This is a genomic window from [Clostridium] saccharolyticum WM1, assembly GCF_000144625.1.
Classification (GTDB): Bacteria; Bacillota; Clostridia; order Lachnospirales; family Lachnospiraceae; genus Lacrimispora; species Lacrimispora saccharolytica.
Genome location: NC_014376.1, coordinates 2,594,467 through 2,825,152, shown reverse-complemented (window position 1 = coordinate 2,825,152; position 230,686 = coordinate 2,594,467). Strand labels below are relative to the sequence as shown.

Below are 230,686 nucleotides of genomic sequence, written 5' to 3'. Positions count from 1 at the left end.
AGGAAAACAGGAACCAAAGCCGGGAGAGCCGGAAAAACCTATGTTCATGATGAAGGATCACAGATCAGTGAACAATGTCCTGCTTAAAAAGGTTAAAATCGCCCTGTCCCTCACCGGAGAGGACATGCTAGATATTTTTAAATCCGTCGGAATCAATCTGTCCAACGGAGAATTAAGTGCAGTTTTGCGGCGAGAAGGGCAGCGCAACTATAAAGAGTGTCAGGACCGGTATGCCAGAAATTTCTTAAAAGGCCTTGCAATTAAGTACCGGTCGGACCAATGATAAAAAGCCAATATTTTTTAAGAACTATCCTGGATTGCTGTCTGAAGATGGGGAGAGGGGTATTGCTTATTATTTTTTTTGTGCTATAATGGAATCAGACGTTTAATCCAGGCGATGCAGGGATTTTGGCGTTTCATGTAAAACCATATAAGTGACCAGTAAAGAACCGTCTTTATAAGAAGGGCTTTTAGTATTGTGCCGGTGGCATGGATATGAAAAGCCCTTCTTTTTTTTGAAAGGAGAATAAAAATGCATTTGGAAGGAATGGAAGTCAGCCATATGAAGTTCGGTGAGGGCAGAGTCATGGAGCTGCAGGAAAAGTACATTACCATACTGTTCCCTCAGGGAGAAAAAAAGTTTTTATATCCTAATTCCTTTAAAAAATTCCTGACCCTCAAGGACAAGAACGTGCAGACACAAATGGATAATATGCTGAAAACAATCATGCAGGAGGAAGAAATCAAACGGGCGGAGGAGATCAGTGAGCAGGAACGAATGGAGGAAATCCAAAACATGAAGATCCGCCCTGATTCCCAGGCGGCTTTTGGATTTGTGGAAAATGACAGGGAACAGGTTTTTTCCTCCTGGGCAGTCTATGCTGGTTCCTATCAGAGCGGCGGTTCCAAAGGAAAGCCCAAGATACCTGTCAGGCTTAAACTGAACTCAGCCTGTCTTCTTACGGAATGCCCGAAAGGGGTGGCAGAGAAGAGGCGGCGCATCATAGGAGCCTTTATGCTCCAGGACAATTTTGAAAGCTCGGCCTGCAGGGATGGCATGATCCAAAGCCATGAAAAATACAGGATCCGTCTGGAAGATAAAGAAACTCTGTTCTATTGGGATTATTTCTCTGACGGAATGGAGATTTCAAAATGGGGAAACGTAGAACTGAAATATTTCTCCAATTTAATCATGGAAAAGATCCTGCATGATATGCAGCAGGCCATCCTTGATGAGGAGCGCCGGAAAGAGGCAGAGGAATTTTACCAGTATTTCTGTCTTATCAACAGGCTGAAGCCTGTATCCAGTAGTGAGATGTCACAATTAAAGGAGTGATGCGTATGGAATGTGTGAGGATGAAGAGCAATGAGAATATAGAGAAACGGAGGCTGCATAGGTTTTGATATGCGGCTCGTTGTGTTAGGCTCATAAGGAAACCGCCTCCGTTTTTTTAGAAAACGGAGGTGATTTTTCATGCATAAGAGAAAGCTGAATACGGCATTCATTTGTCAGAACTGTAAAAGAGAGGTGCTTCCCATCCCAAACGGCAGCTACAGAAACCACTGCCCCTTTTGCCTGTTTTCCCTTCACGTGGATGGGGAAATCCCTGGAGACAGAAAAAATACCTGCAGGGGGCTTATGGAGCCAAAAGGGATTCGGTACCATACGAAAAAGGGATTTCAGCTCATCCACCGGTGTACTAAGTGCGGGGCATACAGACACAATGTTATCTGTGAAGGAAATTGCCAGCCAGACAATCGGAATTTGATTCAGGAACTCATGTATCTGATTACATAAACGGGAGAGGTGATTGATTCATCGTATGTTATCACAGGTTAACACAGCCTCTATTGCATTCCGGCTTTTTTTATCCATTATACTATGCGGGGCCATAGGAATGGAACGAGGGCTGAGGAACCGTCCGGCAGGCTTTATGACCTATCTCCTGGTGGGGTGCGGCTCAGCTCTGATTATGATTACCAATCAGTATATTGCAACAATTTATACCAATGTGGATCCTACACGTATGGCATCCCAGGTGGTAAGCGGAATCGGTTTTTTAGGAGCCGGAACCATTATCACCACCGCTAAAAATGAAATCAGGGGTCTGACCACAGCTGCCGGCCTCTGGGCCGCGGCGGCGGTGGGACTGGCCGTTGGAATCGGTTTTTACAGCGGCGCCGTCTTAGGAAGTGTTTTTATTATTTTTTCCCTGATGTATTTAAAGAAAATTGATCTTTACATAAAGACCCATGCGAAAACCATGGAGTTATATCTGGAATATAATGAAGAGTTTTCCATGCAGCATCTGTCCCTGTACGCAGATCAATCCTGTTATGAGGTTTTCGGCTTAGAGTTTGGTAAGCTGAAGACCATAAACGGGGAATTCGGTACCCTTACCTTTGAAGTCAATTTCCGCCATAAGGTAAACCACATAAAGATCATCGAAGAGATCAGGCAGCTGCCCGGCATTCTTTATGTAAGAGAAGTGGCATAAAGCAGCAGGGGCCGGGAATCGGCGTGATACAATCTATTGCAAAATGGAAGAAATCTGGTATACTGGTTCTCATAGGAAAAGTATGAAAGTTATGGGATACTTTTTGTTACAGAGAGGAAGAACAACCGTGATAGGAACCATTGTAAATACAGCAGCCATTCTGACCGGCAGTATAATAGGAACTTATGTAAAAAAAGGAATTGAAGATAAGTATCAGGACGCATTATATAACGCCATGGGACTTTCCGCCTGCGGCCTGGGCATCCATGCAGTGGTGCAGAATATGCCCAAAAGCAGCTTTCCCGTATTATTTATAATCAGTCTTGCAGCAGGAAGCCTTGCAGGCGCCAGGCTGAATCTGGTGGATAAATTTGACCGGATGGTGTCCCGGTTTTCAAAAGGAGATTTGAGCCAGGGACTTTCAACGGCCATTCTGTTATTCTGCATTGGTACACTTTCCATACTGGGCCCTATGGAAAGCGCTCTTTCCGGGAACAATACCTATCTGTTTACCAATGCGACCCTGGACTTTGTTACATCCATGGTTCTGGCCTCCACCTATGGGATCGGGATCGCCTTATCTGCAGTGGTATTATTTTTTTGGCAGGGCAGCATCTATTTTTTTTCCGGCATCCTTTCCTCTTTTTTGACTCCCCAGCTATTAACCGAGATTTCACTTGTGGGCGGTTTTCTGATCTTTAGCTCCGGCCTTTCCATATTAAAAATAAAAGACTGTAAGGCTCTGAACATGCTGCCGTCTTTATTCGTGCCTGTAATATGGTTTTTAATAAAGTCCTTTTTCTGATGAAATGCCATTGACAGGAAGAAAAGGATCCCGTCGTTTGGTCTGCCACGAGAAAATCTTGACAAGCCGGCGAAAGAAGTGTATCTTATCCGTAATGCGGCAAATCTGACGAAAGTGTCTTGCGGGCACACCTTTAGGCCCTGAAAAGATGGGGAATAGAGTGGAAGGGAGAAAAAGATGGAAAAAAGAATTTCAGGAAAAACAGGTTTGTTAGGTCTTATCGGTTCGCCGGTGGGACATTCCGGCTCGCCTGCCATGTATAATTACTGTTTTGAGAAGCTGGGCCTTGATTACGCATATCTTGCATTTGACATTCAGGTGGAAGAAGTCCCAAAGGCAATGGAAGCGATAAGAACATTTCACATGAGGGGCTGTAACGTGACGATGCCATGTAAAAACGAAGCTGTGAAATACATGGATGAGCTGTCTCCGGCCGCCCGCATCATTGGTGCGGTCAATACCATTGTAAACGAGGATGGGAAGCTGGTCGGGCATATTACAGATGGCCATGGCTTTGTCGATAACCTCCGGGATCACGGAGTGGAAATAGCTGGTAAGAAAATCATTGTCTGCGGCGGAGGCGGAGCTGCAGCCGCCATACAGGTGCAGTGTGCACTGGAGGGAGCCAGAGAAATTTCTATTTTCAACAGAAAGGATGGTTTTTTCGAGAGGACGCTTCAAACTGCAGAAAGGATCAGACAAGAAAAGCCGGATTGCATTGTAAATGTGTATGACATCGGGGATATGGAAACCATGAGAGCAGAGATGGGGTCCAGTGATATTTTAGCCAATGCAACCATTTTGGGTATGAAGCCTATGGACAATGAAAGCGTCATAAAGGATGTTACCATGTTCCGCCCGGGTCTGGTGGTGGTTGATGCGGTTTACAATCCAAAAGAAACAAAGATGTTGAAAGAGGCAAAAGCAGCCGGCTGCACATGCATTAACGGCCAGGGCATGCTTGTATGGCAGGGAGCTGAAGCCTTTAAGCTTTATACCGGGCTGGAAATGCCTGTGGAGGAAGTGAAGAAACTGTTTTTCCGTGAATGATTTTTGTGTTTTGATTCACGTGTTCTTTTAGAACCGTGGAGGAATAAGAATTTTACTGAGAAAGTGATGACCTCATGAAAGAGACGGCTGTTACAACAGATAGACTGTATATGATCCCCCAAAGCCTGGAAGAGCTTGCCTTACGGCTTGAAAAAGAGATGGACGGGGATATGAAAAAGGCATACGGAGACATGATAGAAACCATGAAGCGGCTTCCAGGGCAGGAAGAATGGGGATCGGAATGGAAAATCAGTCTGGCATCCGGATTGACCATAGGCGGGATCGGCTTTAAAGGTGCACCTGATGGGGAAGGAACCGTAGAAATCGGATATGGGATCGATGCGGCTTACCAGGGAAACGGCTACGCTACGGAAGCTGTAAATGGCATGGTGAAATGGGCATTCGCACAAGAAAATGTCCGGTGTGTCACCGCACAAACAGAGCAGGACAATAATCGATCAAAAAAGGTTCTGAGGAACAATGGGTTTGTCCGTGACGGAAATGGAGAGGAAGGACCCCTTTATAAGATCCATTTATGAAATGTACATAGCTGTAGAATTTCCGGATTTGAAAAGGATAGTTGCCAGGGATACGGACCTATCAGCACATCTTGGCTATTCATGAGCAGAAATAACTCCGGGTTTCGTCCGTTTTATCATTTGGCGGCAAAGCGGGCGATGAAAGAAAAAATGCAAGACAACAAAGACTGGTAACAAACCGACTTTTAAGAAGGGCTTTTATTATTGTGCCAATGGCATGGATATGAAAGCGCTTCTTTTTTATCCTGCAAGTGCATGGAGGAAAGAACCCAAGAGCTGCCGGCTCTAAAAAAAGAAAGATGATAAATTTGTAAAAATCGTATCATTCTGTAATAAAAGAATTGGGTAAAAATGAAGATATTGCCAAAAACCTTAAGATGCTTTATTTTTACGTGAGTCCAGAAATGTTATACTTTTTATATATAGAAACGTCCTTGTTCTGCTGCTTTTTTGGGGAAAACGGCTATTTTTGAAAGGAGCGGATTAAGGCGTAATAAAAAGTAAGGGGGATCTTTTCTTATGCGAAAAGGCAGCAGGCTTTTCAAAAGAAAAGCGGCTGGCATGATGGCAGCAGTGATGATGATCGGAATCTTGCCTGTTCCTATAACCGGATTTGCTGATGTCCTGGAAATGCCGCCAGACAGTTATGAAAACATGGAAGAAAACACAAATGAAAACACAAATGAAAACTTGGCGACAAGATCCAATGCCAGCTATGCTACTGCATCCATAGCACAAAAAGAACAGGTACCGCAGGAAGAGGGGACTGTGTATTACGTGGATGCGAAAAACGGCAATGACAGCGGAGACGGAAAGACAGCAGAAACTGCATGGAAGACCTTTGACAGGGTCAATTCCAAAACTTTTCTGCCTGGGGACAAGATATTGCTGAAAGGGGACAGTATCTGGAATCAGTCACTTCGTCCAAAGGGAAGCGGCCGGGAGGGCTCCCCCATCACCATTGACAGGTATGGAGAAGGCAGCCGTCCATTGATAAACGGCAATGGGACATCAGGTCCTTCCATTACTGGCGCAGTAACCATCTACAACGAAGAACATTGGGAAATATACAATCTGGAAGTGACCAATCTGGAAAACACAGATAAGATGGGAGAAGCCATGGACAGCGGTACCAGCGAACGGGCCGGAATCCTGATCTATTCCTCCAACCAGAAAAAGATATACAAGCATATTGTCGTAAAAAACTGCTATGTGCATGACGTTAACTCCAGCTTTAAAGGCGGGAAAACCTCCGGCGGCATCATCGTTATGGGGCATTACCTGGACAAAGACGGAAACCGTGTCACCGTTGATGACAGCGGAAATTTAACAGCCAAGGCCATGGGGCGTGCAGCTTTTGAAGATGTGCTTATTGAAGGAAATTACGTAAAAAACGTGGCGATTGAAGGGATCAGGAATAAATGCAATACGGATATTTCCGGTTCCGGATGGGGGAAGAATGAATTTCTTAAAAACTACTCCAACGTAACCATCCGTAATAATTATCTGGAAAATGTTGTAGGCGACGGAATCGTTTTGACGGAAACAAAAGGCGGGCTGATCGAAGGAAATATGGTAAACTCTTCCTGCGGCTTTGACCGGGGTTCCGTAAACTATGCCCAGTGCTGGACCATGTTTGCCGATAATGTTACCGTACAGTACAATGAGGTTTACGGCAACCGGTACGGATACGATGACGGCGAGGCTTTTGACTCCGATATGATGAATGTGGACAATATTTTCCAATACAATTTAAGCCATGACTGCGGCGGCGGAGCCATGCTTTTCATGGCCAGCCAGAAAAATACCATATTCCGCTATAATCTTAGCATCAACGACGGTACAGGTACCTACCCGGGGGAAAGCAGGATGCAGCAGCAGACCTTCCATTACGACAATACGGCTTCTGCCGGTCCCAGTGTGGGAAAAATTTATAACAATACCATTGTTCTTTTTGGAGAAGATAAAAAGACCTCTCTTTTCGGCGGGAAAAGCAAGAGAACCTGTTATGTGGATTTTAAAAATAACATCGTTCTTGCCAAGGACGGAGCGGTCGTTGATTTTGCAGTTTTGGATCAGGGTTCTTCCATTCATGGTGACAGTATCATAGAAAACAACTGTTTCTATCCGGATACCATTGCAAACACCCGTGCAGGCTCTGTTTTAAATAAGGAGAGCCTTCAGGCCAAAGGCAATATATTTAAGGATCCCATGCTCATGGACCATAAGGCCGGAAAGGATTATTCCCGTTATCAGTATCCAATGGATGAGCAGGAAGACCTTGTGGATTCTGATTTTACCAAAGACAGGATCCAAAAGCTGGCAGAGCCATATCAACTGACAGAAACGTCCCCCTGTATCCGGGCAGGACAAAGGATTGAAGGCATGCCTACCGAGGATATTATGGGCAATACCATTGCAGGGCGTGTGGACATAGGAGCGTTGGAATATTCCAGTGAAGATGAGCTGGCAGAGGAAGTAGAAGAAGTCCGCATCGTCACCACTCCGGGGGTAGTGCCGAAACTGCCGGTAACTTTAAACATTGTTCTGGCGGGGGAATCCTATCGTTATCCGGTTGTGTGGGAGGCACTGACAAGGGAGGATTGCATGGAGACGGGTGTGTTGGAACTGGAGGGAGTTCTTCCGGGATTATCCAACCAGGTGGTGGCCACTATAATCATAGCGGATGCTCCGGAACACTTTGAACCGGTTGAGGTTTCCACCTTTGCGGGAATTTACCCCTCACTCCCTGAAACGGTTACCGCGGAGTTTACCGGAGGACTAACTCTGGATCTGGGGGTGACATGGAATCCACTCCCTCTGGAACAGTATTCCCATGAAGGAGAGATTGCGGTGGAAGGGACCGTATCCGGCTTAAAAACCAGATGTATAGCTAAGGTGACGATCCTCGGTGAGCTGGGAGACGGAACAAGTGTAAAGGAGACAATATCATCAAAGGATGCCTATACTCAGCAATCGGACGGAAACAAGGCCTATGGAAGCTCTGATCCCGGTGTCATTAAGATCAAAACTGCAAATAATTCTCCTTCCTACACAAGAAGAGGTCTGATCAGCTTTGATTTAAGGGAAGACGAGCAAATGCTTAAGACCGCCTCCAGAGTCACTATTAAGCTGCAGATGACAAGACCGGTTTCAGAGTCGGATTATAAAAATATTAACAACCATTTCTATCTCAAGGTTTATGAGGTAGATGACAACTGGGAGGAAAGCACGGTGACATGGAATTCCTCTCCCAATCGTTCCAACGGCAGCTTGGTGATCAATGATAAAAAAATCGTTTATGCCAATATCCGTGATCTCAATAACAATATCGTGGAGCTTGACGTGACGGATTGTGTGAAAAACGCCTATGGAAAAAAAGGACAGACAAAATTCTCATTCCTTATGACAACAGATTATTTCGGAGAATATGCAAACGGTGATAACGGCGGCATTGATTTTGCTTCCAAAGAGGCCGCGGGAAAAATGGCTCCCACCATGGTACTGAGCAATGTTTACGAAACCCAGACAGAAGCTGTTTCCGTATCAACACCGGCCGGAAAGATGCCGGTTCTGCCGGAAACTGTTTCAGTTACTTATTCCAACGGGGACCAGAAGAACGTAACCGTGGAATGGAACAACACGGATCCTGCAGCCTGCAAGAGCGAGGGAAGCTTTGTGGTGTATGGAAAGGCAGATGGAGTGAAGCTTCCCATCAGGTGTACCGTTTATGTTATGGAAGCAATACATAAAGTCGTTTCGGTAAGAGATATCCCTGCAATCATCCAACTGGTAGGCACTCCATGGGAGGAACTGGGCCTGCCGGGGTCGGCAGCAGTTTTGCTGGATAATGGAAAGGAAGCAAAAGTTCCCATTGAATATTGGTTTCCGGATAATGCCTATGACCCGGAAAAAGTATTTTCCTACACGTGTATCGGATATCTGGATCTCAACGGCCACGAAACCATTGAAAATCCGGACCAGAAGTTTGCTGCGGTGACCGTAAATGTGATCCAGCCGGAAGACAAGAATGCCCTTCTGGTTCTCTATACGGAAGCAGCAGACTTAGTCAGCCAGGGGGGATTGGACCGGCTGACCGGCGGGGCAAGGAACCGCTTCCTGAAGGCCTTTCATCAGGCGGTTTCCGTACTGATCAATACAAAGGCAACAGAAACTGAGGTGCATAAGGCTTATTCCAATTTGATGGAAGCTATCTGGAATCTGGATTCAGAAGAAAATCTCATGCCGGAACTATCCGCACTCCGGGATTTGGTGCTGATAGGGGAATCAAAGAACAAGAAGGATTATACGAAAGAGTCCTATGAGGTGTTACAGGATGCCCTCTCAGAAGCCAGATCTGTGTTAAAGGATAAAACTCTGACAAAGGGTGATCAGAACCGGGTGGACCAGGCCTATGACGATTTGAAGGAGGCCATTGACGGACTGGAATTCAGCGGAAATTCAGGATCGGAAACCAGGATCGTCACAGGAATTAAAATCACTTCGCTGCCGGAAAAAACAGAATACCTCACAGGAGAACGAATCAGCCATTCCGGTCTGATGGTAGCCGCCGTATACAGTGACGGCTCGACAAAAATCATTAGCGGTTATGAAATATCAGATGCAAGCACTACTGTACCGGGGGTAAAGGATGTAGTCATCACTTACCGCACAGCGGTCAATCAAGCGGTCAAGGTGTTTACAGATGCGTTTCAGATAAGAGTTGTGAAGGAAGGTTCCCAAGAAAGCAGCTCCGGCAGTTTCAGGCAAGGTACGTCTTCCCAAAAGGCAGGTTCTGATGTGAGGGGACAATGGCAGCAGACCGGAGGAACCTCATGGAGATTCTTAAAGGCAGACAAAACCTACGCAGCCAATGAATGGGCGAAAATCAACGGGAAATGGTACCGGTTCAATAGCGTCGGTATGATGGAGACCGGGTGGACCGTGGACCAGGGAATATGGTACCGGCTCAGTCCCCAAGGCGCCATGGAAACAGGCTGGGTAAAGGAAGAATCAGACGGCTATTGGTATTACCTTGATGAATCAGGCGCCATGAGGACCGGCTGGATCTTAATTCATGGAATCTGGTATTACTTTAACCCTGTTGCTCAGGGAGAAACCGGCTGGCAGAAAACAGAAGACGGCAAATGGGGGTTCCAGACAGGGGAAAGCGGAAGCAGACCAATGGGAGCCCTATGTACCAATACCACAACGGCGGATGGGTATCAGGTAGATGAAAACGGAGCCTGGGTCCGGTGATCAATTTATCCTGAAAGAGGGATATCCCTCTTTCAGGGACCATTTGGGGGAGCGGTCTTATGAAGGTAAAAAGGAAAAGATTTTGCTGTGCAGTGCTGGCTTATCTTATGCTGACGGGGAATCTCATGGGAAATATAGCTTATGGGGCTCTTTTGCCGGGAGGCTCTGCAGGAGAGAGGGATCAAATGAATCTGGAAACAATTTTAAATGACGGGCTGGTCATGCATTCTTCCTTTGATGAAAGCAGTATCTCCGGGAACAAGGTAAAAGACCAGACCGGACGGGGTAATAATGGGACAATTTACGGCCAGCCGGACTTTGTAAAGGGGATCCTGGGCAACGGGGTTTCCATGGATAACGGAAGCAGGGCAGGGCAGGCCAATACAAAAGCCGACCAGTATATCAGCTATGGCCAGACCACTGACTTAACATTTGGAACGGGGGATTTTTCCCTGTCCTTTTGGATGAAGACAGAAAATCACGGACAGAACAACGGAACGATTCTTTCCAATAAAAACTATTTAAGCGGCAGCAATACAGGATGGGCCTTTGGAAATTTTAATAATGCCAGCAATGTGGATTTAAGAATGAATTTTTCCGGAACAGGAAACAGCCGGGTGGAATTAAAGGGAATTCCTGCCAATGATGATAAGTGGCATCATGTGACTGGAAGCTTTGACCGGGAGGGGGATATGACGGTTTATTTAGACGGGGAAAAATATTTGTCTACTTCCATGACGGGACACAAAGGAAAATCCGTTGATACGGGATTGGACTTTATTTTGGGCGGTGACGGCAGAGGGTGTTATGGCATGAGCGGCTGTATCATTGATGAGCTGCGGGTGTATAACAAGGCGGTGGATGCCTCTGCGGTAAAAATCATTTATGAAGCGGAAGGGGTCATGGCAGCCGTGGAACAGATGGAAACCCGGCTGGCTTCCATAAGGCCTGGTTCCCAGTATCCCATGGACCAGATCCAAGCGATGGAAGAGGACATCCAGCATGTAAAGAATGGGCTGGAGTCTATGACTGCCTCCGCTGCCATGGAAGCCGTCAGCCGACTGAAAGAAAGGTTCCATCAATTTCTGGAAGGCCGTGAGCCGATTGGCAGCTTCCAGGTGGTATCCGATGTTCACATTAAGTCCGGCAACGTATCCGATGCCAATGGGGCAAATTTCATCGCAGGATTAAAGGACATGAAAGCCATTGACCCGGATTCCCTGGGGCTGCTGAATTTAGGTGATTTTACACAGAGCAGTACGGAGGCACAGTATCATGGGCTCTATACCATTATGGACCAGTATTCTCCGGTCACTGACGATAAGGTTATTATAACCTTGGGAAACCATGATGTCAGGGGATATCATTCCGCTGACTGGAACAAGGATGAAAGTGTGATCAGTGCTTACTGGCCGGCTGCCAAAGCCCTTTATCTTAAAAATAACAAAAGATACATGCCTGGCAACGGCCAAAGCCTTTATTTTGATAAATGGCTGGGCGGGTATCATTTTATTGTGATCAATACGGAAAACGGCTTAAAAGATGCCATGTATCTTTCCCCGGAACAATTAAACTGGCTGGACAAAACTCTGGCTGAAAATGCCAGTCCGGATAAACCGATTTTTGTCATGGGACACAATGCCCTTAAGGATACCCATTGGAGAAGCAATATTCTTCTGGATTTCGGGAATCAGGATGCCAAAGTAAAAGAGATATTTGCAAAGTATCCTCAGGTGATTTATATGTCCGGCCACATTCACAACGGATTTGGGGTGGCGGAAGCCATTGACAGGGAATACGGCATCATGATTGATGTCCCTTCCTATAATGAATCGGAAAACGGAAGAAAGGAAGCTGGTATCGGATATCATGTAAAGATTTACGAAGACAGTGTGATATTTAAGGCAAGAAACTTTAAAACCTCTGTCTGGCTTCCGGAGTATGATATTACGGTGGCACTACCCGGCCTTCCTGCTGTATATAAACAGGCGAAGTGCTTAAATCCCGGCGATTATGAGACCGTACCCTATGGAAAAGTACGGGACCTTATGGAAGAAGGGAGGGGGATTTTTAAGAAGGTTTACGATCAGAGTAAGCTGACCTATGAAAACGTTGGCCCTCCTGAGGTCCGCCTGTTTCCCGGTGAGGTGAGAGACCGGGTCAATGAGCTAGCAGCAGGACTTTCTGCTGCTATGGAAGGGCTGACACCGGTAGATTCTCAGTTTCAGGAATTACGGAATAAATGGCTTTACACACTTTTGGGCGGAGAATTGGATACCGGCAATGAGGCGGTCCGCACCTATCTTAAGGGAGTGGATGAGAAAGCCGAAGGATACTGGAACACCATGAACAAGGGAAACGATGATTCCAGAATTAATCTCTGGGATGATCTTGATATGAGCTTCATCAAAGGAACCGGCGCAGAGGCCAAGGTCCATTCCGGCAATGTGGCCCAGACCTTTTACCGGTTAAAGGATATCGCCATTGCATGGGCAACCAAAGGCTGCCGGCTGTATCAAAAGGAAGAAGTGAAACATGAGCTGATCCTGGCTCTGGACTTTATGAATGAACATCACTATAGCAGCAGCAATGAAAAAACACCGGTGTTTGGAAACTGGTGGCACTGGGAAATCGGAGGCCCCATAGCATTTCTGGATACGGCTCTGATTCTTTATAAAGACCTGACTCCTGGTCAGTTGAGCCGCTATGCAGCAGCAGTCAACCGGTTTACTGCCGTATGCGACCGTCCCTCCGGTTATCCCGGCTCTCCGGCCATGACAGGGGCAAACTTAATTGACAAAGGCATGGTAGTGGTTCAAACCGGCCTGTTGACGGATAACAGGGAGAAACTGGATCATGTGAAAAAGGCGTACAAAACTGTATTTAAATATGTGACCGGGGGAGACGGATTCTATGAGGACGGGTCCTTTATCCAGCATCAGGCTCTGGCTTATATGGGCGGATACGGTTCTCAGTTGTATGAAAAGCTGAGCATTCTGTTCTCTGTATTTTCCGGTACGGATTTTGAACTGACCTACGAGGATCATGCAGAACAGCTGATCTATGATATGATATTTGAAGGAATCGAACCATTTATCTATCATGGCCTGTGTATGGATCTGGTATCCGGCAGAGACATTACAAGAAAAACCTCAAATGACAAGACAAGAGGTGCGGGAATCATGGATTCTATGATGCTGATGGGTGACGCTATGCCGGCAGAGCAGCAGAGCCGCTTTAACCGTATGATGAAATACTTCATCGGTCTGGATGAGGATTTTTACTATAGCCGCAGCACCCATATTGCTTCCCTAATGAAGGCAAATGAGATCATGAATGATGCATCCATTGAACCAAGAAGCGAGTATGTGCTTCACAAGCTGTTTGCTGGAATGGATAAGCTGGTACATATTATGCCGGAATATGGATTCGCCCTATCCATGCATTCCAGCCGTACCTACGGACATGAATGGATTAACGATGAAGGGAAGCGCACCTGGAATATTTCCGATGGAATGACCTACTTATACAACAGTGACAGGGACCAGTACGGGGAAGGTTACTGGGCCACTGTAGATCCTAAGCGTCTGGCCGGGATTACCACAGAATATGTTACTCGCCCCAACGGTGCCGGCGACCGAACAAAGAATAGTTACAGCTGGGTGGGCGGTTCCAGCGTGGGTAATTACGGCAGTGCAGGAATGCATTATAAGACCTTGGGCAGCAGCGGCAGCACCAGATCAGGCACTGATGCAAAAAAGTCCTGGTTCATGTTTGATGATGAGATCGCAGCAGTTGGAAGCGGGATCACTTCATCCACCGGCAATTATGTGGAGACCATTATTGACAACCGAAAACTTCAAAAGGATGGAAGCAATCAGGTTCTGATCGATGGAGTACCAATGGACATCAGGAACGATGGCGGGGAAGGGCCGTTAAAAGGTACGAAAATAACTGGAACTTCCTGGATCCACCTGGAAGGAAATACCGAAGGCTCTGACATAGGCTATTATTTTCCGGGAAAAGCAGATGTTATGGCATTAAAAGAAAAGAGGACCGGTAATTGGAATGCTCAGGGAACCACGGAAGGGGAGGAAACGAACCAGTTTGCCACCTTCTGGCTGGAGCACGGGAAAAAGCCTGTAAATGGATCTTATTCCTATGTGATTCTTCCGGGAAGGACTGCAGAGGAAACGGCCCGTTACGGTCAGTCACCTGATATTGAAATATTAGAGTGCAGCGAAGATGCCCATGCAGTAAGGGAAACGAACCTGGGAATAACCGCAGTAAACTTCTGGAATAACAAAACAGTAACCGCAGCAGGCATCACATCAGATAAAGCGGCATCAGTGACTGTGCAGATCAACGGAGATGAGGCAACCATAGGGGTGTCAGACCCGACCCAGGAGAACAATGGAACCATTGAGTTATCTCTTCCATACATAGGGGGTGACGTGAAGGAATCCGACCTTGGTGTGGAGGTGCTTCAGAAAGTCCCCTTCATGAAACTGGCTGTGAAAACTGCAGGGCTGGCAGGCAGGACCAGAAATATTACCATAAAGGTGCTGGAGCCTGAAACATGTGAAATCATGGGACTTTCCGGAGAATTCAGCCGGATCAAGGCAGAACCTGGAACAAAGTTTGTAAATCTGCAGCTTCCCGAAACCGTGGAGGTCTACGATAATGCAGGAGGCATCCACAGGCTGGAGATTGTATGGGAGAGAGGGGATTATCAGAAAGACGTCATAGGGACTTATGAATTGGCCGGACATCTGGTATTGCCTCAGGGACTGTATAATACGGCAGGTTTTACCGCATCAATTCAGGTGCAGGTGGGGGAAGAAATAACCCTGGTCATGGATGATGTTTATGTACAGGGCGGCACCGATGGGGATAAGAATTTCAGCGGTTCAGCCAGCCTGATTGTAAAAAATGATGCAGGAGCCCAGAATTACACCAGAAAATCCCTTATGAAATTCAGTCTGGACCAAATGAAGGAAATCCCTCAGGCAGTTTATCTTACCTTTGAGCTTACGGACACGCCAAGTACGGATTTTGCCATTGCGGATATTTATCAGGTGGAAAATGACTGGAAAGGAACGGCTGTGACTTTTAACAGCTTCCCACCCCGTACAGCTGCAAACCCGGTAGCCTCCTTTACAAAGGCCATGGCAGGAGAGAGCCTGATACAGAAGCTGGATGTGACGGATGCAGTCTGCAGAGCATTAACGGGCGGAGATGCGGAAATCTCTTTTGAGATCAGCATCCCAACGGCGGCCAAAAACAATTATGCAGGAATTCATTCATCCAGAACTGTTAAAGAGGGGGCCCAAAAGCCGTCGCTTAAGTGGGAACCCGATTATGTACCGGAAAGGATAATAAAAAAGAATTTAAACTACATAATTGATCTGGCTTCCAATATCAAACCGGAGGACTATACCAATGTAGATGAAATAAGCCTGGCACAGATGATTGACGAAGGAAAACAGATTCTCCTGGATCCGGATGCAGAAATGGAAGAAATTCATGAAATGGAGAGACGTCTGACCCGGGAAATGGTAAAATATAGAAGAAGATTCTAAGCATCAGGAGGAGAATATGAAACAGAAAGCCCACAGATGGAAGAGGATAATGGGAGCGGTATCAGCCGTGGTTTTGCTTATGGCCGGAATCTGGTGGTTAAAACGGCCATCCTATGAAGTGATGAAAATTGAAAACAGCATCATAACCCAGGACCATCTGGCGCTTTATGAAACTGACTGCCGGGCCCAGATAGCATCTGATTTTTACAGCAAATATAAGCTGGACCCAAATGAAGACGGATTCTGGGAGACATCGGTCCATGGCGAGTCCCCAAAGGAAGCATTAAGACAGATGGCCATGGACCGTCTTCTCCGGGATACGGTAGAACGGGTGAAGGCTTCCCAATATGGAATTCCTGCGGATATCACTCTAAAAGATATCAAACGGTCCCTGGAGAAAGAGAATAAAAAGCGGCAGTCTTCTGAACGCATATCTTACGGTCCCGGCCAGTATGGTCTGATGGAATATGTCTCCAGAACCCAGATGGAAATCAGGGACGAGCTGAAGAGAACACTTATGGAGGAGAAGCTGGAACCTTCCCAGGATCAGCTTAAGGAGTTATATGCCGGTGCAGACCCGTCCCTGTTTGATAAAGGCTGCAGGGCCAGAATCGGAATTTATATGTTTTACGGCATGAAAGCCGGGGAGTATCCGGAAGAGCTGAAAAAGGTCTGGTGCTATGTGGAGAAGGGATTGGCCCAAGGAATGGCGCCGGCTGATCTCATTCATGGCATCAATGAATGGTCTGAGGCGAAGATCGAATACGAGGAAGCAGTCTATGATATGTCTGATTTGCCCAGAGACAATCAGGAAATAACTTGGCTGGTGGAACAGACCCGGTTCTTGGAGCCGGGGCAGAACAGCGGCGTATTGGACTACGGTCCTTCCCAGGGAATCCTCCTGGTTCTGGATAAGCATGACTACGGAAAGGCAGGATATGAAGAGTCGGTGCCCCTTTTAAAGAATATGTGGCTGGAAAAAGCCTATGAGGAATACATCAAACAGTGTTTGGAAGAGTACGGTTACCATGTAAAATGATGAATATGAAAGGTAAGGGGGTTAAAAAATGCTGATTCCAGCGGCATCAGGCCGGGATTAACGAGGGGAATGGTTAGGATATACGCATTTTCTAATAGCAATGGTTTGTTTATTACCATGGGAGAAAAGAAACCGGAATACCAGAAGAGACAATATTTACGCCCTGAAATCCTTGGGAAACGCTGAGTGGAACAAGGCAGGGCTATGTATGCAGGGAATCTAAAGCTTCCATTGAAATATCAAACATAGGCAAAAGGAGAATGACTAATGTATCGCATCATGATCGTAGATGACGAGCCGCTGATTTTGGCAGGGGTCACTTCCCTTCTTAACTGGGAAGAGCATCAATGTAATATAGTGAGAAAAGCCTCCAACGGCAAGCAGGCACTTGGATTAATGGAAACTCTTCAGCCGGATATCGTAATATCCGATATTAAAATGCCTGTTATGGATGGAATCAGTTTTATGAAGGCGTCTATAGAAAATGGATATACGGCATCCTTTATTCTTCTGACAAACCTGGAAGAAATTTCTCTGATTAAAGAAGCGCTGCGTCTGGGAGCGGTTGATTATCTTGTGAAGCTGGAGCTTGATGAAAAAGCACTGATCGCAGCCCTGGAAAGAGCCAAAGACAGATGCAATTTAACCCACCGAAGGATACCGGCCATGGAAGACGGGGAGGGAACCACGGACCAGCGCATACACAATTATTTCAGGCATATATTGATTAGCGACAGGGATACTCAGCCGGATGAAGAGCTGGCGGCGGTGATCAGAGAGCATTATCCGGTCCTGCTTTTGATGCTGATTCATTTTAATTATGAATTTGAGGGAGCTGCCGAGAAATTTACCAGGGCCGATCAGAAAAGAACCATGAAATTCGCGGAAAATATCATTCATGAAATGGCAAAGGGTTTCTTTGACAGAAGCTGTCTTCTTAAGAAGGAGCAAAACAGTTTTATTCTTGTACTTTCGCTGGAGGGGCTGGCTGACTATCAACAACAGGCTGAGACAATGAGCGTCAAGCTGCGCCAGGCAATGAAGTTTTATTTCCAGGGACCTGTGTCCATTGCTGTCAGCCGGCCGGTGGGGGAAGCAGATGAGATCCAGGACCTTCTTTATCAGGCAATGAGTGCGATGAATGATACATATTGTGACGATTCCGGCCAGATTATTTTTTATTCGGAAAACTGCAGAGAAAGCTTCCGTCACAGCAGAAGCTTTAATATTAATTTTTTAAAGAAGGAACTAAAGGGTATCATCCGCCGTAATGACCATGACAGCTTTTCCCATATAATGAACCAGATCATTGAACTGTTCGTTCAATGCAGGCCTTCCCGTGCCCAGGCCGTAAATGCATGCAGCAATCTTTACTACTTTATAACTTTTTTGCTGGAAGAAAGAAAAGAGGAGAACTTCCCCTATATTTTGGATGTGGCAGGGCAATTAAACCGGCTGTCTGACTTAAACGCTGTGATTGCCTGGCTGGAGAGATTTCGTGATCAGGTGGCAGAAGCACTGGTGATCTGTAAGGAAAGCAGGCAGGATAAATATATGGAACTGATTCTGGATTACATCCGTGAGCATTACCGGGAAAAAATAACCTTAAACCAGATGTCTTCCATGCTGAATATCAGCCAGGGGTATTTAAGCAGCACGTTTAAAAAAAATACGGGGAAGAACTTTACGGATTATGTCACAGAGGTTAAAATTGAAAAGGCAAAGGAACTGATTGAAACGTATCAGTATATGATGTATGAAGTTTCAGATATGCTTGGTTTTGATACACAGTACTATTTCAGTGCTGTATTTAAAAAAATTACGGGGTATACTCCAAAGGAATATGAGAATCTAACAATAAAAAAGAGCTGTTCCTGATGGAATTGTGCCTTCCTACGATAGCAGATAAGTATTTAGTGAAAAAGAAAGAGAAAGGCTATGCGCCTGCCGGCGAAAGCCTTTCTCTTATTGCCGCCCTAGACGGCAATAGAAATAACAGCATCTGAATTCCAACCATATCAAAGCTTGATGATTGCAGAACCGGCCATTTTTATCTTAGTTAAGAGAAGAGATAGACGGCATTGAACCGGTCTTTTCTGTAAGGGTCATAAAAACCATCGCTGATATCCCAGCCATGAAATTCTTCTCGGGAAAACAACAGGTGTTCTTCCCGGTGGGAACGCATGGGGATTTCTCCGATCAGCACCCCTTTTTTTGCTACCCGCAGCAGCTCTTTCGTTGCTTTCTCTGCATACTCCTTATTATCAAAATACAGATAAACGCCATAGCAGATTACCTTGTCAAAGGATTTGTCCTTAAAGGGCAGGTCTGCAGCTTCGCCGGTCAGTACCGAATGGCCAAGAAGCTGGATATGCTTTTGAACCAGGGTGGGGGAATAGTCAATGCCGACATAATCACAATCCAGATATTGGGCAAGGGCACCTGCACCGCAGCCCACTTCAAGAACTTTGTCATTCTTATGTAGATCCAGCCGTCCGGTTATCTGGCGGGCCACCTCTTCCATATCCACTTTGGTGGCCTCATAGCCATCGTATGCCAGCAGGTCCGTAACGGAGCTGTCTGCACGGCCTTTCCGGGTCCAGATCTGTTTCCAGGTTTCCTTTGATGCTTCCTGTGTATTCATTTTTGTTACCTCCTTATATTAGCGTAAGATATGCTTCAATGCATCTGCCAGACGTTCGTTGTCTTCTTCTGTTCTGACTGCAATGCGGATAAACTCCCTGCCTTCCATTCCCGGCTTATGGGACAGATCTTTTACCAGAATGTTGTAGCGGTTTAACAGCAGCTCCGCAATCTGGGTAGCGGAACAGCCATCGGTGATTTCACACATGATAAAGTTGGCCTGTGAAGGATAAAGCTTTAACTGCCTGATGGATTGGAGAGAACGGAATAATTTTTCTCGGGTGCTTTTAAAATGCTCCAGGGCCTCCTGGTAATCCCGTCGGTACTTTTCAAAGATCTGGAGAAAGTACTCTGCCAGAGAGTTGATGTTCCATATGGGCAGCTCTTTCCGTACCCGGCGAATAACTTCCGGGTCGCTGCAGGCGAGAAGTCCCAGCCTAAGCCCGGGAACCCCGTAGGACTTTGAAATGCTTTTTATTAAAACCAGGTTCCTATACTCATCCAGAATTTCCTGACTCATAAGAGACGGCGATTCCTCAGCGAAGGAGAAGTCAATAAAGGATTCATCAAGGATCAAGGTAATGTTCCTTTCCTTGCAGTATTGGGCAAGAGAAAGAACATCCTTCTTTGGAATATAGTTTCCTGTTGGGTTATCCGGGTTCACTAGAACCAGAGCCTCCAGCTCCTTATCCTTGTAAAAGTCCATAATATCCTGGGCAGTATATGTATAATCCGGAGTTGTGACGGAAAAATAAACAGCATGTTGGGAACAGCTCCCATATTCTTCAAAGGAAGGCTTAAGAACACCCACGGCATTATTAAAGCTGCGGATCAATGGCTTAATTAATTCCGCTGCCCCGTTTCCTGTGAGGATCTGGTTTTTCTCCAGTCCCAGAGATTTAGCCGCCAGCAGGTTATTCACGTCTAGGCCGGAGGGATAGCTGGTGGTAAGGGCTTCAAAGCTGGCTTTGATTTCTCCCATGAAACGGCTGTTTGGAAAATAGGGATTGACAAGATAACAGAAATCCAAAAGGCCGGGATACCGCCAGTAACCGCCAAAACGTTTGGATAACCGGGACAGTCTGCTTTGGGAATCGGTGAAAATAGATTCCGCAATATCCAGATCCTGCTCATCGTCGATTTCATACCAGAAGCCGTTTTCCAGCCTGGTAGCCTTTAAATCATGGTCATCCAAAAGTGAAATCACCTTTAATACCTGCTCATAATATTCATTGTTTCCCAACGCCTTGCTATAGGCTTCCAGGAACGGAACATAGTGGGTCGAAGAAAAACTGCGGCTGAATTTGTAGATGTTGACCGTCTTGTAGTAAGAATGAATATCTTCAAAACGAAAATCCTTCCGCGTAAGAAATTTCATAATATTATCCTGTTTATCCAGCAGGACCACTGTCCCGTCCATCCAGCTTTCAAAAGGAGCCACAAGAGCCAGATTGGGATAAGGGTCGCTGATGATCTGGGTCAGCACCTCCTGTTCAAAAATTAGGTCTGATTCCAGCAATATGGTATCATCCATGAGAAGCTGGTCCTTTGCAAGAAAAAGGGAGTAAATATTATTTGTTGTTTTGTACACCGGATTGTCAATGTACGTGACCGGAGTGGAGAGAGGAAGAGAAGAGACAAAAGATTGCAGTTCTTCTCCCTTGTGGCCGGTGACGATAATGATTCGGTTCAAGTGGCAATGGTCCAGCTGCTTCAGCATGCGTTGGATCATAGGGATGCCATTTACGGAAATCATGCATTTCGGCTGATTCTCTGTTAACTTTTTTAAACGCCGTCCCATACCGGCGGCTAAGATAATTGCCTGCATAGCACACTCCTTTGTTCAAAAATAGAATAATTTGTAAATTTATGAACATAATAACAGGTTACTAATGATCTGTCAATAGATGAACTGTAAATATGATATAATAATATTATTCTAAAAGCACATACTATCCATGGACCAAACAGAACGTGACGGATAGAAACCAGGGAAGAAAATTTTTGAAAGGAGACAGTGCAGATGAAAGGAATGTGTGAGTGTGCCGACGTATTTGTTAAGAAGTGCAGTTTAAAGGATTTCGCATTATTTAAAATATGCCTGTGTGCGGTAGGGATCATGATTGGATTGATGATTCCGGAGAAAAAGAAAAAATGGCCTCTTATGGCTGCAGGAGTTGTTTTCGTATTCAGCTATATCCTGATCATGGGAAAATTTATAAAGATATGCATGGAACAGCGGTAAGGCCGCTGAAAGGATTTGAACCAGAGAAGGCTCTAATCCATGGCATAACTGGTTATATCAGCATTTTGGTGAGGCAAATTGCTGATATAGCCTTTTTTTATTGACAGAAAGGCATTTATCTGCATGTAGGAAACCGCAATAACTGGTTTCTGAAAAAAGCATATTCCGGTTTTTATAAAATAAAAGAAAAAATACAAAATTGTTGTAATAACAACAGACATGTTTCCCAGGTAATGGTATCCTCTATAAAGAAAGCAAGAGCACTTAAAAGAGCAGTGCTGTGCATAAAAACATACAATAGGAGGTTATGGATTATGAGCATGTTTTGCTATCAGTGTCAGGAGACAGCTAAAAACACAGGCTGTACCATCAAAGGTGTCTGCGGTAAAAATGAGGAGGTTGCTAAGCTTCAGGACCTGCTCATATATGCGGTAAAAGGCATTTCTGAAATTGTTGTAAAGACAAAAACCGATGCAGCAGAGATCAATGCAATCAATCATGAGGTGCTGACAAGCCTTTTTATTACAATCACAAATGCTAACTTTGATGCAGATGCAATTGAAAAGCAGATCGTAAAGGTTCTTGGATTAAGAGACCAGCTTGCAAAGGATACAGCCTACAACGGTAACCGGGATGCTGCAGTATTTACTGTGGATTCCAGAGAATCCATGCTTTCCAAGGCGTCCCAGGTTGGGGTTCTTGCTACGGAAAATGAAGATATCCGTTCTTTAAGAGAACTGATCATTTATGGAATCAAGGGTATGGCTGCTTATGCAGAGCATGCATACAACATCGGAAAAGAGGAGATATCCATTTATTCCATGATGTACGAGGGGCTTGCAGCAACTCTTGACGACAGCCTTACTGCCGATGATCTGGTTGCTTTGACATTAAAGACCGGTGAATATGGCGTAAAGGCCATGGCTCTTCTTGATGAGGCCAATACATCCCGTTATGGAAATCCGGAAATCACTTCCGTTAATATCGGCGTCAGAAAGAATCCGGCCATTCTTATTTCCGGCCATGATCTGACGGATATGGAACAGCTGTTAGAGCAGACAAAAGGTACAGGAGTGGATGTTTATACTCATGGAGAAATGCTTCCTGCCCACTATTATCCGGCATTTAAGAAATATGATAACTTTGTAGGAAACTACGGAAACTCCTGGTGGATGCAGGTGGGTGAGTTTGAGTCCTTCCACGGCCCCATTCTGTTCACCACAAACTGCATCGTACCTCCAAAAACTCCTGAGGTTGCAGAGAGAATTTTTACAACAGGTGCGGCAGGCTTCCCAGGATGTCCTCATATTCCGGCAGATGAAAACGGAAAGAAGGATTTTTCTGCCATCATTGAAATGGCAAAGAAGCTTCCATCTCCTGATGAGATTGAAACAGGCAGCATTGTAGGTGGTTTTGCTCATAATCAGGTACTGGCACTTGCTGATAAAGTGGTTGATGCCGTAAAATCGGGAGCCATTAAAAAATTCTTTGTCATGGCAGGCTGTGACGGAAGAATGAAGTCCAGAGATTACTATACAGAATTTGCAAAGCAGCTTCCAAAGGATACCATTATTCTTACGGCAGGCTGCGCAAAATACAGATATAACAAGCTGGAGCTGGGGGACATCGGCGGAATACCAAGAGTCCTGGATGCGGGACAGTGTAATGACTCCTATTCCCTGGCAGTAATCGCACTGAAATTAAAGGAAGTATTTGGTCTTGATGATGTGAATAAGCTTCCTATTGCATATAACATTGCATGGTATGAGCAGAAGGCAGTGATCGTGCTTCTTGCGCTCCTTTCCTTAGGAGTAAAGAACATCCATTTAGGGCCTACACTGCCTGGATTTTTATCTCCCAACGTTGCCAAGGTCCTTGTTGATACCTTTGGAATTGCAGGAATCGGCACGGTAGAAGACGACATTGAATTATTTATGAATGCATAAGCACCAGATACCGGTGTACAGTAAAGTCCGTGCAAAGCGCAGCAGCAGCTGTGCCTTGCACGGACTTTCTTTGCATGACGAAACCTCTGTTTTCAGGTTTTTTGTGAACGCCGGTTTCGATTAAAAAAATTGGTAAATGTTGTAATTACAACAGACAAGAAACCATAAATATGATATTCTGAAAAAAATAAAACATGTCTTTTCAAATGGATAATTTGTAAAGAAATTACCAACAATAGAGATATCTTTGGGAAAGGAGTTGTTGAAATGAAAGCAACAGTAGATAGAGATGGCTGCATCGAATGCGGCTTATGTGCATCAATTTGTCCGGAGGTATTCCGAATGGGGGATGACGGACCTGCAGAAGCATATGTTGATGAAGTTCCCGAGTCTGCCGAGCAGACTGCGGTGGAAGCGCAGGAGGGCTGTCCTGTTTCGGTAATAACAGTAGAATAGTCAAAAAAGGCGCCTCCTTCTGTGGATATCATCCGATGATCCAAAGAGGGGGGTGTTTTTATACAAAAGGCTTTTCGTCTGGCGAGGAGGAATTCTATGAGTGAATATATTAATAATCGTGAAATGAGACAAAATGCAATTAAGGAAATCATTAAAAAGCTTCATGAAGGAAAATCGGTGGAAGAAGTAAAAAAATTGTTTGAAGATGCTTTTCACGGTGTATCTGCTTCTGAAATTTCTGCGGCTGAGACTGCCCTGATCTCAGAAGGACTGCCGGTGGAGGAAGTCCAAAAGCTTTGTGATGTTCACGCAGCAGTTTTTAAAGGTTCCATTGAGGAAATCCACCAACCGTCTGATCCCACCTTAATTCCCGGACATCCCTTAAACATTCTGGTAAGAGAGAATGAGAAAATTGCTCAAATCATTGAGAATGAGATCCGTCCGTATCTGTCTCTGAAAAACAGGAAGGACAGAGGGATACTTTCAAGGCTTAATGAAGGTGTGAGCCGGTTAAAGGACCTATCGGTTCATTACGGAAAAAAAGAAAATCTGCTGTTTCCATATATGGAAAAGTATGGAATCACTGCTCCTCCTAAAGTCATGTGGGGAGTGGATGATGAGATCAGAAATCAGGTGAAGGAAACCGTGGAAATGCTTCATAAGGAACAGGAGCTTACTGAGGATCTCATTCAGAAAATTGAAAATTTGATGGAAAAGATCGGGGAAATGATATTTAAAGAGGAAAATATCATGGTTCCCATGCTCTTAGAGCAGCTTACCCAGGAAGAGTGGAAAACCATTGCAGATGAGAGCAAGGAAATCGGCTTTATGATCGATTCTGTACCCCAGTGGAATCCTGCAGCAATGGACAAGGGAAAGGAGAGCGGGAAGAATGAAAAAAAGTCAGAGGAGCCAGGCCTTATTAAGCTGCCTTCCGGAGAATTTCAGGTTGAAGAGCTGACAGCTATGTTAAATACACTCCCCTTTGATATTACCTTTGTTAATAAGGACGACGTGGTAAGGTATTTTTCCGAAGGAAAAGAGCGGGCGTTCCCTAGAACAAAAGCAATCATCGGCAGAAATGTTTCCAACTGCCATCCGCCGGCAAGCGTCCACATCGTGGAACAGATTGTTGAAGATTTTAAAACCGGAAGAAAAGACCAGGAAGATTTCTGGATTCAGTTGGCAGGAAAATATATATTGATCCGTTATTATGCAGTGAGGAGTCAGAAAGGGGAATATCTCGGCGTTTTGGAGGTGACCCAGGATATAAAACCAATACAGGAGATTACCGGAGAAAAGAGACTGATGTCTGAATAAAGCACAGCAGAAACAGGCTGTCCGGCCAGGGGATTTTATGACCTGGCCGTTTTTTTAATTCATTCCAGACTGGCTTGGGAATATTCTATAATCTACATAAGTTTTTACTGGATAATGGAAATGGAGCAAAATAAAATGTTTCGTTTGTATATTAAATTGGTTAAAAAGACGCAGTATATTTGGTACTGCGTTTACAATTATATATATATTTCGACAATATACATTATACAACAGATAAATATTATTTGTCAAATATCATGTAAACGAATAATTGAAGCATAAAAATACGGTTATGTATGAATTATCATACTAGATTGCGGTCCATTTTCTGTAAAACGATCTATCAGCCGTCAATACCATCGTCATGGAAAGGGCCAGGCAAATCTCCTTTTTGTTTTGTCAGAATAAAAAATTCACTTTATAAAAGCTTCTTTCTGATAAAAATTTAATTTCTGTACGGGGATTATCAAGCAACATATTGCAGAAACAGAAATTAAAGCCGTCCAATCTCCCGTCATTGAATATAAAAACCCCATATCTATCTGCAAGTTTTTCTTTTTGACGCAGTACCAAATATACTGCGAATATTTAAGCCTCCATGGTACATACAGCATATACCATGCACTTTTTTATTTCAGGATCCATACATTATCCTAAATGAGTTAAAAGTATTACCGGGGAGGTTATGTTGTACGGTATTTTTGTGAAAAAAAAGACATATAGTTTCTTTTTTACAGGCTAGGTTTTAGGCTTGTGTTAAACAGGTGTTTTATATGCAATAAGGATAGTGCCGCACTCCGGGATGGGGGCAGTTTGTCCAAATTTAATCATACAAAAGAGAACTGGGAGGAAGTAAAATGAAAAGCTTTAAAGATTTTAGTATTTCACGGAAACTGCTGTCGGGTTTTTTAGGCCTGACCCTAATTATGCTTTTGGTGGGAGGTGCAGGAATCGCCGGACTGGCCAGGATCAGTCAAATGGATACTTACTTATATAAGGAGCAGACAGCCCCCATGAAGGAGCTGATAAAGGCAGTTGGAAGCCTGTATCAGTTTCGGGTGGATTCCAGGGCCATGGTAATTTATGCTGGTAATACCCAGGAGCTTGATCAGCTGAAGCAAAGCTTTGATCTTGAATCAGAGAATTTTCTCACCAGCACAGCGGCCTACCGCGAGACCATAACCAATCCTGATTCCCTTGATCTTCTGGATGAAACGGTATCCTTGTTTAATAATTCATTTCAGCCGGCAGTGGAGAGGTGTCTGGAGGTGGCAAAGGCAGGTGACAGTGCTGCCGCATGGGATGCGCTTTTCCAGGAAACAAATAATATTCAGAAGATGTTTGATAATTTCAACCTGCTTGTAGACAATCGGATGGCGGAAGCCGGAGACACAAATGAATTCAATAATGCGACTGCATTCTGGCTTACTGTTGTACTGGTTCTTTTTATTGTGTTTGGAGCCGGAGTGGCTGTATTATTAGGAACAAAGATCTCAAAGATGATCAGTCAGCCGATCGGGCAGGTGGTGGACGCTGCCAACCGGATCGCCCTGGGCCATGTGGATGTGGATCTTGGTAATATAGATTCGAAAGATGAAACCGGTCAGCTTGCCGGTGCCTTTACTAAAATGATTGAAAGCATTGGGAAACAGGTAGCTGCCGCAGACCGGATCAGCAACGGTGACTTTACTAGGGAAGTGCCTCTTCGTTCTGATCAGGATATCCTTGGGCTTGCGCTGCAGAAAATCAGAAAGGATTTAAACAAGACGCTCTTATTAATAAGCTCTGCATCCGAACAGGTCAATGCGGGAGCGGAGCAGGTTTCTTCTGCGGCTCAGGCTCTGGCCTCAGGAACGGCCGAGCAGGCTGCTACCATTGAGGAACTGAATGCATCCGTCAGCAGTGTGGCAGGGCAGACGGAACAAAATGCAAAGAATGTCCAAAGAGCTGCAGTGTATGTTGGTCAGGCTGGAGAGGGAGTAAATGAAAGCAACCGTTACATGCAGAAGCTGAATCATGCCATGAAGGAAATCGGAGAGTCTTCTGACAAGATATCAAGCATTACTAAAGCGATTGAAGACATTGCTTTCCAGACAAACATTCTTGCCCTCAATGCGGCTGTTGAATCTGCCCGTGCAGGGGAAGCAGGCAAAGGATTTGCCGTAGTGGCGGATGAAGTCAGGAGCCTGGCTGGCAAATCAGCGGAGGCGGCCAAGCAGACAGCCGATTTAATCAGCCATTCCGTAACAAGTGTTGCAGAGGGCGAACGGCTGGCGGATGAGACTACAAAGCTTCTTCTGGGTGTTGCGGAAAAGGCGGTGCTTGTGGAGCAGGCCATCAGAGAGATCGAGGAGGCTTCTTACAATCAGGTACAGGTGATAGAGCAGATCAACCAGGGGTTGTCCCAGGTGTCCTCGGTTGTCCAGAATAACGCAGCTACCGCAGAAGAAAGCTCATCTTCCAGCGAAGAGCTGGCGGCCCAGGCCCAGATGCTGCAGCAGGAAGTGGGAAGATTCCGGTTATTAGAATAAGAGTTCCATTTGGGTTAAAGAAAAGATAAGAAAAAGAATTGCTTTACAGCCTGCCTCTATATTATGTATAATGGAAAAAATACTGGTACGACAGGATAAGGTTGAAAGAACAACATATTCAACCTTGAATCCGTGAATGAGCCGGATAGGAAGGCATACCCGCTTGATTTATCAGGAGATAAAATATGGAGAGGCAATATGAGAACGCTGAATGAAATAAAAAGTGATTTGGATTACTGTGACGAATTCATGGATATTTTTAAGAAGATTTATAAGGATAGCGAATGCCCGCAGTGCAAAAGGTTGTTTGATCATAACATTGCCCTGATTGGATTTATGGGAACAGGAAAGAGTACTGTATCCAGATATTTAAAGGATATGCTGTCCATGAATGAAGCGGATGTGGATGCCATGATCGTGGAAGAACAGAAAATGCCTATTAAGGATATTTTTGCCCAATATGGAGAAGAGTATTTCCGAAACTGTGAAAGCAGTGTGATACTCAGCCTGCAAAGCCGCCGTCATACCATTATTTCCTGCGGCGGCGGCGCAGTGATTCGTGAGGATAATGTAAAAAATCTGAAAAAGAGCAGTCGTATTGTGCTGCTGACTGCCAGCCCTGAGATCATATTGGAACGGGTAAAGGATGACGGGGGGCGTCCCATCTTAAATGGGAACATGAATGTAGAATATATAAAAGAGCTAATGGCAAAACGCAAGGATTTTTATGAAAAGGCTGCAGATATCATCATAGATACAGATCATAAAAATGTCCGGCAGATTTGTGAAGAGCTTATCATTTCCCTGGCAAAATTTGAATAACAGTTTTCTTGACATGGATTCAATACGTGCTATAATACTTGCAAGAACAATGCCTGAGAATAAAACGGCTTTGAAGTTTGAGAACCAATGATAGAAGGCATACCGGCTCCATGGAGCCGGTATATACTTACAGAAAGGCAGGATAACCAATGCTTTGGAAGGACAAGTATGAGCTGGGAGTTCCCCTGATTGATGCACAGCATATGGAACTGTTTCAGCGGGTAGAGGTTTTTTTGAAAGTGTTACGCTCTTCCGCTACCTGGGATGAGAAAGTACAAAAGGTGAACGAAACCCTGGAATTTATGAATGCGTATGTGGTGGAACATTTCCGTGACGAGGAAGCTTACCAGGAGAAAATCGGTTATCCGGGCAGAGAAGAACATAAGAAAATTCATACGGATATGGTGAATTATGTTCTTGCAGTCACAGAAGAATATGAGCGCAGCGGATATGACGAGCAGTTGATGCAGAAGTTTGGGGGCAAGCTTATGGCCTGGCTCATCAACCATGTGGCGTCAGAAGACCAGCGTATTGCATCCTATGCGATTTCAAAGGGGGTGGCCGGGAATGACTGACTTTTACGGACCCTTTTTAGAAGCCACCAGGAATGTATTTCAGCTGATGCTGGAGCTTCATGATGTTACAGACCATCCTGCAGATTCCTTTGCATGTGAGGCGGAATTGGATGTTTCCATCGGCTTTATCGGTGATCTTGAGGGGGAAGTGATATACCGGCTTCCTCATGAGACATCTCTTGGTATCGTAAATATTATGAGCGGCATGGAATTTGATTCTGTGGATGATTTTGTTACTTCCGCCGTATCTGAAATTGCCAACATTATCAGCGGAAATGTTCTTACCATGCTTGCCGGTGAGGATCTGAACTGTGATATTCTTCCTCCGGTCCTTCGAAATCCTGATGAAAACGGAGAATATGAATTCCATACGGCCTGCTGTGTAACGACTTCTATCGGAGATTTGTGCCTTGATATAAGACTTAACCAGGCAGAGTAATTTGCATACATAAAGAACACGTGTATATCATTTGAAAAAACGATATACACGTGTTTTTTCATATCCCCCTGTGATTTTTCCTTCCGTCTCATCCCCTGGTAATGGAACAGGAGGATTTTTTGTGGATTTTATGTGAAAAAAATTCATCTACACAACTTCTACAAATTACCCTGCTATTCTAGGGTTCAGAAATAGAAAAGGAGGACAGACGATGGGATCTGCTATAAGAACCAAAAAGATACGAATCGGCGGGATGACCTGTATAAGCTGTCAAAATAAAATCGAAAAAAAACTGCGTAATACGGCTGGAATTGAAAAAGCGGAGGTGAGCTACAGCACCGGAATTGCCGTCATAACCTTTGATACGGATATTATTTCGTATAAAAGCATTGTTGGGATCATTGAAAATCTGGATTATAAAGTATTAACAGATCATGAGCAAAAGGGGCCGGATAACAGAAAAACCATAGGAATCCTGGTCATTATTGTTTCCCTTTACCTGCTGATCCAGCAGTTTGGACTTTTAAACCTGCTTGTTCCCAGCCAGCTGGCGGATGAAAAAATGGGCTATGGAATGCTGTTTGTTATCGGTCTGGTTACGTCCGTTCACTGCGTAGCTATGTGCGGGGGCATAAATCTGTCCCAGTGCATTCCGCGAAGCGGGGAAGCAGTTTCACAAAAGGGCCGTTTTTCTGCCCTCCGCCCGACCTTTTTATACAACCTGGGACGGGTGGTCTCTTATACTGCGGTAGGTTTCCTGGTTGGAGCGTTGGGTTCGGTAGTCACGTTCTCCAATACCCTTCAGGGGGTTTTAAAGCTGGTTGCCGGAGTGTTCATGATCGTTATGGGTATAAACATGCTGGGAATATTCCCTTGGCTTCGCAGACTGAATCCAAGGATGCCCAGAATGTTTGCAAGAAAAATTGACAAGGAAAAATCAAAAAACAGCAGCCCTCTGATAGTAGGCCTGTTAAACGGTCTCATGCCCTGCGGCCCCTTACAGGCTATGCAGATCTATGCATTATCTACGGGTAATCCGTTTTCCGGCGCTTTGTCCATGTTTTTATTCAGCCTGGGTACCGTACCTCTTATGTTCGGGCTTGGCGCTCTTTCCTCGGTCCTTGGGAAAAAGTTTACAGGCAAGGTGATGACTGTGGGAGCAGTGCTGGTGGCAGTGCTGGGGCTGTCCATGTTTTCCCAGGGGCTGAACCTGTCAGGTTTTCAGGCTACGGACCTGTTCTCAAAGGGCGGAGACAGTGCCTATGCTGCCGGAGAGCAGGAGAAAAAGGCTGATATAAAAATTGAAGACGGGGTGCAGATCATAAACAGCACTCTTTCCCCCGGAAGATACCCGAACATTAATGTCCAGAAAGGAATTCCGGTAAAATGGATCATTGATGCGCCCAAGGGCAGCATCAATGGCTGCAACAACCGAATGATTATCCGGGATCTGGGCATAGAATATTCCTTTAAAACAGGGGAAAACATCATTGAATTTACTCCTGAAAAAACAGGGAAGATTTCTTACAGCTGTTGGATGGGGATGATCCGTGGAGCCATATACGTGTCAGAAGAAGGAGAAACTAAGGCAGGAACAGGCTCAGACGGAGAGGGCGTATTAAAAGAATATGCGCCGGAGGAACCGATAGCCGCCGGTTATACAATTCCAACAGATGAGATCCCAGTGGCGGAAGACGCTGTGGATGAGTATGGAAACAGCATACAGAGGATCACTATGGAGCTTACGGATGACGGCTTTAAGCCGGCGGCGGCAGTGGTGAAATCAGGAGTCGATGTAGAATGGAATATCATTGACAACACATCGGATTCCACTTATGGGAGTGAGATCCTTGTTCCGGATTTTGCAACCCAGCTTCCTCTTGAAAAGGGAGAAAACAAGCTGTACTTTACACCGGCGGGAAGCTTCGACTTTTCTACCGGGGATCACGCCTTTTATGGATATATCAAGGTTGTTGATGAGTTAAATAACGTAGATATGGAAGAAATTAAGAAAGAAATAAGCAGTTTTAAGACCCTTATCTGGCCTGATGATACTTTCCAGGGAGCAGGAGGTTCCTGCTGCGGATAAAAAGGGATTTTACCTGTATCAGCGAAGAAAGGAGAACGGATTCATGAGTTTATTATTGAGCCACTGGCATTGTATCTTTCCGGTTTTTGGAATCATCATAGCAATGTTCTTTATGAGAGACAGACAAAAAAAAGATTAAATCGTTTATGTTCAGGAGGAATATTTATATGTTACAGAAATTTCAGAATGGAAATAATAAAAAAGATACAAGAAAGTGCAGGCGGCTTTCCATGGGACTGGCCCTGCTGATCTTAACCGCTGCAGCCCTGACGGCCTGTTCCCCAAAGGAGAAAGCAGAGATAACCGAACCGGTTCAGGCAGCGGCAGAAAACAGTCAAATGGCAGGAAATGGGGGAGCCCTTGTGATTCCTGTAAAAGATATCTCAAGTACGGCCAAATTTTATCCCGTTGAAGTAGACGGCACTCAGATGGAGGTGATTGCGGTCAAGGCCCCTGATGGCACCATCCGGACAGCTTTTAACACCTGCCAGGTATGTTATGACTCAGGAAGAGGATACTATAAGCAGGAAGGAGATGCTCTCGTATGCCAGAATTGCGGGAACCGTTTTCCTATGGACCGGGTGGAAGTGGAGGCAGGTGGCTGCAACCCCTGGCCTGTTTTTGACAAGAATAAGACCGTGACAGACGAATCCATCACGATCTCTGAAGATTTCCTCAAGGAATGCTGACTTGAAAAAGTAAATTCCAGTGCAGGACTAAATTCCACCGCCCTTTAAAAGTTGTCATAAATGGTAGAGGTTTTTGCGCACTGTTCTAAGATTTCTGATATAATTAAGCTAACTTCTTACCAAAAATCATGTTTTAGGGCAGAGAAAACAGGCCACTGGAGTTTCGTGTGCGAGACTAAATTCCACCGGCCACATTCAAAAAATGTGAAAAGTTAACTTCCAGTCCGACAGCAGATTTAAGTAAGTTAGTTAACGGTTGTAGCGAATCAGCTTAGGTGTCAGATTGACCTCGTCAGGGACAATGCGCCTAAGCTGAAGTCCTTTTAAGGTGTCTTCGCCAAATGATTCTAGAGCCAGATTATATGGCGTTTCACCACCCAGACTCTCCCGTGGTGTGGAATTGATATGATTAACAATCAGATTCACGTCCCATTGAGTTAGAAATTCAAAGCTGGTTCCTTTTGGAAGCACCATGCGAAGCATGGTATGAACATTTTCAACGCCCCCCTTCTGACCGCTACGCATTGGATCACAGTAGTAAAGATTACAGCGCTGAATTTCATTGATCCCAGTCTCCAGGCCTATAGGATCGCCAAATTCGGAGCCACGGTCAGTTAATACGTATTGGAATAAGGAAACGAATTCATAGGTTCCCAGTCGTTTCTCAAGCTGATCAAATACAAGTCGTACGGCGCCTTTGGTACATCGGTTCATCAGGAATGCAAGAAAAAGTTTTTCCTTTGTAAAGTAGAACGTCAGCAGAGTCTTTTTAGATTCACGGGAAGAATGAACCGTGTCCATTTCTGCAAAGTATTCAAGATCCAAAGACTGAAAATCAAGATAGGTTCTGTTGACAAAAACAGAGCGATCCGTAATCTGTGTCTTGTGGCATTTTCGCGGTTTGAACTTAGGTTTACGCTTTAAATCTACATTTCTGGCGGAAAACAGACCCTTGTCAATGTAGGTATAGATTGTGCGGACAGACATATCCAGTTCCGGATGATTTATGGAGATCTGATAGGGAGACTGCCCCTGCTCAATTAGAGGAGTAACAATCATATCTTTTTGATGCAGTTCGTGCTTTGTCATGCAGATACCGTTTCTGGAATTGGTGAGTAACTCATGATATTTGCGGTCAGCAAACCGTGCATTGTATGTGTATTTGTGAGCAATGGTGCAGTGAGAGATCTTTTTGTCGCAGCCATTGCAAACGTAGGGAGCTTTATCCAGTCGGGAGCAGCGTTCCTTCACAAAATCCCGGCAGGTTTGATTACAGGTCGGACAGGAAGCACATTTGATCCCGCAGACAAGAATCTTTTTGCAGACATTTACTTTTCGACAGCTAAACCTGTAAATGCAGAAGTTCTTGGTATTGTAAAAGGTGCCTTTATGATACCAGTCAGAGGAACGCCTGGCCTTCACTTCCTTAGAGATGGTGGTTGGATCTTTGCACAGGTATTTTGCAATATCTTTAAAAGTATGATTTTGATTTAAAGAGTTTTCAATAAAAACACGATCCTTCAGAGTGAGATGCTTCTGGTTACCAGGAATATATTTACTCATAAAATCTCCTTCTACTGCTGTCAGAAGGAGTTATAAAGATACCATGTATGTATGAAAGAGTAAATATAAACTGTGCAGAGGTAAACTCTACCTGGGTAAATGGTAGTGGAATTTACTTTTTCAATTTTCATTCCTCAAGGAATCCAAGGAGATATTTGCTAACTGGAAGACTTCTTATTAAAATTTGAAGTGGGAAATTTCATGGAGCAGCTTACTGTAATGCCATTTTGGTGTAAGTAATCTGCTCCCCAGTTATACATGGCTTCCAGAATAGGCCGGATGCTGTTTCCCAGATCAGACAGGGTATATTCTACCTTTGGAGGCACTACCGGATACACGGTACGGATGATCAGATGATCTTCCTCCAGCTCACGAAGCTGCTGGGTGAGCATTTTAGGGGTAGCCTGGGGGATAAGCTTCCGAAGCTCTCCAAACCGAAGGGTATTGCTGATTAAGTGCCATAAGATGAGAGCCTTATACTTTCCTCCGATCATATCCAATGTGGCATCTACCGGGCAATGATAATTTGTACAATCGCGGTTCATAGACAAGTTCCTCCTTTAGTATCATTTTGGGTACTATATCACTAAAAAGTGCATACTTGCAAAATTCGCAATTACTGTCATAATAATAACATGAGTACTCGAAAAATACAAGATAACAGAATCGCATATTTTTGGAGGCCATGGAAAAATCAGGATAGCAGGAATCATTGCCGGCACCGGAGGGGACGCCTTAAGGTGAGGCAGCAAAAAATAGTGAGGTGAATCAGAATGGAAAGTCAAATTTTAAATATCAGAGGCATGACCTGTGCTGCCTGTGCACAGCGAATAGAGAAAACCGTACGAAAGCTTTCCGGCATCAGCCAGGCTTCCGTAAATCTGGCTAGTGAAAAGCTGTTTGTGGAGTATGACAGCAGTACTCTTGAGCTTTCCGCCATTAAGGCAGCAGTAGCAAAGATCGGGTACGAGGTGGTGGAGAAATCTGAAAATGCCAATGTAACCATACCCATCGGCGGAATGACCTGTGCAGCCTGTGCCAAGCGTGTAGAAAAAGCTGTGGGAAAGCTGGATGGTGTCATAAATACATCGGTAAATTTTGCAACAGAAAAAGCGACGGTTGCCTATGATCCTCAGAAGATCCGGATGTCAGCCATACGGGCAGCCATTGAAAAGGCAGGTTATAAAGCCCTGGAAGTGAATAAGGCGGATGCTGCTGATGAAGACCGGGCCCGCAAGCAGCGGGAGATCAAGACTCTTTGGACGAAATTCATCGTATCTGCTGTGTTCTCGGTGCCGCTTCTCTACATTGCCATGGCGCCCATGATCAAATTTATCAATCTGCCCTTCCCGGCAGGGATCGCCCCAATGGAGTACCCCCTGATTTATGCTCTGGTGGAACTTCTGCTGGTGGCTCCGGTCATAGGTGTCGGCTATAAATTCTATACCATTGGTTTTAAAGCTCTGCTTCAGAGAAGCCCTAACATGGATTCCCTGATTGCTATAGGAACCACTGCTGCTGTATTTTACAGCATTTACAACATGTTCCAGATAGCAGACGGACATTTTATGGCAGTGGATGCCCTGTACTTTGAAACGGCGGGTGTCATCATAACCCTGATTCTGCTGGGAAAATCCCTGGAGGCTGTTTCAAAGGGCAGAACCAGTGAGGCCATTAAAAAGCTCATGGGTCTTGCGCCCAAGACTGCAATGATTGTGGAAGACGGCGTGGAAAAGGAAATTCCTATTGACGAGGTAGAAATCGGTGATATGATTTTAGTAAAGCCTGGTGAAAAGATTCCTGTAGACGGAACCGTGTTAGGCGGCCACACTGCCATTGATGAATCCATGCTCACCGGTGAAAGCATGCCGGTGGATAAAAAAGAAGGGGATCAGGTTTATGCTGCATCTCTGAATACAACGGGGACCATCCGGTTCAGAGCGGAGAAGATCGGCAGCGATACTGCCCTGGCTCAGATCATCAAGCTGGTGGAGGATGCCCAGGGATCAAAGGCTCCGATTGCACAGATGGCTGATATTGTTTCCGGCTATTTCGTTCCGGTAGTTTGTGTGATAGCACTACTTTCCGGTATTGCCTGGTATATCGGAACTGCCGGGGATTTAAAGTTTGCTCTTACTATATTTATCTCTGTTCTGGTTATCGCCTGCCCTTGTGCCCTGGGTCTGGCCACACCCACTGCCATTATGGTGGGAACAGGAAAAGGTGCGGAAAACGGAATCCTGATCAAGGGAGGAGAAGCTCTTGAGACAGCTCATAAGATCAATACCATCGTATTTGATAAAACTGGTACGATTACCGAAGGGAAACCAACGGTGACCGATGTTCTGACCACAGAGGGACTTTCCAAAGAACTGCTGCTGCAGCTTACGGCTTCTGCGGAAAAAGGTTCTGAGCACCCGCTGGGCCAGGCCATTGTCCACGGTGCGGAAGATGCCGGACTAACCTTACTTGCAGCAGAGCATTTTGAGTCTCTTACCGGACGGGGGATCGAAGCGAAGATCAACGGGGAAGATATCCTTGCCGGAAACAGGAAGCTGATGGCGGAACGGGACATTTCCTTGACTGGAATGGAAGAAGCATCGGACCATCTGGCCGGAGAAGGAAAAACTCCCATGTATGTTGCTATTAACGGCAATCTTGCCGGCATTGTAGCCGTTGCAGACGTCGTGAAGGAGTCCAGCCGGGCTGCCATTGAGCAGCTTCACAAAATGGGCATTGAAGTTGCCATGATCACCGGTGACAACAAAAGGACCGCAGAAGCCATTGCAAAGCAGGTGGGAATTGACCGGGTGCTGTCCGAGGTTCTTCCTCAGGATAAATCCGATGAAGTGAGAAAGCTTCAGGCAGAAGGCCGCAAGGTGGCCATGGTTGGTGACGGGATCAACGACGCTCCTGCTTTGGCCCAGGCAGATATTGGAATTGCAATCGGTTCCGGTACGGACGTGGCCATGGAATCCGCTGATATCGTTCTCATGCGTTCTGATTTAATGGATGTGCCTACGGCAATTCATTTAAGCAAACAGACCATCCGAAATATCAAACAAAACCTATTCTGGGCATTTGGTTATAATGTGATCGGAATCCCCATTGCTGCAGGGCTTTTGCATCTGCTCTTTAACGGGCCCCTTCTTAACCCCATTTTTGCTGCGGCAGCCATGAGCTTAAGCTCTGTTTCCGTACTGACCAATGCATTGCGGCTGAAAAGATTTAAGCCAACCACAGGAACGAGGTGAACCGGATATGAATAGAAATGGAAAAATAATAGCGGCAGCTTTCATCGCCTTTGCCTTGGTGGCGGTAATCGTGGCTGCAGTTGTAAATAGAGCCGGAGGAAATCTGGATGTAGTAGGAACAGAATCTGTTTCATCGTTTGAAGCAGTTTTAAATGCGGTGCCGGATAGTGTGAAAGCCGATGAAAGCAATGGAGGCTGGTCATTAACAGCGCCTGATGGCAGCGTACGCTTCATCTGGAGTGAGGACTACAGCAAAAGTGCCCTTCATGATGTAATGCTTGAGCTTGATGCGGCGGCCTTTGTCAATGCAGGACTTGATGCTGATAAGCTGCCGGAAAATTATGCAGCCTATGATGGAATGCTGATGGTAGGAACGAAGCTGGGGACTGATGAGCCTGTTTACGAGGGAGGTTCAGCTCCTCTTCCGGCTTTTGAGCAGATCGTAAAGAATCACCGCAGCTTTATCAACTATCATATGGATCTTGACCACTATGGAGTAAAGCTGGGAGACGGCAATATGTTTGAGTGGGCAAAAAATATGGAAACAAACACGGTGAAAGATATAAACCAGGATAAGGACATGGTTTTTGTATTAAATCCCGAACCTCTTATTGCAGCCGGTGTTGATCCCGAAAAAGTAGAAGGCTGGGTATATGCACCGGTATCTGTAATGGAAGGCTCAAAGACGTTGGAGGTCTATAAGTTCTTAAAACCTTTTAATTTAAAATAAAAAATCATAACGGAGGTAACTCAAATGTCAAAAACAGTAATAAAGGTAGATGGAATGGCTTGTGAACACTGCGTTAAGGCAATTACAAATGCGGTAGGAGCTTTATCCGGTGTTTCCGGGGTATCCGTGGATCTTTCAGGTAAAACAGTAACGGTGGATCATGATCCGGATCAGGCATCCGTAGAAGCCATTCAATCTGAGATTGAAGATCAGGGCTATGATGTCATGGAATAACAGTTAGGAAGGACGGGGACCGCACAGTGGGCGGTTCCCTCCTTTCATGTTTTGTTTTATTTTTCATGAGCACAATGGAGCGAAGATGAGCTTGCTCATCGCATAACGGGGAATGCCGGTCATGAACCTCAGGTTCATGGTATAACAATAGAGGTGTTAGGATGGGAAAGAACTGCAAAAATGTGCTGGTTGTTGACGATGAACCCAAAATACTGGAGGTGGTCTGCCTGCTTTTGGAAAGCAAGGGATTTCGTACATTTCCGGCGGAAAACGGCCAGAGAGCTCTGGAGATATTTGAATCTGAAAATATCTCACTGATAATTCTGGATCTTATGATGCCGGACATATCCGGAGAAGAGGTGTGCAGGGCCATCCGAAAAAAATCCAGGGTTCCCATCATCATGCTCACCGCCAAGGTAGATGAATCCGATGTGGTGGAGGGGCTTGGTCTTGGAGCCGATGATTATGTGGTAAAGCCCTTTGGCTTAAAAGAGCTGTATGCCAGGATAGAGGCCGTTCTCCGCCGGACAGAAAGTGATCTGGTGCCGCTTGTTAAAAGGAATTCCTGGAGAAACGGGGATCTGGTGACCGATTTTGAAAAAAATGAAGTGCGAAAAAAGGGGGTCAGCTTAACCCTTACCCCAAGCGAATTAAAAATACTGTCCGTGCTTATCAAATATCCAGGGAAGGTTTTTACCAGAGAGGAGCTGATCGAGGCGGCTTTGGACAAGGGCTTTGCCGGATATGACAGAGCCATCGACAGCCACATTAAGAATATCAGGAAAAAGGTAGAGGATGATCCTAAAAACCCGGTGTATGTGCGGACGATTCCGGGTCTGGGATATAAATTCGGAGGGGATGGGGAGTGAAGAGCTTAAGAAAACAGTTATCCCTTTCTATTTTGCTGACGCTTCTGATTACCATCGGACTCATTGGTCTTTTATCCAACTGGATCATGAACCGGGAATTTGAAAAATATATCACCCAGCTGGGGCAGGAGCGAAGAGAAAATATCGTCGGCGATTTAAGCAGGCAATACGATGGGTTCAAACGGAGCTGGAAACTGGATTATGTTCATGCCATCGGCATGAATGCTCTGTATGACGGATATATCGTAAAGCTGTACGATGCAGGCGGAAACATGGTATGGGATGCAGAAAACCATGACATGAGTCTTTGCGGGCAGATCATGAATGAAATCTCGGAACGAATGGAAGAGAGAGGTACAGAGGGCGGTTTTGTAGATCACACCTATGAGATCCGCCAAAATGGGAAAAGAGTCGGTGCTGTTTCTATTAAATATTATGGCCCGTTTTTTATGAACGAGGCTGATTTTAATTTCATCAATGTTATGAATACAGTCCTGCTGGTCATTGGTATCCTGTCCAGCGCCTGTTCGGTGGTAGTAGGATGTCTTCTTGCCCGGAGAATCTCCCGTCCCGTTACAAAAACCGCTTATATTGCCAAACAGATTTCAAAGGGAAATTACAACATCCGGTTTGAGCCTGGAACAAAAATACGGGAGCTGGATGATCTTGCGGACGCCATCAACCATCTATCCCATGCTCTCGGAAACCAGGAAAAGCTGCGCAAGCAGATGACCGCGGATGTTGCCCACGAGCTGCGGACCCCTTTGACTGCACTGGGTTCCCATTTGGAGGCCATGATAGAGGGTTTGTGGGATCCCACGCCCAAACGGCTGAAAAGCTGTCATGAGGAAGTAAAGCGCCTTGGAACTCTGGTGGAGGATCTGGGGCAGTTGGCGAAAATCGAGGACGAAAACCTGGTTTTAAATAAAACCAGGACTGATTTGCTGGAAATTGTACGTACGGTTTCAGATACGATGAAGGGGGAGATCAGCAAAAAAAACTTAACTATTTCCATAGGAGGCAGTCCCGTCTTTGCCCAGGCGGATAAAAACAGATTCAGTCAGGTTATTGCCAATCTTCTTTCCAATGCCGTCAAATACACGCCTGAGGGCGGAGTCATCGGGATTGTGGTATCTGAAACGGACCGGTTGGGGATCGTGAAGATTATGGATTCCGGTATCGGTATTTCTGAAAAAGAATTGCCTTTCATCTTTGAACGGTTTTACAGGACCGACAAATCCAGGAACCGAAAATCCGGAGGAGCCGGCATTGGCCTTGCCATTGTTAAATCCATTGTTGAAGCTCATGGGGGAACTGTAACGGCAGAAAGTGTGGAGGAACAGGGAAGCAGCTTTACGGTAAGTATTCCCAAGGAAGGCTGAGGGGGCAGTGAGCGCTCTGGAATAATGTCTTCCAGATGATTTAAAATCTCAAAAGCAATTACCACTGCAGGACTGACCGGGGGTAAAATAGTCAAGACCACCCGTAAAACGGGTGGCTTGTGAAAAGGGTATAACCCTTTGATACTAGGCCAGCGTCTCAAGGCGCTGGCTTTCACTTCGTTCAAGCCACTATGCTTTTGACTCGTCGCCGCCCCTGAAGGGGCCTTTGTAATACCGACTAACCCTTAAAAGGGTCCTCGTATTCTTTTACACTTAGTTTATCTTGCATAATATCCGCTTTTTCCTGCTACTGTATATATTTTCGGATGGTGTCCTCATTTAGTCCTACTGTGCTTACATAGTATCCTTCCGACCAAAAATGTCGGTTTCCGAATTTATACTTTAGGTTTGCGTGGCGATCAAACATCATAAGGGCGGATTTGCCTTTCTGATAACCCATAAAACTGGATATGCTAATTTTAGGTGGAATACTTACCAGCATATGTACATGATCCGGCATAATATGGCCTTCTAAGATTTGGACCCCCCTTATAATTACATAGTTGCTTCAAGACTTCTCTCAAATCTTCCTTGTATTGATTATAAATTACTTTTCGTCTATACTTAGGTGTGAAGACGATATGATATTTGCACATCCATTTCGTGTGTGCCAGTTCATTGGCTTTCTTCGCCATTGAAATCACCTTTCCTTTCTCTAATAGTGGCTTGGACACCTCTATTATAATCGGAAAGGTGATTTTTTGTATAACTTACTGACTCGCACCCGCATAGCGGGTGGTTTATTATTTCACATGGATTCATTTCTCTTAAAGAGAAACTCACCCATGTTCAACAGGCTAAAGCCCATAAAACAAATGTCCAGCAGGCTGACGGAGGCCTGCTGGCAGCATTAAGTAATACTTATAATGTCTGAATATGGAAAGCATTTGCTTGAGGGGGAATTTCACCGGTTTCAATAAGGGAATGCGTTACGTTTACTAGTAAACCGGGCCGCAGCGAACGAAATGGAACAGGGTTGCCATTTTTATCACTGATCGTGGTTATTGTATGATTGATCATAAATTTTATTTGATTACCGGTATTATCAGGATCACCCGTATAAAGCAGAAAATTATCAATATCAACTACTGCAATTTGATCTGTTGTAAAGTACAGCAGTGGCTGTTCGTTTGTTTTTACAACAATTAAAAATGCGTTAGCCTGTGTTGGAGTGCGCCATTCCATAACTTGTGAAATTAAGGCATCAATGAACATGCCCTCTTGAATGTCACATAAGCACATCCGTTGGCCCGATGAATTCAGAATGTCCGTATCAAAGCCTACATAGAGTCTTAAAGATTCGGTTACCGTTTCATCTGTATCAGGCCTGGCGTAGATAATGCTTAGAAATCCGGTAGTTCTGCTGCGGATTACAACTTCGGTAACCATCGCATTATGAACCTGCAATATTCGTCCCAATTGTGTGATTGTACCTAAATCACTTATGAGCATTCATGGCCTCTTAAGGATATATAATCGTTATAATATATGCAGAATTTAACATAATGTCATGATCGGGCTCAGGTTTTTACATATCTTCATAAAAAGACCGCCAGATGTTTCGAATAATCATAGGACGGCCCCAATACGATGATAGAGATAATAGTTGATACAGCCGGGCAAGGATAAACACAACTGGAACGGAACAGGAGGTATTATCGATTGAGAAAAGCCATATATATTTGTATTGGAACCGCTGCTATGGTTCTGGGGACCATTGGTACAGTTCTGCCGGGTCTGCCCACCACTCCATTTTTGCTGCTGGCTTTGCTGTGCTTTACCAAAGGTTCTGAGAAACTTAATTGCTGGTTCAGAGGCACACGCCTGTATGATCGATATGTAAAGCATTATGAGTATGACCGGTCACTTACAAGAAAGCAGAAATTTACCATTCAGGCGGCCGCAGGGCTAATGATGGTAATCTCCTTTGCATTGACTGTAAATCCGGTCCTTCGAATGCTTCTTATAGGCGCTTTCCTTTTGCATAATTATGTATTTATATTTGTCATAAAAACACGGCAGGCGGACAGGTCGGAAACTATGACAAAGGAATTAAAGGGGGACGAATATGAATTATGAAGGAATTATCATAGGTATGGGAACGTTTCTCATCATTGGATTACTGCATCCGGTTGTTATTAAATCGGAATATTATTTCAGCAGCAGGATCTGGCCGTTTTTTCTGGTGGGGGGGTTCGTGTGCATCGGCTTATCCCTTGCTTCTGGCGGAAGAATTTCATCGGCGCTATTGGCAGTCTTAGGCTTCTCCCTTTTATGGAGCATTAAGGAACTGGAAGAACAGAAGAAGCGGGTGGAGAAGGGGTGGTTTCCTGAGAATCCCAAGAAAAAAGGAAAGTGACATGCAAAAAAACGATCCTTTCAGGATCGCTTTTTGAGGTGATGAAATCCGTTGTTGATGCACGTGATGAAGAAGAAGAATCCCGCTGCCGGGATTCTTTTTCCGTTCTGGGGATTAAGTGCAGGTAAACATATCGATACGGTTTAATGAAATTCCGGCATATGACCAGCCAAACCTTCGATCCCATCGAAACCCTGCCACGGTATTCGCCCAGATCTGGACGGGGAAAAACCAAAACTCCTGTCCGTTGCTTAACCAGACATAAGTAAATCGGCCAAGACAATTTCTAATGGATCCAGGACTGACCATTTTGGTTCCGGCGCGCATTTGTGCAGGCTTCTGGGGCGCTTTTGATGGCGGAGGTCCCATAGGCATCGGACCACCTGGGGACGTATTATTAGGTGGGAATGGGGGCATAGTTTTACTTCCTTTCCGGTTGATGATACTTATATTATATGAGTCATAAGGAAAGTAGTTGCCATGAATCGTGGGGAAATATTACTTTGCGATTCCCCCGTGGAAATAACACTCGTAAACCCGTAAATCTTTATAATATATTTCTTCATATCCCTGATACCATGGAATGTCCCCGCACAACTTGCAGCAATAAACGTAATCGTGTTCCTGATAAAAGGCAGGACCCCGGAAGGGGGTACAACAGTAAGGTAAAATACCTGGGTATGGATTCTATATATTCAAAGGGAAATGCAAACTGAGGATGCACCCGAAAACAGTGCAAAAGATGAAGGGTAAAATCAGAATGCTAACAGAAAGAAACAACGGTATGAGTAATACAGTAAGAGAAGGAAAGTATCAGCATTATGTGAGAGGTTGGGTAAACTACTTCAAATAAGCATTAAGGTGAAAGAAGTCCCCTCACATTAATGCTTATTTTTATAATAGATAACGAAAGCGAAAGACGGTTAAAAATCGTTCGTATTCTGAACTACATGAATTTTTTAAAAGGATTATAATAAAAAGTGTAAAACGTTTTGCGATTATTGTTTAAGAGAGGAATACAGAAAAAACATGAGTATCAAAGGAAATTTTTTATGGGGCTCGGCAACCGCTGCTTATCAGTGTGAAGGAGGTTGGGACGAAGATGGGAAAGGCTTAAATGAATGGGATGTCTTTAATCATGAAAGTTCCCTGAATATAAACAATGAAGATGGTGACGTTGCCAGTGATTTTTACCATAGGTATAAAGAAGATATAGACCTGATGGCAGAAGGAAACCAAAATACTTATAGATTTTCAATCTCATGGGCCAGAATCATTCCGCGGGGAGTTGGCGAGGTCAATCCGAAAGGAATTGAATATTATAACAATGTGATAAACTATTGTCTGGAAAAGGGAATTACTCCGAATGTGACATTATTTCATTACGACCTCCCCAATGAGATGGCTAAAATCGGCGGATGGGAGAATCGGAATGTTGTAGATGCTTTTAATCAATATGCAAAAGTATGTTTTGAAAACTTTGGAGACCGGGTTAAGATTTGGTCTACGATCAATGAACCAAGATATTATGCGTATTGCAGTTATGTTGTAGGAAATTATCCGCCAAACTATAAGGCTGATTTTGGCCGCTTTTGGAACGTTCTTTATAATCTGATGCTGGGTAGCGCGAAAGCCGTTGAAAGCTATAAAGAGTTAGGGTTGAAAGGAATCATTGGGGTTGTTCATGACAATGGTAATGTTGAATTAGACCCTGACACGAAAGAAAAAGAATTAGTTAAATTAAGAGCTGATATTTTTTACAACCGTATGGTTTTAGATACCGCCGTATTTGGTAAAATGCCGGCGGAACTGAACAAGGTGTTAAAGGATAATAATGTTGATGCCTCATTTATTTATGAAGAAGATATTCCTTATTTTGAAAAAGGCAAGATCGATTATATTGGTCTGAATCTTTATAATCGTCAGTATGTAACCGATTATTCTGAGGGTGAAACCGAAATATTCCACAATAATAAGGGAAAAGGATCAAAATCTAAAGAAGGAATTCGTATAAAGGATCTGTTTGAGACATCATTTGACCCTGATGTAAGACGTAATCTTTGGGGAAGAGAGGTCTATCCAAAATGTATGTACAATGCCTTAAAGGAAATTAATGCAAAATATGGAGATATTTTGGTTTATGTCACGGAAAACGGATGTGGTCAATATGAAACTCCCGATGAAAATGGCTATGTAAAAGATACGGAAAGAATAGAAATATGCAGTGAATTTATCGACTACATGTTACAGGCAAGAGAAGAAGGAGTCAATGTGCAAGGGTATTATATGTGGTCTTCCATGGATCTCTATAGTTGGATTAATGGCTATGAAAAGCGGTATGGCATTGTCAGAGTTGATTTTAAAAACAACAATAGACGAATTCCCAAGGAAAGCTACTACTGGTATAAAGCGCTTATCGCAGCCAAAAGGGGCATCTGAAAAGGGCAGAAAATCCTATGGTATCCACCTGAAGTTTTCGCCACCGGTTTCAAAGTACTTTTATAAAAAGATTATTGAAGTGTACAAATAAATGAAGGAACGATTTGGCTGCTAACATAATAAATTTTGATATAGCTATATAATGGTAAATTCCAATGAAGAATAATATGGGTGGAGGAAAAATAAAATGAAATATGTTGAGATGTCAAAGCAAGTATTAGAGCATGTTGGTGGTATTGAAAACTTAAATCATGTTGAACACTGCGCAACCAGGCTTCGTTTACACTACAACAGCAAGAAACTTGTAAATGAAGAAGCGTTAAAAGGAATAGAAAATGTCCTGGGTATTGTCAGCAAAGCCGGACAGGTCCAGATTATCATTGGGCCTAATGTGAATGAAGCATATAACGATTTCTTAGATACGTCAGGATGGAAAGAAGGCGCAACCAGCGAAACAGCTGCCCCGGAAGAACCAGAAGAAAAGAAGGCGATGTACTATGTTAATAAATTTGGTAACTTCATGGCCGCAGTCTTTATGCCGATTGTTCCAGCACTGATCACAGGCGGAATGATTCTGGCATTTAAAAACTTACTGGTTAACTACTTTGGTGTTGCCATGAATTCTGGTACTGCGGTTATTTTATCTTCCATTTTCAGTGCTGCATTTACCTTTTTGCCGGTTTACATTGGATTTACAATGGCGAAGCGTTTAAAAATGGAACCAATCATGGGCGCTTTTTTAGGCGGACTGCTGGTTAGTTCCAATATCAGTGGTGCAGCAGGATTAAGCTTCCTGGGAATTGGAATTCCGGTGGTAGAATATACAGGCAGTGTATTGCCAATTATGCTTGGTATTGGCTTTATGTATTTTGTGGACAAGTTATTCCAGAAATATATTCCTGAAACAGTGAGATATTTTTTGAAACCATTATGTACAATGATCGTTGTTGTCCCTGTTACTTTAATTGTTTTAGGGCCGATAGGAACCGTTTTAAGTACTTATGTAGGTGTTGGAATTACAAACTTAATGAATGCAATTGGCGGAATAGCCATGCCGGTTTTTGCGGTGGTTTACCCTTACATGGTCATGCTGGGATTAGACAAAGCCATTATGCCAATTGGATTTAACAGTGTTGCGACAATTGGATATGATCCGGCGATTATGGTTATGGGATTTATCTCGAACCTGTGTATAGGCGGAAGTGCATTGGCAGTAGCTACAACCATTCGAAACGATAAAAGCAAAAAAGGTATGATTGCATCCTTTGGTATTACTGCCCTTTGCGGAGTTACGGAACCGGCATTTTATGGGTCGTTAATTATGAGGCCAAGAGTTTTGATTGGTACTGCAATAGGAGCGGCAAGCGCTGGTTTGGTTGCTGGTATTTTTGGATTAAAGAGCTATGTTATGGGAGGTTGCCCAGGATTATTAACAGCTTTGTTCTTTGTCGATAAAAATGGCGGTATGGGAAACTTCTTTTTGGCCGCAATCGTATCAGTTGTGGCAGTTGCGGTATCTTTTGTATCATGTAAGATTATACTTTCAAAAACAGAGTAAATAAATTTTTAAATAAAGGTGGCTTAATCTATTATGTAAGAATATTATAAAAATTACTCCTGTGAATAATATTCATAGGGGTGATTTTTTATAGTCAGAGGTACATTAACCGTATTCAGGAGGAAGAATTTAATGAAAGTATTGATAGCCCAATTTGTTATTGAATCCAATGCAAACATTCCGTATAAAAGTAAATTAGAAAATTTTAATCTTTTATTTGGAGAAGATTGCATTCGGGAAATGAATTGTGAAAATGTATTTGGGAGAGAAGGTATCGAAATCATACCTTCCATTTATGCCAATGCGGCAGCAGGTGGTGTATTAGAGAAAGAAGCATTTGATTTCATTGAAAAAAGAATTCTGGAGGATGTTAAAAAGCACATTCATGAAATTGATGGAATCTATCTTCACCTGCATGGCGCGAGTGAAGTGGAAGATTTAGAGGGCGGATCAGGTGATCACCATATAGTGAAGGAAATTCGCAAATTAGTCGGGCCTTATTTTCCGGTTGCAGTGGTTTGTGATCCACATGGCAACTTATCGAAGGAATATGTAGAAAGCACAACCCTGATCCGCAGTTACCGGAATTCACCCCATACAGATATAAAGGAAACGATTTCGTTTATTTGTGAAAAGATGGCAGCACTGTTGAAGATGCGTCAAAATATTACGCCGGTATACCGTAAATTACCGATGATTTTGGGCGGGGAACAAAGTGTTTCTGCGGATGAACCAGTTAAATCCATCAATCAATACTTAGAAGAATTAGAAGAAGATAAAAGAATTTTAAGCTGTTCCTGGCATGTAGGCTATATTCGCCATGATTGTGATGTTGCAGGATGCGGTATTGTTGTTATCCCAGCAACAGAAACCGACCAGGAATATGCAAATAAAATTGCAGATAAATTAGCCAAGTATGTATGGGATAAACGGCATGAATTCCATTATACCGGACTGACTGCACCGCCGGAAGAAGCAATGAAAATGGCATTGGAATTTAAAGGTAAGCCTGTATTCATCACTGATTCCGGGGATAATGTAACCTCTGGAGCCGTGGGATGCAATACATTTCTATTGCGCCAGGTACTGGAACTTGACAATACCTGCAACAAGAAATTTTTATTTGCTGGCATAAATGATGCAGATGCATTAACAAAACTGGCCGGTTTGCAAGAAGTGGAAGAGACATCAATTTCTTTAGGAATGAATTTGGATGAGTTATCCGCTAAAGTAGATTTAGATGTTACAGTCAAAGCAAAAGGATATTTGGCAGGCTACTCTTATGTAGGTGAAGGGAATTTTGGCGATTGTATTGCCATTGGTGTCAAGGATAAACCAATTGATATCATTGTTTCAGGAAATAATCATCCTTTTGTGGAAATACACCAGTTTCATACTGCTGGTGTAAACTATGAAGACTATGATATCATTATAGTTAAACAGGGATATATTTTCCCGGAATTAAAAGAAGAAGGCAAATTAACTGTTATGTCATTAACCCAGGGGGCAACGCTGCAGGATACTTCAAAGCTGCCATTCAAACGCATTATGCGCCCAATGTTTCCGATTGATGATATTTAAAGAAGGAGAATATAAAATGATACAGCTAAAAGAAATAAAAGCACCGGAATTAGAACAGAATCTTGTACCAGTTGCATTAAGTGATGAAACAATGGAAGAAAGAAAAGAAAAATTGTTGGCAAAGATGAAAGAGAAAGGTTATGATACAATTGTTATCTATGCCGATTTGGAACATGGAAGTAATTTTGAATACATATGCGGTTTCCTTCCTCGTTTTGAAGAGGCTTTATTAGTGCTTCATTCTTGTGGTAAGGCCTATATGGTATTAGGAAATGAGAATTTGAATAAAGCAGCAAAATCAAGAATTGAAGTAACGGCTGTGCACATGCCGTATTTTTCCCTTCCCAACCAGCCAATGGATACAGAGAAAAGCGTCGCTGAGATTTTAGGGCAGTGCGGATTGGAAAAAGCAAAAAATATTGGTTTTGTTGGTTGGAAGAATTTTACCGGCAAATTCGAGGATAATACTGCATTATATGATATTCCTTACTTTATCGTACAAGCAATCATGAGCATCTGCAAGGAAGCCGGATTTTCTAATGCTGCGGGCTTATTCATTGGAGATGGAGGGTTACGAACCACAAATAATGCCAATGAATTTGCGCATTATGAATTTGGGGCTGCACTTGCAGGGAATTGTATATTGGAAGTCATGGAAGAGTTTGATGAGGGGAAAACAGAAATGCAGCTTGCAGAGAAATTAGCAGCATTTGGACAGCCTCATAATGTGGTAACAATCATGGCGGCAGGGGAGCGTTTTGTAAAAGCCAATATATACCCAACCAATAAAGTAATTAAAAAAGGAGACCGCATATCAATCACTACGGGATTCAAGGGGGGATTACAAAGCCGCGGCGGATATGCGGTATTCAGCGAAGAAGAATTGCCGGAAAGTGAAAAAGACTACTTGAAGATGGTAGCAATTCCCTACTACACTGCGGTCAAAACTTGGTTAGAAACGATTTATATTGGTATGGACGGAAACGAATTATATGATAAAATAGAGGAAGTGCTGCCAAAAGCCCAGTATGGATGGTCATTAAACCCTGGTCACCTGTGTGCCGATGAAGAATGGCTTGCTTCTCCAGTGTACCCTGGTTCTGAGGAACTAATAAAGAGCGGAATGCTGTTCCAGATTGATATTATTCCATCTGTTCCCGGATATGGCGGAATCAGCTGTGAGAGCGGAGTGATGCTGGCTGACAAGGCATTACGGGAAGCAATAAAAAAACAATATCCGGAAATGTGGAACCGTATCCAGAAACGCAGGGCTTATATCAGGGAAGAATTGGCAATCAATCTTTCAGAAGAAGTTATTCCAACAAGTAATGCGACTGCATACTGCCGCCCATTCTTACTCAATAAGAAAGCAGCATTTACTGGTTCCAAATGAGGATTCTGATCGTTGTTTAAATATCGATCCTAAACACTTTTATCTGCATACCCGTCCGGTTATAAATAGCTTATAATAGAAGAGTACTCATGCATTAATAAGCTCAATGGAGGAATGTAAGGTGGAAATCAACAACTTAGGTCTCTTAAACTCTTTATCTTTAATAGTAAACGCAGGAAAATCAGATAATATAGAATATGTGTTAGCACAGTATATTTTAAAAAATCTATATAGAATTTCCAGTATCAGTATCTCAGAAATCACAGAGGAATGCTTTACATCGATATCAGCTATCAGAAGATTCTGCGAACAACTGGGATACGATAATTTCAGCAAATTAAAAAGTTCAGTGACTAAATTAGTATTTCCTAGCAATTTAAGATATAGAGATATTGAAGAATATTCCAATTATCAAAGCCATATAAAAAGTCTTATTAATGACATGATTATAGATATCGATGAGCATTTTAATTTTGAAAAGATAAGTTTTTTGTGTCAGCTGCTTCATAGAGATGTTAATATCGTGTTCTTATGTGCAAACAATACCAGCGGAACGATCGCAAAGTTCCAGCAGGAATTAATGTTTGCATCTAAGGTTACTCATGTTATTTCAAATTCATTTACTAAGAACAATGTTTTAAAATCTTACAATGCTGAGGATATCATAATTACTGTATCAGCATCCGGAAAATTTGCAGAGCTGTCACTGGAATTTGTTAAAAGTTTAAAAGGCCATAAATTTTTGATAACGGGAAACAGGGATCAAAGTTTAAAAAGTGCTTATGAAGATGTATTATATATAAGTAAGAACAGTATCTCAAATGATTACCTTAGTATTTACGGGAAATATGGCATTACCTATATACTTGATTTATTATCCATGCAATTAGATGATTAAAAATTTAGCTTCCGTATAACTGATATCTGAGCAAATTCAATTATGCGGAAGCTGCTGATAATTTTGTAGTTTAAAAACATTGACCTATGAATCATCACACGGCGTCAGCGCAAGCGGCGTCTTTTTTTGGTCCGCCTGCCATATCCCCTTCCATTCAAAAAAAGTGAAGCAAATTGGATTTGAGGTGGGCTTCATTGGAATGCTATACTTATCACATAAAGGAGGAAACCATGGAAAACCGACTTTTAGAAATATTCCGCCTTGTCTGTCAGAGCAACCGTGAGTTTACCGTGCGGGAGCTGGCACAGCAGTTTTCTGTAAGCAGCAGAACGGTTTACAGTGATATAAAAAAATTAAATGAATTACTGGAGGCTTCCGGATACCCTGAAATCAATGCAGATAAGGGGAAGATGTTTTATACGGAACCGCTGATGATTGAGTTTGAGAGCCTGATCCACTCTACCCCGGCCTTTGTTCTGTCGAATTTAAGATTCCGGCGTCTGCGGATTACCACGTCCATTCTGTTATCCGGCGACCAGTTTACCGTGGATGACCTGTTGAAGGAACTTGATATATCAAGAAATACCCTCATCGGTGATTTAAAGGAAGTAAGGGAAATGCTCAGCTTTCATTCCATCGCGGTAGAGGCCACACCCTTTAAAGGGTACCGGATCTCCGGAAAAGAACAAAACATCAGGAATCTTCTGATTCTTTCCATCAGTGAAGATCCGCTGTTTTTTGAGGACAGGGCAGGAAAAGAAGATATGCAGATCCTTTCTTCCTGTGAGGCCTTTCTGGACGATGTGGCAAGAAGGCTTAATGTAGAACTGAGCGATGTATCATTTAACCGTATGCTGATCGCCTTTTATGTCACTTATACAAGGATCTCCATCGGAAAAGCGTTCACCGGGGGACCAAAGGATGTTTTAACGAGAGAAGAAAAGGCTTTTGTGGAACGGCATGAGGAAATTGAAGCGATATTCGGCAGGGAAGTATCGATTGATGACTGCTTTTATCTGGCCAATAAGCTGGCAGAAGCATCTGTGGTCAAATCCGAGGAGCTGTTATCTGAAAAATGGCTGCCCTTTAATCTGGTAACAAACCAGTTTATCGATGCAGTGGCACAGGAATACTCTTTTGAAGCTTTTCGAACCGATTCCAAGCTTTATGAGGGACTGCTCAACCATCTGCGCCCTGCCTATAAGCGGGCTTTGGCTGGGGAATGGGCAGAAAATCCATTATTGAGCTATGTCCTGGAAAATTTCTGCCAGCTGAACAAAGCGGTGGAAAAAAGTGTAAAGGTACTTGAAGAAGAGCTTAAAGTGCATTTTAATGAACACGAGATATCATATTTCACATTGTTTTTTGCTTCCGTAATAGAAAGAAATGAAAAACAGATCCGCAGGACGCCCAATGTCATCATTGTCTGCAACGCAGGAATCAGCACTTCTGAGATACTAAAAAGCAGGCTGCAGGCCATCTTCCATGTGAATATATTAGGGACATTCAGTGTGAGAAATGCGGCATTGTGGCTGAAGGAGCATACTCCGGACCTGATTATATCCACGGTACCTTTTAAGTGGAAGGACACAAAGGTGCTGAAAGTAAGCCCTTATTTATCGGATTATGACATAAAGGAAATACAGAGCCAATTATCATTTTTAACGGCCAGGATCCATATGGCCGAGGTAATGAACATTATTGGCAAATATGTGGAAATCGAGGATCATAAGCTGGCGCCTTTAAAAAATGAATTAAGTATCTATTTGGGAATTACAGAAAATTCAGAACCAAAGAAAGGAATTTATCAACCGATGTTAAAAGAAATTTTGACCACAGATTTAATAAAAGCAAAATTTGAGGCAGCCAATCGGGATGAAGCCGTAAAAGAAAGCGGCAGGCTCCTTGTGGATAAAGGGCTGGCAGATGAGTCTTACATCCAGGCAATGCTGAAAAATGTTGAGGTGAACGGAACCTATATTGTCATCTCACCGGGTATTGCCATGCCGCACGCAAGACCTGAGGAAGGTGCGCTGGATATCGGCCTTAGTATTGTAACGTTAAAAGAACCCGTTGTATTCGGACATCCGAAAAACGACCCGGTTAAAATCGTGGTGGGCCTTTGTGCCATCGACCACCAATCCCATTTAAAAGCGCTTACCGAGCTTGCGGACATTTTAATGGACGAAAAAAAGGTAAATGAAATAACCAATGCAAATTCCGCTGAGGAAATATTACAGATCATAAAGGAGGATTCACAATGTTAAAAATTGTTACAGTATGTGGTGCAGGAGTGGGAAGCTCCATGATGCTCCGATTGTTTACCCAACAGATTCTTGATGCAGAAAAGATTGAAGCATCTGTAGATGCTTCGGATATCGGTTCCGTCAGCCCGGATTCCTATGATATTTTAATTACAACTTCAGATTTTGCCGATGTTTTAAGAGATTCAAAAGCGCACATTATCCGGATCGACAACATGATGGATAAGCAGTATTTAAAAGAACAGCTTCTTGAAGCAATAAACAAGAGATAACCGGAGGCTGATGGCGGCCTTGGAAGGGAGAGAAAAATGGGAGTAGTAATGTATTTGATTAATAATGTTTTCAGCCAGGCTGTATTCATTATTGGAATTGTTGTAATTGCAGGTATGATTGCCCAGAAAAAAACCTGGGATCAGATCCTTCCCAGCGTGATTAAGACGATGATCGGCTTTACCATGATCAACGTAGGAGGGCAGACCCTCGGTATGTCTCTGCTGCCTTTGCAGGGAATGATTTCAAAGATATTCAATATGCCGGCTGTGTCAGTGGATATTGGTGCGGCTCAAACCGAAAGCCTTACCGGGATCGGTACAGAAATGGCATTGATCTTTGCACTGGGCTTTCTGGTGAACCTTTTGCTGGCAAGATTTACACGCTTTAAATATGTGCATTTGTCAGCCCATGTATCCTTCTTTTATGCCGGATTGATTGCGGCGCTGTTAAAATTCGGAACCAATCTGGCTTTTGTACCGCTTGTAATAACAGGTTCCATATTGTTAGGCCTGTATATGACCTTTTCCTGTGCCTATGTGGCGGTATTTATGAAGGAAGTGAAGGGAGGAGAGGGCTTTACCCTTGCCCATTCCAGCTCCATCGGAATTCTGATTTCTTCTCTGCTTGCCAAAACCTTCGGGAACAAGGAACATGACCTTGAAAACTTAAATGTTCCAAAGAAGCTTAATTTCTTACGGGAGATGACCATTTCCTTAACCATTGTAATGACGGTTCTCTTTCTGATCATAAGCCTGATTTCCGGCCCGGCCTGGATGCGTGAAAACATTACCGGTGGACAGGATATTGTTGTGTTCAGCTTTTTACGGGGCCTGTCCTTTGGAATGTGGATCACAGTTATTATAACAGGTGTAAGGATGATGCTTTCCGAAATCATTTCCGCATTCCACGGCTTTGCCAATAAGATTATCCCTAATTCCGTACCAGGACTTGATATCCCTCTGCTTTTCCCGAATTATCCTAATTCCGTGATATTGGGCTTCCTGAGCAGCTTAATTGCCGGTTTGATCGGTATGATGATCCTTGGCTTTATTAACTATCCGGTTGTGGTATTCCCGGCTTTGATCCCCACCTTTTTCACCGGTGCTGTAACAGCCATTTTCGGAAATGCCCATGGCGGACGCAGAGGTGCGATCATAGGCTCCTTTGTAAATGGTTTGATCCTTATTTTTGGACAGGCTCTGCTTCTGCCCATGATTGGAACTTATGCGCCGATTATGCGTATTTTAAGCGAGACAGATTATTCCTTCTACGGTCCGATCTTAGGCTGGGTGCTTAAGCTGTTTGGAGGCATCTAATGAAAAATTTAGTGTTTTACCTTACTTTGCATTATCCGGACAGGGAAACTTTTTTTAAGATTTTAGAATTATTGGATCATAAAAAGGCAGGTTTTGTTGAAATCGGAATACCGGTTGACAATCCTTTTGTAGACGGAGCAGTGATACAGCAGACTCATAAAGAAGCGTTGGAGCAAAAGATAAGCTACGTCGATGTAATACACACCCTGGAAGAAATCCGCAGGCGTTTCACGTTTAAAGTTGTGTTAATGACTTATAAGGAAGGCGTAGAATACTTTCATCTTTCTGACGTACCGAAAGACCTATATGACGGTTTTCTATGTGTGGATGGAGAATTTCCGACCGGATCCTTCCCGAACCAGATCACTGTACTGGGCCGGTCCCTTAGTGATGAGAGCATAGCAAAGGCTCTTGCGCATAATGACCTGTTTGCCTATATCGTTTCCGGGGAAGGGAAAACCGGATCGTTTGATAAGCTTCCTACGGAATACGCTGAAGTAGTAAAAAAAGTAAAATCTGTTTCAAAGACACCGGCCTATGTAGGCTTTGGTATAAAATCCGCCGAGGACGTGAAGGAAGTCATGAAAAATGGCGCCGATGGAGCCATCATAGGGACGGAGTTCATAAAGCGTTACCAGCTTGGAGGTATGGATGCTTTGAATGCTTATATGGAAGAGTTGAAGTTAGCCGATGCATAGGCTGGTCTTCCAATCTGCTTAACATGACAAGGGGAGTGTTAGGTTAAGCAGAGGGCAGGCAATAGTTTAGTATCCAGATTAATACTGCCAGCATGATAATGTTATACAAAAAGATAGAGGTTATAAAATAGCCCTGTCATAAAGCTATGTACGAAAAATAAGTCTTGATTGGCCTGAAAAGTCATTTTCAAGACTTATTTTTTATGTTATGAAAGGTATTTTATTGTAAAAACCCCTATTACAGATAGGAATATAATATTTAATTAGAAAAAGTAAAAAAATAGTTGACAATAAGTGAATGATCATTTATTATAAAAACATAGAGGTGATGGCATGAGAAAAAAAGACGACGAAAAAGTGAGAAGCATCAAAGAAGCAGTCATCAAGCTGATCCTGCAGGAGGGCTTTCACGGCACATCTGTCTCTAAAATCGCTAAGATGGCAGGGGTTTCGCCGGCTACGGTTTACATCTACTTTGAGAACAAGGAAGATATGCTGCATGATATTTACCAGGAATACTCGGAAGAAATCTATGATTATCTATTAGACAGTATAAAACGGGATATGGAAGGTCGGCAGCAGATCGAGGTGCTCATCCGAAGCTACTATAACTATATTTTAGAGAACAAAGAAATTTTCAGCTTTGTGGAGCAGTTTTCTAATTGCCCCTCATTAGCCAACAACTGTTCCGGGAAAAAAGGCATCTGCAATATTTACAGCCTGATGTCGGAGATGAAGAAGAAGAACCTTATAAAGAATTACAAAGAAGATAACCTGCTGGCCATTATATTTCAGCCGGTCAAGGCGATTGCAGTTGATAGCCGCAAAAACGAAACACAGAAAGAGGATCTGCTGCAGGAGATGATTCAAATAATACAGAATGCAATACTGCGATAGGTTTTATTAGCGGGATTATTTTGTAAAATCATTCTACAAAATATCTCGCAAAAAAATATACTAAATTAAATGAACATTCACTTAATGACTACGCACAGAAAGGATAAAACTATGATAAATAATTATAATGATCATATAGGAATCGTTTTCCCAATATCCAATAAAGTTTTATTGCCGGATGTCGTAACCACGGTTCGTATGGAAGCTCTTGGCGAAGCACAGATGATGCATCTGGAAAACCATGAGGCGGTAAAGATCGCTTTGCCCCAGAAACAAAATTTTGGTAAGAACCCTAGGACGGAAGAGGATTATTACCGGACAGGCGTGATTTTTGAGGTCACTGGAATGGATCAGACGGAAAAGGGGATCTTGCTTTCCGTTAAGCTGAAGGACCGGGTTGATGTGAAAGGGCTGCAGATAGAAAACGGCACCCTATATGCCCAATTTGAAATCCGTCCCGATCATGAGGATCTAGATGAAAAGAGCAGGGAAGAAATGCTGGGCTATATCAAAAACGTTACCAATGAGATAAGCTCCAGATTTTCAGGTGGAGAACAGTATCAAAGGGTGGTTAATGAGTTTAAGGATTTAAATTCCATTATCGTGTATCTGTCCCAATTTCTTCAGATACCAAATGAGGAAAGATATGAACTGCTGGATATGCGGTCCTTAAAAGAAAGAAGCCTCCGTTTTCTGGATTATTTGCTCAAGCAAAAGGAAATGATTGAATTGCAGATGCAGATTTCCGAGAAATTCTCCGAGAAAGCCAACCGGTATTATAGGGAATCCGTACTGAGAGAACAGTTAAAGGCCATTCAGGAGGAGCTGAATGAAGGGAAAGAAGATCAAGGGAAAAAGGAGACGGATTATTTAAGCAGGATCGAAGAAGCAGGAATGCCGCCTGAAATAAAAGAAGCTGCTCTTGAAGAACTGAAAAAGCTGGAGGATCAGGGACCTAATAAACTGGATTATAACGTAATACGCAATTATCTGGATCTTCTGGTTCAGCTTCCATGGAAGAAAGAGGAGGCAAAGGACATTGATCTTGACGAGGCAAGACGGATCCTGGACGAACAGCATTACGGCCTGAAAAAAGTCAAGGAAAGGATTATCCAGCACCTGGCAGTTATGCAGCTGAACAAGGAGAAAAAGGGTTCGATCCTGCTCCTGGTAGGACCTCCGGGAACCGGTAAGACAAGCCTTGGAAAAAGCATTGCAGAAGCACTTGGAAGAACATATATCCGCATAAGCCTGGGAGGGATCCGTGATGAATCAGAGATCAGAGGACATCGGAGAACCTATGTGGGAGCGATGCCCGGAAGGATCATACAAAGCATCCGGAAGGCCGGAAAGACCAATCCTGTCATGGTTTTGGATGAAGTGGACAAGATTATGTCCGGCGGCTTCAGCGGTGACCCTGCCAGTGCGCTTTTGGAGGTTCTTGATCCGGAACAGAATAACAGCTTTACGGATCATTATATGGATCTTCCTTATGATCTGTCTGATGTATTCTTTGTTGCAACAGCGAATTCCATGGAAAGCATTCCCGGCCCGCTGCTGGACCGTATGGAGGTCATTCAGATATCCAGCTATACCATGGATGAAAAGTTTCATATTGGAAAGGATCATCTGATCCCGGAGGTCTTAAAAGAGCATGGGTTAACCACGGATCAGCTTGTGATGGAAGATGAGGTACTTAAACGGCTCATCAGTGACTATACACTGGAAGCCGGGGTGCGGGGGATGAAAAAGCAGCTGTCAAGCCTGGCCAGGATCACAACGGAAAAAATCGTATCGAAAAAAGTAGAGCTGCCCTTTAAAATCAAGGCAGAGGATCTGGAGGAATACCTGGGCAGGCAGGTTTCCCGCCATGACAAGGCTCAGCCGGATAATCCTCCGGGAGTTGTCACAGGACTTGCATGGACTCCGGTTGGAGGTGAGATACTATTCATCGAAGCGACGGATATGCCGGGAAGCGGGGCGGTCACATTGACAGGAAAGCTGGGAGAAGTGATGAAGGAATCCGCTAAAATTTCGTTAAGCCTGTTAAAATCCAGACTGCCTTTCAATGCCTTTAACTTTAAGGAAAGGGATCTTCATATCCATGTTCCGTCAGGAGCGGTTCCAAAGGATGGTCCATCAGCCGGTATTGCATTATTTTCCGCCCTGGCATCACTGGTCACAGGCAATAAGGTGGATTCCAGACTTGCAATGACCGGAGAAATTACCCTGCGCGGAGCCGTGCTTCCCATTGGAGGTTTGAAAGAAAAGCTCCTTGGCGCCCAGAGGGCTGGTATAACCAGGGTTTTGATACCAAAAGACAATACAGGTGATTTAAAGGATGTGCCGGAAGAGGTAAAAAACCAGCTTACCATCATACCAGTAGAAACCGTAGAGGATGTACTGAAAGAATCTTTGGGGATTTTCCTTCCCAGAATCGAACATGTATTTCTCCAAAAGGGAGGGAACGGTTTATTTTCCGAAGGAATGATTGCACCACACAAAAATATAGAAAGAAAAGAGGTAATTTAATGATGACATCAGTAACAAAGGATACTTTAATCGGTGAGGTCTTACAGGCAGACCAAACCACAGCTCCCTTCTTTTTTGAAATGGGAATGCACTGCCTGGGCTGCCCGGCCTCTGCCGGAGAAAGCCTGGAAGAGGCCTGTATGGTTCACGGCGTTCCGGTACAGGAGCTGATTGATAAGTTAAATGCCCATATGTCTAGGTAATGGCTATATAAATTCAAAAAAGGAAGGCATCTTCAGCGCCTTCCTTTTTTACGTCAGCAGCTGTTTTTTATTCGGTGCCTCTTCCAAGAAGCGCTTCCGCCATGGCTCCATAACCGTAAATTGATGAAACGTATTTTAACCCGTCAATAATTTTCCCTTTGGAAACCCCATGTTCTTGATCGTTCCGTTCTCAATGAGGCACAGGAAAAATGTAAAATACATATTTGGCAGTGAAAGCCGCCCCTGGAAAAAGTGAATCCGGTAAGGGTAAAACAGTTTCCCGGCCATTGATGCAAAAAGCAAAATATGGTAAGCTGTTTTTTAAACGGATGAGTGAAGTTATGGATTTCGTAGGATACTATAAAAGACTGGGAGGCCGCAGATGATAGAAACGGAATTGGCAAAAAAATTCATTGAACAGGTCACACAATATACGGAATACAATATTAACATTATGAATGAGCAGGGCGTCATCATTGCCAGCAGGGACCCAAAACGAATAGGGTCATTTCATGAGGTCGCCTTCTATATTGTGAGCGGTAACGAGGATATTGTGGTAACCTCCAACGAAGAGGATTATCCCGGTGTAAAGCCCGGGATTAACATGGTCATTAACATTGACGGCAGGCGGGAAGGTGTGGTAGGGATAACCGGTGATCCTGGAGAAATAAAGCCCGTGGCCCTCATCACTAAAATGGCCATTAAAGCCATGCTGAAGTATGAAAAGCAGCAGGAAGAGCTGAGGCGGAGGAGGAACCGGAAGGAGCATTTTACCAACCTTCTGATCCACGTGGAATATCCGGACCCAGGAGAGCTTCGAAGTGTTGCAAAGAAGCTTAATTATTCTGAAAATATCATTCGGATCCCCATCCTGTGTAAGCTGGAGGACGTAAGGCCGGAACCCTTACTGGATATGATCAAAAACAGCCCAAGACATGGGTCCGAGGATATCAGCATTATCCTGGACAGCAGCCATATCCTTATATTTAAAACCATGCCCCAGCAGGCGCGAAAGGTATTTGCAGATTACAAATATATCATTGCGGAATATTTAAGCACTGCTTTAAAATGGCTTCGGGAGCAGGAGAAGAGATGTATATTTTACATCGGTTCCTTTCAGGTAAATTTTACCCAGTACTACAATGCCTACCGCCACTGCAAGTGGCTGGAGGAAAATGTGAATACCGAATCCGCCGCTTTTTTTTACGATCATACAGGAAATTATGTCCGTTCCATTGTGCCGGTGAATGAGCTGCAATGGATGTTTAATGTTTATGAAAAGGAGCTGGGCGAAGATTTTAAAACGTCCTTTATGGAAATTGTGGGAGTTCTCATTAAGACTAATTATAATCTGGTGACTGCATCAAAAGAGCTTTTTGTCCACAAAAACACCCTTTTATACCGCTATAATAAGGTAAAGGATATTTTTAATATCAATCCCTTAGAATCTTCGGCAGACCGTTTTTTTCTGGAAGCCTTTTATACTTTTTTAAGAAAAGAACATTAGTTTTGTATTAACAGTACAAAAATCAATGGTTATATTGATACTCATAGCTGTAGAAGTCTGGGATCAATGATGATATGATACCCATGAAACAGCAGAAACTGTTGCAAATGTTAAAAAGGGGGTCATTTTATGACAGGTTTACCACTGATTTTAGTTTTTGTACTGGCAATTATCCTGATGATCATTGCAATCTCCAGATTTAAGATTCATCCGTTTGTTGCCATCATGAGTATTTCCCTGCTTTTAGGGCTTATAGCAGGAATACCTCTGGTTGATAAGACATTAGAGGACGGAACCAAGGTCAGCGGCCTTGCAAGCGTAATCGGGGCCGGTTTTTCCGGTACCTTCTCCAGCATCGGTATCGTTATCATCCTTGGAGCATTGATCGGCACCATATTGGAGAAAACAGGCGCAGCCCTTAAGCTGGCTGACATGGTGATCCGGCTTGTAGGAAAAAACAACCCGGTTCTGGCCATGGAGATGATGGGCTGGGTGGTATCCATTCCCGTATTCTGTGATTCCGGTTTCGTTATTTTAAATCCCATCCGGAAAGCTCTGGTAAACAGAACGGCATCATCATCCGTAGCCATGACGGTTGGTCTTTCTTCCGGCCTTTATATTTCCCACGTTTTTATTCCGCCTACGCCAGGTCCTATTGCTGCGGCTTCTACCCTTGGCATCGGGGAAAACTTACTTCTTGTAATGGGAATGGGAGTGCTGTGCTCCATCTTCCCTCTCATCGCCGGATTCTTCTATGCTAAATACATTGGAGGTAAAGTGCGGTCTGACGATGAAGCGGATATGGGTGAGATTGCAAAAACCTATGAGGAACTGGTTGCCGAGTACGGCAGATTACCAGGCGGCTTCAATGCCCTGGCACCAATCATGGTTCCCATCCTTCTTATGGCGCTTTCATCTGTTGTGGCCATGGCCGGAATGGGCGGTTTTGGAGTTGATGTCATTAAATTTTTAGGAACTCCCATCATAGCTCTGGCAGTAGGTACCCTGTGCGGTATCCTGCAGTTAAAAGGAGCCGGTAAGATGGATCAATTTTATGAGATCACCAATGATACGCTAAAGACCGTGGGACCGATCCTGTTTGTGACGGCTGCCGGCGGCGTGCTGGGCAAGGTGATTTCATCCACCGATATGGTGAATTATATTAAGGATCACGCTTCCGTACTAAGCACCATGGGTATATTCTTCCCATTCCTTTTGGCAGCGATTTTAAAAAGCGCACAGGGTTCCTCTACCGTAGCCCTTACAACCACCGCAGGCATAGTGGCTCCGCTGCTTCCCATGCTGGGACTGGATAGCCCGGTCAGGGTGACCCTTGCCTGTATGGCAATCGGCGCGGGAGCAATGACCGTTTCCCATGCAAACGATTCTTATTTCTGGGTGGTAACCAACTTTGGAGCCATGACTCCGGAAAAAGGGTATAAGACCCAGACAATGGCAACTCTTATTCTGGGGCTCGCAGGTATCCTGGAGATATTTATTCTGACGCTGATCCTTCGTTGATGGAAGAAGTAAAAAATCGTATTCACTGGTAAAAGGAGGACTTTGTATATGAAATTACTGTTTGCATCCGACTCGTTTAAGGGGACTCTCTCCAGTGAACAGACCATAGAACTGCTTAAAAAGGCCGCTGGGGAAGTCTTTGACCAATGGGAATACACGGGAATCCCTGTGGCCGATGGGGGGGAAGGAACCACAGATGCGGTAATCGCAGCCATTCAGGGAGAGAAAATCCCGGTTACTGTCTGCGGTCCGCTTATGGATCCGGTAAACGCTTATTATGGAAAGCTGGATGAGAAACGGGCAGTTCTTGAGATGGCGGCGGCCTCCGGCCTTCCTTTAATTCCCCCACATTTCAGGGATCCAAGGAACACGACAACCTATGGAACCGGGGAGTTGATTAAGGATGCCCTGGACCGGGGATTTACCGAAATTTCCATTGCAATCGGCGGATCCGCCACCAATGACGGCGGAATGGGCTGTATGAGGGCGTTAGGGATAAAATTTCTGGATTCAGCGGGAAGAGAGCTGGAAGGAACGGGAAAGGATTTAGAGCAGGTTGCCCATATCGATATTACCGGCCTGCATCCCCGGATCGGCCAGGTGAAGCTGACCGCCATGTGTGATGTGAATAACCCCTTATGCGGAAAAGACGGAGCTACTTATACCTTTGGAGCGCAGAAGGGTGGTTCGTCCCTTGTACTTAAGGAACTGGAGAGAGGAATGGAAAACTACCGGAAGGTGATCCTGCGGGAATTCGGGATCGATCCCAATGAAATACCTGGTTCAGGGGCAGCAGGAGGCCTTGGGGCTGCCCTTCTGGTGTTTCTGCATGCGGAGTTAAAATCGGGAATCGAAACGGTACTGGACCTGATTGATTTTGACTCCTGCTTAGAAGATGTGTCCTTGGTGGTGACAGGAGAGGGACGGACGGATTGGCAGTCCTGCTTTGGTAAGGTAATCCAGGGCATTGGAATGAGGTGCAAAAGAAAGGGCATTCCGGTGGTAGCTCTGGTTGGAGCTATGGGGGAAGGGGCGGATAAGATTTTTGACTATGGAATCTGCTCCATGATGACAACGGTCAACGGAGTCATGGAACTGGATAAAGCGCTGGAAAATGCGGAAGAACTCTATTACGGCGGAGCCCTTCGGATGTTCCGTTTCATTAAAACAGGTATGATTCTACAGGAAAAGGCTGCGGGCATTTAAAACCCGCAGCCTTTTGACAGACCTTTTATTAAGAAATTTACTCTCTGAATTATTAATATTTGTTATGTTCTTCTTCCTCAACAGGAGCCTCATACGTAGACTGTGAATGGCTGTTCATGGAAGGCCCCTGATTCATGAGCTGGAATCTCTCTACCAGGGATTTTAAATGGAACGCCTGAGCTGACAGCTCTTCAGATGTGGCTGCGCTTTCTTCCGATGTAGCGGAGGTGGTTTGTACAACCGCGGATATCTGGTCAATGCCGGTCGTGATCTGGGTCAGGGAATCAGACTGAGAGGCAGAGGCTTCCGCAATTTCCGCCACTCTGACGGCTGAAATATTGGATTTTTCAACCACCTGCCGCAGGGCTTCTGCTGTTTCTCCTGCGATTTTTGTTCCTTTTCCAATAGCTGTAATGGCATTTTCAATTAGAGCGGTGGTATTTTGGGCCGCTTCCGCTGACTTGCCGGCTAAATTGCGCACTTCGTCGGCGACCACTGCAAACCCCTTTCCGGCGGAACCGGCTCTTGCAGCTTCTACCGCCGCATTCAGTGCCAGAATGTTGGTCTGGAATGCAATGTCATCGATGGTTTTGATGATCTTGCTTATTTCACTGGAGGTATTTGCAATCTCATTCATTGCCTTGATCATATCTTTCATCTTCTGATCCCCTGTGAGCATGCCTTCGCACGCTTCCATGGATAAGGCATTGGCTTCCAGGGCATTGGCTGCATTTTCCTTTACCCGCTTTGATATTTCTGTAATGGCCGAGGACAGTTCTTCAATGGAAGATGCCTGTTCCGTGGCTCCCTGGCTCAGGGACTGGGAAGCGTCGGATACCTGGGATGCACCCGTGGAAACCTGTCCGGAAGCCTGTTCGATCTCTAAAAGCGTATCGCTTAAGGTAAGGCGGATATTTCGCATGGCATCTAAGATAAACCGGTAAGCACCGGTGTACTTTTCCTCGTTATTGGTAGTTACCTTAAAGTTGCCTTTGCTCATTTCTCCCAGAACATGACTGATGTCCTGTATGATAAAATCCAGATTTTCTGCCATTTCCACAAAGGTTTTTGACAGAATGCCGATTTCATCGCCGGACTTGATTTCCATCCGGATATCTAAGTCGCCTGATGAGATGCTGGCGGCGGCGGCAACCACGCCTTCCATGGGACGGAGGGTCTTTTTTAAGAAGATCATGATCACTACATTAATAAAGACCAAAGCAAGGGCTGCAAGAAGGATCATTAATGCGACGATCCCCGTCACATCCTTGGTAAGATCTTTCTTATCCAAACAGCTGGAAGCCCACCACGTTTGTGAACCGCAGGTAATGGGATAATAATGTCTGGATTCCATGGTTCCGTCGGATCTTTTGGTATCAATATGGAATTCAGTCTTTGCCTGCTGTAAGGCTGTAATTTTTCCATACTCCGAGGCAGGGATTATCTCTTCTAAGTTTTTTCCGATGTTGTCGGCGGACCGGCTGTCAAAAGCGATCATGTTCCCTTCGGTAAAGATATCAACATACATGGTAGGATATTTGGAATCCGAAGTTTTTATCTTGGAAAAGTTTGATACATTAATATCTGCCAGAATGACTCCGATCACCTCGTCTCCCTTCATAATGGGGAAGGCAATGGTACTCATCATAATGCCGTTGTAAGTATAAGGATTGGTTATGTAGGAAGCTTTTGTTTCCTTGGCTACCCGGTAATAATCCTGGGAGGAATACTGGCTGTATGCGCCAAGGGACTGTGCAGTTTTGTTTTTGGCACCCTCCTTGTCCACATAAAGGGAATAATCTTTAACCGCAGGATCAAATTTGTCAGGTTCAAAAAATGCGCCGATCCCGCAGATGTCTGCATTATTGCCCACAGTGGACCATGCGGAATTTAAGATATAGTTTTCAATTGCATAATTAACTTCTTTTAACTGCATATTGTATATCTTACTATGCCGTTCTGTGCCTTTCCAATCCCCGGCCGCCTGACTGTCATTGTATACACGGTTTAAGTAATCCTGCAGATTTTTGGCAGTACCGGAAGCGTCATTGATCACGGCCTGGACCATAAGGCCGTTCTGGGCGGAAATTCCGGTAAATTCCCCGTTAATTGCTTTTGAAACTGCTTTGCTTGCCTGTATAGCAGAGATTGTTATCAACAATGTCAGGCTTGCCACCAGGATAATTCCTGTAGTGATGGAAGTTTTAGCAGCTAGTCTCAGATTTTTAAACGTTAGCTTTTTCATGTTCTTCATAATGTATTATACTCCCTTGATTATGTGATCGATAAAAGATATGCCCCCGGTGCAGAATATGGATAATTTTACCAGATCGGATGTAAAAAAATAAACTGCATGCCATGCAGTAAGTTTTTAGGCTGGTATATAAAATGAACCTCCTTTCTTTTTCAGACTGGTTTGTGTTCTTCTGCCCCCTGTATAACGTTTATATATTCGGCACAAAACGACAAAAAAATAATAGCAAAGTCTTATTATTTTAAAAGTATGGATGTTCTTGTGAATCACTGGCGGCAAGAAGAGCCGCCAGTGAAACGGCCGGCACCAGCCCTTCCGGGCTTTCCGGCACATGGGAATGCCTTTTTTCTAAACGACATATAAAACAGTCATTTCTTTCAGCTTTGCTTCAATTTCCTGTCTTAAAAACAGTTCTCCGTCTTTTCTTATGTCCTCCCGATAACAGTATTTCCCCCTTCCCCGTCCGGTCATCAGCTCTTTTTCATAGAGGCGGTCCGCCTGGGGGAATGCCTCTGTATTGATGGCATTTTGGACGTAGCTGTAAGTCATAAAGATGATTTCAATGGGAGCCTGCTTTTTTACTTTTTGAGTGAGCTGGTCTGAAAGGGTGGTGATCAGCTCAGAGTACAGATTTTTCCAGTCTTCCGTGATGATGATGGGGGCGATCAAAAGTCCTACCCGGTATCCGGCATCACACATGCTGTTTAAAGCGGAAATTCTGGCATTTAAGCCGGATGTTCCTGGTTCAAAACGGGTGATTATGGACTGGGGGTTGACGCTCATCCGGATTATGACCCGGCCGCCGTGACTGATGCCAAGGAGAGGCTCCACTTGATTGAATTTGGTAGGAAAAGTGAGATACCCATAGTTGCTTCGGCTGAAATTCTCAATGGTCCATGCCAGGTTTCCGGTTATGGTGTTTTCAAGGACAAGATCACTGTTGCTTCCTATCTCATAGGTATAATCCTTTTCCATGCGGGCTCCGTGATCTATGATTTTTTTCAGCATCTGCTCCCGGTTTACAAACAGACGCAAATAGGCGCACTTGTTATAATTGCACACCAGATAACAGTAATGGCACATGGCGGTACAGCCTGATGAGGTATAAGGAACAAGAAAATCCGATACCTTGTGATTGGGTACAAAGTTGTGGGTTTTACGGATTCCTATAATAAGATGACGTTTCAATGCGGAAAATTCTTTGTTGGGACGGGTGCGAAGTTCGTCTATTTTGTTGTGACTTGCAATGGGAATCCATGGTAGATTGCTGTATTTTTCTCTTAAATAGCGGCCCAGCTCATAATCCAGGGATTCCGGCTCGTAATAAATTTCATCTGGAAACATGTGATACCTCCTATGAAGAGTAGTATATGTGAAAAATAAGGAGGTAAACAAAATTTTAAAATTTTGTTGTAATTACAACGGACAGAATCCAAGGTGCATTGTATGATAGCTTCAGAAAGAAAATCCAAGGAGGAGATAAAGAATGGTTCGTAGAATAATTCAGATAGATAGAGAAAAATGCAACGGATGTGGTCTTTGTGCAGCAGCATGTCACGAGGGAGCCATCGGAATGGTCAATGGAAAAGCCGAACTTCTCAGAGATGACTACTGTGATGGATTAGGGGACTGCCTTCCCACTTGCCCCACGGGAGCCATTGCTTTTGTGGAGCGGGAGGCAGCCGCTTATGATGAAGAGGCGGTGGCGCTGAATAGGAAAAAGACCGGTGCAAAGGGGCACGCAGCCTTTGGCGGCTGTCCTGGAAGCCGGGCTTCGGTGATAGAACCAGCAGCTGATAGGGAGGAAAGGACTGAGGCCCCAGTTCAGTCCCAGCTAAGACAGTGGCCGGTACAGATCAAGCTGGTTCCTGTGAAAGCACCGTACTTTGATCAGGCCGATTTATTAATTGCAGCGGATTGCAGCGCTTACGCTTACGGAGATTTCCATCAGAAGTTCCTGAAGGGAAAGATCGTTCTTGTGGGTTGTCCCAAGCTTGATCAGGTAGATTACAGCGAAAAGCTGACGGAGATCATAAGGAACAACAGGATTCAAAGCATTACCCTTGTCCGCATGGAGGTGCCCTGCTGCGGCGGTTTGGAGCATGCAGCATTAAAAGCCCTGAAAGAAAGCGGAAAAGAAATTCCATGTGAGGTTATTACCATCTCCGTAGATGGGAATATTCTGTAATACCAACAGCGGAATCCGGCATGATCTATGCCGGATTCCGCTGTTGAACGCATACGTGAGCATATGCAGGGGACGGACGTACTTCGCAGCAAATCACGGCATCTTATCATGGAAAATACGTTCGAAAAAGCATAAAATGCTTCTGTCAGGTCATCCTTCCTGAAAATCTTCCTTTAACGTAAAACGGTTTTTTTTATAGACCAGCACTCCTTCATCCTGTAATTTACTCATCTCATTGGACAGGGCACTGCGGTCAATAGACAGGTAATCCGCCAGCTGCTGCCTGTTAAAGGGAATATCAAAGGTTGAGGAATTGCTTTTTAAGGATTCCGCGGAAAGATAGGAGAGGAGCTTTTCCCGAATGGTCTTTTTGGACATGTGCTGCATTTTTTTGGTGAGAGTCAGGTTCCTTCTGGCAACGGCGGATAGGAAATTCTGTATCAGCCGCGTGTGAAAGGTACAGGCGGACGTGCACACGTTCAGTATCTTGTTAAAGTCCAGAAACAGCACATCACATTCAGAGTCGGAGATGACGCTCATTTCAATGGGAATGGAGGGGATGCAGGCATAGGTTTCCGCAAATATGGTGCCGGGAAGGACTTCGGAAATAATGGTCCTTTTGCCCCAGAAATCCTCCTGGATGATGAGAGCAGTCCCGGAAAGCATCATTCCAACGGAATGTATATAATCTCCGTTTCTTATTATGAATTCTTCTTTTTTATAATGCTTCAGCCGAGCCGATAAGCATTTTAACATGGCGCTTATTTCCTCCGGGCTGACTCCGTAAAACAGGTAGGATTTTTTTAATACGGACAGATATTCCTCCATTAGCTGCCTCCTTAAAATATTTTTATTTTGTTGTAATAACAACAGAAATGATGCGATTATTATATTATAATCTGCTTATAAAAGCAAGAAAAAACAAAGAGGCAGGGCCAAAAAACTTATGGGGATAAAAGAAGAGCGGTTTCAGACGGTAAGTGGCGGCCGATTCATCAGGAGAAAGGAAAACAGCATATAGAAAGGTTGGATAAAGATATGGATGGTAAAATGTTTTGTTTTCAGTGCGAGCAGACGGCAGGCTGCAGCGGCTGCACGGGCAGTGCAGGAGTATGTGGAAAGTCGGCAAACACTGCAAATTTACAGGATGAACTGACCGGTGCCCTGATTGGCCTGGCAAAAGCCTGTGGCAATAATCCCCGTTTGGAAACCACAACAAGGCTTCTGGTGGAAGGATTATTCACCACCATTACAAATGTAAATTTCAATGATGAAGTTTTAATAAAGATGATCGCAAGGGTGCAGGAAGAAAAAAACAGTATCGTTCCGGATTGCAGGAAATGTACCTCTGTGTGCGGGAATACTTCCGATTATGATATGAAGAACTTATGGGATGCAGAAGAGGATATCCGTTCCTTAAAGTCCCTGATTTTATTTGGACTGCGGGGGGTTGCGGCTTATGCTTATCATGCCATGGTTCTTGGATATGAAGACGAGGCTGTCAATGATTTCTTCTATAAGGCCCTGTCCATCATCAGTTATGATATGTCCATGGAGCAGCTGCTTCCGGTAGTCCTTGAAGTGGGAGAGATCAATTTAAAATGCATGGAACTTCTGGATAAGGCAAATACTACTGCCTTTGGAACGCCAAAGCCCACCAGAGTGCCACTTACCATTGAAAAAGGCCCATTTATCGTCGTCACCGGACATGATTTATATGATTTAAAGCAGCTTCTTGAGCAGACAAAGGATAAAGGGATCAATCTCTATACGCACGGAGAGATGCTTCCGGCCCACGGCTATCCGGAATTAAAGAAGTATCGTCATTTGAAGGGGAATTTTGGAACTGCATGGCAGAATCAGCAAAAAGAATTCGATGATCTTCCGGCCCCCATCCTTTTTACGACAAATTGTCTGATGCCGGTAAAGAAAAGCTATGCAGACCGTGTATTTACCACGGAAGTGGTATCCTATCCGGAAATGGTCCACATTGGAGAGGACAAAGACTTTACTCCTGTCATTGAAAAGTCCCTGGAACTTGGCGGGTACGGGGAAGACCACGAAATGACGGGAATCAACGGCGGCAAGGAAGTCATGACCGGATTTTCCCATGGGACCGTGCTGGGAGTTGCGGATCAGGTCATTGACGCAGTGAAGCAGGGAGCCATCAGCCATTTCTTCCTGGTGGGAGGCTGTGACGGTGCTAAGACAGGAAGAAATTATTATACCGATTTTGTAAAGCAGACTCCAAAGGATTCCATGATCCTCACCCTTGCCTGCGGAAAGTACCGTTTCAATGACCTGGACCTTGGAACCATCGGCGGGCTTCCAAGAATCATGGATATGGGCCAGTGCAATGATGCGTTCAGTGCCATTAAAGTGGCGGTGGCTTTGGCAGAAGCTTTTGACTGCAGTGTCAACGAACTCCCCTTGTCCATGGTACTGTCCTGGTATGAGCAGAAGGCCGTTTGTATTCTTCTTACCTTGCTGCATCTTGGAATCAAAAACATTACCCTGGGACCATCCTTACCGGCATTTTTATCACCAAATGTAGTAACGTTCCTTGTTGAAAACTACGGAATATCACCGATTACCACACCGGAAGAGGATTTAAAGAAAATTCTTGGATAATATAAATCATGAATCATAAAACAGGAGGAAAATTATATGATAACGAAAGAAATGTATATTGGAGAAATTTTAAGAAGCAAACCAGAAGCAGCGGAGGTTTTAATGGGCTGCGGCATGCACTGTCTGGGCTGTCCTTCATCCCAGATGGAATCCCTGGAGGATGCATGTATGGTTCACGGGCTTGATGCAGATGCCGTACTGGATAAGCTGAATCAATAAAGAAGGAAAGAGGTACAGGATGAGCGCTTTTTTAGGACCAATCCACACATGGTTATACAATAAAATAAAATTCCAGGATGCAATGGCGGATGAAATCCTTCATCTGGCAGAGGAAAAGGAATATGCAGGAGAACTTAGAAACAGGACCGATACCAGGTATGGAGTGCTTGAAAAGGGAAATCTGGAGGATTTGATTGATACGGGCAATATTCATGGCTGGCTGCAGGAAAAGGTGAGCCTGGTGGAAAACCGGCTGGCTTATGTGGTCACTGAGATTTTAGAACCGGATCAGGGAAGGCTGTCTGAAGTGATTTCCGTTGTACGGGAATTCGGAAAGAGGAATTCTCCGGATAAAGATGTGACGGTTCGGAAAGCCTATGAGTATCTGGAAAGTACTTTGTTAAACGGCATGCCCTGTGACCGGGTGAATGAACAGATCCAGGAAACAGAAGACAGACTGGTATGGAAACAGACACAGGATATCCATGGCGCTTATTGGGCGATGATCCATGGAAATGGGGAACATTATTACACCTTAAGGGAATCTCTGATGGAAGGAATGTTTGAAGGGACCGGAATAGAATTTCATCAGATCGAGGATCAGGTATATGAATTAAGGAGACGCCTATGTACGGAATAGACATTTTAATGAAGGAGCATGAAAACATTCTGGCTTTTACCGGGTTTTTAAGAAGCATTAGCTCCGGCATTCTGGAAGGCAAGCCGGTGGATGCGCCCCTCCTGCGGGAATGCCTTGACTTTGCAAGAAATTACGCAGACAAGCATCATCATGGAAAGGAAGAAAAGATATTGTTCCGGATCATGATGGAAAATATGGGGCCGGTTGCCGAAAAGCTGATTCGAAACGGTATGCTTGTAGAACATGACCTGGGAAGACTTTATCTTTCCGAACTGGAAAAGGCCATAGATGAGTATGAGAGACATCCTGGTACAGAACCGAAGTTGGATATTATTTCCAATGCGGTGGGCTATGGCGCATTATTAAAACGCCATATTGATAAAGAGGATGAGGCTGCTTATGCGTTTGCGGCCCGTGCACTTTCAGAGGATAAGTTACAGGCAGTGGATGAGGAAACAGATTCCTTTGAAAGGCAGGCAAAGGATCAGGGCGTTCAGGACAAGTATGAATCCTGGATCCGGGAAAAGATAAGGTAACAGTGACAGGGCGGCCTGAAGGGGAAACAGGCCGTCCTGCCTGCTGCAGGGAGATACATAAGAAAGGGGGGCACAGAAGCTTTTCCGGGGAGACGGAAAGGAACATAAGAAGCATTGAGATCAGAATGGAAAAGGAAGAATACGGCTTGTACCGGCTGGTAAAATATAGAAGAAAAGCCTCTGCCAAGGGGCTTTTCTTCATGATAATGCAAAAAATTAATTGCCCAAATAAACATTTCGAAGTATAATAATTTGAAGTGCATTTTTTATTCCTAGTAATTAGATAGAAAAATACAGAAAGAGGTAGAATCATTTGTTGAACCAGTTTTCAAGAACCCAGCTTTTATTGGGTGAAGATGCCATGAAAAAATTATCGGAAGCAAAGGTTGCTGTTTTTGGTATCGGCGGTGTGGGCGGATATGTGGCAGAGGCCTTGGTAAGAAGCGGAATCGGTTCCTTTGTGCTTGTGGATGATGATAAGGTCTGCCTTACCAATATAAACAGACAGATCATAGCCACCCGGAAAACGGTAGGCAAATATAAAGTGGATGTTATGAAGGACAGGATTTTGGAGATCAATCCCGACGCACAGGTGGAAACCCATCAGTGTTTCTATTTGCCGGAGAATGCGGATGATTTTGATTTTAAGGAGTATGATTATGTAGTGGATGCGGTGGATACCGTAACCGCAAAGCTGGAGCTGATCATGCGCGCAAAAGAAGCTGGCGTACCGGTCATCAGCTGCATGGGCGCAGGCAATAAGCTGGATCCTACGAAATTTTTAGTGGCTGACATTTATAAGACCACCATGTGTCCCCTTGCAAAGGTCATGCGGAGAGAGTTAAAGAAAAGGGGCGTAAAAAAGCTTAAGGTAGTCTACTCCACGGAAAAGCCTACAAGACCCTTGGAAGACATGTCCATCAGCTGCAGGACAAACTGTATCTGCCCGCCCGGAGCCAAGCATAAGTGTACGGAACGAAGAGATATTCCGGGAAGCGTTGCTTTTGTGCCCTCTGTAGCAGGGCTTATTATAGCCGGAGAAGTGATCAAGGACCTGGCGCGGAAGGAATAGACGGAAATGAATGGAGTAAGAGGTGACCATATGTTTGATGGCAGCATGTCCCGGGAACAGGATCTGTCATTGGATCAAATGAAGCAAATGAGCCCGGAGGAATACGTGCTTGTAGACGTGAGGGATCAGACGTCATACAACCATGGTTTTATACCGGGAGCCATAAATATTGAAAAAGAAGCATTATTAAACGGAGACCGCCCTCTTCCCAGGGATAAGAAGATCATCCTGTACTGCTTAAAGGGGATTATCAGTGAAGATGCGGCAAGGGATTTAACGGAAAAAGGCTATGAAGCATATAATCTCCGGGGCGGCTATGGGGAATGGCTGCTTCGTACCATGGAAAGAGAGGATAAATCAGACGACCGGCTGGAAAATATAGAAAAGAGCATCCGGAAGAAATTCCATAAGGAGCTGTTCAGCAGATTTGCCAAGGCCATTAATGAATATGAGCTGGTAAAGGAAAACGACAGGATCGCTGTCTGCATTTCCGGAGGCAAGGATTCCATGCTCATGGCAAAGCTTTTTCAGGAGCTGAGAAGACACAATAAATTTCCCTTTGAACTGGTTTTTCTTGTCATGGATCCGGGATACAACGAAACCAACCGGCAGGTGATTGAATCCAATGCCAGGCTTTTAAATATTCCGATCACCGTATTTGAAACCCAGATCTTTGACGCAGTGTATGACGTAGAAAAGTCCCCGTGTTATTTGTGTGCCAGGATGAGGAGGGGGTATTTGTACAATAAGGCAAGGGAGCTTGGCTGTAATAAGATTGCCCTGGGACATCATTACGATGATGTGATCGAAACCATATTAATGGGAATGATGTACGGTGCACAGATACAGACCATGATGCCGAAGCTGCACAGCACAAATTTTGAAGGCATGGAACTTATCCGCCCCATGTATCTCATTCGGGAAGATGACATCAAAGACTGGAGGGATTACAATGGCCTGCACTTCATCCAGTGTGCATGTCGGTTTACGGATACCTGCACTACCTGCAGGACGGATGGCAGCACAGGGTCAAAGAGGGTGGAAATTAAGAACCTGATCAGGCAGCTAAAGGAGACCAATCCATACATTGAAAGCAATATTTTTAAGAGCGTGGAAAATGTGAACCTGAATACCATAATCGCCTATAAGGAAAATGGGACAACACACCACTTCCTTGACGGTTACGATCTGGTGGGAAGGGCTGAACCCGCTGATGAATGATTATCTGGCGGGATAACGATTGCCGATCTGTTTTACAAAAGCGGATATACGACGATTACATCATATAAAGAGTGAATTGATAAAGCTGAACGTTTGAAAGGGCAACGGATATCCTCCGCCGCCCTTTCTTTTACATCCAAAACATTCCCAGTTATTTCCACTGGAAAAATGGAAGCAATCGTGCTATCATATATTTGTAACACAAATGTAATACAAATGTAACAATTTCAAAGGAGGCAAATGAATTGAGAAAACTAACGGCACTTGGAATGATTACACTTACTTTAACGAGTATGATACCATTGACAGCCAATGCGGCGGTGACCAGACCTTACAGTCAGTGCAACACCGGAAGAAGCATTGTGACAGTGAGCAGGAACTGTAATTTAGATGATTTAAAGGCTAAATTAAAACAGTACGGGGTCGACCAAAACAGTGTGGACTGGTCTAAGCTGATCAATGGCAGCAATAATGGCAAAAACTGCAATAGAAATACCGGCAATACCGGAAATACCGGAAATACCGGCAATACAGGAAATACCGGAAATACGGGCAATACCGGTAATACTGGAAATACCGGAAATACGGGCAATACCGGTAATACTGGAAATACCGGCAATACTGGAAATACCGGTAACACAGGAAATACCGGTAATACAGGAAATACCGGCAACGACGGGAGTACGACCAATAAGACTTATACCCAGCAGGTTGTAGATCTTGTAAATGCAGAGAGAGCAAAGGAAGGACTTGCTCCGCTTACCATTGATCCTGCTGTAGAGAAGGCTGCTACCGTAAGAGCCAATGAGATCCAGTCAAAGTTTGATCATGTCCGCCCCAATGGCAGCTCATTTTCTTCCGCTTTAAAAGAGCAGAATGTAAGTTACCGGGGTGCTGGAGAGAACATCGCATGGGGACAGAAAACACCTCAGGATGTGGTGACTGCCTGGATGAACAGTGCGGGCCACCGTGCAAATATCATGAATAAAAGCTATACACATATTGGAGTAGGCAATACTCAAAATAGTAGCGGAACCCAGTACTGGGTGCAGTTATTTACATACTAATTAACGAATGAAATGATCCAGATTCTGTTGTAAAACATTACAGCGGATCTGGATCATTTTTTATGCAATTAAATTCAGGTTGAACTTTATAAAAGAAATAGTTATACTTAGTTCATGCGGGGCCAGCCTGTGTTAAAAGGAATGAGCCATGCAGGAAAGGGTACGTTTAACCAAAGCGATCAGGAAGATGAGATTACGAAGACCACGAAAATGCATGTCGATTCAAAATGTGACAATAGTCACCTTTATCTGTCTGTTCCTTTTATCCCTGGTGGGCATAGAAAAACTAGTGTTAAACAACTTGCAATCTTCCATAACCAGAGAAACCGCCGGAATATCTGAAAAGATGAACCAGGACTTAATGGAAAATGTGAATTCATTTTTCCGGGTTCCGGTTACAGCAAATGAAATAGGAAAAAAACTGATTGAAAATGAAGCCATTGATTTTCTGAATGAAAAGAGCCGAAACTCCTTTTTTCTTGGTATCTTAAAAACTTACGAGACAGAGATTTACAGCTTTGCTTATGCTTCCGTTGATGGAGCATATTATGGGGCCCTGAGAAATAAACGGGGGGATTTTGAACTCATAAAGAACAATGCTGAGACAGGAGGAGAATGCTGGCGTTACTCTGTTCATGAGGATCTCACAGCAGGAGCCATTACAGGGAATTCAGGCACCTTTGATCCCCGGCAGCAGGTATGGTACCAGGAGGCGGAAAAGGAAGGAGCCCCTGTCTTTTCGCCTGTATACAAAGATTTCATCGCAGATGACCTGGCAGTATCTGTTTCGTCTCCTGTGTATGACAGGGAAGGCAGGCTGAATGGCGTATTAAGTGCTCATATGCTCCTCTCTGAAATCAGTGGCTATCTGAAAACCCAGGCGGCAGGTTCCAAGGGTTATGTGGCAGTCATAGAGGAAGGTACCCGGTATTTAATTGCAAATTCTATGGGAGAAGATAATTCTGTCATGACTGCCTATGGAACATTGAAAAGGAATACCATGGAAAGCCTTTCTTTATCTATCATAAAAACCAGCTATGAGAAATATTTAAAAGCCCATGAGACAGAATTTTCATGGAACTTGGGAGAGGATACCTGGTATGCAGACATACAGGAATACCGGAAGGCAGGACTTAACTGGGTCATCATTTCCGTGATCCCGGAAAGCTTTTTGGCTGCAGAGCTGAACCGGAATATAGAAATTACGGTTCAGCTGACTTTCTTTGCCGCCATTTTTTCCATAGGGATCTTTTCCCTGATCATCCGAAGGCTTTATAAGCCCATTAATGGCCTGCTGACCGTTGCAGAGGGGATTTCCGCAGGCAATCTGGAGCAGCGGGTGGAGATCGTAAGAAATGACGAAATCGGAAGGATATCCAACGTATTTAACCGTCTGGCGGATAATCTGCTTGACATGGTCAAGCATCTGGAATGCATTGTGGAAATGCGGACCCAGGAGCTTAATAAGGCAAATGAAATATTAAAAGAGAACCAGTCTCAGCTTCATCTGATCCTGGATACTGCGGCAGAAGCCATATTTGGTACAGACTTAAACGGAAAGTGCACGTTTTGCAACAAAAGCTGCCTTCACCTTCTGGGATATTCAAAGCCGGAGGAGCTTTTAGGAATTGATATGTTGGCAGCCCTGGGAGGCAATGAGAATGAAGAACTGGCAGATTTTGACGGAAAGCGGTTTCTTGCCGATTATCCCTGTCCGGGAAAGGAGGAAGAGGAAAGGACCAGAGTACTGAAACGGGCTGACGGTACTTCCTTTGAGGCGGAGTACCGGTCCCTGCCTCAGTTAAAGGATGGGAAGCATGTTGGATATGTCATAACCTTTGCCGATATTACCGAGCGGAAGAAAGGGGAGGAAAGGATCCGTTTTTTAAGCTACCATGATCCTCTTACCGGTTTGGTTAACCGAAGGTGTTTTGAACAGGAGATGAAACAGGCGGATACCCTGCAAAATCATCCGGTTTCCCTGATTTTTCTTGATCTAAACGGATTAAAGCTTATCAATGACACCTTTGGTCATTCGGCAGGGGATGAATTCATTGTCAAAGCCGCCCAGGTTTTAAAAAAGAACTGCCGGGAGGGGGATGTTGCCGCCCGGATCGGGGGGGACGAATTTACGGTTTTACTGCCACGTACTTCCAGGGATGAAGCAGAGGTCATTGCTGAACGGATAAGAAACCAGGTTGCAGAAGAAAAGGTAAACATGGTATCTTGCAGTGTTGCAGTTGGAACTGCCACTAAGGAAAAGCATTGGCAGAGAATCGAACGGATACTGGAACTGGCAGAAAATGAGATGTATAAGGAAAAGAGCACCTCTTCCATAAACTTTGGGATCCATGCGATTAACGGCATCATCACCTCGCTTCATATGAAAAGCCCGTGGGAGAAAAAGCATTCAGAGGAGGTCAGCAAGCTGTGTGAAAAAATCGGTATTGCTATGGAGCTTCCTGAAACAGAAATTAAAAAGCTGCGGGATGGGGCATACCTCCACGATATTGGTAAGATCACCTTAAGCGAGTCCATCCTTGAGAAAACTCCGGAAAAACTGTCTGAGGTGGAACATGAGATGATAAGGCAGCATCCGGCGATCGGATACCGCATCCTTAATCTGTCCCAGGAGACCCTGGACCTTGCCAACGGAGTGTACAGCCATCACGAATGCTGGGATGGTTCCGGCTATCCCAAGGGCTTAAAAGGAGAGGAGATACCCCTGATTTCACGGATTCTGTCTGTTGCGGAGGCCTATGAACGGATTGTAAACCGGGAAAAGGACCGGAAAAAGGGAAAGGAAAGGGCGCTTCAATCCATCTTAATGAAATCCGGAAAAAAATATGATCCTGCAATCGCCCAGTTATTTGTCCGAATCATGAAGGAGGATAAGCAGTGCTGATGTTTCGGTCATATTCTGACAGGGCTACCTCTACCATAGCCGTGGTTATTTTTTCTGCATTTCTTGGCATATCCGCATTGGGGATACAAAAGAAAAAGCGGAGGAATGGGTTTGGCACAAGTATTGAGACTAATCTGAATCAGGTTAGTCTTTTCTTGTTATGATTTTGTGATAAACGGTATAGTATCATAAGGATTCAGGCAATTACCAGCAGAATCCTTCTAAGAGAAGGTTAAGATAAAAAAAGGTTGACAAAATGACAAGACAATAGTATATTAAACATATAGGTTTAGTGTGATTAAGGAGTGATGAGAAATGAAAACGAGCTGCAAGTGTAACATGGATCATACGATGAAATGTTGTTGCTGTAGATGCTTCCTGAGAAGAGATACAGTTTATTTGCGTGCGCGTCTTGGTATCTGATTTCCAATTTTTTATCTTGTAATACAGAGAAAATAAATGGAAGGAAGCAGGTATATGCGTATACCTGCTTCCTTTTGCATTTATTAATAAAAAGGGAGGAATACAATGACAGATCATATAAGAAAAAAGGAGGGAAAAAGAAAAAATCATGGATTTTGAATTTATACGTGCCTATACGCCGCTGTATATTGAAGCGGCAGGTATGACACTCCGAATCTCTTTTCTGGGAATCCTGCTTTCATCAGCCATTGGCCTTTTGTGCAGCCTGGTCAGGATTATTAAGATACCGGTGTTAAAGAGTATTGTGAATGGCTATATTGAAGTATCCAGAAATACGCCGCTTTTGATCCAGCTGTTCTTTTTATACTTCGGACTTCCTAAAATCGGTGTTGTATTAAGCTCTGAAAGCTGTGCAGTGACAGGGCTGGCATTTTTAGGAGGAAGCTACATGGCGGAAGCATTCCGCACGGGAATGGAACAGGTACCGGTCATCCAGTCAGAATCGGGTCTCAGCCTGGGACTTACCAAGGGGCAGGTATTCCGTCATATCATCCTTCCACAGGCGGTTACTACCTCAGTCCCTGTATTTTGCGCCAACATCATATTTCTTATAAAAGAAACATCGGTGTTCAGTGCGGTGGCGCTGGCTGATTTAATGTTTGTGGCAAAGGATCTGATTGGAATCTATTATAAAACAGATGAGGCTCTCTTAATGCTGGTGGCAGCATACTTAATCATTTTGCTGCCAATATCCTTGCTCTGTTCCTGGATAGAAAGGAGGGTCCGTTATGCAGAATTTGGGAATTAGGATACTGTTTGAGGGAAATAATTTTTTCCGGCTGTTTGGCGGACTCTGGGTGTCTCTCCGGATCGCGGTCATGTCTATGGTTTTATCCGTGGGACTTGGAATCCTACTTGGTATGCTCATGACCAGCAAAAAAATGCCGGTTAAGTTTTTTACAAGGATTTATCTGGAGACAGTCCGGATCATGCCTCAGCTGGTTCTTTTGTTTCTCGTTTATTTTGGAGCTGCAAAGCATTTGAACGTGAATTTCTCCGGGCAAATGGCTGCGGTCATTGTATTTACCTTTTGGGGGACGGCGGAAATGGGCGATCTGGTACGAAGTGCTCTGGAATCCATACCGGTCCATCAGTATCAAAGCGGATTTGGCCTGGGGATGACAGTGCTTCAGGTATACCGGTATATTGTGATCCCCCAGACCATAAGAAGGCTGCTTCCGTCGGTCATGAACCTTTTAACGAGAATGATCAAAACCACGTCTCTGGTGGTGCTGATCGGCGTGATCGAGGTCGTCAAGGTAGGAAAGCAGGTCATTGACGCATCCAGGTACACAGTTCCTGATGCGGCCCTCTGGGTATACGGGGTGATCTTCCTTCTGTACTTTGCCATCTGTTACCCGTTTTCCAGGGCCGCTGCCCTGTTAGATAAAAAATTAAAGGATTGATAAAAAATGAATCAGGAAAAGATTTTAAAAACAGAAAATCTTAGGAAGTCCTATGAAAGTGGGCAGCCGGTTTTAAAGGATATTTCCTTTACCTTGGAAAGAGGAGAGGTCGTAGTGGTGGTAGGGCCTTCCGGCTGCGGAAAAAGTACCTTCTTACGATGTCTCAACATGCTGGAGCCCATCGATTCCGGCACCATTCAGTTTAAGGACCGGTTGGTTGACAGAAGCAAACGGGATGTTTATGAAATAAGACAGAAAATCGGCATGGTATTTCAAAGCTATGATCTGTTCCCTCACAAGACCATTCTGGGGAATATTCTTCTGGCTCCTTTAAAGGTACAGAAGAGGGATAAGAGAGAAGTGACAGAGGAAGCGCAGCAGCTTCTGTCCAGGGTAGGGCTACTGGAGAAAAGGGATTCCTTTCCCAGGCAGCTGTCCGGAGGGCAGAAGCAAAGAGTGGCCATTGTAAGGGCACTTATTATGCATCCGGAAATTCTGCTCTTAGATGAGATCACGGCAGCCCTGGATCCGGAGATGGTACGGGAGGTTTTACAAGTGGTGCTGGAGCTGGCAAAGGACGGTATGACAATGGTCATCGTCACACATGAAATGGAATTTGCCAAAGCAGTGGCTGACCGCATCCTGTTTATGGATCAGGGAGTGATCGTGGAAGAAAGCCGTCCGGAAGAGTTTTTTACCTCTCCCCGTACGGACCGGGCAAAGCAGTTTTTAAATACGTTTCATTATGAAGCGTTATAAAATAAAAAAAATGGAGGATTCAATAATGAAGAAGAAAATACTGGGCGTATTATTAGGCGTAACCCTGGCAGCAGGGCTTTTGGCAGGCTGCAGCCAGGCAAAGGATAATCCCGGAACCACAGGCGGGGCTTCTGCAAAGGCAAGAACCTTGTCTGAGATCAAGGAAGATGGGACCATCAAAATCGGCGTGTTCAGCGATAAGAATCCATTTGGATATGTGGATTCCAACGGAAAAATCCAGGGCTATGATGTGTATTTTGCAAAACGCCTGGCAAAGGACTTACTGGGAAGTGAGGATAAAGCTGAATTCGTATACGTGGAGGCGGCCAGCCGGGTGGAATATTTAAAATCCGCCAAGGTGGATGTGATCCTTGCTAATTTCACCGTGACAGATGAGAGAAAGGAACAGGTGGATTTTGCACTTCCTTATATGAAGGTGGCTCTTGGCGTGGTTTCTCCTGATGCTGCTTTGATTTCCGATGTGACTCAGTTAAAGGATAAGACCCTGATTGTGGTAAAGGGAACCACTGCTGAGACCTATTTTTCCGAAAATCATCAAGAAGTAAAGCTATTAAAGTTTGATGAGTATCAGGAAGCTTACGATGCTCTTCTGGACGGAAGAGGGGATGCCTTCTCCACCGATAATACAGAAGTACTTGCATGGGCTCTCCAAAACAAGGGATTTACGGTAGGAATCGAATCCATCGGGAACTTAGATACCATTGCTCCGGCGGTTCAGAAAGGAAACAAGGAGCTTTTGGACTGGATCAACAGCGAGATCGAAACTCTTGGCAAGGAACAATTTTTCCATAAGGATTTTGAGGAAACCTTAAAGCCTGTGTATGGAGATGAAATTGACCCGGAAAATCTGGTGGTGGAAGGCGGCCAGGTTTAGGAAACAGAATTTGAGAAAAAATATCAACAGTCGTTTTTAAGGGCTTAATGAGAAATATAACCGGCAGGGCGTATTGACGTCCTGCCTTTTTCATTCCATAATAGGATTGTTATATAACAGTGTTATAAAAGGAGAAAAAATGAGCACTCAGGTAAATGAAACGCGTCTGGCCATTTTAGAGGCGGGCAGGAAGGAGTTTATGGAATATGGATATGAAGGGGCTTCCCTAAGAAGGATTGCCAGGGAGGCTTCTGTGACAACAGGGGCCATTTACGGGTATTTTCCCAGCAAAGAAGCGTTGTTTGATGCCCTGACAGGAGATGCGGCCGATGGACTTTTGGAAAGGTACCGACAGGTTCATGAAGAATTTGCATGCCTTCCTCCCATTGAGCAGGCCGCAGCCCTGGAAACGATTACCGATGATACGATTCCGTGGATGATTCATTACATTTATGACCGGTTTGACCTATTTAAGCTGTTATTTTGCAAGGGTATTTCGGGAAGCTGTGACAGCTATTTCGCACAGCTGGCTCAGATTGAAGAGAAGTCAAGCTGGGATTTTATCGAAGCCATGAGGGAACTGGGGCATGAGGTTATGGATATAGACAGCACCCTGGTCCACATTTTGTCCCGTTCCTTTTTTCAGCAGATTTTAGAGTTTGTGGCTCATGATGTCTCAAGGGAAAAAGCTCTTTCTTATTCTCTTGTGCTTGGGAGGTTCCAGCATGCCGGCTGGAAGAAGATCATGGGGCTTTAAATCTGTTACTCATAGTTGATTCCTAAATATGGTTATTTCATTGAAATCCAGCGGATATCTCTGACTCTTGGTTAGTCAAAACTAACTAAGCTGTTATTGAATTTACAAAGAAAGGTGGTTCGTTATGAATCAAAAAAAATCTTCGGCAGCTAAGCCCAAAACCGGTATGGCCAGGTTGATGGAGCTTGCGGCTACCAAAAAACCTTTGATGGTTTCTTCCATAATCTTATCGGGGCTGGCCTCTGTTGCCTCGTTTATCCCGTATATTGCCATATACTTTGTGGTGAAGGAAGTCATGGGTGTGTTTCCTGAATTTGAGAATTTAAAACTGCAAAGGACCATTGGATATGGCTGGCTGGCTTTTGGGGGGATTATGCTCAATGTATTGCTGTATTTTGCGGCTTTGGTATGCTCTCATCTGGCTGCGTTTGGCACGCTGTATGAACTGAAGATAAACTTTGCTTCTCATCTTGCAGGGCTGCCTCTGGGGTTTCATATGCTGGTGGGAAGCGGTAAGCTGAGAAAGATTATGGATGAGAATATTGAGAAGATCGAAGGCTTCATCGCCCATCAGCTGCCGGATCTAGTGGCCTCCTTTGTAGCTCCGGTGGTCATGCTGGTCATTCTTCTTGCAGTGGATTGGCGCTTTGGGCTTGCTGCTGCAGCCGGAATTGTCATCGCCCTTGGGATCCAGATAAAAGCCTATGGCAATGACGGGGCGAAAGCTATGATGGAAAAGTACCAGAGCGCCCTGGAGGATATGAACAATGCTTCCGTGGAATACGTCCGTGGAATCACCGTTGTTAAGGCTTTTAAGCAAACCGTCTATTCCTTCCGCCGGATGCACAGTGCCATTAAAGAATACACCCGGATGGTCATTCCTTATACGTTAAGCTGGGAAAACTATATGTCATTGTTTCACACGGTCATTAATAACATTTACCTGTTCCTGATTCCCGTGGGAATCCTGATCGGGATAAATACATCAGATTATTCCGGCTATGCTGCCACGTTCATCTTTTATCTTATTTTTGTTCCCTCTATTGCTTCCGTTTTGATGAAGATCATGTATGTTTCCACCGGAGGCATGCAGATCTTGGGAGGAGTGGAGCGCATGGATGAGATTCTGCAGGCTCCGCAGCTTTCTCTGCCTCAAAATCCTAAGGAAATTTCCAGCCATGAGATCGTTTTTGAAAATGTGGCCTTTTCCTACTTTGGCCAGGACGCTCAGGCACTTTCTCATATCTCCTTCCGGGCGGAGGAAAACCAGATTACTGCCATCGTTGGCCCTTCAGGAGGTGGAAAGAGTACAATAGCCCATCTCATCCCCCGGTTTTTTGATGTGACAGAGGGAAGGATCCGGATCGGAGGCGTTGATGTGCGTCAAATGAGAAGCGAATACCTGATGGAAAAGGTCAGCTTTGTATTCCAGGATGTGTTCCTTTTTAAGCAAAGCATTATGGACAATATCCGTCTTGGAAACCAGAGTGCCACTGACGAGCAGGTGATCGCAGCCGCCAAGGCAGCCCAGTGCCATGAGTTTATTGAAAAACTTCCGGAAAAATACCATACGGTCATTGGCACAAAAGGCGTTCATCTCTCAGGAGGAGAACAGCAGCGCATTGCAATCGCCAGAGCCATTGTAAAAGATTCACCCATTGTGCTTTTGGATGAAGCGACCGCATTTTCAGACCCTGAGAACGAGCATTTGATCCAGCAGGCATTTCAAAGGCTGATGCATGGGAAAACCGTGATTATGATTGCCCACCGTTTATCAACCATCCGCAGCGCAGGCAAGATCGTCGTGGTTGACAAGGGCCGGATAATAGAACAGGGCCGCCATGAGGAATTACTGGCAAAGCAAGGGAAATACTTTGATATGTGGAATGTGTATACCAAAGCGATTGACTGGAAGATGGACAGAAAGGGGATGAAAGAACATGCGTAGATGGAAGGAAGTATTGATGCTTACCGACAAAGGTTATTCAGACTTAAAAAAGGCAGTGGCAGCCTGTACCATCACCAATCTGGCACTTATGCTGCCTTTTATGGTGACCATCCAGGTGTTTGCCCAGCTTCTTATGCCGCTGATGGCACAGGAGATATCCTGGGGCAGGATGTGGTTTTTGTTCGGCTGCGGTGTTGCTGCGGCAGTGCTGGTATTCTTAGCCAGCAAAAATGATTATAAAAAAACATATGTCACTTCTTATCTGGAAGCGGAGAATTCAAGGATCCGTGTTGCCGAACGGATCAGGAGACTGCCCATGAGCTTTTTTAATTCAAAGGATCTTTCTGAGCTGACCACTAATATTATGGCAGACTGTTCCACAACGGAACATGTTTTAAGCCACATCATCCCTCAGCTGGGCGCCAATGCCATCTCCATAACCATTATCTGCATTATGATGGCTAATTTTGACTGGAGAATGGCTCTCTCCATTTTCATCACTGTGCCTGCAGCGCTGCTCGTTATCCTAGGAAGTAAAAAGATCCAGGCCCATTTAAGCGAAAAGCAGGTGGAGGCAAAGCTGAAAGCGTCTGATCAGGTACAGGAGTACCTGGAAGGGATCAAGGTCATTAAGGCCTGCGGGCTTTATGGTTCCAAGTTTTCGGCTCTGGATAATGCCCTTCGACAGATGAAGAAAATGGCGATTCAAATGGAATTTGGTACCGGCATTTTTGTTACAGGAGCCCAGATGATCTTACAGGCGGGAGTTGGGCTTACTGTTTTCACAGGAACTTATCTGCTGACAGGAGGCAGTATACAACTGATCCCCATGCTGATGTTTTTTGTCATTGTTGTCAGAATATACGGTCCGGTTCTTGTGGAATTCACCCTTTTGCCGGAACTGTTTTACCACAGGGTGGCCACGAGGCGGATGCGGACCCTTATGACCGTACCGGTTATGGAAGGAGAATCAGCGGACTCTCTGACACACTGGAATATTGATTTTGAAAATGTTTCTTTCGGTTATCATATGGAAAGCCCAGGGGAGGATATGGTTATCAAAAACCTTACGGTATCCATTCCTTCCGATTCCATCACAGCGCTGGTAGGGCCTTCGGGCTGCGGGAAAAGCACCATCTCAAAACTCATTGCCCGGTTTTGGGATGTGAACCAGGGCTGTGTGAAAATTGGAGGAATTGATGTTAAAACCCTTGATCCGGAGTACCTGATGAGCTATATGTCCTTTGTGTTTCAGGATGTGGTGCTGTTTAACGATACGGTCTACAATAATATCCGCATCGGAAACATGGAAGCTACGGAGAAAGAAGTTCTGGAAGCGGCAAAGGCTGCCTGCTGTGATGGGTTTATAAGCTCCATGCCCCATGGGTATCAGACAATGCTTGGGGAAAATGGAAGCACCCTTTCCGGAGGGGAACGGCAGCGCATCTCCATTGCCCGGGCGCTTTTAAAAAATGCACCGATTGTGCTGTTGGACGAAGCCACCGCCTCCCTTGACCCTGAAAACGAAGCCCTTATTCAACAGGCAATTTCCAGGCTGATCCAGGGAAAAACCGTAATTGTCATCGCTCACCGCTTAAGAACTGTATCAAGTGCAGATAAAATCATTGTGCTCAATGAAGGCAGGATAGTTGAAGAGGGCAAACATGAAGAACTGATGAATAACAAGGGTCTTTATGAACGTCTATACCGGATCCAGCAGGAAAGCATGGGCTGGAGCGTATAAGAGTAATGAATCAGGCCGCCATTTGGGCGGCCTGATTGTTTTAGAACAAGATGAATTCCTGTCCGCCTTTTCCCATAGCCCGATCCGGCGGTATCCGGTATTTTTGTTGGACGATATGCACATGTATGCAGGTGAAAAAAATGAAAAATAGTGCAGAAGTTCAGGATGACAAAAGAAATGTAAGAATATTAAATGGAAAAATGCACATAGAAAACTTATAATAAGACCATCGGAATCAAAACATTTCCAAAGATTCGTGAACAATAATAATTTTATAAAGGAGAGGTTGTATATGAAAAAAAGATTATTAACAGCTTCACTGGCAGCACTGGCAGCATTAAGCCTATCCGCATGCAGCGGCGGCACAAAGCAGGCGGAAACCACGGCAGCTCCCCAGCCTTCTGCGGAGACAACGGCGGCTTCTGCAGAAACTAAGGCAGAGGAGTCCAAGTCCGGAGGGGAGGCAGCAGCAAAGGCTCCGGAGGATTACAAAGGAACCGTTGTTGTATATTCTCCCCACGATGCGGACCCGCTTAATGCTGGTGTGAACTTATTCATGGAGAAATATCCCAATGTAAAGGTGGAGGTGGTAGCTGCCGGGACAGGTGAACTGTGCAACCGTATTGCAGCCGAATCCGCAAACCCCATTGCTGACGTGTTATGGGGCGGCGGTGCTGATTCCCTGGCAGCATTTAAGGATTACTTTGCACCCTATGTATGCGCCAACGATGAGTTCATCGGTGATGCCTATAAGGATGCCGATGACATGTGGATCGGTGAAAGCCCGCTGCCCATGGTCATTTTTTACAATAAGGATTTGATCCAGAAGGAAGGCCTGGCCATTCCTGAGACCTGGGAGGATTTAACAAAGCCTGAATGGAAAGGCAAGATCGCATACTGCCTGCCCTCCAAGTCCGGCTCCGCGTACACGCAGCTGTGCACGATGATTCTGGGCCATGGCGGCAAAGAGGCCGGCTGGGATTTCATTAAGAAATTATATGACAATCTGGATGGGAAGATCGTGGATTCTTCCGGTAAGTGCCACAAGATGGTTGCAGACGGTGAGTTCTACGTAGGCCTGACTCTGGAGAAATCTGCAGTCCAGTACAAGGATGATCCATCGGTTGGATTCGTATATCCCAAAGACGGGACCAGCGCAGTGCCGGATGGGGTAGCTTTAGTAAAGGGCGCTCCCAACGAGGAAAATGCAAAGCTGTTTATTGATTTCGTCACATCTAAGGAATGCCAGACCGAGCAGAGTAAGAACTGGGGACGCCGTCCGGTAAGAAGCGACATGGAAGTAGGCGAGGGAATGGCGAAGCTGCAGGATATCGTGCTGGTGGATTATGACTTTGACTGGGCGGCAAATGAAAAAGAAGCCATTATTGAAAAGTTCAATGATATTATGGTCAATTAATCAAGGATAGGAATACATTTTGACAAAAAAAGACTGTCCCGGCCCTTCGGGGACAGGACGGTCTTTTGCTGTAAGAGACAGGAAGAGAGCCAAAGGGTTAAGGAGGAGCGAAACGTATGAGCCATGCAGTAATTATTCAACAGGCCGTGAAAAAGTACGGTGATTTTACAGCGCTAAATGGGGTGGATCTGGAGATGAAGCCGGGAGAATTTTTCACATTGCTTGGCCCATCCGGATGTGGTAAGACGACTCTGCTGCGTATGATCGCAGGCTTCAATTCGGTGGATGGCGGGGAGATCTGCTTTGATGACAAGGTAATCAATAACATGGAGGCCCACAAGAGGGATATCGGCATGGTATTCCAGAATTACGCCATCTTTCCCCATCTGACCGTGGCAGAGAATGTAGCCTACGGACTGAAAGCTAAAAAATATCCCAAGGACCAGATCGGCCGTAAGGTGGAGGAGGCTCTGGACCTGGTGCAGATCAAAAACCTAAAGGACAGAAAGCCCAATGAGCTGTCCGGCGGCCAGCAGCAGCGGGTGGCTCTGGCAAGGGCTTTTGTCATTGAGCCGGGCGTACTTCTCATGGATGAGCCCTTATCCAACCTGGATGCAAAGCTGAGAGTGCAGATGAGAACGGTGATCAAGAAGCTGCAAAGGCGTCTTGGGATCACCACCATTTACGTTACCCATGATCAGGAGGAGGCTCTGGCCATATCCGACCGGATCGCAGTTATGAAAGAAGGCAATATCATGCAGGTGGGATCACCGGAAGAGATTTATAAGAAACCGGGAAACACCTTTGTAGCCGGTTTCATCGGGGTATCAAACTTCATTGATTGCGAAGTGGATGGAAGCAACCCTGACAAAGCCGTTTTAAACATCAAAGAGGAATGCAGTTTATCCTGCAGGCTGAAATCCGCCTATAAAGGGAAAGGGATCATTTCCGCAAGGCCGGAACAGCTGTTTTTTGATGATAAGGAAGGACTGCCGGGCCGGATCGTCATTTCCACGTTCCTGGGTGATTTTATTGAGTATGAGATTCAGTTAAACAACGGTCAGACCATACAATTAAACGAATATACAAAGGATGCCGGCAACTTACGGCCGGACGGTCAGGAGGTTCGGGTGAACTTTGATATCCGTGCGGTGGGGGTATACGATGCCCAGACCCAGGAGGTGATATCATGGTAAAGAAAGGAAGGAAGCTGGACTTCTGGTTCTGGGTAAAAGTGGTGGTAGTTGGTTTTATGCTGCTGTTTTTGATTTATCCATTCTGCACCCTGATCACCCGAAGTTTTTTTTCCGGCAAGGTGGAAGGCTTCACTCTTGAGAACTACATCCGGTTCTTTACAAAGAAGTATTATTATTCCTCTCTTGGGCGAAGCCTGTTCGTCTCCATTGTCACCACGGCTACGACACTGGCCGTAGGGGTGCCCATGGCCTATCTCATGTCCAGATACAACGTTTTTGGAAAGCGTTTTATTCACATATTTATCATAATGAGCCTTATGAGTCCGCCCTTTATCGGCGCTTACAGCTGGATCATGCTGTTCGGGCGTGCAGGCTTTGTGACACGGTTTTTTGAAGGAATCGGAATCCATCTTCCCGGCATTTATGGAAAGCTGGGCATTATTCTTGTTTTCACGTTTAAACTGTTTCCTTATGTGTACTTATATACGTCAGGAGCAATGGGCAGCATTGACTCAAGCCTTGAGGAAGCAGCAGAGAATCTGGGAAGCAACAAGCTGCGCAGGCTTATGACCATTACCATACCGGTCATTCTGCCTTCCATTGCTGCCGGAGCCATTATGGTATTCATGACCAGCCTTGCGGACTTTGGTACTCCCATGCTTATCGGTGAAGGCTACATGGTTCTTCCTGTGCTGGTATACAACGAATATATGAGCGAGATCGGCGGAAATGCTCATTTAGCCAGTGCCTTATCCGTGATTGTGGTGCTCTGTTCCACTACGGTGCTTTTGCTTCAAAAATATTTTGTAACCAGAAAAAATTATGTCATGACAGCCATGAGACCGCCGAAGGAAGAACAGCTTCACGGTTTAAAACGGTTTCTGGTAACATTGCCCGTTATGCTGGTAACCTTTATCGGCATTCTTCCCCAGATCGTAGTGGTGGTCAGCAGCTTTGTAAAAAACGATTTTACAGGCTTTAAGAAGGGCTTCAGCATAGAAAGCTATGTGACGATTTTTAACAGGCTTTGGACCAATATCCGGAATACGTTTTTGTTTTCTGCATCAGCCATTGTGTTTATAATCGTGCTGGGCATGCTGATATCCTACATCGTGGTGCGGCAGAAAGGAATTGCAGGACAGCTGATGGATCTACTTATTATGTTTCCCTTTGTTATTCCGGGCGCCGTACTGGGCATCAGCCTGATCGTGGCATTTAATAAGCGGCCATTGATCCTTACAGGAACGGCTGTTATTATGATTATAGCATTTGTAGTAAGGAAGCTGCCCTATACGGTGCGGTCGGGAAGCGCATTTCTGCAGCAGATGGATCCCAGCGTGGAGGAGGCCTCCATCAGCCTGGGCGTGTCCCCTATGAAAACCTTTGCCAAGGTTACTGCAAGGCTCATGGCCCCTGGCATCCTGTCAGGAGCAATATTAAGCTGGATCACCTGCATCAATGAGCTGTCCTCCAGTGTTATGCTTTACGGCGGCAAAACAAGTACCATATCCGTGGCCATCTATACGGAGGTTGTCCGAAACAGCTATGGTACTGCAGCGGCACTGGCCTCTATACTGACCGTCAGTACGGTTATATCCCTTCTTATTTTCTTAAAAGTAAGCAAGGGGAGAGTTTCAGTTGTATAACAATCCGCCCAAAGTTTTCTTTCGAAGGCTTTGGGTATTTTAAAAAGGAGGAATACAAAGGATGGTAACATTTGGCACCGGAGGCTGGAGAGCCATTATCGGAGAAGAATTTACAAAAGAAAACATTCAGAAGCTGGCCCTTGCCGTCAGCCTTAAAATGAAAGCGGAAAAAAAAGAAAAAGAAGGGATTGTCATAGGATATGACAGACGCTTCCTGTCAAAAGAGGCGGTCATATGGGCCTGTGAGATATTTGGAAATCAGGGTATCAGGGTATTTTTCATAAACCGCAGTTCCCCCACTCCCCTTATTATGTTTTATGTGATGAAACACCGGCTAAGCTACGGTATGATGGTAACGGCCAGTCATAATCCAGCCATTTATAATGGGATCAAGGTGTTTACTTATGGAGGACGTGATGCAGATGAGAGTCAGACCGGGAATATTGAAGAATATCTGATGGAAGCAGAGAACATATACCAGCCAAATCAAGAGGAATCCGGAAAGATGCCGCCAACCTCTTATCTGGAACTGGTAAAAAAGGGCATAGTGGAAGAAATCAATCCATTAAACGAATATCTGGATAATATTATTTCCGTCATTGACATGGATGCCATACGCTCCCGGGATTTCCGGGTTGCCATTGACCCTATGTACGGAGTGAGCCTGACAGCCTTAAGCACCATTCTTTCCGTTGCCAGATGTACCATTGAAACCATTAACGACCGGCATGACACCCTGTTCGGAGGAAAAATGCCTGCACCTACAGAGCAGACCTTGCGGAGTTTACAGAATTATGTGCTGGACCGATACTGTGATATTGGGATCGCCACGGATGGAGATGCGGACAGGCTGGGTGTCATAGACGATCAGGGCCGCTATCTTCATGCCAATAATATTTTGGTAATGCTGTATTATTATCTTTTAAAATACAAAGGCTGGCGGGGACCGGCGGTTCGCAGCCTTTCCACCACCCATGTCCTGGACCGTGTGGCAGAAAGCTTCGGGCAGAAATGTTATGAGGTACCCGTGGGGTTTAAGTTTGTATCCGCAAAGATGCAGGAGACAGATGCCATCATTGGAGGGGAGTCTTCGGGAGGCCTTACGGTCAAGGGACATATTCATGGTAAGGATGGAATCTATGCTGCCTCTCTTCTCATCGAAATGATGGCCGTATCCGGGAAAAAGCTGTCTGAGATTGCTGCAGACATCCGCCGGGAGTACGGGGCAATCCATATGACGGAGCGGGATTACCGTTTTACAACCGGGGAAAAGGAGAGAATCAACCGGATTCTTATGCTTGACCGGGAGCTTCCCCAGCTTCCTTTTGAGATTAAAAAGATTTCTTATGAAGATGGCTGTAAGGTTTACTTTAAAAACGGCGGCTGGGTGATTGCAAGATTCTCCGGCACAGAGCCTCTGCTGCGGATTTTTTGCGAGATGGAGGCAGAGGCGGATTCTGTAAGCGTGTGCAGTTTGTTTGAGGAGTATTTGGGTTTACAGGAGGGATAGGAAAATAAAAAGGCTGCTGCAAAAAGTCATTACTTTTTGCAGCAGCCCGTCTGTTCTTTCTTTATAATGCGTCGAAGCAGATATAGGTGCGGTCATCAAAGCTGTCATTTCCTTTAACCAGCCCTTTAGTGCCTTTATTTTCCCGAAAGCAAAGGGGATCTTTTTCTATGAGATCCCTGAGAGCAGCCTCGCTTTCCGCCAGAGTCTCCTTAAGGACAGGATAGCCGTCACTTGCCAGAACTAACCGGGAACGAGGGGGGACAGGATAGATGATGACATGCTCCGGCTGAATGGGAAAACCGTTTAGTACATCATATCCATAGACAGATTCCTCATTGGCGAAAAGAAGCTGGCGGCGCAGGAGGGGAAGGATGTATTCCCTTCCGGTATCATGACCGGAAAGAGATGCTTCCGACCTGCCTAAAAGCAGCTCCGTCTGAATATAAAGGCTTCTGACCTCTGAAAGCAGGCTGTCCAAGGCTTTGCCGTGGTGGTAATGGCGTCCGTTAATGAGACACTGACAATCACCAAAGGCCCATACCTCCCTGTGGTGGAGACTGTACAGGATGATCACGGCCTGCAGGCGTTCTTCCGGCTTTTCCATCAGGATGGAACGGCGTGCACCGCAGGCCCGGGCCAGAGCTTCGTTTAAATAATCCATGGCACCGGCCCCGTCTATAGCAGGGGGCAAGGTGCTTAAGGCTTTCAGGAGTACCTCTTTTGCATAGCGGCCGCTGGTCATGCTTTCACCGCCGGGCGCAGGGGATTCTGGCCAGGGAAGGACCCCTTTGCTTGTTACGCCGTCGATTACGGCGATAAAGTTCTCGTTTACAAACAATCCATCCTCGCATAGGCAGCTTCCGGCTTGTTTTGGGATTATGGATTGTTCTATAATATGTACTGCCATGGCAGGCACCTCCAGTTGTCTATTAGGTAAAGTTTACCATAAAGGAAGCCTTTTGCCCATGGAAAAATGAGATTATTATTGGTATAATGGATAAAAGGAAGCCATATAGAGGGCAGGAGAGGAGGCGGCTATGAAACATTCTGAAGGGATCAAGGGAAAATCTCCCGTGTTCTGGGGGCTGTCCCTTATTTGCTGCGTTCTGCTGACTTCCTGCCAGCCAAAAGCAGGGAAACAGCCGATGCTTTCCCAGGCGGATCTGGTGATTTACACAGTCCAGGAGAAAGAAATCTGTGAACCTGTGGTCAAGGAGTTTGAGGAGCGTACAGGCTTGAACGTAAAAGTGGAAACCGGGTCTGTGGAGGATCTTTTAAGAACCTTGGAGGACAGCACCGGTCCATACGGTGATGCAGGAGTGACCTGGGATGTGATATTTGGGGTGGGAATTGAGACGCTGGAAGAGAAAAAGGAATACTGGCAGGCTTACGAAAGCTCTGAAATCCCATCCATAGCCGGGGCGTTCCGGTCCGGAGATCATAAATGGACCGGCTTTTCCGCCTGCCCCCTGGTCATCATGTATAACACCAATGTGGTGACATACCGGGAGGTGCCTGCAGGCTGGACCAGCCTGTTGGAGCCAAGATGGAAAGGCCGGGTAGCTTTTATGGATCCCGGCCGGTCAGATATCTATTCCTCGGCTCTGGCTACGGCCGTTTATACCTACCAGGGAGAAGGAGACTATATGGAACAGCTGGCAGAAAACCTGGAATACGGGTATTTGTCCAGTTTATCGGAGGTGAATTCCGGCATTATGGATGGTAAGTATTCCCTGGGGGTTACCATAGAGGGGGCGGCCCAGGCTCTGCGGTCCGGAGGAGCAGATGTGGATTACATTTACCCGAAAGAGGGGACCACGGTACTGCCGGATGGAACGGCTATCGTAAACGGCTGTAACCACCCGGAGACGGCCAGGCGTTTTTTGGATTTCACGGTCAGCAAGGATGCCCAGATGATCCTTGTTTCTGATTTAAACCGGCGCTCCGTGCGGCTGGATGTACCTCCTTTTCCCGGACTTTCTCCTGTCAGCAGGCTCCAGATTATTGATATGGATGGAAAGGAGCTGTCTCGGAAAAAGGAGGAAATTCTGAAACAATGGAATGAGGCCCTGTCTCTTTACAAAAGGAGGTCCGGAGGATGAATTGGTACCGAAGGTTCTCTTTTAAAACACGGGTGTTTTTCGGCTGTCTGCTGGTAGCACTGGTGCCCCTCACCTTTTCAAGTGTGGTAGTGACCAGGCTTTTTACCGCATCCATTAACCGGCAGATGGCTGTGGAGGGAAACCGGCGGCTGGAGGAGGTTAGCACAAAGCTGACCCAGTTATTTGAAAACTGTGAGAAAGCCTGTGAGGCGTTTACACAAGACGGTACAGCAGCCAGGGTTATGATCGACAACGATGCCATTGAAATGCAGAAGGATTTGTACCTATCCTTATATCAGGCGGTTCAGGAAATATACAGCAGTGCCCAGTTCAGCATATATGATTCCGGCGGCAAGCTTCGTTTTACAACGGATACTGGTTTCAAAAACAGTGCGCTCCCCGTCCATTGGGGGCTGTTAAGGAAAGCCCAGGGTGCGAGAGAAATTACCTATTACAGGACCGATCCTTATCTTCCGGGAACAGATAAAAATGTTCTGATGCAGGGAGCCTATTCCCTGGAAAATTCCCATGGAGCCAGGACCGGGTACGTAGTTCTGGATTTTTCCCGGGAAAATTTCGACAATCTGTTCAATGGATTTTATTCCTCCGGGGATACGTTCCTGCTGCTGGATTCCCACCAGAGACCCATTTACTGCTCAAGGCCGGAGTATGGGGAAGAGGAGATCAACGACATCATCCTTCACGGAGTGTCGGGACAGGAAGGAGAAAAGGGGAGGGGAGTATCTGCCAGATATTTATGGACCAGGGAACCTTCCCATGGAATCTATATTATCTTAAGGCGTTCCGCACCAATCAGTGCCGGAGCTATCCGAACCATGGGCACAGTAAGCATTCTTTTATCGGTACTGGGGCTGATCCTCTGTATGATAATTTCCGGTGCTCTCTCCAGAGGCATTGCCCAGCCTGTGAGCCAGTTGGATAAGGCCATGACAAAGGTAAAAAAGGGGGATTTATCCATCCGTATTCATACAAACAGGCAGGATGAGCTGGGGCGGCTGACGGAAAGCTTTAACCAGATGACAGGCGATCTGCAGAAATACTTGGAAGACACCGTCCAGAAGCAGAAGGATTTAAACAAGACCACCATCAAGCTGTATCAGACCCAGTTAAATCCGCATTTTCTCTATAATACTCTGGATACCATTAAATGGAATGCCAGGATCAATCAAATCCCGGAAATCGCCATATTGGCGGAGAATCTGGCGGTGATCCTGAGAAGAAGCATATCCAGCCGGCCCTTCATTACCTTAAGAGAGGAGCTGGAAACCATTGAAAGCTACATACAGATCCAAAAAATCCGTTTTACGGGACGTTTTCTCTATGAAACAGAGATACCGGACCAGCTGGAGGAATGTATGGTCCCCAGAATGCTGTTACAGCCATTGGTCGAGAATGCCATCATCCATGGATTGGATGGGTGCGAGAATGGGTACATCTGCATTTTTGCAGACCAGAAGGATGGGGTGCTAAGCATTTCCATTACAGATGATGGGTGCGGCATGGACCAGGAAATGGCAGACTGGATCAATAGTGACAATCCTTTCAAAAGAGATGGACACCTGGGTCTTTACAATGTGATCCGTATACTGAAAATATATTACGGGCAGGAATACGGGATCAGAGCGGAGGTAACCAAGGAGGGAACTACCATTGCTTTAAGGCTGCCTGTCCAGAGGGAGGTTTCGGATGTATAAAGTCATTGTAGTGGAAGATGAGACCATGGTTCGCAGGGGAATCATTTTGACCATTAACTGGGCAGTCTTGGACTGTGTCATAGCGGGGGAGGCCGCCAACGGGGAAGAGGGGGTCTGTCTGGCAAAGCGGCTCTCCCCGGACATTATCGTGACAGATGTGAAGATGCCCCGCATGGATGGAGTAGAGATGATTACCAGGTTACGGGAAGAAGGCTGCAAAGCCAGGTTCATTATTTTGACCGCTTATGGGGATTTTAAGTACGCCCAAAGCGCCTTGCGCCTGGGGGTCAGTGATTACCTTTTAAAGCCCTTAAAGGATGGAGATTTAGAGCAGGCCATTCTGCATATCAGAAGCCAAATGGAACAGGGCACGGAAAAGGCTGCAGAAGAGACGGCTGCCCCGGTGCTCCGTTTCCATGCAGTTAAAAAATCCAAAAACAAATATGTGGATGAAGCTACCAGGTTTATAAGGAAGCATTATCAGGAGGATATTACCATCAGTACGGTGGCGGAATATCTGGAAATCAGCGAAGGCTATCTGAGCCGGGTGCTGAAAAAGGAAACGGATTATACCTTTACCAGTTACCTCACTTTTTACCGGATGCAGGTAGCCATGTCCCTGCTAAAGGACTGCCGGGTCAAGGTGTATGAGGTGGCGGACCAGGTGGGGTATTCGGACACAGCCTATTTCAGTGTGCAGTTTAAAAAGCTTTTAGGAGTTTCGCCCTCAGAATACCAGGAAAGATGCGGCAGGTGATATGGCATTGGGATCTATTGTAAATTATAGAATTTTATGGTATACTGAGAATATAATTCAATAAGGATTCTAAAGACGAAGGAGGTTATTGCTATGAAGTTTTTAAAGTGTAACCGTTGTGGTAATATTGTGGCGGTTGTAGAGGAAAAAGGTGGTACGATTACATGTTGCGGAGAAAATATGCATGAGTTGGTAGCCAATACAACAGATGCTGCAACAGAGAAACACGTTCCTGTTATTGAGATTGACGGACCGCATGTGAAGGTCACTGTTGGATCCGTTGAGCATCCAATGCTTCCAGAACATTTCATTGGCTGGATTGCATTAGAGACCAAGCAGGGCAATCAGAGAAAGGTATTGAGCCCGGGAGAGAAGCCGGTCGCTGAATTCATGCTTTGCGATGGAGATGAAGTAATTGCAGCATACGAATACTGTAATCTTCATGGATTATGGAAAGCAGATAAATAAGAAAAGTGAAAAAGCTCACAGGCTTGGGTCTGTGAGCTTTTTACTATTGAAAAGAGAGGAGAAACAATGAGCCTGCTTTAGCAATACCAATTCTTGACTTCTGTCCTGATTTGCTCTAGTATTATTTTGCAGCTTTACTTTAGAATAGGAGAAGACCGTAGAATGAATAAGAAAGAAGCCAACGAAATAAAGAAACTTTTTACTCCGGCCAACTGTGCCATCAGCCGGATCTGCGGCTGCTATGTGGACGCGGAAAAGAACAAACGGACGGAGCTGAAGGAGGCATTTCTATCCCTCCCCGAGGAAGAAGCGTTTAAGTATTTCAACATTTTCAGAAGTGCTCTGTCAGGAACCATCGGCAAGAATATGGTAAATATGGAATTTCCCTTACATACAGAGGCCGAGGGAGGAACCCAGAATTTCCTTTTAAAGCTTCGGGACAGCCAGTTAAAGGATGACGCACTGATAGAGGAATTCTACGACAAGGTCATTGCCAGCTATGATTACGGAGAGAATTTTTATATCATCCTCATCCATTGTGCCTACGATATTCCCGCAAGATCATCCGATGGACTGGAAATGTATGATGCCTCAGATTTTGTCTATGAATTCATCCAGTGTACCATTTGTCCGGTAAAGCTGTCGAAAGCAGGCCTTTGCTACAATACCGAGGCAAACGCAATCCAAAACCGCAGCAGGGACTGGATTGTAGAGGCTCCTGAAACCGGCTTCTTATTTCCGTCCTTTACAGACAGGAATACAGATATACACAGTCTCTTATACTATGCCAAAAACCCGGAGCAGATGCCGGAGCGCCTGATTGACGAACTGCTTGGCTGTGTGATACCTATGTCCGCCAAGAGCCAGAAAGAGACCTTCCAGGCGATTGTGGAAGAAACTCTGGGAGATAACTGCGATTTTGAGACGGTTAAAAGCCTTCACGAGAGCTTAAATGAGATTCTGGAGGAAACAAAGGATGAACCGGCCCCCTTTACCCTGGATAAGTATCAGATGAAACGGCTTTTAGAGAATAATGGAGCCAGCCAGGAAAAGCTGGAAGAGTTTGAACAGCGTTATGGGGAGAGTGAAGAACCGTCGGTGCCTCCCTTCCTGGCCTCCAATGTGGTCAATACCAAAAGCTTTGAGATCAAAACTGCGGATGTGAGCATCAAGGTGGCGCCTGATAAGACCCATCTGGTGGAAAACCGGATGATCGACGGCCGTCCATGTATCGTGATCGGCATCAGCGAGCATGTGGAAATCAACGGGATCACCGTAAGACCCATTGGAGCGGAGAGGACAGCGGAGCCGAAGATCGGAACAGTTCCCTGACAAAAGAAAAATTGCCCAGTGGACCAGCAGGATGGAATAACAGTACCGGATTAAAAAAACCAAGAAAAGCCCTGGTTTTGGAAGCCGGTGTTTTGCAGTGCGGAGCAGAAGAAAAGCAGACCCGGCCATAAGGGTCATGGAAGGAGGCAAACAAACCAAACCCTTTGCACCTTCCATGGAAAATGACGTGGCCAATCACGGGAGCCTATGGTATACTGAAGAAAATACCCTGTGGCTTTACACCCAGTAAAAGAGGGGCTCTGCCTAAAGAATGCGGGCAGGAAAAAGGAATTGCACAGAGAGGAAATAACAGTGGCAGATCGGACATTTGGATGGGTACAGGAGGCCTATACCCTGGAAAACTTAAAAAAAGTGGTTTCCGCGTTTGTACCGGATTCAGCGATTAACAGGAGCCTGCGTATGGATAAGATCCCCAGGCTTATTTCGGAAAAAGACGGGAGAGATGAGTTTATACAGGAATTAAGCGGGAATGAAATTTCCATCCCTTATCCCCATTTAAAGGGAAAGGGGACACCTGTGGGGTATACAAGGAGCAATGCCCCCTGTTCCGGGATCATTCAGGCAGTTCTGCCCGGGCAAAGGAAAGAATACCAAAGCGACTGGCCCGCTGATTCCTTTTTAAGATGGGCAGTCAGCATTGGTTTTCTTGATTACAGCCGGAAGGAGGATGTCTGCTCTCTGTCCGCTCTGGGCCGGCTGTATGCGGTTGCGCCTGCGGGCAGCGAAGAGGAGGCTTTCGCATTAAAAAATGCATTTTTATCTTACCCGCCCGTATGCAGGGTTCTGTCCCTGCTGGGAGAAGAAGGACATCTGACAAAGTTTGAGATCGGGGCAAGGCTTGGTTTTATCGGAGAGGCCGGATTTACTTCCATTCCCCAGTACATGATCCTTCAGGGTCTGACGGAAGCGGAGGCAAGAGAAGAGAAGACAAAGCTTCTTCAGGATACGGAAGGTACCAGTGATAAATATGTCAGGACTATCTGCAGCTGGCTTTTACAGATGGGCTGGGTCATTAAGGTGTCGAAAGAGGTGACTGCTTCCATAGGAGGCAGGGCCTATACAGGAACCATTCCCCAGTCATACCAGCTGACCTTAAAGGGAAGAACCATATTAAAGCATGTTACCGGTGTTTCCAAATTTCCCAGAATCCCCAAGCGGGTGTTGTGGGATATGCTGGCGACCAAGGTAGCTGACCGGGACTATTTACGCAGCAGGAGGACTCATATTATTAAATACCTGGAAGGGGCCTACCGTTCCCCCTTGCAGATAAAGGCGTATTTAAAGACGGCTGGCATGGAAGAGGAGGAAGAGACCATTCTTGATGACATCCGAAGCTTTGAAAATATCGGGCTGCATGTGAAGAAGACAGGAGGTTCCTATCGGATCATGGATGAAATAATCGGCCTTGAACTGCCTTATGAAGACCAGGAACCGGCACCGGTGAAATCAGAGGTGTCCCTATGCAAGGATATTTTAAGATCCCATTTAACTCATGTGGATCATAAATATCTGATCCTTTTGGATCTGGGATTTGACGGCACTTCAGACAGGGATTATGAGATCCAGACGGCCCAGCTTTTGACGGCCGAGCTGGATTTTAAGGGAGCCAGGCTTGGGGACACGAGGAAACCGGATGTGTGCGTGTATTACGGGGAAGACGGGCTGATCCTAGATAATAAGGCTTACGGAAAGGGATATTCCCTACCCATTAAGCAGGCTGACGAGATGTACCGCTACATAGAGGAGAACAAGGAGAGAAACGAGAGGCTTAATCCAAACAAATGGTGGGAGATCTTTGATAAAGACGTGGTACGGTATCATTTTGCTTTTGTTTCAGGGACCTTTACCGGGGGATTTAAGGAGAGGCTTGATAACATCCGGATGCGTTCGGGAATCTGCGGGGCTGCTGTCAATTCCATGAATCTTCTTTTGATGGCGGAAGAACTCAAATCCGGAAGACTGGGCTATAAAGAATGTTTTGCACTTTTTGACTGCAATGATGAGATTGCGTTTCAATGTTCTTAGGTACACGGAGGTTGATAATATGGTGTTGGGAGAATACCTTCCTTTCTGGAATAAGCTGACGGAAAGACAAAGAATGCTCTTAAAAGAAAATGCCAGGGAAGTCAGGTTTGAAAAGGGTATGCTGGTCCATGGCGGGGCAGATGGCTGCAGCGGACTGTTGCTGGTATCCGCAGGGCAGCTTAGGGTTTTCATGATATCCGATGAGGGGAGGGAACTGACCCTTTACCGCTTGCTGGAAAGGGATATTTGCCTTTTTTCCGGTCCCTGCATGGTTAAAAATATCCAGTTTGATGTGACGGTGGAAGCGGAGCAGGAATCTGTGGTAACCGTGGTACCGCCGGAGGTTTACAAAAGGCTGATGGAGCAGTCGGCAGTAGTCTCCAATTTTACCAATGAGCTGATGGCTTCCCGTTTTTCCGATGTCATGTGGCTGATGGATCAGGTCTTAAATAAGAAAATGGATGGCCGCCTGGCCGCCTTTCTTTTGGAAGAGGAAAGGCTTACCGGTTCCAGGGAGCTTTCCATCACCCATGAGCAGATCGCCCATCACCTGGGAACGGCAAGAGAAGTGGTGACCCGGCTTTTACGGCTGTTTCAGACGGAACATCTGGTAAGGATCACCAGGGGCAGCGTGGAGCTGCTTGATGAAAAGGGCCTGGAACTGCTGGCTGAGGACAGTCTGAGATAGGAATTTTTGTATTATTTGAAGAACATGGGAAATTCCCTTGCATTCTTTTCCTATCACAGTTATATTATAAAAAGTTTATAAAAAATTTATAATATACAGAGGAACAGAAAAGATGAAGGATATGATCCCCCAGTTTTTTTTATCAATGAAGCATTACACAAGGGAGCAATTTATTAAGGATGTCGTTTCAGGAATCATCGTAGCGATCATTGCACTGCCCCTATCCATCGCTCTTGCCCTTGCTTCCGGCGTAACGCCGGAGCAGGGACTTTATACAGCCATTGTTGCGGGCTTTGTGATCTCCTTTTTAGGGGGCAGCAAGGTGCAGATTGCAGGACCTACGGCAGCATTTGCCTCGATTGTAGCTGGAATCGTCTTAAAAAACGGGCTTGACGGTCTGGCTGCTGCAACCATTATGGCCGGGATCTTCCTGGTTATCATGGGTATTTTTCGCCTGGGAAGCCTGATCCGTTTCATTCCCTATACCATTACCACCGGTTTTACCACCGGGATCGCAGTGACTATTTTTATCGGCCAGATAAAGGATTTTCTTGGACTTTCCTTTGAAAAAGCACCAATAGAGACGATGGAAAAGCTGGAGCAGGTGATCCTCTGTATGGGGACCTTTAATCCCATGGCATTGGCAGTGGGAATGATTGCCCTTATTGTACTTATCATCTGGCCAAAGTATTTTAAGTGGGTGCCCCCGTCCCTGATCGCCGTTATTCTAACTGCGGCTTTGGTAAAGATCTTTCATCTACCCGTCCACACCATTGGAGATCTGTATGTCATTTCCCCCAGCCTTCCTGCTTTTCACATACCCAGTCTGTCTTTTGCCATGATGCAGAAGGTTCTGCCGGATGCAGTGACCATCGCTCTTCTGGCTGCCATTGAATCCCTGCTGTCCTGTGTGGTGGCTGACGGTATGGTGGGAAGCAGGCACAATTCCAACATGGAACTGATCGCTCAGGGTGTGGGAAATACATGTTCTGCCTTGTTTGGAGGAATTCCGGCCACAGGCGCCATTGCCCGGACTGCCGCCAACGTCAAAAACGGAGGAAGGACTCCAGTGGCGGGAATGGTTCATGCCGTTCTTCTTGTGCTGATCCTCGTATTCCTGATGCCCTATGCCGCCCTTATCCCCATGCCGGCCATTGCGGCAATCCTGTTTATGGTTGCTTATCATATGAGCGAGTGGCGGGAATTTGTTTCCATTGTAAAGACCTCCCCGAAAAGTGACTGGTTGGTGCTTTTGGTTACCTTTGTTCTTACCGTGGTATTTGACCTTGTTATGGCCATTTGCGTTGGTCTGGTATTTGCTTCCCTGCTGTTTATGAAGCGAATGGCAGATGTGGCCGAGGTAAACGGCTGGAAGTACCTGGAAGATGGAGAAGAGGTCTGTGACGGAGATTCCGTTGACTTAAAGCCTGTACCAAGGCATGTGGCTGTGTTTGAGATCAATGGCCCCATGTTCTTTGGAGCCGCCGATAAAATATCCAAGGTGATTTTGGAGGAAGGGAAGCGGGTGCTGATCCTTCGGATGCGGAGTGTTCCGGCTATGGATGCCACAGCCTTAAAAAGCTTAAGAAAGCTTTACCATAATTTAAGCAGAAAAAATGTCATACTGGTATTGTCCCATGTAAATGAACAGCCGATGTCAGTAATGGAAAAGGCGGGATTTTTAGATGACGTTGGAAGAGAGAATATTGCGGGGTGCATTGATGAGGCTTTGATCCGAGCGTCTGCTTTATAAGGATGTCTGCAGGCAAAAATGCAAGCAGGACGGGAAACGGGCCTTATCCAAAATGAGTCTTGAAACGGTTTAAAACCATTTCAAGACTCATTTTTATATCGTAAACGATTTTACCTTATCACACAGATATTGCATTATTACTGTGCATCACCTTCTGCTTTTTCTGCCGGGTAGAGAAGCGGCCGGCTACTCAGCCACCAACTGATCCAGGGATTTGAACTGATATCCCATTTCCTCCCATTTGGTCATCAATTCATCAAGGATCTGGGCATTGGTGCTGGAAGTGCTGTGCAGGAGTATAACGGCCCCTGGATGGATCCTGCCAAGAAGCTTTTTAAAGGCTTCTTCCTTTGTCGGCTGCTTATCCTGATACCAGTCAACGTAGGCCAGGCTCCAGAAAAAGGTTTTGTATCCCATATCCTTAGCTAGCTGTAAGTTGGACTCGCTGTATTTCCCCTGAGGAGGACGGTAGTATTTTTTCATGGGCTGTCCCGTGGTTTTTTCGAAAAGATTTTCCAGATCCTTAAGTTCTTTTTCAAAAGCCTCCTTTGAAGAAATCTTGGACATGTCCGGATGATGATAGGTGTGGTTGCCTACGGTATGGCCTTCCTCCACCATTCGCTTCACCAGCTCCGGAGATGTTTCTATGTAATTTCCTACCACAAAAAAGGTAGCGGGAGCATTGTGTTTCTTTAATGCATCCAGTATGGCTGCTGTATTTCCGTTTTCGTATCCGGCGTCAAAGGTCAGATAAAGGATTTTATCCGGAGTTTTTTTTGCATAATAAGCATCAAACTTTTTTAAATAGTCCATGGTGGCATTGGCTACCGGCGGCTGCCCTTCCTGCTGAAAGCTTAAACCCCAGTTTCCATCCGCTGCTGTTTCCACCGCTTTGTGATGCTCCACCAGCATGGCTCCAAGATGTCCGGCCAGAAAGGCACAGAGAAAAAGCAGGAATACCATGACTGCCTTTTTTCCTGTTTCGGAAGATACCGAAAACTTTCTGATTTTTTCTGCAATTTTTATTTTTTGCAAAAATTTCATATATAAAACTCCGTACTAATACATTTGTTTCAATATATGAAGGAGATCTCTGTCCATATTCAAAAAGGTTCTCAAAGCATTGTTGTCATCCGTTTTATGCTTCTTTTATGGTGGTACCAGCCTTTCCTTCCAGACTGGCCTTCGCTTGATTAAGAGAGGTGATAATCGCCTTCCGGTTTCTGCCATGGCGGATAAAATCCAGGGATGCTTCGATCTTGGGAAGCATGGAACCGGTTTCAAACTGTCCCTCCCGAATGCCGGATTCCGCCTCGTTAAGATCCATCTGGACGATGGGGCGCTCATCAGGTGTTCCGAAATTTAAAGTTACATTATCGACGTTTGTCAGGATCATAAGCACATCTGCATCGATTTCCTTTGCCAGAAGGCCGGCGGCCCGATCCTTTTCAATGACAGCGCTGGCGCCCTTTAACCGGTATCCCTGTTCCATCACCGGTATGCCGCCTCCGCCGCAGGCGATGACGATCTGGTCAGCATCCAGTACCGCTTTGATAATTTCGATTTCAACAATGGACACAGGTTTCGGAGATGCTACCACTCTGCGGAAGCCCAGGCCGGGCACCTCTTCTACAAAATTTCCTTTCTCTTCCTCCTCTTTTGCTTCCACCGCCGTCATATATCGTCCGATGGGCTTCATGGGAGTATAGAATGCTTCGTCATAAGGATTTACCATCATCTGAGTCAAAATCGTGGCTGCCGATTTATAAATGCCCCGCTTTACCAGCTCTGCCCTGATACCGTTTTGCAGGTCATAGCCAATGTAACCCTGGCTCATAGCCGAACATACGGACATGGGCGCAGAAGTATAACCGTCATGGAGCTTACCGAATTCATTCATAGCTGTGTGGATCATGCCCACCTGAGGTGCATTGCTGTGGGTGACGGCCACCTGCCAGCCGGCTTCAATAAAATCTGCGATGACCTTGGCTGTTTCGGCAACCGCTTTTTTCTGTTCCGGAAGATTTGTTCCCAAAGCATGGTGTCCCAAAGCCAGGACAATACGTTTTTTTGCCATATCATTTACCTCTCATTTCCGTATAGTTTGATCAGAAAGTATTAAAGATATTATATGGTCAGATAATAAAAAAATCAATAGATTTCATGGGAGGGCGGTCTGGATACCCAGGCTGGAGCAATATTTAGAAAGAATTAAAGAAATTATGGTAGATATCCTGGAATCAAATGGTATAATGTTTAGGAAGATACAGAAAATGAAAGGACAACCTGTTTATGATAGTAATCATCCTGCATCTGATTCTTCCCATGTTTTTTTATACCGCAGTGACCACCGCCCTGCTGTTGTATTTTAACTTAGGCGCTCTGGAAGCCACCGCCTTATCTGCGCTTCTGGTATCACCTGTGCTTTATTTTTTTTATGATACCGGACGGAAACGCCGTGGAAAGGTCCCGCTGCCAGGATCTTCTCTTTACGGCTGCCTGGCTGAACTGATCATATTCGGAGCTGCCTTGTGCGTGCTTGGAAATTATATGGTGGATGCGTTTGGCTTGTCGGAGATGTCCGTGTCCTATAAGGAGGCAGAAAGCTATCTTTATATGGCTGCCTTTCCCGTCCAGATTCTGGCCTCCGGTTTTTTGATCCCATTGGCTGAGGAGATTATTTTCCGGGGACTGGGTTATGCATCTCTTCGGGAAAAGCTCCCGTTTTGGCTGTCAGCGGTGCTGTCAGCGGCGCTGTTTGGTCTTTATCATGGAAATCTTCCTCAGGGAGTTTACGCTTTTCTCATTGGCTTGGCCGTTGCCTGGCTGTATGAGGTTTTTAGGACCCTGCTGGCTCCTTACTTATTTCACGTATCAGCTAATTTACTTTCGCTTTCCGTGATGAATACACAGCGCTTAAATTCCTTATTCCATACGGAAGGCCGGCTGGTTATGGCAGCCGCATCTGCGGTGGTGTCTGTTATTTGTGCGATCCGGATTTATCGGAAAAACAATTTAAAGGAGGATATTGTGTGAAACTTTTATCTGTGGCAATTCCATGCTATAATTCTGAGGCCTATATGAGGCACTGCATTGAATCTCTGCTGCCGGGTGGTGAGGAGGTGGAGATCCTCATTGTGGATGATGGATCAACCAAGGACCGTACAGCGGAAATTGCGGATGAATACGAAAGAAATTATCCGGAGATCTGCCGGGCTATCCATCAGGTGAACGGCGGCCATGGAGAGGCAGTCAATGCCGGATTAAGAAATGCTACCGGTATATATTTTAAAGTGGTAGACAGCGATGACTGGGTGGATGAGTCTGCATATATGGAAATACTGAATACCCTGCGCCGCTTTGTTTATGGGGAAAAGACCCTGGACATGCTGGTGAGCAATTTTGTTTATGAAAAACAGGGGGCAAATCGGAAAAAAGTCATGAATTACCGGACCGCCCTTCCGGAGAACGAGCTGTTTAGCTGGAAGGATGTTAAGGTGTTCCTCCTGGGACATTATATTCTCATGCATTCCGTGATTTACCGGACAGAGCTTTTAAGGCAGTGCGGTCTGGAGCTTCCCAAGCATACTTTTTATGTGGACAATATCTTTGTGTATCAGCCGCTGCCTCATGTGAAAACCATTTATTATTTAGATGTAAACTTTTACCGGTACTTTATCGGAAGAGAGGACCAGTCTGTGAATGAATCGGTTATGATCGGCCGCATTGACCAGCAGATCAAGGTGACAAAGCTGATGCTTGGCTATTACGATGTGACAAAGATCAAGCAGCGGAAGCTGCGCTATTATATGGTGCGGTACTTAGAGATCATGATGACCATTTCTTCCATCTTAGCCATCAAGTCGGATAGTGATGAAAATATGGAGAAGAAAAAGGAACTTTGGCAGCATCTACGCAAGCAGAATCTACCGCTGTACTTAAGACTCCGCTGGGGCTTTATGGGGCAGGGGGTCAATTTACCGGGAAAGGGCGGAAAGAAATTTCCGATTGCCATTTACAAAATGACACAGAAATTTTTCGGTTTTAACTAAAGGAAACCAGACTGTTGAAAACAAAAAATATCCCCTGGGCCTTTGATCGGTGCCAGGGGACTTTCTATGCAATGTTTGACTAGCTGATGGCTTTTTGGGAAACCTTTTCCCTGCTTGGTACATAAGAATCAGAGTATACAAAGTGATACATGACGTAAGCCATAACCAATGAGCCAAGACCGTCAAAGGCAGAATGCTGTTTTAAGAAAACAGTGGCAAGGCAGATGGAGATCATTAACAGCAAGGAGCCGGTTTTAAGAAGCTGGTATTTTTTTAAGCGTTTACTGTTGAGGACTGCAATATGCACACAAATGGAGTTATAAACATGGATGCTTGGGAATACATTGGTACAAGTATCCGTGGAATAAAGGACCGCCACTATGGCCGAGCAGAGATTTTTGCCGGGATCGATCATCGGACGGAAATCCGTCCCGTTTGGAAATACGGTACAGACCACCAGACTGATGGTCATTCCTGTAAACAACATGGTGCAAAGTCTGTAATAGTCTTTTACATTGGTAAAGAAAAAGTATAAAACAGCGGCGGCGATATAGGCAAACCATAAAAGATATGGAATAATGAAATATTCATTAAAAGGTATCAGGTCGTCTATGGCAACATGCATAATGTGGTAGTGGTTCGTCACCGTCTTTTCCAGGTAGATAAACCATGGAATATAGATAAAGGCGTAACTGAGGATCCAGACATGCCTGTATCTGTAAAGCAGATTTTTCATAAGGGTCATCCTTTTCCGTTCTGGTGGTTGGTATGATGTTTATCAACTTTGGAGGATTATATCACACTCGTTTTGTCAGTACAATAGTATTTCAAAAATGTTAATATTTATTTCAGAGAAGATTAAGCTGAAGGCTCCCTGTTTCCACAATATATGGTATATGCAGGAATGAGCATTCTTAAACACCCTTTTTCAGGGCTGCAGTGAAAATATAATCTTTTTATAAAATGGTTGATTGAAGGTCCATCTTTGTGTATAGTATAAAGGCAGACTTATACACGAAAGGAATGGGATATGTTACAAAAATATATGACTGTTTTCTTTATCTCCATGGTTCCGTTAATCGAGCTTCGAGGTGCAATTCCATATTCAACCGTCATGGGACTGCCTCTTTTCCAGTCTTATCTCGTTGCTATTATTGGAAACATGCTTCCGGTGCCAATTATTTATCTGTTTGCGAGAAAGGTTCTTGAATGGGGAGCGGATAAGCCGGTAATCGGCGGATTTTTCTCCTGGTGCCTGGAGAAAGGGAAACGGGGCGGCGAAAAACTGCAGGCGAAAGCTGGACAGGGGTTGTTTATTGCACTTTTGTTATTTGTAGGAGTTCCCCTTCCGGGAACCGGTGCCTGGACAGGCACTTTGGCAGCCAGCCTGCTTGATATTGATTTTAAATCCAGTATTTTAGCCGTGATGGGAGGCGTCCTGATGGCAGGAGTCATCATGGGACTTGCCAGTGCAGGACTTTTAGGAGCACTCCGGTCCATGATATTCTAAAATTCTGGTAGGAAGAAGGGCAGAATGGAACGAAGGAATGAAGAGGGATTAACGGAAAAAGAGTTTCTTTTGCAGTATCGTCCGGGAAATTACGAGCGCCCGTCGGTGACGGTGGATATGCTGATTTTTGCGGTGGCGGAAGAAGAGACGGAAACGGAAGTCCTGCTCATGAAACGGAAAAATCATCCCTGCATCGGGCAGTGGGCGATTCCGGGAGGTTTTGTAAATCCCAATGAATCTCTGGATGAAGCGGCAGCAAGGGAGCTTGAGGAAGAGACGGGGTTAAGGGGGATATGCCTGGAACAGCTGTACACATGGGGGAGCGTGAAGCGTGATCCCAGAACAAGAGTCATCTCAGTATCCTATATGGCCGCAGTGCCGAAGGACCAGCTGGTTCCAAAGGCAGACGACGATGCTGCAGAGGCCTGCTGGTTCCAGGTCAGGAAAAAGAAACTGTCCGAGCTGGAACAAGGAGCCACCTATGCGCTTACCATTGAAAATGAAGAGGAACATATTTTTATGACTTATCGGATCACCGAAACCTATGAACGCCAGGGGTTTATGTGGAAAAAGGAGACGGAGATCGATCTGTTGCCTGCAATTGACGTATTGGATCAGGAAAAATTGGCATTTGACCATGCCGAGATCCTGAACGTGGCTATGGACAGGCTGGAAGAGTTGGAAAAGGAATACAGAGATCAGATATTTTAAACGATACGCACCGCCTGATTCAGGCGGTGTTTTATTTACGCGAGGAACGAGCCAATACAAGCTGGCTTGCTTTTGGCGACTGCCGGGATAACTTGAGAAACTCGCAAAGCGTGTTTCTCATAGTTGTACACAGGCAATGTAATAGTGGTTACCGAAACTGTTTCTTTCTACAAAATTGATAAAAGTTTGTAAGAAAATTTTAATCGGAAAATTATGGATTTTATGATATACTGTTGTAAGAAAAGTTACTTGCATCCAGAACTACACAGGAGATAACAGGATATGGCAAAAAAATCATACAGGCTATGGAGCCTGGTAATCAGTATCAGCATTCTTGCAGCAAGCCCATCCTACGGGGATATGCCACTGGTACAGCCCTTCCCGGGATCAGGAGGGAAGACGGAGGCTGTAAGCGGGCCGTCCGGAAGCTCCTCCAATGAAATCGGACCTGGGGTTAACACCGGAACCGGTACAGGAACCGGTACAGGAAGCGGACAGACGGGAGCGGTACCAAGCGTAGGACAATCGCAGCCTTCCGGAATAACGCAGCCGGAGATCCAGTCGGAAGGGGCAGTCCTTATGGATGCATCCACTGGAACTCTGCTTTATTCAAAAAACGGTGACACAAGATATTATCCGGCCAGCATTACAAAACTTATGACTGCTCTTCTTGTAGCAGAAAAATGCAGCTTGCCGGATACTGTAACCTTCTCAAAGGCCGCCACAACAAACCTGGAATCAGGTGCTGTGACACTGGGGCTTTCTGAAGGGGACAAGCTGACGGTAGAGCAGTGTCTCTACGGCCTTATGCTGAAGTCTGCTAACGAAGTGGCCAATGGTCTGGCTGAACATGTTTCAGGAAGTATCAGCGCTTTTTCGGCCCTGATGAATGTCAGGGCAAAGGAACTTGGATGTACTGGAACCAACTTTGTTAATCCTAACGGGCTTAACAGCTCCGGCCATTATACCACGGCTCATGACATGGCACTTATTGCCAGGGCCGCGTTTCAGAATGAGACAGTAAAAAAGGTGACCTCCACCCTAAGCTACCAGATCCCGGCGACAAAGAATGCATCGGCCAGAACGGTATCCATGGGCCATAAGATGCTTTATCCCGGAGATTCCAGATATTATCCGGGAGTCATCGGAGGAAAGACCGGGTATACTTCTCTGGCAGGCAACACCCTGGTTACCTGTGTGGAGAAGAACGGGATCCGGCTGATTGCCGTCATTATGAAGAGTAAATCCACTCATTATGCGGATACAAAATCTCTTTTGGATTACGGGTTTGCCTTGAAGGCAGCCGGTGGACAGGGAATACAGACTTCCTCCTCAGGTTGGATTCAGGAAGGTTCCAAGTGGTATTATAGAAAGCAGGATGGAAACAAGGCCTGCAATGAATGGCAGAAAATAAACGGAGTTTACTACTGGTTTGACTCGGGATCAGTAATGGCAGAAAACCGATGGGTGGAGAGCAGCGGAAAATGGTATTATGTGGGTACCGGCGGTGCCATGCTTAAGGATGCTGTTACGCCCGATGGATACCGGCTGGATTCTTCCGGCGCCTGGATCCGGTAAGAACATGGATGTTTTGGCATAGAAAAAGAGCCTGTAGGCTCTTTTTCTATGCCAAATCCTCTGAAGGAGCTGCATCGCCTTGTTCTGCTTCGGGTGCGCATTCTTCCGCCAGGGTGGCTTCGCTTATATCGGTACGGTATTCCATGATCTCTTCCACGCTGCAGTCAAGAATCTTGCAAAGCATATCAATGGTATGAGTGGATACGAAGTTATTCTTCTTTAGACGTCCGATTTGCCCGGCACTTACCTTGCAGTACTTTATCAGATGATACTGGCTGATGTTTTTCTTTTTCATGGTTTCCCAAAGTCTGTCGTAAACAATCATGATTTATCACCTCTGGTCTTAATTAAACCTTGATTATCCAGTATTGCATATTATCCATAAGTGGTTTATATTATGGGAAAGGAGGAATACATCAATGAAAAAAAATATATTTAATGTAATTTTTTATCTTATTTGCTTTTCTGTTCTCTGCAGATCCATCTACCGCCTTGCCTTTACTGTGCCCCCGGCCCCTGGAACTCCAGGCTATCAGGAATATTTCTGCGGCACAATCGTTATGAGCATTGGAATCGGGCTCATGGTTATTGTACCCAATCTCATCATTGAATATCTGGTGGGCAGCTGGACCTCTTAGCCTTGACTCAGACAGGCTCTTCATTGTATGATGGAAAGACAAGGAAAAAAATAAGGGAAGAAGAGGAAAAGTCAGATGTGGTTTGCTGCCGGAGCTCTTTGCGCCGCTGGCGCAGGCTTGTATTTGCGTTCTGAGTATGAAAAAGAACAGCTTTCTGTGGAGAGAACGGTTTTGGAGAACCCAAAGATAAGAAAGGACCGTACCCTTGTGTTCCTTTCCGATCTTCACGAACACCGGTTTGGGGAGGGAAATGAAAAACTTTTGACCGCAGTCCATGAGGTGGCTCCTGATCTTGTATTGGTGGGAGGCGATATGATCATCAGCAAGGGCAGGGCCATTACGTCAGCCTCCTTAGAGCTTTTGGAAACGCTGGCCCGCCGGTATCCGGTATTTTGCGGCAACGGCAACCATGAAAACCGTCTGCTTTGGGAGCCCGAAGTATACGGCAGAGCATACGAAGATTATAGAAGCAGCTTAAAAAGGTTTGGAGTCAGATTTCTAGAAAACCGGACGGAGCAGTTTGGGGAAGATTTATCTGTTACGGGGATAGATCTGGAACCGGAGGTTTACCGGAAATTCCGCCCGGGACATTTAACTGAGAAGGAGATCGGGCAAAAAGCAGGGAAGGCATCCAGGGAACGGTTTCAGATTCTGCTTTGTCATTCTCCTCTTTTTTTCCGTCCATGCAGGGACTGGGGAGCGGATTTGACACTGTCCGGTCACTTTCATGGCGGAACCATAAGGCTTCCATATCTGGGTGGAGTCATGACGCCTCAATACCAGTTTTTCCTTCCTTACTGCGCCGGTGAGTTTCATTCCGAAGAAAGACATATGATCGTGAGCAGAGGGCTTGGGACTCATTCTATTAACATCCGCCTGAACAACAAACCTCAACTGGTAGTGGTGGATTTAAAAATGAAAACATGATTTAGTGCCTTCCATATATTTACAGATGAAGAAGGATTTGATATACTGATCAGAGGCATGCTTTCATCTGCCTTGGAGGATTTTATGGGAATCTCATATAAACTGGATAATTTCGAGGGTCCGCTGGACCTGCTGCTTCATTTGATCGACAAGAATAAGGTGAACATCTACGACATCCCTATCGCTACGATTACAGAGCAGTATCTGGACTATGTAAACCACATGGAGACAGAAGATCTGAATATTGTCAGCGAATTTCTGGTCATGGCTGCGACTCTCATTGATATAAAGGCGCGTATGCTGCTCCCAAGGGAGATCAATGAGGAAGGTGAGGAGGAGGACCCAAGGGCTGAGCTTGTGGCACGTCTTCTGGAATATAAATATTATAAATACATGTCTCAGGAGCTTAAGGACCGGGAATTGGGTGCAGACCGTCTGCTGTACAAAGAACCATCCATTCCGGCTGAGGTGGCAAAGTATGAGCCACCGGTGGATTTAGACAGGCTTCTTGACGGGCTTACCCTGGCAAAACTCCAGGAGATTTTCCGGGCTGTCATGAAACGGGGCACGGATCGTGTGGATCCAATCCGAAGCCGGTTCGGCAACATCCGGAAGGAATCCGTAAGCCTGGAGGATAAGATAAAAACTGTTATGGATTATGCCAGGGAGCACAGGAAATTTTCTTTCCGGGGACTGCTTGAGCAGCAGCCGGACCGGACTCTTGTTGTTGTTACATTTCTGGCGCTTCTGGAGCTCATGAAGATCGGCAAGATCAGGCTGACCCAGGAGCATTTGTTTGATGATATGCTCATTGAAACCCTGGAACCGGAAGGGGAGGATGAAGAGCTGGATTTGACGGGTCTGGAGGAAGATTCGGATGGACTTAAGGGAGAGGAAATCGATGGATAAGGAAACTCTTGTGGTTGAGGGGCCGAAAAAGAGTACGAAAGAAGAAAAAACATGGGAAGCCGTGATTGAGGCAGTTCTTTTTACCATGGGTAATTCTGTTGAACTAAAGGCTCTGGCTTCTGCTATTGGTCAGGATGAGGCCACGGCAAAGGAGGCGGTCCTCCGTTTGATGAAGCGCTACGATACGGGGAAAAGAGGCATGCAGATCCTGGAACTGGAGAACTGTTACCAGATGTGCACTCGGTCTGAATACTATGAGAATCTGATCCGCGTGGCAGCTGCGCCGAAAAAGCAGGTACTAACGGAGGTGATTTTGGAGACCTTGTCCATCATAGCCTATAAGCAGCCTGTAACAAAGCTGGAAATAGAAAAAATAAGAGGCGTTAAGTCAGATCACGCAGTCAATAAGCTGGTAGAATACAATCTGGTATATGAAGTCGGCCGCTTAGATGCTCCCGGCCGTCCTGCATTGTTTGCAACCACCGAGGAGTTTTTAAGAAGATTCGGCATCGGTTCTACCCAGAATCTTCCTGTGGCTGATCCGGTGGTTGCGGCTGAGATCCGGATGGAAGTGGAAGAGGAGCTTTCCGAAAGCAGTGATCTGATTCCGGCGGGAGATAAAAAAGTGGATGACATTGAGGAGGAAATAAGGTGACAAAAACCATAAGAGTTAAATATTTTACTGATAAAATTGAACGTTTGCGCTGCATTGACGGCAAGTCAGACTGGATTGATCTGCGTGCAGCAGAAGAAGTGGAACTGAAAGCCGGTGAATTTAAGCTGATTCCCCTTGGGATCGCCATGGAGCTGCCGGCCGGGTATGAAGCCCATGTGGTTCCCAGAAGCAGCACATTTAAGAATTACGGCGTGATCCAGACCAACAGCATGGGGGTTATTGATGAAACCTACTGCGGTGACAATGACCAGTGGTTTTTCCCGGCCTATGCACTTCGGGACACCGTGATCCATGTCAATGAACGCATCTGCCAGTTCCGCATTATGGAACATCAGCCGGCTTTACTCTTTGAAGAAGCGGAGCTTTTAGGCCATGAGGACCGGGGCGGCCATGGCAGTACGGGGAAACAATAACTTTTATCGCATGGCATTTTTTGTCTAAGCCGTTTTTCTTTCAATCTCACTTTATAAAGTCAGACTGTGGGAGCTTAAATTTCGTAAATTGTCCCTTCGGCAGCTAATGGCGAATTGAACTTCCCAAAAAGGAGATAATAGCATGAGAACTAAGACAGGATATGCGGCTGCCATCCTTGGACTGGCCCTGACCATTGCCATAGGAGCAGGCGGCTGCGGGAAAAAGGATAATAAATATTCTTTCCGGAACGCCGGGATTGAAGCCCTTAACCAGGGAAATTATGACGCAGCGGTAGAAGCCTTTGACCAGGCCATCAGTTCTTCCAAAGGACTGGTGGGGAAATTTGATGTGGATGTGTTAAAGTACCGGGCAGAGGCTCAATACCTTGCAGGCGATTATTCTTCCGCCGCAGATACCTACGACATACTCATAAAGGTGGATGGGGAACTGCCGGAATACCTGAATCTTCGTTCTGTTTCCAGGGCAGGCTCAGGAGATTTGAAAGGTTCCATAGAGGATTATAAGCGAAGCACCCAGTTGGATACAGAAAAGAAAGCACCGGGCAGGTTAAATGCCCTTCTGGCCGCAGGCGAGGCCATGGAAAAAGAAGGATCAGCCTCTGATGCCATGAACCTCTATGAAGAAGCTGTTAAGGAGGGGGAGCAAAGCGCCCAGCTTTACAATCGGATGGGTTTATGCAGGATGGCCGAAAAGGACTGGGATGGGGCGGCTGAATATTTTAAGAATGGCCTTTCATTACCTGACAGTTCCCTGGTTCCAGAATTATTGTTTAACCAGGCTGTAGCTGAAGAACATAAAGGTGAATTTAAAACAGCCCTGGATCTGATGCAGCAGTATGTCTCCGTCCACGGCCCTGATGAGGAAGCGGATCGGGAGATCACATTTTTAAAGACAAGATAGGTTGGAGTGATTGATGACAGAACTGATAGAGTTAAAGGAAATAGAAGAGCGTGTCATCCTGGTGGCTGTCAGCACCGGAGATGAAGAGGATGCCAAAGGGTCTCTTGATGAACTGGAAGAACTGGTGAAAACGGCAGGAGCCGTTGCCGTGGATAAGGTGATCCAGAACCGGGAGAGGATCCATCCGGGGACTTATCTGGGAAAGGGAAAGATTGAGGAAATAAAGGACCGAATCTGGGAGCTTGACGCAACCGGAATCGTTTGTGACGACGAATTGTCTCCGGCTCAGCTTCGGAATCTGGAAGGGGCACTGGATACAAAGGTTATGGACCGGACCATGGTGATCCTGGATATCTTTGCTTCCAGAGCCGTCACCAGGGAGGGAAAGATACAGGTGGAGCTGGCCCAGTTAAGATACCGGTCGGCCCGTCTGGTAGGACTTAGAAGTTCCTTATCCCGTCTGGGAGGCGGTATCGGCACCCGGGGACCGGGAGAGAAAAAGCTGGAAATGGACCGCCGTCTTATTCATGACAGGATCGGTATGTTAAAGGCTGAATTAGAGGATGTCAAGCGCCACAGGGAGGTGGTAAGACAGCAGCGGGATAAAAATCATGTGCCCGCCGCAGCGATCGTGGGCTACACCAACGCCGGAAAATCCACCCTGTTAAACAGGCTTACGGATGCAGGGATATTGGCTGAGGATAAGCTGTTCGCCACCCTGGATCCTACCACCAGGAATTTAAGCCTGCCGGGAGGGCAGCAAATTCTTTTAACAGATACGGTAGGATTTATCAGAAAGCTTCCCCACCATTTGATCGAAGCTTTTAAAAGCACTTTGGAAGAAGCCAAATACAGCGATATCATCCTTCATGTGGTGGATTGTTCCAATCCGCAGATGGATATGCAGATGTATGTTGTATATGAAACTTTAAGAGAACTTGGTATTTGTGATAAAATCATGATCACAGTGTTCAATAAGATTGATGCGGCAGATGCAGGAGTGATCCTGAGAGATGTGTCTTCGGACCATCAGGTGAGGATATCTGCAAAAACCGGAGAGGGTCTTGATGAACTTATCAATCTTTTGGAAACGATTCTTAGAAATCAAAAGGTGTATTTGGAAAGGATCTATTCCTATAAGGAAGCAGGAAAAATCCAGCTGATCCGTAAATACGGCCAGTTGTTAAAGGAAGAGTATCAGGAAGACGGGATTTTTGTCAACGCTTATGTTCCATCGGAGCTGTTTGCCTCTCTGGCCGACAATGCCGATGCTTTTAATGAATAATAAACACAATATGTGGATTGGTGTTAAAAAACCGAACTACATATTGTGTTTTTCTTTTTGTTCTGCTATAATATTATTTGTGAGAAGCTGTTTCAGGCCTTACATAAAAGGTGCCGTTTCTGCACTGTTTTTCTGATTATGATAACAAGTCTTCATAATGGAATGTATTACAAAAACAGATTCATAAGGGGTTTTTCAGAGGAATGCCTTATGGGCATATTTCTATGCCCGTAAAAAGGGCAGATAAGTGGAAAGGAGTTTGGTTTTTATGATCCAGGTAGTAAAGAGAAATGGGGAAAGTGCTGAATTCAGTCTGAATAAAATCACGGAAGCGATTAAAAAAGCATTTAAAGCCACCCAGAAGGAGTATAACAATGAAATACTGGAACTGTTGTCTCTTAGGGTAACCGCTGATTTTCAGGGAAAGATGTCAGGAGGACAGGTCACGGTTGAACAAATCCAGGACAGTGTGGAGCACGTTCTTGAGCAGGCGGGTTATACGGATGTGGCAAAGGCTTATATATTATATAGAAAGCAGAGAGAAAAAATCCGTAATATGAAGGATACCATCCTGGATTACAAGGCTGTGGTAAACAGCTACGTAAAAGTGGAGGACTGGAGGGTCAAGGAAAATTCCACAGTCACCTATTCCGTGGGAGGACTGATATTAAGCAATTCCGGTGCGGTTACAGCCAATTACTGGCTGTCTGAAATTTATGACCAGGAGATCGCCAATGCACACAGGAATGCGGATATCCACATTCACGATTTATCCATGCTCACCGGATACTGCGCAGGCTGGTCTTTAAAGCAGCTTCTTCTGGAAGGACTGGGCGGCATACCAGGAAAGATCACCTCATCCCCGGCAAAACATCTATCCGTACTTTGCAACCAAATGGTCAATTTCCTGGGGATTATGCAGAATGAGTGGGCAGGCGCCCAGGCCTTTTCTTCCTTTGACACCTATTTAGCTCCCTTTGTAAAGGCTGACCATTTATCCTACCGGGAAGTAAAAAAATGCATCGAATCCTTTATTTATGGGGTTAATACGCCCAGCCGATGGGGAACTCAGGCTCCCTTTTCCAATATCACTCTGGACTGGACCGTTCCGTCGGATATGGCAGAGTTAAACGCCATTGTAGGAGGTAAAGAGGCAGACTTTAAGTATAAGGACTGCAAAGCTGAAATGGATATGATCAATAAAGCCTTTATTGAAACCATGATTGAGGGAGACGCCAATGGGCGGGGCTTCCAGTACCCCATTCCTACTTATTCCATTACCAGGGATTTTGACTGGTCCAATACAGAGAATAACCAGCTGCTGTTTGAAATGACGTCCAAATACGGAACCCCTTATTTTTCCAATTACATAAACAGCGATATGGAACCAAGTGATGTAAGAAGCATGTGCTGCCGCCTTCGGCTGGATTTAAGGGAGCTTAGGAGAAAGACCGGCGGATTCTTTGGCTCCGGAGAAAGCACCGGTTCCGTGGGTGTTGTGACGATCAATATGCCAAGGATCGCTTACCTTTCCAGGAACGAAGCTGATTTTTACAAGCGTCTGGACCATATGATGGACCTTTCAGCCCGTTCCCTAAGGACGAAGAGGGAAGTCATAACAAAACTTTTGAACCAGGGACTTTATCCTTATACAAAGCGGTATCTGGGCACCTTTGAAAACCACTTTTCCACCATAGGCCTGATCGGGATGAACGAGGTGGGCTTAAATGCCAATTGGCTGGAAAAGGATTTGACGAGTGAAAAGACCAGAGAGTTTACAAAGGCTGTGCTGAACCATATGCGGGAAAGGCTGTCCGATTACCAGGAGATGTACGGCGATCTCTATAATCTGGAGGCCACCCCCGCAGAATCTACAACATACCGTCTGGCAAAGCATGACAAAAAACATTATCCTCATATCATCACTGCCGGAAAGCAGGGAGATACCCCGTATTATACCAACAGCTCCCACTTGCCTGTGGATTATACAGTGGATGTTTTTGATGCGCTGGAAATCCAGGATGAGCTGCAGACCCTTTATACTTCAGGGACCGTTTTCCATGCATTCCTGGGTGAGAAGCTTCCTGACTGGGAAGCGGCTTCAAAGCTGGTACGCACCATTGCGGAGAATTTCAAACTGCCTTACTATACCTTGTCTCCTACTTATTCCATCTGCTCGGAACACGGATATCTTTCCGGTGAGCATAAGGTATGTCCGGTCTGCGGAAAAAATGCCGAAGTATATAGCCGGATCACCGGTTATTACCGCCCGGTACAGAACTGGAATGAGGGAAAGACCCAGGAATACAAGAACCGGACAGTCTATGAGCCTTCCCGTTCTGTGCTGAAAAAGGGATGTGCAGAGGAAATCAAGGATAAGGCAATGGAGAAAAAGCCGGAGATTCCCACAGGTACCTATCTTTTTACAACAAAAACCTGTCCCAACTGCCGTATGGCAAAGCAGTTTTTACAACATATGGATTATGAGGTCGTTGATGCGGAGGAAAATGCAGAGCTTGCCACAAGGTTCGGCATTATGCAGGCACCTACTCTGGTGGTTGTAAAAAACGGTCAGATCCGCAAAATTACCAATGCCTCTGAAATCAGGAAATATGCAGAAAGTCCGGTCTGCTAAAAAAGCTCTTTTTCTCTGCCGGTCTGTCATGGAGAGATAGATATAGTAGTCAGCAAAAAGATTCTATGCTATAATGGCATGGAATCTTTTGCTGTTTTTTGGAAGGATGACAGAAAATATGACTGATGAGGAGTTTGGAAAAATGGGTAGAGAAAAATTTTCGTCCCGCCTGGGTTTTATCCTGATTTCGGCAGGATGTGCCATTGGTTTGGGAAACGTCTGGCGTTTTCCTTATATTGTGGGCCAGTATGGAGGAGCGGCGTTTGTATTGATCTATGGGGTGTTTCTGCTTATTTTGGGGCTGCCCATTGTGGCGATGGAATTTGCCGTGGGACGTGCAAGCCAGAAGAGCATTGCATTATCCTATGATGTTCTGGAGCCTGAAGGAAGCAAATGGCATTATGCAAAATATCTGGGAATGGCTGGAAATTACATTCTGATGATGTTTTATACCACGGTTACCGGCTGGATGGTATTGTATTTTTTTAAGATGGCTAAGGGAGATTTTGTAGGCCTTGATGCGGAACGAGTAGCAGGGGAGTTTGAAAATATGCTGGCAGACCCTGTGATCATGGGAATCTTTATGGTCATCATGGTGGTGGGGTGCTTTTCTATTTGTGCCAGAGGAATTCAGGGCGGTGTGGAGAAGATCACGAAATGGATGATGGTATGTCTTTTAGGTTTAATGGCAATACTTGCCGTTCATTCGGTGTTCCTGGAAAACAGCAGGGCAGGACTGGAGTTTTACTTAAAACCTGATTTTGCCAAGATCATAGAAGCAGGTATTGGAGAAGTCATATTTGCCGCCATGGGACAGGCTTTTTTTACCTTAAGTATTGGAATTGGTGCTCTCGCCGTTTTTGGAAGCTATATCGGCAAGGAGCACAGACTAACCGGAGAAGCCATCAGTGTGGCGGTTCTGGATACCTTTGTGGCTTTTATGGCAGGACTTATTATTTTCCCGGCATGCTTTGCATTTCAAATTGAGCCTGGTCAAGGGCCCAAGCTGGTTTTTGTGACTTTGCCAAACGTGTTCAATAACATGGCAGGAGGAAGACTCCTTGGAAGCCTGTTTTTCCTCTTTATGTCATTTGCAGCTATTTCCACGGAAATTGCAGTTTTCCAGAATATCGTTTCTTTCGCAACAGATTTAACAGGTTGTACCGTAAAAAAAGCGGTTTGGCTGAATGGGGCTGCTATGATTCTTTTGTCCATACCCTGTGTGCTGGGATTTAATGTTTGGAGCGGTTTTATGCCCTTTGGCGAAGGAAGCAATATCCTGGATTTAGAAGACTTTATTATCAGCAATAACCTGCTTCCATTGGGAAGCCTGATATACCTGGCGTTCTGTACCACCAGATATGGCTGGGGGTTTGATAATTTTATGAAAGAGGCCAACGAAGGAAAGGGGATCCGGTTCCCCCGCTGGGCAAGGGCTTATGTGACCTTCGTTCTTCCTGTTATTGTTCTGGTAATCTTTATTCAGGGGTATGCATCAAAATTCTTTTAATCAGCGGGTTCCATTTGCCGCAGCCGTGGCGGCGATGAAAGGTGGCACTGGGGGAAAAGGCGGCTGCCGGCCATATATTGGAGGAACATGGAGATGGATAAGCAGGATTTAAATTATAAAGAATATGTGGAAATCGCCCAGGGGGTCTATTGGGTGGGTTTTTATGATGAGGGAGCAGGGCTTCACTGCAATCCTTATTTGATTGTAGACGGTGATGAAGCAGTGCTTATCGACAGCGGCAGCCGGGATGATTTCAGTACGGTCATGCTGAAGATCATGCGAACGGGAACCAGTCCGGGTAAAATCAACCGCCTGATCTACCAGCATTATGATCCGGATTTGTGCGGCAATCTACCTCATATAGAAACCCTCATTAACAGCCGGGAATTAAAAATCATTTCCCATCATGAAAATAATATTTTCATTAATTATTATTCCAAGAATACGCCTAAGGAGTGTATTGAGAAATTAGGGTATCACTTTGAATTTGCAAACGGCAGACGGCTGGAGTTTATCAGGACACCTTATGCCCATTCGCCTGGCAGCTTTGTTACTTATGACGTGAAGACAAAGATATTGTTCAGCAGCGATATTTTCGGAAGCTATGATAACAACTGGAATTTATATACCCTGATCGGTGATAAGTGCCTGGATTGTACGCCCCGGCAGATCTGTCCCATTACCGGGAAGCCATGTCAGATAAAGGGCATGGTGAATTTTCATCAGCGCATTATGCCATCGAAAAAAGCGCTGCATTATGCCCTTGAAAGAATTGAGGAGCTGGATATTTCCATGATCGCCCCCCAGCATGGCAGCATACTGGATATACCTGAGGCACAAAGTATTGCAATCAAACGGTTAAAGGAATTGACCAGCCTTGGGATTGATTATTTTCTGGAGGGGGAAGGAAATTGAGGCGGACAGATTCGATCCTGCTGGGAGAGAATATGGTATTGGATGAATCGGGTACGGATGAATATGTCAAGTCCATGCTTGATTATTTTGCAAAGCAGGTGGATAACCAGACCCATACCGCATTGGTCTCTGAGATCATGGAGAGGTATGTAGACATATCAAAGCAGCTGGAAGAAAAGGGAAGAGAGCTGGAAAAAAGCGAATTATCTCTCCGGGAAGCCCAGGAAATCGCCCTTATAGGAAATTGGGAACTGAATCTGACCACAAAGCAGCTATGGTGGTCGGATACCATAAACCGGATATTGGAAATAGAAGCGTCTAAAAAGCCGGATCTTATGCTGTATTTAAAAAAGATCCATCCTGATGACAAGAAGCTGGCAAATCAGATATTACGGGACATGGAAAATGGCATGGTTCCTGCCGAATACCGGTACCGTCTGCTTATGGAGGGGAACAGGATCAAGTGGGTACATATCCGGTTTGTAGCTTCAAAGGATTCTGACGGAAAAACAACCAGCGTTCATGGCACCATTCAGGACATCACAAATGGTAAGGCTGTTGAGGAAAAGCTGGAAGAATATAATCACCATCTGGAGGTCCTTGTTCAAAAAAAGGTGGAGGAAGTATCGGCTTCCCAAATGGCCACCATCCATGCTTTGGTGAAACTTTCGGAGTCAAGGGATGACGATACGGGAGAGCATATTGTGAGAACGTCGAAGTATTGCCGGCTTCTGGCGGAAAAGCTTCGGGAAAGGAACGCGCATCCAGGAGAAATAAACAGGGCCTTTATTGACAGCATTACCCAGGCCAGCCCTCTTCATGACATCGGAAAGGTTGGGATTCCGGATGCGATCCTGTTAAAGCCGGGAAAACTGACGGCGGAAGAATTTGAAGTCATGAAAACCCATACTACCATAGGATACCAGACCCTGGCCAGTGTGGAAAAAAAAGATACGGGAAGCGCATTTATCAAAATCGGCAAGGAAATCACTCTCTGCCATCATGAAAAATGGGATGGAAGCGGTTACCCAAAGGGACTGAAGGGAGAAGAAATTCCAATATCAGCCCGGATCATGGCCCTGGCGGATGTGTATGACGCCCTTCGGTCTAAACGTGTTTATAAGGAGGGGTATTCCCATGAAAAGAGTTCACAGATCATGACCCAGGGCAGAGGCAGCCACTTTGATCCTCTTTTGGTAGATCTGTTTCTGGAAAATGCTCATGCTTTCTGCAATATATTTGAACGGAGTTCCATTTACAGGGAGTGATAAAAGCAGCAGATGAGGAACAAGTCCTGCTGAACCGCCGGTTTAAAAAAGTTCGTGTTTTCCAGGTTAAGGAGAAAACACGAACTTTTTTCATGCCGTTTTAAATTTCATAATAATTGGCCTGTCCATCCAGCCTTTTTTGTTCTTCCACCAGATCTGCCAGGGTAATGCCGTCCACTACGTGGGAGATGGCATGATCCAGCTCTTTCCAAACCATGAGAGTGGCGCAGTTCTGGGAACGGCTGCAGGGGTTGACCTCATCCTCCAGGCAGGTCACTGGAACCAGACTTCCTTCCGCAAGACGGAGTATCATGCCCACGGTATACTCGGAAGGATCCTTAGTAAGATAATAACCACCCTGGGCGCCTCTTCTGCTTTTCACATACCCGGCTCTGCTTAATATGGTAACTATCTGTTCCAGGTATTTATCAGATATTTCCTGGCGTTCCGCCACCTGATTGATCTTTGTGCATTCCCCTGGATGCAGTGCAAACTCAAGCATCATACGAAGAGCGTAACGTCCCTTGGTAGAAAATTTCATGGTTATAACTCTCCTTCCTAATTATTCTTATCTGTTTAGTAGGATATAAAAATATTGTACACGAAACCTTAGGAAAAGTAAACCTTAAATTATCCGGCTTCCCAATTTCTGAAATTGGATGTATACTAATACTCATTGGGGAATTGGGAAAAGAAGGGAGGACATTTGTGAAGAAAAGACAAAGTACGAACCAGATCATCATGACGGAAGGGATAATCTGGAAGCAGCTCCTGGCATTTTCCCTGCCTCTTCTGGCCGGAAACCTGTTTCAGCAGCTTTATAATACCGTGGATTCTGTTGTGGTGGGCAACTTTATCGGAAGCGATGCACTGGCTGCCGTAGGCTCAAGCAATTCCCTGATCAATCTGATCATCGGCCTGTTTATGGGGATCGGAACAGGGGCGGGAGTCATCATATCACAGTATTACGGGGCAAGGGATGAGAGAAAGCTTCACTGGGCAGTTCATACAAGCATGGCATTAAGTTTGACCGGAGGAGGAATCCTTATCGTTGTTGGGGTGCTTATGTCGCCTTTGATTCTAAGCTGGATGGGTACTCCGGAAGGGGTTATGCCAAACTCTGTGGCGTATTTAAGGATATTTTTCTGCGGCTCTCTGTTTAATCTCGTATATAATATGGGAGCAGGAATCTTAAGGGCTGTAGGAGATGCCAAAAGGCCTCTTTATTATCTTTGCGTGTCTTCGGTTGTGAATATTATCCTGGATCTGGTTTTTGTTGTGGTCTTCGGCATGGGAACGGAAGGTGTGGGATACGCCACGGTCGCAGCCCAGGCAGTGTCTTCTGTGCTGACGGTACGGGCGTTGATTAAAACAGAGGATATTTACCGGCTGATTCCTAAGAAGATAAGGATAGACAAAAGAATGATGATGCGTATATTAAAGCTTGGTATTCCAAGCGGAATCCAGCAGTCTATTATTTCTCTGTCCAATGTGATCGTTCAGGCAAATGTCAACAGTTTTGGCTCTGCCGCAATGGCAGGGTTCGGCGCCTACAGTAAAGTGGACGGATTTGCCATGCTTCCCCTTCAAAGCTTCTGCATGGCGGCCACCACCTTTACCGGGCAGAATATTGGTGCAAGGAAATCAAAACGAATAAAACAGGGGGTATATCAGGGGATTGTCATAAGTATGGCTTATACGGCAGTCATATCCGTGATATTGTATCTCAATGCAAAGCATATTCTTAAAATCTTTTCACCTGATACAGAGGTTATCGCTTATGGGTATTCCACCATGCTGATATTGCTTCCGTTTTACTGGACTCTGGCCATTCACCAGATTTTAATGGGCAGTATACGGGGCAGCGGCAGAACCATGGTTTCTATGCTGATCGGTGTGGGAAACATGTGCATTCTGCGTATGATCTACATTAATCTGCTGGTTCCATTTTTCCCCAGTTTTGGAGCAGTCATGTGGTGTTATCCTATAACATGGATCACAACGATGCTCATGGACTGTGTTTACACCTTAAAGGCCAGGTGGATACCAAAGGGCACCAATGAATAGATAGGAGATAAAAGAGATGAAACATGGATATATCCGGGTTGCGGCGGCGACCCCAGATGTAAAAGTAGCAGACCCGGAATTTAACAGAGAACGGATCTGTGAACAGATAAAAGAAGGAATCAAAAATCATGCAAAGCTTATGGTGTTTCCGGAGCTTTGCCTGACTGCCTATACCTGCGGCGATTTATTTGGCCAGGATGCATTGCTAAGAAGAGCGAAAAAGGAGCTTAAGGAGATTTTAAAGGAAACAAAGGGCCATGATCTTCTCTGTTTTATCGGCATGCCATGGGAGGAAAGCGGAAAGCTTTATAATACGGCGGTTGCCGTGCAGAACGGAAAGATCCTTGGGATCGTGCCAAAGACCTGTCTGCCCAATTATTCGGAGTTTTATGAGCTGCGCTATTTCCAGCCTGGGAACGAAATTCCGGTGATGGTTAAATGGGAGGAGGATACAGTCCCAATGGGTGCCAATCTTCTTTTTGCATGTGAGGATATTCCCCAGCTTGTAGTGGCAGCAGAGGTATGCGAGGATGCATGGGTTCCCAATCCGCCCTCCATCCGTCATGCCATTGCGGGAGCCACGGTTATGGCAAACTGTTCTGCCAGTGATGAGACCACGGGAAAAGATATTTACCGGAGAAGCCTTATTACGGGCCATTCAGCCAGCCTGGTTTGCGGCTACATCTATGCCAACGCAGGAGAGGGAGAATCCACTCAGGATCTGGTGTTCGGAGGCCAGAATCTGATTGCGGAAAACGGGACCCTTCTTGCGGAATCCAGCCGTTTTGGAAACAAAACGGTATACGGGGATATGGATCTGGAACGGCTGGTTCATGAAAGGCGCAGGATGACCACATTTCCAGCAGCCGACCGCAATCATTATCTGGTAGTTCCCTTCCGGATGAAGAAGGAGGAACTGGAGTTAAAAAGGTTGATTGATCCCAGGCCCTTTGTTCCGGACAATGAGTCGGAAAGGAACCGAAGGTGTGAGGAGATTCTATCCATACAGGCCATGGGATTAAAAAAGAGGCTGGCTCATACCGGCTGCAAGCATGGGATCGTAGGGATTTCCGGCGGCCTTGATTCCACACTGGCTCTTCTTGTGACGGTCCGGGCCTTTGACATGCTTAAGATTCCAAGAGAACAGATTCACGGGGTGACCATGCCCTGCTTCGGTACAACGGACCGGACGTATCAGAACGCCTGTACCCTGACCAGGACCCTTGGAGCGGAGCTTACTGAGGTGAACATCAGGGAAGCGGTAAGTCTTCATTTCCGGGATATCGGGCAGAGGGAAGGCGTTCATGATATCACCTATGAAAACTCCCAGGCAAGGGAGCGGACCCAGGTTCTGATGGATCTGGCCAACCGTTTAAATGGTATGGTCATTGGAACAGGGGACATGTCGGAGCTGGCTCTTGGCTGGGCTACCTATAACGGCGACCATATGTCCATGTACGGCGTAAACTCTTCGGTTCCCAAAACCCTGGTCCGGCATCTGGTCCGCTACTATGCAGATACCTGCGGAGAAAAGGACTTAAGCGGCGTGCTGTATGATGTTTTGGATACGCCCGTAAGCCCGGAGCTTCTTCCTCCTAAGGATGGGGAGATTGCCCAGAAAACTGAGGATCTGGTAGGCCCGTATGAACTTCATGATTTCTTCCTGTACCAGATTTTAAGGTTCGGTTTCCGGCCGGAGAAGGTTTACCGCATGGCGGTCCATGCTTTTTCCGGGCATTACGGAAAGGATGAGATATTAAAATGGTTAAAGGTATTTTACAGAAGATTTTTCAGCCAGCAGTTTAAGCGCTCCTGCATGCCTGACGGACCGAAGGTGGGCTCTGTCGCAGTTTCTCCCAGAGGAGATTTGCGAATGCCCAGCGATGCCGTAAGCCGCCTGTGGCTGGAAGAGTTGGAGAACTTATAAAAGAGAGGTACATTATGATAACCAGCAGCGCCAATGCAAGGGTGAAACAGGTGATGAATTTATCAAAGAAGGTCAAAGCCAGAAAAACAAGCGGCCTTTTTGTGACGGAAGGCCTTCGTATGTTTAAGGAAATTCCGGCGGACAGAATCGACAGCCTTTTTGTGTCGGAAGACTTTATAAAGGATGAGGCCCATAAAAGGCTTTTGGCAGGAATGAAATATGAAACCGTTTCCCGGGAGGTGTTTAAGGTCATGTCAGATACCCAGACTCCGCAGGGAATATTGGCTCTTGTCAGGCAGCATGCCTTCCGGACGGAAGATCTGCTGGCAGCTCCTGGTCCCGCCTTTTTGATGGTTCTGGAAAACATCCAGGATCCGGGTAATCTCGGAACAATTCTCAGGGCGGGGGAAGGAGCCGGGATCACCGGCGTACTCATGAGCGAAACGACTGCAGATATTTACAATCCGAAAGTGATACGCTCTACCATGGGCTCTGTTTTTCGCGTTCCATTTGTATATACGGAAGACCTTCCTGCCTCTTTAAAGGCCTTGAAAGCCGGCGGAGTCAGGCTTTATGCGGCACATTTAAACGGCAGGAATAATTATGAAAAAGAGGATTATACTGTTGATACAGGGTTTTTAGTGGGGAACGAAGCAAATGGCCTGACAGACGAAACGGCAGCACTGGCGGATGCCTGTGTAAAGATACCCATGAAAGGAAAGGTGGAATCCTTAAATGCTGCAGTTGCTGCTTCTGTGCTCATGTTTGAGGCGGCCAGGCAGCGGAGGGGGTAATCGTCAGAAAATTGTAAGGCTTTTTACAGGAGGAAATATTGAGAAATACTGGAACATATAGTATGATGGTACCAACAGATAGATTTGCCGGGCAGCTTTGCCTACACTGGCAGGGAAGGGGAATGATGAGATGGCAGCAGTCTATTGGCTTATTGCATTTGTAGTGCTTCTGGGAATAGAAGCGGCGACCATGGCTCTGACGACCATTTGGTTTGCTGGAGGCGCTTTGGTTGCATTTTTGCTGGCGCTGTTTGGAATTAATATCCAGGTGCAGTTGGCGTTATTTGTTATTGTATCTTTTTTACTTTTATTTTTTACCAGGCCTTTTGCCTTAAAGTATGTAAACCGAAACACGGTGAGAACCAATATGGATAGCCTGATCGGAAAGAGCGCCAGGGTCACGGTTGAGATTAACAACGCAAAGGAACAGGGCGCTGCAGTTCTTAATGGCCAGGAATGGACAGCCAGGGCGCTTGAGGAGAATAGGATATACCCGGAAGGCGTTATGGTGAAAGTAAAAGAAATCAGAGGCGTTAAATTAATTGTGAGTGAGACTCAGGAGGAATTGTAGTATGGGAGTAGTTGGATTTACAGCGGTTATTATCATATTAATTGTTATTCTGGCATTATTGGCATCCTGTGTTAGGATTGTTCCCCAGGCACAGGCCCTGGTTGTAGAGCGTTTGGGCGCTTTCCTGGAGACATGGTCTGTAGGTGTTCATATTAAGATGCCGATTCTTGACAGAGTTGCCAAAAGGGTAAATTTAAAGGAGCAGGTAGCGGATTTCCCGCCTCAGCCGGTTATTACCAAGGATAACGTTACCATGAGAATCGACACGGTGGTATTTTTCCAGATTACAGATCCCAAGCTTTATGCCTACGGTGTGGAAAATCCCATTATGGCCATTGAAAACCTGACGGCCACGACCCTTCGTAATATCATTGGTGATCTGGAGCTGGATCAGACCTTGACCTCAAGAGAGACCATCAACGCAAAGATGAGAGAAACCCTTGATATTGCCACTGACCCATGGGGAATCAAGGTGAACCGTGTGGAGCTTAAAAATATTATGCCTCCGGCAGCCATTCAGGATGCCATGGAGAAGCAGATGAAGGCAGAGCGTGAACGCCGTGAGGCCATCTTAAGGGCAGAAGGAGAGAAAAAATCTACCGTTCTTGTGGCAGAAGGTAAGAAGGAATCCGCAATTCTTGATGCAGAAGCTGAAAAGCAGGCAGCAATCCTTCGTGCAGAGGCAGAAAAGGAAAAACGGATCCGTGAAGCAGAAGGTCAGGCGGAAGCCATCTTAAAAATCCAGCAGGCCAATGCGGATGGAATCCGTATGATTAAGGATGCCGGTGCGGATCAGGCTGTTTTGGTCCTTAAGAGCCTGGAGGCATTTAAGGCGGCAGCCGACGGCAAAGCGACTAAAATCATCATTCCTTCCGAGATCCAGGGTCTGGCAGGACTGGTATCTTCCATCACGGAGATTCCTAAAAATCCGGTGGAATAACTTCCTTTCAGCTAAAACGACCGCAGCAGGGGGCATATGCCCTCTTGCTGCGTTTTTGGCATAATTTGCATCTGAATGAATCAAGCGGAATCAGCCGTTCGATAAGCCAAAGGCGGATCGAACTTCCTTGTATGTTTATTAGGAGGGATTTATGGAACTGAAACTGGATTTAAGCAGGGAGTATGGACTTGTGCTGGAAGGCGGAGGAGCCAAGGGAGCTTATCAGATCGGTGCTTGGAAGGCCTTGCGGGAAGCAGGTGTAAGGATTAAAGGTATAGCGGGTGTTTCCGTTGGATCCTTAAACGGTGCTCTCATTTGTATGGATGATCTGGAGCGGGCGGAAAAGATATGGAAAAACATTGAATACTCCCAGGTTATGGCGGTAAATGATGAGACCATAAAGGCACTTAGGGAAAGGGATTTTAAATCCTTAAATTTGCAGGATCTGATCAGCAGCGGATTCCAGATCTTAAAGGACGGCGGATTCGACATCACTCCCTTAAGAAATCTTATTGAGGAAGTGGTGGGAGATGAGGATAAGATCAGAAATTCCGACAGGGAGCTATATACCGTCACCTATTCGGTTTCCGACAGGAAAGAACTGGCCGAGGATATAAGAACCGGTGAAGCAGGGACGATCAAGGATATGCTGCTGGCCAGCGCTTATTTTTTGGCCTTTAAAAATGAAAAGCTGGGCGGAAAACGGTATATGGATGGCGGAGGGGTCAACAATGTTCCCATAAATGTGCTTCTTGAACATGGATATGAAGATATCATTGTGATACGAATTTATGGCCTGGGTCTTGATAAAGAGCGGGTCACAGAAATTCCAGAGGGAATCCGGGTGTACCACATCGCTCCCAGGCAGGATCTGGGGGGAATTCTGGAATTTGATAAAAAAAAGACCAGAAAAAACATGACTTTGGGATATTATGATGCAAAAAGGTTCTTATATGGCCTTTACGGGCGTATTTATTATATTGATGCACCTAATACGGAGCCTTATTATTTCGATAAGATGATGTCTGAATTGGAATTCTTTAAAATATACATGCAGGATACCCTTAATGAAGAGGGAATGGCGGCACTTACGGGGTACCGGGCATTTACGGAAAAGTTATTTCCCAGGCTGGCAGAGGAGTTTAAGCTGAAGGAAGGCTGGGATTATAAGGACATGTATCTGGGGCTTCTGGAAGATCTGGCAAAGCGATTAAAGGTCAGACGCTTTCAAATATACACGGTTGATGAGCTGTTGAGAGAGATCAGAAAGAAGTTCCGGTCTCTTGAAAAGGCCGGTTCCTTACTGCCAGATAATAAGAAATAAAAAAGTATTGCATAACTATACGCTATATACTATAATAATGTATAAAAATACAAGTAGAAAAGCGGAGGAAGCAATATGAACTTAAAAGGAAGAAATTTTATCACATTGAAGGATTATTCACCGGAAGAGATCGGATACCTGTTAAAGTTGGCTGCTGATTTAAAGGCGAAGAAAAAACAAGGGATTACAGGAAATTCTCTGAAGGGGAAAAACATTGCCCTTATATTTGAAAAGCCATCCACCCGTACCAGATGTTCCTTTGTGGTGGCTGCGGTGGATGAAGGAGCCCATCCCGAATATTTAGGAAAAGATGACATCCAGCTGGGACACAAGGAAAGCGTGGAAGATACGGCAAGAGTTTTGGGAAGGGTCTTTGATGGAATCGAATTCCGCGGTTTTAAGCACAAGACAGTAGAAGATCTGGGGAAATATGCAGGAGTTCCGGTATGGAACGGGCTGACGGATGATTATCATCCAACACAGATTCTGGCAGACCTTCTGACCATGAAGGAACATTTCGGATATTTGAAGGGACTTCATTTTGTATATGCAGGAGATGGACGCAATAACATGGCCAACAGTCTGATGATCGGCATGAGCAAAATGGGCGTTCATTTTACCATACTGGCCCCTAAAAGCCTGTGGCCCAAGGAGGAACTGGTGGATTTATGCCAGGGCTATGCGAAGGAAAGCGGGAGCACCATCACTCTTACCGAAGATACGGATGCAGTAAAAGACGCGGATACTATTTATACCGATGTGTGGTGTTCAATGGGCGAAGAAGATAAGGCAGCCCAGCGAATCACACTGTTAAAGCCTTACCAGGTAAACAAAGAGCTGATGGAAAAAACCGGTAAGGATACTACCATATTCATGCACTGCCTGCCGGCTGTCAAGGGGAATGAAGTGACAGAAGATGTTTTTGAATCCGGCGCATCTGTGGTATTTGATGAAGCAGAAAACAGAATGCATACCATTAAGGCGGTAATGGTGGCAACCTTAGGAGAGTAGAATATGTATATACAGGAACGAGGAAAAAGCTTGAGAAACGCTTCCATGCTCGTGGATATCCTCCATATTGTGGTGGGAATCCTCATCGTAGTGCTGGCAGTCCTATCATTTTTAAACCCGGAAGACCACATGCTTTTGATACCGGCCATATTTTTCCTGGCCGGCGTGCTTAACCTGGTCAACGGGATTTATAAAATCAGACTCAGCGGCCGGGAAAAAAAGAAGAAGGCAGCGGGCGTGGCGGTCCTCTTGTTCGGGATCCTTCTTACGGCCCTTACTGCAATCAGTGCGGTGAGCATCTGGTGGGGGTGATGTCATTGAAAACAGAGATTCTTAAGCTGCTTAAGGAAAGTGACGGCTATTTATCCGGGCAGGAGCTGTGCAACCGCTTCGGAGTTTCAAGAACGGCAGTTTGGAAGGCCATCCGTCAGCTGGGAGAAGAGGGATATGAAATTGAGGCAGTTCGAAATAAAGGGTATCATTTCATCGGTTCTTGTGATATAATGACGAAAACAGAGATAGAAAGCTGTATCAAAGGGAAATTCGGCCGGGAGGTGGAATACCATGAGATCATTGATTCCACCAATATAAGGGCCAAGCGCTTGGCTGAGGAAGGTGCTTCCAGTGGAACTCTTGTTTTGGCGGACCTCCAGGAGGCGGGCCGGGGCAGAAGAGGACGTACCTGGGTATCTCCTTCCGGAAATAACATATTTATGAGCCTGATCTTAAGGCCGGACATTCTTCCGTCCTCAGCTTCTATGATAACCCTTGTGGCCGCCCTGGCGGTTTATGACGGAATAAAGAATTTGACAGGCCTTGCAGCAGGCATTAAGTGGCCCAACGACATTGTTGCTAATGGAAAAAAGCTGTGCGGTATTCTGACAGAAATGAGCGCTGAGCTGGAAGGAATCCATTATGTGGTAGTCGGGATCGGAATCAACGTCAATATGGAAGAATTTCCTGAAGAGGTAAGGCAGACAGCCACCTCCCTGTTTTTGGAAACAGGGGAAAAGGTGGGAAGAAGCCGGCTGGTTGCTGCTGTTATGGAGGCTTTTGAACAATATTATGAAGAATTTATCAGCCAGGGTGATTTATCCGGGCTGATAAGTGTCTATAATAAGAATATGGTCAATGCAGGAAAGGAAGTAAGAGTTCTGGACAGGTCAGGAGATTATATTGGTAAGGCTTTGGGGATCAACGAAAAGGGAGAGCTTCTTGTGGAAGTGGAACCGGGAAAGGTCAGGCGTGTGATTTCCGGAGAAGTATCTGTCCGGGGAATCTACGGATATGTGTAATGGACAGCCATTCGCTTTACGATAAGTTACAGGTTTTAGAACCCAGGGAAAAAGAGCTGGATACAAAAGAACGGCTTAAAGCTATGGAGCGCCCCCTTTTAACCTGGTACAGCAAACATGCCAGGGCTCTTCCCTGGAGGGACCGGCCGGACCCATACCGGGTATGGATATCGGAGATCATGCTTCAGCAGACAAGAGTAGAAGCTGTAAAGCCCTATTATGAGCGTTTTATAGGTGATTTGCCCGGGATCCGTGAACTGGCAGCAGTGCCGGAAGACCGGTTATTAAAACTTTGGGAAGGCTTAGGCTATTACACCAGGGCAAAAAATCTAAAGAAAACAGCAGAGCTTCTTGTAGAGCAGTATGGCGGAGAACTTCCCGCCTCCTACGAGGAGCTTAAAAAGCTTCCGGGGATCGGATCTTATACTGCAGGGGCTATTGCATCCATAGCCTACGGCATTCCTGTTCCTGCAGTGGATGGCAATGTTTTACGGGTGGTTTCCAGGGTGACAGGCAGCAGAGAAGACATATTAAAGCAGTCGGTAAAAACACGCATGGAGGAGGAACTTAAGGCTGTGATGCCGGAAGAGGCAGCCAGCTCTTATAACCAGGGACTCATTGAAATCGGAGCCATTGTATGTGTACCCAATGGGCCTCCCTTATGCAGTCAATGTCCTCTGGCCTCCCTATGCGTTGCAAGAATCAAGGGTCTTATAGGGGAAATTCCGGTAAAGACTCCTAAAAAGAACCGAAAGATTGTGGATATAACAGTGATGCTTCTGTGGCAGAATGGCCGGATCGCCATTCGCAAACGGGAGGACACCGGGCTTTTAGCCTCACTCTATGAGTTCCCCAATGTGGAAGGTCATCTAAAAGAGGAGGAAATTCCTGCCCGGCTTGGAGTGGAGGAGGCTGTCATAGCCCCTCTTCCTGCCGCAAAGCATGTGTTCAGCCATGTGGAATGGCATATGACAGGGTTTTGGGTGGAACTTGAGGAACCGCTTCACGGAGACTATTTATGGGTCACCGGTACGGACTTAAAGAAAAATTATTCTCTGCCAGGTGCATTTAAGGCGTATACAAAACTAATCAGGTGATAGAATGAAAAAGATTCTTTTTATATTTAATCCCCGCTCAGGGAAAGCTCAGATCAGGAATAAGCTGATGGATATCCTGGATATTTTTACAAAGGCCGGTTACGAACTGACAGTCCATGTGACCCAGCGGTGCGGCGACGCTATGGAAGCTGCCGCTGCATACGGTGGTAATGCGGACCTGGTCGTGTGCAGCGGGGGGGACGGGACCTTAAATGAAACCATAAGCGGCCTCATGAAGCTGGACCAAATCCCGGATCTTGGATATATTCCGGCTGGGTCCACCAATGATTTTGCTTCCAGCTTAAAGATTTCCAAAAATATGAAAAGGGCGGCGGAAGCGGCAGTTTTTGGCGAACCTTTTCCCATTGATATCGGCTGTTTTTGCGGGGACAGGCATTTTGTGTATATTGCGGCTTTTGGAGCTTTTACAGAGGTATCTTATTTAACCCCTCAGGATAAAAAAAATGTACTGGGACATCAGGCGTATATGCTGGAAGGAATGAAAAGCCTGGCTTCCATAAAGTCATACGGGATGCGGATCGAGTGTGGGGAGATGACTCTGGAAGGGGAGTTTATATTCGGCATGATAACCAATACCATGAGTGTGGGGGGCTTTAAAGGCCTAGTGGCCCAGAATGTCGCTCTTGACGACGGTGAGTTTGAAGTGCTGCTTATCCGGACACCCAAAACACCTCTGGATCTGACCAACATCATTAACTACATGTTTCTGAAGGAAGAACCAAACGAATACGTCCATAAATTTCGGACAAGGTCTTTGAAAATTCTCTCGGAAGAGCCTATAGACTGGGTGTTAGACGGAGAATTCGGCGGGACCAGGAGGGAAGTTGACATCAATAATTTAAAGAAAAGAATCCGAATTATGAGAAAAGTGCCGAAAAAGCAATAATACAGCTTTTTTAGCAGAAATATGTTGAAATATGGATTCCGGTAGTATATAATGAAAAGTTGTGTGGGCTTTATGTATACCTCTTAGCGAAAGGACGTTATTAAGTGGAAAAGGATAATTTTTTAGATAAGCTGGGAAAACTTGTCGAACTTGCAAAAACGAAGCACAATGCTTTGGATGTAACGGAGATTAATAACTTCTTTATGGGGGAAGAACTGACAACCGAGCAGATGGATCAGATTTATACGTACCTGGAGAATCGCGGCGTAGACGTGATCCCGGTCATTGACGATTCCGTTTTAACTGATGATGTGCTCCTGTCAGACGACCTGCTTTTAGATGATGATCTTGATGACAGCTTTATAAAGGATGTTGATGAGGAAGATATTGATCTTGATGCCATTGACCTGTTAGAGGGCATTGGTACGGAAGATCCTGTCCGCATGTATTTAAAGGAAATTGGCACAGTACCACTTTTGAACGCAGAGGAAGAACTGCGCCTTGCTAAGAGAAAAGCGGATGGCGATGATGATGCCAAAGAGCGTTTGATTGAGGCAAACCTGCGCCTTGTAGTCAGTATTGCAAAGCGCTATACGGGCCGCGGAATGAGTTTCCTTGATCTGGTTCAGGAAGGAAATTTAGGCCTTATTAAAGGTGTGGAAAAATTTGATTATACAAAAGGTTATAAATTAAGTACATATGCTACTTGGTGGATACGGCAGTCTGTGACCAGAGCCCTTGCAGACCAGGCCAGAACGATTCGTGTGCCTGTGCATATGGTGGAGACGATTAATAAAATGTCCAAGATGCAAAGAAAACTGACTCTGGAACTTGGATACGAACCGTCTGTGTCCGAACTGGCGGAAGCCCTTGACATGTCTGAGGACAAGGTCATGGAGATTATGCAGATCGCCAGAGAACCGGCATCCCTTGAAACGCCAATTGGGGAAGAGGATGATTCCAACCTGGGAGATTTCGTAGCCGATAATAACGTTGTGACTCCGGAAGGCAATGTGGAATCCGTTATGCTGAGAGAGCATATTGACGCCCTGCTTGGAGATTTAAAGGAGAGGGAACGCCAGGTGATCGTACTCAGGTTCGGCCTGGAGGATGGCCATCCCCGTACACTGGAAGAAGTGGGAAAAGAATTTAATGTTACCCGGGAACGCATCAGGCAGATAGAAGCAAAGGCACTTAGAAAGCTTAGAAATCCTGTCCGCAGCAAACGGATCAGGGATTTTCTGTAGAAAACAGGAGGCGTGGCAGGCTACTGCGGACGCCTTTTTGTCATTTGAACGCAGCGGTCCGCGTTCGTGAGCAAGCGACGAAGCAGAGGGTCTGGCTTTGGTCATATCCAATGCCAGCTTTTTTATAGCAGGGAAGGAGCTACCATGAACCAGAGAAATTATCAGAAGGAATTGGATCAGGTCATTGCAGGATTAGTAGATCAAGAAAAAATCCCAAGACTGCTTCTGCACAGCTGCTGTGCACCGTGCAGCAGCTATGTGCTGGAGTATTTATCCCACTATTTTGAAATAACTGTGTATTTCTATAATCCTAATATATATCCTCCCGAGGAATACAAAAGGCGGGTAAACGAGCAGGAACGGCTCATTGCCGCCATGAAGTTTGACCATCCTGTTGCCATGGAAGCTGGGCCCTATGAGCCGGATGAATTTTATCGTATGGTAAGAGGACTTGAGCAGGAACCGGAAGGGGGAAAACGGTGCTTTAAATGCTATGAACTGCGTCTCCAGGAGGCGGCAAAGGTGGCTCAGGCAGGGCGCTTTGATTACTTCACCACCACGTTATCCATAAGCCCCTTAAAGAATGCAGGGAAGCTGAATGAGATCGGAGAGAAGCTTGCCAAGGAGTACAGGGTTTCTTATCTGCCTTCTGATTTTAAGAAAAAAAACGGATATAAACGGTCTGTGGAGCTTTCTGGGGAGTATGGCCTTTACAGGCAGGATTACTGCGGTTGTGTCTATTCTCAGAGAGAAAGACAGGCTTTTTCTAAGATCTCCTAGGCGGGATAGTCCTTTGGAAAATATGTAAAAGACCGATGGTTTGTCTTGACACAAATTGGATATTGTAATAAAATTAACTGCAAGGAGTATAAAAAAATTGAGGATAAAGGAGAAAATTTTATGTTATCAAAAACACTGACCGTAGTAAATCCATCCGGACTTCATTTAAGACCAGCAGGGGTGCTGTCTCAAACAGCTATGAAATTTAAATCTGATGTTATCATCGAATATGGAGAGAAAAGAATCGTGGCAAAGAGCGTATTAAACGTTATGGCAGCCGGAATTAAATGCGGAACAGAAATCAAACTGATCTGTGACGGCGAAGACGAGGCAGCTGCAATGAAGACCATGACAGAAGCCATCGAAAGCGGTCTTGGTGAGATGTAATACTGTTTTTTTATTTTAAAAGAATATTGTATAAGCCCTGGGAAGATTCCCAGGGCTTTTTTAGCTGCTATGGAGGCTCAATGAGTTATTCCTGCAATGGGAAAGCTTTGAAACCATACTATTGGCTTAATAATTGAAAGCTATGACTTCAAATAATTAGAAGTTTGTTCCAGAATATTTAAAAGTCGATAAAATTGTGTAATAACAGAAGAAAAAACATAAATATTCTTTATAATAATTAGAATATTGAATTAAAAATTATAAATTATCAAATTATCTGACAATATAAAAATAAAATCCGTTTACAAGTGGGAAAAAATGTAGTATTATCAACTAAAATTTACTGTAATACATCAGCACCCAAAAGCTGAGGGAAAAATCAGGAACGTCCTCCGGGCTAACCACTATGTCCATAGATATGGGCGAGAATAAGGAAAGGATGAGATTATGGATATGAATACAAAATCCCCCACTAAGAAGGCATCGCCGGGGCTATATGACCCCCGCTTTGAACATGACAACTGCGGCATCGGAGCGGTAGCCAACATAAAAGGCGTAAAGACTCATAAAACGGTGGAGCAGGCTCTCCATATCGTGGAGAATTTAGAACACCGTGCAGGAAAGGATGCGGAAGGGAAAACAGGGGACGGAGTCGGAATCATGCTCCAGATCTCTCATAAGTTCTTCAAAAAAGTGACAAAGCCTCTTGGCATAGAGCTTGGAGAGGAAAGGGAGTACGGCGTTGGAATGTTTTTCTTTCCCCAGGATGAGCTTGCCAGAAACCAGGCTAAGAAGATGTTTGAGATCATTGTAAAAAAGGAAGGTCTTGAATTTTCCGGTTGGAGAGATGTGCCCATTCATCCGGAGCTGATCGGCGCCAAGGCGGTGGATTGTATGCCCTGCATTGCCCAGGGCTTTGTGAAGAAACCGGTGGATACTGCCAGAGGACTGGAGTTTGACAGGAAGCTTTACGTTTCAAGACGTATTTTTGAACAAAGCAACGACAATACCTATGTGGTTTCCTTAAGCAGCAGGACCATTGTCTATAAGGGGATGTTTTTGGTAAAGGAACTAAGAAAGTTTTTCCCGGATCTTCAGGATAAGGATTATGAATCTGCCATCGCTGTGGTTCATTCCCGGTTCAGTACCAATACCAACCCCAGCTGGATGAGAGCTCACCCCAACCGTCTCATTGTACATAACGGCGAGATCAATACCATTCGGGGCAATGTGGATAAGATGATGGCCAGAGAAGAGAATATGGAATCCGAGTATTTCCGGTATGACATGCATAAGGTCCTTCCAATTATAAACCAGGAAGGTTCGGATTCAGCCATGCTAGATAATGCGTTGGAATTTATGATGATGAGCGGAATGGATCTTCCTCTGTCTGTTATGGTGACCATTCCGGCACCATGGGAGCATGACAAATCCATGTCCCAGGAGATTAAAGACTTTTACCGTTACTATGCCACTATGATGGAACCGTGGGATGGCCCGGCTTCCATTGTATTCAGCGACGGTGATCTGGTGGGAGCTGTTTTGGACCGCAATGGTCTTCGCCCGTCCAGATACTATATTACAGATGAAGATCAGATGATCCTGGCCTCCGAGGTAGGCGCCATCGATATTGAGCAGAACCATGTGGTGAAAAAGGAGCGCCTTCGTCCCGGCAAAATGCTTCTCATCGATACGGTCAGGGGCTGTCTTATCAGCGATAAGGAGCTTAAGGAATATTATGCTGCCAGCCAGCCATATGGAGAATGGCTGGATTCCAATTTAATTGAATTACGTGACCTGCCTATCCCCAATAAGGGAGTTCCTGCCATGAGTGAAGAGGAAAGGGCGAAGCTGCAGAAGACCTATGGCTACACCTATGAGGAATACAAGACCATGATCCTGCCCATGGCTTTAAATGGTGCAGAAGCAGTATCCGCCATGGGTGCCGACAGTCCTCTGGCAGTGCTAAGTAAGAAGCATCAGCCACTGTTCAATTATTTTAAACAGCTCTTTGCCCAGGTTACTAATCCGCCCATTGACTCCATCCGGGAAGAGATTGTCACTTCCACTACTATTTATGTAGGTGAAGAAGGGAACATCCTGGAGGAGACAGCAGAAAACTGTAAGATACTGAAAGTCAATAATCCCATTCTCACCTGTACGGACCTGTTAAAAATTAAAAACATGAAAAAGCCCGGCTTTAAGGTTGAAGTGATCCCCATAACCTATTATAAAAATACCTCCCTGGAGAAAGCCATTGACAGGCTCTTTCTGGAGGCGGACCGGGCTCACAGGGATGGGGCCAATATCATTATCCTGTCTGACCGGGATATTGATGAAAACCATGTGCCTATTCCCTCCCTGTTAGCGGTATCTGCGCTTCAGCAGCATCTGGTAAAGACAAAGAAGAGGACTTCCATGGCACTTATACTGGAAAGCGGAGAGCCAAGGGAGGTACATCATTTTGCCACTTTGCTGGGCTATGGAGCCTGTGCCATCAATCCTTACCTTGCCCAGGAGTCCATACGCTCCCTCATGGAAAGAGGCATGCTGGATAAGGACTACTATGCGGCTGTAGAAGATTATAACGCAGCGGTACTTCATGGCATCGTAAAGATCGCCTCCAAAATGGGGATATCCACCATACAGTCCTATCAGGGAGCCCAGATCTTTGAAGCCATCGGAATTTCCAGGAAGGTGGTTGACAAATATTTTACGGATACAGTCAGCAGAGTGGGAGGGATCACCCTTGATGACATTGCCAATGATGTGGATGTACTTCATTCAGCCGCCTTTGACCCTCTTGGCCTTGACGTGGATCTGACACTGGAGAGCGTTGGAAGCCATAAAGAACGGGCTGGGCAGGAGGAGCATTTATACAATCCGGTTACCATACATCTCCTTCAGGAGGCTGCCAGAACCGGAAGCTACGAAACATTTAAAGAATATACTCATGCTTTGACGGAAGAGGGGCAGACAGTCAATTTAAGAAGCCTTCTGGACTTTGATTATTCCAAATCAAAGGAAATTCCATTGGAAGAAGTGGAAAGTGAAGAGTCTATTGTCAAGCGGTTTAAGACGGGAGCCATGTCCTACGGCTCCATTTCCCAGGAAGCCCATGAAACCCTGGCCATTGCCATGAACCGGATTCACGGCAAATCAAACAGCGGCGAGGGCGGTGAAAGCCTGGAGCGTCTGACTCCGGGAGCAGACGGTGTAAACCGCTGTTCTGCCATTAAGCAGGTGGCCTCCGGGCGTTTTGGCGTAACCTCCAGGTATTTAGTCAGCGCAAGGGAGATCCAGATTAAAATGGCTCAGGGTGCAAAGCCGGGAGAAGGCGGCCAGCTTCCGGGGGAAAAGGTATATCCGTGGGTCGCAAAAACCAGGCATTCAACTACGGGCGTAGGGCTTATTTCCCCTCCGCCTCACCACGATATTTATTCCATTGAGGATCTTGCGCAGTTGATTTATGATTTAAAAAATTCCAATACAGAGGCCAGGATCTCTGTTAAGCTGGTTTCTGAGGCAGGTGTGGGCACGGTTGCCGCAGGCGTTGCAAAAGCCGGTGCCCAGGTAATCCTGATTTCTTCCTTTGATGGGGGGACCGGAGCGGCTCCCAGAAACTCCATTTATAATGCAGGGCTTCCATGGGAGTTAGGTGTGGCGGAGGCCCACCAGACCCTGATCATGAATGGGCTGCGGGACAAGGTGATTCTGGAGACGGATGGCAAGCTGATGACAGGACGTGATGTCGCCATTGCCTGCGCTTTGGGGGCAGAGGAATTTGGCTTTGCCACAGCTCCCCTTGTGACCCTGGGCTGTGTCATGATGAGGGTCTGCAATCTGGACACATGCCCGGTGGGGATTGCCACCCAGAATCCGGAGCTTAGGAAGCGCTTTAAAGGAAAACCGGAACATGTGATTAATTTCATGCATTTTATTGCCAGAGAGCTTCGGGAGTACATGGCAAGGCTTGGCATCCGTACCGTCGATGAGCTTGTGGGAAGAACCGATCTTTTGAAGAAGAAAGACAGTATTTCTTCGGAAAGAGCAGGCAAGGTGGATTTTTCTGCTATACTGAATAATTCCTATGCCGGGCAGAAGCGGGCGGGCTACGGCCAGAAGCAGGGATTTGATTTTGGACTGGATAAGACCATTGATGAGAAGATTATACTTAAAAAATTAAGAGAGGCTCTCCAGGGAGGTCAGAAAAAGAGCCTTCATATTGATGTATCCAATACGGACCGGGCTTTAGGCACCATATTTGGTTCGGAAATCACCAGGCTTTACCCTGAGGGTCTTGCTGAGGATACCTTTACCATCAACTGTACAGGCAGCGGCGGACAGAGCTTTGGAGCTTTTATTCCCAAAGGCCTTACCCTGGAACTGGTAGGGGACAGCAACGACTATTTCGGAAAGGGACTTTCCGGCGGAAAGCTGGTAGTTTATCCCCCTCAGGGTGTTAAGTTTAAGGCTGAGGAGAACATTGTCATTGGAAATGTGGCTTTGTACGGTGCCACCAGCGGGAAGGCATTTATCTGCGGGATCGCCGGCGAACGCTTCTGCGTCAGAAACTCCGGTGCAACTGCTGTTGTAGAGGGCGTGGGAGACCATGGCTGCGAATATATGACAGGCGGCCGGGTAGTAGTGCTTGGCTCCACCGGCAAAAACTTTGCTGCTGGAATGAGCGGCGGCATTGCCTATGTGTTGGATGAAAAAAGGGATTTTTATAAGCGGCTCAATAAGGAAATGGTTTCTTTTGAAGAGGTCACCAATAAATATGATGTTCTTGAACTGAAAGACATGATCAAGGAGCATGTGGCATATACCAATTCTGCAAGGGGAAAAGAGATCCTTGATAACTTTGGAGAATACCTGCCTAAATTTAAGAAAGTCATGCCTCATGATTACAGGCGGATGATGAACACCATCGTTCAGATGGAAGAAAAGGGCTTAAGCAGTGAACAGGCGCAGATTGAAGCATTTTATGCCAATACAAAAAAATAAGGAGGAGCAGAAATGGGAAAACCAACAGGATTTTTAGAATATAGCAGAAAAACGGGAAAAACGGTAGACCCCAAGGCTCGTATTAAAAATTATAACGAGTTTCATCTGCCTCTTTCTGAAAAAGAACAAAAATGTCAGGGAGCCCGCTGTATGGACTGCGGCGTCCCCTTCTGCCAGTCCGGAGTGATCTTGAAGGGAATGGTTTCCGGCTGTCCCCTTAATAACTTAATCCCTGAGTGGAATGAGCTTGTATATACAGGAACATGGCAGCAGGCCTACAACAGGCTGAAAAAGACCAACAGTTTTCCGGAATTCACCGCCAGGGTATGCCCGGCTCCCTGTGAGGCGGCATGCACCTGCGGTTTAAACGGTGACCCGGTGAGCATCAAGGAAAATGAGTTGGCCATTATTGAACGGGCTTATGAAAGCGGCATTGCAGGTCCGGTACCTCCAAAGATCCGCACAGGCAAAAAGGTAGCAGTCATTGGTTCCGGTCCGGCAGGGCTTGCAGCGGCAGATCAGTTGAACAAAAGAGGGCACAGCGTCACTGTTCTGGAACGGGAAGACCGTACCGGCGGCCTCCTCATGTATGGAATCCCCAACATGAAACTGGAAAAGCATGTCATTGAGCGGAAGGTAGAGATCATGAAGCAGGAAGGTGTGACCTTCCTGACAGGTGCTGATGTAGGGAAAAATCAGAAAGCCAAAGATCTTCTAAAAGAGTTTGACCGGATCATCTTGGCCTGCGGTGCTTCTAATCCCAGGGATTTAAAAGTTCCTGGAAGAGATGCTGAGGGAATCTATTTTGCTGTGGATTTTTTAAAGTCCACCACAAAGAGCCTGTTAAATTCCAACTTACAGGATCAGGGCTATCTATCCTCAAAAGGAAAGCATGTCATTGTCATCGGCGGCGGCGATACCGGAAATGATTGTGTGGGAACTGCCATCCGGCATGGCTGTGCGTCCGTGATACAGGTTGAGATGATGCCCAAACTGCCTGATAAAAGAACCCCGGACAACCGTTGGCCCCAATGGCCGAAAGTATTGAAAACCGATTACGGCCAGGAAGAATCCATTGTTGTATTTGGAAAGGATCCCAGGGTATATCAGACCACAGTAAAGGAGTTTATCAAGGATAAATCCGGCAAGGTGGTAAAAGCGGTGCTTATGGGTCTGGAGCCTAAAAAGGATGAAAAAACAGGCCGTCTGAGCATGGAACCAATCGCCGGCAGTGAAAAAGAAGTTCCGGCTGACATGGTTTTGATTGCGGCAGGGTTTCTGGGGGCGCAGAATTATGTGGCTGACGCTTTTGGCGTAAAATTAAACGGCAGAAGCAATGTGGAAACTGAAAACGGGAAATACAAGACAAATGTGGATAAGGTATTTGCTGCCGGAGACATGCGCCGGGGACAGTCACTGGTGGTCTGGGCCATCAGAGAAGGCCGGGAAGTGGCCAGGGAAGTAGACATCAGTTTAATGGGATATTCAAACCTGGCATAAGGATTTGATAGTCAAAGAGAGGCTTTTGCACAACAGATTTCAGTCATCTGTTGAGCAAAACCTCTTTTTTTATTATGGGCTTTAGCCTGTTGAACATGGGTGAGTTTCTCTTTAAGAGAAATGAATCCATGTGAAATAATAAACCACCCGCTATGCGGGTGCGAGTCAGTAAGTTATACAAAAAATCACCTTTCCGATTATAATAGAGGTGTCCAAGCCACTATTAGAGAAAGGAAAGGTGATTTCAATGGCGAAGAAAGCCAATGAACTGGCACACACGAAATGGATGTGCAAATATCATATCGTCTTCACACCTAAGTATAGACGAAAAGTAATTTATAATCAATACAAGGAAGATTTGAGAGAAGTCTTGAAGCAACTATGTAATTATAAGGGGGTCCAAATCTTAGAAGGCCATATTATGCCGGATCATGTACATATGCTGGTAAGTATTCCGCCTAAAATTAGCGTATCCAGTTTTATGGGTTATCTGAAAGGCAAATCCGCCCTTATGATGTTTGATCGCCACGCAAACCTAAAGTATAAATTCGGAAACCGACATTTTTGGTCGGAAGGATACTATGTAAGCACAGTAGGACTAAATGAGGACACCATCCGAAAATATATACAGGAGCAGGAAAAAGCGGATATTATGCAAGATAAACTAAGTGTAAAAGAATACGAGGACCCTTTTAAGGGTTAGTCGGTATTACAAAGGCCCCTTCAGGGGCGGCGACGAGTCAAAAGCATAGTGGCTTGAACGAAGTGAAAGCCAGCGCCTTGAGACGCTGGCCTAGTATCAAAGGGTTATACCCTTTTCACAAGCCACCCGTTTTACGGGTGGTCTTGACTAAATGCTGCCGTTCATTCGCCTGTTATAACATTGGGGCCGGAGCAGCAGGTAATTGCTTTGAAGCATACTGTATGGGAATGGAATTTTGCGATCACTGTATCAGCAATCGATCCCGGCCTTTCGCGCCTGGCTGCATAAATCCCTGGTCTTCAGGGTAAATTCTTTTCCGTCCTTAATGAAATGAGTGCCGCATTGCCGGAACTGAAAACGCACCCCTTTTTCCATACATTGTTCTCTTAAGGATAAAACCCAGTCATAATGAAGGGGCCTTGCATGATAATCTGATTCGCCTCCCACGACAACCAGTTGGATACCTTCCAGGTAGTTTTCTAAGTGGATATCCTCGATAAGAGGCTGGCAAATAATATTTTTATGTTTAATGGGAAGCTGGGAGAATATGGGAAGACGGTAATCCGCCCTGTCCTGGTTTTCAATGGTACAGCCGACCGTTACATGATCATAACCTTCCCCCCAGTTTTTTGGAATGCACTGTAAAAATCGATCAATCCGCTTTGTTAAAAAGACAAAATGCAGATCAGGACGCTGATGCATCATTGCCCAGCATTCATTTCTCCATTCATCGGCCTCTTCGATCAAAAAATCACTGGAAAAACAGAGATATACCGTTTGCCCAGATTTCATTTTATATTCGCCTTTTTTATTTTTAGCGACCGGTGCCTCAAATTTATCTGACTTTATAATCTCTTCCGTATTAATCCCTCGTTTGCGGTCCCCTTTATGAATATAACAAAATTTACAGCCTTCGCTGCACCTGCGGCAGCCCCTCCATGGATTCCAGACAGCCATGACTTTCCTCCCCATATAAAATTTCTCTATTATATGATTTTAACATGATATAAGGAAAAATTCCAGATAGATTTCATAAAACGAAAAAATAAAGTATCATTAACGATAATTACAACCTGTAAAAAAGCGGTGTTACTTATTATAGTATTAGTGAAGGTATTAACAGTTTTCTGCACATGGAGGACATGGAGAAAATGAATAAAAAAATTTTTGAAGGGTGTTTACGGAATTATTTTACCGGTATCGGAATGAAATCAGTTCTTTTCCTGTCGGTCCTGGTCATATACATCATATCCAGATGGCTGGCTTGATTTTTCTGAATACCATTTATTCCGGAGACGGCGGTTCCTGCAAAATTCCCTGAGTATATTTTAAGTACGGTAAATAAATAGGAAGGCTGATAGTTTTATCAAATAATATGGGAAAGAGAATTGGAAATAGTAGATGCACAAAAGGTAGACCTCCCTTATAATGGAAGATGCGATGTATTTTATTTAACAAAGGATAAATAAGCTCACACTCCCATAATGATTAAAATATGATGATTAAACAAAGGAGAAGTGGCTGATAAAGAAGGTGGACTTATGCTGAAAATTGCGGTTTGTGATGATGAGCAAATAGTTTGTGCAGAAATAGAAAAAATTATTTTGGATTTTCAAAAGGAATCTGGCATACATTTAGAGGTTGAGGTTTTCTATTCCGGAAGTGATTTATATAAATTTATAGTAAATGAATATGCATTTGATTTAATATTTTTAGATATTGAAATGCAGGATTTAAATGGCATTCAGCTTGGGAACAGGATTCGAAATGAGCTGGAAAATTATATTACCAATATCGTGTACATATCGTCAAAGGATAACTATGACCGACAGCTGTTCGAAGTGCAGCCCATGCATTTTTTGCCCAAACCAGTAGAGAAAGAGAAAATTATTGCGGATATAAAATTAGCTTTAAAAATCCTGGGGAAGCGCAATGATGTGTTTTCATACAAAATTGGTCATAGCGTACATAAGATTCCAATAAAAGATATTTTGTATTTTGAAAGTTTAGACAGAGAAATAAAATTAGTTTCAACTAAAGGTAATGTTTGTTTTTACAGCACAATAGAAGCCGTCTTAACGCAGGTTTCCAGCTATCAATTTATTCAAATTCATAGATCTTACATCATTAACTATGCTTTTGTATCTAAATTTAGATATGAGGAAGTTATTATGCGGAATGGTGAGCATTTGCTTATAAGCCAGCGCAGAAGGAAAGATGTCCGGGACTTGCTTATATCTTATGAGAAGGAGGAAGAATCGTGCAATTAAGCATGTATGATATCATTTATATGATCTCCAATCTCTTTCGGACATACATTATTTATAAGTTTATGATGGTGTTATTTGACCGCAGCCAGCGGCAGGTAAAGGGAAAGTGGGAGTTTGCTTCCTATGCATCCTGTTATGTATTCATTACAGTTATTTACCTGTTGACTAAGATTTCTGTCATAATGCTGGTTTCCAATATCTGCTTTTTTTTTCTGCTGACATTTAATTATAAGGGGTCATTGAAAAGACGGATATTTTCAGTTATGGCAATTTATCTGACTCTAATGTGCATAGAAGTATTGCTGATTCTGTTTATAGGATATTTTAAACTTCCGATTTTAAAGCATAATGATTTTGACTCTGTTTTTGGCATTGTTGCAATGCAGATCATTTCTTATGCAGTGGTTATCATTTTATCTAAGTATAAGCATATTAAAAAAGGAATCAGTATTCCATCCACTTATTGGATTTGTATTTCAGTGATCCCCTTTGCCTCATTATATTTAATGTTGTTGCTTCTTTCGTCCGGCAATTTGAAATTTTCCTATGTTATTATTGGTATCATCTTAATTCTGGTGACCAACTTTTCTGTATTTTATCTGTATGATAAGATATCTGAAATGTTTTTAGAACAAAGCCAAAAGCTTTTATTTGCAGAGCAAAATAAATATTATGAAAAGCAGCTGGAAATTATGAAAGCTTCTTTGGAAGCAACCTTATCAATCAGGCATGATATGAAAAACCAATTGCTGGCATTACAGTCTCTCGCCAAAAACCATTGCCATGAGGAACTGCTGCAATGTTTAAATGACATAATTTCTGCTTTTGATGATAAAACGGTATTTTCACATTCAGGCAATGTAGTTGTTGACAGCATACTTAATTTTAAGCTGCAGGAAGCTTCCAAGCTGGATGCAGAAATTAGCCTGGATATTAATTTACCAAGGGATTTACAAGTACCTGCTTTTGATATGGCAACTATCTTGGGAAATTTACTTGATAATGCCATTGATGCACTAAAGGCCATTGAAAACAGGCGTATGATATCAGTAAAAATCAAGCATAACAGAGGACAATTTATAATAAAAGTTTCAAATACTTTTAATGGAATTATCATAGAACGGGATAATAATCTGGTTACTAAGAAGAAAGATAACATCAATCATGGGTTAGGCATCAAAAACATAAAAAGGATTTTGGAAAAATATGATGGTTCTATGGATATTGAATATAATTCAACCACATTCACTTCTATTTTACTGATGTATGTTGATTAAAAACAGGAGAATATTCTTCCTGTCTCTTCACCTTCTTAATAGATCATTCATTCATTACAAAAACATATGTCACTCGCAGCAAAAACCCGCATAATGGAATATAAATGATATAATCAATAAAAACAAAGGAGGTAATAATATATGAAAAAACTGATTATGAAATATGGTGGCGTGATTGCTACACTGGCTCTTATGGTAACAACTTTGAATGTAAACGCTGCTTGCACCTTTTACGCACACCAGCCAAAACTCCCGGATGGTGCTGAGAAACTTCGCAAATTTTAACAATGACTGTTTTTACGGAACGTGTAGTTACCCTATTGCAGGGAAACGGAATCATCAGAGAAGAGGATAGGGAACTGTATATTTATGGTTTACAGCAAGGTTTCATCATCATTTGGAACATACTGACGACTGTAACCATTGGTATTATCCTTGGACAGGTATGGGAAAGCATATTGTTTATGTTTGCCTATTTCCCGCTTAGATCCTGTGCGGGAGGATATCATGCAAAGACCCCTTTAAGATGTTATCTGCTTTCGATTATTATGGCAATAGCGGCACTTATATCAATGAGATTGCCTATATGGAACAGTGTCATTGGTTTGGTTTCGGTCATAGGATCCAGTGTGGTGATTTTGCTGCTTGCGCCGGTGGAAGATAGCAACAAACCCTTGGATGCAACGGAAACTGTTGTTTTCAAAAAGCGGACCAAAGTTGTATTATATGTTTTGGTTGGTATGGTGGTGATTTTTCAAATTGTAAGATTGCCTGATGTTTCTCATTGTATCATGCTTGCATTAATTACGTTATCTATTATGCTTGTACTGGGGAAATTAAAAAATCTGGGTGAAAGAAAAAATATAGTTAAGACAAGCTGAATGCAGCCTGGAAGAAGAAACGCAGGCAGAGCTTTTGGAAAGTTCTTATAAATTTACAGTGGCCAGGGTAATATTCAACAATAAAAGTTATATAACTAATGGCATTAACTGATAGGGGAAATGAAAGTATAAGTGATCTTTGAGAGAATACTATACTGAGTAATGAATTAAGCTTAAATATAAAATAGCTTTACAACGAATAATGGCAGATGCAATGCTTCTTACCATTCCAGGTTTTGAATGAAACCTAACGGCAGTGTCAAAGATATGGAGATTAGAATAACAAATACTTATGACCAGTATTAAACGGTTGCTTCAAACATAGAAGCCGGTTATGGTGTTTCTGATTTGAACCTGACAAATAGTTATGGAAAAGATGCCCCACGTAGTTTTTAAAAATTGTTACAATTCTTTGGATTAGAATCGGAGATGGTGTAAACAAAAAAGCAGTTTTACTATTCGGTTAAACTGTGCTTTGTTTGCACCATTTTCGATTTGAACGAAATGATCAAATAGAACATCCGGTCATCCAATATTGAAGTTTATGTCAGGATGAAGCAGACCGTGAATCTTCATATATTCCGGTTGCCAGATGGTAATCTGCCTATTTGATATGTTTAATACTTTATAAAGGAATTACAATAGGAGCAGAGCCAAAACTTGAAATCATTTTTTTGACTCTGCATACATTATAAGTATTATATAGATAACGGTTTGGCAGGGGCAGCGAGACTGGCTTTATACATTAAATCGGAACAGGACAACATCCCCATCCTTCACTACATATTCCTTACCTTCCAGGCGGACCAGTCCTTTATCCTTTGCTGCACTGTAGGTTTTACAGTCCAGAAGATCCTGATAATTCACAACCTCCGCACGTATAAAGCCACGTTCAAAATCCGAGTGGATCTTACCGGCAGCCTGAGGTGCTTTGGTCCCTTCCTTTATGGTCCATGCTCTTGTTTCTGTTGGACCTGCAGTTAAATAGCTGATGAGTCCAAGCAAATGATAGCTGGCTGCGATCAGCTTCTCCAAGCCTGATTCTGTAAGGCCCAGATCTTCCAGGAACATCTTTTTTTCATCTTCTTCCAGCTCTGCGATTTCCTGTTCGATCTGAGCACAGATAACAAATACTTCACAATCATTCTCTTTTGCAAATTTGCGAACCCTTTCCACATACTCATTGGAAATTCCGTCATCAGCCAGGTCGTCCTCGCAAACATTGGCGGCGAAAATCACAGGCTTAAAGGTGAGAAGATTAAGGGTAGATATGAATTCTTTTTCATCCCCATCCTCGATCTCCATCCCTCTTGCAAGTTTTCCATCTTCTAAGTGGACTTTGATCCTTTTTAAAATCTCCAGTTCCTTTGCAAGAGATTTGTCATTCATGGCGCCTTTTGTACTTTTGGCAATGCGGCGGTCTAAGATTTCCAAGTCGGAAAAGATCAGCTCCAGATTTATGGTTTCAATATCACGCAGGGGATCTACGTTTCCATCTACATGGATTACATTGGTATCCTCAAAGCAGCGGACCACATGGACGATAGCATCTACTTCCCGGATGTTGGAAAGAAACTGGTTGCCCAGGCCTTCCCCTTTGGAAGCTCCTTTTACAAGTCCTGCAATATCCACAAATTCAATAACGGCAGGAGTGATTTTTGCGGAATCATAAAGAGCGGCCAACTGGCCTAAGCGCACATCCGGAACAGGAACAACTCCCACATTGGGATCAATGGTACAAAATGGATAGTTAGCAGATTCTGCCCCAGCCTTTGTAAGAGAATTGAACAAGGTGCTTTTACCTACGTTTGGCAATCCGACAATACCTAATTTCATAGCAATTACCTTCCTAATATTGTTTATATTTATGGTTGATTTTTGTCTGCAACTAATATAGAATAGCATATTATCCGCAAAAATAAAAGGGAAAAACACAAGAATCAATAGTTTGTCGAATTATAGTTGAATATGTCGGGCGAATATGTTTGATTTTTGTGTTTTCACGGGGTAAAATAAAGAAAACATCGAAAGGAGAAGACGAATGGCAAATACGGCAGATATTAGTTTTGTCCATTTGGGAATTACAATCGACCATTTGCGAAACAGTATCTCAATATTTGGATTCCGCATTGCATTTTACGGGATTATCATAGGGGTTGGAATATTAGCAGGTCTTTGGGTTGCAACAAGCGATGCAAAACGCAGGGGACAAAATCCGGATATTTATCTGGATTATACCCTATATGCAATCATTATATCTATAATGGGAGCCCGGATCTATTATGTTTTATTTGATTGGGACAATTATAAGAATGACCTGCTTCAAATTTTAAATCTCAGGGCAGGAGGACTGGCCATTTATGGAGGTGTCATAGGGGCCGTTTTGACTCTAATTGTTTATACCAGGGTAAAGAAACTTTCCTTCTTTTCCTTGGCGGACACTGGATGCCTAGGATTGATAACCGGGCAGATTATAGGAAGATGGGGAAACTTCTTTAATTGCGAGGCGTTTGGCGGATATACCAACAGCCTGTTTGCTATGAGAATCAGAAGAGCGCTGGTTAATGAGAATATGATATCAAGAGAGCTTTTGAACCATTTGATCGTAAAAGATGGTGTGGAGTATATACAGGTACAGCCTACCTTTCTTTATGAATCGGTCTGGAATCTATGCGTGCTGTTATTTATGCTTTGGTACAGAAAACGCAAGAGGTTTGATGGGGAGATGCTTTTTATTTACCTGCTTGGCTATGGTTTGGGACGAGTGTGGATTGAAGGACTCCGCACGGACCAGCTAATATTCTTTAGTACTGGCATTCCGGTGTCTCAGGCACTGTCATTAATTCTGGTAGTGATATCTACTCTTGTGCTCTTCTGCAAACACAGACAGATACGAAAAAAGAGCAAAGGAGAAGTAATGATATGATGATGTCAAAAGAAGAGTTAATACACGATATTGAAGAAGCAAGGGAAAGATTAAATAAAAGCATTGAGCATGATGATGAAGATATTATTTATCACAGAAGTGTGGAACTGGATAAATTAATTGAACAATATATTGCAGCAGGCTATTAATACCGAAAGTCTGTAATGTATTTTGTGCAGGCTTGGGAAAAGCACGGAAAGAGATGGATTTCTTTTCGTGCTTTTTTTGTAATAAATTCCAATATTTCATACAAAAGGAGAGCAGGATCATGTGTACCAGTTTCATTAAAATGGCGGACAATGGCTACTTTATTGGGATGAACTTTGACAACAATGGGTTAAAATACAGCTTCGATACTAAAAAAAAGGATTGGTTTATTGTATCTGTTGATACAGGAAAAACTAAAAGCCCAAGTTTCGGGGTTCATAAGTCCGGGATCTTTTTTAATAACCTTAGCGTTGAATCTAATGGAAAAGGAGAATACAGGCGGGCAAAAGGAGTCGTTCATACCACAAAACTTATTTCAGGCATTATTGACGGTAACGTTCAAGTGGATGCTTTGGAGGATTTTTTGAAACAGACAGAGATCGTAAATGTACCTGGCTGGAGCACTCATAACATGATATGCGGAACCATGGGAAATACATGGATCATAGAGCCGGGAAGAGGATATCTCTACAATCCTCTGAAACAGGGGGAATTTCAGATCATGACAAATGTTTCGGTTAAGGATATTAAAGAAGCGGGAGCAGAAATGCATTGCAGCCGGTACATGATAGGGTCTGAATTATTGTCCGAAAATAAACCCATGACAGTGTCCAGAGCCTTTGAAATATTGAATGCCGTAAAGCAATGCAGCGGCCAATGGAATACTGATATTTCGATGGTTTACGACAGTGCCGGTGCTGTTGTTTATTACTGCGAAAAGCAGAATTTTGCCGATATATATGAATACCATTTGAAAGAATAATCAGTTAAATTCCGCGAAAATGGAAAAAGGCGGAATATAATCGGGAAAAGGGTGAAAGCAGCGATGCTTTTACCCTTTTTTTATCATGCGGTACTGGGGAAACTTTAGATTAAGCTCCAGGAGGTTCTTTGCAAGACGCTGCACTTTTATGGAAATACTCCGGCGAGATTGCTGAAAAGCAATTTGACACAACTGACGGAGGGATGTAATATTTAACTTAGAATTGTCGAAAACTGTTACATAGACGGTAGAATGTATCCGGAGGTGGGAAAATGAAGCATTTGTCGTTCCGAATGAAGCTGACTCTTGTTTTTATTATAACAGCCATGATGGAAGGGGCTATTATAGGGAGTCTATCTTTTTCCCATAGCAAGGACATTGTGGTAAAAAATAAAAAACAGGAAATGTCAGATACCATTAACCGCATTGATGTTAACATCAATGTTAAGGTCCGTTATATCATGGAGATCCTTGACAATGCGGTGGTCAGCCAGCTGGTGCGGGATGCATGCACTCCAGGCTGGGATGAAGGGGATCAGCGGGCCAACAGGACTTATCTTGATGAGTACTGCCGGAGCCTTATAAAATCCGTTGGAGAGCAGATGGACATTTCCATCATCAACACATCCCAGGTAATGTATACAACAGTCAAGACCCACGGTTCCGGACCAATGTATCTTTCAAAGGATATACTTAAAAGCTACGATGAGGCGCTTGGCGGCAGAAATAATAAAACGGTGTGGACAGGTATCATGCCAAAGCTTTTTTCACCTTCCGGAGAAGAGCATCAGGCAGTGACTGTTGTCAGGGCTATCCAGGACAAGGAGGAAGAAAAAAACTTAGGAGTCATGGTGATTGAACTGGATCCCGATATGTTCAGCAATCTTCTTTTGGGGAACCAGGGGCTGTTCCAGTACCAATATCTGTTTATTGTGGACCAAAAGGGGCAGGTGGTTTGCAGCAATCCCAAGATAAACAATGGTTGGCAGGAAGAAATCAACGACCGTTTTGAACGGGGGATCCGCCGTTTTGAACTGGAATGGAATGGCAAGAAATACTATGTCTGCGGGCAATACAATGGCATCACTGGCTGGAAATCCTATTCGGCCATACCTTTTGAGGGGTTATTTCCCCAGGCAGAGGATTTAAACAAGGCCATATGGCTGGTGGGAACGGTAAGTACCTTAGGAATAGCCGTGGTCATCGTTCTCCTGGTTTACACCATGGCAGGTCCTATCAAGCGGCTTTCAAGGGCAATGGGGCAGGTACAGAAGGGAGACTTTACTGTCCGGGTCTCAAATAAAAGAAAGGATGAAATTGGTGAACTGACAGAATCCTTTAATTACATGCTGGAAGAGATCAATACCCTGATCCGCCAGGTTTATCAGGAGAAGATCGCTCAGAAAAATGCGGAGGTCCAGGCTCTTCAGGCACAGATCAATCCCCATTTTCTTTATAATACCTTAGACTCTGTCAACTGGATGCTCATCGACCGGGAAGAATATGATATCAGTGATATCATTCTTTCCCTGGCAGGCCTAATGCGTTACAGCATAGAGGATGAACATGCCTTTGTGCCTCTGGAAAAGGAAATCGGATATGTGCAGTGTTATTTAAAAATCCAAAAAAACCGTTTGGAAGAGCGGCTGGAATATTCCCTTGAAGTGGAGGAAAACCTGGCTGCTGTCCAGGTTCCGAAACTGATTCTGCAGCCCATTGTGGAAAATGCCATCACCCATGGAATTGAACCCAGAAACCGGAAAGGGAACATCTCCATCACGATAAAAGGGGTTGGAGATGATATGATCATTTCGGTGGAGGATAATGGTATTGGTATGACCTTAAGCCAGCTTAGTCATATCAGGGATGAATTACCTGATATAGAAAAGGAGGGCCATACCGGAATCGGGATCAGGAACGTAGACCGGCGCATCCGACTTCATTATGGGGATCCTTATGGGATTGTCATAGAAAGCATTTATGGAAAAGGAACCATTGTAAGCCTGCGAATACCGAAAGAACACCGGCCGGTAACGGAATTGGGTACAGAGAAAGGAGAAAATGCCAGACATGAAGCTGATCATCGTGGATGATGAACCAAAAATCAGAAAGGGACTTTTTAAGCTGCTGGATGCCCAGGAAGGCTTTAAAGTGACAGGGATATTTGAAGATGTCCGTTCTGCCCTTAAGGCCTTGTATGAACTGGAGGCCGATGTGATCATTACGGATATAAAAATGCCGGAAGTCTCAGGCCTTGAGCTGATCCGCCAGATTCGGGAAAGAAACTTAAAGCTCCGAATCATTATTTTAAGCGGGTACAGCAATTTTTCCTATGCCCAGAAGGCCATTGAACTGGGGGTGACCAGATATTTGCTAAAGCCTACGGACCCAAGGGAGCTTATTTCCGTGTTAAGAGAAGTGGAGCGGGAGCTTCAGCCGGAAGCCTCAGAAAAAGACGGGAAACAAAATCAGTCAGCGGAAGGGGAAAATGAAGTCGGGAATTTGCTGGTGGTGAAAGCCATCCAGTATATTGAGGTCCATTATGGAGGTAAGATCACCCTAAAGGATATGGCCAGGGAACTTCATCTTTCTCCTAACTACTTGTGTGAGCTTTTTAAACGCCATACAGGAAAGAATCTTATGGAATATGTGACCGAATACCGGATGCAAAAGGCAAAGTCCTATTTAAACCATGTAGAATATAAGGTGGCAGATGTGGCGGAAATGGTGGGTTATAGAGAAGCGAAATATTTCAGCAGCGCCTTTAAGAAAGCATATGGAATCACTCCGCTGGAGTACCGGAACAGACGATAAACTCCTTAGAATCAAATAATAAAGACGGGAAAATGACTAAAAAGTTTCTCCTGTCTTTCTTTTATTTGTTCATAATAACAAAAAACATAATATTTTGGTATAAATAGTAATCTAATAGAATTGTGGCCAATGCCGGAAAATGATAATCTATTATCACAAACAACTTACAAGCGTCTGTGAATCAGGCCAGCATGGTATCACTTTCAGATTAATTTCCACGAAGGCAGCATACCGAAGGTAAACTCGCTTGAACCCTTAGGAAGCTGCAGGATATCTGACTGAGGACAGACTCAAAAAAAGGAGGAATTTCGTATGAAGAAAAGATTTGGCGCATTGCTCATGGCAGGGATAACGGCAGCAGCACTTGTACTCAGTGGCTGCAGTAGTGGAGGTAAGACAGAAGGGGCGGCTGAAACAAAGGCTCAGGCAAGCGGAAAGAGTGCTGCGGATTATAAAATTGTCCTGATCCTTCCAGGACCGATCAATGATCAAAGCTGGAATGCCACAAACTATGCAGGCCTTACAGCATGTAACGAAAAGCTGGGCACGAAAATGGAATATATAGAAAATGTGCAGGCTTCTGACTATGAATCCACATTCCGTGAATATGCGGAACGAGGCTATGATCTTATTATGGCGGCCGGTTCTCAGTTTGATGAAGCAGTGGCAGCAGTGGCTCCCAATTATAAGGATACCACTTTTTGTGCGGTAAATGGTTCCAAATGTGATGGAGACAATGTGGCTCCCATCTTTCCAAAGGAATATGAAGCCAGTTATATCGCTTCCATCCTTGCGGGAAATGTGACAAAAAACGGTAACTTCGCAACCATCGGAGGCTTTCCCAATGAACCCATGGAGCACTTGATGGATGTATATGAAAAGAACTCAGTAAAAATTGCAGAAAGCCGCGGTATCTCCGGTGCAAAGGCCACGAGAGCCTATGCAAACAGCTGGAATGACGTAGCCCTTGGCAAGCAGATGGCAGAGCAGATGATCGACAACGGAGCAGACACCCTGTTTGTTTATGCCAATGAGGTAGGTCTCGGAAGTATTGAGGCAGCAAAAGCGAAGGGTGCAAAATTTATCGGCTTTTCCAGTGATCAGACAACCATTGATCCCAATACTGTCGTAGCTTCTGTTAATTTTGATTTTAAAAATTTCTATATCTGGGCTCTGGGCCTTTATATGGATGGCAAGCTTTCCGGTAATATGGTTCATGAAGCAGGAATTAATGAAGATATCTTTGTACCGGTATATACCGACAATATCACCCAGGAAATAAAAGATGCGGTTGATCAGGGAATTAAGGATTTCAAAGATGGAAAGGTAGATTTACAGGCGTTGTTTGAGAAATAAGAGAAAACCGGAGGGCTGCTGCAGGAAAAAACAAGATTGTTTCAACTGCGAAGCCCTCGTTGTTTGCACGGGCAATGAGCCGAACGTACGCTTACATGTTCAATCGGCAAATGTTACGTCAAATAAGAAAAACCCGCAAAGCGTGTTTTATTTCCTAAGAAGAGGAGGAGCTTCGTGAATACACCGTTTTTTGAATTAAAGAATGTATCGAAATATTTTGCCAGGGTGGTGGCAAACAAGGATATTTCTTTTTCCGTAAATAGGGGGGAAGTGCTGGCGCTGTTAGGTGAGAACGGAGCAGGGAAAAGCACTGTTATGAAGATCCTCTACGGTCTTTACCGTGCGGATGAGGGTCAGATCCTGATGGATGGAAAGGAGCAGAAAATCAACTCCCCCAAAGATGCCATGGCTTTAGGAATTTCTATGATTCAGCAGCATTTCTCCCTGGTATCCGCGCATACGGTCACGGAAAATATTATTTTAGGCAATGTAAACGGCGTCATTGATTATGAGAAATGCAAAAAGGAGGTAGAGGAACTGTCGGCCCAGTACGGGTTTCAAATTCCTGTCGATACCAAGGTGGAGGAGCTTGCAGTGGGAGTGCAGCAAAAGGTGGAGATTTTAAAAGCCCTTTATTTGAAGACAAGCTTATTGATCATGGATGAGCCTACGGCAGTTCTGACGCCGCAGGAAGCTGATACCCTGATGGTGTTTGTAAAAGAGTATACTTCCAGAGGAAATTCTGTTATCTTCATCACCCATAAAATGAAGGAGGTAATGGAGGTGGCTGACCGGATCATTGTTATGAGGAACGGCAGGCTTACGGGAGACCTTTCTGCAAAGGACACCAATGAGGTGGAACTGACCAGGCTGATGATGGGAAAGGAAATGGTGGCACCAAAGCGGGATCAGGCGGGAGAGAAAAAAGAAAAAAGGGTCTGCCTGGAATTGAAATCAGTCACCGTTCAGCGCAAAGGGGAGACTCCTTTATTAAGTGACCTGTCATTCCAGATTATGGAAGGTGAGATTTTCGGAGTAGCGGGAGTGAGCGGAAACGGACAGGAAGAGCTTTGTGAAGTGATCTGCGGTGCGCTCCCCGTTACTTCTGGAAAGGTACTTTTAAGCGGCAGGGATATTACAGCCTCTTCCGTAAGGGAACGCATTGATTTAGGGATCGGATACGTTCCGGTGGACCGTTACAGGGATGCCATGGTGGGAGACATGACACTGGCTGAAAATATGATGTTAAAGACCAGCTTTGATAAAAAGTGGACGGTCCATGGCCTTTTAAATAGGAAGAAACTCCAGAATGATACGCAGAAAGCCATTGATGAATTTGAAATCAAGGCACCCGGCCCGGATGCCCAGATCAAGGGTTTGTCAGGGGGAAACCAGCAAAAAGTCATTCTTGCCAGGGAAGTGGGAAATGCAGGCAAGGTTTTGATCATGGATCAGCCTACCAGGGGTCTGGACTTAGGAGCCATTCATAACATTCACAACAACATTCTGGCAGAGGGTCGAAATGGAAAGGGAATCCTTCTGGTATCCACAGAACTGTCTGAGATTTTCCAGCTTTGCGACAGAATCGCCGTGATCTACAAAGGTTCTTTTATGGGAATCTACGATCATGACCAACTAAACACAGAACGGATCGGTCTATTAATGGCCGGCTACAAAGAGGAGAAGGAGGCGTAAGGCATGAATACAAAAATCAGAGACATGATCGTGACAAATGCTGCTGCCATCATTGCCGGCCTGCTCTTAAGCGGCCTCATGCTTTTGCTGCTGCATATTAATCCGGGAGAGGTATTTGTATATTCCATTAAGACCATGTTTACGGATAAATATACCATGGGAGAAGTATTTTTAAAGGCAACGCCTCTTATTTTTACAGCGTTGGCGTTTGCGTTTACCTTTAAGGCTAACTTATTTAACATTGGCGCACAGGGACAGTTTTATATGGGTTCTGTTGCAGCCATAGCCCTGTCTTTACAGCTTGACGGAAAGGTACCCACAGCACTGCTTCTGATCCTTGTGTGCCTTACAACGGCACTGGCTGGAGGACTTATGGGAGCTTTGATCGGATTTTTAAAGGCACGCTACAAGGCCAATGAGTTTCTGGTCAGTATGATGTCCACCTATGTTGCTTTGGCGGTCATGAATTATTTGCTGCGCACATTTTTAAAGGAATCCAAGGGAGAGTACCCGCAGACAGATGCCATAACAAGGGCGGCATGGCTTCCTGTCATCGTAAAGGGAACCAGGCTTCATATCGGATTTATACTTGCAGTTCTGGCTGCCGTAGGCATTTGGATCCTGCTTTATAAAACACCTCTGGGATACAGGATCCGTGCAGTTGGAAGTAACGCTTCCGCAGCCAGGATGTCAGGAATTGATTCCAATAAGATCTTTGTGACCGCATTTTTTATCAGCGGCGCCCTGGCAGGTGCTGCCGGATTCACAGAAGTTAACGGGGTTCAGCATATGCTGATCCAGGATTTTAACAGCGGAGTAGGTTCCGCCGGTCTGGGTATCGCCATACTGGCGAATGCCAATCCCATTGGAATTATTTTTGCCTCTGTATTATTTGGTGCATTGGGTGTCATGGGAAATCTCATGGGCCGCATGCCAGGGGTCAATGTTCCTGCAAGCATTGTAGATCTGATGCAGGGATTCGTCATGCTGTTCGTTATCATATCCTATTTCTTCCGGCACTATATGGAAAACAGGAGAGAGAAGCGCAGACTGCAGAAAGGAGCGTGAAACAGGTTATGATCATAAGCTTATTAAAACGTGCTCTGATGATGAGTACTCCACTGCTGTTTGGCTCCATAGCTGAAGTAATCGCAGAGCGTTCTGGTATGATGGTTACTGCCATTGAAGGGATATTTCTTATGGGGGCCTGGGGTGGATTTGTGGGAACCTATCTGACCGGCAGCGCATTCATCGGCATTCTTGCCGCGATTCTATCAGGACTTGTGGCAGCAGCCGTATATGGCGTCGTATGTATTTATTTAAAACAGCACCAGGTTGTGACAGGTACTGCCATTAATGTACTGGCAGCAGGAATCTGTACCTATTTACAAAGGGTATTGTTCGGAGTCCCAACCGCACCTTTAAAAATCAGCCCTCTGCCTGAGATCGCCATTCCCCTCCTCAGTCAGATTCCAGTCATTGGCCCTGTTTTCTTCCGGCAGAATTTATTGACTTATGTGGTTTACCTTCTCATTCCAGCTTCCTATTTCCTTTTATTTAAAACTTCCTTTGGTCTGACCATTCGTTCTACCGGGGAAAATCCGGAAGCAGTGGATGTAGCCGGCATCAATGTGAATGCGGTCCGGTTCTTTACCGTCCTGCTGGCAGGAGTCATGGGAGGAATCGCAGGTGCATTCTACTCTGTAGGATATTTGGGAATGTTCACCACAAATATCATCGGCGGCCGCGGCTGGATCGCATTTGCCATATGCTTTCTTGGCAACTGGAATCCCAAAGGAGCCGTCGCAGGAACCGTGGTTTTCGGACTTACGGAGGCCATCGCCATATATATGCAGTCGGTGGGAGGAGGAAGCTATTTCCCCAACGAATTATTCATTGCAATGCCTTATCTGCTGACCATTGTGCTTACCGTATCAAGAAGGAATTTTAATGTACCGGCAAAGCTGGGAGTGGCTTACAGCAAAGAAAACTAAATAGAAAATAAACAGGCATCTCCTGACCAGTGTATTCCCCGACACTGCCTCAGGAGGTGCTTTTTCCATATTTTGGAAGAAATCTAAGGCATGGTGTCCGCAGTTACAGAGTAGCCAAATCAAAATGAAATTTATACGAAATTGTTCTTGCTATTTCCCGGCAAATGTACTAGAATTAAACCATAAGTGGAGGAAAGTGGTGCAAAGTGGTAGAAAATGGTGGGATAGTGGTCCAAAACCCTACCAATGTACAAGCAGGTGATTGGTATGTTCATGGGAGAATACAATCATACAGTCGATGCAAAGGGGCGTCTCATCGTCCCATCGAAGTTCAGAGAGCAGCTAGGAGACGAATTCGTTGTAACGAAGGGACTAGATGGCTGTTTATTTGTGTATGATAACAATGAGTGGACTGCCCTGGAAAATAAGCTGAAAAGCCTGCCCCTGACCAACACCAATGCCAGAAAGTTTTCCAGATTCTTTCTGGCCGGAGCAACCACCTGTGAGGTGGACAAGCAGGGAAGGATTCTTCTTCCGGCAGTATTAAGGGAGCATGCGGGTATTGACAAGGACGCGGTTCTCGTGGGAGTGGGAAGCCGAATTGAAATCTGGAGCAAGGATGCATGGATCGCAGCCAATACCTATGAAGATATGGAAGAAATCGCGGAAGCTATGGAAGGACTTGGTATATGATGTTTGAACACAAGTCAGTGCTGCTTTATGAGACCATTGACAGCCTGAATGTAAAGCCGGACGGAATTTATGTGGACGGAACGCTGGGAGGAGGCGGACATGCTTTGGAAGTGTGTAAGCGCCTGGGAACATACGGAAGATTAATCGGAATTGATCAGGATGGGGATGCCATTAAGGCAGCCGCAGAACGGCTGAAGGATTATGAAGATAAGGTAACAGTCGTAAGAAGCAATTACGAAAATATACAGACAGTACTAAAGGATTTGGGAATTGAAAAGGTGGACGGAATTTACTTAGACCTTGGGGTATCCTCTTACCAGCTTGATAAGCCGGAAAGAGGATTTACCTACAGGGAAGATGATGCGCCTTTGGACATGCGGATGGACCAGAGGAATGAGCAGACGGCAGCCGATATCATCAATTCCTACAGTGAATTTGACTTATACCGGATCATACGGGATTATGGTGAGGATAAGTTTGCAAAGAATATTGCAAAACATATTGTAAGGGCCAGACAGGGAAAGCCCATTGAGACAACCGGAGAACTGACGGAAATCATCAAAGAGGCCATACCTGCGAGGGTAAGGGCAGTGGGAGGACACCCCTCTAAACGAACATTTCAGGCCATAAGAATCGAACTGAATAAGGAACTGGAGGTTTTAAACAAATCACTTGATACCATGATTGATCTGTTAAATCCGGGAGGGCGGCTGTCCATTATCACGTTTCATTCCCTGGAAGACAGGATGGTGAAAACAAGATTTAGGACCAACGAGAATCCGTGCATTTGTCCGTCTGATTTTCCTGTCTGCGTCTGCGGAAGGAAGAGTAAGGGCAAAGTGATTACAAGAAAGCCCATTGTACCATCAGAAGAAGAGATAGAAGAAAACAAACGTTCAAAGAGTTCAAAACTTCGGGTGTTTGAACGAATATAAAAGGGAGGAAGAGAGAGTGGCTGCAAGAAAGAATGTGCGTTCCTATGGGAATTCCTCTTACGTACAGGGAAATACTGTTCGTAAAGCCATGCCGGTTCCATTGCCGGTCCATACACCAGATGAAAACCGTCGTCCGCCGGTAAACCATCAGGTCAGAAGAAACCGTGAAAAAGCCTTGCAGATGGACTTGCCTTATGTGGTCATGCTGACCATTGCTGCAGTCTGCACCCTCTGCCTGTGCGTGAATTATCTGCATTTGCAGTCCTCTATTACAGCCAATATCCATGGCGTTGAGCTTTTAGAAGCAAAACTGGAACATTTGAAAACTGAAAATGATGCACTGGAAATGAACATCAACACTTCCGTCGATTTAGACCATATATACAAAGTAGCTACTGAGGAACTTGGTATGGTCTATGCGAACAAAGACCAGATCCTTCACTATGATAAGACGGAAAGTGAGTATGTAAGACAGAATGAGGATATCCCGAAGCACTAATAAAAACAGGAATAAAAAGAGTAAGGTATTTCCCCGTTATATGCAGGAAAAGCTGGCGATTACTGTTCTGGTAATTACGCTGGCTTTGTTTGCATTAGTTTTGACCCTGTATAATCTGATGACGAATAAAAAGGAAGATTATAACCAGATCGTGCTGTCCCAGCAGGAATACGACAGCCGTACCATTCCCTTTCGGCGCGGGGACATCATGGACCGGAATGGAACCTACCTGGCTACCAGTGAAAAAGTATACAATTTAATCCTGGATCCCAAGCAGATCATGTCAGATCAGGAGGCTTTTCTGGAGCCGACTTTGTCAGCTCTGACAGAATGCTTTGGCTATGACCGGACAGAAATCATGAATCTGATCCAGGAGAAGAAGGATAAACAGTATGTACGCTATGCAAAGCAGCTGACATATGACGATAAGGAAAAGTATGAAAAGTACAAGGCTGAGCAGGCGGAGACTCTGAAAAAGGGTGGGAAGGCCATTAAGGGGATCTGGTTTGAGGATGAATACAAACGGGTGTATCCCTATAATTCTATGGGCTGCAACATCATTGGTTTTGCAAACGGCGACGGCATGGATGGGTCAGGAGGAATCGAGCAGTATTATAATACGACTCTTATGGGAACCAACGGAAGGGAATATGGGTACTTAAATGACGATTCTAACTTAGAAAGAGTCATTAAACCAGCCTCTAACGGCAACAATGTGGTTTCCACCATGGATGTAAATATTCAGAAGATCATTGAAAAATATATTTCCCAATGGGAACAGAATACAGGAAGCAAGCGGGTGGGCGTAATCGTTATGGACCCCAATAACGGCGAAGTCCTGGCGATGGCAAACGATAAGGCTTTTGATTTAAACAATCCCAGAACCTTAAGGCCGGAGTATACCGATGATGTGCTCCGCCAGCTTGGGATCAAGGAGGCGATGGACGATTACAAGAGAAAGAATAAGGACGCCCAGCCTTTAACGGAAGCAAGCGTTACACAACATTATACCAACGAAGAAATTATGTCACTGGGGACTCAGGTGGCATGGAACCAGACCTGGCGCAATTTCTGCATCAGCGATGGATTTGAACCGGGATCAACAGAAAAGATATTTACCGTCTCCGCCGCCATGGAAGAAGGGGCCATTACCGGAAATGAAACCTACGAATGCAATAAGTTCCTGGAAGTCGGAGGACATAAGATCAACTGCGTCAGCAGGTTTGGCCATGGCCTTATTACCGTTCAGGAGGGATTGATGAAATCCTGTAATGTGGTCATGATGCGTATTGCCCAGCAGATGGGAAAAGAGAAGTTCTATAAGTACCAGCAGATTTTTGGATTCGGTTCCAAGACAGGAATTGACCTGCCTGGAGAAGCGGACAACAAGACTCTGGTTTACACCCAGAATACGGCAGGACCTACGGATCTGGCGACCAATTCCTTTGGACAGAACTTCAGCTGTACCATGATCCAGATGGCTGCGGCCTATTGCTCTGTGATCAACGGCGGTTCCTACTATGAACCTCATGTGGTGAAGCAAATCTTAAACGAGCAGGGTTCTGTGATAAAAAAGGCAGAACCAGTCCTGGTCAGGGAAACCGTATCGGAATCCACCACAAAGTTCATCAATGAATCGCTGTTTAAGACTGTTAATGCGGCAGGAGGAACCGGAGGAGCCGCAAAGGTGACAGGATATAAAATTGCCGGAAAAACCGGTACAGCGGAGAAGATTCCCCGTGACAAGACCAATTACGTGGTGTCCTTCTGCGGCTACGCCCCGGCGGATAATCCGCAGGTTCTGGTTTACGTTGTGGTTGATGAACCCCATGTGGAGGATCAGCCTCACAGCACCTATGCCAGCGAGATTTTTCAGAAGATTATGACTGAGATTCTTCCTTATTTAAATGTGTTTCCGGATACCGATGTGGAATCTTCACCGCTGCCGGATGAGGCGGCAAAGCTTCCAGGTCAGGAAGGTATCACCAGCGAAACAGAAGGGGCTTCCCAGGAAGAAACCGCCTCAGGGGAATCTGGAACAGAAGAAACCACTGGAGCGGTTCCTACCTTGGAAGATGGGCAGCCGGTCCCGGATGAGTATTTAAATCCATCGGAAGAGTATGTCAACAGAGAGGCAGGAGATGACGGCTCCGATCTGCCGGCTTCACTTCCTTCAGATGAGACCCCGGGTCAGTAAGGAACTTTTTTTTAGAACTCATAAAAACTCCGGAAATTCATATACTGTAGAAATAATGGTGATGGAGCAGTGGATGAGTTCGAATAAGACACATCACAGAGAGAAAATAGCCATCCTGTTTTTCCTGTTATTTCTTGCCATGACAGGACTTATGGGGCGGCTTATTTTTCTAATGATTTTTCGTTCTGAGCATTACGGTGCCATGGCATTAGACCTTCATGAACGGGAAAGGACCATAAAAGCCGCCAGAGGAAATATCATTGATGCCAATGGGATGGTCATTGCCACTAACCGGACGGTATGTACCATATCGGTCATACACAACCAGATCAGAAAGGCGGATGAAGTTGTCGCGGTCCTTTCCAGAGAGCTGGGCCTTCAGGAGGATGAAGTTCGGAAAAAGGTAGAAAAATACAGTTCCAGGGAAATTATTAAGACGAATGTAGACAAGGCTCTGGGAGATCAGATCCGCAGCTATCATTTAGAAGGCGTAAAGGTGGATGAGGATTATAAGCGTTATTATCCTTATGATACCCTGGCTTCTACGGTACTCGGTTTTACAGGAGGGGATAACCAGGGAATCATCGGTCTGGAAGTAAAATACGAACAATACTTAAAAGGCCTTAACGGAAAAATTCTGACCATGTCCGATGCAGCGGGAATTGAGATTGAAAATGCGGCAGAGGACAGAATCGAGCCTGTGGCAGGACAGGACTTATATATCAGCCTGGATGTGAATATCCAGCGGTATTGTGAGCAGGCAGCATATCAGGTGATGGAGAAAAAGGGTGCAAAAAGAGTGTCGATCATTGTCATGAATCCACAGAACGGGGAAATAATGGCAATGGTAAATGCACCTGAATTTAATTTAAATGATCCGTTTACGCTAACTATGGATGCAGGAGTTCCTGCATCTGACAAAGAAAAACAGGATCTCCTTAACAAGATGTGGAGAAATCCATGCATTAACGACACCTATGAACCGGGCTCTACTTTTAAGATCGTTACTGCGGCCGCAGGGCTGGAAGCAGGTGCGGTGAAGCTTGACGACAATTTTTCATGCCCCGGCTTCCGGGTGGTAGAAGATCGTAAAATCAGATGTCATAAGGTAGGAGGCCATGGCTCGGAAACCTTTCTTCAGGGCATGATGAATTCCTGCAACCCTGTTTTGATCGATGTAGGACAGCGGCTTGGCGTGGATAATTACTATAAATATTTTGAACAGTTTGGCTTAAAGGGAAAAACCGGGATCGACCTTCCCGGGGAAGCATCGACCATTATGCACAAAAAAGAAGATATGGGGCTTGTGGAACTGGCAACCGTTTCCTTTGGCCAGTCATTCCAGATCACTCCCATGCAGCTGATCACCACTGCCTCTGCCATAATTAATGGAGGGAACCGTGTCACTCCTCATTTTGGAGTGAAATCAGTGAGCACAGACGGATCTTCGGTCAATACCTTCACTTATCCTGTAAAAGAGGGGATCCTTTCCCCGCAAACCAGCGAAACCATGCGTTATATTCTGGAACAGGTCGTGGCGGAGGGAAGCGGAAAAAGGGCGCAGGTCAACGGCTACCGGGTGGGCGGAAAAACAGCTACCTCTGAAAAACTTCCAAGAAGTCTGAAAAAGTACATTTCGTCTTTTATAGGCTTTGCTCCGGCAGATAATCCCCAGGTGATAGCCCTCATTACCATCGATGAGCCTCAGGGGATTTATTACGGCGGAACCATTGCTGCACCGGTCATTGCAGATATTTTTAAGAATATTCTTCCATACCTGGGAATCCAGCCAACGGAGGAAAAAACTGTTTCGGCGTTTCGAATCTATGGTTGATTATTCAAGCAAAAAGACGTATACTACTTACTGTGTACTTTTGAAATACAAATACATAAAATATTGAGGTGTGACATGATTAACGAAACGATTCTGGCAATCATCATAGCATTTGCCATCAGCGCCATGCTGTGTCCCATTGTAATACCATTTCTTCACAGGCTGAAATTTGGTCAGGAGGTCCGCAAGGAAGGGCCCGAAAGCCATTTGAAAAAGCAGGGAACTCCAACTATGGGAGGGCTTATCATATTGACCAGCATCATCATTACGTCGCTGTTTTATGTGAGGCAGTATCCCAAGATCATTCCAGTGCTTTTTGTGACCGTAGGATTTGGTATCGTAGGATTCCTTGATGATTACATCAAGATCGTAATGAAGCGGTCAGAGGGGCTTACGCCAGTTCAAAAGATGGCAGGTCAGTTAATCATCACAGGCATTTTTGCCTATTATCTGCTTCATTCAAAGGATGTGGGGACCGAAATGCTGATCCCCTTTACCGGAGGCTTTGAAAAAGGGCTGTATCTGAATTTAGGCATATTCTTTGTGCCGGCGGTATTTTTTATTGTTATAGGGACTGATAACGGGGTAAATTTCACGGATGGCCTGGATGGACTTTGTACCAGCGTTACCATTCTGGTAGCTACGTTCCTGACCGTAGTGTCAATTGGGGAAAATACGGGCATCAGTCCCATTACCGGTGCAGTGGTGGGAAGTCTTCTGGGTTTTCTGCTGTTTAATGTGTATCCTGCCAGAGTGTTCATGGGAGATACCGGTTCTCTTGGACTGGGAGGCTTTGTTGCCTCCAGTGCGTTTATGATGCAGATCCCTGTTTTCATCGCCATTATCGGTTTCATTTATTTGATCGAAGTATTATCTGTCATCATTCAGGTGACATATTTTAAGAGAACAGGCGGAAAAAGGATTTTTAAGATGGCACCTATCCATCACCACTTTGAGCTTAGCGGTTGGTCAGAAACCCGGGTGGTTGCTGTTTTTGCCATTGTGACAGCGGTTCTTTGCATGCTTGCATACCTTGGATTATAGGAGAGAAACCATATGAATCAGAAAATATTAGTTGCCGGCAGCGGAAAAAGCGGAATTGCCGCTTCCAGGCTGATCCTTAAAACAGGCGGTGAAGTGATTCTTTACGACAGCAATGCCGCCCTTCATAAGGAAGAGCTGCTTGGACGGTTGGGAGAAGAGGAGAGTGTTTCCGTTTTATTGGGGGAGCTTAAGAAGGAGGATCTTACCGATGTTAGCTTGTGTGTTATTAGCCCCGGTATTTCCATGGATGCGCCGTTTGTCTCTGTCTTAAAAGAAGCGGATATTCCGGTCTGGAGTGAGATCCAGCTGGCTTACCACCATGCAAAAGGAAAACTGGCAGCAATCACCGGAACCAATGGTAAGACAACCACTACGGCCCTTACGGGAGAAATTATGAAGGCACATTATGACCAGGTATTTGTAGTGGGCAATATTGGAGTTCCCTATACGGAGGAAGCCTTAAAGACTGGCGGTGATTCCGTGACGGTTGCCGAGATCAGCAGCTTCCAGCTTGAGACCATTACAGACTTCCGGCCGGATGTAAGCGCCATCTTAAACATAACACCTGACCACTTAGACCGTCATAAAACCATGGAATGTTACATAGAAGTAAAGGAACGGATTACATCAAACCAAAGACCTCAGGACTCCTGTATTTTAAATTTTGATGATCCGGTATTACGGGAATTTGGTGCCGCCTTAACGCCTAAGGCCGTCTACTTCAGCAGCCGCCAGTTTTTGGAGGAGGGTTACTGCATGGAAGGGGACAGGATCATCTGGAACCATAACGGAGAAAAGACGGAGATTGCCAATATTCATGAGATCCAGCTCCTGGGCCGCCATAACCATGAAAACATTATGGCTGCCGCCGCTATTTCAGCCCAAATGGGAGTTCCCATGGATGTAATCAGGAAGGTGGTCCGTGAATTCAAGGCGGTGGAGCACCGGATTGAATTTGTTGCTGAAAAAGCCGGGGTAAAATATTTCAACGATTCCAAGGGAACCAATCCTGATGCAGCCATCCAGGCAATCAAAGCCATGCCGGGGCCTACTCTGCTCATTGCCGGCGGCTATGACAAGAACTCTCAGTATGACGAATGGATAGAATCCTTTGACGGTAAGGTAAAGTACATGGTGCTACTGGGGCAGACCAGGGAAAAAATCGCTGAGTGCGCAGCCAGGCATGGTTTTACTAATGTAATGTATGCAGAGGATATGCAGGAAGCGGTAAAGGTCTGCGCCTCTTACGCCAACAGAGGGGATCACGTGCTTCTGTCCCCGGCCTGTGCCAGCTGGGGAATGTTTAAGTGCTATGAAGAACGTGGCGAAATCTTCAAGGAGTGTGTCCGGAACATGTAAAAGCGATGAGCCATGCCGTCGATTATGCGTGGGAGCTTGCTCACAAAGTATCAAACTTACAGATGTTTCTATAGGGCGAATGCCCGTCATTCATAATTTTTGGGTGCTTTTTTCGTTAAATTGTGAATGTCAATGCCGGGTGATATCCGCCGGACAATAAATGCCATGGCGGCATAAATCCACCGGATTAAATATGCCATGGAACATGTCATGAATGAAATAGCAGCAGGCGAGGAGGAATGATATGGCAGAAAAGAGGCCAGTGAAGAAAAAGAATAAACCGCGCCGTTTTTATGATTACAGTCTCTTATTTACTGTAATATTTCTGTCTGTTTTTGGCCTGGTCATGATTTACAGTGCCAGTTCTTACGCTGCCCAGCTTAAATTCAATGATGCCGCATATTTCATGATGAGGCAGGCCAAGATCGCGCTGGCAGGTTTTGTCATTATGATCGTAATATCCAAAATGGATTACCACTGGTACGCCAGGTTCGCCGTATTTGCCTACGTACTTTCTTATGTTCTTATGATTACGGTATCTCTGGTAGGACGTAAGGTTAACGGAAAAAGAAGGTGGCTGGGAGTAGGAAGCTTATCTTTCCAGCCTACGGAATTTGTAAAGATTGCCCTTATTGTCATGCTGGCGGTTCTGATCGTTCAGATGGGAAGAAATATTAATACGAGAAACGGTGTCATCCTGGTAATCGTGACTACCCTTCCTATTGCGGGGATTGTAGCGGCTAACAACTTAAGTTCCGGAATCATTATTGTTGGAATCGCTTTTGTTATGCTGTTTGTAGCCTGCAAAAAGAAATGGCCGTTTTTTGCCTGCGGTGTTGCAGGCGTAGGCTTGCTGGCTTTTGCCGGGCCAATGGCAACTGTTCTGGAAAAGATGAATATCCTCCATGATTACCAGTTAGGCCGTATTCTGGTATGGCTGGAACCGGAGGCTTATCCCTCCACTGGGGGGTATCAGGTGCTTCAGGGACTGTATGCCATAGGTTCCGGCGGTCTGGTGGGAAGAGGACTTGGGGAAAGCATACAGAAGATGGGGTTTGTGCCGGAAGCACAAAACGACATGATATTTTCCATCATCTGTGAGGAGCTGGGACTTTTTGGAGCGGTTTCCGTGATTCTGATTTTCCTTTTTATGATTTACCGGTTTATGCTCATTGCGGATAATGCGCCGGATCTGTTCGGAGCTTTGCTGGTTGTAGGTGTCATGGGCCACATTGCCATACAGGTCATCTTAAACATTGCGGTTGTGACTAATACCATACCAAATACCGGAATTACACTTCCCTTTATCAGCTATGGAGGAACTTCAGTCCTTTTCCTCATGATGGAGATGGGCATAGTCTTAAGCGTTTCCAACCAGATAAAGCTGGAAAAATAATGGGATGTGAAACCATTCTCTCACTTTTTACATAGGATAGTATATAAGAAGCCATGGGAGGTACCGGATTGTCAGTCATACAGGTCCAGGGGTTACGATCCTTAAAAGGTGAGATAAAAATTCAGGGTTCCAAAAATGCTGTACTGCCGATGATGGCAGCAGCGGTTCTCCATAAAGGTACAACAGTGATTCATAACGTCCCCAGGATACAGGATGTGTTCTGTATGCTGGGGATACTTGAGCATATTGGCTGCATATGCACCTTTGACGGTCATTCCTTGACCATTGATGCATCGACTGTGACACAGGCGGAGATTCCGGAGGAATATATAAAAAGCATGCGCTCTTCCATCATGCTGTCCGGTCCGCTGCTAGGAAGGACCGGAAATGCGGTTACCAGTTTTCCTGGAGGGTGTTCCATAGGGGAGCGTCCCATTGACTTACACTTGTCTGCCTTTCGGAAACTCGGGGCCGTAATTGAGGAAAAGGGTGATAAGCTTGTGGCGTCCGCAAATCGTTTGATGGGCGCCGATATTTATTTTCCCTTTCCCAGTGTGGGAGCTACGGAAAATGCCTTGATGGCTGCCGTATATGCCCAGGGAGTGACTGTTATCCATGGAGCAGCAAAGGAACCGGAAATCATCACTCTATGTGAATTTCTAAACAATATGGGTGCCAAAATACATGGAACCGGTACTTCCAGACTGGCGGTCACAGGTGTGAAAGCACTCTGGGATTCTGAATTCACTGTTGCCGGAGACCGGATTGTAGCAGGAACTTATTTAATGGCGGTTATGGCTGCAGAAGGAAATATCGTGATCCAGGGAATCAGGCCCGGGCATTTAACGGCTGCCCTTTATCTTGCTGAAAAAATGGGTGCGGAGATAAAATGGTACGAAAGTCAGCTGGAAGTATCCATGAGAGGCCGCCCGGACTGCATGGATGTTATGACAGAGCCCTATCCCGGATTCCCCACGGATCTCCAGTCCCAGCTAATGGCAGTGATGGCCTCCTCAAAAGGCATGGGAAGACTGAAGGAGACTATTTTTGAGGGACGGTTTGGGACGGCAAAAGAGTTGCGAAAGCTTGGAGCAGATATTATAATAGAAGAAAAACGGGCTGTCATACGCGGGCTTTATCCTTTAAAGGGAAACCGGGTAATTGCCACGGATCTGCGGGGAGGCGCGGCCCTTGTGGTTGCGGGCCTTGCAAGTGAGGGCGTGACCGAGATCCATGAGTGTCATCACATTGAACGGGGATATGAAGACATATGCCGTGATTTAAGCAGTCTAGGTGCAGCAATCAGAGGGTTGGAATGAAAGATTTGAGAAAAAGCAGAAGAAGAGTTAAATTTGGTATAATCGCTGCCGTGATTTTTCTGGGAACTGTCATTTTTTTGTCGCTGCAGATCAGGAATATTTCGGTGACCGGCAATAAAAAGTACACATCAGAGCAGATTATAGATATGATATTCAAGGATGGCTGGGACAGGAATGCGGTTTTTTGTCTCTACAAGGACCGCTTTCAGAGACATGAACAGATCCCCTTTGTGGAAGATTATAAAATCGTATTCCAAAGCCCGGTAACGGTAGAAGTGATCGTTTATGAAAAATCTGTGGTAGGCTATGTCTCCTATATGGGCAGCTACATGTATTTTGATAAGGATGGCATCGTTGTGGAAAGTTCCAGCGGAAAGCTGGACGGGATCCCATGGGTTACTGGGCTGCAGTTCGGGCATATTGCCCTGCACCAGCCCCTTCCTGTGGAGAAAGGAAAGATTTTCAGTGAAATCCTGACTCTTACCCAGCTTTTATCCACCAAAGAAATCCCTGTTGACCAGATCCGGTATGATTCCCGGGGAGATGCTACTCTTTTCATGGGAGATATCCGGGTTTTTCTTGGAAGCAATGACCAGATGAACGGAAAAATTTCTGAACTGAAGGACCAGCTTCCTGTTTTGGGCGGATTGTCTGGAACCCTTTATCTGGACACATATGACGAGGCGGAAACCGTCACTTCTTATCGGTTTGTGAAGGATAAATGAATTTACATAATTTGCTTGGAATTTTGTTTAAAAAATGGTTGATATTTTTGTGAAAATCAAATATTATATTAATTAGGTTTATATAGTAAGCTGTTTATGGTTAAAGGAGGATATAATCTTGTTAGAGATTAAGATAAATGAGGCGGACAATGCCGCAAGAATTCTGGTTATCGGAGTAGGTGGTGCCGGAAACAATGCGGTTAACCGCATGATTGATGAGAATATAGCTGGTGTGGAATTTCTTGGAATCAATACGGACAAGCAGGCCCTGCAGTTTTGCAAGGCTCCTACAGCCATGCAGATCGGAGAGAAGCTGACCAAAGGTCTTGGTGCAGGTGCCAAGCCCGAGATCGGAGAAAAGGCAGCTGAGGAGAATGCGGACGAGCTGGCCCAGGCCATGAAGGGTGCGGATATGGTGTTTGTAACCTGCGGAATGGGAGGCGGAACCGGTACCGGAGCGGCCCCTGTTGTGGCCAAAATTGCCAAAGATATGGGAATTCTTACCGTAGGCGTTGTGACAAAGCCTTTCCGCTTTGAAGCAAGGACCCGTATGAGCAATGCTAATAATGGAATTGAACGCTTGAAAGAGAGCGTGGATACCTTAATTGTTATCCCCAATGACCGTCTTCTGGAAATCGTGGACAGGCGTACTACTATGCCGGATGCCTTAAAAAAAGCGGATGAGGTTCTTCAACAGGCCGTTCAGGGAATTACGGATCTGATCAATGTGCCCGGACTTATTAACCTTGACTTTGCAGATGTGCAGACAGTCATGACAGACAAGGGCATTGCCCACATCGGTATCGGCAGGGCAAAGGGGGATGAAAAAGCATTGGAAGCCGTGAAACAGGCGGTATCCAGTCCGTTGCTTGAGACCACCATTGAGGGTGCATCTCATGTCATCATAAACATTTCCGGTGATATCAGCCTGGTGGAAGCCAATGAGGCAGCCAGCTACGTTCAGGAAATGGCAGGAGATGAGGCAAACATCATCTTTGGAGCGATGTATGATGAAAACGCTCATGATGAAGCCAGTATTACCGTAATTGCTACCGGACTGGACTTACAGTCAGAGACTCCGGTATCCAAGGTTATGACGAATTTTTCCAATCCTAACTATAAACAGCCAAAAGCAGCAGCTCAGACACAGGCCGTGAATCAGGAAGCAGCCGCCACAGCAGCAACTCCTGGATATAACCAGAATTATAATCCTAACTATGGCAATGCCAACTATTCCAATCAGAATTATCCTAACAACAACAGCAGCTTTAATAACCAGAATTATGGGAATCAGAATTACGGATCCGGAAACTATACAAAGCCGAATTATCAGGGACAAAGCAATAATCAGGGCACTCCTCAGGGAGGCGGACAACCTTATCGTCCAACGGTGAATAAGGAAGTTCAGATCAATATTCCGGATTTTTTAAGAAATAAAAGATAAATCATGATGCTACATAATCAGGCAGGTTCCGATGAACCTGTCTGTTTTTGAAACGCCCTGCGGGGATACCGGTACACCCGGTTATGTGGGGAGGGCGCCCGATGATCACGGGCAGTGATGAGGAAAGGAGCGGCACTATGTCAGAGAAAGAATTGGATTGGGAAATTTCGGAGGATTATTATAACAGCAGAGAGGATGAAAAAAACCTGTCTTTGGAAGATTTTATCACTGAATCAGACGGGCCGGGGCATGAACTTAAGGTTCCCGGACAACCGGATGAATTATTAATGAAGACAATTTCAGATGTCCGTCAGGTGCTGGCTTTGGCTCAGGAAGGAAAGAGCATTGGCCAGATTGCTTCCTCAACCGGCCTTTCTGAAAACTATGTTTACGATATACAGGTTTGTGCCCAGGGCTTCAGGGAGGATGACGAGATTGCCGTAGCTCATCTGGTTCTGGGATAGAAGGGAGGATTTGAGTTGATGAAAAAGATTTGTCCGATTTGTGATCTTCCGGTTAATGAGATGAATTACTGTCCGAGGTGCAGGCGGATGGTCCGCCAGCCCGTTCTGTGGCAGGCAGACTATTATTTGAATGAAAGAAGACCTGATTATGAAAACAGGGGGGAGCCGCATAAACCGGTTTCAACCGGGACCCAGCAAAAATGGAAAATACAGGGAAACCAGCAGAGCGGAACGATACCGGGAAACCAGCAGAGCGGAAATATACCAGGAAATCAGCAGAAAAGAAATATACCCGGAAATCCTCAAAAAGGGAACGTACAAGGGTCTGTAAGGCAGAATGGATCAATCCCCCCCTTCAACCCTGTTTATCAGGAGGAGAAGCGGTCCGCTGAGCCTGTTTCCGGCCATAAACCTTCCCAGCCTGCCCAATCGGGTCAGGCAAAAAAAAGGAGGAATTCCCTGACACCCCTGACAGGAGTTATTACCCTGCTCATTGTTTTGAATGCCGTACCAAAGGTTATTGGATCCATTGGACGGCTGATGGATGAAAAAAATGATTATGGTAATTATGAAACAGCGGTTCCTTACGACGATTCCGGCTTTACGGAGCTTGAAGAAGAGGAAGTAAAGGCCTCTAAAACGGCTTGTGACGGCTACATTCATTTTCCGGCCGACGGTAGTCAGATCGCAGCAGCTTTGGGGCAGTTTTTTAAAGAAACTGACTATGGCTATCAGGTGGAGGACGGGACGGTTTATTCTGATAATTATCTCTTTGAAGAAGAGAGCGGTCCAATTTCCTATTATGAGACCGTGGAAAGCTATTCTTTGGAAGACCAGGAAACCGGTCAACTGGATCCAGGTGATGAAAACTACGTATACCAATATGTGGATATTAACTATGATACAGCTACGGGAGAACTCCATGATTATATTTCTTCCTTGAAGGACCAGGAGGTTTCCCTTGTTTATTTGCAGGAGTTTCTAAGGCTCACAGAAGCAGCGGCAGGAATCCCTCAGGAGGAAAGCAGCATTCCGGCCATTATGGATCAGGCAAGAACAAAGGAATGGCAGGAAGATGGCTTGTTTATCTCGGAGGGCATGTTTGATATCAATGCATACCTTACTGATGACGGAATAAGAATTTATGTATCCTGCAGCAATCCTCAGGTCATGGAAAGCCAGGAGACGTAAACCGGATCGGAGCGGGATATGCCCAAAGTACATGGGCATTGATGAAGAAACAAAAGATAGGAGATTGACAGCATGAAAATTAAAGATATACTGAGCCAGGGAAATCCAACCTTATCCTTTGAAGTATTTCCTCCCAAAACAGAGGATAAATATGATTCAGTGGAACGGGCGGCAGCAGAAATTGCGAAGCTGAATCCTGCGTTTATGAGTGTTACATACGGTGCAGGCGGAGGGACCAGCCAATATACGGTTGATATCGCTTCTGCACTGCATCGCGAATATCAAGTGACAGCATTGGCTCATCTGACCTGTGTTTCTTCCACTAAGGAAAAGGTTCATCAGGTCCTTGGTGAACTGAAAAAGGCAGGAATTGAAAATGTGCTGGCTCTCCGGGGAGATATGCCTACTGATGCACCTGCCAAGAAAGAATACAATTACGCTTCTGAACTGATCAGGGAGATAAAGGAAGCAGGAGATTTCTGTATTGGCGCGGCCTGCTATCCAGAAGGCCATGTAGAATCCGTCAGCAAGACGATTGATATGGATTACCTGAAACAGAAAGTAGAGGCTGGATGTGATTTCGTTACCACCCAGATGTTTTTTGATAATAACATTTTATACAATTACCTATACCGCATCCGGGAAAAGGGAATTACTGTTCCGGTTGTTGCGGGAATCATGCCAGTCACCAATGTAAAGCAGATCATCCGAAGCTGTCAGCTTTCAGGTACCTATCTGCCTGCCCGTTTTAAGGCCATTGTGGACAGGTTCGGAGAAAATCCGGCAGCTATGAAGCAGGCAGGAATTGCTTATGCCACAGAGCAGATCATTGACCTTATAGCCAACGGAGTGAACGCCATTCATGTATATTCCATGAATAAGCCGGATGTGGCCTTAAAAATTAAGGAGAACCTTTCTGAAATTCTGTGATTCCTTTCCACCAGGGTCCGGCTCCTTAAAAAGGTCCGGACCCATTTAAAATGAAAAAACGGAGGAACATCAATGGAAATCAGCCGAAAGGAAATCCGCCGGTATCTGGGATACGGGAAAAATGAAGGTGATGAGGCTGTAAATGCTTTGATTGAGGAATGCATCAGGGAGCTAATGGCTTGTGCAACCCCTAAAAGCATTACCCGTGTATATCCCTTGGAACTGCTTTCTGATGACTGGATCAATTTTACCGTATTTAAGACCAAAAGCCGGAATTTAAGCCGGAATTTAGCGGATTGTGAACAGGTGATCTTATTTGCAGCTACCTTGGGTTCTGGTGTGGATGTACTTCTGCATAAGTATACAAAACTGCAGATGAGTAAGGCAGTTGTCATGCAGGCTGCAGCTGCAGCCATGATAGAGGAATATTGTGATGAAGAGAACCGGAAGCTGAAAGAAGAATATGAGGACCGGAAGCTGTACTTAAGGCCCAGGTTCAGTCCGGGCTACGGTGACTTTCCCTTAGTGTGCCAGAAGGATATTACGGCAGTATTAGAGACTTCCAAAAGGATCGGAATTACGCTGACGGACAGCCTTCTCATGATACCTTCCAAATCCGTCACTGCGGTTATGGGAGTCAGCGGGAAGCCTTACCGCTGCGAGATTCAGGGATGCGAATCCTGCAGCAAAACGGACTGTGCATACCGGAGAAATTAAAGGATACAAATGCAGATGGAGGAATGTATGGCAGGTATTTTAGAAGAAATAAAGAAGAGGATGGTTTTTTTTGACGGTGGGACGGGAAGCTTGTTGCAGGCCTGCGGCCTGGAGCCGGGAGAACTTCCGGAAACATGGAATGTTAAGCATCCGGATATTATTGCAAAGCTTCACCGGGATTATCTGGAAGCAGGAGCTGATATCATAAAAACCAATACCTTTGGGGCCAATGGGCTGAAATTCCACAAAGGTGCGGAATTTGACCTGGAAGAGGTGGTGACCGCAGCATTCAGAAATGCAAGGAATGCAGTGGATACGGCTTCATACCCGGAAGGAAAAGGAAAAGGATACATTGCCCTTGATTTAGGCCCTACGGGAAAGCTGTTAAAGCCCCTGGGAGATCTGGACTTTGAGGATGCTTATCAAATGTTTTCCAAGGTAGTAAAAATCGGGGAGAGGGAAGGGGCGGACCTGGTTCTTATTGAGACCATGAGCGACAGCTATGAGGCAAAGGCTGCTGTGCTTGCTGCAAAAGAAAACTCCAGCCTGCCAGTGTTCGTTACCATGATTTTCGATGAGAAAGGAAAGCTTTTGACCGGGGGAAATGTGGAATCCACGGTTGCCCTTTTAGAAGGCCTGGGTGTTGACGCTCTGGGCATCAACTGCGGCCTGGGGCCGGTTCAGATGAAGAGCATTTTAGCGGATATCATGAAGGTGGTATCCATACCGGTTATCGTCAATCCTAATGCCGGACTTCCAAGAAGCGAAGGCGGAAAAACGGTTTATGATATTGATGCGGGAGAGTTTGCGGATGCCATGAAGGAGATTGCAGAAGAGGGTGCCTGTGTGATTGGCGGCTGCTGCGGAACCACACCGGAACACATTAAAAAGACTGTTGCCCTCTGCAAGGATTTTCCTGTCAGACTGCCGGATAGGAAGAACCGGACCGTGATCTCTTCCTATTCCCAGGCAGTTCTGATCGGCGATGACCCGGTCATTATCGGAGAGAGGATCAATCCAACCGGGAAATCCAAGTTTAAACAGGCCCTTCGGGATCATAATCTGGAATACATCCTCCGGGAGGGAGTGACCCAGCAGGACAATGGAGCCCATGTCCTGGATGTGAATGTAGGCCTTCCCGAGATCGACGAGCCCTCCATGATGGTGGAAGTGATCAGGGAGCTCCAAAGCATCATTGACCTGCCTCTTCAGATCGATACCTCCAATACCGAAGCAATGGAGTGGGCAATGAGAGTTTACAACGGAAAGCCTCTTATTAACTCCGTTAATGGAAAAAAGGAAGTAATGGAGACCATATTCCCCTTGGTAAAACGGTATGGGGGCGTTGTGGTTGCCCTGGCTCTTGATGAAGACGGTATTCCGGAGACAGCGGATGGAAGAATTGCTGTTGCAAATAAAATCTATGAAAAGGCCGGGGAATATGGAATTGAGAAGAAGGATATCATCATTGATGCCCTCTGCATGACTGTCAGCTCTGACAGCAAGGGGGCTTTGACGACTCTTGAAACTTTAAGAAGGATACGGGATGAGCTGGGAGGAAGAACCATACTGGGAGTTTCCAACATTTCCTTCGGACTTCCTCAGAGAGAAATCATCAACTCCACCTTTTTTGCCATGGCCCTTCAAAATGGTTTAAGTGCGGCCATTATAAATCCTAATTCAGAGGCAATGATGCGTTCCTACTACAGCTTCCGGACGCTTGCTGGTCTGGACCCTCAATGCAGCGGCTATATCTCCGTTTACAGCGGCCAGGTCGCTACTTTGGGAGAAACGGTGAAACAGGGGACTGCTTCTTCCTCAGGCAGCACCTCCGGCAAAGATATGCCTTTGTCGGAAAGCATTGCAAAGGGACTGAAGGACCGGGCTCATGCCGCAGTAACTGAGCTGCTAAAAGAACTGGAGCCTTTGACCATTATTAATGAAGAGATGATTCCAGCCCTGGACCGTGTGGGAAAGGGCTTTGAAAACGGGACCGTGTTCCTTCCTCAGCTTTTAATGAGTGCGGAAGCTGCCAAGGCAGCCTTTGAGGTTATAAAAGAAAAGATGGCGGAGGGCGGTATGGCCCAGGAGAAAAAGGGAAAGATCATCCTGGCAACGGTCAAGGGAGATATTCATGACATCGGCAAGAATATTGTAAAGGTTCTCCTTGAAAACTATAGCTATGATGTCATTGACTTAGGAAAGGACGTTCCTCCTGAAAAAATCGTGGAGACAGCAGTAAGGGAGGGGGTAAAGCTGGTGGGCTTAAGTGCTCTTATGACCACTACGGTCCCCAGCATGGAGGAAACCATCAGACAGCTTAGGGAGACAGCTCCTGCCGTGAAAGTAATGGTAGGAGGTGCCGTGCTTACAGAAGGATATGCAAAAACCATTGGTGCGGACCAGTACTGCCGGGATGCCATGGCTTCCGTCAACTATGCAGAGGGCATATTCCATGGAAAATAGCCCCTCTGATTGACAAATACAGAAGGAATGGTATAATTATCCACGAAAGCAATGAGTCGTGGGAAACAGGGCTTTGGAGAAGTTTCGTCGTGCCCGCACGTAAGAAACTTTTTTCGCTGCCCTGTTTCATAGGGCGAATGCCCGTGATCCAACGATTTACAAACCACTGGATTGGCAGAATCCGCTGGTTACCAGAATTCGTTGGATTCCACAACGGATTTACGATATAAAATATCTGGAGGTACAAAATGGGAAAGATTATTTTAACAGGGGACCGGCCCACCGGAAAGCTCCATATCGGCCATTATGTTGGTTCGTTGAAGCGAAGGGTGGAGCTGCAGAATTCCGGTGAATTTGACGAGATTTTTATTATGATTGCGGATGCCCAGGCACTTACGGACAATGCCGATAATCCGGAAAAGGTTCGTCAGAATATCATTGAGGTTGCGCTGGATTACCTTTCCTGCGGGCTGGACCCGGAGAAATGTACCCTGTTTATCCAGTCACAGATTCCGGAGCTCACAGAGTTGTCCTTTTACTTTATGAATCTGGTAACCGTATCCAGGCTTCAGAGGAATCCCACGGTAAAATCCGAGATTGCCATGAGGAATTTTGAAACCAGTATACCGGTAGGCTTCTTCACCTACCCCATCAGCCAGGCAGCAGACATTACAGCTTTCCAGGCCACTACGGTGCCCGTAGGAGAGGACCAGGAGCCAATGATCGAGCAGACCAGGGAAATCGTGCGTAAGTTTAATTCTGTTTACGGAGATGCCCTTGTGGAACCGGAAATCCTGCTTCCGAATAATAAGGCGTGCTTACGGCTTCCGGGAACCGACGGCAAAGCCAAGATGAGCAAATCTCTTGGAAACTGCATCTATTTATCTGATACGGAAGAAGAAGTAAAGAAAAAGGTCATGAGCATGTATACAGATCCAAACCATATCCAGGTTTCCGATCCGGGAGAGGTGGAAGGGAATACGGTATTTACTTATCTGGATGCCTTCTGTAAGGATGAGGATTTTGGTAAATATCTGCCTGACTATAAGAATCTTGACGAACTTAAGGATCATTACAGACGGGGCGGTTTAGGGGATGTGAAGGTAAAGAGGTTCTTAAACAGCATCCTGCAGGCGGAGTTAGAGCCGATCCGCAGGAGAAGAAAGGAATATGAGGCTAATATTCCATACGTATACCAGATATTGAAAGAGGGAAGCCGCAGGGCTGAGGCGAAAGCGGCCCAGACTTTAAATGGTGTGAAAGAAGCCATGAAGATCAATTATTTTGATGATCTGGAATACATTGAGGAACAGGCAAGAAAGTATAAGGGCCAGGAATAGGGACGTATATGAGGATAGTATCCATCACCGAAATTCTAGAATGCAATGAATGGATCAGGGGCCAGGGTCTGGAATTTAAGATCCACTTAAGAGATGCCTGCGGGAAGCAGTCCTGCTGGATCGAATCATTAAGTGATAAAAATGACAGCGGTCAATGGAAGGAGCTTTATAAGACTTTGGAGGAGTTTTTTTCCGGGCTCCGGTTCCGGCTGGAATACGGAGAAGATAAAAAAGCCTTCTGGCTGTTGTAGTTAATAGACAATAATACCGGAGAAGTGCAAAGGGAAAACGGTTTTCTTAGCACTTTTCCGGTATTTTTCTGTTTTTTGGGAATATCACGAAAACCGGGAATAACAATGTGGATGCCTTGCATAATAAGTAATATTAATGAATTTACTTTTCATATAAAACATGCTGATTAATAAGATGAATAAAAGTTTAGCAGCAGACGTTCTGCAATGTCACTTATCGCAGCAAAAGCTCTGGTTTTATTTATCATTACTTGTATTAATTGATGCATTGACCGTACGGAATGTAAAGGGCGGCTTAATCGGTATTATTTTTCAACTCTATCAGGGGCAAACGCTTTTTTTATATATGGAAAAATCAGTAATAATTATCAGTGTCAGTATTGAAATTTCTGGTAAAATGTGGTATACTCATGGTGGAAATTAGGAATGACTAACTTATAAAATTATGGAAATAAGCCATATTAAAGAAGTATGGCTGAAATGGCGTACATGATTGGAATTTAAAATGAGGCTGCTGTTTTTGGTATGGCAACAAAATTGTTACCTGTATGACAGTCAATAATAAAAACAAGGAAACTGGTAAGAATTCCCTTAGGGGATTCCAGCCATTGTGGAACCCATTGAAAAGAAAAGGAGAAAAAATGATGAACTATCTGGAGATTGAAAAAGTAATAGGAAGAGAAATAATTGATTCCAGAGGTAATCCTACGGTTGAGGCTGAGGTACATCTGGCAGACGGGACCATTGCCAGAGGAGCGGCTCCCAGCGGTGCTTCTACCGGTGTTTTTGAAGCTTTGGAGCTTCGGGATGGAGACAAGGCCCGTTATGGCGGAAAAGGTGTCTTAAATGCCGTTCATAACATCAATACGGTGATTCATTACGCCATCACGGGAATGGACGTATCTGATATTTATGCCATTGATCAGGCAATGCTTTCCGCTGATGGGACAAAGGATAAGTCCAGACTGGGAGCCAATGCCATCCTGGCAGTGTCCATTGCCTGCGCCAGAGCAGCGGCTGTCAGCATGGGGATTCCTCTTTACCGCTTCTTGGGAGGAATATCCGGCTCCCGGCTCCCGGTTCCCATGATGAATATATTAAACGGCGGAGCCCATGCGGCCAATACGGTAGATGTCCAGGAGTTTATGATCATGCCGGCAGGTGCTTCCAGTTTTAAGGAAGGTCTGCGCTGGTGTACGGAAGTGTTCCATTGCCTGGCTTCCATATTAAAGGCAAAGGGTCTGGCTACGGCGGTAGGAGACGAGGGTGGTTTTGCTCCGGACTTAGACAGTGATGAAGCGGCCATTGAGCTGATTCTTGAGGCTGTCAGAAAGGCAGGCTACGAGCCTGGCCGTGATTTTGTCCTGGCAATGGATGCAGCTTCCAGTGAGTGGAAGGGTGAGAAGCAGGGAGAGTATATCCTTCCCAAGTGCGGAAAACACTTTACTTCTGAAGAACTTATTGAGCACTGGAAGAAGCTGTGTGAAAAGTATCCTATTTATTCCATTGAGGATGCCCTTGATGAAGAAGACTGGGAAGGCTGGAAGAAGCTTACGGAAACGTTGGGCAGCAAGATCCAGTTGGTTGGAGATGATTTATTTGTTACCAATACGGAGCGCTTAAGGAGAGGAATCCAGGACGGCTGCGGCAATTCCATTCTGATTAAGCTCAATCAGATCGGTTCAGTATCTGAAACCCTTGAGGCGATCAAGATGGCTCACAGTGCAGGTTATACTGCCATCGTATCCCACCGTTCCGGTGAAACAGAAGATACAACCATAGCAGATCTTGCCGTGGCTCTTAACACCTGCCAGATTAAGACGGGTGCACCTAGCAGAAGTGAGCGTGTGGCAAAATACAACCAGTTGCTTCGCATTGAAGAAGAGCTGGGGGAAAGTGCGGTTTATCCGGGAATGGAAGCGTTTCATATCCGGCGGTCATAAGAAATGAAAAGGCCCGGCAGGTCTGGTATTTGAAACCTGCCGGGCCTTTGCTGCGGCTTGTAAAAGGAATTGATGAAAGAGGCAAAAGATGATATGCTATAAGACATAAGAAATCCAAAAAGGAGATGCTTTATGGAGTTTAGAGAATTAAAGGCAGAAGAGCTGAACCGAGAGCTTTTTAAGGATTTTGACCGCTTCCAGGAAGTGAAGGAGTGCTGGCGGAAGGAAAAGGATGCCTGGGTAATTAAAGAGAATCCATTTACGGAACAGTGGCGGGATGAAGATTATGAGGTATTGGTTCAATGTCTGAAAAATACCGTTAATACGGGAGGGGTTGTATTTGGCTGCTTTCTGGAAGGAAAACTGAAGGGCTTTGCTTCTGTGGAAAGTACTCCCTTTGGAAAGGAAAATCAATACCTTGATCTTTCCAGCCTTCATGTGTCGAAGGATTTAAGAGGGCAGAAGGCCGGAAGCAGGCTCTTTCACTTAGCTGCCCAATGGGCCGGGCAGCAAGGTGCCGGCAAGCTTTATATCTCATCCCACTCTTCCGTGGAAACCCAGGCGTTTTATAAATCCATGGGATGCGTGGAAGCTGGAGAATACCACAGGGAGCACGTGGAAAAAGAGCCTTGTGACTGCCAGCTGGAATATGGTCTGGAGCGGAAGGTGATCTTATACATTGGGGTCAGCCTGGATGGATATATTGCGGATGAGGAAGGAAGGGTGGACTGGCTGGGCGGCCAGGTTGAAGCCTATGAGGGAGATTACGGCTACCGCCGCTTTGAGGAGACGGTGGATACGGTTATCATGGGATACCGCACCTATCGGCAGGTGGTTATGGAGCTTTCTCCGGAAGTCTGGCCTTATTCCGGGAAGGAAGCCTATGTCCTGACACATAAGGATATAGTGGATAGGCCTGGAATCCATTTTACCAGGGAGCCTTTGGAACACCTCCTTTCTGTCTTAAAGAAAAGGGAAGGAAAAGCGATCTGGATCTGCGGAGGGGCACAATTGGTGAATCAGCTAATGAATAAGGAGCTGATTGATGAATACCACTTAACTGTCATGCCTGTGCTTCTTGGCGGCGGTATCCGGCTGTTCGAGAAAACAGGAAAGCAGGTTCTTTTAAAGCTGGTATCCATAGAAACGGAAAATGGCGTAATAGACTGCATATACAGAAAAAGATAGAAGTGAAATCGGGAATATACAAGGACTTCTTTCAATACAATGAACAATAGCAGTGGCACCGGGGGCGATTTTAGGGACCTGTTTCATAGCCTGCAGCAATCCATGTATTTGAAAGAGAGATGAAAAAAGATGGCAGAAATAAAGAGGATCAGATGCGGAAATGTGAACACCTATCTGATTGAGGAACATGGAAGAGCCATTCTTGTGGACACAGGAAGGATCGGATCGGAAGAAAAAATACTGGCCCAATGCCAGAAAACAAAGGTGGAACTGATCGTACTCACCCATGGTCATGTGGATCATGTACAGAATACGGCCTGCCTTAAGAAGGAATTGGGAGTTCCGGTCGCCCTTCATAAGAAGGACTTAAATCTTATAAAAGATGGCATTCATGAGCCGCTCCGCTATCAGGGATTTTTGGGAATGGTAGTTGCTGAGGTTTCAGCAAAAAGCTATGAAACAGACCGGATACCGGAGTTTACCCCGGATATTTATTTAAAAGAGGGAGAATGGCTGAAGGATTACGGGGTCAATGGCAGAATCATAGAGCTTCCAGGGCATACCAGAGGGTCCATAGGAATTGACCTTAAGGAAAAAGCGGTCATTGTAGGAGACGCACTGATGAACATGTTTTATCCCGGATTGTCCATGATATACTGGAACAGGGAGGAAATGATAAGAAGTGCGGAAAAGATCAGCGCTCTTGGCGCAAGAAAGGTATATTTCGGCCATGGAAGTCCGGTTGAAAACCGGGCGTGGAACAAGGCAGAAATTTAGACAAAGGTTTAAGGCGGTATGATACGGATCTATCTGGCAAGGTATGAGGCGGACCGTGGAAAGAAGAAAAGGGAGCTGGAGCATGAGCTTGGAAATCGGCTTCTATACATGGGATTCAAGGATCTATATGGATCCGTTTCCGGATCCCAGGACCAGCCGGTCATTTTGAGAGGGGAGCATGGAAAACCCTATCTTAAGGACTTTCCCTACATTCGCTATAACATCAGCCATACAGATGGCATGGTGGCCTGCGGAATTGGAGAAAGAGAGCTGGGAATTGATTTGGAACGGATACGGCCCTTCCGGCATAATATCCTGAGGAAGGTTTTTTCTGATGCTGAAAGACGCCGTATGGAGGATTTACCGGAAGGGGAGCGTTCCCAATATTTCTTCCGGATCTGGACGCTAAAGGAGAGCTATTTAAAGGCGGTTGGCTGCGGTATTACCATACCTCTTACCAGCATTTCATTTGAATGGAAGGACAAATCCCTTCTGTCTTGCTCTGAACCCGGCGTTTCATTTTATCAGACCTTGATAGATGAGGAGTATGTCCTCTCTTTATGTGCCATGGGAGATGAGGAAATCAATTTTGGGCAGAACCTTGCTTTCTGCACCGAAGGCGGAAGCCGTGGGACTGAGTTCTGCTTTCAGAAACCATAAGCCCTGCCAGGGTCAGCACGATTCCGCAGGCGGACTGGAAACTGATTCGTTCCCTCAGCAGCAGCATGGATGAAACCACGGTGATCACCGGGACGGCATAGATGTAGACGCTGGTTTTTACAGTACCCAGTTCTTTTACGGCGAAATTCCAGGTTGCAAAACATAGGGCAGAAGCACCCAGGCCTAAAAAAAGGATGTTAAATAAGTTTTTTGTATCAGCAAGCCGGTAAAGGCCGGTATGGAAGGGGAGAACTGCCAAAGCGGGAATCATGAACAGCAGGCCGTAAAAGAAAATGCGCCTTGTTGTTTCGACGGTCCCATGGCCGTACTCTCCTATTTTTCTTGTGATCACGGAATAGGCAGCCCAGGTCATTGCGGCGGCCAGCGCCAGAAAATCTCCCTTTGGATTCAGCTTCATGCCGGAGGATTTCTGGAAGCTGATTAAGGCGATCCCCATGATCGCAGTTAAAAATCCGGCCAGAAACCGGGGCCCAGGTTTTTCTCCTTTTAGAAAAAGCCAGTCAAACAAGGCTGTAAAAAACGGGGCTACGGCTATGATCACGCTGACGTTGGCAGCAAGGGTATAGGTAAGGGCAAAATTTTCCATGAGAAAATATAAGGTTACTCCGCATAGTCCGGCCGCTGCAAATAGGACTTCCTGTGTTCGGTTTTTGGTATGCAAAAGACGAGGACAAGCCAGCCACAAGGCGGCATAACCAATGAGAAAGCGGAAAAAGAGAATTTCAAGAGGAGTGAAAGCTTCAAGAAGTACCTTGGTGGAGATAAAGGTGGTTCCCCATACGAATATGGAAAACCCGGCCGCCAGGTGTCCGTATAAATGATTCTGTTTGTTCATGATCGTCTGCTCCTGTAAGTAATATTAAGCCGCCTCATGGGATGAACCAGGTATTAGGCATGTTTCCGGTTCTTCCTGACCGGCGGCTTCTTAAATTTTAGCACAGATCATAAAAAATGTCTTGAAGAATGGTCCTGATATTGAAAAAACGGAACTTTGCAAAAAACAAGGCTTATGAAAACATAAAAAATGGGCAAAAATCTCAGAAGGAATAAAAAGCAGATTGGAGGAAAAGCCATGAAAACCATGACAGACAACTTTTTAATTTCCTTTCTTCAGAGATTTGACCAGCACCCCTTTGACGTAAAAATGCATGGAAAAACATATCACATCGGGCAGGGGAACCCATCGTTTATTGTGAACCTGAAAGAGGACATCCAAGGCAGGGAACTATTGACCAGCACTTCTCTGGCCCTGGGAGAGGCTTACATGAAAGGGAATCTTGAGATTGAAGGGGATCTGTTTCATGCACTGGATCACTTTTTGGGCCAGTTGGGGAAGTTTTCCATGGATCAGGTAAAGCTTAAGAAGCTGATTTATTCGTCCCAGTCCAGGCGAAACCAGGAAAAGGAGGTCACATCCCATTATGATATCGGTAATGATTTCTACCGCCTTTGGCTTGATGATACCATGAGCTATTCCTGCGGCTATTTTAAAACGGAAAATGATACCTTATCGGATGCCCAGTACAACAAAGTGGAAAGGATCTTGAAGAAGCTTTATCTGAAAAAAGACATGACCCTTCTGGATATCGGCTGCGGCTGGGGATATCTGCTGATCAGGGCTGCAAAAGAATATGGGGTCCAGGGAGTTGGAATCACCTTAAGCAAAGAGCAGAAAAAGATATTTGAGGAACGGATTAAAGAAGAAGGCCTGACAGGCAGGGTGACAGTGGAATTGATGGATTACCGGAACCTGGAAAACTGGGGCAGGGCCTTTGACCGGGTGGTCAGCGTGGGCATGGTGGAGCATGTGGGAAGAGACAATTACGGTCTATTTGTAAAAAACGCGGAAGCTGTCCTAAATCCAGGCGGATTATTCCTTCTCCATTACATCAGTGCCTTAAAGGAATATCCGGGAGATCCGTGGATGAAAAAATATATTTTTCCGGGGGGCACCATTCCAAGCCTGCGGGAAATGATTCATATTTTAAGCGAGCATCAGTTTTACACCCTTGACGTGGAAAGCCTTCGCCGCCATTATTGCAGAACCCTGCTTTTGTGGGGACAGAATTTTAATGAACACCGTTTGGAGATCCAGGAGAAAATGGGAACGGAGTTTACCAGAATGTGGGACTTATATTTAAGTGCCTGTGCCGCCACATTTAACAACGGAGTCATTGACCTTCATCAGATCCTTTTGTCCAAAGGAATAAACAATCATCTTCCAATGACAAGATGGTATGATTAATTTTATAATCCGCCCTGCCTGAGACAGGGGCGGATTTTTGCATCATCATGGCAATAACGGTCATTGGCCGGGACATTAATGTGGGTTTGGAGAGGAGAAAAGGTTGCCGTATTTTGGAAAGCGTGTTATGATTCCATAGGATAAAACTGACAGGAAGTGGAAAGGGATCTTTGTGGAACAACATGAACAGAAGAAAAAAGAACTGGCTCCTGGTCCTGATTTATACGGTTATGATTCTCCTTTGCCTTGGCATTGTCATGATCGTGGGTCATCTGGACACCTCCAGACGCAGCAGGGAGGAAACCTCCGGCAAGCATTTTGAAGAAAGCTCAGATCAGCAGCAGCGAGAGGAACCTACCGGTGAAAAAGAACCTATAAATCCTGAGACAGAGGCAAGTGACGAAGCAACGGAGCCGGAAACCAGGAGAGAGTTTAAGAATAAGCGGAAGGGACGGACTGTGGAGGAAGAGACATCGGAAGAGACAGAGGAATACAAGCCTCCAGTGGTCGTAGTTGCCTCTGACGTCCATTATTATTCTCCAGAGCTTACGGATTATGGAGAGGCTTTTGAGGAGATGCAGAAACGGGATGATGGAAAGCTGGTCAATTACATTCCTAAGCTCATGGATGCTTTTACAGCAGAGATGGAAGGGCTTAAGCCATCGGCTGTGGTCTTAAGCGGGGACTTGACCCTTAACGGGGAAAAGGCAGGTCACGAAGCCTTGGCGCAGAAGCTTGAGATTCTGGAAGAAAAGGGAGTTAAGGTGCTGGTCATTCCCGGAAATCACGATATTAACAACTATGCTTCTGCTTCCTATTTCGGTAAGGAAAAAGAAGTGGCGGATATCGTGGATCCCAAGGGATTTTATGATATCTACCGTCGGTTTGGGTATGACCAGGCCATTAGCAGGGATGAGAATTCTTTAAGCTACGTTTATGAATTGGATGAAAAAAACTGGCTTCTGATGCTTGATTCCGCTCAGTATGAGCCTCTGAATAAGGTGGGAGGCAGGATTAAACAAGAGACTCTGGGATGGATGAAAGCACAGCTTGAGGAGGCAGGGAAGCAGGGGATAACCGTGATTCCCATTGCACACCATAACCTGCTAAAGGAAAGCATCCTCTATCCTGAAGACTGTACCCTTGAGAACAGCCAGGATGTCATTGCGCTTTTGGAATCTTACCGGATTCCTCTTTACATAAGCGGCCACTTGCATTTGCAGAGGACCAAAAAGTATAAGCCGGAGCCTGGAGAGAGTAAGGATGCCTATCATATTAGTGAAGTGGTTGCAGATTCTTTTGCCATTTCACCCTGCCGTTATGGCGTTCTCCAGTGGACAGAGGATGGCAGGCTGGTTTATACCCCCAGGGCCATGGATGTGGAAGGCTGGGCAAGGAAAGAGGGAATTACTGATGAAAACCTTCTTAATTTTAAGGAATATGGGATGAAATTTCTCACAGAAGTGATCAGCAGCCAAGTATCCGGCAAAATCAAAAATCTGCCGGAGGAACAGGTGGTAAAGATGGCAGAGCTGTATGGGGATATTAACAGGGCCTACTGTGAAGGTGTCCCTGTTGACGGAACCGAGGTACGGTCAGAGGAAGCCTTCCGCTTATGGCAGAGGAATCTGCCGGACAGCCGGATGTTTGCTGAAATCGGCAAGATCCTGAAAGACACAGGGCATGACCACAACACTTGGGAATGCCAGCTTGAAATAAAAGAATAATAAGGGCAGGAATAACAGACAGCCCCTTTACATTTTATTTCATGTCATGATATAATGATGAAATAATATTACGTAAAGTTCGAGGTAGATGGTTTATGCAGGAAAATATAAGCGTATCCGGGGTTCTCTGCTCATCCTATGATTCGTTTTTTGAAGCAGAAAAGAAAATTGCGGATTATATTCTGGCTCATAAAAGTGAAATCATTGATATGACAGTGGCGGAGCTGGCCCTGGCAAGCGGAACCAGCGATGCCACCGTGTCCAGATTCTGCAGAAGATGCGGTTTTAACGGATTTCATCATCTGAAAATCAATCTGGCAAAGGAAGTGGCTGAGGAAAGGGGGAATTCCATTGAAGTCTCCAATGACATCAGCCGGGATAATATTGGCCAGTCCCTTCAGAATATTTTGGCCAATAAGGTGGCGGAACTGACCCAGACCATATCCATGATGGACCCGGATGAGTTAAACAGGATCCTTTCTGTAATCGAAGGTGCCAGAACCATACAGCTTGTAGCTGTTGGAAATACCATACCGGTGGCAATGGATGGCTCCTTTAAGTTCAACCAACTGGGGATACCTGCCGTATCCGGCTCCATATGGGAAACGCAGATGGCTTATACCTGCAATTTGAGGGAAGAGGACGCTATTATCATCATATCCAATTCAGGCTTTTCCAAGCGGTTGATGACCCTGGTGGCGGTTGCCAAGGAGAACCATACGCCAACCATTGCGATTACCAACAACGCGTCATCCCCTCTTGGCCAGGTCTGTGACTATCACATTACCACGGCAACCAGGGAAAAACTCCTTTTGGGAGAGTTTTGCTTTTCCAGAGTGTCCGCTACCACAGTGATCGAAATTTTGTATCTGTTTTTATCGGTCAGCAGACCGGATTCCCATGACCGTATCAGACGTCATGAGATTGCCATTTCCGATGATAAAAAATAAACCTTCACCACAGCCGGCAAACCGGCGCTTCAGTCTGCAGTCAAACCGGTGTCAGGAGGGAAACCCTGGCACCGGCTTTTTTTGCCCGATCCTCATGATAAGCGGGGTCCATTTCCATACAGCCTTTTCTGCAATCTTCCTGGAATTTTAATGTATCACGGAATACTTATGTAGGATCATCGTTAAGTCGATAGATAGATAAAGGAGAAATCAGTGGTATTTATGAAAAAGATGTGAGTAAACCCAGTAATAGCAATGGGCATGATGCTTAACATCTGCCCGAAAATAATTATTATAAGGGGGATTAATATGAAGAATAAAATACCATGGAAAAACAGACTTTCAGTAAAAATCCCAATTACTATGGCAGCCATAATCCTGATTGTTATGATTGCAATGTGCTCCTGTTTAAGTCTGCTAACAAGTACTACCGTAACTAAAATGACGGAGAAAGAACTGAATTATATTGCAGAAGAAAACGCCAAAGAAGTATCGTCATACCTGGAGAGTATGCTCGTATTTTCCCAGGCGCTGTCATTAGAAGTACAGAGATATCAAACTCTTAACAGGGAAGAAGCAAATAAAATGCTGGTAAAATCTTTGCAAGGGGTATTAAAGAATAATAAGATATTTTCAGCCTATTATGCCTTTGAACCTGACAAATTCATGCCGGATACGCCCGGCGGACTTTCTTACTATGTTTTCCGTGACGGCTCGGGTACAGGGCTTGATGTTTTAAATGACTATGCTACATATGGAAAGGAAGATTATTATCTGCCTGCAAAGAAGAATTTATCGATTCATGTTACAGAGCCGTATGAGTACCGGCTTTCTACCGGTGAAAACGTTTGGCTGATTACATTAAGCAGTCCTATTGTAAATGAAGATGGTGAATTTTTAGGGGTAGCAAACTGCGATATCGATGTGTCCAGTATTGCAGGATTAAGCTATGCAGACGGTGGATATAAGACTTCATACAGCTATATTGTTACAAGCAACGGGACTTGCCTGGCCCACACCGCAGACCAGGGAATCGTTGGCAGCATACCCCGGTCTGTTTCCGATTATGAGGTGATTGGAAAGGCAGTTGCAAGGGGGGAATCGGTAACACGAAAAATAAAAAATTCTTATTCTCATGATAAAACTGCATTGGTTATTCATAAAGCGCTTCATTTAGATGGGACGGATGTTAACTGGTCAAGTGCCTTTGCGGTAAATGAAAGTGAGGCTATGAGTTCTGTAGCAAAGATTACTATGGCATTATCAGGTATTGGATTCCTTGGATTAGCTGTACTGATATTGGTTAGTGTTATGGCATTGAAGAAAGGGCTTGCTCCGGTGGATTCTGTCATGGGTCTGGCAGAAAAGATGAGAAACGGTGATCTTTCCCGTGACAATGGGACCGCCGCTTATAAAAATGATGAATTAGGATTGCTGGCTAACATTTTTATGGAAACTTCGGAAATATTAGGAGGCTATATCAATGAAATTTCGGAGGTGCTTAAACAGGTAGCTTCAGGTAATCTGAATATATCCATTGAAAAAGATTATATAGGAGATTTTAACAGAATAAAGCTTGATTTGACCCGAATTTTGGATTCATTCAATGGTACCTTTAACGATATGCAGATAGCTGCAGATCAGGTGGCAGCCGGTGCCCGGCAGTTTGCTGACGGTTCCCAGTCTATGAGTCAGGGTGCCATGGAACAGGCAAGTTCGGTAGAAGAGCTTTCTGCAAAAATTATGGAAATTACCGGCCAGGTCAGGGATAGTGCAATGCACGCAAATAATGCCAATGATAAGGCAGAGGCAGTAGGTACTGAATTGGAAAACAGCAATAAACAGATGAATGAGCTGGTTAAATCTATGGCTGACATAACGGAAACCTCAGGCCAGATTGAAAATATTATAAAGACAATTGAAGATATTGCATTCCAGACAAATATACTGGCACTTAATGCGGCTGTTGAAGCTGCCAGAGCCGGAGAGGCAGGAAAGGGATTTGCAGTTGTTGCTGATGAAGTCAGAAATCTTGCATCAAAAAGTGCAGAAGCAGCCAAGAATACTACGGTTTTAATAGAAAGTTCTCTTCGTTCCGTACAGGAGGGTGCCAGATTTGCGGAGATCACAGCGTCTTCCCTTGAGGAGGTTATAACAGGAGCGAGAGAAATCATTTCAGATATTGCTGAAATTTCAGAAAAGACTGATGTACAGTTTTCATCTTTAGAAGAAGTCACCGCAGGCATTGAACAGATTTCCAATATTGTTCAGAACAATGCAGCGATTGCTGAGGAAAGCGCCGCGACCAGTCAGGAATTATCATCACAGGCTCAGCTGCTTAAAGTACTGATTGCCAGATATACAATTAAGAAAAAGTATCACTAATCAAATCTCATAGAGGGTCCATGGACAGCAGGTTTACACAATGTTATGTTGACAATGTAAACCTGCTTTTTTGTGTAGGAGATTGGGATGAGCGGAAAACAGACAGGAAAGGAGAAGGATAAATACTTTAAACGAGATCAGGGAATACTCAAAAAGACAATCAGCATAAAAAAACGGTTTTTTTCTTATCCCTAATCAAATAAATTTGTGCAAAATCCTGAAATGTTTTATGAAATAACATTTCTTATAGAAAGATATTGACGAAATAAAACAATCGTATTATATTATAGATGAAGGATGAAATTAAATTTTATATATAAAAGGAGAGGTGACATATGATTTACACCGTAACATTTAATCCGGCCTTGGATTATGTCATAAGGGTAGATCACTTCGCACTGGGAGCAGTCAATAGAACGGAGCAGGAAAATATCTATTATGGGGGAAAAGGACTAAACGTATCTGCAGTTTTATGGGCTTTGGGGTATGAGAATACCGCACTTGGCTTTGTGGCAGGATTTACCGGAGAAGAGATCGAACGGGGAGTAAAAGGCCTTGGGTTTCAAACGGACTTTATCCGTGTTAAAAAAGGCTTGTCCAGAATTAATGTAAAGCTTAAATCCCGGGAAGAGACAGAGATCAATGGCATGGGACCAGAAATAGCCGGGGATGACGTAAAGCAGCTTTTTGAAAAACTGAACCATTTAACTGAAGGAGATATGCTGGTTTTATCCGGCAGTATACCAAAATCCATTGATGATAATATCTATGAGCGGATCATGGAGTCTCTGGACGGGAGGGGAGTGGGGATCGTGGTAGATGCAACAAAGGATCTGCTTATTAATGTACTTCCTTATCATCCCTTCCTCATTAAGCCGAATAATCATGAGTTAGGTGAAATGTTTGGTGTAACTCTTCATAGCCCGGAAGAGATCATAGACTATGGGAAGCGCCTTCAGAAAAAGGGAGCCAGAAATGTGCTGATCTCCATGGCAGGAGACGGAGCCATCCTGATTACCGAAGCAGGAGAAGTGTTCCGGATGGGAGTGCCAAAGGGAACGGTAAAGAATTCTGTAGGAGCAGGAGATTCTATGGTGGCAGGATTTATAGCCGGTTATCTGGAAAACGGCAGCTTTGAGCATGCACTGCGTCTTGGAAGCGCGGCTGGAAGTGCCAGCGCCTTTTCTGAGGGGCTTGCAGGCAAGGAGGATATTATGAAGCTGTACGAAGAATTGTCAAAGGAGGGGTATTGATGAGAATTACAGAGCTGTTGAAAAAGGAAAGCATTGAGCTGGGGGTAAAAGTTTCCAGCAAGGAAGAGGCCATTGACAGACTGGTAGGCTTAATGGAAGCCGGAGGAAGGCTTAAGGATACGGCAGGATATAAGGAAGGAATCCTGGCAAGGGAAGCTCTGGGAAGCACGGCAGTAGGCGATGGGATCGCCATTCCCCATGCAAAGGCGGCAGCCGTGAAGGAGCCGGGCCTTTCTGCCATGGTAGTGCCTGATGGAGTGGATTACGAGGCTTTTGACGGTTCATTCGCCCATCTGATATTCATGATTGCAGCTCCCGAGGGAGAGGCAGATGTTCATCTGGAGGCATTATCCAGACTTTCCACTCTTCTTATGGATCCGGATTTTAAGAACGATTTATTGAAAGCCAAATCAAAGGAAGAATTTTTACAGCTGATAGACGATAAGGAGTCAGAGCGGTATCAGAAGAAAAAGGAAGCCGAAGGCGGAGCTAAGGCCCAAAGCAGATACCGGGTTCTGGCGGTGACTGCCTGTCCTACGGGAATCGCCCATACCTTTATGGCGGCAGAAAACTTAGAACAGCAGGGAAAAAGGCTGGGGATAACTCTTAAGGCGGAGACAAACGGAGCGGAAGGAGTTGGCAATGCCCTGACCAAAGAGGAGATCGCTGGCGCGGAAGGAATCATCATAGCTGCGGATAAAAAGGTGGATATGGCCCGTTTTGACGGTAAACGGGTGGTCATGGCCACTGTTACGGAGGGGATCCAAAAAGGAGAAGACTTAATCAAAAGAGCGGTAAGCCCTGAGACTCCTTTTTACCATCATTCAGGATCCGCCTCCTCATCAGAAAACGGTGATCAGGAACATGTCGGCCGATCCATTTATAAGCATTTGATGAACGGTGTTTCCCACATGCTTCCTTTCGTAATCGGCGGCGGAATTTTGATCGCCCTTGCTTTCCTGTTTGACGATTATTCCATTGATCCTTCCAATTTTGGTAAAAACACGCCTTTGGCAGCATACTTAAAGACCATTGGGGAGCAGGCCTTTGGCATGATGCTCCCGGTCCTGGCCGGATACATTGCCATGAGTATTGCAGACCGTCCCGGTCTGGCCGTAGGATTTGTGGGCGGATTGATTGCTAAAATGGGAGCGACCTTTGCAAATCCGGCTGGAGGAAGCGTAAACTCCGGTTTTCTTGGTGCCTTGCTGGCAGGTTTTATCGGCGGTTACATTGTAATCATGCTTAAAAAGGCATTCAGCAGGCTGCCAAAGTCCCTGGAGGGCATTAAGCCTGTCCTATTGTATCCGTTGGTCGGTATTTTCCTTGTAGCTGTTGTAACCACCTTTATCAATCCTTTTGTAGGCGCCATTAACGATGGACTCACAGGCTTGTTAAATGGTATGGGAGGTACCAGCAAAATCATTCTGGGTGCTGTTGTAGGAGGCATGATGTCCGTGGACATGGGCGGTCCTGTAAACAAGGCTGCTTATGTGTTTGGAACAGCCCAGTTGGCTGAAGGTAATTTTGATATTATGGCGGCAGTTATGGCAGGCGGTATGGTTCCTCCCATTGCCGTGGCTCTCTGTACCACATTTTTCAAGAAGAAATTCACGGATAAGGAGCGCCAGTCAGGTCTGGTGAACTACATTATGGGACTTTCCTTTATTTCCGAGGGTGCGATTCCTTTTGCGGCTGCTGACCCCCTCCGTGTCATTCCTTCCTGTATTGCAGGTTCTGCAGTAGCTGGCGGACTTTCGATGGCTCTTGGATGTACCCTTCGGGCACCTCATGGAGGAATCTTCGTCCTTCCAACCATTGGAAATCCATTGGGATACTTACTGGCTATTGTCATCGGCTCTGCCGCAGGCTGTGTTATATTGGCGGCGTTAAAGAAGAATCTGGAAACAGAATAAGGGGCTGAAAGGGCTCCCGTATGTTTTGCATCGGCAATGTTTCTGATGAAAAACAAAGACTTGTTGATGCTGCCAGGGATTGCATGGAGGGGTAGATTTTTGTACGGTTCTGTTCTATAATCTTAAGAAGCAGGATGGAATCATCGAAAACCCCTTATTATCTTCTTAAAAAATGCAGGGGTTAAGGCGGAAAGAGAACAGGAAGGAGAAAATCATGTATAAATGCTGTTTATTTGATCTGGATGGGACCCTTATCAATACCATTCATTCCCTGGCTTACAGTATCAGCCTGACCATGGAGCATTTTGGCTATGGGCCTATCGATGTGGCTCACACTAAGAAATTTGTTGGTGATGGCTTTAAAAAGCTGGTAGAACGGGCCCTTATTTACTCGGGAGACGATGAACTGACCCATTTCCGGGAGGCCCTTGCATTTTATGAAAAAACGTTTGAGAAAAACTGCCTTTACATGGTAGAGCCATATGAGGGGATGCCAGAGCTTTTACAATTTCTTAAAGATAAAGGAATAAAGATCGGAGTGTTGACCAACAAAGGCCATGAACGTGCCGTGGAGTGTGTGGAAGCTGTATTCGGCAGGGGATTTTTTGATCTGATCATAGGGGAAGGCAATGGAGTAAAATGCAAACCAGACCCATCAGGTGCCTTTATGGCAGCAGATCACTTTCATGCAAACCCTTCCCAGTGCCTTTATTTTGGAGATACCAACACGGATATGAAGACAGGCATCAATGCCGGAATGGATACGGTGGCTGTGACCTGGGGGTTTCGTGACAGAGCGGAGCTGGAGGCGTTTCAACCCAAGTACATCATCAGCAATCCCAGTGAGATTCAACATGTTTTTGTATAAAATTTTAAAATAAAGGAAAATTAAGGAGAGATAAGATTATGCATCTCTTCTTTTTTTATTGAAACGAGCGGGAGGAATCATGACGAATTACTTAAAATGGGGGTTGATTACCATTGCGGCCGTATGGGCGGCGTTAATAGGGACGATGCTGGGATATGCCTGGAACATCATGCACATGCCGCAGATGGTTCCAAAGGTACAGATACCTCAGATGCAGAATACAAATATAAGCATTGAGACCCAGGAAAAAATGGAGGGCTACTGGACCGTGGCAGTGTTTGGCGTGGACTCCAGGGAAGGAACCCTTGGCAAGGGGACCAGGTCAGATATGCAGATGATCCTTAATGTGAATCTTGGTACAGGGGAAATACGGCTTGTTTCTGTCTACCGGGACACTTATTTAAAGATAGAAGACAAAGAACGTTATGATAAGATCAATGAGGCATATTTTAAAGGCGGCCATAAACAGGCCATAGAGGCTTTAAATGAAAATCTGGATCTGACTATTGACGATTATGCATCATTTAGCTGGAAGGCAGTGGCTGATGCCATCAATCTTCTGGGAGGTATTGATGTGGATATCAGCCATGAAGAATTCCGGGTGATAAACGGCTTTATTACGGAGACCGTAGAATCCACGGGCGTAGGATCCCACCACTTAAAAAAGGAGGGTCCCAACCACCTAGACGGGGTTCAGGCAGTGGCCTATGCAAGGCTCAGGAAAATGGATACCGATTTTAAAAGAACCGAGCGGCAGCGGGAGGTTGCCGATCTGGCGCTGAAAAAAGCCAGGGAGGCAGATGCAGCAACTTTAAGCAAAGTGGTTGCCGCTGTATTCCCCCAGATATCCACCAGTATCGGCATGAAAGATATGCTTCCACTGATGAAAAATGTAAAAAGGTTTCACCTGACAGAAACGGAAGGATTTCCGTCAAAGCTTAAGGATGTGATGGTCGGTAAAAGAGATTGTGTTGTCCCGGTAACCTTGGAATCAAACGTAATAAGGCTTCATCAGTTTTTATTTGATGAAGAAAACTACGAGCCTTCGGATCAGGTAAAGGAGATCAGCAGGCAGATTGAGCTTCGGATTAAAAATAGGAAGTAAAAGGATATTTGGCCTGTAAACGGCAGGAAGAATTACTCTTCTTTTGTCTTTTACAGGCCTTTTCCTGCTTATTTAAAAAACTGTCCTTTTCCTTCGGAACAAAATGTGCTATACTATGCAAATGGAATCAGATAGGAGATTAAAAATGATTAAAAATAGATGGAATAAACTCCTGCTTTTATGCCAGATGATTTCTTTTGCAGACTGGTTCTTATGGGGGTAATGCGGCTGATCCTGGCACTGTAACGGTTGTCACGGGCATGGACCATTTGAATACGGTGCAGGAAGAGCTGGTGGAAGGGATGGAAGAGGAAGAATACAAGAATGGCGGCTACGGTTACGAAAAGGCATTTCTGGTCTTTTCAGGAGCCGGATGTGTGGCCCGGCTAAACCGGGCCGGTAATAAGGCGGAACATTTGGCCGCAGGAAAAGAGGAAAGTCAGTGAAATGAACTTAGAAGAAAAACAATCAAAGCGTGTTAAGAGGCACGTGAGCCAGACTCAGTTTATTGCCTATGGATTTTTTTGCCTGATTATAACAGGAGCTCTACTTTTGATGCTGCCTATTTCCAGCAGGGATGGGCAATCAGAAGATTTTTTAAGCTGCCTGTTTACAGCCACCAGCGCCTCCTGTGTGACGGGGCTGGTGGTAAGGGATACCTGGACTCAGTGGTCTTTGTTCGGGCAGATGGTAATCCTGACCATGATACAGATCGGAGGCCTTGGGTTTGTTACGGTAGGAGTGTTTATCTCCATCGTACTCAGACGGAAGATAGGCTTAAAGGAGAGGGGGCTTTTGCAGGAAAGTGTCAATACCCTGCAGATCGGCGGAGTGGTAAGGCTGGCGAAGGGAATCATAAAAGGGACCTGTCTTTTTGAAGGAGTAGGGGCCATTCTTCTGGCCATCCGTTTTATCCCCAAGTATGGATTCTGGCGGGGGATGTTTTACGGCATCTTCCATTCCATATCCGCATTCTGCAATGCGGGATTTGATTTAATGGGGAATCAGACCCCCTACAGCTCCTTTGTCTCCTATTATGATGATTGGCTGGTGAACCTGGTAATTATGTCTCTGATCATTATCGGCGGAATTGGTTTTATTGTATGGGAAGATTTATATAGGAATAAGCTTCATTTTAAAAAATATATGCTTCACACAAAAATGGTTTTGGTGATCACCTCGGTCCTGGTTTTTGGAGGAGGATTACTATTTTATCTTCTGGAACGGAACAACCTACTGGTGGGGATGAATGTGAGCGGACAGATTCTGACGTCCTTATTCAGCTCAGTAACCGCCAGAACAGCCGGTTTTAATACCACCGATACGGCGGCTCTGACCGACGGAAGCAAGCTTCTGACCATAATCCTTATGTTTATCGGTGGAAGTCCGGGATCTACGGCAGGCGGAATTAAAACTACCACAATGTTTGTCCTTCTCATGTGCGTGCATTCCAATATCAAGCAGACCTACGGGGTGAATATTTTTGGAAGACGCCTAGAAGATAACGTTATTAAGCGTGCCGGAGCCATTTTGACCATCAACCTGTTCCTGGCTCTTTCTGCATCCCTGGCCATTATGGCAATCCAGCCATTGGGGTTTTCAGACATATTGTTTGAAACCACATCTGCCATTGGAACAGTAGGAATGACCACAGGTATTACAAGAGATCTTTATTCCGTATCACGGGTGATCATTATTATTCTCATGTACAGCGGAAGGATAGGAAGTTTATCGTTTGCTTTGGCATTTGCCCAGAGCCATCGCAAGGCACATGTGGAACAAGTGACGGAAACGATCAATGTAGGATAAAGAAAAAGGAGTAAAATCATGAAATCAATATTAATCATTGGACTTGGCCGGTTTGGTCATCATCTGTGCCTTAATATGGCAAGACTTGGAAACGATGTTATGATCGTGGATCAAAAGGAAGAATGTCTTGAGGATCTGCTTCCATATGTTACCAGCGCAAAGATCGGTGACTGTACCAATGAAGCAGTCTTAAAGAGCCTGGGCATTGCCAATTTCGATTTGTGCTTTGTGTGCATTGGAACGAATTTCCAGAGCAGCTTAGAAATCACCAGCCTGGTCAAGGAGCTGGGAGGCAGGAGAGTCATCAGTAAGGCAAACCGTGATATCCATGCCAAATTCCTGCTGCGGAACGGAGCCGATGAAGTTATTTATCCGGACAGGGATATTGCAGAAAAGCTGTCTGTCCGTTACAGTACGGACCATGTGTTTGACTATATAGAGCTGACGCCGGAATATTCCATCTATGAGATTCCTCCCCTACCTGAATGGGTGCATAAGTCCATAAGGGAAGTGGATATCAGAAACCGGTATCATATCAGTGTCCTTGGGATCAAGCGGGAAGGAAGAGCCCAGCTCATGCCGCCGGCGGATTATGTCATTCAGGCTCAGGAACATTTGATGGTGATTAGCAAAAGGGAACATATTGAGCATATACTAAAGGAATTAAAGTAGAGAAGCATAGGAGGTTTGATATGCCTGCATGGTTGGCTTCTAATGGTTCCACGATTTTTATAGCCCTGATCCTTTTGGTCCTGGTTTGTTTTTCGGTAAGAAAATTCATAAAAAATAAGGGAAGCTGTGGCTGTGGCGGCTGCAGCGGAGGCTGCGGTCATTGTCCTTATAGAAATGCGGATGAAGAGAAGAACTTATAAAAGGGGAAAGACAAAGGAGGATGCCGCCTGCTTGCATGGGGCATCCTCCTTTTTGATGTTTCTTATTTTAAATCTAATTTTAAGTCTCCCAATTTAATCCAGCCCATTTTTCTAAGTATTTCGCCAAACAAAAGGGTGATTAAGGCCGGAAGCAAAAAACAGACCATCAGGATTCCCAGCCACATGAACAATCCGCCTTTCATGGCAGTGTAAACGCCGATAGGGCCTACCAGACCACAGGTACCCATGCCGGAGCCGGCAGGTATGTTTTTTAGCTGGAATAACATGGTGGCGATAGGACCTGTTATCATGGAAGCCAGGGTGGGAGCAATCCAAACTTTTGGGTTTTTTACAATATTTCCCATCTGAAGCATACTGGTTCCAAGGCCTTGGGCCATAAGGCCTCCTACTCCGTTTTCCCGGAAGGAAAGGACGGCAAAGCCGATCATCTGTGCACAGCAGCCGGCTGTAGCGGCACCCCCTGCCAGACCGTCAAGAGATAAGGCGATGCAGATAGCGGCGCTGCTGATGGGAAGGGTGAGAGCAATTCCAATTAGGGCGGATACCAGGATTCCCATAAAGAATGGCTGAAGTTCTGTGGCAGTTTTTACAAGAGAGCCAAACCAGCTCATAAAGCCTGCCACACCTGGTCCTACGGACTGTGCAATTAAGACTCCGGAAATAATGGTTACTCCCGGGGTAACCAGAATGTCCAGTCTGGTCTCCTTTGAGACAATCTTTCCCAGTTCCGTGGCAACCACCGTTGCAGTGAGAGCACCGATTGGTCCGCCTAGAGAATTGCCGGCTATGCCAACGGTCGCTGCGGAAAAAAGGACAAGGGCAGGGGCATGAAGGGCATAGGCGATAGCAACCCCAAGGGCAGCACCTGTTGCGCCTTTTGCATAATCTGCGATTACATTGAAGATAGTGAGATTGAATTGCTGGCCCAGAGTACCGAATATGGTTCCGATCAAAAGAGACGCAAAAAGGCCAAATGCCATCGCACCCAATGCATCAATGAGATAGGTCTGGACAGTAATTGTGACGTTTTTCTTCTTGAGGAATTCTTTTACGCCGCAGTTTTCCATGATAAAAATCTCCTTTTATTTGAATGGTGCACACATTTGACCTTTGTCAAAGCAGTTGTCATGTATTCTACCATAAAATGATCAGATTGCAAGGCTTTTTAAAGGATTTTGTTAAAAATGATAATTTTTAAACAATATCCTCAGGAAAATCCCTTCGGACGCTGCTTGACTTTGTATAAGGTTTGTGACACAATAAATAAATGTAATTTCATGTAAAACTCTGGAAAGAAAAGAGGTATCTTCCATATGACTAAAATTGATATTATTTCCGGTTTTCTTGGAGCCGGTAAAACAACCTTTATTAAGAAGCTGCTGCAGGAAGCCATTGCCGGAGAGCAGGTGGTCCTGATTGAAAATGAATTTGGTGAAATAGGAATTGACGGAGGGTTTTTAAAGGATGCAGGGATCGAGATCCGGGAAATGAACTCCGGCTGTATTTGCTGCTCCCTGGTAGGTGATTTCGGCCAATCCCTTGAAGAAGTTTTGACAAAATACCATCCGGACCGGGTGATCATCGAACCGTCAGGGGTGGGAAAATTATCCGATGTCATGAAAGCGGTAATTGACGTAGCGTCAGAAATAGAAGTGACCTTAAACAGTGCAGTCACCATTGTGGATGCGCAGAAATGTAAAATGTACCGAAAAAATTTCGGGGAGTTTTTCAATAACCAGATAGAGAATGCCGGTACCATCGTATTAAGCCGAACGGATATCGCTCCTGCCGACAAGGTGGAGCAGGCGGTTGAGATCATACGGGAGCTGAATCCAAATGCTGCTGTTGTGACAACTCCATGTGAGGAGCTGACCGGAAAGCAGCTTCTGGAGATCATTGAAAAACCGGACACCATGGCTGAGGACCTGATGAAGGAAGTGAGAGAACGCCGTCATCACCACGTTCACGGGGAAGCGTGCGGCTGCGGAGGCCGCCATGAGCATGGAGAGAAAGAATGCGGCTGCGGCCACGGCCATGACCATGATCACAGCCACGGGGAAGAATGCGGCTGCGGCCATGACCATGATCACGGTCACGGGGAAGAATGCGGCTGCGGCCACGGCCATGACCATGATCACGGCCATGGGGAAGAATGCGGCTGCGGCCACGGCCATGACCATGATCACGGCCACGGGGAAGAATGCGGCTGCGGCCACGGCCATGACCATGATCACGGCCATGGGGAAGAATGCGGCTGCGGCCACGGCCATGACCATGATCACGGCCACGGGGAAGAATGCGGCTGCGGCCACGGCCATGACCATGATCACGGCCACGGGGAAGAATGCGGCTGTGGCCACGATCACAGCCATGATGCGGACGAAGTATTTACCAGCTGGGGCCTTGAGAATGTAGGGGCCATACGCAGAGAAGAGCTGGAAAAGATTCTTGATGAACTGGCATATGGTGACAGTTTTGGGGATGTACTTCGTGCAAAAGGTATGATTCCAGGCGAAGAAAAGGGCACTTGGCATTACTTTGATCTTGTGCCGGAGCAATACGAAATCCGGAAAGGAACACCGGAATATACCGGCAAGGTCTGCGTGATCGGAGCGAATTTAAAGGAAGAGGAACTTAAGAAATCCTTTGGAAGATAAGCGGAATGGAGGGTATTATGAGCAACACGGACACAATGGAAGACGACTTTATGCCGGTATTCCTCATAAATGGATTTTTAGAATCTGGAAAGACCCAGTTCCTTCAATTCACCATGGAGCAGGATTATTTTAAGGCTGATGGAAAGACCTTGCTGATCGTATGTGAAGACGGGGAAAACGAATATGACCAGTCTCTGTTAAAACGTACCAGGACGGCAGGCATCTTTATAGAAAGCATTGAGGAGCTGAACCCGGACAGGCTTTTGGAGCTGGAGCTGCTCTACAACCCGGAGCGGGTTTTGATCGAGTGGAATGGAATGTGGAATTTAGACGAGCTGAAGCTCCCGGATGACTGGAAGATCTATCAGCAGATCACCCTGATCGATATGTCCACCTTTGACCTTTATGCTGCCAATATGAAGCCTTTGCTTTATTCCATGGTCCGCAATTCAGAGATGGTCATTTGCAACCGCTGCGACGGGATCCAAGACTTATCCGGATACCGGCGGACTCTTAAGGCAATGTGTCCCAAGGGAGAGATCGTATTTGAGGATGCTGACGGAGAAATCAATGAGATCCAGGAGGAAGACCTGCCCTATGATATGAGCGCAGATGTGGTGGAAATCTCACCGGAGGCCTATGGTATCTGGTATATTGATTGTATGGAAAGACGGGACCGTTATGAGGGGAAGATTGTAGAATTTACCGCTATGGTTTTGAAAACTCCTGATTTCCCTAAAAATTATTTTGTGCCAGGACGTATGGCAATGACCTGCTGTGAGGATGATATGACTTTCTTAGGTTTTGTCACTAAGTCCAGGGAGGCAAAAGATCTGGAAACAAAGCAATGGGTTCGTGTCAAAGCAAAGATTGCCTATGAGTTCTGGAAAGATTATGAAGGGGAAGGCCCTGTATTATATGCGGAATCAGTGATTCCGGCCCAGCCGGTCAAAGGATTCGTGCAGTTTTAGAAATGAAACTTCTTTCCCTGAATATCAAGTTCCGCGTGATAAAATATAGCCCGCTCGTTATTTCCATTCTTTTTATTTTACCGGATAACGAAATGAAGATAAGAGAAAAGCCGCAGTAATATCTGCGGCTTTTTCTCTTAGGCTTATAATCTCTCCATCGGTCAGGGATATGCCTTTTATCCTATTGTCATTCAGAATTTACATTGGAGGTACCGGTGTGGGCCTGTCCGGATCAAAGACGTCAGGAACTTGAAAGAGATCCGTTAAGCTATCAGGATAATAATACATCCGGTATCCGTCCAGATTTCTCCGGGCCTGGCGGAAATAATCGGTGCCCATCTGCATCCAGGTAGGTTTGCTGGCGTCCACGTTACAGAAATAGCGGAAGCCAAGGGATTTTAAATATGTAAAACGTTCATTATCATTGGTATAAGGAGTCCAGCTTCCGATATCGCTGCCAAAGGGAAAGAGGATAATATCCGTAGGTCCTGTTAAGGATTCAACATTACGTTGCCATTTATCACAGTCCGCCTTAAAGTGGCTCATGTGTATGGTTCCCATATTCCGGTGGCCCCAGCTATGGGAGGCCAGCTCCCAGCCATGGTCTTTTAAGGACTGGGCTACCTTTGCAGCCTGTTCCCGGTCCGCCTCATAATTAGGGTTTGTGTCTTTATAGGATTCATCTGTCCGGTAACCTAAAATCCCGTTATAGCCCGTAAAGGCCAGGATCCCTCTTGCTCCCTTATAGGAAAAACCAGGATGGGTTTTTATAAAATTTTCAAGAATCGGCACCAGATCATAATCTCCTACAGAAACGCTGCCGTCAGGCATCTTCATTTCACAGGTTGGGTATCCATCTTCGCCAATGACTATGCGGGAAGCAAAGCCGTCTCCATCCATATATTCATAATAGCAGACATCATCCTGTGACAGCACAAAGGCCTTCTTGCCTGGGGGAAGCATGATATCACCATACACAAATTTCGGATTGCCGTTCTCATCCTTTCCTTCATAAGCAAGATCGTGAATTTTCACCAGAACATACCCTTTGTCATACATAGACTGCATGATCTTAAGAAATTCCGATTTGGTAGTCATCATCTGGTTGTAGCCCCCCTGTTTGGAATCTCCGTCAAAGGCTTTTGAATTATCCATAATTAGGGAATGGAAAAAAACATGGGTGACTTCCTGGGGATTGATCCTTACCAGGGCATCCTTTGCAGTCTGATAACCGGCAATGGCAGATGCAACCTCATCTCTTGTAAGGAACACGGGATCAGACTGGAGGAGATTTATGGCTCCTTCGTAATCATACCCTGCAGCAAGAGCTTCCGCCTGGGAAAGCAGGGATTTTAAGTTTTCTTCATTGGCCTGTTTGCTTGAGGTGGTTTCAGCGTTGGAAGGAGTCTGGGGGTCTTCCTCAGAAGGATGCTCTGCGACTGAGGAATCTGCTGGCAATGCCTTGTTATTAAATTTCTTGTTGATTGCAATTCCGCATAGGGTCAAAACAGTGACGATTAATATTCCCAGAATAACGATTAGGATAACCTGCAATGTATTGTTCCGGCCTCTGCCGGAACTCCGTCCGCGAAAGTCATGTTTGTTCATAGCTTAACCTCATAATTTCTGTAGTATTGGGACAATATTCAAAGCGCTGTAATATTCCCTGTACAAGTATAGCATACTTTGCCGGAAGTTGAAATGAAAAGGAGGTAATTTTTTTTGGAAAAAGTGGCATATGTATGTGAAACAATCCCATACAATGGTACAAAGGAATTTTAGGGGATCGTGTATCATATGAAGAGAGTTACGGCATTTGTATTAAGCTGCCTTTTGCTGTTTTCCTGTTTATGCTTTCCGGCGGCAGGGCAAGAGCCGGATGTGGCGGTAGCCTCGGACATGATTATCCAGGCAGAAGAGGCGAAAAAGGTAAATGCGGAAGGTGGTCCGGCCTTGCAGTCTCCCAGTGCTGTCCTGATGGAAGCGTCGACCGGACAGATTATTTATGAAAAGAACGCGGATGAAAAAAGGAGCCCGGCAAGTATTACGAAGATCATGACTCTGATACTTATTTTTGATGCGCTGGATTCCGGTAAGATCAAGCTTACGGATGAAGTTGTGACCAGCGCCCACGCAAAGTCGATGGGAGGCTCCCAGGTCTTTTTAGAAGAAGGAGAAGTGCAGACGGTCGATACTCTGATTAAGTGTATCGTAATCGCCTCAGGCAATGATGCCTCAGTCGCCATGGCGGAATACATAGCAGGAACGGAAGATGAATTCGTTAAGATGATGAATGAAAGAGCGGCAGGACTTGGAATGACAAATACCCATTTCGAAGACTGCTGCGGACTTACCGAGTCGGGAACTCATGTGACAACAGCCAGAGACATTGCACTTATGTCCAGGGAATTGATTAACAAATATCCACAGATTCATAATTATTCAACCATCTGGATGGAGAATATCACTCATGTAACAAAGCAGGGAACAAAGGAATTTGGCCTTTCCAACACCAATAAGCTATTGAAAATGGCGACAAATTTCAATGTAACCGGGTTAAAGACCGGATCCACATCAGTAGCAAAGTATTGTCTCTCAGCAACGGCGGAAAAGGATGGGGTCCGTCTGATCGCCTCCATCATGGCTGCTCCGGATTATAAAATCAGGTTCGCAGATGCCCAGACTCTTTTAAATTTTGGATATGCCAACTGTAAACTGTATGAGGATAAGGAGATGCTGCCTCTTCCTGAAATGGTGGTAGATAACGGAGTAGTGGATCAGGTCCCGTTAAAATATGGAGGTTCATTTTCCTACTTAAGCCTGAAAGGTGAAGATTTTTCTACCATTGAAAAGAAACTGGAGCTGGAACCGTCCGTCTCTGCGCCTGTAGAAGAAGGGCAGAAGGCAGGAAGCCTTATTTATATACTTGGTGGAAAAAAGATTGGGGAAGTTCCCGTATTAACAGCCGAAGCCGTGAGGGAAGCCAAATTTACCGATTATTTCAAACGCCTTTGGATGGCCTTTAACCTGTAATGGAACTGTGGCATTGAGTTTGCCCTGTAAGCGATGTATCACTTATGAGCATCGCTTACGGGGCTTTTTTGTGCCGGGAAAGAAAACGGTATATTTTGACAGTTATTTCTCTTTCATTGAAATAGATTGACGGAAGGGCAGGGAAAGGATAAGATTAATTAGAATATGGAAAAATGAATTGGGAGGAAAACAGGTGGGAGATCGATTGCTTGCCCAATGGTATCAGATGTCTTTGAAACGGAAAATGTATGTGATCATCGGAAGTGTGGGGATCATTATGGCAGCTTCCATTTTCATCAACCTGAAAGTGGCATATATTTTTATTAACGATGTGAGCGTAATCATGGATGACAACCTGGCCTGCTACAAATTTCAGGAATCAATGGAACATGAGATAGATTGGTTTGCCCAGTTGCTGGCAAATAATACTCCGGAAAATAAGGAAGCCTACCGGCAGGCCTGCCAGGAAACCAGAGGGTATATAAACAGTCTGCCCTATGATTACGATAAAATCGGAGAAAAGCGTTACGGGATCACCTGGAATATCATAAACAGCTACGGGACCTATGAAAAGCAGCGGGAAAAAGTGGTGGCTATGAGCCAGGGGGATCCCGGCTATATTACGGAATTGTATAAAGCATACAGTATGCAAAACTACCTGGATATTTATGGGTCACGTCTTACCAAGGTAGTTTTAATGGGCGGAAATGATTATTATGAAATTCAGATCCCTGTACTCAAGCGAATGCCTTACATTCTGGTTGCCATCAGTATTGTTGCATTTCTGATGCTTGTAGTCCTTTTACGGTTTATTACGGGCAGTATTGTAAAAACCGTTGTACAACTGGCTACAGTCTCCGGCAAGATTGAAAAAAACGACTTTTCATCCCCGGATGTCTGCTGGGATGGCAGGGATGAGATCGGACAGCTGGTGAGCGCTTTCAACAAGATGAAGCATGCAACCAGGGATTATATCACTGCCAATGAGGAAAAGAGGGTGATGGAAGAAAAGCTGTACCGGCAGGATTTGGAGAGGGCAGAGCTTGAGAAGCGGTTTTCCATGGCCCAGCTTCAGCTGATTAAAAGCCAGCTAAATCCCCATTTTCTCTTTAACACATTAAACATGATTACCAGGATGGCGCAGATGGAAGAGGCGCCGGTTACGGAAGAAATGCTGGTAGCAATCAGCAATCTTCTCCGCTACAGCCTCCGCACGTCCAATGCCTTTGAGCCTCTTGAACAAGAGCTGAAGGTGGTGAAGGATTATATGTATATTCAGCAGATGCGCTTTGGTAACCGGATTCAATGGAATATCCACTGCAGCGAGGACTTATACCAGGAGGAGGTGCCGGTATTCATACTTCAGCCTTTGGTGGAGAATGCGGTAATACATGGCATATCGGAAAAAGAAAGCGGAGGAAGCATCGACATCAGCATTAAAAAAAGCGGAGAGCTTTTATGGGTGTCTGTGTCGGATACAGGAAAGGGAATGGGCCCGGACAAGCTTTTAGCGATCCGAAAAGCGGCTGAGACCAAGGGTACAGGGCTTGGAATCGGGCTGGGGAATATTTACAGGAGGATTTCGTCCTATTACGAATATGGAAAGGTAACCATTGACAGCAGCGAAAGCAGCGGAACAAGGGTGCAGATTGAATTTGGCCGTAGAAGGGATAAGATGGATCATGTATCGGTTGATGATAGTGGAAGATGAAATGATTGAACGCATGGTACTAAAAAAAATGCTTCAAAAGAAATTCGGAGAGGAGTGTCAGATTCTTGAGGCTCAAAATGGCAATGAGGCCGTTGAGATTTTTAAGAGAGAAGAGATCCAGGTGGTGATACTGGATATTGGGATGCCGGGAATGAACGGAATCCAGGCGGCGGAAATCATGCGGAAGGAAAAAAAGGATTGCTGCCTTATTTTTCTTACGGCTTATGACCGTTTTGATTATGCCAAAAAGGCGATCTCCATCAGAGCCATGGAATATTTGCTGAAGCCATATTCCCAGAGAGAGGTTCTTGGGGTGGTTGAAGAGGCACTGCGCCTTACCAAAGAACGGGAAGGCCGTCCAGGAGAAATAAAGGTGCAAAAGGCAGAGGAAGAATCTGATGCACCAACTGAAAAGGAGAAGCTGCAGCCGGTTGGGGAAGATGAATCTGATTTTAATGGCAACCGCCTGTCCGTTATGACCTCCATGGTAGAAGAATACATCCGGATAAATTTCATGAATGATCTTTCCATGAGTGAAACAGCCCGGGCGGTAGGTTATTCTGAACCTTATTTTTGCAGGATGTTCAAGCTGCAGTTTGGGCAAAGTTTTACCTCCTATCTGGCGGAATACCGGGTGAGAGAAGCGAAAAAGCTTCTGGTACAGCCCAACGTGAATGTGAAAGAAGTCGGAGTCAGAGTAGGATACGCTGATTCCAATTACTTTACAAAGGTGTTTAAACGTCTGGAAGGTGTGAATCCGTCCGAATACAGAATCGCCAGACTAAAGGATCTTCAATCCTATTGAGGTTCAGGAGATAAGGCGTAAAGCTTACAGGATATAGGAACGGACAAAAAACAGGAAAGGCGTTTTGGGAGAGAAAGTATGGACAAACGGATTGTAAAAAGGGGCATGTTCGCCCTTTATCTGGCAGTTGCCGTAATCTTTGTTTTTGGTCTTATGAAATGGGGGAACATGGGAGATTATCTGTTGCTGTCAGGCCGGAAGGAGGCACCGGAATATGTGTTTTCCTACGCAGATAACCAGCCTGAGGATTATCCTACGGTACAAGGGGCTAAGGAGTTTGCCAAACTGGTGTACGAAAGGACGGAGGGAAGAATCAAGATCAAAGTGTTTGCCGAAGGAGAGATGGGCAATGAAAATGAAGTGGTGGAGCAGATTCAGTACGGTGGAATAGATTTCGCAAGGGTTTCCGTGATGATGTTAACCGATTTAAAACCCAGATTTAATGTACTCCAGCTCCCTTATCTGTACCGGGATGAAAAGCATATGTGGAAGGTGCTTGACGGGGAAATCGGTGAGGAATTCAAGAAGGAGCTTGAGGGCAGCGGACTGGTGGCCCTTTCCTGGTATGATGCAGGAGCCAGGCATTTTTATAATTCCTCCGGTCCCATAGAATCTGTGGAGGATATGAAGAACATGCGCATCCGTGTTGCGGAATCGGATATGATGGCAGCGATGGTTGAGGCACTGGGAGCCAGAGCAGTACCCATAGCATATTCTGATATCTATGCGGCTTTGGAAACCAGCAGTATCGATGGTGCGGAAAATAACTGGCCGTCCTATGAAAGTATGCGTCATAATGAGGTGGCAAAATACATTACACTGGATGCCCACAACCGGATTCCTGAGATGCAGCTTGTCTCTCAGGCTACCTGGGACCAGTTAAAGGAGACGGACAGGGAGATCATCTCGGCCTGTGCAGAAGAGTCCGCCCGGTATGAAAGGAAGCTATGGCAGACAAGGGAGCAGACGGTCAGGGACCAGCTGATCAAAGAGGGGTGTATTGTCACAGAACTGAGCCCGGCAGAGCTGGCCAGGTTCCGATCTGCTGTTAAAATAGTTTATCAGATGTACTGCAGTCAATACAGTGATGTGGTGGACAGGATCGCCAAGATCCGGTGAAACATTGGATTTTAAGGAATCAGGGGGAATTAATAAGGGATGCATTCAAGAGGAAATAAGTGGCTTGAATGCATCCGTTTTTTGTTTCTCTGAAAGAATGGCTTATTAAGTGGAATATAGGTGTTGACAAGTAATATTATATCGCATATAATAATATTATACGAAATATAATATATAAAATTAAATAATATTATATTTCGATTCAATAGAAGAAAGAGAGGTGGGCAATCGTGGAACCAAAGCGTTTGTACCGTTCTGTAAAAAACAAAGTCCTCTGCGGTGTGTGCGGCGGCATTGGTGAATATTTACAGGTTGATCCTGTTATGATAAGGCTGATATGGGTCCTTTTGATGCTGCTTCAGTCATGGCGTCATTTGTTCCAGTCATTTATGGGATTTTCCCTGGTGGGAGGAAGTCTGGTTCTTTATATCATTGCCGCGGTCATCATACCCCAGGCACCAAAGGATGAAACAAGGTAAACTTCTTAAGTATCAGGGATACACCCTTCGGGTGTACCTGTATCCCGGAGAACATGGGCAGTAATAAAGATAGGAGTGGACACATGGTTTTTAACACAGGAGCAGCATTATTGGACGCCATTGTCCTTGCAGTAGTATCAAGGGATCAGGAGGGTACTTACGGTTATAAGATTACCCAGGATGTGAGAAATGTCATTGAGATTTCAGAATCAACCCTTTATCCGGTACTACGAAGATTGCAGAAGGAAGAGTGTCTGGAGGTTTATGATCTGGCATTTGACGGAAGAAACCGAAGATATTATAAGATTACGGAAAAAGGACGGGTTCAATTGAACCTTTATAAGGGTGAGTGGGAAGGCTACTCGCAGAAGATATCCCGGATTTTTGAGGAGGCACATATATGAGCAGGGATGAGTTTATGAGAGAGCTGGAGTATCTGCTGTCGGATATTCCAGATGAAGAAAAGGCGGATGCCATCGGATATTACAGGGATTATCTGGAAGAAGCAGGACCGGAAAATGAAGAGAACGTAATACGGGAATTTGAAAGTCCTGAGCGAATAGCAGCCATTATCCGTTCGGATATATCCGGGAATTTAAAGGACGGAGGCGAATTCACAGAGACCGGTTACCGGGATGAACGGTTTAGAGATCCCAATTACCAGATGGCAAAGCGGTATGACCTTCCCGAGGTATCAGAGGAGAGAAGATACCAGGAAGGTGAAAGAGAGAACAAACACGCAAGGCGGAGAAGAACCATGGATGGGAACCGGACCGTGAAATTTATTTTATGGATGATACTGATTATTGCCGCTTCTCCTATGCTTTTGGGAATAGGAGGCGGGCTTGCAGGCATAGCAGGAGGACTTATAGGAATCCTTGCGGCGGCGGTCATTGGAATAGGTGCTATAACCTTTGCCCTATTGGCGGCCGGGGTTTGTATGGTTTTAGCCGGTATTGTTTCTATGGTGATTCACCCTTTAAGCGGTGCCCTTTTACTTGGACTTGGGGTTCTGTTTCTTGGACTTGGCTTAATTGCCCTGGCAGTCAGCGGTGCTTTTTACGGAAGATTTCTTCCGTTTCTTTTCAGGAGCTTTGTAAATGTCCTTAGCAGACTATTTCACGGAAGGAGAAGCCGTCTATGAAAAGGTTTATAAAGATATGTTTGATTGCCGGAAGTATCTGCGTTCTGGTTGGCGGGGGGATTTCAGCCGTATCCTCTGTGCTGGGAGGAAATTTACAGGATATCGTGCCCCAGAGAGCCATAGAATGGAGAAGAGGGATATCAGGAATTGCTCTGGACACCTTCTGGGAAGATGGAGATTTCTATGATTTTTATAGTCCGGAAGCTTTGAATGGGAAGGAAAAAGGTCAGGAAATTTTTTCTTCTCCGGAAGTAAAAAAATTGGATATAGTAATGCGTACGGGAAATGTTGTTTTTATTGAGGACCCAATAGGCAGTGAAGTGAAGATCTTCAGCAACAGGGATAAAACCTGTTGGAGCCAGTACGAAGAAAATGGGGAACTGGAGCTGCAGGAATACACCGGATGGGATAGAAAGGATGGCCCGGAGCTGCTTTTTACAGTCCAGGTACCAAAGGATTACCGCTTTACTGAAGTCCGCTTAAAATCTGTTCATTCCAACCGTTTTTCCGACGGAGAATCCTCAGGCCCGGCGATGAAGGCACAGGCCCTGTCGGCTGATGAGCTGGATATTGAAGTCCAGGCCGGTGCTGTAAAAATCAACCGCGGAACGGTGGAAACGCTTTCTATTGAAAGCAGTGCAGGTGCCGTGGAATTTTCCGGAACCACCTCCGGCGATATTGAGGCAGTATGCCGGGTAGGTGCCATAAAGCTGGAGCTTGATGGGAAAAAGGAAGATTACAATTATGATGTCCAGTGTAAGATGGGAGCAATAAAAATCGGAGAGGAAGGCAGTGCGGCTTTAAAAGGCAGGAAGCAGACAGATAACGGAGCAGATAAAAATATGGATCTGGAATGCAACACGGGAACAATTCAGGTGGAATTTATGAATGAATTATAAACCGCCTTTTGTTTTTATCATATCATCACAGAATAAACAGATCAAAGGACAGAGAGGAGATACAAAAATGGAAGATAATCAAAAGAAATTATACCGTTCTGATTCGGACAAAATGCTTTGCGGTGTATGCGGCGGAATTGCAGAATATTTTAATGTGGATTCTACCCTTATCCGGCTTTTATGGGCAGTATTGGCCTGCACAGGCACAGGTATCTTAGCTTACTTTATTGCAGCGATCATCATTCCCAGAAGATAAAAAGGGTATGATAAAGAAAAGGCAGGCCATCCGGTCCTGCCTTTTCTTTGTAAACACTGGAAAAAGTTTACGTTTAATTCTTCTGCCAGCGGGCATACTCTCTTTAGATTTAAGAAAAGGAGATGTTAATATATGTCAAAGGGAAAGAAAAACGAACCATTTGATCCTCGCAATATGAAGCCTGAGGATGTACTTAAATTCGAAATTGCCACAGAGCTTGGCCTTGGTGATAAGGTAATAAAGGATGGCTGGCGCAGTCTGAGCGCGAAGGAAAGCGGACGGATCGGGGGTCTGATCACGAAAAGAAAAAGGGAAATGAAGAAAGAGGCTCTGTCAGCGGAAGAGGAAGCATAGGTTCCCGGTGCCTGTGGCTGTGAAAAGGAAATGTCAGGGATTTATCTTGCACCATAAGAAAAAATCTTTTATAATGTACTTCAAAGAGGAGAGCCTTTCAGGTGTCCTTTTATGCCAGAATCCCATAGGCAGGAAAGATGCAGGAAGATGGAGAAACAGGAATTAAGATGCGGATACACCACAGGAACCTGTGCCGCTGTTGCTGCCAAGGCAGCGGCGGTCATGCTGTTTACCGGGCGTGAATTACAACATATGAATCTTATGATGCCAAAAGGAAGGTCGGCGGATCTTCCTCTTTTTCATGTTGACATAAAACGGAGTGAGGCATCATGTGCCGTTAAAAAGGATGCAGGAGATGATCCGGATGTGACCCACCAGGCTATGGTATTTGCGTCTGTTCAATATACGGACGGTAAGAAAGAGAGACAGGCACAGGGGATTTACCAACTGAAAGGGCAGGAGGGAAAAGGTCCCCTTTATCTCAAAGCCGGTGAAGGGATCGGCTGGGTGACAAAGCCGGGCTTGTCCTGTCCTCCAGGCATGCCGGCCATTAATCCTGTCCCCCGGGACATGATATTTGGAGGCGTGGAGGAGGCAAGAAGGGAAGCAGGCTTTCAAGGCTCATTAACAATTACCATCTGGATGCCGGAAGGAAAATCATTGGCGGAAAAAACCTTTAATTCCAGGCTGGGAATCCAGGGAGGGCTTTCCATTCTGGGAACAACAGGAATTGTAAAGCCCATGAGTGAAGATGCGCTGATTGCCACCATACAACTGGAATTGCACATAAAAGCTGTGGCAGGCATGAAACAGGTAATCCTTGTGCCTGGAAATTACGGGGAAGCCTTTATCCGGGAGACCCTTGGCCTTTCCTTAAAGGATGGAGTAACCTGCAGCAATTTTATAAGGGAAGCCTTAAAAACGGCAGGTAAGGAAGGATTCCGCAGGATCCTGTTTGCTGGCCATATAGGGAAGCTGATCAAAGTGGCCGGAGGTGTACCCAATACCCATTCCCAATATGGGGACCGCCGAATGGAAATTCTTTGGGACTGTACCGCTCCTTTTTCAGTGGAAAAGGAAGGCATCAAACATAAAATTTTAACAGCCAATACCATGGAAGAGGCCGCCGGAATCCTAAAGGACCATGGGATTTTAGAGCCTGTTATGGGAGAGGTAATGAACCGGATCCAAAAACACATGACTCTATGGTCAGAAGGGGCAGAGGTGGAGGTGGTGACATTTTCCGCAATGTACGGTATACTGGGAATGAGCCGTGGAGCGATGGAGCTTATCAGGCTGTTTTCCCGGCCAGGGGCCGAAGGAATTGAACAGGAGGTATAAGACAATGGCTGGAATCATGTACGGGATTGGAGTAGGGCCGGGAGACCCGGAACTTATGACATTAAAGGCAGTAAAAAGAATCAGGGATTTAAAAGTCATTGCAATTCCCCATAAAAATAAAGCACAGTGTACGGCATATCAAATTGCCAGGCAGGCAGTGCCGGAAATAGAGGAAAAGATATGCCTCCATCTGCATATGCCTATGACAAAGGATGAAAATGAACTTAAGAAAAGTCATGAAAAAGCGGCAAGTGCGGTGATGGAATATCTGGACAAGGGAGAGGATGTGGGATTTATCACCCTTGGGGATGTAAGCATTTATTCTACCTTTACCTATCTTTGGGAACGGCTTTGGAAGGAAGGTTATGCCACCCGTCTGGAAAGCGGGATACCATCCTTTTGTGCCGTGGCGGCAAGACTTGGGATCCCCCTGGTATCAGGGGCGGAGGAACTTCACATCATTCCGGCATCTTACCAGATAAAGGATGCCCTGAAGCTTTCAGGAGTGAAAGTGCTTATGAAGGCTGGCAGGCAAATGGGGGCGGTTAAAGAAGAACTGAGAAAATACGGTGCCAGTGCCGTGATGGTGGAAAACTGCGGAATGCCGGATGAACGGATCTATGGTACTTTGGAGGAGATTCCGGAGGATGCCGGCTATTATTCTTTGGTGATTGTGAGGTAATTATGGTACATATTGTAGGAGCAGGTCCTGGAGCGACGGACTTAATTACTGTTAGAGGCAGGGAGCTGATTAATCGGGCGGATGTGATCATTTATGCAGGCTCTTTGGTTAATCCAGCTCTATTGGAGTATAGAAAGTCCGGCTGTCAGGTTTATGACAGCGCCAAAATGACCCTTGAGGAAGTGATTGCCCTTATAGAAGCGGCGGAGCAGGAAAAAAAGACCACGGTAAGGCTGCATACCGGTGATCCCAGTATTTACGGAGCAATACGGGAACAGATGGATGCGATGGAGAAAAAAAAGATCCCTTTTGACGTATGTCCGGGAGTCAGTTCTTTTTGCGGCGCCGCCTCTGCACTAAGGATGGAATATACCCTGCCCAATGTAACCCAAAGTGTGATCATCACCAGAATGGCAGGCAGGACGCCTGTACCGGAGCGGGAATCCATCGCTTCCTTTGCAGCCCATCAAGCCACTATGGTGATCTTTTTAAGTACGGGAATGCTAAACGAACTGACAGAGGAATTGATAAAAGGAGGTTATCGGCCCGATACTCCTGCCGCCATCGTCTATAAGGCCACCTGGGAAGAGGAAAAAACCGTAATCTGCACGGTGGAAAGCTTAAATGCCAGTGCTAAAAGAGAAAATATAAAAAAGACGGCCCTGATCCTTGTTGGCAATGCAGTGGCCCAGAACGGTTATGAGCGCTCCAGGCTTTATGATCCGGTTTTTACAACCGAATACCGGAAAGGAACGGGGGATAAAGAATGAGGCTTTCCATCATTTGCTTTACAGAGGCGGGAGCAGGGCTTTGTATCAAACTATTACAGGAATTATTAAAAACCGGTCAGCCTTGTGAGGGATATGGTCCGGAATCCATTCTAAAATCCTGCCCTGGGGGGGATCTTATGATCCCTGTTTCCACTTCCCTTTCCCAGTGGACAAGGGAACAGTTCTCCCAGAAGGAAGGGATCGTGTTCATAGGAGCCGCAGGCATCGCTGTTCGGGCTATAGCCCCCTTTTTAAGGAGCAAGGCAGAGGACCCGGCTGTGGTGGTCATGGACGATAGGGGCAGATTTTCCATTTCTCTTTTATCAGGCCACTTAGGAGGGGCCAATGATCTGGCAATGCGGCTGGCAGGGATTGCAGGCGGCCAGGCGGTTATTACCACAGCTACAGATAATCACGGCAGATTTGCAGTGGACCTTTTTGCCAGGGAACAGGGGCTGGTTATCACGGAATTAAAGAAGATAAAGGAGATTTCCGCTGCCAGCCTTAAGGGAGAAAAGATAGGATTTCATTGTGACTTTCCGTTTTCAGGAAAGCTGCCTGACGGGCTTGTATCAGGGAAAGTGTTCCGGATAAATCTCTGGATCACCATGAAAGAAAAGGCAGAGAAAGAGGTCCTCAGGAATTCCTTAAGGCTGGTTCCAAAGGTCCTGGTGGTGGGAATCGGATGCAGAAAAGGGGTCTCGGCTGAAACCATAGAAAGGGTCGTGGACCTTCTTTTCAGGGAATGGAACCTGTCCCCTGAAGGCATGGCTGCCTGTGCCAGCATTGATATCAAGAAAGAAGAAGAGGGCATCTGCCAATTTGCTGCTGCAAAGGATGTCCCGTTTTATACCTATCCCGCCAGGGTTCTTGAGGAAACAGAAGGAGAATTTTCTTCCTCATCCTTTGTGAAGCAGATTACAGGAGTGGATAACGTATGCGAACGGGCGGCCCTTGCCTGTGTAAAGGCCCTGGGAGGCGGCAGGCTCCTGGCAGGAAAAAAGGCGGCGGAGGGAGTGACGGCAGCCGTGGCTGTCCTGGATTGGAAGATGGCATTGGAAAGAAAAACTATATTCAACCTCGATTCATTAGGAGGCAAAGGATGATAAAGTCAGGAAAGCTTTATGTAGTAGGAATTGGTCCGGGTTCCTATGAGGATATGACGGTAAGGGCGGCAAAGGCGCTGGAAGAAAGTGAAATCATTATAGGGTATACCGTCTATGTGGACTTAATCAGGGAGCATTTTCCTCATAAGGAGATGCTTTCCACGCCTATGCGCAGAGAGCAGGAACGGTGCCGCCTGGCCATTGACCAGGCGAAAAAGGGAAAGATAGCAGCCATGGTATGCAGCGGAGATTCAGGCGTTTATGGCATGAGCGGTCTGATCCTAGAGATGGCACGGTCAGAGGAAGGGGTGGAGATCGAGATCATTCCGGGAGTGACTGCGGCCTTAAGCGGGGGAGCCATGTTAGGCGCCCCTCTTGGCCATGACTTTGCAGTGATCAGTCTGAGTGACCTTCTGACCCCGATGGAATTAATCGAAGAAAGGCTCAGGGCTTCTGCTCAGGCGGATATGGTCATCTGCCTCTACAATCCTTCCAGTAAAAAAAGGGCCGGTTATTTGAAGCGGGCCTGTGAGATCCTTATGGAGTATAAAAGACAGGAAACAGTATGCGGCCTTGTTAAAAACATTGGCAGGAAAGAAGAGGAGATGGCAGTCATGACCCTGGAGCAGTTAAGGGATGCCCAGGCAGATATGTTTTCCACCGTATTTATAGGAAATTCAATGACAAAACTTCTTAACGGAAGAATGGTTACACCAAGAGGTTATAAAAATGTGTAGGGTTCTGATTTTTGGCGGTACTTCGGAGGGCCGGATACTGGCGGAGTTCTGTCATCAAAAGGAGATTTACGCATGGGTCAGCGTTGCTACCGGATACGGAAGGGAGGTTCTTCCGGAAAGCAGGTATCTTCGTATTCATGAAAGCCCCATGACGTCCAATGAAATGGAAGATTTTATCAAACAGAAAGGCATTACCCTTGTATTTGACGCCACGCACCCTTATGCTGCCCTGGTAAGTGAGAACATACGCTTCGCTTGTGAACGGACAGGAGTCTCCTTAAAGAGGGTCATAAGGGAGTCTTCCCAGGGACCGGGACCGGTGGATCAAAAGGCGGGAAATATCCTGTGGGTCGGTGATCTCAAGGAAGCTGTTCTGGCCTTACACAGTATACCTGGAAACATTTTAGTCACAACGGGGAGCAAGGAGCTATCTGCATTCACCGGTCTTGATTCCTGGGAAGAACGGGTGTATGCCAGAGTGCTCCCCACCCTGTCCGTAATCTCCGCCTGTGAGCAGATGGGATTTAAGGGAAAGAACTTAATTGCCATGCAGGGCCCTTTTACCTCGGAAATGAACCGGGCCATGATTAGGCAGTATGGAATTCGGTGTCTTGTGACAAAGGAGGCCGGAAGTGCAGGCGGCTTTCCGGAAAAGATGGAAGCAGCAGCGGAATGCGGAATCATGTCAATTGTCATCGGGCGTCCGGCAAAGGAAGAAGGAATCACGGTCTTAAAAGCAAAGAAGCTTTTAGCCCTTTCGAAAGAACGGGGCGACCTCCAGCCGGCCTTTCCCGGACTGCGGCAGCCTGAAAGAAGAAAGGTATTTTTAATAGGAACCGGAATGGGCGGAGAGGATCAGATGACCATCAGGGCCTGGAGGGAACTGGAAAAATGCGATGTGGTTTTTGGCGCAGAGCGGATGCTCTCCGGTATTTCTTCACGAATTCCCCATGCCGTAAAGAAACCCTTTTACACCAGCAGGGATATCCTTCCCTGGCTTGAGGAGCATCAGGAGTTTAACAGGATCGGGATCCTGTATTCCGGTGATACAGGCTTTTACAGCGGCGCAAAAAAGATGGCGGAATCACTGGCAGGGGAACTGAAGGGCCAGAAGTATGAAACGGAGATTATACCGGGAATATCATCGGTTTCCTATTTATGCTCCAGACTGAAAACCGGCTGGGAGGATGTAAGACTTGTAAGCCTGCATGGCAGGACCTGTGATATAATCACGGAGCTGGGTCTTCATTCCAGGGTATTTGCTTTGCTGGATGGAACGAATACGGTAACCAGCCTGTGCACTACCCTTATGGATCATGGGCTTTGCCAAGTAAGGCTGTCCGTAGGAGAACGGCTTTCCTATCCGGATGAACGGATAACCACCGGAACGCCGGATGAGCTGGTGGGTCAGAAATTTGATCTGCTGTCGGCTGTATTGATGGAAAGACAAGGCTGTCTGGCTGATCAGGAGGCAATTTATGAGAGATGAACTGTTTATCCGTGGAGAAGTGCCCATGACGAAAAGCGAAGTCCGGGCCGTGTCCCTATCAAAACTGGAACTGGATCAGGATTCAGTCCTGTATGACATAGGAGCCGGAACCGGCTCAGTGTCCATAGAAGCCTCCCGGTATCTTGCCGGGGGCAGGGTCTACGCCATTGAAAAGAAGTCGGAAGCAATAGCTCTTATGAGGGCCAATAAGGAAAAATTTGCAGCAGAATGCATGGAAATCGTTGAAGGGGAAGCCCCTGAAGCATTGTCCTCTCTTGAAGCTCCTTCCCACGTATTTATCGGGGGAACCTCCGGTTCCATGGATAAGGTGCTTTCCCTGGTTTTAAAAAAGAATCCCGAGGCCAGAATCGTAATCAATACAATAGCTCTGGAATCTCTGGCTGAAGTTGTCTCCTGGTTAAAGGGTCATTCCGTCACGGCTGAAATCGTCCAGGTTCAAATATCCAAAGGAAGGAAAGCGGGAGACTATCATCTAATGATGGGACAAAATCCTGTTTATGTAGTCTCCTTTGGAGGGAAAAGGAGGAATATATTTGAATAATTCTTATCCCAGACTGATGCTTGCGGCCCCTAAAAGCGGAAGCGGGAAGACCATGCTGACCTGCGGTCTCTTAAATGCATTTCAGTTAAGAAAGCTGTCCTGCCGGTCCTTTAAGTGCGGTCCGGATTACATTGATCCCATGTTTCATAAACAGGTGCTTGGCATTGACGGAGGAAATCTTGATACTTTTTTCCTGGATAATGAGAGGGTCAGGGAGCAGTTTACAGACCAGGCATGGGAAGCCGGTATCTCCGTCATCGAAGGCGTCATGGGGTATTATGACGGAGTGGGGGGAGATACCACGCATGCCAGCTCTTATGAGGTGGCATGCGTCCTGGATACGCCGGTCGTCCTTATTCTGGACTGCAAAGGAGCCAGCCTGTCCCTGGCTCCGGTAGTGAAAGGTTTTTTAGAATACAAGGAAAACAGCCATATAAAAGGCGTGATCTTAAACCGGACATCCCAGCTTATGGCAGACCGGCTGACGCCTGTGATGGAAGAATTGGGAGTGCACGTTTACGGATTTTTTCCGGAATGCGAGGAAGGGGCTTTTGGCAGCCGTCACTTAGGCCTGGTGCTTCCGGGAGAATTAAAAGGCCTGAAAGACAAGCTTCAAAGTCTGGCCATGAAGCTGGAAACCACCATTGATGTAGACGGGCTTTTGAAACTGGCTCAGGATGTAAATCCGCTGCCACTTTCGAAAAAAATTTTAAAAAAACTGGATTTCCCCATGGTCAGGGGGGAGGAAGTGCTTATAGGAATGGCCCTGGATGAAGCCTTTTCCTTTTACTATCAGGAAAATTTAAAGCTTCTTGAAGAAATGGGGGCAAGGCTTATTCCCTTTAGCCCTATCCGGGATAAGAGGCTTCCTTCCGGCATCAGCGGCCTTTTGCTTGGCGGAGGTTATCCGGAGCTTTATGGCAGGGAGCTGTCGGAGAATGAATCCATGCTCCGGGAGATAAGAAGGGCTTCAGAACATTCCCTTCCCTTACTGGCCGAGTGCGGAGGCTTCCTCTACCTGCATGAGGAACTGGAGACAAAGGATCATGAAACCTTTTCCATGGCAGGCATCATACATGGAAAGGCAGTTCCAGGGTCACGGCTGCAGCGGTTTGGCTATATTGAGGTATTTTCCAAAGAGGATACCTTATTTTTTAAAAAAGGAGAATCCATCCGGGGGCATGAGTTCCACTATTGGGAAAGTACGGATAACGGAGCCTGTATGGTGGCAATAAAACCAGGAGGAGGAAAACGCTGGGAATGCGTTCATGGAGAAGGGAATCTGCTGGCAGGCTTCCCCCATTTTTATTATCCCTCCAACCCTGTCCTGCCAAAGCGTTTTGTGGAAGCATGCAGGAGGGTAAGGAAGGCAGAAGAGAACTAAAAAACTTTGGCTTGGAAAGGTTTTAAAGGATGAATGAAGAACTTAGGGAATATCTGTTACAGATACGGCCTCTTGAGGCTGTCTCCATGGAGATGGCCCGCAAACGGTGGTCACAGGTGGCAAAGCCGCTTAACAGCTTAGGTGTCCTGGAAAATGACATAGTAAAGATGGCAGGAATCATGGAAACTTCAAGGGTGGAGCTGGACAAGCGGGCGCTTGTCATCCTGTGTTCGGACAATGGGATCGTGGAGGAAGGGGTCACCCAGACCGGCAGGGAGGTAACAGCCCTTGTAGCGGAGAACATGACAAAAGGAGAAAGCTGCGTCTGCATCATGGCGGACCGGGCCGGAGTGGAGGTATTTCCTGTGGATATAGGGGTTGCCAGGGATTTGGTTTCCGGTGTTCGACATCCCCTGATTACCAGAAAGACCGCTTACGGAACGAAAAATTTCCACAGGGAGCCTGCCATGAAGCGGGAAGAGGCAGTGCAGTCCATAGAAACAGGTATCAGACTGGTCAAGGAACTGGCGGAAGCAGGCTATCATCTGATTGCAACCGGAGAAATGGGAATCGGAAATACCACCACCAGCAGCGCAGTTGCTTCCTTACTGTTAAAGAAAGCACCGGAAGTTCTGACAGGAAGAGGGGCTGGATTAAATGATGAGGGCTTAAGGAGAAAGCTTGGAGTCATTAAGAAGGCAGTGGATACATATGGTCCGGCATGCCGGGATACCATAGATGTTCTTGCCTGCGTGGGAGGCTTTGATCTGGCAGGGCTTACAGGCGTGTTTTTAGGCGGAGCCATTTACCGGATACCGGTGCTGGTGGACGGGTTTATTTCGGCAGCGGCAGCCCTTGCGGCGGACCGGATTTATCCGGGCTGCCGCAACTATATGCTGGCTTCCCATGTGTCCGCAGAGCCTGCAGGCAGGCTGCTCCTTGACCAGCTGGAGCTGGCACCTCTCATACAGGCAGGCATGTGTCTGGGTGAGGGAACAGGGGCAGTGTCTGCGATTCCCCTTCTTGACATGGCTGTCAGTGTTTATACAAAGATGAGCTCCTTTGAAGAAATAAAGATTGAAGCATATAAACCAATGGGAGGCGGATCATGATCACTTTGATTGTGGGAGGAAGCGGAAGCGGAAAATCAGAATATGCGGAAAGCCTGGTTATGAGCCTGGGAGAGGGAAGACGGATCTACATTGCCACCATGAAACCCTGGGATGAGGAATGCAGACGCAGGATCGAGCGGCACAGACAGATGAGAGCTAAAAAGCAGTTTGAAACCGTCGAATGCTACCGGGGTCTTAAGGGGCTTAAACTGGACATCAGCAGAATCCAGCCGTCAACAGTTCTTTTAGAATGCATGTCCAATCTGGTTTCTAATGAGCTTTTTGGCTTGGGAGAAGAAGGAGAGACCCGGCCTTTGGAGGGGGCCTTGGCCGTGGAGGAGATCCTGACAGGGGTCAGGAAAATAGAAGAAACGGCCGGGCATTTATTCATTGTGACAAATGAGGTTTTTTCCGATGGGGACAGCTACAACCAGGAAACCAGGGCCTACCGGAAGGCACTTGGGGAAATCAACCGGAGAATTGCAGAGATTTCCCATGCAGTAATAGAAGTGGTGGCAGGAATCCCGGTTACCGTGAAAAAGGCCGGAGATCTCCATGAAAGATACAGGATGTAGGATAAAAGGGCGTCTTAAAAATAACATTCGACTCCAAGCGTTGCAGCAGGCATTGATCATGCAGGTTTTCCACATGGACTTTGCAGGAGAGAATTGTTTTTAGGACGCCTTCCCTGCGTGTAAAAGCCCTTTCTAAGTCTGCATTATCTATTTCATTCCAGCGGACACAAAGGCATCAGACGGGCCTAGAGCGCATAAAGCTTTTGATTCGGCATGCAAATAGAAAAGAGGCTTGAGTAGATAAGGGAGTTTGTTATATAATATGGCGGGATGGAGGTAAGAGATGTATAAACTGTTGGTGGTTGAGGATGAAAAATCGATCGCATATGGGATCGCAAACAGCATTGAATGGGAAAAATGGGGGTTTGTCATAAGCGGCGTCTGCAGCAATGGAATAGAAGCGCTGGAACAGATAAAAAAGGACAAGCCACATGTGGTGCTTTCCGATATCCGGATGCCGGAAATGGATGGAGTAGAACTGATGCAGCATTTAAACCAGCATTATCCGGAAATCAAGATCATCATTTTAAGCGGATATAATGATTTTGAATATTTGCAGATGTCCATTAAAAACCGGGTCATGGAATATCTCTTAAAGCCTACGGACCTTGATGAATTTGAGGTGACCTTCCGGAAAATAAAAGAGCGCCTTGATGAGGAAGGGAAAAAGGAATTAGAGGAAAGAGAATTAAAGTCATCCTATGAAGAGAGCAAAAGCTTAAAGCTTAGAAGGAAATACAATGCCCTGATCAAGGGTTACGGTTATCATGAGGAAGAGATGGAGGAAGAATTCTTCCGCCAGGGGGAAAAATGGTACGGAGTGGTGATGATCCATCTGGAAGTCCCAGGTACGAAAGATAAGAACGCCTTTTACCAGGACCAGATGAAGGTAGAGAAGATACTGAATGAAAGGGCCTCAAAGGATGGAATTAACGGTACCTATATCTGGAACTTCGAGGAGAAAATAACCGGCATCTTAAGTACTGGAGTGGAACCCCTGGAAGAGGAGCTGTATTCCTATGCAAAGCAGATGGCAGAGTCAGTTTTAGGAGAAAGCGGCATATCCATTTATGCCGGTATCAGCAACTTTTATACAGATTTCCAGATGCTGCCCCAATGCTATGAACAGGCCAAATGCTGTGTCAGTCAGAAGATATACAGCGAAGGCAAGAACCTGGTTATGACTTATAAGGAAATACAGGAGGCAGATTTTGATTATTACGCAGTTTCCTTTGATACGGGCCAGATTTTAAAGGAAATTATGGAACAGGAGGAAAATAAGGCGGAGGATATTTTGGATGGCATTTTTTCTGAATTTAAGGGAAAGATGATTCTGGATTATGATTATATCAACCGCCTAGGCCTAGAACTGCTGTTCAATCTATCAAGGGCCTTGCTCCGCTACGGTGTCCGGCTGGAGAAGGTGATGAAAAAGCTGGATTGTACCTATACCGGCATTTATTCCTTAAAAAGCCTGAAGGAGAAGAAGGAATTTCTATCCCGGATCCTGCGGGAGGTATCCAGAGAAATGGCGGGCATGAGGGGAGAATGGAGGAGCCAGAGCAGCCTTGCCCAGAAAATTAAGGAGATCGTTGACGAGGAATATGATTCCAACCAGATATCTCTGGAATATGTAGGGGCAAAGGTGCATAAGAATTCCGCCTATATTTCCAAAATTTTTAAAAATGAATTCGGCTGCAACTTCAGTGATTACATCATTACAAAGAGGCTGGAAAAGAGCAGGGAGCTTCTTGCAGACCCTGGGCGGAAGATCTATGAAATATCCCAGGAATTGGGCTGGGCAGACGTATCCAACTACATTAAGCTGTTTAAGAAAAAGTATGGGATAAGTCCGAAAGAGTACCGGAACATCCTTCAGCCGGAAGGCGGAAGCGGGGAAAAAGACAATGACAATGAATAAGAAAAAAGGGCAGGCAAAGAAAAGGAATATCGGATTAAAGCGCAGAATGCTGTATGGAATTCTGCAGGTGCTGATCCCTGTCATGGTGATCATCACCACACTGTTCTGGCATACACGAAAGGTCATGAAGCAGGAGTATATGCGCACGACCCAGAGCCGGATCACAGATATTGCCAATAAAATCGATGCCAAGCTTCAGGACATTTACAGTGTTTCCGACAATTTTGCGGCCAATGACCAGCTGAAAAAATACATTGAAAAGGAATATTCTCCTCAGGAACAGTTGTATAAAAAGCTTGACATTGTCAAGATTTACAGCAACATATTCGGAGCTTATGATATTTTAAACCAGCGGGAGAGGATCAGCGCCATATACACCTATAAGGGCGAATTATTCAATTTTCTGGATCCAAATAACGACACAGAAGAGGTAATCAGGAGACTGAGGGCCATGAACATAGAAGATCCGGATCTTTTGATGAAATTCCGCTGGTTTTCCCTCCAGGACAATTTCCTTCTCAGCGACCGGCCTGCAAAGGTCAGGGAAAGAAAGGCTGTCATGGGCATCCGGAGGATCTACTCCTGGGAAAAGGCCAGATATGAGTATGTACAGCTTTTTGCCTTAAAAGAGCAGGATATATATGAACAGTACAGGGAACTGGCAGAATCCATTCCCGGGGATATTTATGTAATCTCAGAGAATGGAAGTCTGATTTCTTCAAGCAATGAAAAGGCGGTGGAGTCAGGAGAGCTTTCAGAGAAGCTAAAGGCAGTGATCCTGGAACAGACAGGAGATTTAAACGAAGGTTGGGAGGCTTTGGGAAATCAGATGATCCAGGTAAAGTCCTCTGACGTCAATGACTGGAAGATCGTCATGGTGGTCCCGGTAAAATCAGTGACAAAGGAAGTGGATGTGTTGTACTACAGGATCTTCCTGGTCATGGTGGCGTGTGTGGGCCTATGTACCTTGATGATCTTTTATTTGTATAAAAGCTTCATGGATCCCATTGGGAAGCTGAATGCCTCCATGAAGGAGGTGTATGGAGGAAACCTAAATGCCTATGTTGAGGTAAAGCAGAAAAATGAAGTGGGAGATATGATCCGTTATTACAATTCCATGCTGGAACGGATCAATACCCACATTATTGAAGGCCTGCAGTCCGACAGGAAGAAAAAGGAGCTGGAGCTGGAAGTGCTCATGAGCCAGATTAATCCCCATTTTCTTTATAATACCCTGGAAAACATTGTGTGGATGTCCAATGAGGCAGGACGGCCGGACATTGGGCGGACGGCCGCATCCCTTGGGCGGATGTACCGTTTATCCATAAGCGGGGGACAGGTGATCGTTCCAATGGAACATGAGATCGAGCATCTTATGGCTTACGTAAAGATCCAGAAAAACCGTTATAAGGAAGATTTTGAATTCGATCTTATGACAGATATGCGGCAGATCCATGAACTGTATTCCTTAAAAATAATTTTGCAGCCCGCAGTGGAAAACTCCTTCCTGTATGGAATGACAGGCTTAAAGCATCCCATGATGATCCGTCTTACGGTGAAGGAAAAAGGAGGGTGGGTCATGATAAAAATCATGGATAATGGCCGCGGCATGGACAGGGAGAAATTAAAGGAAGTCCGGGATCAGATCCGTTTTGGGAAAACCAGTAAGGATGAGGAAGAGCAGAACAGACGAAGCACCGGCATCGGGCTGCACAGCATTGAAGCCAGAATCAAGCTGTATTTTGGTGTGGACCGGGCAGTTTCCATCTTCAGCAAAAAGGATACAGGAACCCTGACCGTCATAAGGATTCCCAGAATTACCCGGGAAGACATGGATGAACACGGCAATATGAGCGAATCAAGTAAGTCCACTGCTTTAAACGGGAAAAAGCGAAAATAACCAACAAATACAAAAATCGGCCTATGTTTATCGGGAAAAAATCCGTTAGAATAGAAGTAAGAGAAAGGAGATATTCCAAAGAGCCTTTCTTTCTAAAATAAAAATCGGAGGCAGGCCCATGAACAAGGGAAAAACACCAGTATTAAAAACAAAAGAAAAAACATCCATAGCCCAGAAAAAGGAAAACAGGTATGGGTGGCTGTTTATTTCGCCCTACCTGATTTTTTTCACTGTTTTCACAGGCATTCCTTTTGTTATTGCAATTGTGATGTCATTTTTAAACATGAAATATATTACCAGGCTGGACAACCTTAAATTTGTAGGATTTCAAAACTTTATAAAAGTATTCACCAACAAGGAGATCATGGGTTCTCTCATAAGAACCTTTCAATATTCCCTGGTATATGTACCCCTTATTATGATTCTTGGATTTGCATTGGCATTTATGCTGAACAACGGGGTCTATATGAAAAAAGCCATGCGTTCCCTGGTATTTATGCCTTACGTATCCAATATGGTGGCTGTGGCTGTAATTTTTAAGGTGCTGCTTGGAAATAACAGTCCCATAATCGTGGCCTTAAGAAATATGGGGTTTGACCCGCCGCTGCTTTTACTGAACTTAAAGCTGGCTCTTCCCACGGTAGCTATGATTTCCGTATGGAAAGGCGTTGGCCTTAACATGGTGGTCTATCTTGGAGCGCTGCAGGAGGTGCCCTCTGAGCTGCTGGAAGCGGCGCAGATTGACGGGGCAACAAAATGGCAGCGGATCCGCAATATCATCATACCAATGATTTCTCCCACCACCTTTTTCCTGGTAATCAGCTCCATTATCGGTTCCTTCCAGAACTTTACCTGCATACAGGCCCTTACTGAGGGAGGTCCGGGACAGGCAACCACCGTTATGTCCGTAAATATTGTCCGTACTGCATTTACAAAATATGAAACAAGTCTGGCAAGTGCAATGGCTTTCATCATGTTCGTACTGGTCATGATCGTAACGCTTATCCAATGGCGCGGACAGAAAAAATGGGTTAATTATTAGGGAGGAATGATCAATGACAAGCAAAAAGAAAAGTTTTAAGATAGCACTTACGGTTTTTATCCTGTTGATTGGGCTGGCATCTAATTTTCCGTTCCTGTTCATGATCTCCTCTTCCTTTAAGGTCAGCGGAGAAGTTATGAAATTTCCATGGCATTTGATTCCGGAAAACCCCACCCTGATGAACTTTGAGGCATTATTCACAAACGGCATTTATAACTTCCAGAAATGGTATTTCAATACCGTAATCATGACGGCTCTTACCATTGTGATTAAGATATTTTTTGTAAGCTTTACGGCATATGGTTTTGCAAGAATCAAATTTAAGGGAAAAGACGCAATCTTTCTTGTTCTGCTGTCAGCCATGATGATCCCCAGCGATATTATGATCATACCCAGATATATGATCTTTAAAAATCTGCACATCCTGGATACCATGTGGTCCTTAATCCTGCCAAGCTGTGTTGATGTGTATTTTGTATTCCTGCTTCGTCAGTCCTTCGTTTCCATTCCGGACTCCTTAAGTGAAGCGGCAAAAATTGATGGCTGCGGCCATTTCCGTATTTATTGGAAAATTATTTTCCCATTGGCCAAACCGGCCATTGCAACCATGGCCCTGTTTTCCTTTACCTGGTCCTGGAACGATTACATGGGTCCGTATCTGTACATATCAACCATGGATAAGCAGATGCTGTCCGTTGGAGTGAAGCTCTTTTCCTCCGGCTTAATCCAGGATTACGGAAGTCAGATGGCTGCGGCAACGGCTGTATTGCTGCCCATTCTGATTGCCTTCCTGTTCTGCCAGAAGTTTTTCATCGAAGGTGTTGCTTCCTCCGGTGTGAAGGGCTGATCATGAAATATAAGGGGCATATATGCCTTTGAAATGAAAAAAGATGAAATAGAAAGGGGATATAAGATGGAAAGAAAACTTACCGGAAGAGTCACTGTTCCCACGGATGTGGATATGATACAGGAGACAAAGGAGATTGCCAGGCGGTGGGGGGCCGATGCCCTGCGGGATTGTGATGGGACAGATATGCCAAAGGAGCTAAAGAAAATGCCCGTTAAAATCTACTCCACCTATTATACCACCAGAAAGGACAACGATTGGGCTATGGCCAACCCGGATGAAGTCCAGCAGGTATATTTGATGACGGAATTTTATACGGCAATGGATGAGGGCGGGCTTCGCATTCCTTTGATGAAGCATTTATACAAGGAGCAGTTAAAGCCTAATACCATTCATGACATCAAGCGCTGGTGGGAGGTGGTGGACCGCACCACAGGGGAACCTCTGGCAGCCAATGAATGGGAATATGAGGAAAGCACCCAGGAGGTCGTCATTTCCCTTCCCAAGCGTTATCACGATTATACCGTAAGCTTTCTGGCCTTCATAATCTGGGATCCGGTCCATATGTATAATTTCATTACCAACGACTGGCAGGATGTGGAACATCAGATCACCTTTGATGTGCGCCAGCCAAAGACCCGGAAGTACGTGATCGAAAAGTTAAACCGCTGGATGGAAGAAAATCCGGACAGTAATGTGGTGCGTTTTACTACATTCTTTCATCAGTTCACCCTTGTATTTAATGAATATGCAAAAGAGAAATTTGTCGACTGGTTTGGATACAGCGCCAGTGTCAGCCCCTATATTTTAGAACAGTTTGAAAAAGAGGTGGGTTACCCCTTCCGCCCGGAATATATCATTGACCAGGGATACCATAACAACACCAACCGGGTGCCCTCTAAGGAGTTCCGTGATTTCCAGGAATTCCAGCAGAGGGA

General features: G+C 45.3%; 200 protein-coding genes and 1 pseudogene (2 of these 201 running past the window's edge). 180 read left to right on the top strand and 21 right to left on the bottom strand.

Annotation, left to right across the window (positions count from 1 at the left end; translation table 11 throughout):
- From CLOSA_RS13125 to CLOSA_RS13075, 11 genes are all read left to right on the top strand, one after another.
- Window positions 1-283 carry the 3' portion of a YehS family protein gene (locus CLOSA_RS13125; RefSeq protein WP_013273256.1) on the top strand. Its footprint begins 245 nt before the window's first position, so the window shows 283 of its 528 coding nt (coding positions 246-528); its start codon lies beyond the left edge, outside the window; it ends in the stop codon at window positions 281-283.
- Window positions 284-532: 249 nt separating this feature from the next.
- Window positions 533-1,336, top strand: coding sequence for a hypothetical protein (locus tag CLOSA_RS13120; protein ID WP_013273255.1), 804 nt, complete (start codon window positions 533-535; stop codon window positions 1,334-1,336).
- A gap of 138 nt (window positions 1,337-1,474) precedes the next feature.
- Window positions 1,475-1,798 (top strand): RNHCP domain-containing protein, encoded by a 324-nt coding sequence (locus CLOSA_RS13115; protein ID WP_013273254.1) that lies wholly within the window; start codon window positions 1,475-1,477, stop codon window positions 1,796-1,798.
- Between the two features lie 13 nt (window positions 1,799-1,811).
- The gene (locus CLOSA_RS13110; RefSeq protein ID WP_013273253.1) at window positions 1,812-2,498 is read left to right on the top strand and encodes an MgtC/SapB family protein; all 687 of its coding nucleotides are present in this window, start codon (window positions 1,812-1,814) and stop codon (window positions 2,496-2,498) included.
- A gap of 91 nt (window positions 2,499-2,589) precedes the next feature.
- On the top strand, window positions 2,590-3,303 hold the full coding sequence (locus tag CLOSA_RS13105; RefSeq protein ID WP_330362142.1) for a DUF554 domain-containing protein: 714 nt from the start codon (window positions 2,590-2,592) through the stop codon (window positions 3,301-3,303).
- A gap of 177 nt (window positions 3,304-3,480) precedes the next feature.
- The gene (gene aroE, locus CLOSA_RS13100; protein WP_013273251.1) at window positions 3,481-4,353 is read left to right on the top strand and encodes a shikimate dehydrogenase; all 873 of its coding nucleotides are present in this window, start codon (window positions 3,481-3,483) and stop codon (window positions 4,351-4,353) included.
- Window positions 4,354-4,427: 74 nt separating this feature from the next.
- Entirely contained in the window at window positions 4,428-4,892 is a 465-nt protein-coding gene (locus CLOSA_RS13095) for a GNAT family N-acetyltransferase (RefSeq protein WP_013273250.1), read from the top strand.
- 519 nt (window positions 4,893-5,411) lie between these two features.
- A complete protein-coding gene (locus CLOSA_RS13090) occupies window positions 5,412-10,151 on the top strand; it encodes an Ig-like domain-containing protein (protein ID WP_013273249.1) in 4,740 nt (1,579 codons plus the stop codon).
- A gap of 59 nt (window positions 10,152-10,210) precedes the next feature.
- Window positions 10,211-15,733, top strand: a complete 5,523-nt coding sequence (locus CLOSA_RS13085) for a polysaccharide lyase family 8 super-sandwich domain-containing protein (protein ID WP_013273248.1) — start codon at window positions 10,211-10,213, stop codon at window positions 15,731-15,733.
- Window positions 15,734-15,749: 16 nt separating this feature from the next.
- A complete protein-coding gene (locus CLOSA_RS13080; protein WP_013273247.1) occupies window positions 15,750-16,772 on the top strand; it encodes a hypothetical protein in 1,023 nt (340 codons plus the stop codon).
- A 267-nt stretch (window positions 16,773-17,039) separates the two neighbouring features.
- Window positions 17,040-18,650, top strand: coding sequence for a response regulator (locus tag CLOSA_RS13075; protein ID WP_013273246.1), 1,611 nt, complete (start codon window positions 17,040-17,042; stop codon window positions 18,648-18,650).
- Between the two features lie 181 nt (window positions 18,651-18,831).
- Here CLOSA_RS13075 and CLOSA_RS13070 read toward each other — a convergent pair whose 3' ends face one another.
- Window positions 18,832-19,416 carry a class I SAM-dependent methyltransferase gene (locus tag CLOSA_RS13070; protein WP_013273244.1) on the bottom strand — a complete coding sequence of 195 codons (585 nt, stop codon included), beginning with the start codon at window positions 19,414-19,416 and terminating at the stop codon, window positions 18,832-18,834.
- A gap of 18 nt (window positions 19,417-19,434) precedes the next feature.
- Window positions 19,435-21,243 carry an aminotransferase class I/II-fold pyridoxal phosphate-dependent enzyme gene (locus CLOSA_RS13065; protein ID WP_013273243.1) on the bottom strand — a complete coding sequence of 603 codons (1,809 nt, stop codon included), beginning with the start codon at window positions 21,241-21,243 and terminating at the stop codon, window positions 19,435-19,437.
- A gap of 195 nt (window positions 21,244-21,438) precedes the next feature.
- On the opposite strand from CLOSA_RS13065, the gene CLOSA_RS13060 reads away from it, so the two are divergent.
- The 10 genes from CLOSA_RS13060 (at window position 21,439) to CLOSA_RS13010 (ending at window position 32,527) form a co-directional block, all read left to right on the top strand.
- Window positions 21,439-21,660, top strand: coding sequence for a hypothetical protein (locus tag CLOSA_RS13060; RefSeq protein WP_013273242.1), 222 nt, complete (start codon window positions 21,439-21,441; stop codon window positions 21,658-21,660).
- Between the two features lie 314 nt (window positions 21,661-21,974).
- Window positions 21,975-23,606 carry a hydroxylamine reductase gene (hcp, locus tag CLOSA_RS13050; RefSeq protein WP_013273241.1) on the top strand — a complete coding sequence of 544 codons (1,632 nt, stop codon included), beginning with the start codon at window positions 21,975-21,977 and terminating at the stop codon, window positions 23,604-23,606.
- Window positions 23,607-23,873: 267 nt separating this feature from the next.
- Window positions 23,874-24,062 carry a ferredoxin gene (locus tag CLOSA_RS13045; protein ID WP_013273240.1) on the top strand — a complete coding sequence of 63 codons (189 nt, stop codon included), beginning with the start codon at window positions 23,874-23,876 and terminating at the stop codon, window positions 24,060-24,062.
- Window positions 24,063-24,158: 96 nt separating this feature from the next.
- A complete protein-coding gene (locus CLOSA_RS13040; RefSeq protein ID WP_013273239.1) occupies window positions 24,159-25,382 on the top strand; it encodes a DUF438 domain-containing protein in 1,224 nt (407 codons plus the stop codon).
- Window positions 25,383-26,239: 857 nt separating this feature from the next.
- Complete coding sequence (locus CLOSA_RS13035) at window positions 26,240-27,913, top strand: methyl-accepting chemotaxis protein (protein WP_013273238.1); 1,674 nt, start codon at window positions 26,240-26,242, stop codon at window positions 27,911-27,913.
- A 198-nt stretch (window positions 27,914-28,111) separates the two neighbouring features.
- Complete coding sequence (locus CLOSA_RS13030; RefSeq protein ID WP_013273237.1) at window positions 28,112-28,735, top strand: shikimate kinase; 624 nt, start codon at window positions 28,112-28,114, stop codon at window positions 28,733-28,735.
- A 149-nt stretch (window positions 28,736-28,884) separates the two neighbouring features.
- Window positions 28,885-29,310 (top strand): bacteriohemerythrin, encoded by a 426-nt coding sequence (locus CLOSA_RS13025; protein WP_013273236.1) that lies wholly within the window; start codon window positions 28,885-28,887, stop codon window positions 29,308-29,310.
- Window positions 29,303-29,749: a chemotaxis protein CheX gene (locus tag CLOSA_RS13020; RefSeq protein WP_013273235.1), complete on the top strand. Its 447-nt coding sequence runs from the start codon at window positions 29,303-29,305 to the stop codon at window positions 29,747-29,749. The genes CLOSA_RS13025 and CLOSA_RS13020 overlap by 8 nt, the downstream gene beginning before the upstream one ends.
- Before the next feature lie 211 nt (window positions 29,750-29,960).
- Window positions 29,961-31,838, top strand: a complete 1,878-nt coding sequence (locus CLOSA_RS13015) for an urease accessory protein UreH domain-containing protein (protein WP_013273234.1) — start codon at window positions 29,961-29,963, stop codon at window positions 31,836-31,838.
- A gap of 167 nt (window positions 31,839-32,005) precedes the next feature.
- Entirely contained in the window at window positions 32,006-32,527 is a 522-nt protein-coding gene (locus tag CLOSA_RS13010) for a DUF2318 domain-containing protein (RefSeq protein ID WP_013273233.1), read from the top strand.
- A 249-nt stretch (window positions 32,528-32,776) separates the two neighbouring features.
- On the opposite strand, the gene CLOSA_RS13005 is transcribed toward CLOSA_RS13010, so the two are convergent.
- Window positions 32,777-34,090, bottom strand: coding sequence for an IS30 family transposase (locus CLOSA_RS13005; protein ID WP_013271245.1), 1,314 nt, complete (start codon window positions 34,088-34,090; stop codon window positions 32,777-32,779).
- A 158-nt stretch (window positions 34,091-34,248) separates the two neighbouring features.
- Window positions 34,249-34,635, bottom strand: coding sequence for a winged helix-turn-helix transcriptional regulator (locus CLOSA_RS13000; protein WP_013273232.1), 387 nt, complete (start codon window positions 34,633-34,635; stop codon window positions 34,249-34,251).
- A gap of 228 nt (window positions 34,636-34,863) precedes the next feature.
- Here CLOSA_RS13000 and CLOSA_RS12995 point away from each other — a divergent pair, with 228 nt between their 5' ends.
- From CLOSA_RS12995 to CLOSA_RS12975, 5 genes are all read left to right on the top strand, one after another.
- Window positions 34,864-37,344 (top strand): heavy metal translocating P-type ATPase, encoded by a 2,481-nt coding sequence (locus tag CLOSA_RS12995; RefSeq protein ID WP_013273231.1) that lies wholly within the window; start codon window positions 34,864-34,866, stop codon window positions 37,342-37,344.
- 7 nt (window positions 37,345-37,351) lie between these two features.
- The gene (locus CLOSA_RS12990) at window positions 37,352-38,074 is read left to right on the top strand and encodes a hypothetical protein (protein ID WP_013273230.1); all 723 of its coding nucleotides are present in this window, start codon (window positions 37,352-37,354) and stop codon (window positions 38,072-38,074) included.
- A 24-nt stretch (window positions 38,075-38,098) separates the two neighbouring features.
- Window positions 38,099-38,308, top strand: a complete 210-nt coding sequence (locus tag CLOSA_RS12985; RefSeq protein ID WP_013273229.1) for a copper ion binding protein — start codon at window positions 38,099-38,101, stop codon at window positions 38,306-38,308.
- A 161-nt stretch (window positions 38,309-38,469) separates the two neighbouring features.
- Window positions 38,470-39,177, top strand: coding sequence for a response regulator (locus tag CLOSA_RS12980; RefSeq protein WP_013273228.1), 708 nt, complete (start codon window positions 38,470-38,472; stop codon window positions 39,175-39,177).
- The gene (locus tag CLOSA_RS12975; RefSeq protein WP_013273227.1) at window positions 39,174-40,559 is read left to right on the top strand and encodes a HAMP domain-containing sensor histidine kinase; all 1,386 of its coding nucleotides are present in this window, start codon (window positions 39,174-39,176) and stop codon (window positions 40,557-40,559) included. The genes CLOSA_RS12980 and CLOSA_RS12975 overlap by 4 nt, the downstream gene beginning before the upstream one ends.
- Window positions 40,560-40,797: 238 nt before the next feature.
- Here CLOSA_RS12975 and tnpA (CLOSA_RS12970) read toward each other — a convergent pair.
- Both tnpA (CLOSA_RS12970) and CLOSA_RS22925 read right to left on the bottom strand, forming a co-directional pair.
- Window positions 40,798-41,254 (bottom strand): annotated as a pseudogene (gene tnpA / locus CLOSA_RS12970) (IS200/IS605 family transposase).
- Window positions 41,255-41,480: 226 nt separating this feature from the next.
- Window positions 41,481-42,071, bottom strand: a complete 591-nt coding sequence (locus CLOSA_RS22925; RefSeq protein WP_013273226.1) for a hypothetical protein — start codon at window positions 42,069-42,071, stop codon at window positions 41,481-41,483.
- Window positions 42,072-42,281: 210 nt separating this feature from the next.
- Between CLOSA_RS22925 and CLOSA_RS12960 the strand changes: the two genes are divergently transcribed.
- A complete protein-coding gene (locus tag CLOSA_RS12960) occupies window positions 42,282-42,698 on the top strand; it encodes a YbaN family protein (RefSeq protein WP_013273225.1) in 417 nt (138 codons plus the stop codon).
- Window positions 42,688-42,978, top strand: a complete 291-nt coding sequence (locus tag CLOSA_RS12955; protein ID WP_013273224.1) for a DUF4491 family protein — start codon at window positions 42,688-42,690, stop codon at window positions 42,976-42,978. The genes CLOSA_RS12960 and CLOSA_RS12955 overlap by 11 nt, the downstream gene beginning before the upstream one ends.
- A 498-nt stretch (window positions 42,979-43,476) precedes the next feature.
- Here CLOSA_RS12955 and CLOSA_RS23690 read toward each other — a convergent pair whose 3' ends face one another.
- A complete protein-coding gene (locus tag CLOSA_RS23690) occupies window positions 43,477-43,650 on the bottom strand; it encodes a DUF5680 domain-containing protein (RefSeq protein ID WP_408643009.1) in 174 nt (57 codons plus the stop codon).
- Between the two features lie 46 nt (window positions 43,651-43,696).
- Between CLOSA_RS23690 and CLOSA_RS23685 the strand changes: the two genes are divergently transcribed.
- The 16 genes from CLOSA_RS23685 (at window position 43,697) to CLOSA_RS12875 (ending at window position 63,264) form a co-directional block, all read left to right on the top strand.
- Window positions 43,697-43,831, top strand: a complete 135-nt coding sequence (locus tag CLOSA_RS23685; protein WP_081443024.1) for a group II intron maturase-specific domain-containing protein — start codon at window positions 43,697-43,699, stop codon at window positions 43,829-43,831.
- A 176-nt stretch (window positions 43,832-44,007) separates the two neighbouring features.
- Window positions 44,008-45,417, top strand: a complete 1,410-nt coding sequence (locus CLOSA_RS12945; RefSeq protein ID WP_013273222.1) for a glycoside hydrolase family 1 protein — start codon at window positions 44,008-44,010, stop codon at window positions 45,415-45,417.
- 187 nt (window positions 45,418-45,604) lie between these two features.
- Window positions 45,605-46,975 carry a PTS transporter subunit EIIC gene (locus CLOSA_RS12940; protein ID WP_013273221.1) on the top strand — a complete coding sequence of 457 codons (1,371 nt, stop codon included), beginning with the start codon at window positions 45,605-45,607 and terminating at the stop codon, window positions 46,973-46,975.
- A gap of 132 nt (window positions 46,976-47,107) precedes the next feature.
- Entirely contained in the window at window positions 47,108-48,556 is a 1,449-nt protein-coding gene (locus CLOSA_RS12935) for a M81 family metallopeptidase (protein WP_013273220.1), read from the top strand.
- A gap of 16 nt (window positions 48,557-48,572) precedes the next feature.
- Window positions 48,573-49,949, top strand: a complete 1,377-nt coding sequence (locus tag CLOSA_RS12930) for a M24 family metallopeptidase (RefSeq protein ID WP_013273219.1) — start codon at window positions 48,573-48,575, stop codon at window positions 49,947-49,949.
- 121 nt (window positions 49,950-50,070) lie between these two features.
- Complete coding sequence (locus CLOSA_RS12925; RefSeq protein ID WP_013273218.1) at window positions 50,071-50,847, top strand: MurR/RpiR family transcriptional regulator; 777 nt, start codon at window positions 50,071-50,073, stop codon at window positions 50,845-50,847.
- A gap of 230 nt (window positions 50,848-51,077) precedes the next feature.
- Entirely contained in the window at window positions 51,078-53,114 is a 2,037-nt protein-coding gene (locus tag CLOSA_RS12920; RefSeq protein WP_013273217.1) for a BglG family transcription antiterminator, read from the top strand.
- On the top strand, window positions 53,108-53,383 hold the full coding sequence (locus tag CLOSA_RS12915) for a PTS sugar transporter subunit IIB (RefSeq protein ID WP_013273216.1): 276 nt from the start codon (window positions 53,108-53,110) through the stop codon (window positions 53,381-53,383). The genes CLOSA_RS12920 and CLOSA_RS12915 overlap by 7 nt, the downstream gene beginning before the upstream one ends.
- A gap of 36 nt (window positions 53,384-53,419) precedes the next feature.
- Window positions 53,420-54,700, top strand: a complete 1,281-nt coding sequence (locus CLOSA_RS12910) for a PTS ascorbate transporter subunit IIC (protein ID WP_041708633.1) — start codon at window positions 53,420-53,422, stop codon at window positions 54,698-54,700.
- Complete coding sequence (locus CLOSA_RS12905) at window positions 54,700-55,398, top strand: tryptophan synthase subunit alpha (protein WP_013273214.1); 699 nt, start codon at window positions 54,700-54,702, stop codon at window positions 55,396-55,398. The genes CLOSA_RS12910 and CLOSA_RS12905 overlap by 1 nt, the downstream gene beginning before the upstream one ends.
- Window positions 55,399-55,731: 333 nt before the next feature.
- The gene (locus CLOSA_RS12900; protein ID WP_013273213.1) at window positions 55,732-56,295 is read left to right on the top strand and encodes a TetR/AcrR family transcriptional regulator; all 564 of its coding nucleotides are present in this window, start codon (window positions 55,732-55,734) and stop codon (window positions 56,293-56,295) included.
- Between the two features lie 111 nt (window positions 56,296-56,406).
- The gene (lon, locus tag CLOSA_RS12895; RefSeq protein ID WP_013273212.1) at window positions 56,407-58,827 is read left to right on the top strand and encodes an endopeptidase La; all 2,421 of its coding nucleotides are present in this window, start codon (window positions 56,407-56,409) and stop codon (window positions 58,825-58,827) included.
- Window positions 58,827-59,030 (top strand): DUF1858 domain-containing protein, encoded by a 204-nt coding sequence (locus tag CLOSA_RS12890; RefSeq protein WP_013273211.1) that lies wholly within the window; start codon window positions 58,827-58,829, stop codon window positions 59,028-59,030. The genes lon and CLOSA_RS12890 overlap by 1 nt, the downstream gene beginning before the upstream one ends.
- Before the next feature lie 382 nt (window positions 59,031-59,412).
- Window positions 59,413-60,537 (top strand): CdaR family transcriptional regulator, encoded by a 1,125-nt coding sequence (locus CLOSA_RS12885; protein WP_013273210.1) that lies wholly within the window; start codon window positions 59,413-59,415, stop codon window positions 60,535-60,537.
- 129 nt (window positions 60,538-60,666) lie between these two features.
- Window positions 60,667-62,058, top strand: coding sequence for a GntP family permease (locus CLOSA_RS12880; protein ID WP_013273209.1), 1,392 nt, complete (start codon window positions 60,667-60,669; stop codon window positions 62,056-62,058).
- Window positions 62,059-62,106: 48 nt separating this feature from the next.
- Window positions 62,107-63,264 (top strand): glycerate kinase family protein, encoded by a 1,158-nt coding sequence (locus tag CLOSA_RS12875; protein WP_013273208.1) that lies wholly within the window; start codon window positions 62,107-62,109, stop codon window positions 63,262-63,264.
- 52 nt (window positions 63,265-63,316) lie between these two features.
- Here CLOSA_RS12875 and CLOSA_RS12870 read toward each other — a convergent pair whose 3' ends face one another.
- Window positions 63,317-65,518 carry a methyl-accepting chemotaxis protein gene (locus CLOSA_RS12870; protein WP_013273207.1) on the bottom strand — a complete coding sequence of 734 codons (2,202 nt, stop codon included), beginning with the start codon at window positions 65,516-65,518 and terminating at the stop codon, window positions 63,317-63,319.
- A gap of 348 nt (window positions 65,519-65,866) precedes the next feature.
- Entirely contained in the window at window positions 65,867-66,862 is a 996-nt protein-coding gene (locus tag CLOSA_RS12865) for an SPL family radical SAM protein (RefSeq protein ID WP_013273206.1), read from the bottom strand.
- Between the two features lie 142 nt (window positions 66,863-67,004).
- Between CLOSA_RS12865 and CLOSA_RS12860 the strand changes: the two genes are divergently transcribed.
- Window positions 67,005-67,706: an ATP-binding protein gene (locus CLOSA_RS12860; RefSeq protein WP_013273205.1), complete on the top strand. Its 702-nt coding sequence runs from the start codon at window positions 67,005-67,007 to the stop codon at window positions 67,704-67,706.
- A 150-nt stretch (window positions 67,707-67,856) separates the two neighbouring features.
- Here the strand turns inward: CLOSA_RS12860 and CLOSA_RS12855 are convergent, their stop codons facing one another.
- On the bottom strand, window positions 67,857-68,534 hold the full coding sequence (locus tag CLOSA_RS12855; RefSeq protein ID WP_013273204.1) for a Crp/Fnr family transcriptional regulator: 678 nt from the start codon (window positions 68,532-68,534) through the stop codon (window positions 67,857-67,859).
- Between the two features lie 210 nt (window positions 68,535-68,744).
- Here CLOSA_RS12855 and hcp (CLOSA_RS12850) point away from each other — a divergent pair, with 210 nt between their 5' ends.
- From hcp (CLOSA_RS12850) to CLOSA_RS12755, 19 genes are all read left to right on the top strand, one after another.
- Window positions 68,745-70,337, top strand: coding sequence for a hydroxylamine reductase (gene hcp, locus CLOSA_RS12850; RefSeq protein WP_013273203.1), 1,593 nt, complete (start codon window positions 68,745-68,747; stop codon window positions 70,335-70,337).
- Between the two features lie 36 nt (window positions 70,338-70,373).
- A complete protein-coding gene (locus CLOSA_RS12845; protein WP_013273202.1) occupies window positions 70,374-70,556 on the top strand; it encodes a DUF1858 domain-containing protein in 183 nt (60 codons plus the stop codon).
- Between the two features lie 19 nt (window positions 70,557-70,575).
- Entirely contained in the window at window positions 70,576-71,196 is a 621-nt protein-coding gene (locus CLOSA_RS12840; RefSeq protein WP_013273201.1) for a hypothetical protein, read from the top strand.
- Window positions 71,184-71,732, top strand: a complete 549-nt coding sequence (locus CLOSA_RS12835; protein ID WP_013273200.1) for a hemerythrin domain-containing protein — start codon at window positions 71,184-71,186, stop codon at window positions 71,730-71,732. Before CLOSA_RS12840 ends, CLOSA_RS12835 begins: the two co-directional genes overlap by 13 nt.
- A 313-nt stretch (window positions 71,733-72,045) precedes the next feature.
- Window positions 72,046-72,804 (top strand): tRNA threonylcarbamoyladenosine dehydratase, encoded by a 759-nt coding sequence (locus tag CLOSA_RS12825; protein WP_013273199.1) that lies wholly within the window; start codon window positions 72,046-72,048, stop codon window positions 72,802-72,804.
- A 45-nt stretch (window positions 72,805-72,849) separates the two neighbouring features.
- Complete coding sequence (locus CLOSA_RS12820; protein ID WP_041709185.1) at window positions 72,850-74,025, top strand: ATP-binding protein; 1,176 nt, start codon at window positions 72,850-72,852, stop codon at window positions 74,023-74,025.
- A gap of 245 nt (window positions 74,026-74,270) precedes the next feature.
- A complete protein-coding gene (locus CLOSA_RS23065; protein ID WP_013273197.1) occupies window positions 74,271-75,092 on the top strand; it encodes a CAP domain-containing protein in 822 nt (273 codons plus the stop codon).
- A 187-nt stretch (window positions 75,093-75,279) separates the two neighbouring features.
- Window positions 75,280-77,997 carry a diguanylate cyclase domain-containing protein gene (locus tag CLOSA_RS12810; RefSeq protein WP_041709182.1) on the top strand — a complete coding sequence of 906 codons (2,718 nt, stop codon included), beginning with the start codon at window positions 75,280-75,282 and terminating at the stop codon, window positions 77,995-77,997.
- A 571-nt stretch (window positions 77,998-78,568) separates the two neighbouring features.
- On the top strand, window positions 78,569-79,228 hold the full coding sequence (locus tag CLOSA_RS12805; protein WP_013273195.1) for an amino acid ABC transporter permease: 660 nt from the start codon (window positions 78,569-78,571) through the stop codon (window positions 79,226-79,228).
- Window positions 79,209-79,886, top strand: coding sequence for an amino acid ABC transporter permease (locus tag CLOSA_RS12800; RefSeq protein ID WP_013273194.1), 678 nt, complete (start codon window positions 79,209-79,211; stop codon window positions 79,884-79,886). The genes CLOSA_RS12805 and CLOSA_RS12800 overlap by 20 nt, the downstream gene beginning before the upstream one ends.
- Window positions 79,887-79,892: 6 nt before the next feature.
- Window positions 79,893-80,645: an amino acid ABC transporter ATP-binding protein gene (locus tag CLOSA_RS12795; RefSeq protein WP_013273193.1), complete on the top strand. Its 753-nt coding sequence runs from the start codon at window positions 79,893-79,895 to the stop codon at window positions 80,643-80,645.
- 25 nt (window positions 80,646-80,670) lie between these two features.
- The gene (locus CLOSA_RS12790) at window positions 80,671-81,540 is read left to right on the top strand and encodes a cysteine ABC transporter substrate-binding protein (protein WP_013273192.1); all 870 of its coding nucleotides are present in this window, start codon (window positions 80,671-80,673) and stop codon (window positions 81,538-81,540) included.
- Between the two features lie 139 nt (window positions 81,541-81,679).
- On the top strand, window positions 81,680-82,297 hold the full coding sequence (locus CLOSA_RS12785) for a TetR/AcrR family transcriptional regulator (RefSeq protein WP_013273191.1): 618 nt from the start codon (window positions 81,680-81,682) through the stop codon (window positions 82,295-82,297).
- Window positions 82,298-82,421: 124 nt separating this feature from the next.
- Window positions 82,422-84,245, top strand: coding sequence for an ABC transporter ATP-binding protein (locus tag CLOSA_RS12780; RefSeq protein ID WP_013273190.1), 1,824 nt, complete (start codon window positions 82,422-82,424; stop codon window positions 84,243-84,245).
- Window positions 84,238-85,989 carry an ABC transporter ATP-binding protein gene (locus CLOSA_RS12775; RefSeq protein WP_013273189.1) on the top strand — a complete coding sequence of 584 codons (1,752 nt, stop codon included), beginning with the start codon at window positions 84,238-84,240 and terminating at the stop codon, window positions 85,987-85,989. Before CLOSA_RS12780 ends, CLOSA_RS12775 begins: the two co-directional genes overlap by 8 nt.
- A gap of 292 nt (window positions 85,990-86,281) precedes the next feature.
- Window positions 86,282-87,406, top strand: a complete 1,125-nt coding sequence (locus CLOSA_RS12770; RefSeq protein ID WP_013273188.1) for an ABC transporter substrate-binding protein — start codon at window positions 86,282-86,284, stop codon at window positions 87,404-87,406.
- A 116-nt stretch (window positions 87,407-87,522) separates the two neighbouring features.
- The gene (locus CLOSA_RS12765; RefSeq protein WP_013273187.1) at window positions 87,523-88,602 is read left to right on the top strand and encodes an ABC transporter ATP-binding protein; all 1,080 of its coding nucleotides are present in this window, start codon (window positions 87,523-87,525) and stop codon (window positions 88,600-88,602) included.
- Window positions 88,596-90,248 (top strand): ABC transporter permease, encoded by a 1,653-nt coding sequence (locus tag CLOSA_RS12760; RefSeq protein WP_013273186.1) that lies wholly within the window; start codon window positions 88,596-88,598, stop codon window positions 90,246-90,248. The genes CLOSA_RS12765 and CLOSA_RS12760 overlap by 7 nt, the downstream gene beginning before the upstream one ends.
- 61 nt (window positions 90,249-90,309) lie before the next feature.
- Window positions 90,310-91,758 carry a phosphoglucomutase/phosphomannomutase family protein gene (locus tag CLOSA_RS12755; protein ID WP_013273185.1) on the top strand — a complete coding sequence of 483 codons (1,449 nt, stop codon included), beginning with the start codon at window positions 90,310-90,312 and terminating at the stop codon, window positions 91,756-91,758.
- A 61-nt stretch (window positions 91,759-91,819) separates the two neighbouring features.
- On the opposite strand, the gene CLOSA_RS12750 is transcribed toward CLOSA_RS12755, so the two are convergent.
- Complete coding sequence (locus tag CLOSA_RS12750; RefSeq protein ID WP_013273184.1) at window positions 91,820-92,665, bottom strand: hypothetical protein; 846 nt, start codon at window positions 92,663-92,665, stop codon at window positions 91,820-91,822.
- Between the two features lie 130 nt (window positions 92,666-92,795).
- On the opposite strand from CLOSA_RS12750, the gene CLOSA_RS12745 reads away from it, so the two are divergent.
- The 8 genes from CLOSA_RS12745 to CLOSA_RS12710 all read left to right on the top strand — a co-directional run bounded on the left by CLOSA_RS12745 (window position 92,796) and on the right by CLOSA_RS12710 (window position 102,619).
- Window positions 92,796-93,860: an extracellular solute-binding protein gene (locus tag CLOSA_RS12745; RefSeq protein ID WP_013273183.1), complete on the top strand. Its 1,065-nt coding sequence runs from the start codon at window positions 92,796-92,798 to the stop codon at window positions 93,858-93,860.
- Complete coding sequence (locus tag CLOSA_RS12740; protein ID WP_013273182.1) at window positions 93,857-95,575, top strand: histidine kinase; 1,719 nt, start codon at window positions 93,857-93,859, stop codon at window positions 95,573-95,575. Before CLOSA_RS12745 ends, CLOSA_RS12740 begins: the two co-directional genes overlap by 4 nt.
- Window positions 95,568-96,332, top strand: a complete 765-nt coding sequence (locus CLOSA_RS12735; RefSeq protein WP_013273181.1) for a response regulator transcription factor — start codon at window positions 95,568-95,570, stop codon at window positions 96,330-96,332. Before CLOSA_RS12740 ends, CLOSA_RS12735 begins: the two co-directional genes overlap by 8 nt.
- A gap of 93 nt (window positions 96,333-96,425) precedes the next feature.
- The gene (locus CLOSA_RS12730) at window positions 96,426-96,800 is read left to right on the top strand and encodes a desulfoferrodoxin family protein (RefSeq protein WP_013273180.1); all 375 of its coding nucleotides are present in this window, start codon (window positions 96,426-96,428) and stop codon (window positions 96,798-96,800) included.
- 162 nt (window positions 96,801-96,962) lie between these two features.
- Window positions 96,963-98,132 carry a DUF4317 domain-containing protein gene (locus tag CLOSA_RS12725; protein WP_013273179.1) on the top strand — a complete coding sequence of 390 codons (1,170 nt, stop codon included), beginning with the start codon at window positions 96,963-96,965 and terminating at the stop codon, window positions 98,130-98,132.
- Window positions 98,133-98,444: 312 nt separating this feature from the next.
- Window positions 98,445-100,178 carry a restriction endonuclease FokI C-terminal domain-containing protein gene (locus CLOSA_RS12720; protein WP_013273178.1) on the top strand — a complete coding sequence of 578 codons (1,734 nt, stop codon included), beginning with the start codon at window positions 98,445-98,447 and terminating at the stop codon, window positions 100,176-100,178.
- Window positions 100,179-100,197: 19 nt separating this feature from the next.
- The gene (locus tag CLOSA_RS12715; RefSeq protein WP_013273177.1) at window positions 100,198-100,866 is read left to right on the top strand and encodes a Crp/Fnr family transcriptional regulator; all 669 of its coding nucleotides are present in this window, start codon (window positions 100,198-100,200) and stop codon (window positions 100,864-100,866) included.
- A gap of 112 nt (window positions 100,867-100,978) precedes the next feature.
- Window positions 100,979-102,619 (top strand): SulP family inorganic anion transporter, encoded by a 1,641-nt coding sequence (locus CLOSA_RS12710; protein ID WP_013273176.1) that lies wholly within the window; start codon window positions 100,979-100,981, stop codon window positions 102,617-102,619.
- A gap of 186 nt (window positions 102,620-102,805) precedes the next feature.
- Here CLOSA_RS12710 and pdaA read toward each other — a convergent pair whose 3' ends face one another.
- Both pdaA and arcC read right to left on the bottom strand, forming a co-directional pair.
- Window positions 102,806-103,582: a delta-lactam-biosynthetic de-N-acetylase gene (gene pdaA / locus CLOSA_RS12705; protein WP_204593070.1), complete on the bottom strand. Its 777-nt coding sequence runs from the start codon at window positions 103,580-103,582 to the stop codon at window positions 102,806-102,808.
- A 175-nt stretch (window positions 103,583-103,757) separates the two neighbouring features.
- Window positions 103,758-104,696, bottom strand: coding sequence for a carbamate kinase (gene arcC, locus CLOSA_RS12700; protein ID WP_013273174.1), 939 nt, complete (start codon window positions 104,694-104,696; stop codon window positions 103,758-103,760).
- A 215-nt stretch (window positions 104,697-104,911) separates the two neighbouring features.
- On the opposite strand from arcC, the gene CLOSA_RS12695 reads away from it, so the two are divergent.
- Complete coding sequence (locus tag CLOSA_RS12695) at window positions 104,912-105,655, top strand: CPBP family intramembrane glutamic endopeptidase (protein ID WP_013273173.1); 744 nt, start codon at window positions 104,912-104,914, stop codon at window positions 105,653-105,655.
- On the top strand, window positions 105,652-106,671 hold the full coding sequence (locus CLOSA_RS12690) for a glycosyltransferase family 2 protein (RefSeq protein WP_013273172.1): 1,020 nt from the start codon (window positions 105,652-105,654) through the stop codon (window positions 106,669-106,671). The genes CLOSA_RS12695 and CLOSA_RS12690 overlap by 4 nt, the downstream gene beginning before the upstream one ends.
- A 79-nt stretch (window positions 106,672-106,750) precedes the next feature.
- On the opposite strand, the gene CLOSA_RS12685 is transcribed toward CLOSA_RS12690, so the two are convergent.
- Window positions 106,751-107,407, bottom strand: coding sequence for a phosphatase PAP2 family protein (locus CLOSA_RS12685; RefSeq protein WP_013273171.1), 657 nt, complete (start codon window positions 107,405-107,407; stop codon window positions 106,751-106,753).
- 294 nt (window positions 107,408-107,701) lie between these two features.
- Between CLOSA_RS12685 and CLOSA_RS12680 the strand changes: the two genes are divergently transcribed.
- The 3 genes from CLOSA_RS12680 (at window position 107,702) to CLOSA_RS12670 (ending at window position 110,470) form a co-directional block, all read left to right on the top strand.
- On the top strand, window positions 107,702-108,181 hold the full coding sequence (locus tag CLOSA_RS12680; protein ID WP_013273170.1) for a COG2426 family protein: 480 nt from the start codon (window positions 107,702-107,704) through the stop codon (window positions 108,179-108,181).
- A 24-nt stretch (window positions 108,182-108,205) separates the two neighbouring features.
- Window positions 108,206-108,892, top strand: coding sequence for an NUDIX domain-containing protein (locus CLOSA_RS12675; protein ID WP_013273169.1), 687 nt, complete (start codon window positions 108,206-108,208; stop codon window positions 108,890-108,892).
- A 282-nt stretch (window positions 108,893-109,174) separates the two neighbouring features.
- The gene (locus CLOSA_RS12670) at window positions 109,175-110,470 is read left to right on the top strand and encodes a serine hydrolase (RefSeq protein WP_013273168.1); all 1,296 of its coding nucleotides are present in this window, start codon (window positions 109,175-109,177) and stop codon (window positions 110,468-110,470) included.
- A 46-nt stretch (window positions 110,471-110,516) separates the two neighbouring features.
- Here the strand turns inward: CLOSA_RS12670 and CLOSA_RS12665 are convergent, their stop codons facing one another.
- Window positions 110,517-110,795, bottom strand: coding sequence for a helix-turn-helix domain-containing protein (locus tag CLOSA_RS12665; protein WP_013273167.1), 279 nt, complete (start codon window positions 110,793-110,795; stop codon window positions 110,517-110,519).
- 94 nt (window positions 110,796-110,889) lie between these two features.
- Between CLOSA_RS12665 and CLOSA_RS12660 the strand changes: the two genes are divergently transcribed.
- From CLOSA_RS12660 to CLOSA_RS21770, 11 genes are all read left to right on the top strand, one after another.
- On the top strand, window positions 110,890-111,108 hold the full coding sequence (locus CLOSA_RS12660; RefSeq protein ID WP_013273166.1) for a hypothetical protein: 219 nt from the start codon (window positions 110,890-110,892) through the stop codon (window positions 111,106-111,108).
- 75 nt (window positions 111,109-111,183) lie between these two features.
- Window positions 111,184-112,035 (top strand): metallophosphoesterase, encoded by an 852-nt coding sequence (locus CLOSA_RS12655; protein WP_013273165.1) that lies wholly within the window; start codon window positions 111,184-111,186, stop codon window positions 112,033-112,035.
- 84 nt (window positions 112,036-112,119) lie between these two features.
- On the top strand, window positions 112,120-112,944 hold the full coding sequence (locus CLOSA_RS12650; RefSeq protein ID WP_013273164.1) for a segregation and condensation protein A: 825 nt from the start codon (window positions 112,120-112,122) through the stop codon (window positions 112,942-112,944).
- Window positions 112,937-113,599, top strand: coding sequence for an SMC-Scp complex subunit ScpB (gene scpB / locus CLOSA_RS12645; protein ID WP_049791661.1), 663 nt, complete (start codon window positions 112,937-112,939; stop codon window positions 113,597-113,599). The genes CLOSA_RS12650 and scpB overlap by 8 nt, the downstream gene beginning before the upstream one ends.
- The gene (locus CLOSA_RS12640) at window positions 113,596-114,033 is read left to right on the top strand and encodes a dUTP diphosphatase (protein ID WP_013273162.1); all 438 of its coding nucleotides are present in this window, start codon (window positions 113,596-113,598) and stop codon (window positions 114,031-114,033) included. Before scpB ends, CLOSA_RS12640 begins: the two co-directional genes overlap by 4 nt.
- A 142-nt stretch (window positions 114,034-114,175) precedes the next feature.
- Window positions 114,176-114,955 (top strand): tetratricopeptide repeat protein, encoded by a 780-nt coding sequence (locus CLOSA_RS12635; protein ID WP_013273161.1) that lies wholly within the window; start codon window positions 114,176-114,178, stop codon window positions 114,953-114,955.
- A gap of 13 nt (window positions 114,956-114,968) precedes the next feature.
- A complete protein-coding gene (gene hflX, locus CLOSA_RS12630; RefSeq protein ID WP_013273160.1) occupies window positions 114,969-116,240 on the top strand; it encodes a GTPase HflX in 1,272 nt (423 codons plus the stop codon).
- A gap of 268 nt (window positions 116,241-116,508) precedes the next feature.
- On the top strand, window positions 116,509-118,875 hold the full coding sequence (locus CLOSA_RS12625; RefSeq protein ID WP_013273159.1) for a ribonucleoside triphosphate reductase: 2,367 nt from the start codon (window positions 116,509-116,511) through the stop codon (window positions 118,873-118,875).
- A gap of 142 nt (window positions 118,876-119,017) precedes the next feature.
- Window positions 119,018-120,385, top strand: coding sequence for a sodium-dependent transporter (locus CLOSA_RS12620; RefSeq protein WP_013273158.1), 1,368 nt, complete (start codon window positions 119,018-119,020; stop codon window positions 120,383-120,385).
- 93 nt (window positions 120,386-120,478) lie between these two features.
- On the top strand, window positions 120,479-121,300 hold the full coding sequence (locus CLOSA_RS12615; protein ID WP_013273157.1) for an oxygen-binding di-iron domain-containing protein: 822 nt from the start codon (window positions 120,479-120,481) through the stop codon (window positions 121,298-121,300).
- The gene (locus CLOSA_RS21770) at window positions 121,297-122,568 is read left to right on the top strand and encodes an HD-GYP domain-containing protein (protein ID WP_049791660.1); all 1,272 of its coding nucleotides are present in this window, start codon (window positions 121,297-121,299) and stop codon (window positions 122,566-122,568) included. The genes CLOSA_RS12615 and CLOSA_RS21770 overlap by 4 nt, the downstream gene beginning before the upstream one ends.
- A 100-nt stretch (window positions 122,569-122,668) precedes the next feature.
- Here the strand turns inward: CLOSA_RS21770 and CLOSA_RS12605 are convergent, their stop codons facing one another.
- Complete coding sequence (locus tag CLOSA_RS12605; RefSeq protein WP_013273155.1) at window positions 122,669-123,109, bottom strand: RrF2 family transcriptional regulator; 441 nt, start codon at window positions 123,107-123,109, stop codon at window positions 122,669-122,671.
- A 167-nt stretch (window positions 123,110-123,276) separates the two neighbouring features.
- On the opposite strand from CLOSA_RS12605, the gene CLOSA_RS12600 reads away from it, so the two are divergent.
- The 17 genes from CLOSA_RS12600 to tnpA (CLOSA_RS12520) all read left to right on the top strand — a co-directional run bounded on the left by CLOSA_RS12600 (window position 123,277) and on the right by tnpA (CLOSA_RS12520) (window position 144,125).
- Window positions 123,277-124,635, top strand: a complete 1,359-nt coding sequence (locus CLOSA_RS12600; protein ID WP_013273154.1) for an MATE family efflux transporter — start codon at window positions 123,277-123,279, stop codon at window positions 124,633-124,635.
- 16 nt (window positions 124,636-124,651) lie between these two features.
- Window positions 124,652-126,562, top strand: a complete 1,911-nt coding sequence (locus tag CLOSA_RS12595) for an NAD(+) synthase (RefSeq protein WP_013273153.1) — start codon at window positions 124,652-124,654, stop codon at window positions 126,560-126,562.
- A gap of 14 nt (window positions 126,563-126,576) precedes the next feature.
- Entirely contained in the window at window positions 126,577-127,356 is a 780-nt protein-coding gene (locus CLOSA_RS12590) for a TrmH family RNA methyltransferase (RefSeq protein ID WP_013273152.1), read from the top strand.
- Window positions 127,357-127,486: 130 nt separating this feature from the next.
- Window positions 127,487-127,927: an NfeD family protein gene (locus CLOSA_RS12585; RefSeq protein ID WP_013273151.1), complete on the top strand. Its 441-nt coding sequence runs from the start codon at window positions 127,487-127,489 to the stop codon at window positions 127,925-127,927.
- A gap of 1 nt (window position 127,928) precedes the next feature.
- Window positions 127,929-128,867, top strand: coding sequence for an SPFH domain-containing protein (locus tag CLOSA_RS12580; protein WP_013273150.1), 939 nt, complete (start codon window positions 127,929-127,931; stop codon window positions 128,865-128,867).
- A 151-nt stretch (window positions 128,868-129,018) separates the two neighbouring features.
- Window positions 129,019-130,191, top strand: a complete 1,173-nt coding sequence (locus CLOSA_RS12575; RefSeq protein WP_013273149.1) for a patatin-like phospholipase family protein — start codon at window positions 129,019-129,021, stop codon at window positions 130,189-130,191.
- A 75-nt stretch (window positions 130,192-130,266) separates the two neighbouring features.
- Entirely contained in the window at window positions 130,267-131,202 is a 936-nt protein-coding gene (argF, locus tag CLOSA_RS12570) for an ornithine carbamoyltransferase (protein ID WP_013273148.1), read from the top strand.
- A 3-nt stretch (window positions 131,203-131,205) separates the two neighbouring features.
- Window positions 131,206-131,514 (top strand): DUF6637 family protein, encoded by a 309-nt coding sequence (locus CLOSA_RS12565; protein ID WP_013273147.1) that lies wholly within the window; start codon window positions 131,206-131,208, stop codon window positions 131,512-131,514.
- Window positions 131,515-131,519: 5 nt separating this feature from the next.
- Complete coding sequence (locus CLOSA_RS12560) at window positions 131,520-132,497, top strand: biotin--[acetyl-CoA-carboxylase] ligase (RefSeq protein WP_041709172.1); 978 nt, start codon at window positions 131,520-131,522, stop codon at window positions 132,495-132,497.
- A complete protein-coding gene (mutY, locus tag CLOSA_RS12555) occupies window positions 132,497-133,594 on the top strand; it encodes an A/G-specific adenine glycosylase (RefSeq protein WP_013273145.1) in 1,098 nt (365 codons plus the stop codon). The genes CLOSA_RS12560 and mutY overlap by 1 nt, the downstream gene beginning before the upstream one ends.
- Window positions 133,595-133,598: 4 nt before the next feature.
- The gene (locus tag CLOSA_RS12550) at window positions 133,599-134,501 is read left to right on the top strand and encodes a diacylglycerol/lipid kinase family protein (protein ID WP_013273144.1); all 903 of its coding nucleotides are present in this window, start codon (window positions 133,599-133,601) and stop codon (window positions 134,499-134,501) included.
- Between the two features lie 104 nt (window positions 134,502-134,605).
- Window positions 134,606-135,748 (top strand): RNA polymerase sigma factor RpoD, encoded by a 1,143-nt coding sequence (gene rpoD, locus CLOSA_RS12545; RefSeq protein WP_013273143.1) that lies wholly within the window; start codon window positions 134,606-134,608, stop codon window positions 135,746-135,748.
- A gap of 144 nt (window positions 135,749-135,892) precedes the next feature.
- Window positions 135,893-136,528: an epoxyqueuosine reductase QueH gene (locus CLOSA_RS12540; protein ID WP_013273142.1), complete on the top strand. Its 636-nt coding sequence runs from the start codon at window positions 135,893-135,895 to the stop codon at window positions 136,526-136,528.
- A gap of 120 nt (window positions 136,529-136,648) precedes the next feature.
- Complete coding sequence (locus tag CLOSA_RS12535; protein ID WP_013273141.1) at window positions 136,649-136,915, top strand: HPr family phosphocarrier protein; 267 nt, start codon at window positions 136,649-136,651, stop codon at window positions 136,913-136,915.
- Between the two features lie 447 nt (window positions 136,916-137,362).
- A complete protein-coding gene (gltB, locus tag CLOSA_RS12530; protein WP_013273140.1) occupies window positions 137,363-141,922 on the top strand; it encodes a glutamate synthase large subunit in 4,560 nt (1,519 codons plus the stop codon).
- Window positions 141,923-141,934: 12 nt separating this feature from the next.
- Window positions 141,935-143,422 (top strand): glutamate synthase subunit beta, encoded by a 1,488-nt coding sequence (locus tag CLOSA_RS12525; protein ID WP_013273139.1) that lies wholly within the window; start codon window positions 141,935-141,937, stop codon window positions 143,420-143,422.
- 247 nt (window positions 143,423-143,669) lie between these two features.
- Window positions 143,670-144,125, top strand: a complete 456-nt coding sequence (tnpA, locus tag CLOSA_RS12520; protein ID WP_013273138.1) for an IS200/IS605 family transposase — start codon at window positions 143,670-143,672, stop codon at window positions 144,123-144,125.
- 249 nt (window positions 144,126-144,374) lie between these two features.
- Here tnpA (CLOSA_RS12520) and CLOSA_RS12515 read toward each other — a convergent pair whose 3' ends face one another.
- A complete protein-coding gene (locus CLOSA_RS12515) occupies window positions 144,375-145,082 on the bottom strand; it encodes a DUF5131 family protein (RefSeq protein WP_013273137.1) in 708 nt (235 codons plus the stop codon).
- A gap of 560 nt (window positions 145,083-145,642) precedes the next feature.
- Between CLOSA_RS12515 and CLOSA_RS12510 the strand changes: the two genes are divergently transcribed.
- From CLOSA_RS12510 to CLOSA_RS12500, 4 genes are all read left to right on the top strand, one after another.
- On the top strand, window positions 145,643-146,395 hold the full coding sequence (locus tag CLOSA_RS12510; RefSeq protein WP_242647733.1) for a LytR/AlgR family response regulator transcription factor: 753 nt from the start codon (window positions 145,643-145,645) through the stop codon (window positions 146,393-146,395).
- A 263-nt stretch (window positions 146,396-146,658) separates the two neighbouring features.
- Window positions 146,659-147,672 (top strand): sensor histidine kinase, encoded by a 1,014-nt coding sequence (locus CLOSA_RS12505; protein ID WP_157669018.1) that lies wholly within the window; start codon window positions 146,659-146,661, stop codon window positions 147,670-147,672.
- A gap of 141 nt (window positions 147,673-147,813) precedes the next feature.
- A complete protein-coding gene (locus CLOSA_RS22150; RefSeq protein ID WP_013273134.1) occupies window positions 147,814-147,957 on the top strand; it encodes a cyclic lactone autoinducer peptide in 144 nt (47 codons plus the stop codon).
- A 2-nt stretch (window positions 147,958-147,959) separates the two neighbouring features.
- Entirely contained in the window at window positions 147,960-148,553 is a 594-nt protein-coding gene (locus CLOSA_RS12500; RefSeq protein ID WP_013273133.1) for an accessory gene regulator B family protein, read from the top strand.
- 738 nt (window positions 148,554-149,291) lie between these two features.
- On the opposite strand, the gene ychF is transcribed toward CLOSA_RS12500, so the two are convergent.
- The gene (ychF, locus tag CLOSA_RS12495; RefSeq protein ID WP_013273132.1) at window positions 149,292-150,389 is read right to left on the bottom strand and encodes a redox-regulated ATPase YchF; all 1,098 of its coding nucleotides are present in this window, start codon (window positions 150,387-150,389) and stop codon (window positions 149,292-149,294) included.
- A gap of 205 nt (window positions 150,390-150,594) precedes the next feature.
- Between ychF and lgt the strand changes: the two genes are divergently transcribed.
- The 32 genes from lgt (at window position 150,595) to CLOSA_RS12340 (ending at window position 185,680) form a co-directional block, all read left to right on the top strand.
- A complete protein-coding gene (gene lgt / locus CLOSA_RS12490; RefSeq protein ID WP_013273131.1) occupies window positions 150,595-151,479 on the top strand; it encodes a prolipoprotein diacylglyceryl transferase in 885 nt (294 codons plus the stop codon).
- Window positions 151,476-151,628 carry an aspartyl-phosphate phosphatase Spo0E family protein gene (locus CLOSA_RS22145; protein ID WP_013273130.1) on the top strand — a complete coding sequence of 51 codons (153 nt, stop codon included), beginning with the start codon at window positions 151,476-151,478 and terminating at the stop codon, window positions 151,626-151,628. Before lgt ends, CLOSA_RS22145 begins: the two co-directional genes overlap by 4 nt.
- 119 nt (window positions 151,629-151,747) lie before the next feature.
- Entirely contained in the window at window positions 151,748-152,449 is a 702-nt protein-coding gene (locus CLOSA_RS12485) for a hypothetical protein (protein WP_013273129.1), read from the top strand.
- Between the two features lie 272 nt (window positions 152,450-152,721).
- On the top strand, window positions 152,722-154,542 hold the full coding sequence (locus CLOSA_RS12480; protein WP_013273128.1) for a cache domain-containing sensor histidine kinase: 1,821 nt from the start codon (window positions 152,722-152,724) through the stop codon (window positions 154,540-154,542).
- A complete protein-coding gene (locus CLOSA_RS12475) occupies window positions 154,520-155,263 on the top strand; it encodes a response regulator transcription factor (protein ID WP_013273127.1) in 744 nt (247 codons plus the stop codon). The genes CLOSA_RS12480 and CLOSA_RS12475 overlap by 23 nt, the downstream gene beginning before the upstream one ends.
- A 312-nt stretch (window positions 155,264-155,575) precedes the next feature.
- Window positions 155,576-156,619 (top strand): BMP family protein, encoded by a 1,044-nt coding sequence (locus tag CLOSA_RS12470; RefSeq protein WP_013273126.1) that lies wholly within the window; start codon window positions 155,576-155,578, stop codon window positions 156,617-156,619.
- Window positions 156,620-156,793: 174 nt separating this feature from the next.
- Complete coding sequence (locus CLOSA_RS12465; RefSeq protein WP_013273125.1) at window positions 156,794-158,314, top strand: ABC transporter ATP-binding protein; 1,521 nt, start codon at window positions 156,794-156,796, stop codon at window positions 158,312-158,314.
- Between the two features lie 3 nt (window positions 158,315-158,317).
- On the top strand, window positions 158,318-159,382 hold the full coding sequence (locus CLOSA_RS12460) for an ABC transporter permease (protein ID WP_013273124.1): 1,065 nt from the start codon (window positions 158,318-158,320) through the stop codon (window positions 159,380-159,382).
- 8 nt (window positions 159,383-159,390) lie between these two features.
- Complete coding sequence (locus CLOSA_RS12455) at window positions 159,391-160,308, top strand: ABC transporter permease (protein WP_013273123.1); 918 nt, start codon at window positions 159,391-159,393, stop codon at window positions 160,306-160,308.
- A gap of 267 nt (window positions 160,309-160,575) precedes the next feature.
- Window positions 160,576-161,001, top strand: a complete 426-nt coding sequence (gene mraZ / locus CLOSA_RS12450; RefSeq protein ID WP_013273122.1) for a division/cell wall cluster transcriptional repressor MraZ — start codon at window positions 160,576-160,578, stop codon at window positions 160,999-161,001.
- Complete coding sequence (rsmH, locus tag CLOSA_RS12445; RefSeq protein ID WP_013273121.1) at window positions 160,998-161,936, top strand: 16S rRNA (cytosine(1402)-N(4))-methyltransferase RsmH; 939 nt, start codon at window positions 160,998-161,000, stop codon at window positions 161,934-161,936. The genes mraZ and rsmH overlap by 4 nt, the downstream gene beginning before the upstream one ends.
- A gap of 16 nt (window positions 161,937-161,952) precedes the next feature.
- Window positions 161,953-162,435, top strand: coding sequence for an FtsB/FtsL family cell division protein (locus CLOSA_RS12440; protein ID WP_013273120.1), 483 nt, complete (start codon window positions 161,953-161,955; stop codon window positions 162,433-162,435).
- Window positions 162,413-164,632, top strand: a complete 2,220-nt coding sequence (locus CLOSA_RS12435) for a peptidoglycan D,D-transpeptidase FtsI family protein (protein ID WP_049791659.1) — start codon at window positions 162,413-162,415, stop codon at window positions 164,630-164,632. The genes CLOSA_RS12440 and CLOSA_RS12435 overlap by 23 nt, the downstream gene beginning before the upstream one ends.
- A 73-nt stretch (window positions 164,633-164,705) precedes the next feature.
- On the top strand, window positions 164,706-166,466 hold the full coding sequence (locus tag CLOSA_RS12430) for a peptidoglycan D,D-transpeptidase FtsI family protein (RefSeq protein ID WP_013273118.1): 1,761 nt from the start codon (window positions 164,706-164,708) through the stop codon (window positions 166,464-166,466).
- A 75-nt stretch (window positions 166,467-166,541) separates the two neighbouring features.
- Window positions 166,542-167,510, top strand: coding sequence for a phospho-N-acetylmuramoyl-pentapeptide-transferase (mraY, locus tag CLOSA_RS12425; RefSeq protein WP_013273117.1), 969 nt, complete (start codon window positions 166,542-166,544; stop codon window positions 167,508-167,510).
- A 12-nt stretch (window positions 167,511-167,522) separates the two neighbouring features.
- Entirely contained in the window at window positions 167,523-168,869 is a 1,347-nt protein-coding gene (murD, locus tag CLOSA_RS12420) for a UDP-N-acetylmuramoyl-L-alanine--D-glutamate ligase (RefSeq protein ID WP_013273116.1), read from the top strand.
- Between the two features lie 244 nt (window positions 168,870-169,113).
- On the top strand, window positions 169,114-170,265 hold the full coding sequence (locus CLOSA_RS12415; RefSeq protein WP_013273115.1) for an FtsW/RodA/SpoVE family cell cycle protein: 1,152 nt from the start codon (window positions 169,114-169,116) through the stop codon (window positions 170,263-170,265).
- A 68-nt stretch (window positions 170,266-170,333) separates the two neighbouring features.
- On the top strand, window positions 170,334-171,584 hold the full coding sequence (gene murA / locus CLOSA_RS12410; RefSeq protein WP_013273114.1) for a UDP-N-acetylglucosamine 1-carboxyvinyltransferase: 1,251 nt from the start codon (window positions 170,334-170,336) through the stop codon (window positions 171,582-171,584).
- On the top strand, window positions 171,581-172,309 hold the full coding sequence (locus tag CLOSA_RS12405; RefSeq protein WP_013273113.1) for a cell division protein FtsQ/DivIB: 729 nt from the start codon (window positions 171,581-171,583) through the stop codon (window positions 172,307-172,309). The genes murA and CLOSA_RS12405 overlap by 4 nt, the downstream gene beginning before the upstream one ends.
- A gap of 118 nt (window positions 172,310-172,427) precedes the next feature.
- Window positions 172,428-173,753, top strand: a complete 1,326-nt coding sequence (ftsZ, locus tag CLOSA_RS12400; protein WP_013273112.1) for a cell division protein FtsZ — start codon at window positions 172,428-172,430, stop codon at window positions 173,751-173,753.
- 137 nt (window positions 173,754-173,890) lie between these two features.
- A complete protein-coding gene (locus CLOSA_RS12395; RefSeq protein ID WP_041709166.1) occupies window positions 173,891-174,217 on the top strand; it encodes a helix-turn-helix domain-containing protein in 327 nt (108 codons plus the stop codon).
- An 18-nt stretch (window positions 174,218-174,235) separates the two neighbouring features.
- Window positions 174,236-175,408, top strand: a complete 1,173-nt coding sequence (locus CLOSA_RS21765) for a proline-rich domain-containing protein (protein ID WP_013273110.1) — start codon at window positions 174,236-174,238, stop codon at window positions 175,406-175,408.
- 72 nt (window positions 175,409-175,480) lie between these two features.
- Window positions 175,481-176,338, top strand: coding sequence for a methylenetetrahydrofolate reductase [NAD(P)H] (metF, locus tag CLOSA_RS12385; RefSeq protein WP_013273109.1), 858 nt, complete (start codon window positions 175,481-175,483; stop codon window positions 176,336-176,338).
- Window positions 176,339-176,410: 72 nt separating this feature from the next.
- Window positions 176,411-177,055, top strand: coding sequence for a vitamin B12 dependent-methionine synthase activation domain-containing protein (locus tag CLOSA_RS12380; protein ID WP_013273108.1), 645 nt, complete (start codon window positions 176,411-176,413; stop codon window positions 177,053-177,055).
- Between the two features lie 27 nt (window positions 177,056-177,082).
- Window positions 177,083-179,521 (top strand): homocysteine S-methyltransferase family protein, encoded by a 2,439-nt coding sequence (locus CLOSA_RS12375; RefSeq protein ID WP_013273107.1) that lies wholly within the window; start codon window positions 177,083-177,085, stop codon window positions 179,519-179,521.
- Between the two features lie 248 nt (window positions 179,522-179,769).
- Window positions 179,770-180,861 (top strand): tryptophan--tRNA ligase, encoded by a 1,092-nt coding sequence (gene trpS / locus CLOSA_RS12370; RefSeq protein WP_013273106.1) that lies wholly within the window; start codon window positions 179,770-179,772, stop codon window positions 180,859-180,861.
- A gap of 8 nt (window positions 180,862-180,869) precedes the next feature.
- A complete protein-coding gene (locus CLOSA_RS12365; RefSeq protein ID WP_013273105.1) occupies window positions 180,870-181,112 on the top strand; it encodes an RDAC family protein in 243 nt (80 codons plus the stop codon).
- Between the two features lie 175 nt (window positions 181,113-181,287).
- Window positions 181,288-181,536, top strand: coding sequence for a hypothetical protein (locus CLOSA_RS22665; protein WP_157669016.1), 249 nt, complete (start codon window positions 181,288-181,290; stop codon window positions 181,534-181,536).
- A 220-nt stretch (window positions 181,537-181,756) separates the two neighbouring features.
- Window positions 181,757-183,055, top strand: a complete 1,299-nt coding sequence (gene eno, locus CLOSA_RS12360) for a phosphopyruvate hydratase (RefSeq protein ID WP_041708629.1) — start codon at window positions 181,757-181,759, stop codon at window positions 183,053-183,055.
- A 132-nt stretch (window positions 183,056-183,187) separates the two neighbouring features.
- On the top strand, window positions 183,188-184,243 hold the full coding sequence (locus CLOSA_RS23485) for a GNAT family N-acetyltransferase (protein ID WP_013273103.1): 1,056 nt from the start codon (window positions 183,188-183,190) through the stop codon (window positions 184,241-184,243).
- A 129-nt stretch (window positions 184,244-184,372) separates the two neighbouring features.
- Complete coding sequence (locus CLOSA_RS12345; protein WP_013273102.1) at window positions 184,373-185,020, top strand: MBL fold metallo-hydrolase; 648 nt, start codon at window positions 184,373-184,375, stop codon at window positions 185,018-185,020.
- An 18-nt stretch (window positions 185,021-185,038) separates the two neighbouring features.
- Entirely contained in the window at window positions 185,039-185,680 is a 642-nt protein-coding gene (locus CLOSA_RS12340) for a 4'-phosphopantetheinyl transferase family protein (protein WP_013273101.1), read from the top strand.
- Here CLOSA_RS12340 and CLOSA_RS12335 read toward each other — a convergent pair.
- Window positions 185,604-186,536, bottom strand: coding sequence for a DMT family transporter (locus CLOSA_RS12335; RefSeq protein WP_013273100.1), 933 nt, complete (start codon window positions 186,534-186,536; stop codon window positions 185,604-185,606). The two genes, CLOSA_RS12340 and CLOSA_RS12335, sit on opposite strands and share 77 nt — an antisense overlap.
- A 237-nt stretch (window positions 186,537-186,773) precedes the next feature.
- Here CLOSA_RS12335 and CLOSA_RS12330 point away from each other — a divergent pair, with 237 nt between their 5' ends.
- From CLOSA_RS12330 to CLOSA_RS12275, 12 genes are all read left to right on the top strand, one after another.
- On the top strand, window positions 186,774-187,946 hold the full coding sequence (locus CLOSA_RS12330; RefSeq protein ID WP_013273099.1) for an SAM-dependent methyltransferase: 1,173 nt from the start codon (window positions 186,774-186,776) through the stop codon (window positions 187,944-187,946).
- A gap of 182 nt (window positions 187,947-188,128) precedes the next feature.
- The gene (locus CLOSA_RS12325) at window positions 188,129-189,673 is read left to right on the top strand and encodes a metallophosphoesterase (protein ID WP_013273098.1); all 1,545 of its coding nucleotides are present in this window, start codon (window positions 188,129-188,131) and stop codon (window positions 189,671-189,673) included.
- 95 nt (window positions 189,674-189,768) lie between these two features.
- Window positions 189,769-190,623 (top strand): MurR/RpiR family transcriptional regulator, encoded by an 855-nt coding sequence (locus CLOSA_RS12320; protein ID WP_013273097.1) that lies wholly within the window; start codon window positions 189,769-189,771, stop codon window positions 190,621-190,623.
- A 309-nt stretch (window positions 190,624-190,932) separates the two neighbouring features.
- Window positions 190,933-193,008, top strand: coding sequence for a methyl-accepting chemotaxis protein (locus CLOSA_RS21760; RefSeq protein WP_013273096.1), 2,076 nt, complete (start codon window positions 190,933-190,935; stop codon window positions 193,006-193,008).
- A gap of 335 nt (window positions 193,009-193,343) precedes the next feature.
- Window positions 193,344-194,261: a 1-phosphofructokinase gene (gene pfkB, locus CLOSA_RS12310; RefSeq protein ID WP_013273095.1), complete on the top strand. Its 918-nt coding sequence runs from the start codon at window positions 193,344-193,346 to the stop codon at window positions 194,259-194,261.
- Entirely contained in the window at window positions 194,261-196,177 is a 1,917-nt protein-coding gene (locus CLOSA_RS12305) for a PTS fructose transporter subunit IIABC (RefSeq protein ID WP_013273094.1), read from the top strand. The genes pfkB and CLOSA_RS12305 overlap by 1 nt, the downstream gene beginning before the upstream one ends.
- A 214-nt stretch (window positions 196,178-196,391) precedes the next feature.
- Window positions 196,392-197,045: an HAD family hydrolase gene (locus CLOSA_RS12300; protein WP_013273093.1), complete on the top strand. Its 654-nt coding sequence runs from the start codon at window positions 196,392-196,394 to the stop codon at window positions 197,043-197,045.
- Between the two features lie 79 nt (window positions 197,046-197,124).
- Window positions 197,125-198,150: an LCP family protein gene (locus CLOSA_RS12295; RefSeq protein WP_013273092.1), complete on the top strand. Its 1,026-nt coding sequence runs from the start codon at window positions 197,125-197,127 to the stop codon at window positions 198,148-198,150.
- A gap of 260 nt (window positions 198,151-198,410) precedes the next feature.
- On the top strand, window positions 198,411-198,596 hold the full coding sequence (locus CLOSA_RS12290) for a hypothetical protein (protein WP_157669015.1): 186 nt from the start codon (window positions 198,411-198,413) through the stop codon (window positions 198,594-198,596).
- A gap of 1 nt (window position 198,597) precedes the next feature.
- Complete coding sequence (locus CLOSA_RS12285; RefSeq protein WP_013273091.1) at window positions 198,598-199,959, top strand: TrkH family potassium uptake protein; 1,362 nt, start codon at window positions 198,598-198,600, stop codon at window positions 199,957-199,959.
- 18 nt (window positions 199,960-199,977) lie between these two features.
- The gene (locus CLOSA_RS12280; RefSeq protein WP_013273090.1) at window positions 199,978-200,631 is read left to right on the top strand and encodes a potassium channel family protein; all 654 of its coding nucleotides are present in this window, start codon (window positions 199,978-199,980) and stop codon (window positions 200,629-200,631) included.
- Window positions 200,632-200,651: 20 nt separating this feature from the next.
- A complete protein-coding gene (locus tag CLOSA_RS12275; protein ID WP_013273089.1) occupies window positions 200,652-200,831 on the top strand; it encodes a FeoB-associated Cys-rich membrane protein in 180 nt (59 codons plus the stop codon).
- Between the two features lie 62 nt (window positions 200,832-200,893).
- Here the strand turns inward: CLOSA_RS12275 and CLOSA_RS12270 are convergent, their stop codons facing one another.
- Window positions 200,894-201,919, bottom strand: coding sequence for a PTS transporter subunit IIC (locus CLOSA_RS12270; protein WP_013273088.1), 1,026 nt, complete (start codon window positions 201,917-201,919; stop codon window positions 200,894-200,896).
- 246 nt (window positions 201,920-202,165) lie between these two features.
- On the opposite strand from CLOSA_RS12270, the gene CLOSA_RS12265 reads away from it, so the two are divergent.
- Window positions 202,166-203,509, top strand: coding sequence for a CobW family GTP-binding protein (locus tag CLOSA_RS12265; RefSeq protein WP_013273087.1), 1,344 nt, complete (start codon window positions 202,166-202,168; stop codon window positions 203,507-203,509).
- 17 nt (window positions 203,510-203,526) lie between these two features.
- Window positions 203,527-204,480, top strand: a complete 954-nt coding sequence (locus CLOSA_RS12260) for a TIGR03943 family putative permease subunit (protein WP_013273086.1) — start codon at window positions 203,527-203,529, stop codon at window positions 204,478-204,480.
- 198 nt (window positions 204,481-204,678) lie between these two features.
- Here the strand turns inward: CLOSA_RS12260 and CLOSA_RS12255 are convergent, their stop codons facing one another.
- Window positions 204,679-206,088, bottom strand: coding sequence for a polysaccharide deacetylase family protein (locus tag CLOSA_RS12255; RefSeq protein ID WP_013273085.1), 1,410 nt, complete (start codon window positions 206,086-206,088; stop codon window positions 204,679-204,681).
- A gap of 189 nt (window positions 206,089-206,277) precedes the next feature.
- On the opposite strand from CLOSA_RS12255, the gene CLOSA_RS12250 reads away from it, so the two are divergent.
- The 25 genes from CLOSA_RS12250 to gnpA form a co-directional block, all read left to right on the top strand.
- A complete protein-coding gene (locus CLOSA_RS12250) occupies window positions 206,278-207,513 on the top strand; it encodes a D-alanyl-D-alanine carboxypeptidase family protein (protein WP_013273084.1) in 1,236 nt (411 codons plus the stop codon).
- Between the two features lie 193 nt (window positions 207,514-207,706).
- Window positions 207,707-209,224 (top strand): sensor histidine kinase, encoded by a 1,518-nt coding sequence (locus tag CLOSA_RS12245; protein WP_013273083.1) that lies wholly within the window; start codon window positions 207,707-207,709, stop codon window positions 209,222-209,224.
- Window positions 209,196-210,029 (top strand): response regulator transcription factor, encoded by an 834-nt coding sequence (locus CLOSA_RS12240; RefSeq protein WP_013273082.1) that lies wholly within the window; start codon window positions 209,196-209,198, stop codon window positions 210,027-210,029. The genes CLOSA_RS12245 and CLOSA_RS12240 overlap by 29 nt, the downstream gene beginning before the upstream one ends.
- Window positions 210,030-210,107: 78 nt before the next feature.
- The gene (locus tag CLOSA_RS12235) at window positions 210,108-211,148 is read left to right on the top strand and encodes a TRAP transporter substrate-binding protein (RefSeq protein WP_013273081.1); all 1,041 of its coding nucleotides are present in this window, start codon (window positions 210,108-210,110) and stop codon (window positions 211,146-211,148) included.
- A gap of 230 nt (window positions 211,149-211,378) precedes the next feature.
- A complete protein-coding gene (locus CLOSA_RS12230; protein ID WP_013273080.1) occupies window positions 211,379-211,627 on the top strand; it encodes a PspC domain-containing protein in 249 nt (82 codons plus the stop codon).
- An 83-nt stretch (window positions 211,628-211,710) separates the two neighbouring features.
- Complete coding sequence (locus CLOSA_RS12225) at window positions 211,711-212,031, top strand: PadR family transcriptional regulator (RefSeq protein WP_013273079.1); 321 nt, start codon at window positions 211,711-211,713, stop codon at window positions 212,029-212,031.
- The gene (locus CLOSA_RS12220) at window positions 212,028-212,771 is read left to right on the top strand and encodes a DUF1700 domain-containing protein (RefSeq protein ID WP_013273078.1); all 744 of its coding nucleotides are present in this window, start codon (window positions 212,028-212,030) and stop codon (window positions 212,769-212,771) included. The genes CLOSA_RS12225 and CLOSA_RS12220 overlap by 4 nt, the downstream gene beginning before the upstream one ends.
- Window positions 212,768-213,670 carry a DUF4097 family beta strand repeat-containing protein gene (locus CLOSA_RS12215; protein ID WP_013273077.1) on the top strand — a complete coding sequence of 301 codons (903 nt, stop codon included), beginning with the start codon at window positions 212,768-212,770 and terminating at the stop codon, window positions 213,668-213,670. Before CLOSA_RS12220 ends, CLOSA_RS12215 begins: the two co-directional genes overlap by 4 nt.
- Before the next feature lie 67 nt (window positions 213,671-213,737).
- Window positions 213,738-213,926 carry a PspC domain-containing protein gene (locus tag CLOSA_RS12210; protein WP_013273076.1) on the top strand — a complete coding sequence of 63 codons (189 nt, stop codon included), beginning with the start codon at window positions 213,738-213,740 and terminating at the stop codon, window positions 213,924-213,926.
- Between the two features lie 132 nt (window positions 213,927-214,058).
- The gene (locus CLOSA_RS12205) at window positions 214,059-214,280 is read left to right on the top strand and encodes a small, acid-soluble spore protein, alpha/beta type (protein ID WP_013273075.1); all 222 of its coding nucleotides are present in this window, start codon (window positions 214,059-214,061) and stop codon (window positions 214,278-214,280) included.
- Window positions 214,281-214,427: 147 nt separating this feature from the next.
- Window positions 214,428-215,621 carry a cobalt-precorrin-5B (C(1))-methyltransferase CbiD gene (gene cbiD, locus CLOSA_RS12200; RefSeq protein ID WP_157669014.1) on the top strand — a complete coding sequence of 398 codons (1,194 nt, stop codon included), beginning with the start codon at window positions 214,428-214,430 and terminating at the stop codon, window positions 215,619-215,621.
- A 4-nt stretch (window positions 215,622-215,625) separates the two neighbouring features.
- Window positions 215,626-216,303: a precorrin-2 C(20)-methyltransferase gene (gene cobI / locus CLOSA_RS12195; RefSeq protein ID WP_013273073.1), complete on the top strand. Its 678-nt coding sequence runs from the start codon at window positions 215,626-215,628 to the stop codon at window positions 216,301-216,303.
- A gap of 2 nt (window positions 216,304-216,305) precedes the next feature.
- Complete coding sequence (cobM, locus tag CLOSA_RS12190; protein WP_013273072.1) at window positions 216,306-217,073, top strand: precorrin-4 C(11)-methyltransferase; 768 nt, start codon at window positions 216,306-216,308, stop codon at window positions 217,071-217,073.
- Window positions 217,070-218,179 (top strand): cobalt-precorrin 5A hydrolase, encoded by a 1,110-nt coding sequence (locus CLOSA_RS12185; RefSeq protein WP_013273071.1) that lies wholly within the window; start codon window positions 217,070-217,072, stop codon window positions 218,177-218,179. Before cobM ends, CLOSA_RS12185 begins: the two co-directional genes overlap by 4 nt.
- Window positions 218,176-218,916: a precorrin-3B C(17)-methyltransferase gene (gene cobJ, locus CLOSA_RS12180; RefSeq protein ID WP_013273070.1), complete on the top strand. Its 741-nt coding sequence runs from the start codon at window positions 218,176-218,178 to the stop codon at window positions 218,914-218,916. Before CLOSA_RS12185 ends, cobJ begins: the two co-directional genes overlap by 4 nt.
- The gene (gene cobK, locus CLOSA_RS12175) at window positions 218,909-220,405 is read left to right on the top strand and encodes a precorrin-6A reductase (RefSeq protein WP_049791658.1); all 1,497 of its coding nucleotides are present in this window, start codon (window positions 218,909-218,911) and stop codon (window positions 220,403-220,405) included. The genes cobJ and cobK overlap by 8 nt, the downstream gene beginning before the upstream one ends.
- Window positions 220,395-220,967: a precorrin-6Y C5,15-methyltransferase (decarboxylating) subunit CbiT gene (cbiT, locus tag CLOSA_RS23060; protein ID WP_041708626.1), complete on the top strand. Its 573-nt coding sequence runs from the start codon at window positions 220,395-220,397 to the stop codon at window positions 220,965-220,967. The genes cobK and cbiT overlap by 11 nt, the downstream gene beginning before the upstream one ends.
- On the top strand, window positions 220,960-222,351 hold the full coding sequence (locus CLOSA_RS12165) for a cobyrinate a,c-diamide synthase (RefSeq protein ID WP_013273069.1): 1,392 nt from the start codon (window positions 220,960-220,962) through the stop codon (window positions 222,349-222,351). The genes cbiT and CLOSA_RS12165 overlap by 8 nt, the downstream gene beginning before the upstream one ends.
- Window positions 222,352-222,380: 29 nt before the next feature.
- Window positions 222,381-223,463: a nicotinate-nucleotide--dimethylbenzimidazole phosphoribosyltransferase gene (cobT, locus tag CLOSA_RS12160; RefSeq protein ID WP_013273068.1), complete on the top strand. Its 1,083-nt coding sequence runs from the start codon at window positions 222,381-222,383 to the stop codon at window positions 223,461-223,463.
- Window positions 223,460-224,038: a bifunctional adenosylcobinamide kinase/adenosylcobinamide-phosphate guanylyltransferase gene (locus CLOSA_RS12155; protein ID WP_013273067.1), complete on the top strand. Its 579-nt coding sequence runs from the start codon at window positions 223,460-223,462 to the stop codon at window positions 224,036-224,038. Before cobT ends, CLOSA_RS12155 begins: the two co-directional genes overlap by 4 nt.
- 283 nt (window positions 224,039-224,321) lie before the next feature.
- Window positions 224,322-225,959, top strand: coding sequence for a response regulator transcription factor (locus CLOSA_RS12150; RefSeq protein ID WP_013273066.1), 1,638 nt, complete (start codon window positions 224,322-224,324; stop codon window positions 225,957-225,959).
- A complete protein-coding gene (locus tag CLOSA_RS23180) occupies window positions 225,946-227,859 on the top strand; it encodes a sensor histidine kinase (RefSeq protein WP_013273065.1) in 1,914 nt (637 codons plus the stop codon). The genes CLOSA_RS12150 and CLOSA_RS23180 overlap by 14 nt, the downstream gene beginning before the upstream one ends.
- A gap of 118 nt (window positions 227,860-227,977) precedes the next feature.
- Window positions 227,978-228,901 (top strand): carbohydrate ABC transporter permease, encoded by a 924-nt coding sequence (locus tag CLOSA_RS12140; protein ID WP_013273064.1) that lies wholly within the window; start codon window positions 227,978-227,980, stop codon window positions 228,899-228,901.
- 13 nt (window positions 228,902-228,914) lie between these two features.
- Window positions 228,915-229,748, top strand: coding sequence for a carbohydrate ABC transporter permease (locus tag CLOSA_RS12135; RefSeq protein WP_013273063.1), 834 nt, complete (start codon window positions 228,915-228,917; stop codon window positions 229,746-229,748).
- Between the two features lie 66 nt (window positions 229,749-229,814).
- A protein-coding gene (gene gnpA / locus CLOSA_RS12130; protein WP_013273062.1) for a 1,3-beta-galactosyl-N-acetylhexosamine phosphorylase crosses the window boundary here: on the top strand, window positions 229,815-230,686 show its 5' end (the start). 1,297 nt of this gene lie beyond the right edge of the window; only the first 872 of its 2,169 coding nucleotides appear in the window; its start codon is at window positions 229,815-229,817; its stop codon lies beyond the right edge, outside the window.

Excerpts from the sequence above, each read along its gene's own strand:
- CLOSA_RS13120 (WP_013273255.1), top strand. The coding sequence starts at position 533 with ATGCATTTGGAAGGAATGGAAGTCAGCCATATGAAGTTCGGTGAGGGC.
- CLOSA_RS13115 (WP_013273254.1), top strand. The coding sequence starts at position 1,475 with ATGCATAAGAGAAAGCTGAATACGGCATTCATTTGTCAGAACTGTAAA.
- CLOSA_RS13105 (WP_330362142.1), top strand. The coding sequence starts at position 2,590 with ATGGGATACTTTTTGTTACAGAGAGGAAGAACAACCGTGATAGGAACC.
- aroE (WP_013273251.1), top strand. The coding sequence starts at position 3,481 with ATGGAAAAAAGAATTTCAGGAAAAACAGGTTTGTTAGGTCTTATCGGT.
- CLOSA_RS13095 (WP_013273250.1), top strand. The coding sequence starts at position 4,428 with ATGAAAGAGACGGCTGTTACAACAGATAGACTGTATATGATCCCCCAA.
- CLOSA_RS13090 (WP_013273249.1), top strand. The coding sequence starts at position 5,412 with ATGCGAAAAGGCAGCAGGCTTTTCAAAAGAAAAGCGGCTGGCATGATG.
- CLOSA_RS13085 (WP_013273248.1), top strand. The coding sequence starts at position 10,211 with ATGAAGGTAAAAAGGAAAAGATTTTGCTGTGCAGTGCTGGCTTATCTT.
- CLOSA_RS13080 (WP_013273247.1), top strand. The coding sequence starts at position 15,750 with ATGAAACAGAAAGCCCACAGATGGAAGAGGATAATGGGAGCGGTATCA.
- CLOSA_RS13075 (WP_013273246.1), top strand. The coding sequence starts at position 17,040 with ATGTATCGCATCATGATCGTAGATGACGAGCCGCTGATTTTGGCAGGG.
- CLOSA_RS13070 (WP_013273244.1), bottom strand. The coding sequence starts at position 19,416 with ATGAATACACAGGAAGCATCAAAGGAAACCTGGAAACAGATCTGGACC.
- CLOSA_RS13065 (WP_013273243.1), bottom strand. The coding sequence starts at position 21,243 with ATGCAGGCAATTATCTTAGCCGCCGGTATGGGACGGCGTTTAAAAAAG.
- CLOSA_RS13060 (WP_013273242.1), top strand. The coding sequence starts at position 21,439 with ATGAAAGGAATGTGTGAGTGTGCCGACGTATTTGTTAAGAAGTGCAGT.
- hcp (WP_013273241.1), top strand. The coding sequence starts at position 21,975 with ATGAGCATGTTTTGCTATCAGTGTCAGGAGACAGCTAAAAACACAGGC.
- CLOSA_RS13045 (WP_013273240.1), top strand. The coding sequence starts at position 23,874 with ATGAAAGCAACAGTAGATAGAGATGGCTGCATCGAATGCGGCTTATGT.
- CLOSA_RS13040 (WP_013273239.1), top strand. The coding sequence starts at position 24,159 with ATGAGTGAATATATTAATAATCGTGAAATGAGACAAAATGCAATTAAG.
- CLOSA_RS13035 (WP_013273238.1), top strand. The coding sequence starts at position 26,240 with ATGAAAAGCTTTAAAGATTTTAGTATTTCACGGAAACTGCTGTCGGGT.
- CLOSA_RS13030 (WP_013273237.1), top strand. The coding sequence starts at position 28,112 with ATGAGAACGCTGAATGAAATAAAAAGTGATTTGGATTACTGTGACGAA.
- CLOSA_RS13025 (WP_013273236.1), top strand. The coding sequence starts at position 28,885 with ATGCTTTGGAAGGACAAGTATGAGCTGGGAGTTCCCCTGATTGATGCA.
- CLOSA_RS13020 (WP_013273235.1), top strand. The coding sequence starts at position 29,303 with ATGACTGACTTTTACGGACCCTTTTTAGAAGCCACCAGGAATGTATTT.
- CLOSA_RS13015 (WP_013273234.1), top strand. The coding sequence starts at position 29,961 with ATGGGATCTGCTATAAGAACCAAAAAGATACGAATCGGCGGGATGACC.
- CLOSA_RS13010 (WP_013273233.1), top strand. The coding sequence starts at position 32,006 with ATGTTACAGAAATTTCAGAATGGAAATAATAAAAAAGATACAAGAAAG.
- CLOSA_RS13005 (WP_013271245.1), bottom strand. The coding sequence starts at position 34,090 with ATGAGTAAATATATTCCTGGTAACCAGAAGCATCTCACTCTGAAGGAT.
- CLOSA_RS13000 (WP_013273232.1), bottom strand. The coding sequence starts at position 34,635 with ATGAACCGCGATTGTACAAATTATCATTGCCCGGTAGATGCCACATTG.
- CLOSA_RS12995 (WP_013273231.1), top strand. The coding sequence starts at position 34,864 with ATGGAAAGTCAAATTTTAAATATCAGAGGCATGACCTGTGCTGCCTGT.
- CLOSA_RS12990 (WP_013273230.1), top strand. The coding sequence starts at position 37,352 with ATGAATAGAAATGGAAAAATAATAGCGGCAGCTTTCATCGCCTTTGCC.
- CLOSA_RS12985 (WP_013273229.1), top strand. The coding sequence starts at position 38,099 with ATGTCAAAAACAGTAATAAAGGTAGATGGAATGGCTTGTGAACACTGC.
- CLOSA_RS12980 (WP_013273228.1), top strand. The coding sequence starts at position 38,470 with ATGGGAAAGAACTGCAAAAATGTGCTGGTTGTTGACGATGAACCCAAA.
- CLOSA_RS22925 (WP_013273226.1), bottom strand. The coding sequence starts at position 42,071 with ATGCTCATAAGTGATTTAGGTACAATCACACAATTGGGACGAATATTG.
- CLOSA_RS12955 (WP_013273224.1), top strand. The coding sequence starts at position 42,688 with ATGAATTATGAAGGAATTATCATAGGTATGGGAACGTTTCTCATCATT.
- CLOSA_RS23685 (WP_081443024.1), top strand. The coding sequence starts at position 43,697 with ATGCACCCGAAAACAGTGCAAAAGATGAAGGGTAAAATCAGAATGCTA.
- CLOSA_RS12945 (WP_013273222.1), top strand. The coding sequence starts at position 44,008 with ATGAGTATCAAAGGAAATTTTTTATGGGGCTCGGCAACCGCTGCTTAT.
- CLOSA_RS12940 (WP_013273221.1), top strand. The coding sequence starts at position 45,605 with ATGAAATATGTTGAGATGTCAAAGCAAGTATTAGAGCATGTTGGTGGT.
- CLOSA_RS12935 (WP_013273220.1), top strand. The coding sequence starts at position 47,108 with ATGAAAGTATTGATAGCCCAATTTGTTATTGAATCCAATGCAAACATT.
- CLOSA_RS12930 (WP_013273219.1), top strand. The coding sequence starts at position 48,573 with ATGATACAGCTAAAAGAAATAAAAGCACCGGAATTAGAACAGAATCTT.
- CLOSA_RS12920 (WP_013273217.1), top strand. The coding sequence starts at position 51,078 with ATGGAAAACCGACTTTTAGAAATATTCCGCCTTGTCTGTCAGAGCAAC.
- CLOSA_RS12915 (WP_013273216.1), top strand. The coding sequence starts at position 53,108 with ATGTTAAAAATTGTTACAGTATGTGGTGCAGGAGTGGGAAGCTCCATG.
- CLOSA_RS12910 (WP_041708633.1), top strand. The coding sequence starts at position 53,420 with ATGGGAGTAGTAATGTATTTGATTAATAATGTTTTCAGCCAGGCTGTA.
- CLOSA_RS12905 (WP_013273214.1), top strand. The coding sequence starts at position 54,700 with ATGAAAAATTTAGTGTTTTACCTTACTTTGCATTATCCGGACAGGGAA.
- CLOSA_RS12900 (WP_013273213.1), top strand. The coding sequence starts at position 55,732 with ATGAGAAAAAAAGACGACGAAAAAGTGAGAAGCATCAAAGAAGCAGTC.
- lon (WP_013273212.1), top strand. The coding sequence starts at position 56,407 with ATGATAAATAATTATAATGATCATATAGGAATCGTTTTCCCAATATCC.
- CLOSA_RS12890 (WP_013273211.1), top strand. The coding sequence starts at position 58,827 with ATGATGACATCAGTAACAAAGGATACTTTAATCGGTGAGGTCTTACAG.
- CLOSA_RS12885 (WP_013273210.1), top strand. The coding sequence starts at position 59,413 with ATGATAGAAACGGAATTGGCAAAAAAATTCATTGAACAGGTCACACAA.
- CLOSA_RS12880 (WP_013273209.1), top strand. The coding sequence starts at position 60,667 with ATGACAGGTTTACCACTGATTTTAGTTTTTGTACTGGCAATTATCCTG.
- CLOSA_RS12875 (WP_013273208.1), top strand. The coding sequence starts at position 62,107 with ATGAAATTACTGTTTGCATCCGACTCGTTTAAGGGGACTCTCTCCAGT.
- CLOSA_RS12870 (WP_013273207.1), bottom strand. The coding sequence starts at position 65,518 with ATGAAGAACATGAAAAAGCTAACGTTTAAAAATCTGAGACTAGCTGCT.
- CLOSA_RS12865 (WP_013273206.1), bottom strand. The coding sequence starts at position 66,862 with ATGTTTCCAGATGAAATTTATTACGAGCCGGAATCCCTGGATTATGAG.
- CLOSA_RS12860 (WP_013273205.1), top strand. The coding sequence starts at position 67,005 with ATGGTTCGTAGAATAATTCAGATAGATAGAGAAAAATGCAACGGATGT.
- CLOSA_RS12855 (WP_013273204.1), bottom strand. The coding sequence starts at position 68,534 with ATGGAGGAATATCTGTCCGTATTAAAAAAATCCTACCTGTTTTACGGA.
- hcp (WP_013273203.1), top strand. The coding sequence starts at position 68,745 with ATGGATGGTAAAATGTTTTGTTTTCAGTGCGAGCAGACGGCAGGCTGC.
- CLOSA_RS12845 (WP_013273202.1), top strand. The coding sequence starts at position 70,374 with ATGATAACGAAAGAAATGTATATTGGAGAAATTTTAAGAAGCAAACCA.
- CLOSA_RS12840 (WP_013273201.1), top strand. The coding sequence starts at position 70,576 with ATGAGCGCTTTTTTAGGACCAATCCACACATGGTTATACAATAAAATA.
- CLOSA_RS12835 (WP_013273200.1), top strand. The coding sequence starts at position 71,184 with ATGTACGGAATAGACATTTTAATGAAGGAGCATGAAAACATTCTGGCT.
- CLOSA_RS12820 (WP_041709185.1), top strand. The coding sequence starts at position 72,850 with ATGTCCCGGGAACAGGATCTGTCATTGGATCAAATGAAGCAAATGAGC.
- CLOSA_RS12810 (WP_041709182.1), top strand. The coding sequence starts at position 75,280 with ATGAGATTACGAAGACCACGAAAATGCATGTCGATTCAAAATGTGACA.
- CLOSA_RS12805 (WP_013273195.1), top strand. The coding sequence starts at position 78,569 with ATGGATTTTGAATTTATACGTGCCTATACGCCGCTGTATATTGAAGCG.
- CLOSA_RS12800 (WP_013273194.1), top strand. The coding sequence starts at position 79,209 with ATGCAGAATTTGGGAATTAGGATACTGTTTGAGGGAAATAATTTTTTC.
- CLOSA_RS12795 (WP_013273193.1), top strand. The coding sequence starts at position 79,893 with ATGAATCAGGAAAAGATTTTAAAAACAGAAAATCTTAGGAAGTCCTAT.
- CLOSA_RS12790 (WP_013273192.1), top strand. The coding sequence starts at position 80,671 with ATGAAGAAGAAAATACTGGGCGTATTATTAGGCGTAACCCTGGCAGCA.
- CLOSA_RS12785 (WP_013273191.1), top strand. The coding sequence starts at position 81,680 with ATGAGCACTCAGGTAAATGAAACGCGTCTGGCCATTTTAGAGGCGGGC.
- CLOSA_RS12780 (WP_013273190.1), top strand. The coding sequence starts at position 82,422 with ATGAATCAAAAAAAATCTTCGGCAGCTAAGCCCAAAACCGGTATGGCC.
- CLOSA_RS12775 (WP_013273189.1), top strand. The coding sequence starts at position 84,238 with ATGCGTAGATGGAAGGAAGTATTGATGCTTACCGACAAAGGTTATTCA.
- CLOSA_RS12770 (WP_013273188.1), top strand. The coding sequence starts at position 86,282 with ATGAAAAAAAGATTATTAACAGCTTCACTGGCAGCACTGGCAGCATTA.
- CLOSA_RS12765 (WP_013273187.1), top strand. The coding sequence starts at position 87,523 with ATGAGCCATGCAGTAATTATTCAACAGGCCGTGAAAAAGTACGGTGAT.
- CLOSA_RS12760 (WP_013273186.1), top strand. The coding sequence starts at position 88,596 with ATGGTAAAGAAAGGAAGGAAGCTGGACTTCTGGTTCTGGGTAAAAGTG.
- CLOSA_RS12755 (WP_013273185.1), top strand. The coding sequence starts at position 90,310 with ATGGTAACATTTGGCACCGGAGGCTGGAGAGCCATTATCGGAGAAGAA.
- CLOSA_RS12750 (WP_013273184.1), bottom strand. The coding sequence starts at position 92,665 with ATGGCAGTACATATTATAGAACAATCCATAATCCCAAAACAAGCCGGA.
- CLOSA_RS12745 (WP_013273183.1), top strand. The coding sequence starts at position 92,796 with ATGAAACATTCTGAAGGGATCAAGGGAAAATCTCCCGTGTTCTGGGGG.
- CLOSA_RS12740 (WP_013273182.1), top strand. The coding sequence starts at position 93,857 with ATGAATTGGTACCGAAGGTTCTCTTTTAAAACACGGGTGTTTTTCGGC.
- CLOSA_RS12735 (WP_013273181.1), top strand. The coding sequence starts at position 95,568 with ATGTATAAAGTCATTGTAGTGGAAGATGAGACCATGGTTCGCAGGGGA.
- CLOSA_RS12730 (WP_013273180.1), top strand. The coding sequence starts at position 96,426 with ATGAAGTTTTTAAAGTGTAACCGTTGTGGTAATATTGTGGCGGTTGTA.
- CLOSA_RS12725 (WP_013273179.1), top strand. The coding sequence starts at position 96,963 with ATGAATAAGAAAGAAGCCAACGAAATAAAGAAACTTTTTACTCCGGCC.
- CLOSA_RS12715 (WP_013273177.1), top strand. The coding sequence starts at position 100,198 with ATGGTGTTGGGAGAATACCTTCCTTTCTGGAATAAGCTGACGGAAAGA.
- CLOSA_RS12710 (WP_013273176.1), top strand. The coding sequence starts at position 100,979 with ATGAAGGATATGATCCCCCAGTTTTTTTTATCAATGAAGCATTACACA.
- pdaA (WP_204593070.1), bottom strand. The coding sequence starts at position 103,582 with ATGGTATTCCTGCTTTTTCTCTGTGCCTTTCTGGCCGGACATCTTGGA.
- arcC (WP_013273174.1), bottom strand. The coding sequence starts at position 104,696 with ATGGCAAAAAAACGTATTGTCCTGGCTTTGGGACACCATGCTTTGGGA.
- CLOSA_RS12695 (WP_013273173.1), top strand. The coding sequence starts at position 104,912 with ATGATAGTAATCATCCTGCATCTGATTCTTCCCATGTTTTTTTATACC.
- CLOSA_RS12685 (WP_013273171.1), bottom strand. The coding sequence starts at position 107,407 with ATGAAAAATCTGCTTTACAGATACAGGCATGTCTGGATCCTCAGTTAC.
- CLOSA_RS12680 (WP_013273170.1), top strand. The coding sequence starts at position 107,702 with ATGTTACAAAAATATATGACTGTTTTCTTTATCTCCATGGTTCCGTTA.
- CLOSA_RS12675 (WP_013273169.1), top strand. The coding sequence starts at position 108,206 with ATGGAACGAAGGAATGAAGAGGGATTAACGGAAAAAGAGTTTCTTTTG.
- CLOSA_RS12670 (WP_013273168.1), top strand. The coding sequence starts at position 109,175 with ATGGCAAAAAAATCATACAGGCTATGGAGCCTGGTAATCAGTATCAGC.
- CLOSA_RS12665 (WP_013273167.1), bottom strand. The coding sequence starts at position 110,795 with ATGATTGTTTACGACAGACTTTGGGAAACCATGAAAAAGAAAAACATC.
- CLOSA_RS12660 (WP_013273166.1), top strand. The coding sequence starts at position 110,890 with ATGAAAAAAAATATATTTAATGTAATTTTTTATCTTATTTGCTTTTCT.
- CLOSA_RS12655 (WP_013273165.1), top strand. The coding sequence starts at position 111,184 with ATGTGGTTTGCTGCCGGAGCTCTTTGCGCCGCTGGCGCAGGCTTGTAT.
- CLOSA_RS12650 (WP_013273164.1), top strand. The coding sequence starts at position 112,120 with ATGGGAATCTCATATAAACTGGATAATTTCGAGGGTCCGCTGGACCTG.
- scpB (WP_049791661.1), top strand. The coding sequence starts at position 112,937 with ATGGATAAGGAAACTCTTGTGGTTGAGGGGCCGAAAAAGAGTACGAAA.
- CLOSA_RS12635 (WP_013273161.1), top strand. The coding sequence starts at position 114,176 with ATGAGAACTAAGACAGGATATGCGGCTGCCATCCTTGGACTGGCCCTG.
- hflX (WP_013273160.1), top strand. The coding sequence starts at position 114,969 with ATGACAGAACTGATAGAGTTAAAGGAAATAGAAGAGCGTGTCATCCTG.
- CLOSA_RS12625 (WP_013273159.1), top strand. The coding sequence starts at position 116,509 with ATGATCCAGGTAGTAAAGAGAAATGGGGAAAGTGCTGAATTCAGTCTG.
- CLOSA_RS12620 (WP_013273158.1), top strand. The coding sequence starts at position 119,018 with ATGGGTAGAGAAAAATTTTCGTCCCGCCTGGGTTTTATCCTGATTTCG.
- CLOSA_RS12615 (WP_013273157.1), top strand. The coding sequence starts at position 120,479 with ATGGATAAGCAGGATTTAAATTATAAAGAATATGTGGAAATCGCCCAG.
- CLOSA_RS12605 (WP_013273155.1), bottom strand. The coding sequence starts at position 123,109 with ATGAAATTTTCTACCAAGGGACGTTACGCTCTTCGTATGATGCTTGAG.
- CLOSA_RS12595 (WP_013273153.1), top strand. The coding sequence starts at position 124,652 with ATGAAACATGGATATATCCGGGTTGCGGCGGCGACCCCAGATGTAAAA.
- CLOSA_RS12590 (WP_013273152.1), top strand. The coding sequence starts at position 126,577 with ATGATAACCAGCAGCGCCAATGCAAGGGTGAAACAGGTGATGAATTTA.
- CLOSA_RS12585 (WP_013273151.1), top strand. The coding sequence starts at position 127,487 with ATGGCAGCAGTCTATTGGCTTATTGCATTTGTAGTGCTTCTGGGAATA.
- CLOSA_RS12580 (WP_013273150.1), top strand. The coding sequence starts at position 127,929 with ATGGGAGTAGTTGGATTTACAGCGGTTATTATCATATTAATTGTTATT.
- CLOSA_RS12575 (WP_013273149.1), top strand. The coding sequence starts at position 129,019 with ATGGAACTGAAACTGGATTTAAGCAGGGAGTATGGACTTGTGCTGGAA.
- argF (WP_013273148.1), top strand. The coding sequence starts at position 130,267 with ATGAACTTAAAAGGAAGAAATTTTATCACATTGAAGGATTATTCACCG.
- CLOSA_RS12565 (WP_013273147.1), top strand. The coding sequence starts at position 131,206 with ATGTATATACAGGAACGAGGAAAAAGCTTGAGAAACGCTTCCATGCTC.
- mutY (WP_013273145.1), top strand. The coding sequence starts at position 132,497 with ATGGACAGCCATTCGCTTTACGATAAGTTACAGGTTTTAGAACCCAGG.
- CLOSA_RS12550 (WP_013273144.1), top strand. The coding sequence starts at position 133,599 with ATGAAAAAGATTCTTTTTATATTTAATCCCCGCTCAGGGAAAGCTCAG.
- CLOSA_RS12540 (WP_013273142.1), top strand. The coding sequence starts at position 135,893 with ATGAACCAGAGAAATTATCAGAAGGAATTGGATCAGGTCATTGCAGGA.
- CLOSA_RS12535 (WP_013273141.1), top strand. The coding sequence starts at position 136,649 with ATGTTATCAAAAACACTGACCGTAGTAAATCCATCCGGACTTCATTTA.
- gltB (WP_013273140.1), top strand. The coding sequence starts at position 137,363 with ATGGATATGAATACAAAATCCCCCACTAAGAAGGCATCGCCGGGGCTA.
- CLOSA_RS12525 (WP_013273139.1), top strand. The coding sequence starts at position 141,935 with ATGGGAAAACCAACAGGATTTTTAGAATATAGCAGAAAAACGGGAAAA.
- tnpA (WP_013273138.1), top strand. The coding sequence starts at position 143,670 with ATGGCGAAGAAAGCCAATGAACTGGCACACACGAAATGGATGTGCAAA.
- CLOSA_RS12515 (WP_013273137.1), bottom strand. The coding sequence starts at position 145,082 with ATGGCTGTCTGGAATCCATGGAGGGGCTGCCGCAGGTGCAGCGAAGGC.
- CLOSA_RS12505 (WP_157669018.1), top strand. The coding sequence starts at position 146,659 with ATGGCAATTTATCTGACTCTAATGTGCATAGAAGTATTGCTGATTCTG.
- CLOSA_RS22150 (WP_013273134.1), top strand. The coding sequence starts at position 147,814 with ATGAAAAAACTGATTATGAAATATGGTGGCGTGATTGCTACACTGGCT.
- CLOSA_RS12500 (WP_013273133.1), top strand. The coding sequence starts at position 147,960 with ATGACTGTTTTTACGGAACGTGTAGTTACCCTATTGCAGGGAAACGGA.
- ychF (WP_013273132.1), bottom strand. The coding sequence starts at position 150,389 with ATGAAATTAGGTATTGTCGGATTGCCAAACGTAGGTAAAAGCACCTTG.
- lgt (WP_013273131.1), top strand. The coding sequence starts at position 150,595 with ATGGCAAATACGGCAGATATTAGTTTTGTCCATTTGGGAATTACAATC.
- CLOSA_RS22145 (WP_013273130.1), top strand. The coding sequence starts at position 151,476 with ATGATGATGTCAAAAGAAGAGTTAATACACGATATTGAAGAAGCAAGG.
- CLOSA_RS12485 (WP_013273129.1), top strand. The coding sequence starts at position 151,748 with ATGTGTACCAGTTTCATTAAAATGGCGGACAATGGCTACTTTATTGGG.
- CLOSA_RS12480 (WP_013273128.1), top strand. The coding sequence starts at position 152,722 with ATGAAGCATTTGTCGTTCCGAATGAAGCTGACTCTTGTTTTTATTATA.
- CLOSA_RS12475 (WP_013273127.1), top strand. The coding sequence starts at position 154,520 with ATGAAGCTGATCATCGTGGATGATGAACCAAAAATCAGAAAGGGACTT.
- CLOSA_RS12470 (WP_013273126.1), top strand. The coding sequence starts at position 155,576 with ATGAAGAAAAGATTTGGCGCATTGCTCATGGCAGGGATAACGGCAGCA.
- CLOSA_RS12460 (WP_013273124.1), top strand. The coding sequence starts at position 158,318 with ATGAATACAAAAATCAGAGACATGATCGTGACAAATGCTGCTGCCATC.
- CLOSA_RS12455 (WP_013273123.1), top strand. The coding sequence starts at position 159,391 with ATGATCATAAGCTTATTAAAACGTGCTCTGATGATGAGTACTCCACTG.
- mraZ (WP_013273122.1), top strand. The coding sequence starts at position 160,576 with ATGTTCATGGGAGAATACAATCATACAGTCGATGCAAAGGGGCGTCTC.
- rsmH (WP_013273121.1), top strand. The coding sequence starts at position 160,998 with ATGATGTTTGAACACAAGTCAGTGCTGCTTTATGAGACCATTGACAGC.
- CLOSA_RS12435 (WP_049791659.1), top strand. The coding sequence starts at position 162,413 with ATGAGGATATCCCGAAGCACTAATAAAAACAGGAATAAAAAGAGTAAG.
- CLOSA_RS12430 (WP_013273118.1), top strand. The coding sequence starts at position 164,706 with ATGAGTTCGAATAAGACACATCACAGAGAGAAAATAGCCATCCTGTTT.
- mraY (WP_013273117.1), top strand. The coding sequence starts at position 166,542 with ATGATTAACGAAACGATTCTGGCAATCATCATAGCATTTGCCATCAGC.
- murD (WP_013273116.1), top strand. The coding sequence starts at position 167,523 with ATGAATCAGAAAATATTAGTTGCCGGCAGCGGAAAAAGCGGAATTGCC.
- CLOSA_RS12415 (WP_013273115.1), top strand. The coding sequence starts at position 169,114 with ATGGCAGAAAAGAGGCCAGTGAAGAAAAAGAATAAACCGCGCCGTTTT.
- CLOSA_RS12405 (WP_013273113.1), top strand. The coding sequence starts at position 171,581 with ATGAAAGATTTGAGAAAAAGCAGAAGAAGAGTTAAATTTGGTATAATC.
- CLOSA_RS12395 (WP_041709166.1), top strand. The coding sequence starts at position 173,891 with ATGTCAGAGAAAGAATTGGATTGGGAAATTTCGGAGGATTATTATAAC.
- CLOSA_RS21765 (WP_013273110.1), top strand. The coding sequence starts at position 174,236 with ATGAAAAAGATTTGTCCGATTTGTGATCTTCCGGTTAATGAGATGAAT.
- metF (WP_013273109.1), top strand. The coding sequence starts at position 175,481 with ATGAAAATTAAAGATATACTGAGCCAGGGAAATCCAACCTTATCCTTT.
- CLOSA_RS12380 (WP_013273108.1), top strand. The coding sequence starts at position 176,411 with ATGGAAATCAGCCGAAAGGAAATCCGCCGGTATCTGGGATACGGGAAA.
- CLOSA_RS12375 (WP_013273107.1), top strand. The coding sequence starts at position 177,083 with ATGGCAGGTATTTTAGAAGAAATAAAGAAGAGGATGGTTTTTTTTGAC.
- trpS (WP_013273106.1), top strand. The coding sequence starts at position 179,770 with ATGGGAAAGATTATTTTAACAGGGGACCGGCCCACCGGAAAGCTCCAT.
- CLOSA_RS12365 (WP_013273105.1), top strand. The coding sequence starts at position 180,870 with ATGAGGATAGTATCCATCACCGAAATTCTAGAATGCAATGAATGGATC.
- CLOSA_RS22665 (WP_157669016.1), top strand. The coding sequence starts at position 181,288 with ATGAATAAAAGTTTAGCAGCAGACGTTCTGCAATGTCACTTATCGCAG.
- eno (WP_041708629.1), top strand. The coding sequence starts at position 181,757 with ATGAACTATCTGGAGATTGAAAAAGTAATAGGAAGAGAAATAATTGAT.
- CLOSA_RS23485 (WP_013273103.1), top strand. The coding sequence starts at position 183,188 with ATGGAGTTTAGAGAATTAAAGGCAGAAGAGCTGAACCGAGAGCTTTTT.
- CLOSA_RS12345 (WP_013273102.1), top strand. The coding sequence starts at position 184,373 with ATGGCAGAAATAAAGAGGATCAGATGCGGAAATGTGAACACCTATCTG.
- CLOSA_RS12340 (WP_013273101.1), top strand. The coding sequence starts at position 185,039 with ATGATACGGATCTATCTGGCAAGGTATGAGGCGGACCGTGGAAAGAAG.
- CLOSA_RS12335 (WP_013273100.1), bottom strand. The coding sequence starts at position 186,536 with ATGAACAAACAGAATCATTTATACGGACACCTGGCGGCCGGGTTTTCC.
- CLOSA_RS12330 (WP_013273099.1), top strand. The coding sequence starts at position 186,774 with ATGAAAACCATGACAGACAACTTTTTAATTTCCTTTCTTCAGAGATTT.
- CLOSA_RS12325 (WP_013273098.1), top strand. The coding sequence starts at position 188,129 with ATGAACAGAAGAAAAAAGAACTGGCTCCTGGTCCTGATTTATACGGTT.
- CLOSA_RS12320 (WP_013273097.1), top strand. The coding sequence starts at position 189,769 with ATGCAGGAAAATATAAGCGTATCCGGGGTTCTCTGCTCATCCTATGAT.
- CLOSA_RS21760 (WP_013273096.1), top strand. The coding sequence starts at position 190,933 with ATGAAGAATAAAATACCATGGAAAAACAGACTTTCAGTAAAAATCCCA.
- pfkB (WP_013273095.1), top strand. The coding sequence starts at position 193,344 with ATGATTTACACCGTAACATTTAATCCGGCCTTGGATTATGTCATAAGG.
- CLOSA_RS12305 (WP_013273094.1), top strand. The coding sequence starts at position 194,261 with ATGAGAATTACAGAGCTGTTGAAAAAGGAAAGCATTGAGCTGGGGGTA.
- CLOSA_RS12300 (WP_013273093.1), top strand. The coding sequence starts at position 196,392 with ATGTATAAATGCTGTTTATTTGATCTGGATGGGACCCTTATCAATACC.
- CLOSA_RS12295 (WP_013273092.1), top strand. The coding sequence starts at position 197,125 with ATGACGAATTACTTAAAATGGGGGTTGATTACCATTGCGGCCGTATGG.
- CLOSA_RS12290 (WP_157669015.1), top strand. The coding sequence starts at position 198,411 with ATGGACCATTTGAATACGGTGCAGGAAGAGCTGGTGGAAGGGATGGAA.
- CLOSA_RS12285 (WP_013273091.1), top strand. The coding sequence starts at position 198,598 with ATGAACTTAGAAGAAAAACAATCAAAGCGTGTTAAGAGGCACGTGAGC.
- CLOSA_RS12280 (WP_013273090.1), top strand. The coding sequence starts at position 199,978 with ATGAAATCAATATTAATCATTGGACTTGGCCGGTTTGGTCATCATCTG.
- CLOSA_RS12275 (WP_013273089.1), top strand. The coding sequence starts at position 200,652 with ATGCCTGCATGGTTGGCTTCTAATGGTTCCACGATTTTTATAGCCCTG.
- CLOSA_RS12270 (WP_013273088.1), bottom strand. The coding sequence starts at position 201,919 with ATGGAAAACTGCGGCGTAAAAGAATTCCTCAAGAAGAAAAACGTCACA.
- CLOSA_RS12265 (WP_013273087.1), top strand. The coding sequence starts at position 202,166 with ATGACTAAAATTGATATTATTTCCGGTTTTCTTGGAGCCGGTAAAACA.
- CLOSA_RS12260 (WP_013273086.1), top strand. The coding sequence starts at position 203,527 with ATGAGCAACACGGACACAATGGAAGACGACTTTATGCCGGTATTCCTC.
- CLOSA_RS12255 (WP_013273085.1), bottom strand. The coding sequence starts at position 206,088 with ATGAACAAACATGACTTTCGCGGACGGAGTTCCGGCAGAGGCCGGAAC.
- CLOSA_RS12250 (WP_013273084.1), top strand. The coding sequence starts at position 206,278 with ATGAAGAGAGTTACGGCATTTGTATTAAGCTGCCTTTTGCTGTTTTCC.
- CLOSA_RS12240 (WP_013273082.1), top strand. The coding sequence starts at position 209,196 with ATGTATCGGTTGATGATAGTGGAAGATGAAATGATTGAACGCATGGTA.
- CLOSA_RS12235 (WP_013273081.1), top strand. The coding sequence starts at position 210,108 with ATGGACAAACGGATTGTAAAAAGGGGCATGTTCGCCCTTTATCTGGCA.
- CLOSA_RS12225 (WP_013273079.1), top strand. The coding sequence starts at position 211,711 with ATGGTTTTTAACACAGGAGCAGCATTATTGGACGCCATTGTCCTTGCA.
- CLOSA_RS12220 (WP_013273078.1), top strand. The coding sequence starts at position 212,028 with ATGAGCAGGGATGAGTTTATGAGAGAGCTGGAGTATCTGCTGTCGGAT.
- CLOSA_RS12215 (WP_013273077.1), top strand. The coding sequence starts at position 212,768 with ATGAAAAGGTTTATAAAGATATGTTTGATTGCCGGAAGTATCTGCGTT.
- CLOSA_RS12210 (WP_013273076.1), top strand. The coding sequence starts at position 213,738 with ATGGAAGATAATCAAAAGAAATTATACCGTTCTGATTCGGACAAAATG.
- CLOSA_RS12205 (WP_013273075.1), top strand. The coding sequence starts at position 214,059 with ATGTCAAAGGGAAAGAAAAACGAACCATTTGATCCTCGCAATATGAAG.
- cbiD (WP_157669014.1), top strand. The coding sequence starts at position 214,428 with ATGGAGAAACAGGAATTAAGATGCGGATACACCACAGGAACCTGTGCC.
- cobI (WP_013273073.1), top strand. The coding sequence starts at position 215,626 with ATGGCTGGAATCATGTACGGGATTGGAGTAGGGCCGGGAGACCCGGAA.
- cobM (WP_013273072.1), top strand. The coding sequence starts at position 216,306 with ATGGTACATATTGTAGGAGCAGGTCCTGGAGCGACGGACTTAATTACT.
- CLOSA_RS12185 (WP_013273071.1), top strand. The coding sequence starts at position 217,070 with ATGAGGCTTTCCATCATTTGCTTTACAGAGGCGGGAGCAGGGCTTTGT.
- cobJ (WP_013273070.1), top strand. The coding sequence starts at position 218,176 with ATGATAAAGTCAGGAAAGCTTTATGTAGTAGGAATTGGTCCGGGTTCC.
- cobK (WP_049791658.1), top strand. The coding sequence starts at position 218,909 with ATGTGTAGGGTTCTGATTTTTGGCGGTACTTCGGAGGGCCGGATACTG.
- cbiT (WP_041708626.1), top strand. The coding sequence starts at position 220,395 with ATGAGAGATGAACTGTTTATCCGTGGAGAAGTGCCCATGACGAAAAGC.
- cobT (WP_013273068.1), top strand. The coding sequence starts at position 222,381 with ATGAATGAAGAACTTAGGGAATATCTGTTACAGATACGGCCTCTTGAG.
- CLOSA_RS12155 (WP_013273067.1), top strand. The coding sequence starts at position 223,460 with ATGATCACTTTGATTGTGGGAGGAAGCGGAAGCGGAAAATCAGAATAT.
- CLOSA_RS12150 (WP_013273066.1), top strand. The coding sequence starts at position 224,322 with ATGTATAAACTGTTGGTGGTTGAGGATGAAAAATCGATCGCATATGGG.
- CLOSA_RS23180 (WP_013273065.1), top strand. The coding sequence starts at position 225,946 with ATGACAATGAATAAGAAAAAAGGGCAGGCAAAGAAAAGGAATATCGGA.
- CLOSA_RS12140 (WP_013273064.1), top strand. The coding sequence starts at position 227,978 with ATGAACAAGGGAAAAACACCAGTATTAAAAACAAAAGAAAAAACATCC.
- CLOSA_RS12135 (WP_013273063.1), top strand. The coding sequence starts at position 228,915 with ATGACAAGCAAAAAGAAAAGTTTTAAGATAGCACTTACGGTTTTTATC.